The 230,686-nt window shown below is 34.6% G+C and carries 198 protein-coding genes, 3 tRNA genes, 15 pseudogenes and 1 riboswitch (2 of these 217 running past the window's edge); of the genes and pseudogenes, 98 read left to right on the top strand and 118 right to left on the bottom strand.

The genetic code is table 11. From position 1 onward, the window contains the following. From EAG08_RS09935 to EAG08_RS22025, 8 genes are all read left to right on the top strand, one after another. Positions 1–3,253, top strand: the 3' portion of a protein-coding gene (locus EAG08_RS09935; protein ID WP_129535289.1) for a GEVED domain-containing protein. The gene continues 476 nt to the left of window position 1, outside the view; only the last 3,253 of its 3,729 coding nucleotides appear in the window; its start codon lies beyond the left edge, outside the window; it ends in the stop codon at positions 3,251–3,253. A gap of 83 nt (positions 3,254–3,336) precedes the next feature. After that, complete coding sequence (locus tag EAG08_RS09930; protein WP_129535288.1) at positions 3,337–3,843, top strand: hypothetical protein; 507 nt, start codon at positions 3,337–3,339, stop codon at positions 3,841–3,843. Between the two features lie 117 nt (positions 3,844–3,960). Then, positions 3,961–4,437: a transposase gene (locus EAG08_RS09925; RefSeq protein WP_317126324.1), complete on the top strand. Its 477-nt coding sequence runs from the start codon at positions 3,961–3,963 to the stop codon at positions 4,435–4,437. 21 nt (positions 4,438–4,458) lie between these two features. Further along, positions 4,459–4,791: a helix-turn-helix domain-containing protein gene (locus tag EAG08_RS09920; RefSeq protein ID WP_129534393.1), complete on the top strand. Its 333-nt coding sequence runs from the start codon at positions 4,459–4,461 to the stop codon at positions 4,789–4,791. Between the two features lie 81 nt (positions 4,792–4,872). After that, entirely contained in the window at positions 4,873–5,556 is a 684-nt protein-coding gene (locus tag EAG08_RS09915) for a hypothetical protein (RefSeq protein ID WP_129534394.1), read from the top strand. 102 nt (positions 5,557–5,658) lie between these two features. Next, the gene (locus EAG08_RS22640; RefSeq protein WP_262696823.1) at positions 5,659–5,823 is read left to right on the top strand and encodes a glycosyltransferase family 2 protein; all 165 of its coding nucleotides are present in this window, start codon (positions 5,659–5,661) and stop codon (positions 5,821–5,823) included. Beyond that, a complete protein-coding gene (locus EAG08_RS22030; protein ID WP_317126328.1) occupies positions 5,813–6,232 on the top strand; it encodes a glycosyltransferase in 420 nt (139 codons plus the stop codon). Before EAG08_RS22640 ends, EAG08_RS22030 begins: the two co-directional genes overlap by 11 nt. Positions 6,233–6,340: 108 nt before the next feature. Next, entirely contained in the window at positions 6,341–6,559 is a 219-nt protein-coding gene (locus EAG08_RS22025) for a hypothetical protein (protein WP_228446849.1), read from the top strand. A 356-nt stretch (positions 6,560–6,915) separates the two neighbouring features. On the opposite strand, the gene EAG08_RS09905 is transcribed toward EAG08_RS22025, so the two are convergent. Next, a complete protein-coding gene (locus EAG08_RS09905) occupies positions 6,916–7,359 on the bottom strand; it encodes a GNAT family N-acetyltransferase (RefSeq protein WP_129535287.1) in 444 nt (147 codons plus the stop codon). A gap of 13 nt (positions 7,360–7,372) precedes the next feature. Then, positions 7,373–7,765 carry a rhodanese-like domain-containing protein gene (locus EAG08_RS09900; protein ID WP_129535286.1) on the bottom strand — a complete coding sequence of 131 codons (393 nt, stop codon included), beginning with the start codon at positions 7,763–7,765 and terminating at the stop codon, positions 7,373–7,375. Positions 7,766–7,980: 215 nt separating this feature from the next. Here EAG08_RS09900 and EAG08_RS09895 point away from each other — a divergent pair, with 215 nt between their 5' ends. Further along, the gene (locus tag EAG08_RS09895; protein WP_228446848.1) at positions 7,981–8,796 is read left to right on the top strand and encodes a LysR family transcriptional regulator; all 816 of its coding nucleotides are present in this window, start codon (positions 7,981–7,983) and stop codon (positions 8,794–8,796) included. Positions 8,797–9,631: 835 nt separating this feature from the next. On the opposite strand, the gene EAG08_RS09890 is transcribed toward EAG08_RS09895, so the two are convergent. Beyond that, positions 9,632–12,394 (bottom strand): T9SS type A sorting domain-containing protein, encoded by a 2,763-nt coding sequence (locus EAG08_RS09890; RefSeq protein ID WP_129535285.1) that lies wholly within the window; start codon positions 12,392–12,394, stop codon positions 9,632–9,634. A gap of 506 nt (positions 12,395–12,900) precedes the next feature. Between EAG08_RS09890 and EAG08_RS09885 the strand changes: the two genes are divergently transcribed. Beyond that, entirely contained in the window at positions 12,901–14,175 is a 1,275-nt protein-coding gene (locus EAG08_RS09885) for a Y-family DNA polymerase (RefSeq protein ID WP_129535284.1), read from the top strand. 73 nt (positions 14,176–14,248) lie between these two features. Here EAG08_RS09885 and EAG08_RS09880 read toward each other — a convergent pair whose 3' ends face one another. From EAG08_RS09880 to EAG08_RS09865, 4 genes are all read right to left on the bottom strand, one after another. Next, entirely contained in the window at positions 14,249–14,863 is a 615-nt protein-coding gene (locus EAG08_RS09880) for a YdeI/OmpD-associated family protein (RefSeq protein ID WP_129535283.1), read from the bottom strand. A gap of 160 nt (positions 14,864–15,023) precedes the next feature. After that, positions 15,024–16,157, bottom strand: coding sequence for a serine hydrolase domain-containing protein (locus EAG08_RS09875; protein WP_129535282.1), 1,134 nt, complete (start codon positions 16,155–16,157; stop codon positions 15,024–15,026). Between the two features lie 81 nt (positions 16,158–16,238). Next, positions 16,239–17,780: a glycine--tRNA ligase gene (locus tag EAG08_RS09870; RefSeq protein ID WP_129535281.1), complete on the bottom strand. Its 1,542-nt coding sequence runs from the start codon at positions 17,778–17,780 to the stop codon at positions 16,239–16,241. 50 nt (positions 17,781–17,830) lie between these two features. Continuing rightward, a complete protein-coding gene (locus EAG08_RS09865; RefSeq protein ID WP_129535280.1) occupies positions 17,831–18,031 on the bottom strand; it encodes a hypothetical protein in 201 nt (66 codons plus the stop codon). A 219-nt stretch (positions 18,032–18,250) separates the two neighbouring features. Here EAG08_RS09865 and EAG08_RS09860 point away from each other — a divergent pair, with 219 nt between their 5' ends. Together EAG08_RS09860 and EAG08_RS09855 are read left to right on the top strand one after the other, a co-directional pair. Further along, a complete protein-coding gene (locus EAG08_RS09860) occupies positions 18,251–18,946 on the top strand; it encodes a pseudouridine synthase (RefSeq protein WP_129535279.1) in 696 nt (231 codons plus the stop codon). 340 nt (positions 18,947–19,286) lie between these two features. Continuing rightward, the gene (locus EAG08_RS09855) at positions 19,287–20,324 is read left to right on the top strand and encodes a quinone-dependent dihydroorotate dehydrogenase (protein ID WP_129535278.1); all 1,038 of its coding nucleotides are present in this window, start codon (positions 19,287–19,289) and stop codon (positions 20,322–20,324) included. Positions 20,325–20,395: 71 nt separating this feature from the next. Here EAG08_RS09855 and EAG08_RS09850 read toward each other — a convergent pair whose 3' ends face one another. Next, complete coding sequence (locus tag EAG08_RS09850) at positions 20,396–21,640, bottom strand: DUF445 domain-containing protein (protein WP_129535277.1); 1,245 nt, start codon at positions 21,638–21,640, stop codon at positions 20,396–20,398. A gap of 146 nt (positions 21,641–21,786) precedes the next feature. On the opposite strand from EAG08_RS09850, the gene msrB reads away from it, so the two are divergent. The 3 genes from msrB to EAG08_RS09835 all read left to right on the top strand — a co-directional run bounded on the left by msrB (position 21,787) and on the right by EAG08_RS09835 (position 23,562). After that, entirely contained in the window at positions 21,787–22,272 is a 486-nt protein-coding gene (msrB, locus tag EAG08_RS09845) for a peptide-methionine (R)-S-oxide reductase MsrB (protein WP_228446867.1), read from the top strand. A gap of 127 nt (positions 22,273–22,399) precedes the next feature. Next, a complete protein-coding gene (locus EAG08_RS09840; RefSeq protein WP_129535275.1) occupies positions 22,400–23,158 on the top strand; it encodes a murein L,D-transpeptidase catalytic domain family protein in 759 nt (252 codons plus the stop codon). A gap of 17 nt (positions 23,159–23,175) precedes the next feature. After that, a complete protein-coding gene (locus EAG08_RS09835) occupies positions 23,176–23,562 on the top strand; it encodes a hypothetical protein (RefSeq protein WP_129535274.1) in 387 nt (128 codons plus the stop codon). A 71-nt stretch (positions 23,563–23,633) separates the two neighbouring features. Here the strand turns inward: EAG08_RS09835 and fabF are convergent, their stop codons facing one another. The 10 genes and pseudogenes from fabF to EAG08_RS09785 form a co-directional block, all read right to left on the bottom strand. Beyond that, positions 23,634–24,875 carry a beta-ketoacyl-ACP synthase II gene (gene fabF, locus EAG08_RS09830; protein ID WP_129535273.1) on the bottom strand — a complete coding sequence of 414 codons (1,242 nt, stop codon included), beginning with the start codon at positions 24,873–24,875 and terminating at the stop codon, positions 23,634–23,636. 144 nt (positions 24,876–25,019) lie between these two features. Next, positions 25,020–25,445 (bottom strand): PaaI family thioesterase, encoded by a 426-nt coding sequence (locus tag EAG08_RS09825; RefSeq protein WP_129535272.1) that lies wholly within the window; start codon positions 25,443–25,445, stop codon positions 25,020–25,022. A 9-nt stretch (positions 25,446–25,454) separates the two neighbouring features. Continuing rightward, entirely contained in the window at positions 25,455–26,060 is a 606-nt protein-coding gene (locus EAG08_RS09820; RefSeq protein ID WP_129535271.1) for a TetR/AcrR family transcriptional regulator, read from the bottom strand. A gap of 124 nt (positions 26,061–26,184) precedes the next feature. Then, positions 26,185–26,601, bottom strand: a complete 417-nt coding sequence (locus EAG08_RS09815; RefSeq protein WP_047443176.1) for an OsmC family protein — start codon at positions 26,599–26,601, stop codon at positions 26,185–26,187. A gap of 93 nt (positions 26,602–26,694) precedes the next feature. Further along, positions 26,695–27,525, bottom strand: a complete 831-nt coding sequence (locus tag EAG08_RS09810) for a helix-turn-helix domain-containing protein (protein WP_228446847.1) — start codon at positions 27,523–27,525, stop codon at positions 26,695–26,697. Between the two features lie 140 nt (positions 27,526–27,665). Continuing rightward, positions 27,666–30,358, bottom strand: a pseudogene (locus tag EAG08_RS09805) (TonB-dependent receptor domain-containing protein). Positions 30,359–30,422: 64 nt separating this feature from the next. After that, positions 30,423–30,743 carry a hypothetical protein gene (locus EAG08_RS09800; protein WP_228446846.1) on the bottom strand — a complete coding sequence of 107 codons (321 nt, stop codon included), beginning with the start codon at positions 30,741–30,743 and terminating at the stop codon, positions 30,423–30,425. Between the two features lie 58 nt (positions 30,744–30,801). Further along, positions 30,802–31,458, bottom strand: a complete 657-nt coding sequence (locus EAG08_RS09795) for a hypothetical protein (protein WP_129535268.1) — start codon at positions 31,456–31,458, stop codon at positions 30,802–30,804. A 174-nt stretch (positions 31,459–31,632) separates the two neighbouring features. Further along, positions 31,633–32,319 (bottom strand): response regulator transcription factor, encoded by a 687-nt coding sequence (locus tag EAG08_RS09790; RefSeq protein ID WP_129535267.1) that lies wholly within the window; start codon positions 32,317–32,319, stop codon positions 31,633–31,635. A 51-nt stretch (positions 32,320–32,370) separates the two neighbouring features. Beyond that, positions 32,371–33,917: pseudogene (locus EAG08_RS09785) on the bottom strand (sensor histidine kinase). A 198-nt stretch (positions 33,918–34,115) separates the two neighbouring features. Here EAG08_RS09785 and EAG08_RS23140 point away from each other — a divergent pair. Beyond that, positions 34,116–34,599, top strand: a pseudogene (locus EAG08_RS23140) (SRPBCC family protein). Between the two features lie 40 nt (positions 34,600–34,639). Here the strand turns inward: EAG08_RS23140 and EAG08_RS09775 are convergent. From EAG08_RS09775 to EAG08_RS09755, 5 genes and pseudogenes are all read right to left on the bottom strand, one after another. After that, positions 34,640–34,980, bottom strand: a pseudogene (locus EAG08_RS09775) (hypothetical protein). A gap of 50 nt (positions 34,981–35,030) precedes the next feature. Then, positions 35,031–35,210 (bottom strand): hypothetical protein, encoded by a 180-nt coding sequence (locus EAG08_RS09770; protein WP_129535266.1) that lies wholly within the window; start codon positions 35,208–35,210, stop codon positions 35,031–35,033. 42 nt (positions 35,211–35,252) lie between these two features. Beyond that, positions 35,253–37,300: pseudogene (locus EAG08_RS09765) on the bottom strand (S9 family peptidase). A gap of 167 nt (positions 37,301–37,467) precedes the next feature. Next, positions 37,468–38,208 (bottom strand): uroporphyrinogen-III synthase, encoded by a 741-nt coding sequence (locus EAG08_RS09760; protein WP_129537248.1) that lies wholly within the window; start codon positions 38,206–38,208, stop codon positions 37,468–37,470. Positions 38,209–38,218: 10 nt separating this feature from the next. Continuing rightward, positions 38,219–38,785 carry a DUF4271 domain-containing protein gene (locus EAG08_RS09755; protein ID WP_242803594.1) on the bottom strand — a complete coding sequence of 189 codons (567 nt, stop codon included), beginning with the start codon at positions 38,783–38,785 and terminating at the stop codon, positions 38,219–38,221. Positions 38,786–38,963: 178 nt separating this feature from the next. Between EAG08_RS09755 and EAG08_RS09750 the strand changes: the two genes are divergently transcribed. From EAG08_RS09750 to EAG08_RS09735, 4 genes are read left to right on the top strand one after another with little or no spacing between them, the layout of a single operon-like run. Next, positions 38,964–39,680, top strand: coding sequence for a polyprenol monophosphomannose synthase (locus EAG08_RS09750; protein ID WP_129535265.1), 717 nt, complete (start codon positions 38,964–38,966; stop codon positions 39,678–39,680). Next, a complete protein-coding gene (locus tag EAG08_RS09745) occupies positions 39,677–40,045 on the top strand; it encodes a DUF4296 domain-containing protein (RefSeq protein WP_129535264.1) in 369 nt (122 codons plus the stop codon). The genes EAG08_RS09750 and EAG08_RS09745 overlap by 4 nt, the downstream gene beginning before the upstream one ends. Positions 40,046–40,048: 3 nt before the next feature. Beyond that, the gene (tgt, locus tag EAG08_RS09740) at positions 40,049–41,182 is read left to right on the top strand and encodes a tRNA guanosine(34) transglycosylase Tgt (RefSeq protein ID WP_129535263.1); all 1,134 of its coding nucleotides are present in this window, start codon (positions 40,049–40,051) and stop codon (positions 41,180–41,182) included. A 9-nt stretch (positions 41,183–41,191) separates the two neighbouring features. Continuing rightward, positions 41,192–42,304, top strand: a complete 1,113-nt coding sequence (locus EAG08_RS09735) for an LptF/LptG family permease (RefSeq protein ID WP_129535262.1) — start codon at positions 41,192–41,194, stop codon at positions 42,302–42,304. On the opposite strand, the gene EAG08_RS09730 is transcribed toward EAG08_RS09735, so the two are convergent. Further along, entirely contained in the window at positions 42,298–42,963 is a 666-nt protein-coding gene (locus EAG08_RS09730) for a biotin--[acetyl-CoA-carboxylase] ligase (RefSeq protein ID WP_262696829.1), read from the bottom strand. The two genes, EAG08_RS09735 and EAG08_RS09730, sit on opposite strands and share 7 nt — an antisense overlap. Before the next feature lie 133 nt (positions 42,964–43,096). Here EAG08_RS09730 and rsfS point away from each other — a divergent pair, with 133 nt between their 5' ends. From rsfS to EAG08_RS09690, 8 genes and pseudogenes are all read left to right on the top strand, one after another. Then, positions 43,097–43,465 carry a ribosome silencing factor gene (rsfS, locus tag EAG08_RS09725; RefSeq protein WP_129535260.1) on the top strand — a complete coding sequence of 123 codons (369 nt, stop codon included), beginning with the start codon at positions 43,097–43,099 and terminating at the stop codon, positions 43,463–43,465. 16 nt (positions 43,466–43,481) lie between these two features. Continuing rightward, positions 43,482–45,467 (top strand): ATP-dependent zinc metalloprotease FtsH, encoded by a 1,986-nt coding sequence (gene ftsH, locus EAG08_RS09720; protein WP_129535259.1) that lies wholly within the window; start codon positions 43,482–43,484, stop codon positions 45,465–45,467. A 133-nt stretch (positions 45,468–45,600) separates the two neighbouring features. Continuing rightward, positions 45,601–46,181: pseudogene (locus EAG08_RS09715) on the top strand (LUD domain-containing protein). Between the two features lie 21 nt (positions 46,182–46,202). Continuing rightward, complete coding sequence (locus EAG08_RS09710) at positions 46,203–47,075, top strand: phosphatidate cytidylyltransferase (RefSeq protein WP_129535258.1); 873 nt, start codon at positions 46,203–46,205, stop codon at positions 47,073–47,075. Positions 47,076–47,079: 4 nt separating this feature from the next. Next, a complete protein-coding gene (locus EAG08_RS09705) occupies positions 47,080–47,733 on the top strand; it encodes a phosphatidylserine decarboxylase family protein (protein ID WP_129535257.1) in 654 nt (217 codons plus the stop codon). A gap of 771 nt (positions 47,734–48,504) precedes the next feature. Beyond that, positions 48,505–49,254: a helix-turn-helix transcriptional regulator gene (locus EAG08_RS09700; protein ID WP_129535256.1), complete on the top strand. Its 750-nt coding sequence runs from the start codon at positions 48,505–48,507 to the stop codon at positions 49,252–49,254. 129 nt (positions 49,255–49,383) lie between these two features. After that, complete coding sequence (locus tag EAG08_RS09695; protein ID WP_129535255.1) at positions 49,384–51,162, top strand: hypothetical protein; 1,779 nt, start codon at positions 49,384–49,386, stop codon at positions 51,160–51,162. 100 nt (positions 51,163–51,262) lie between these two features. Continuing rightward, the gene (locus tag EAG08_RS09690; protein WP_129535254.1) at positions 51,263–52,024 is read left to right on the top strand and encodes a sterol desaturase family protein; all 762 of its coding nucleotides are present in this window, start codon (positions 51,263–51,265) and stop codon (positions 52,022–52,024) included. A 7-nt stretch (positions 52,025–52,031) separates the two neighbouring features. Here the strand turns inward: EAG08_RS09690 and EAG08_RS09685 are convergent, their stop codons facing one another. From EAG08_RS09685 to EAG08_RS09670, 4 genes and pseudogenes are all read right to left on the bottom strand, one after another. After that, complete coding sequence (locus EAG08_RS09685) at positions 52,032–52,379, bottom strand: DUF1801 domain-containing protein (protein WP_129535253.1); 348 nt, start codon at positions 52,377–52,379, stop codon at positions 52,032–52,034. A gap of 21 nt (positions 52,380–52,400) precedes the next feature. Next, positions 52,401–54,238, bottom strand: a pseudogene (locus EAG08_RS09680) (ABC transporter ATP-binding protein). A gap of 50 nt (positions 54,239–54,288) precedes the next feature. Next, positions 54,289–55,215 carry a M28 family peptidase gene (locus tag EAG08_RS09675; RefSeq protein ID WP_129535252.1) on the bottom strand — a complete coding sequence of 309 codons (927 nt, stop codon included), beginning with the start codon at positions 55,213–55,215 and terminating at the stop codon, positions 54,289–54,291. Positions 55,216–55,426: 211 nt separating this feature from the next. Further along, positions 55,427–55,816 (bottom strand): DUF4293 domain-containing protein, encoded by a 390-nt coding sequence (locus tag EAG08_RS09670; protein WP_129535251.1) that lies wholly within the window; start codon positions 55,814–55,816, stop codon positions 55,427–55,429. Between the two features lie 145 nt (positions 55,817–55,961). Between EAG08_RS09670 and rho the strand changes: the two genes are divergently transcribed. Together rho and EAG08_RS09660 are read left to right on the top strand one after the other, a co-directional pair. Next, positions 55,962–57,839 carry a transcription termination factor Rho gene (rho, locus tag EAG08_RS09665; protein ID WP_129535250.1) on the top strand — a complete coding sequence of 626 codons (1,878 nt, stop codon included), beginning with the start codon at positions 55,962–55,964 and terminating at the stop codon, positions 57,837–57,839. Positions 57,840–58,018: 179 nt separating this feature from the next. After that, positions 58,019–58,615, top strand: a complete 597-nt coding sequence (locus EAG08_RS09660) for a superoxide dismutase (protein WP_129535249.1) — start codon at positions 58,019–58,021, stop codon at positions 58,613–58,615. A gap of 61 nt (positions 58,616–58,676) precedes the next feature. Here EAG08_RS09660 and EAG08_RS09655 read toward each other — a convergent pair whose 3' ends face one another. Further along, complete coding sequence (locus EAG08_RS09655) at positions 58,677–59,099, bottom strand: DUF6146 family protein (RefSeq protein ID WP_129535248.1); 423 nt, start codon at positions 59,097–59,099, stop codon at positions 58,677–58,679. A gap of 50 nt (positions 59,100–59,149) precedes the next feature. Then, complete coding sequence (locus tag EAG08_RS09650; RefSeq protein WP_129535247.1) at positions 59,150–60,349, bottom strand: endonuclease; 1,200 nt, start codon at positions 60,347–60,349, stop codon at positions 59,150–59,152. A gap of 239 nt (positions 60,350–60,588) precedes the next feature. On the opposite strand from EAG08_RS09650, the gene EAG08_RS09645 reads away from it, so the two are divergent. Both EAG08_RS09645 and EAG08_RS09640 read left to right on the top strand, forming a co-directional pair. Further along, positions 60,589–63,336, top strand: coding sequence for a carboxypeptidase-like regulatory domain-containing protein (locus tag EAG08_RS09645; protein WP_129535246.1), 2,748 nt, complete (start codon positions 60,589–60,591; stop codon positions 63,334–63,336). An 11-nt stretch (positions 63,337–63,347) separates the two neighbouring features. After that, positions 63,348–65,441 carry a DUF5689 domain-containing protein gene (locus tag EAG08_RS09640; protein ID WP_129535245.1) on the top strand — a complete coding sequence of 698 codons (2,094 nt, stop codon included), beginning with the start codon at positions 63,348–63,350 and terminating at the stop codon, positions 65,439–65,441. A 297-nt stretch (positions 65,442–65,738) separates the two neighbouring features. Here the strand turns inward: EAG08_RS09640 and EAG08_RS09635 are convergent, their stop codons facing one another. The 6 genes and pseudogenes from EAG08_RS09635 to EAG08_RS09610 all read right to left on the bottom strand — a co-directional run bounded on the left by EAG08_RS09635 (position 65,739) and on the right by EAG08_RS09610 (position 69,895). After that, positions 65,739–66,209, bottom strand: a complete 471-nt coding sequence (locus tag EAG08_RS09635) for a DUF6702 family protein (RefSeq protein WP_129535244.1) — start codon at positions 66,207–66,209, stop codon at positions 65,739–65,741. A gap of 59 nt (positions 66,210–66,268) precedes the next feature. Continuing rightward, positions 66,269–67,021 (bottom strand): TIGR00730 family Rossman fold protein, encoded by a 753-nt coding sequence (locus EAG08_RS09630; RefSeq protein ID WP_129535243.1) that lies wholly within the window; start codon positions 67,019–67,021, stop codon positions 66,269–66,271. Between the two features lie 6 nt (positions 67,022–67,027). Then, positions 67,028–67,741: an NDP-sugar synthase gene (locus tag EAG08_RS09625; RefSeq protein ID WP_129535242.1), complete on the bottom strand. Its 714-nt coding sequence runs from the start codon at positions 67,739–67,741 to the stop codon at positions 67,028–67,030. A 90-nt stretch (positions 67,742–67,831) separates the two neighbouring features. Beyond that, positions 67,832–68,242, bottom strand: a complete 411-nt coding sequence (locus tag EAG08_RS09620) for an RNase adapter RapZ (protein ID WP_129535241.1) — start codon at positions 68,240–68,242, stop codon at positions 67,832–67,834. A gap of 142 nt (positions 68,243–68,384) precedes the next feature. Then, the gene (locus tag EAG08_RS09615) at positions 68,385–68,789 is read right to left on the bottom strand and encodes a GxxExxY protein (protein WP_129535240.1); all 405 of its coding nucleotides are present in this window, start codon (positions 68,787–68,789) and stop codon (positions 68,385–68,387) included. Positions 68,790–68,876: 87 nt separating this feature from the next. Next, positions 68,877–69,895, bottom strand: a pseudogene (locus tag EAG08_RS09610) (aminoglycoside phosphotransferase family protein). Between the two features lie 50 nt (positions 69,896–69,945). On the opposite strand from EAG08_RS09610, the gene xrtF reads away from it, so the two are divergent. Further along, on the top strand, positions 69,946–70,476 hold the full coding sequence (gene xrtF / locus EAG08_RS09605; RefSeq protein WP_129535239.1) for an exosortase family protein XrtF: 531 nt from the start codon (positions 69,946–69,948) through the stop codon (positions 70,474–70,476). After that, on the top strand, positions 70,463–70,909 hold the full coding sequence (locus tag EAG08_RS09600; protein WP_129535238.1) for an exosortase F system-associated membrane protein: 447 nt from the start codon (positions 70,463–70,465) through the stop codon (positions 70,907–70,909). Before xrtF ends, EAG08_RS09600 begins: the two co-directional genes overlap by 14 nt. A 243-nt stretch (positions 70,910–71,152) precedes the next feature. Here EAG08_RS09600 and EAG08_RS09595 read toward each other — a convergent pair whose 3' ends face one another. From EAG08_RS09595 to EAG08_RS09510, 18 genes are all read right to left on the bottom strand, one after another. Then, positions 71,153–72,148, bottom strand: coding sequence for a cation diffusion facilitator family transporter (locus tag EAG08_RS09595; protein WP_129535237.1), 996 nt, complete (start codon positions 72,146–72,148; stop codon positions 71,153–71,155). A gap of 179 nt (positions 72,149–72,327) precedes the next feature. Further along, positions 72,328–73,320, bottom strand: a complete 993-nt coding sequence (locus EAG08_RS09590; protein ID WP_129535236.1) for an aspartate-semialdehyde dehydrogenase — start codon at positions 73,318–73,320, stop codon at positions 72,328–72,330. Positions 73,321–73,352: 32 nt separating this feature from the next. After that, positions 73,353–73,784: a hypothetical protein gene (locus EAG08_RS09585; RefSeq protein WP_129535235.1), complete on the bottom strand. Its 432-nt coding sequence runs from the start codon at positions 73,782–73,784 to the stop codon at positions 73,353–73,355. Positions 73,785–73,878: 94 nt separating this feature from the next. Further along, entirely contained in the window at positions 73,879–76,605 is a 2,727-nt protein-coding gene (locus EAG08_RS09580; RefSeq protein ID WP_129535234.1) for a TonB-dependent receptor, read from the bottom strand. 211 nt (positions 76,606–76,816) lie between these two features. Then, positions 76,817–77,677 (bottom strand): carboxylating nicotinate-nucleotide diphosphorylase, encoded by an 861-nt coding sequence (nadC, locus tag EAG08_RS09575; protein WP_129535233.1) that lies wholly within the window; start codon positions 77,675–77,677, stop codon positions 76,817–76,819. A 19-nt stretch (positions 77,678–77,696) separates the two neighbouring features. Beyond that, positions 77,697–79,274 carry an L-aspartate oxidase gene (gene nadB / locus EAG08_RS09570; RefSeq protein ID WP_129535232.1) on the bottom strand — a complete coding sequence of 526 codons (1,578 nt, stop codon included), beginning with the start codon at positions 79,272–79,274 and terminating at the stop codon, positions 77,697–77,699. A gap of 30 nt (positions 79,275–79,304) precedes the next feature. After that, positions 79,305–79,934, bottom strand: a complete 630-nt coding sequence (locus tag EAG08_RS09565) for an NAD(P)H-dependent oxidoreductase (protein WP_129535231.1) — start codon at positions 79,932–79,934, stop codon at positions 79,305–79,307. A 130-nt stretch (positions 79,935–80,064) separates the two neighbouring features. Continuing rightward, the gene (locus EAG08_RS09560; RefSeq protein ID WP_129535230.1) at positions 80,065–82,332 is read right to left on the bottom strand and encodes a T9SS type B sorting domain-containing protein; all 2,268 of its coding nucleotides are present in this window, start codon (positions 82,330–82,332) and stop codon (positions 80,065–80,067) included. Positions 82,333–82,570: 238 nt separating this feature from the next. Beyond that, positions 82,571–84,823: a lectin-like domain-containing protein gene (locus EAG08_RS09555; RefSeq protein WP_129535229.1), complete on the bottom strand. Its 2,253-nt coding sequence runs from the start codon at positions 84,821–84,823 to the stop codon at positions 82,571–82,573. A 172-nt stretch (positions 84,824–84,995) separates the two neighbouring features. Beyond that, a complete protein-coding gene (gene rnhA, locus EAG08_RS09550) occupies positions 84,996–85,472 on the bottom strand; it encodes a ribonuclease HI (protein ID WP_129535228.1) in 477 nt (158 codons plus the stop codon). 96 nt (positions 85,473–85,568) lie between these two features. Continuing rightward, complete coding sequence (gene dnaB, locus EAG08_RS09545) at positions 85,569–87,149, bottom strand: replicative DNA helicase (protein WP_129535227.1); 1,581 nt, start codon at positions 87,147–87,149, stop codon at positions 85,569–85,571. A 153-nt stretch (positions 87,150–87,302) separates the two neighbouring features. Further along, positions 87,303–89,369, bottom strand: a complete 2,067-nt coding sequence (locus EAG08_RS09540) for a gliding motility-associated C-terminal domain-containing protein (protein WP_129535226.1) — start codon at positions 89,367–89,369, stop codon at positions 87,303–87,305. Between the two features lie 103 nt (positions 89,370–89,472). Further along, positions 89,473–91,554, bottom strand: coding sequence for a T9SS type B sorting domain-containing protein (locus EAG08_RS09535; RefSeq protein WP_129535225.1), 2,082 nt, complete (start codon positions 91,552–91,554; stop codon positions 89,473–89,475). Between the two features lie 89 nt (positions 91,555–91,643). After that, complete coding sequence (locus EAG08_RS09530) at positions 91,644–92,879, bottom strand: MFS transporter (RefSeq protein ID WP_129535224.1); 1,236 nt, start codon at positions 92,877–92,879, stop codon at positions 91,644–91,646. Between the two features lie 94 nt (positions 92,880–92,973). After that, positions 92,974–93,336, bottom strand: coding sequence for a hypothetical protein (locus EAG08_RS09525; protein ID WP_129535223.1), 363 nt, complete (start codon positions 93,334–93,336; stop codon positions 92,974–92,976). Between the two features lie 69 nt (positions 93,337–93,405). After that, positions 93,406–94,905: a GH3 auxin-responsive promoter family protein gene (locus tag EAG08_RS09520; RefSeq protein ID WP_129535222.1), complete on the bottom strand. Its 1,500-nt coding sequence runs from the start codon at positions 94,903–94,905 to the stop codon at positions 93,406–93,408. Positions 94,906–95,033: 128 nt separating this feature from the next. Continuing rightward, positions 95,034–95,279 carry a hypothetical protein gene (locus EAG08_RS09515; RefSeq protein WP_129535221.1) on the bottom strand — a complete coding sequence of 82 codons (246 nt, stop codon included), beginning with the start codon at positions 95,277–95,279 and terminating at the stop codon, positions 95,034–95,036. Positions 95,280–95,453: 174 nt separating this feature from the next. After that, entirely contained in the window at positions 95,454–95,846 is a 393-nt protein-coding gene (locus EAG08_RS09510) for a hypothetical protein (protein WP_129535220.1), read from the bottom strand. 248 nt (positions 95,847–96,094) lie between these two features. Here EAG08_RS09510 and mfd point away from each other — a divergent pair, with 248 nt between their 5' ends. From mfd to pth, 5 genes are all read left to right on the top strand, one after another. Next, entirely contained in the window at positions 96,095–99,457 is a 3,363-nt protein-coding gene (gene mfd, locus EAG08_RS09505) for a transcription-repair coupling factor (protein WP_129535219.1), read from the top strand. A 149-nt stretch (positions 99,458–99,606) separates the two neighbouring features. Then, positions 99,607–100,323: a hypothetical protein gene (locus EAG08_RS09500; RefSeq protein WP_129535218.1), complete on the top strand. Its 717-nt coding sequence runs from the start codon at positions 99,607–99,609 to the stop codon at positions 100,321–100,323. A 308-nt stretch (positions 100,324–100,631) separates the two neighbouring features. Beyond that, a complete protein-coding gene (locus EAG08_RS09495; RefSeq protein ID WP_129535217.1) occupies positions 100,632–101,492 on the top strand; it encodes a hypothetical protein in 861 nt (286 codons plus the stop codon). Positions 101,493–101,721: 229 nt separating this feature from the next. After that, entirely contained in the window at positions 101,722–102,654 is a 933-nt protein-coding gene (locus tag EAG08_RS09490) for a hypothetical protein (RefSeq protein ID WP_129535216.1), read from the top strand. A gap of 88 nt (positions 102,655–102,742) precedes the next feature. Further along, a complete protein-coding gene (gene pth / locus EAG08_RS09485) occupies positions 102,743–103,306 on the top strand; it encodes an aminoacyl-tRNA hydrolase (protein WP_129535215.1) in 564 nt (187 codons plus the stop codon). A 91-nt stretch (positions 103,307–103,397) separates the two neighbouring features. Here the strand turns inward: pth and EAG08_RS09480 are convergent, their stop codons facing one another. From EAG08_RS09480 to EAG08_RS09440, 11 genes and pseudogenes are all read right to left on the bottom strand, one after another. Further along, a complete protein-coding gene (locus tag EAG08_RS09480) occupies positions 103,398–104,033 on the bottom strand; it encodes a carbonic anhydrase family protein (protein WP_262696820.1) in 636 nt (211 codons plus the stop codon). Between the two features lie 43 nt (positions 104,034–104,076). Next, positions 104,077–105,671 (bottom strand): annotated as a pseudogene (locus tag EAG08_RS09475) (SulP family inorganic anion transporter). Positions 105,672–105,796: 125 nt separating this feature from the next. After that, complete coding sequence (locus EAG08_RS09470) at positions 105,797–106,099, bottom strand: hypothetical protein (RefSeq protein WP_129535213.1); 303 nt, start codon at positions 106,097–106,099, stop codon at positions 105,797–105,799. A 24-nt stretch (positions 106,100–106,123) separates the two neighbouring features. Next, positions 106,124–106,789 (bottom strand): carbonic anhydrase, encoded by a 666-nt coding sequence (locus tag EAG08_RS09465; protein ID WP_129535212.1) that lies wholly within the window; start codon positions 106,787–106,789, stop codon positions 106,124–106,126. 150 nt (positions 106,790–106,939) lie between these two features. After that, a complete protein-coding gene (locus tag EAG08_RS09460; RefSeq protein ID WP_129535211.1) occupies positions 106,940–107,500 on the bottom strand; it encodes a serine O-acetyltransferase in 561 nt (186 codons plus the stop codon). Between the two features lie 158 nt (positions 107,501–107,658). Next, positions 107,659–108,809 (bottom strand): annotated as a pseudogene (locus tag EAG08_RS09455) (glycosyltransferase). Further along, positions 108,810–109,373 carry an acyltransferase gene (locus EAG08_RS09450; protein ID WP_129535210.1) on the bottom strand — a complete coding sequence of 188 codons (564 nt, stop codon included), beginning with the start codon at positions 109,371–109,373 and terminating at the stop codon, positions 108,810–108,812. Positions 109,374–109,401: 28 nt separating this feature from the next. Then, positions 109,402–109,536, bottom strand: a complete 135-nt coding sequence (locus tag EAG08_RS22630) for a hypothetical protein (RefSeq protein ID WP_262696819.1) — start codon at positions 109,534–109,536, stop codon at positions 109,402–109,404. After that, positions 109,533–110,123 (bottom strand): glycosyltransferase, encoded by a 591-nt coding sequence (locus tag EAG08_RS22020; RefSeq protein WP_228446845.1) that lies wholly within the window; start codon positions 110,121–110,123, stop codon positions 109,533–109,535. The genes EAG08_RS22630 and EAG08_RS22020 overlap by 4 nt, the downstream gene beginning before the upstream one ends. A gap of 176 nt (positions 110,124–110,299) precedes the next feature. Further along, positions 110,300–110,557 (bottom strand): hypothetical protein, encoded by a 258-nt coding sequence (locus tag EAG08_RS22015; protein ID WP_228446844.1) that lies wholly within the window; start codon positions 110,555–110,557, stop codon positions 110,300–110,302. Then, the gene (locus EAG08_RS09440; protein ID WP_129535209.1) at positions 110,557–111,396 is read right to left on the bottom strand and encodes a glycosyltransferase family 2 protein; all 840 of its coding nucleotides are present in this window, start codon (positions 111,394–111,396) and stop codon (positions 110,557–110,559) included. The genes EAG08_RS22015 and EAG08_RS09440 overlap by 1 nt, the downstream gene beginning before the upstream one ends. 105 nt (positions 111,397–111,501) lie before the next feature. On the opposite strand from EAG08_RS09440, the gene EAG08_RS09435 reads away from it, so the two are divergent. From EAG08_RS09435 to EAG08_RS09400, 7 genes and pseudogenes are all read left to right on the top strand, one after another. Next, positions 111,502–112,272 (top strand): class I SAM-dependent methyltransferase, encoded by a 771-nt coding sequence (locus tag EAG08_RS09435; protein ID WP_129535208.1) that lies wholly within the window; start codon positions 111,502–111,504, stop codon positions 112,270–112,272. A 60-nt stretch (positions 112,273–112,332) separates the two neighbouring features. Further along, positions 112,333–112,982 (top strand): annotated as a pseudogene (locus tag EAG08_RS09425) (glycosyltransferase family 2 protein). A gap of 291 nt (positions 112,983–113,273) precedes the next feature. Then, on the top strand, positions 113,274–114,620 hold the full coding sequence (locus EAG08_RS09420) for a DUF6056 family protein (protein WP_228446843.1): 1,347 nt from the start codon (positions 113,274–113,276) through the stop codon (positions 114,618–114,620). 1 nt (position 114,621) lies between these two features. Next, entirely contained in the window at positions 114,622–115,443 is an 822-nt protein-coding gene (locus tag EAG08_RS09415) for a carbohydrate deacetylase (RefSeq protein WP_129535204.1), read from the top strand. Continuing rightward, positions 115,427–115,651, top strand: a complete 225-nt coding sequence (locus EAG08_RS09410) for a hypothetical protein (protein ID WP_129535203.1) — start codon at positions 115,427–115,429, stop codon at positions 115,649–115,651. The genes EAG08_RS09415 and EAG08_RS09410 overlap by 17 nt, the downstream gene beginning before the upstream one ends. A 98-nt stretch (positions 115,652–115,749) precedes the next feature. Next, positions 115,750–116,364 carry a GNAT family N-acetyltransferase gene (locus EAG08_RS09405; RefSeq protein ID WP_164998554.1) on the top strand — a complete coding sequence of 205 codons (615 nt, stop codon included), beginning with the start codon at positions 115,750–115,752 and terminating at the stop codon, positions 116,362–116,364. Continuing rightward, positions 116,361–116,939, top strand: coding sequence for a GNAT family N-acetyltransferase (locus EAG08_RS09400; RefSeq protein ID WP_129535201.1), 579 nt, complete (start codon positions 116,361–116,363; stop codon positions 116,937–116,939). Before EAG08_RS09405 ends, EAG08_RS09400 begins: the two co-directional genes overlap by 4 nt. Here EAG08_RS09400 and EAG08_RS09395 read toward each other — a convergent pair. From EAG08_RS09395 to EAG08_RS09240, 32 genes and pseudogenes are all read right to left on the bottom strand, one after another. Continuing rightward, entirely contained in the window at positions 116,931–117,872 is a 942-nt protein-coding gene (locus tag EAG08_RS09395; RefSeq protein ID WP_129535200.1) for a glycosyltransferase family 2 protein, read from the bottom strand. The genes EAG08_RS09400 and EAG08_RS09395 overlap by 9 nt on opposite strands. Before the next feature lie 9 nt (positions 117,873–117,881). Then, a complete protein-coding gene (locus EAG08_RS09390; protein ID WP_262696828.1) occupies positions 117,882–118,592 on the bottom strand; it encodes an acyltransferase family protein in 711 nt (236 codons plus the stop codon). Then, positions 118,547–118,879, bottom strand: a complete 333-nt coding sequence (locus EAG08_RS22620; protein ID WP_129535198.1) for an acyltransferase family protein — start codon at positions 118,877–118,879, stop codon at positions 118,547–118,549. The genes EAG08_RS09390 and EAG08_RS22620 overlap by 46 nt, the downstream gene beginning before the upstream one ends. Next, the gene (locus tag EAG08_RS09380; protein WP_228446842.1) at positions 118,866–119,714 is read right to left on the bottom strand and encodes a glycosyltransferase family 2 protein; all 849 of its coding nucleotides are present in this window, start codon (positions 119,712–119,714) and stop codon (positions 118,866–118,868) included. The genes EAG08_RS22620 and EAG08_RS09380 overlap by 14 nt, the downstream gene beginning before the upstream one ends. Before the next feature lie 106 nt (positions 119,715–119,820). Then, a complete protein-coding gene (locus EAG08_RS09375; RefSeq protein ID WP_129535197.1) occupies positions 119,821–120,831 on the bottom strand; it encodes an acyltransferase in 1,011 nt (336 codons plus the stop codon). A gap of 1 nt (position 120,832) precedes the next feature. Further along, complete coding sequence (locus EAG08_RS09370) at positions 120,833–122,023, bottom strand: hypothetical protein (RefSeq protein WP_164998553.1); 1,191 nt, start codon at positions 122,021–122,023, stop codon at positions 120,833–120,835. Then, positions 122,020–123,816: an asparagine synthase (glutamine-hydrolyzing) gene (gene asnB, locus EAG08_RS09365; RefSeq protein WP_129535195.1), complete on the bottom strand. Its 1,797-nt coding sequence runs from the start codon at positions 123,814–123,816 to the stop codon at positions 122,020–122,022. The genes EAG08_RS09370 and asnB overlap by 4 nt, the downstream gene beginning before the upstream one ends. Positions 123,817–123,854: 38 nt before the next feature. Then, positions 123,855–124,775, bottom strand: coding sequence for a glycosyltransferase family 2 protein (locus tag EAG08_RS09360; protein ID WP_129535194.1), 921 nt, complete (start codon positions 124,773–124,775; stop codon positions 123,855–123,857). Position 124,776: 1 nt separating this feature from the next. Further along, positions 124,777–125,460, bottom strand: a complete 684-nt coding sequence (locus EAG08_RS09355) for an NAD-dependent epimerase/dehydratase family protein (RefSeq protein ID WP_129535193.1) — start codon at positions 125,458–125,460, stop codon at positions 124,777–124,779. Between the two features lie 421 nt (positions 125,461–125,881). Beyond that, positions 125,882–126,322, bottom strand: a complete 441-nt coding sequence (locus tag EAG08_RS22010; RefSeq protein ID WP_228446841.1) for a glycosyltransferase — start codon at positions 126,320–126,322, stop codon at positions 125,882–125,884. 4 nt (positions 126,323–126,326) lie between these two features. Next, positions 126,327–127,121: a glycosyltransferase family 2 protein gene (locus EAG08_RS09345; protein WP_129535192.1), complete on the bottom strand. Its 795-nt coding sequence runs from the start codon at positions 127,119–127,121 to the stop codon at positions 126,327–126,329. 34 nt (positions 127,122–127,155) lie between these two features. Further along, the gene (locus EAG08_RS09340) at positions 127,156–128,052 is read right to left on the bottom strand and encodes a glycosyltransferase family A protein (protein WP_129535191.1); all 897 of its coding nucleotides are present in this window, start codon (positions 128,050–128,052) and stop codon (positions 127,156–127,158) included. Positions 128,053–128,140: 88 nt separating this feature from the next. Continuing rightward, a complete protein-coding gene (locus EAG08_RS09335) occupies positions 128,141–128,872 on the bottom strand; it encodes a glycosyltransferase (protein ID WP_129535190.1) in 732 nt (243 codons plus the stop codon). 9 nt (positions 128,873–128,881) lie between these two features. Next, the gene (locus EAG08_RS09330) at positions 128,882–129,727 is read right to left on the bottom strand and encodes a glycosyltransferase family 2 protein (RefSeq protein ID WP_129535189.1); all 846 of its coding nucleotides are present in this window, start codon (positions 129,725–129,727) and stop codon (positions 128,882–128,884) included. A 255-nt stretch (positions 129,728–129,982) separates the two neighbouring features. After that, the gene (locus tag EAG08_RS09325) at positions 129,983–130,897 is read right to left on the bottom strand and encodes a glycosyltransferase family A protein (protein WP_129535188.1); all 915 of its coding nucleotides are present in this window, start codon (positions 130,895–130,897) and stop codon (positions 129,983–129,985) included. A gap of 1 nt (position 130,898) precedes the next feature. Further along, positions 130,899–131,936, bottom strand: a complete 1,038-nt coding sequence (locus EAG08_RS09320; protein WP_129535187.1) for an acyltransferase family protein — start codon at positions 131,934–131,936, stop codon at positions 130,899–130,901. Further along, positions 131,933–133,336 carry a GNAT family N-acetyltransferase gene (locus tag EAG08_RS09315; protein WP_129535186.1) on the bottom strand — a complete coding sequence of 468 codons (1,404 nt, stop codon included), beginning with the start codon at positions 133,334–133,336 and terminating at the stop codon, positions 131,933–131,935. The genes EAG08_RS09320 and EAG08_RS09315 overlap by 4 nt, the downstream gene beginning before the upstream one ends. Further along, entirely contained in the window at positions 133,329–133,796 is a 468-nt protein-coding gene (locus EAG08_RS09310) for a hypothetical protein (RefSeq protein ID WP_129535185.1), read from the bottom strand. Before EAG08_RS09310 ends, EAG08_RS09315 begins: the two co-directional genes overlap by 8 nt. 499 nt (positions 133,797–134,295) lie before the next feature. Next, on the bottom strand, positions 134,296–134,997 hold the full coding sequence (locus tag EAG08_RS09305; RefSeq protein ID WP_129535184.1) for a WbqC family protein: 702 nt from the start codon (positions 134,995–134,997) through the stop codon (positions 134,296–134,298). Positions 134,998–134,999: 2 nt separating this feature from the next. Further along, positions 135,000–136,081: pseudogene (locus tag EAG08_RS09300) on the bottom strand (DegT/DnrJ/EryC1/StrS family aminotransferase). Next, entirely contained in the window at positions 136,081–136,860 is a 780-nt protein-coding gene (locus EAG08_RS09295) for an FkbM family methyltransferase (RefSeq protein ID WP_129535183.1), read from the bottom strand. Before EAG08_RS09295 ends, EAG08_RS09300 begins: the two are co-directional and overlap by 1 nt. 3 nt (positions 136,861–136,863) lie before the next feature. Beyond that, positions 136,864–138,072: an ABC transporter ATP-binding protein gene (locus EAG08_RS09290; protein ID WP_129535182.1), complete on the bottom strand. Its 1,209-nt coding sequence runs from the start codon at positions 138,070–138,072 to the stop codon at positions 136,864–136,866. A gap of 1 nt (position 138,073) precedes the next feature. Then, a complete protein-coding gene (locus tag EAG08_RS09285; RefSeq protein ID WP_129535181.1) occupies positions 138,074–138,916 on the bottom strand; it encodes an ABC transporter permease in 843 nt (280 codons plus the stop codon). A 178-nt stretch (positions 138,917–139,094) separates the two neighbouring features. Continuing rightward, positions 139,095–140,006: a glycosyltransferase family A protein gene (locus EAG08_RS09280; RefSeq protein WP_129535180.1), complete on the bottom strand. Its 912-nt coding sequence runs from the start codon at positions 140,004–140,006 to the stop codon at positions 139,095–139,097. 147 nt (positions 140,007–140,153) lie between these two features. Next, positions 140,154–141,314: a glycosyltransferase family 1 protein gene (locus EAG08_RS09275; protein WP_129535179.1), complete on the bottom strand. Its 1,161-nt coding sequence runs from the start codon at positions 141,312–141,314 to the stop codon at positions 140,154–140,156. Beyond that, complete coding sequence (locus EAG08_RS09270) at positions 141,311–141,661, bottom strand: hypothetical protein (RefSeq protein ID WP_129535178.1); 351 nt, start codon at positions 141,659–141,661, stop codon at positions 141,311–141,313. Before EAG08_RS09270 ends, EAG08_RS09275 begins: the two co-directional genes overlap by 4 nt. A 97-nt stretch (positions 141,662–141,758) precedes the next feature. Beyond that, positions 141,759–142,862, bottom strand: coding sequence for a DegT/DnrJ/EryC1/StrS family aminotransferase (locus EAG08_RS09265; protein WP_129535177.1), 1,104 nt, complete (start codon positions 142,860–142,862; stop codon positions 141,759–141,761). Then, positions 142,855–143,316, bottom strand: a complete 462-nt coding sequence (locus tag EAG08_RS09260; protein WP_129535176.1) for an acyltransferase — start codon at positions 143,314–143,316, stop codon at positions 142,855–142,857. The genes EAG08_RS09265 and EAG08_RS09260 overlap by 8 nt, the downstream gene beginning before the upstream one ends. Then, positions 143,313–143,714, bottom strand: a complete 402-nt coding sequence (locus EAG08_RS09255) for a sugar 3,4-ketoisomerase (protein ID WP_129535175.1) — start codon at positions 143,712–143,714, stop codon at positions 143,313–143,315. The genes EAG08_RS09260 and EAG08_RS09255 overlap by 4 nt, the downstream gene beginning before the upstream one ends. Positions 143,715–143,900: 186 nt before the next feature. Then, positions 143,901–144,761 (bottom strand): glucose-1-phosphate thymidylyltransferase RfbA, encoded by an 861-nt coding sequence (gene rfbA / locus EAG08_RS09250; RefSeq protein WP_129535174.1) that lies wholly within the window; start codon positions 144,759–144,761, stop codon positions 143,901–143,903. A gap of 17 nt (positions 144,762–144,778) precedes the next feature. Then, a complete protein-coding gene (gene rfbB, locus EAG08_RS09245; protein WP_129535173.1) occupies positions 144,779–145,858 on the bottom strand; it encodes a dTDP-glucose 4,6-dehydratase in 1,080 nt (359 codons plus the stop codon). A gap of 54 nt (positions 145,859–145,912) precedes the next feature. Beyond that, positions 145,913–147,226 carry a UDP-glucose dehydrogenase family protein gene (locus EAG08_RS09240; protein WP_129535172.1) on the bottom strand — a complete coding sequence of 438 codons (1,314 nt, stop codon included), beginning with the start codon at positions 147,224–147,226 and terminating at the stop codon, positions 145,913–145,915. A 289-nt stretch (positions 147,227–147,515) separates the two neighbouring features. On the opposite strand from EAG08_RS09240, the gene rimP reads away from it, so the two are divergent. The 3 genes from rimP (at position 147,516) to infB (ending at position 152,301) form a co-directional block, all read left to right on the top strand. After that, positions 147,516–147,983 carry a ribosome assembly cofactor RimP gene (rimP, locus tag EAG08_RS09235; protein WP_129535171.1) on the top strand — a complete coding sequence of 156 codons (468 nt, stop codon included), beginning with the start codon at positions 147,516–147,518 and terminating at the stop codon, positions 147,981–147,983. 19 nt (positions 147,984–148,002) lie between these two features. Then, positions 148,003–149,238 carry a transcription termination factor NusA gene (nusA, locus tag EAG08_RS09230; protein ID WP_129535170.1) on the top strand — a complete coding sequence of 412 codons (1,236 nt, stop codon included), beginning with the start codon at positions 148,003–148,005 and terminating at the stop codon, positions 149,236–149,238. Positions 149,239–149,313: 75 nt separating this feature from the next. Next, positions 149,314–152,301, top strand: a complete 2,988-nt coding sequence (infB, locus tag EAG08_RS09225) for a translation initiation factor IF-2 (RefSeq protein WP_129535169.1) — start codon at positions 149,314–149,316, stop codon at positions 152,299–152,301. Positions 152,302–152,520: 219 nt separating this feature from the next. On the opposite strand, the gene EAG08_RS09220 is transcribed toward infB, so the two are convergent. Further along, positions 152,521–153,219: a hypothetical protein gene (locus EAG08_RS09220; protein ID WP_129535168.1), complete on the bottom strand. Its 699-nt coding sequence runs from the start codon at positions 153,217–153,219 to the stop codon at positions 152,521–152,523. Between the two features lie 351 nt (positions 153,220–153,570). Then, positions 153,571–155,487 (bottom strand): S8 family serine peptidase, encoded by a 1,917-nt coding sequence (locus EAG08_RS09215; RefSeq protein WP_129535167.1) that lies wholly within the window; start codon positions 155,485–155,487, stop codon positions 153,571–153,573. 132 nt (positions 155,488–155,619) lie between these two features. Between EAG08_RS09215 and EAG08_RS09210 the strand changes: the two genes are divergently transcribed. From EAG08_RS09210 to pckA, 9 genes are all read left to right on the top strand, one after another. After that, positions 155,620–158,496: a SusC/RagA family TonB-linked outer membrane protein gene (locus EAG08_RS09210; protein ID WP_129535166.1), complete on the top strand. Its 2,877-nt coding sequence runs from the start codon at positions 155,620–155,622 to the stop codon at positions 158,494–158,496. Between the two features lie 14 nt (positions 158,497–158,510). Then, complete coding sequence (locus EAG08_RS09205) at positions 158,511–160,052, top strand: RagB/SusD family nutrient uptake outer membrane protein (RefSeq protein ID WP_129535165.1); 1,542 nt, start codon at positions 158,511–158,513, stop codon at positions 160,050–160,052. 12 nt (positions 160,053–160,064) lie between these two features. Continuing rightward, complete coding sequence (locus tag EAG08_RS09200) at positions 160,065–160,871, top strand: DUF4843 domain-containing protein (protein WP_129535164.1); 807 nt, start codon at positions 160,065–160,067, stop codon at positions 160,869–160,871. Positions 160,872–160,962: 91 nt separating this feature from the next. Continuing rightward, positions 160,963–162,903 carry a putative porin gene (locus tag EAG08_RS09195; protein ID WP_129535163.1) on the top strand — a complete coding sequence of 647 codons (1,941 nt, stop codon included), beginning with the start codon at positions 160,963–160,965 and terminating at the stop codon, positions 162,901–162,903. An 11-nt stretch (positions 162,904–162,914) separates the two neighbouring features. Further along, positions 162,915–164,501, top strand: coding sequence for a bacillithiol biosynthesis cysteine-adding enzyme BshC (gene bshC / locus EAG08_RS09190; protein WP_129535162.1), 1,587 nt, complete (start codon positions 162,915–162,917; stop codon positions 164,499–164,501). A gap of 73 nt (positions 164,502–164,574) precedes the next feature. After that, positions 164,575–166,260, top strand: coding sequence for a LysM peptidoglycan-binding domain-containing protein (locus EAG08_RS09185; RefSeq protein WP_228446840.1), 1,686 nt, complete (start codon positions 164,575–164,577; stop codon positions 166,258–166,260). Between the two features lie 59 nt (positions 166,261–166,319). Continuing rightward, positions 166,320–167,237 carry an ACP S-malonyltransferase gene (gene fabD / locus EAG08_RS09180; protein WP_228446839.1) on the top strand — a complete coding sequence of 306 codons (918 nt, stop codon included), beginning with the start codon at positions 166,320–166,322 and terminating at the stop codon, positions 167,235–167,237. After that, positions 167,207–168,109: a GYDIA family GHMP kinase gene (locus EAG08_RS09175; protein WP_129535160.1), complete on the top strand. Its 903-nt coding sequence runs from the start codon at positions 167,207–167,209 to the stop codon at positions 168,107–168,109. The genes fabD and EAG08_RS09175 overlap by 31 nt, the downstream gene beginning before the upstream one ends. Before the next feature lie 129 nt (positions 168,110–168,238). Further along, positions 168,239–169,855 (top strand): phosphoenolpyruvate carboxykinase (ATP), encoded by a 1,617-nt coding sequence (gene pckA / locus EAG08_RS09170; RefSeq protein ID WP_129535159.1) that lies wholly within the window; start codon positions 168,239–168,241, stop codon positions 169,853–169,855. 127 nt (positions 169,856–169,982) lie between these two features. Here pckA and EAG08_RS09165 read toward each other — a convergent pair whose 3' ends face one another. After that, positions 169,983–170,390: a type II 3-dehydroquinate dehydratase gene (locus EAG08_RS09165; protein WP_129535158.1), complete on the bottom strand. Its 408-nt coding sequence runs from the start codon at positions 170,388–170,390 to the stop codon at positions 169,983–169,985. A 243-nt stretch (positions 170,391–170,633) separates the two neighbouring features. Further along, positions 170,634–170,730, top strand: a riboswitch (SAM riboswitch). 83 nt (positions 170,731–170,813) lie between these two features. Here EAG08_RS09165 and EAG08_RS09160 point away from each other — a divergent pair. The 15 genes from EAG08_RS09160 to EAG08_RS09090 all read left to right on the top strand — a co-directional run bounded on the left by EAG08_RS09160 (position 170,814) and on the right by EAG08_RS09090 (position 189,977). Then, the gene (locus EAG08_RS09160) at positions 170,814–173,723 is read left to right on the top strand and encodes a SusC/RagA family TonB-linked outer membrane protein (RefSeq protein ID WP_129535157.1); all 2,910 of its coding nucleotides are present in this window, start codon (positions 170,814–170,816) and stop codon (positions 173,721–173,723) included. Between the two features lie 125 nt (positions 173,724–173,848). Continuing rightward, the gene (locus tag EAG08_RS09155) at positions 173,849–175,342 is read left to right on the top strand and encodes a RagB/SusD family nutrient uptake outer membrane protein (protein ID WP_129535156.1); all 1,494 of its coding nucleotides are present in this window, start codon (positions 173,849–173,851) and stop codon (positions 175,340–175,342) included. Positions 175,343–175,456: 114 nt separating this feature from the next. After that, entirely contained in the window at positions 175,457–175,780 is a 324-nt protein-coding gene (locus EAG08_RS09150; RefSeq protein ID WP_129535155.1) for a DUF6660 family protein, read from the top strand. A 200-nt stretch (positions 175,781–175,980) separates the two neighbouring features. Then, positions 175,981–180,345: a CusA/CzcA family heavy metal efflux RND transporter gene (locus tag EAG08_RS09145; protein WP_129535154.1), complete on the top strand. Its 4,365-nt coding sequence runs from the start codon at positions 175,981–175,983 to the stop codon at positions 180,343–180,345. A 1-nt stretch (position 180,346) separates the two neighbouring features. Continuing rightward, the gene (locus EAG08_RS09140; protein WP_129535153.1) at positions 180,347–181,570 is read left to right on the top strand and encodes an efflux RND transporter periplasmic adaptor subunit; all 1,224 of its coding nucleotides are present in this window, start codon (positions 180,347–180,349) and stop codon (positions 181,568–181,570) included. A 12-nt stretch (positions 181,571–181,582) separates the two neighbouring features. Further along, on the top strand, positions 181,583–182,002 hold the full coding sequence (locus EAG08_RS09135; RefSeq protein ID WP_129535152.1) for a Fur family transcriptional regulator: 420 nt from the start codon (positions 181,583–181,585) through the stop codon (positions 182,000–182,002). A 45-nt stretch (positions 182,003–182,047) separates the two neighbouring features. Further along, positions 182,048–184,000 (top strand): heavy metal translocating P-type ATPase, encoded by a 1,953-nt coding sequence (locus EAG08_RS09130; protein ID WP_129535151.1) that lies wholly within the window; start codon positions 182,048–182,050, stop codon positions 183,998–184,000. Positions 184,001–184,287: 287 nt separating this feature from the next. Then, on the top strand, positions 184,288–184,650 hold the full coding sequence (locus EAG08_RS09125) for a hypothetical protein (protein ID WP_129535150.1): 363 nt from the start codon (positions 184,288–184,290) through the stop codon (positions 184,648–184,650). Between the two features lie 210 nt (positions 184,651–184,860). Continuing rightward, on the top strand, positions 184,861–185,136 hold the full coding sequence (locus EAG08_RS09120) for a YHS domain-containing protein (RefSeq protein ID WP_129535149.1): 276 nt from the start codon (positions 184,861–184,863) through the stop codon (positions 185,134–185,136). Beyond that, positions 185,123–185,806, top strand: a complete 684-nt coding sequence (locus EAG08_RS09115) for an SCO family protein (protein WP_185145191.1) — start codon at positions 185,123–185,125, stop codon at positions 185,804–185,806. Before EAG08_RS09120 ends, EAG08_RS09115 begins: the two co-directional genes overlap by 14 nt. 108 nt (positions 185,807–185,914) lie before the next feature. Beyond that, a complete protein-coding gene (locus EAG08_RS09110) occupies positions 185,915–186,589 on the top strand; it encodes a superoxide dismutase (RefSeq protein ID WP_129535148.1) in 675 nt (224 codons plus the stop codon). 4 nt (positions 186,590–186,593) lie between these two features. Next, the gene (locus EAG08_RS09105; RefSeq protein WP_129535147.1) at positions 186,594–186,962 is read left to right on the top strand and encodes a hypothetical protein; all 369 of its coding nucleotides are present in this window, start codon (positions 186,594–186,596) and stop codon (positions 186,960–186,962) included. Between the two features lie 194 nt (positions 186,963–187,156). Further along, complete coding sequence (locus tag EAG08_RS09100) at positions 187,157–187,984, top strand: MbnP family protein (RefSeq protein ID WP_129535146.1); 828 nt, start codon at positions 187,157–187,159, stop codon at positions 187,982–187,984. Beyond that, on the top strand, positions 187,977–189,023 hold the full coding sequence (locus EAG08_RS09095) for a cytochrome-c peroxidase (protein WP_129535145.1): 1,047 nt from the start codon (positions 187,977–187,979) through the stop codon (positions 189,021–189,023). Before EAG08_RS09100 ends, EAG08_RS09095 begins: the two co-directional genes overlap by 8 nt. Positions 189,024–189,032: 9 nt before the next feature. Next, positions 189,033–189,977 carry a transporter gene (locus EAG08_RS09090; protein WP_129535144.1) on the top strand — a complete coding sequence of 315 codons (945 nt, stop codon included), beginning with the start codon at positions 189,033–189,035 and terminating at the stop codon, positions 189,975–189,977. A gap of 103 nt (positions 189,978–190,080) precedes the next feature. On the opposite strand, the gene EAG08_RS09085 is transcribed toward EAG08_RS09090, so the two are convergent. The 6 genes from EAG08_RS09085 to EAG08_RS09060 all read right to left on the bottom strand — a co-directional run bounded on the left by EAG08_RS09085 (position 190,081) and on the right by EAG08_RS09060 (position 192,983). Beyond that, positions 190,081–191,286 (bottom strand): MFS transporter, encoded by a 1,206-nt coding sequence (locus EAG08_RS09085; RefSeq protein ID WP_164998552.1) that lies wholly within the window; start codon positions 191,284–191,286, stop codon positions 190,081–190,083. Positions 191,287–191,335: 49 nt separating this feature from the next. Further along, on the bottom strand, positions 191,336–191,992 hold the full coding sequence (locus tag EAG08_RS09080) for a FadR/GntR family transcriptional regulator (protein WP_129535142.1): 657 nt from the start codon (positions 191,990–191,992) through the stop codon (positions 191,336–191,338). A 129-nt stretch (positions 191,993–192,121) separates the two neighbouring features. After that, positions 192,122–192,193: transfer RNA gene (locus tag EAG08_RS09075), tRNA-Glu, on the bottom strand. A gap of 67 nt (positions 192,194–192,260) precedes the next feature. Next, positions 192,261–192,332 (bottom strand) — tRNA-Glu (locus EAG08_RS09070). A gap of 8 nt (positions 192,333–192,340) precedes the next feature. Next, complete coding sequence (rpsT, locus tag EAG08_RS09065) at positions 192,341–192,595, bottom strand: 30S ribosomal protein S20 (protein ID WP_047442289.1); 255 nt, start codon at positions 192,593–192,595, stop codon at positions 192,341–192,343. Positions 192,596–192,668: 73 nt separating this feature from the next. Continuing rightward, complete coding sequence (locus EAG08_RS09060; RefSeq protein ID WP_129535141.1) at positions 192,669–192,983, bottom strand: hypothetical protein; 315 nt, start codon at positions 192,981–192,983, stop codon at positions 192,669–192,671. 383 nt (positions 192,984–193,366) lie between these two features. Between EAG08_RS09060 and EAG08_RS09055 the strand changes: the two genes are divergently transcribed. The 12 genes and pseudogenes from EAG08_RS09055 to EAG08_RS22925 all read left to right on the top strand — a co-directional run bounded on the left by EAG08_RS09055 (position 193,367) and on the right by EAG08_RS22925 (position 204,850). After that, the gene (locus EAG08_RS09055) at positions 193,367–194,719 is read left to right on the top strand and encodes a sigma-54-dependent transcriptional regulator (RefSeq protein WP_129535140.1); all 1,353 of its coding nucleotides are present in this window, start codon (positions 193,367–193,369) and stop codon (positions 194,717–194,719) included. Between the two features lie 159 nt (positions 194,720–194,878). Then, a complete protein-coding gene (locus tag EAG08_RS09050) occupies positions 194,879–195,238 on the top strand; it encodes a hypothetical protein (protein ID WP_129535139.1) in 360 nt (119 codons plus the stop codon). 121 nt (positions 195,239–195,359) lie between these two features. Next, complete coding sequence (locus EAG08_RS21345) at positions 195,360–195,500, top strand: hypothetical protein (RefSeq protein ID WP_164463419.1); 141 nt, start codon at positions 195,360–195,362, stop codon at positions 195,498–195,500. Positions 195,501–195,596: 96 nt separating this feature from the next. Then, the gene (locus tag EAG08_RS09045) at positions 195,597–195,977 is read left to right on the top strand and encodes a hypothetical protein (protein ID WP_129535138.1); all 381 of its coding nucleotides are present in this window, start codon (positions 195,597–195,599) and stop codon (positions 195,975–195,977) included. 224 nt (positions 195,978–196,201) lie between these two features. After that, a pseudogene (gene kdpA, locus EAG08_RS09035) lies at positions 196,202–197,889 on the top strand (potassium-transporting ATPase subunit KdpA). Between the two features lie 22 nt (positions 197,890–197,911). Beyond that, a complete protein-coding gene (gene kdpB, locus EAG08_RS09030; RefSeq protein WP_129535137.1) occupies positions 197,912–199,921 on the top strand; it encodes a potassium-transporting ATPase subunit KdpB in 2,010 nt (669 codons plus the stop codon). Between the two features lie 102 nt (positions 199,922–200,023). Then, on the top strand, positions 200,024–200,590 hold the full coding sequence (locus EAG08_RS09025; RefSeq protein WP_129535136.1) for a K(+)-transporting ATPase subunit C: 567 nt from the start codon (positions 200,024–200,026) through the stop codon (positions 200,588–200,590). 77 nt (positions 200,591–200,667) lie between these two features. Continuing rightward, on the top strand, positions 200,668–201,747 hold the full coding sequence (locus EAG08_RS09020) for a porin (RefSeq protein WP_129535135.1): 1,080 nt from the start codon (positions 200,668–200,670) through the stop codon (positions 201,745–201,747). 238 nt (positions 201,748–201,985) lie between these two features. Continuing rightward, the gene (locus EAG08_RS09015; protein ID WP_410493332.1) at positions 201,986–202,753 is read left to right on the top strand and encodes a hypothetical protein; all 768 of its coding nucleotides are present in this window, start codon (positions 201,986–201,988) and stop codon (positions 202,751–202,753) included. After that, complete coding sequence (locus EAG08_RS23135; RefSeq protein WP_410493331.1) at positions 202,750–203,109, top strand: hypothetical protein; 360 nt, start codon at positions 202,750–202,752, stop codon at positions 203,107–203,109. Before EAG08_RS09015 ends, EAG08_RS23135 begins: the two co-directional genes overlap by 4 nt. Then, positions 203,109–203,834 carry a HAMP domain-containing protein gene (locus EAG08_RS22930; protein WP_317126322.1) on the top strand — a complete coding sequence of 242 codons (726 nt, stop codon included), beginning with the start codon at positions 203,109–203,111 and terminating at the stop codon, positions 203,832–203,834. Before EAG08_RS23135 ends, EAG08_RS22930 begins: the two co-directional genes overlap by 1 nt. After that, a complete protein-coding gene (locus tag EAG08_RS22925) occupies positions 203,819–204,850 on the top strand; it encodes an ATP-binding protein (RefSeq protein WP_317126321.1) in 1,032 nt (343 codons plus the stop codon). Before EAG08_RS22930 ends, EAG08_RS22925 begins: the two co-directional genes overlap by 16 nt. A 69-nt stretch (positions 204,851–204,919) precedes the next feature. On the opposite strand, the gene EAG08_RS09005 is transcribed toward EAG08_RS22925, so the two are convergent. Continuing rightward, positions 204,920–204,991 (bottom strand) — tRNA-Glu (locus EAG08_RS09005). A 55-nt stretch (positions 204,992–205,046) separates the two neighbouring features. Beyond that, the gene (locus tag EAG08_RS09000) at positions 205,047–206,306 is read right to left on the bottom strand and encodes an N-acetylmuramoyl-L-alanine amidase (protein WP_129535134.1); all 1,260 of its coding nucleotides are present in this window, start codon (positions 206,304–206,306) and stop codon (positions 205,047–205,049) included. Positions 206,307–206,392: 86 nt separating this feature from the next. Between EAG08_RS09000 and EAG08_RS08995 the strand changes: the two are divergent. From EAG08_RS08995 to EAG08_RS08985, 3 genes and pseudogenes are all read left to right on the top strand, one after another. Further along, positions 206,393–208,980: pseudogene (locus EAG08_RS08995) on the top strand (putative LPS assembly protein LptD). A gap of 123 nt (positions 208,981–209,103) precedes the next feature. Further along, positions 209,104–209,484 carry a RidA family protein gene (locus EAG08_RS08990; protein WP_129535133.1) on the top strand — a complete coding sequence of 127 codons (381 nt, stop codon included), beginning with the start codon at positions 209,104–209,106 and terminating at the stop codon, positions 209,482–209,484. After that, positions 209,484–209,936 (top strand): hypothetical protein, encoded by a 453-nt coding sequence (locus EAG08_RS08985; protein WP_129535132.1) that lies wholly within the window; start codon positions 209,484–209,486, stop codon positions 209,934–209,936. Before EAG08_RS08990 ends, EAG08_RS08985 begins: the two co-directional genes overlap by 1 nt. A 67-nt stretch (positions 209,937–210,003) precedes the next feature. Here EAG08_RS08985 and EAG08_RS08980 read toward each other — a convergent pair whose 3' ends face one another. Beyond that, a complete protein-coding gene (locus tag EAG08_RS08980; protein ID WP_129535131.1) occupies positions 210,004–211,539 on the bottom strand; it encodes a trypsin-like peptidase domain-containing protein in 1,536 nt (511 codons plus the stop codon). Between the two features lie 286 nt (positions 211,540–211,825). On the opposite strand from EAG08_RS08980, the pseudogene EAG08_RS08975 reads away from it, so the two are divergent. Next, positions 211,826–213,180 (top strand): annotated as a pseudogene (locus tag EAG08_RS08975) (rhodanese-related sulfurtransferase). Between the two features lie 123 nt (positions 213,181–213,303). Then, positions 213,304–213,792 (top strand): 5-formyltetrahydrofolate cyclo-ligase, encoded by a 489-nt coding sequence (locus EAG08_RS08970; protein ID WP_228446838.1) that lies wholly within the window; start codon positions 213,304–213,306, stop codon positions 213,790–213,792. Positions 213,793–213,826: 34 nt separating this feature from the next. Here the strand turns inward: EAG08_RS08970 and EAG08_RS08965 are convergent, their stop codons facing one another. Together EAG08_RS08965 and EAG08_RS08960 are read right to left on the bottom strand one after the other, a co-directional pair. Then, positions 213,827–214,411 carry a hypothetical protein gene (locus EAG08_RS08965; protein ID WP_129535130.1) on the bottom strand — a complete coding sequence of 195 codons (585 nt, stop codon included), beginning with the start codon at positions 214,409–214,411 and terminating at the stop codon, positions 213,827–213,829. Beyond that, positions 214,395–215,561, bottom strand: a complete 1,167-nt coding sequence (locus tag EAG08_RS08960; RefSeq protein WP_129535129.1) for a hypothetical protein — start codon at positions 215,559–215,561, stop codon at positions 214,395–214,397. Before EAG08_RS08960 ends, EAG08_RS08965 begins: the two co-directional genes overlap by 17 nt. Before the next feature lie 183 nt (positions 215,562–215,744). Between EAG08_RS08960 and EAG08_RS08955 the strand changes: the two genes are divergently transcribed. After that, positions 215,745–215,972 (top strand): hypothetical protein, encoded by a 228-nt coding sequence (locus EAG08_RS08955; RefSeq protein WP_129535128.1) that lies wholly within the window; start codon positions 215,745–215,747, stop codon positions 215,970–215,972. Positions 215,973–216,114: 142 nt separating this feature from the next. On the opposite strand, the gene EAG08_RS08950 is transcribed toward EAG08_RS08955, so the two are convergent. The 6 genes from EAG08_RS08950 to EAG08_RS08925 all read right to left on the bottom strand — a co-directional run bounded on the left by EAG08_RS08950 (position 216,115) and on the right by EAG08_RS08925 (position 221,454). After that, the gene (locus tag EAG08_RS08950) at positions 216,115–216,882 is read right to left on the bottom strand and encodes a TrmH family RNA methyltransferase (protein ID WP_129535127.1); all 768 of its coding nucleotides are present in this window, start codon (positions 216,880–216,882) and stop codon (positions 216,115–216,117) included. A 59-nt stretch (positions 216,883–216,941) separates the two neighbouring features. Further along, positions 216,942–218,297, bottom strand: a complete 1,356-nt coding sequence (gene rmuC / locus EAG08_RS08945) for a DNA recombination protein RmuC (RefSeq protein WP_129535126.1) — start codon at positions 218,295–218,297, stop codon at positions 216,942–216,944. A 59-nt stretch (positions 218,298–218,356) separates the two neighbouring features. Next, a complete protein-coding gene (locus EAG08_RS08940; RefSeq protein WP_129535125.1) occupies positions 218,357–219,112 on the bottom strand; it encodes a DUF5995 family protein in 756 nt (251 codons plus the stop codon). Between the two features lie 64 nt (positions 219,113–219,176). Beyond that, the gene (locus EAG08_RS08935) at positions 219,177–219,695 is read right to left on the bottom strand and encodes a YciI family protein (RefSeq protein WP_228446837.1); all 519 of its coding nucleotides are present in this window, start codon (positions 219,693–219,695) and stop codon (positions 219,177–219,179) included. Between the two features lie 13 nt (positions 219,696–219,708). Next, positions 219,709–220,887: a nicotinate phosphoribosyltransferase gene (gene pncB, locus EAG08_RS08930; RefSeq protein WP_129535124.1), complete on the bottom strand. Its 1,179-nt coding sequence runs from the start codon at positions 220,885–220,887 to the stop codon at positions 219,709–219,711. A 90-nt stretch (positions 220,888–220,977) separates the two neighbouring features. Further along, on the bottom strand, positions 220,978–221,454 hold the full coding sequence (locus EAG08_RS08925) for a Dps family protein (protein ID WP_129535123.1): 477 nt from the start codon (positions 221,452–221,454) through the stop codon (positions 220,978–220,980). A gap of 119 nt (positions 221,455–221,573) precedes the next feature. Here EAG08_RS08925 and EAG08_RS08920 point away from each other — a divergent pair, with 119 nt between their 5' ends. The 7 genes from EAG08_RS08920 to EAG08_RS08890 all read left to right on the top strand — a co-directional run bounded on the left by EAG08_RS08920 (position 221,574) and on the right by EAG08_RS08890 (position 228,045). After that, a complete protein-coding gene (locus EAG08_RS08920; protein ID WP_129535122.1) occupies positions 221,574–222,944 on the top strand; it encodes a hypothetical protein in 1,371 nt (456 codons plus the stop codon). Positions 222,945–223,104: 160 nt separating this feature from the next. After that, complete coding sequence (gene rpsL / locus EAG08_RS08915; RefSeq protein ID WP_027383325.1) at positions 223,105–223,518, top strand: 30S ribosomal protein S12; 414 nt, start codon at positions 223,105–223,107, stop codon at positions 223,516–223,518. A 23-nt stretch (positions 223,519–223,541) separates the two neighbouring features. Beyond that, positions 223,542–224,018: a 30S ribosomal protein S7 gene (rpsG, locus tag EAG08_RS08910; RefSeq protein WP_028122161.1), complete on the top strand. Its 477-nt coding sequence runs from the start codon at positions 223,542–223,544 to the stop codon at positions 224,016–224,018. A 6-nt stretch (positions 224,019–224,024) separates the two neighbouring features. Beyond that, positions 224,025–226,142: an elongation factor G gene (gene fusA / locus EAG08_RS08905; RefSeq protein WP_129535121.1), complete on the top strand. Its 2,118-nt coding sequence runs from the start codon at positions 224,025–224,027 to the stop codon at positions 226,140–226,142. A gap of 17 nt (positions 226,143–226,159) precedes the next feature. Further along, on the top strand, positions 226,160–226,465 hold the full coding sequence (gene rpsJ, locus EAG08_RS08900) for a 30S ribosomal protein S10 (protein ID WP_002661363.1): 306 nt from the start codon (positions 226,160–226,162) through the stop codon (positions 226,463–226,465). 152 nt (positions 226,466–226,617) lie between these two features. Continuing rightward, positions 226,618–227,445: a GLPGLI family protein gene (locus EAG08_RS08895; RefSeq protein WP_129535120.1), complete on the top strand. Its 828-nt coding sequence runs from the start codon at positions 226,618–226,620 to the stop codon at positions 227,443–227,445. 60 nt (positions 227,446–227,505) lie between these two features. Beyond that, on the top strand, positions 227,506–228,045 hold the full coding sequence (locus tag EAG08_RS08890) for a low affinity iron permease family protein (RefSeq protein ID WP_129535119.1): 540 nt from the start codon (positions 227,506–227,508) through the stop codon (positions 228,043–228,045). Here EAG08_RS08890 and EAG08_RS08885 read toward each other — a convergent pair. Beyond that, positions 228,032–230,686 carry the 3' portion of a hypothetical protein gene (locus EAG08_RS08885; protein WP_129535118.1) on the bottom strand. It continues 45 nt past the right edge of the window, so only the last 2,655 of its 2,700 coding nucleotides appear in the window; its start codon lies off the right edge, out of view; the stop codon is at positions 228,032–228,034. The two genes, EAG08_RS08890 and EAG08_RS08885, sit on opposite strands and share 14 nt — an antisense overlap.

Below are 230,686 nucleotides of genomic sequence, written 5' to 3'. Positions count from 1 at the left end.
AATACCCGTTTACGAAACAACAGTGAGACCGTTTAATACGAATATAATGGTGGTCTTGAAATATGAAGTAGTTGCAGGCGCTTCAAACGATGCTGTTAAACTATATGTAAATCCCGTATTATCTTCAGAACCGGTAACACCGGATGCTGTGTATTCAGCTGCTATTGGTACTGATGCCGGTTCTTTTTCTACTGTATCTCTTCTACAGGGAACTGCCGTAACATCACCTACCCTAGAAGTAGATGCTATCAATTTAGGTGCTACCTGGGCAAATGTAACTTCTCCTGTTTTTGATTACGGAGACGTACCAACAACCTATGATTTAACAAAAGATGGCGTCTACGCTCCTGCAGCACACATTGCTCTTGCAGGATTATCTTTAGGAAGTATAATTCCTGATCTTGAAATTTCGCCCTTAAGTGTAGCTTCAGGAGCAGATAATAATGGGAGCAACGGAGACGGTGCTGATGAAGATGCGATAAATGTCTCTGTAAATCAAATTAGAAAAGGAATATCATACAACTTAGCAATCCCTGTAACAAATTCTGTATTAAGCACAAAATATCTGTATGGATGGATTGATTTTAACAATGATGGTAAGTTTCAGTCTGGCGAATTGTCTGATGCAGTTGTTACTTTCACAACAACAGGAACGTCGACACAATCTCTTACCTGGTCATCTGCAAAAACAGGAAGTATAGTGACGGGTGCAACCAAATTGTATATGAGATTAAGACTTTCGGATCAATTACTGAATGATTTTACAGCAGGTACTGGAAGTACATTAATTGATGAACGAAGCGTTGGTTTCGTTGGTGCTGTCTCTGGATCAAATCCTATTAATTTTCCGGCTGGATCCAATGGTGAAGTAGAAGATTATCAAATTGATGTGGTTACCACTTATGATTACGGAGATCTACCTTCCAGTTTTGAAAATGATAAAGATGGGAATGTTTTACCGGGAATTCATGTGCCACTTTTGGGATTTAGTATAGGAAGTCTTTTAGATGCAGAAAGTACTCCTGCTTCCGTTACTTCACCTGCTCAAAATAATACTGTAGGAGATAATGCGATTGGAACAGCTGATGAAGATGGTATTACTACAATGGCAAGCATAGAAAGAAATACAGCATACAGTATTACTGTTCCTGTAAGTATTCCTAGCACTTTGCCAGCAGGAACAAAGTACTTATACGGATGGCTAGATCTTAATGGTGATGGGATTTTTCAGGTTGGTGAAGTAGCAACTGCTACAACTACCAGTTCTACAAATACAACAATGACCTTAACATGGACGGCTGCTCAAACACTTACAATTGTTAATGGAACACTTAGTATGTATTTAAGATTAAGATTGTCTAATTTAAGTCTGTTAGATTTTACAACAGGTACTGGAAGTGCTTTAATTGATGAAAGAAGTGTTGGTAACGGTGCTACATCTGCCACGGTTGCTGCTAATTCACCATTAATAACATTTGGAGAGATTGAAGATTATCAGCTGCCTGTTAATTCTTCAATCAGATACAATGATGTTGTACAAGGAGGAGTAAGTATGACAGGGAATTCATGGTATTTTAGCTTACCAGCCAATAATACTACACGTAGAGTACCTGATATAGATGGAGATGGTTCTACTATATGGTCTAATTATGGAGATTTGATTTTACCTGCAGGATCAACAATTGTCAAAGCATATTTATCAGTAGAAAAAGATGGACCTGCAAACTTTACTTCAGCAATGTTGAAAGTTCCGGGTGCGGCGGCTTATACCACTTTAACACCAGGAACAAGTATTGCAGATAGAAGTACAGGTGGTGCATTTGGTTATGCTCAGATGATTTGGGATATTACCTCAATGATACCTCCTAACGGTTATGTGAGTACAGCCGCAGGAGGACCGGCAGGAAGGTATTTCCTTGCTAATCCTAGTCCTTTCCCAGTATCAATGGGAGGGTGGTCTATTATTGTTGTTTACAAAAACGCTAATTCTAAATTTAGAAAGATTGTTATAAACGATGGTTGGCAATCTTTTCCTCCTGGAGTTGTGCAAACCACAATTCAAGGCTTGAAAATTCCTGCTTCTGGGACTGTAAAAGCCATAGTTGGTCTTACTGGGACCTATGGTGACAGAGGGTTCTCTGATTTGTTAAGTTTTGGTAAGGTAGGAACTACTTTAACAAATTTAGCAGACCCTATGACGGGATCTACAACTGATGCATTAAATAGTTCTATTGCTTGGGGTGCAAACAATAATGTTTCTGTTGATGGCGGACCTGCAATCTCAGGGAATTATACAGCTCGTCTTCCCATCAGTGCAGGACACTTGTTTGGAGTTGCTGAATCGTATGATTTTGACGCAGATATTTTTGATGCGACAGGGGTCTTAGCACCTTCCAGTACGCCTGTTGATGTCGTTCTTGAACAACTTAGTACAGGCGGAGATGCTTTGGTAAGCGGGTCTTATTTTATCTCTGTAGATGTGGCAATACCTCCGGTACTAACGAAAAGTTTACCTGTTAGCACTATAGCAGACGGCGGTGTAACAAAATATATTTGGACAGTTACCAATACAGCATCTGATGCGGTATTGCAGACGATTGATTTTACGGATAATCTGCCAAGCAGTATCAAAGTTGCAGCAACGCCTAACGCATCAATCACAGGTGGAACAGGTGGTGTAATTACTGCTGCTCCCAATTCAGGAATAGTTACTATTTCAGGGCTGCAATTAAATCCGGGACAGAGTGCAACGATATCAGTGGATATCACTAATGTACTTGGGCAACTTAATGCATCATGTTCTGCAAATCCGTCTGCTTTTACAAACAGTTCTTCAAATATTACTGTACCTTCAGGTGGAATTCTAAATACCTCTACGATTACCCCACAGTGTTTGATCGTTACAGCAAGTATTCCTTCTTCTTGTTACAAGCCTGGAATAACAAGCGGAACAGCATTAGACAGTAAGGTTGGGATTACCTCTTTGAGCAGAGCAGGTGCTACAGATCCTGATAATTGGCCAATGGTTCGCAAGGGTGCCTGGTTGGTACTGGAATCTAAAACCAAAGGATTTGTAGTCAACAGACTTCCTTTTGATGGCTCAGGGAATCCTATAGGAATTCCGGTTGCTGATTTTACAGAAGGAATGATGGTTTATGATACAGTAAACAACTGTCTAAAAATGTATACATCTACAGATGGTGGATTTTCATTCAGCTGGCAGTGTTTAAATACACAAACCTGTCCTGATTAAGAAAACAACATAAGCTAAAAGCAGAAGTAATAGGGTTTTACTCTATTGCTTTTGCGTAAGCTTTTTAACTTAAAACTTACAAAATGAATAAAATAATCTTAAGTATAACATTATTCTGTGCCATCTCTGTAAATGCTCAGGTGGCAATAGGAAAAGAAAACGTGGCTAATCCTTCGGTATCATTAGAATTTGCAACTACTGAAAATAGAGGATTTATACTGCCTTACGTAGAGGATAATAGTGGAATCTCTCAAAACGGCACTATTATTTACGATACGGCAGATCATAAAGTAAAATACCTTAAAGGCGGAAGCTGGTTTGACTTAAGTGTAGATACTACAGGAAATGCAGATCTGTCTTTACAAGCTACCAAGACTGAGAAAACAGGAGCTAAGGTAAGTATTGGAACTCCTACTTCAACAGACGGTATTTTAGTTTTGGAAGACAATAACAAAGCGATGGTTCTTCCTAAAGTGGCTAGTCCGCATTTGAATATTATCAATCCATCTGCAGGAATGATGGTATATGATACAACTGCACGTCAATTGGCGGTATTTAATGGGACTGTGTGGTCATTCTGGAAACCATAATATTCAGACTGTCAAATAAAATCTTCAACCTGGTATTGAAATTAATAGTTTTTCATATGTTTTGGTAAAGCTACCATGGTTGAAGTATTTTATGTTTATTCATTTAAATAATTGTAAATGACTAGTAATTTTAAAGATATTCATTTGGGATTCTTAATTAAACATAAGGTGCAAGAATTAGAGATAGAAACTTCCCGTATTTGTAATTTTATTAAGTGCAGTGAAGAAGATGTTGAAACGATGTTCTTACAAAAAGATTTAAGTACAGACGTCTTATTAAAATGGAGTAAACTGCTGGAGTATGATTTTTTCAGGTTATATACTCAACATCTGATACTGTTTTCACCCCCTGGTAGAATACCATCTAATAAAAGGATCGTTTCCAATCTTCCCAAGTTCAAAAAAAATATTTATACAGGTGAGATAATCGATTTTATTTTAGAGTTAATAAATTCTGGTGAAAAGACAAAAAAAGAAATTATTAATGACTATAGGATTCCAAAACCACACTTTACAAATGGATATCAAAATATAATAATAAATAAAAACCCCAAAATATCTGTAATTAAATTTAATATTCCAATAGATACATAAAACGCAGCTAAAAAAGGAGCCATGAATAATTTACCTCCCAATTATAAACTTATTTATGAAGATATGATTGCTAAAAAATACGCTCATAAAAAAGCAGATTGTTCAAGTATACTAAATAAGAGTACATTATCCGTAATGGATGTTATAAAAATAAACAAGATTATTTCTGATAATTCCGATGAAGCTACAGGCGTGTTTAATCAGAAGTTACGATCATATGATAAATCTACTGTATTAGAAATTCTAGATTATCAAAAAATAAACAAATTAAATAATAAACAAGCGGCAATAAAATTTAAAACCAGCAGAAATACAATCAGTAAATGGAAAAAAATGTTTTCTGAAAAAAACTGATATTTTATAATTTTTAATCATTAAAACTTTTATTATGACTTAAAATATATTTAAAAAAACATCAAATACACAAAAATCATTATGAAGACAAAAATCTTATTTCTTATTGCGGAGATAATTTTCTCCTCATTTAAAAGTCAGGTGGGTATCAATACCCAAAAGCCAGAAGCAACTCTAGATGTAAATGGAGATGTTAGAATACAAAAAGTAAACCCTTTGCCTGCTTCAGAATCTGTAAATAAAATTTTGGCACTTGGTGACAATAACATTATACATCAAATAAATGCAGATGATATTCTGCTTAATGGCAGTAACGCTATTGTAAAAGGTATTGGTGGTACAGGATTTAGCCTGTTATCAATAAGTTTATTAAATGGATGGCTGCAAGTCTCCTTTCCGACATTAGAAATTGATGAAGGAAACAATTACGATACAGCTCAACAAGAATTTATAGCTCCAAATACAGGAGTTTATAATGTTTATTTTTTCATAGAAATGGCCTCTCTCCTTTCTGTATCTACTACAGGTATTGGCATTTTTAAAATAGATGGTATTTCCGGTATTCGAACATTGTTATCAGAAGAATCATTTACAAATATCAGTGTTCTGGGCATAGGAGTCTCTCCTCCAACCAGATCAACCCAAACAATAGTTAAGCTCAATAAGGGCGATAAAATAAGCTTTGGAATGAGAGGAATTCCGCTGGCTAGTATTGGTTTATTGACGAACTCTAACGCTCAGTTCTCAATTTTACGAGTAAAATAATTACGCTTATAAGGGTAATAAAAGTTTTAAAATGATGCAGAATTTTTTATTATAGTTAATAAAAAATTCTGCATTTTTATTTATGAAAAATGAAAATGAAAAATGAGAAAAATTTCTATTCTTATTGCAAATTATAATAATGATAAATATTTTATAGACTGCTATAATTCCTTAATAGAACAGACGTATCAGAATTGGGAAGTATTTATCATAGATGATGACTCAACAGATAATTCACTAAAGACTATAAAAAAAGATAGGAGATGATGATAGATTTAAACTCTATAAAAATCATATAAATGAAGGCTGTGGAGCAACAAAAAGAAAGTGCATAGAATATGCAACTGGAGAGATTTGTGCCTATCTTGATCCTGATGATGCAATTTACCCAATAGCTTTAGAAAAGTCGATTAAAGAATATAATAGAAATAATACTATTGTAGCTACCTATTCCAGAATGATGATGTGTGATGAGAATCTAAATCCCCAAAAAACTTTTGCTAGCACTAAGAAAATATATAATAATGAGTGTTTTTTCAATTTCCCAATTCAGTTTGCGCACTTTTTCACTTTTAAAAAGGAAATTTATTTAAGAACTGAGGGAATTAATCCTGAATTAAAAAGTGCAGTTGATCAAGATCGATATCTCAAAATTCTTGAACATGGAAATCCCTAATTTATTAATGAGAACCTATACTATTATAGACTTCATACTAATGGACTCTCCCAACAGAATGCAAAGCAGGACGCAAAAAATTCTTTTGCTACTGTAATATATGATACAATGTTTAGGAGAAAAATTAAAAACATCAATGGCGAAAAAGTTCCGGATAAATATACTAATTCAGAAGATATTTATAAACTTTTAGAATATCAAACAACATTTCTATTTAGATTGAGAAATAAAATAAAATTAATCTTCCAGATCCGAGTAGTATCATTAGAGTTCTTTTTAGCTTCATATTCATTATATCTCGTCCTGAAAAAATGGCACTTAGATTAAGAGCCTGTTTTTATCAGGTACATTAAAGTATTTCAAATCCAGGATAGGGGGGTGTTTTCTCTTTCGCTCTTTCTGATTTATCGTTTTATTTATATATTGCCACTGGTCTTCAGTCAGATCAGTTGGGTATTTCATTTTTTTTCAAATATCCAACTTCTGAAAACCTTCTAACAAAAATTTTTATACATTTTTAAAAAAGCTTTAAGCCAATTTGTATATTTTTGTTGGAAAAGGCGGTTAAATTGACACCTAATTAAGGAGTGAAAGTAGAACAGAGACTTATTGGAACCAATTAAAATATCCGAGCTAGATTCAATTTGAATGAAAAGTGCCCGGATTATTATATAGCTAAGAATTTATATCTTCCATGTAAACCTTTCCTTAGATTTTGATTCTGCGCCCAGATTATGATAAAATTTAATAGCTCTGGTATTAAAATCAGGTGTTTGCCACTGAATTACTGAACAGTTTGCTGATTGAGCATACTCTTTTATCTTTTCCATGACTTGTTTACCTATGCCATTACCTCTTATGTTTTCTGTTAAAAATAAACAATCAATATAGACATAATATTGAGCTTCCCAAGTCGAAAATTGCTTAATGAAGGTTGAGTAGCCTACTATTTTTTTATTATATTCAACCACTAAACATTTTAAATCTGGTTCAAGAGCAAAAAGGTGTTGAGATAATAGTTCCGTTTTATTTGTCTCATTAAAATCACTTTTCTCATATTGCGCATGGGCCTTACACAGCTTAATGATAGAAGCTAGATCTATTTCTGTTGCAAATCTTATTATCATATGTTTATGGGGGTTAACAAGCGCATTCAAACATAAATCCTTTATTCGGATTTGTACCTTCAGTAGCATATCCGTCAAACTTCCACCATTCAATCCCTCCCATTAGCTCCTTGACTTTAAAACCAAGTTTAGTCATTTTTAGAGCACCTTTAGTAGAAGCATTACACCCAATACCGTCACAATAGCATATATAAGTTTTCGATTTATCTAAGTGTCTTGTTGTTTCTGCTGTCATAGTACTGTGCGGGATATTAATAGCTAAAGGAATATGTTCCTTCTCATATCCATGAGGCTGTCGGGCGTCTATAGCAATGCATTCTGTACCATTTTCAAATGCTTCATACAGGTCAGATGGATCCATCTCATAATTTAATTTGTTTTCATAGAATTCAATTTGTTTTTGCATAACTTAAAGTTTTAATTGTTCTTGACAAAATTACTATAGAGAATTTGTTTTAATATGAAGCCAAAATTGAAACATCTACATTTTCAATTGAAAAAATTTCATATACATTCTAACGCAGATATTTTTAATTTTGTGATTATGGAAACTAGGCTTTTAAAACTTATCAAAACAATAGCAGAAGAAGGAAGCATTTCAAACTCTTCAGAGAAGCTTTTTTGACACAGTCTGCATTAAGCCATCAGCTAAAAGAAATAGAAAACCAATTAGGCTTTAAGGTTTTTCACAGGTCTCGAAATAAGTGGGAGCTAACAGAAGAAGGAAAAGAACTTTATAAGGTTGCCTGTAATGTTTTTGATAATATAGAAAAAGGTTTCAATACCATTAAGCAAATAAGAAAAGGATCAACAGGAAAGATAAGGATAAGTACTGAATGCTACTCTTTTTATCAAGGATTACCCTTTTTTATTCAGAAAATGGGAATCTTATATCCGGAAATAGAGGTTGATTTAATAATTGAAGCTACTCATAAACCTATTTCTAAGATCTTATTAAACGAAATAGATATTGCAATTGTTACTTCAAAGTTCTCTTTTGAAGAAAGTTTAATCAATATTAAAGTATATGAAGATGAAATTTTCGCAGTTCTTCATGAAGAAAATAAATTAAGCCATCTGGAGTATATAGAAGCTGCTCATTTTCTTGAGAATAAATTGATTATTCATTCATTTCCTTTGGACACAGTTTCTGTTTATGAGCACTACTTAAAACCCCACGGAATATTACCTCCCGCTATTTTAGCAATTCCACTGACAGAAGTAGCTTTGGAAATGGTGAATGCTAATATGGGAATAATGTGTATGCCTAAATGGGCTTTGAAGTCATTTAAGTTACCACACGAAGTGATTTTAAAAAGAATAGGAAAGACGGGGCTCAAAAGAAACCATTATTTAGTTGTGCGAAAATCTGATAAAAATAAAAAATACATCAAAGATTTCTTGTTAAATTTTGAAGAACATTTCAAAAAATATTGACTTATCAAGTTTAAAATTTTCTAGCAACGGGACTTATTTAATACTTCTTGCTTTCAATATAAATTAAAATACTATATCATTTTGTAAATCAATTAATTATGTGTCAAAGTGTGAATTTTGTCCCATTTTTGGTTTAAAGCCGATTCACAAAATGGCGAAGATGCCTATGATTCCAGATCCGAAATATGCTTATGATAAATAAAAGCAGTACAATATACATCAGTAGATTAAGGAAGATATATGCACAACGTCACGGAAACCCTATCCTCAGGCGTATGAGATTTGATTACCAAGGAAAAAAATTAACTAACAGTGCTATTTGTTGAAAGTGTTTATAATGTGATTCAAATTATTATAAAAGAATAAATATTATATAATGGATTAATGATATATTATAACAACAATAACCAGCTCCGCAGTATAACTTTATACATACATAAAGACTTTGGAATACCATTTTTGTCTAACCATTCTGTCTTGCCCATACGGTATCTTTGTAGGCATTAGTATATTTATATTTAATAAGTTCTTCAAACTTCTTGGTGTTCATAATATCAAATTTAAAAATTAATCTCTTATGAAACACTTCTTAAGTGAAGCCGAAATCAGGACACTTTTTGCTGACGATTTACAATACCAAAAAATTTAAAACAATCGATGAGCTTAGAAAAGAAATAAAAGAATGCATCACTTTTACAACAACGACAGAATAATGTTAAATTTAAAAGGAAGAGCCCGGTACAGTACCGAGCTCTTTCATCTAATTATATTGTTTAATTTTGTTTAATAATTTGGGGCAGTCTAATTTTGCGAGGGTTTTTCTTTTAAAATAGAGTTAATCTTTAATTATTTTAAAAGTTTCTATATTGTTTTTATATGAAATTCTTACTAAATAAATCCCTGAAGATAGATTAGATAAATTAATTTGAGTAGATTTTGTATTGACTGTTTGGTTTAAAACAACTTGTCCTGTTAAATTAAATACTTCTACTTTACTTATTGGGCTATCGTTTTCTATATTTAATATAGATTTCACAGGATTAGGATAAAAACGGATCTTTTCGGATAAGGCAAAATTATTAGTTCCTAAAGTTCCTACAGAAATTTCATCAGCACCAATAGTAGGGTTTACGGTATTTCTTAATTGACAATCAATATCTGTGGTAATTGTTGCAATTGGTGTTCCTGCACTTGCTATTAATGGGTTATTATTGGCATCTAAATGTAAATCTGTAGCCGATACAAACACCGGTGCTACTTGTACAGAATGATCATCACGTGATGTAGCAGTACGCCATGCAGCTAATGTTGCATAGCTAGTTCCTGCATTGGGATTAAGACTTCCTGAACGAATACCACCAGACTGAACACCTGCACTATAAAAAACATTATTGTCTGAAACTAAACTATCAAAAGTCGTACTTGCAGTCCCAAAAGCATACGTCTTTACCGCTCCACCACCTGTAGCAATCTGTGTTGTAGACATAATATTATTTTTCATTTCCACTATTGGATCAAGGCCGGCTAATGCAATACCATAGCTTGGATACTGGCTCGGTTCTGACCCACGATTTCCTGATAAGGAAATAGTATTGTTATAGAGTTTTGTTACAGAAGCAACTGCACCAACCACGAATATACCCGCAACTATACTAGGACTTTTTGCCTGACTTCTTACGTTGCTAACCATATTGTTTTGTACGGTATTCGGAAGACCTATATATGCTCCCGAAATCGTAATTCCTACTGAAGAATAACCCGTACTAGAATCACAAATAGCTCCTGTTATTACATTATTATTAACCATGGCTCCTGTTATACCGCCACTGGTAATTGAGGTGCTACTTGCACCTCTGGATCCCAATGCTAAGCCAGCTGCACCTTCGTTGGAAGGATTTTCTACATACACTTTATTATAACTTACAACAGGATTCATGTCATGATACATTAATACTCCAAATCGTGTTATTTTATCTGTCCCTGTTGCAGATAAATCATTTTGTGTAATAACAGTTCCTATATTTTGATTATCTAAGCTTTCTCCGTATGAATACACGCCTGTATTCACTCTTTTAATAGAGCAATTCTCAACTCTGTTTCCATCATTATCTTTTCCGGTAAAGTGAATTCCATAATTACCTCCCAAATGCCCAATAACATTTACATTTTTTACCGTATTATTTTTAGCTCCGTTATTTCCGGATAAAAACCCAATTATTCCATAAGATTCATAACTGGTTTGATTTTGTATTGTCAGTTCGCGTAAAGTCGGATCACCTGCTACCAAACAGCTATTCACCGAGGTTCCAGATGTAGAACCATTAATGGTAACATTATCAGTCCCTGAGAATTTTATTAAAGAACTATATCCGGCATAAGTAGCACCTTTTATTGTTCTTGACCCTCCAAATGGCTGAATTAATACCGGAGGATTCCCCGCTATTTCATTCAAAGCATGTTTGCCTATTTCATCATTTAAATCCGAAATAATATTAATAGTAAGAGATCCTGAAACACCATCAACACTTTGGTTAATAGCCTGAAATATACCTCCATCATTCGTTAATGAAGGGAAATTACCTCCTGTACCAACTGTGTAAGTTCCTGACATTGGAGGTAAAACATCCGAAATAGTAACTATGCATGAAGCATTACCTTGAATAGTTGTTCCTATAGGGTTTGATAATGTTATAGAAAAAGTTTCGTTCTGATCCAGAATAGTGTCCGGTAAGGTGGTAACTGTGAAAGATTTTGGTGACATGTCATCATCTGCCCAAGATAAAGTACCGGATGTAGTATTGTAATCATTTCCTGCGATAGCGATACCGTCGCTGGTTGCATAATTTACAGATATAGCACCAACAGAACCACCAACACGATTTACGGTGATTACCTGATTTCTGTTTTCAAGCATAGTAATAGGAGAATAATCAAAAGACAAGGCTCCTGGAGCTCCCGGTGTATTGTATAAAATCCGAATATTAGGTCTGGTATCCAAAACGGTTCCGGTACCAGTAGCAGAGGGATCAAGATTGCTATTCCAAACCTGCGTTTGGTCTGTAGCATTATGCCATCTAAAAGTTTTATCTGTAGTGTTTGCTCCCGTTCCATATCCTATATCGGTTCCAACTAATATCTCAAGGTTGTTACCAGTATAGGTAAAAGGGGTAGTGAAAGGAATAGTTACCCATTTTCCTGCAACTACATCAGAGGCAGCAAGTGTTCCACCCACATAAGTAAATCCTGATGTGGCTGAATTGAAACTGGATGCTGTGAAACTATTAGAAGTAGTATTATAAAGGTAAACCCACATAGGAACATTTACGGGATTACTTGCTGTCTGAACAAAATAACGGATCCCAATAATATTTGATCCTGTAGGAATGTTCATTTCAGTTTTCTTGTAAACAGAAAGCGTACGATCATATCTATAATATGCGCCTATTGGTCTGTTATTAGTTTCTGTATAGTTATTTGTTGCAGGAATTGTTAATTGAGCTGAACTATTTGTGCTACAAAATAAAAGTATAATAATGAAATACAGGGATTTATAGAAATAATCCTTTTTCGTTTCTAACGAATAATAATAGTTTTTCAAGGTTTTTAGTTTTTAGATGTTTTTTCAATCGCTTGCGAAATTACGTAAAAATTGTTAATTTATAAACGAACGATTAAAAATATTCGGTGTGATAAAGAACTATAATTGTTCAATTGATGCGTTTTAATGCCACTCAGTTTCTCTCAAAAATGCGATTGGGATTTATTAATGACACTTTACAACCTTCCGGCTAATTTTAATTTTAAATCATTTCTAAGCAGTAGTGTCATTTTAATGTTACGAAAATTTAACTCTCATTCGGTTTCAGATGCTAAATGTTTTCTTGTATAATTTTTTGAACTTATATTTTTTTATTTTCAAAATCTCTTATATATTAGATTTCAATGATTGAGGGTATAAGAGCTATTGGCGACAAAACGTGACGTATTAAAATATTTAATTTGTTGAAAATCAAATGACTATTTATAACGTTAAAGTTTTAATTAAACATAATATTATACTCTAAAAGTTTTAATTTTGTATAGCAAATAGTCATTTTTAATATCATGTACGCTTTAGTAGATTGCAATAATTTCTTTGTTTCGTGTGAGAGAACGCTCGATCCGGAGTTAGAAAACAAGCCTGTTGTTGTACTTTCCAACAACGACGGATGTGTTGTGTCTCGAAGTAAAGAAGCGAAAGATTTAGGAATCCCCATGGCAGCTCCCGCATTTAAGTATAAAGAGCTTTTTAAAAAACATGATGTAAAAAGCTTCTCCGCAAAATTTGAATTGTATAATTTCAAAAGCCAACAGGTGATTCAACTTGCTAGTTCTTACGTTTTAGAATACGAAACTTACAGCATTGATGAGTTATTTTTAAATCTCACAGGCTTTAAATATATCAGTGTTTATGATTATTGTCTTGAAATTCGTGAGAGAATTAAAAATGAAGTCAATATCCCTGTAAGCATCGGCATTGCACCCACGAAAACCTTATGTAAAGTTGCCAACAGAATTGTAAAAGATTTTCCAGAGAAATTTAATGAAGGTGTTTATATTTTAGATACCCCCGAAAAAATTGAAAAAGCTTTAAAATGGCTCGACATCGGCGATGTTTGGGGAATCGGTCGAAGACTTAGCGCTAAAATGAATGACAATGGCGTTTATAAAGCTTGGGATTTACTTCAAAAACCTGAGATGTGGGTTCGAAAAGTTATGGGAATTCATGGTGTAAGAATGATTAATGAACTGAAAGGAATCCGTCAGTTGGAATTAGATGTTCCTTCCCCTAAAAAATCGATTGCCGTTACAAGAAGTTTCATGCAAATGTTAACAAAGAAAGATGAGGTAAAAGAGCGTGTGGAAACCTTCGGAATGTATTGCTCAGAAAGGCTGAGAAAACAAAATACCTGCTGCAAAATGGTCACGGTTTTTGTACAGACCAACCGTTTTAGAAAAGATTTACCGGAATATAGAAATGCAAGAACTCAAATTCTGCCCAATCCCACAAACTCATCAATTCTTATTGGTAGAGTAGTGAATGAATTATTTGAATCTATTTTTGAGGAAGGATTTCATTATAAAAAAGCAGGAGTTATCGTCAATGATTTTGTGCCTGAAGATCAAAGATTGATTAATTTGTTTGAAGAAGACACGCAAAATCAGCATTTGCCTGTGATGAAAGCGATGGATGCGATGAATAAAAAATACGGAAAAGATAAAGTACGTTTGGGAAGCATGAGCGGAAAAAATACTTGGGGACGTGCACAAATATCACCGGAATACGAAGCTTTTCTAAAAAACAATACGCTTCCTGAGGCAAATTTCAGATTCCACTAAGAATTTAGTTTACAATTAAAATTGTCTTCAATCTTGTAAACATCCAGCTTCCATCATCCAACTTCAAGCAAATTTATTTCTTCTTTTCATATTTCCAATTTCTTCCTTTTCCTTCGGCAATCCACTCTAAAGCTTGTTCTATCCTTTTATTTCTTGTAGTTTCTGTTTTGGCGTCAACAATCCAGTTAATATATTCTTTTCTAAATGATGGAGAAGCTTTTTCAAAAACTTCCAAAGCTTTTTTATTTTGGTTTAAAGCATTTTTAAAATATTCTGGAACTTCAATTTCTATCTTTGAAGACACTGCCTTTTTAAGTTTCACGCCCATATCCGTCAGTTCCATGGCTTCGAAAATAATCTTCTTAAGCTGAGGTTTTGAGGGAAGATCTTCGGGTTTGGTAATCTTGCCGAGACTGAACATATTCGTTTTTTCAACGTCAGTCTCTAGGTTTTTTATCGTCTGCATTTCATCATGCAGCCAAAATCCCATGCTGCAATATTGTTTAAACGAAACCATCGAACAAAGAATTTTTCCTTTGTACATAAACGTCGGAAATTTCCATTTGATAGTTTCATTTGCATCAGGACAAAACTCATGCACAATCTCACGAATATAATGTAGAATCGGTTTTGCAAAATCTTGAGATTTCTCAATATATTCATCTACCAAAGGATTATATTTTTCCATAATTCAATTTAAAAATAACATTTTAAAGATTTAGTTTTAAGAAATCTGAGTTAGTATTGAAGTAAATAAAATCTTTAGACATTTCCTTAATTTTATCTTAACAACTTAATTGATCTTAATAGTTAAAAAATATTTTCAACCTCAATCTTAGCCTCAACCTTTAAGCAAAATGCTTTACCGTTTCATTCACCAAAAACTTCACTTGATCGGGTCTTCCTCTGTCAGTTTTGGGCAAATTATTATAACTTCCCGTTCTCACGATGACCATTTTGTGTTCCGGAATCATAATAATGTATTGTCCCTGAAGTCCAAGGAAATAATAATGCTTGATAGGATTGTCGTTATTAATCCAAAAGCCCATTCCGTAAATTTCATCAGATTTTTCGGTTGGCTTTCTCATTTGTTCAATGAAATCTAAATTTAAAATCTGTTCATCACCCACCTTTCCGTCATTGATAAACAGCTGTCCGAGTTTTGCAAAATCCCTTGAATTGGAATGAATACAGCAGTATGTTTTTTCCATTCCACTTTCATCAACACTCCAGTCGGCATTCTGTTCCATTCCCAAAGGAATCCAGAATTTCTCAGATAAATAACTTGACAGAGACTGATTGATTGCTTTTTTTATTGCAAACCCTAGAAGTTGTGTAGAACCGCTTTGATATTCAAATCTTTCGCCTGGTTTTTCTTTAAATTTTCTTGAAAATGTAGCTTTGATGAGACTTCTTCCATAATACGCTCTGGCATTCGGCAGAAAAGGATTTTTATAATTTTCATCCCAAATTAAGCCAGATTCCATTTGGGCAAGATGTTTTAAATTTAAATCTTTACCGAAAGGTTTCAATTTAAATTCATCATAAAACTCAGAGAAATTCTGATCTATATTTTTAATTTTTCCTTCTTCCAAAGCCTTGCCATAAAGCATTACGGTAACGGCTTTTGCCATAGAAAAGGAATTGGTTTTCGAAAGTTCATTATAGCCGTTCCAATATTGTTCGTGCAATAATTTTCCGTCTTTTATGACCAAAAATGATGCAGTATTTGAATGGATTAAGTCGCCAACTATATTTTTAGGTAATTCTTTTTTATTGTAATCAGGATGGTCATCCCAAATGATAGGATTCGTTGTGTGAATAATATTTTTGGTAAAAAATTTCCCGTCATCAATGTTTGCACTTGATTTCCCACGAAGATAGGTTTTAGAAATTCCGTTGAAGAGGTAAGCATAGCCGAAAATATAGAATAAAATCACTATCGTTACCAGAAATAGAGTAATATAAAAAAGAATAATCATAAGAATTTGGTCTTAAACAAATTTAGAATATTTTTAAAACCAAGCATCAAAAAAAGCCCTGAAAAAATCAGGGCTTTGTAATTATATTTTAGAAAGTAAATTTCTGAAGTTTGTTTTCTCATCAATAATTCGTCTCAGTTCAGAAACCGGAACTCTTTCCTGCTGCATCGTGTCTCTGTCTCTGATGGTCACCGTGTGGTCTGTTAAAGAATCGTGATCAATCGTAATACAGTAAGGTGTTCCAATCGCATCCTGTCTTCTGTAGCGCTTTCCGATGGCATCTTTTTCTTCGTAGAATAAGTTGAAATCATATTTTAAATCATTAAATATATTTTCAGCATATTCTGCCAAACCATCTTTCTTCATTAATGGAAGAATCGCTGCTTTTACAGGAGCCAAAGCTGGCGGAAGCGATAAAACTGTTCTTTCCGAACCATCTTCCAAAACTTCGTCTTTCAGGCAATGAGAGAAAATGGAAAGGAATAAACGATCTAAACCAACCGAAGTTTCTACCACATAAGGAACGTAGTTTTCATTTCTTTCAGGATCAAAAAACTGTAATTTTCTGCCAGAGAATTTCTCATGCGCCTTCAAATCGAAATCGGTTCTTGAGTGAATACCTTCCAATTCTTTAAATCCAAACGGGAAATTAAATTCAATATCCGCCGCAGCATTTGCATAATGTGCTAATTTCTCATGATCATGGAATCTGTAATTCTCATTTCCTAAACCAAGAGCTAAGTGCCAGTTCAGACGTTTTGTTTTCCATTGCTCATAGAATTCAAGTTCAGTTCCAGGAGCCACGAAAAACTGCATTTCCATTTGTTCAAATTCACGCATTCTGAAAATAAACTGTCTTGCAACAATCTCATTTCTAAACGCCTTACCAATCTGAGCAATACCAAACGGAAGTCTGTGACGAGAAGTTTTCTGTACGTTTAAGAAATTCACGAAAATACCTTGGGCGGTTTCCGGTCTTAAATAAAGATCCATCGCAGAATCTGCAGAAGCCCCTAATTTAGTTCCGAACATCAAGTTGAATTGTCTTACTTCCGTCCAGTTTCTTGAACCTGTATCGGGATCTGCAATCTCTAATTCTTCAATTAATGCTTTTACATCAGCCAAATCTTCATTTTCTAAAGACTTTGCCAATCTCGAAAGAATTTCTGCCCTTTTTGCTCTGTATTCTAAAATTTTAGGATTCGTCGCTTCAAACTGAGCTTTATCGAAAGATTCACCAAATCTTTTGGCAGCCTTTTCAATCTCTTTATTTTCTTTATCCTCGATTTTCGCACAGTAATCTTCTACCAAAACATCTGCTCTGAAACGTTTTTTAGAATCTTTATTGTCAATCAAAGGATCGTTGAATGCATCAACGTGGCCCGAAGCTTTCCAAGTTGTAGGGTGCATCAGAATCGCCGAATCAATACCCACAATATTTTCGTTCAGCTGTACCATCGCTTTCCACCAGTATTGTTTGATATTGTTTTTCAGTTCTGCACCATTCTGTCCATAGTCATAAACAGCGGATAAACCGTCATAGATCTCACTAGAAGGGAAAATAAAACCATATTCTTTAGCGTGAGAAATCACTTTCTTGAAAACATCTTCTTGCTTTGCCATAATTTTTTTACGTCTGAAGTGCAAAAATAATGTTTTTTATCGGGAAAATATTAATATCGGTAAGAACCTACATTGGATATAGACATTAAAAAGTATCCGCCCAAACCGGCAATCAATAAAATACCTGCAGTAATCAATAATAATATTCTTATTGTTCTGTGTTTTTTAGGATCTGTAGCGGCTAAGGCGAGGGCACCTGCAATGATAGAGATGATTATCAGTGATTTGAAAAAGCTAAAATAGTCTATCATAATTTTTAAACTTCCTTTTTACGAATGTAAAGAAATTTGATGAAGGTTTTATTAGAAACTAAGTAAGAAGTTTTTCAGGAGCCGGGAACCTGCTTTCTCTACTCGCTATTTTATGAGTTTCGGGGCAGCGGCTCCGCCGCTGCCCCGAAACTCATAAAATGAACTCAAACATGCCGTTCAATCAGGGCTAAATCAGTCGAAAATTTCTACTTTTGTCCCATGTTAGAAATTCTTTATCGTGACGAACATCTTATTGCCATCAACAAACCCAGCGGATTATTGGTTCATAAATCTTTTTATTCGGGAGAAGCCGATACTTACGCTATTCAGGAATTAAGAAACCAAATTGGGCAAAAAGTTTTTCCTGTGCATCGTTTAGACCGAAAAACTTCTGGTGTTTTGTTGTTTACTTTAGATAAAGAGACTTTGAGAATCATGAGCGACCAGTTTGCCTCACGGGAAGTCGAAAAGAAATACATCGCAATTCTTCGTGGCTGGGCAAAAGAAGAAGAAACCATCGATTATGATTTAATTAATGAAAATGAAGTCAAGCAAAATGCCATTACCTATTATCGTCGTTTGCAGACTTCGGAAATAGATTTACCTTTTTTAAAGCATCAGACTTCGAGATATTGTTTAGTAGAAGCGATTCCTGAAACGGGAAGATTTCATCAGTTGAGAAAACATTTTAAACATATTTTGCATCCGATTTTGGGCTGTCGCAAACACGGTTGCAATAAACAAAACAAGTTATGGCTTGAAACTTTTGGCATTACTAAGATGACGCTTCACGCTCATCAATTAATTTTTAATCATCCGATTTCTAACGAAAGAATTACCGTAAATGCTACAATAGATGATGAATTCAAAAGAGTAGGGGGAATTTTAAAACTTGATTTGAGTTTGTATAGTTAATTATTGAATGGAATTCCTATTCTTAAATGCAAAGATTTATTAAGCAAACGTTTTATTTTTAGAGAGCAAAGGCAAATAAATTTGCTTCGCTAAGCTACGCGCAAGCTTCATCAAATCGACTTGTCGATTATTCTTTGCTCCTTTAAATTCTACATTTAGAATATAAACTTTGCGTTAAAAAGATTTCGCAGATTTAAAGAATTAAGCAGATTTTGAATTGTTCATTCGTGAAATTTGTGGTTTAAGAATTAATTGCAACAATCATCCTCATTTAAATAAATTATCACACATCAAGAATTCATTAATTTGAAAATGATTATTTTTGTAAAACTTTTTTTCAATGTACAAATCGCTCATTCGTCCAATTCTTTTCAAATTTGATCCCGAGGAAGTTCACCACTTTACTTTTTCGATGCTTAAAAATTTCGGATTTCTCACTAAATTATTCCTTCCAAAACCTATTGTAGACAAACGTTTGGAAAGAGAAGTTTTCGGACTGAAATTTAAAAATCCGGTTGGATTGGCAGCAGGTTTCGATAAAAATGCGGTTTTATTCAATGAATTAGGCGATTTAGGATTCGGATTTGTAGAGATCGGAACGGTAACTCCAAAAGCGCAGGCTGGAAATCCTAAGAAAAGATTGTTCCGTTTGATTGAAGATGGCGGAATCATCAACAGAATGGGTTTCAACAATGACGGACTTGAGGCTGCGATTGAAAAGCTGAAAGGCAACAAAGGAAAAATCATCATCGGTGGTAACATCGGAAAAAACACCAACACAACGCCGGAAAATTATACACAGGATTATCTCGACTGTTTCGAAGGTCTTCATCCTTACGTCGATTATTTTGTGTTAAATGTGAGCTGTCCAAACGTGGGAAGTCACGCAAAACTAGAAGATGTGGAATATCTGAGGGAATTGATTACAGCAGTTAAGGAAATCAATCAGACCAAGCCGACTCAAAAACCAATTCTTCTGAAAATCGCTCCTGATTTGAACAATCAACAGCTTGACGAAATTATTGAGCTCATTGCAGATACAAAAATCGACGGGATCGTGGTTTCAAATACATCAGTGAACAGAGAAGGTTTGAAAACTTCACCTGAAGTTTTAGCAGAAATCGGAAACGGAGGTTTGAGCGGAAAACCAATTCGTGAAAGAAGTACGAAAATGATCAAATATCTTTCAGATAAAAGCAATAGAGCATTCCCAATTATCGGAGTTGGCGGAATTCATTCTGCAAAAGATGCGATCGAAAAACTGAATGCCGGAGCGAGTTTAGTTCAATTGTACACAGGATTTATTTATGAAGGACCACAGTTGATCAACGATATCAATCAGGAACTTTTGACGAGAGCGGGAAGAATTGCGAGGTAAAATATAATTTATAATATATCAGAAAAGCGAAGTCATCAAGGCTTTGCTTTTTTATGCTTGAAATTTTAGATTTAAAGAAAAAAATGCGAAATCGTATAAATAATCAATCCCACCAATCCACCAACCAAAGTGCCGTTCACACGGATAAATTGTAAGTCTTTACCAACCTCTAATTCAAGCTTTTCACTCAATTCTTTCCCTTGCCAGTTTCCAACAGTTGAACTGATGAGGTTTCCGGCTTGATGGGTGTTTTTCAGAATGTATTTGTAGGCGGTTACTCGTACCCAATTGTCAATTTTATTCTGAAGATTTTCGTCGGTTTTCAGATTTTGAGAAAACTCGTTGAGGTTTTTTGTAATGTATTTTTTTAATGAAGATTCTTCTTCCTGCAATTCTGTGCTCAACGTTTTTTTAATGGAAAGCCAGATGTCATTTGAATATTCATCTAGCTTGTCAGTTTTTAGAAAGTCATTTTTAATAGACTTAAATTCATCATTCCATTTCGGGTCTTCTTTTAAATCGATAGAAAAATCGTAAATCTTTTTTGTGATTAAAGTTCTGATTTCGTGATTCGTATCTTCTTCTACTTCACGGAAGAAATCCGAAAGCCCACTCGCAATTTTCTCAGCAATTTTATTATCTACAAATGAGGGGATAAAAGAATAACTTCCTTTTTTTACCCTTTCCTGAATCATTGCATCGTTTTCTATTAAATATTCTTTGATTTGTTTTGAAAGATTGGTGACAATTTTCTGATGGTCATTTTTGTCTAAAAGATAGATAATTCCGTTGCCTAAAATTTTGTTTAGCTGAATATCATCGGTCATTTCGCTGACTTTCTTGCTGATAAAATGGCTGACTTCAGAATCATCTAGTTTATTAAGAATGTCTAAAATAATATCCGAAAGATTTTTAATTAAAGCTTCCTGATTTCTTTCTTTCGTGAGCCATTCCCCAACAAAGTTGGATATTTTGATTTTTTGAATGTAAGGACGAATCGTCTGAGGTGATAGGAAATTAGACACTACAAAGCTTCCCAAATTATCACCGAGTTTCTCTTTACTGTTTTCAATAAGATTCGTGTGCGGAATCGGAATCCCAAGGGGATGGCGGAATAAGGCGGTTACGGCAAACCAATCTGCCAAAGCTCCGACCATTGCTGCCTCTGAAAAAGCACGAACATAGCCAATCCAATGAGAGTCATGAGTTTTTTGAAGAATGGTGGTCACCACAAAGATGATGGCCATCAAAACAAAAAGTCCTGTGGCAAAAGCCTTGTATTTATTGAGTTGTTTTCTTTTAAGTTCATCATTCATAGTCTCAAATTTAGTAAATTTGGAATTGGAAAACAGAATAAATTCAGATTGAAGATCATTGCGGATTAAAATTTGCATTCATCTTGAAGTTTTTAAAATCAATCATGAAATTTTTGATTCCCATATTGTTATTAACCTTTCTGCAAATGTGTTCGCAGACTCAAAAACCCGTCAAAATTACTCCTATGGAAAATACTGAAGCAAAAAACAATCCATATTATTCAAGAACTGACCGTACAAAACTGCATGTTTCAAACGACGAATGGAAGAAAATTCTTTCACCGGATTTATATGCTATCGCAAGGGAAGCTGCTACAGAAAGACCTTTTACCGGAAAATATAATGAATTTGATGAGTTAGGAGAATATTATTGTGCAGTTTGTGGAAATCACTTATTCCGTTCAGATTCCAAATTTTCGTCAACTTGTGGTTGGCCAAGTTTTTTTGAAGCTGATAAAGAAGGAACAGCTTACAACAGAGATTCAACTCATGGGATGGAAAGAATTGAGGTGGTTTGTAAACGTTGCGATTCTCATCTAGGTCACGTTTTCAATGACGGTCCAGCTCCTACGGGAACACGTTATTGCATGAATTCTGTAAGCTTAGAATTTGTTCCAGATTCTCAAAAATAAGAGCTTAGTATCAGATAATCATTAAGTTAAACTTTCTTAAATTCAGTTAAACTTTTGAGTTTTTAACTGTTACTCCGTTATGTTTTTATAATTTTGCTCGACCAATTTTTAATTAACATAATATTTAATGAAAGGATTTTATAGCGTATTAGGCATTGTGTACTTGATTTCTACCTCGTTTTATCTAGCTCCAAAAAAGGCAGATAATGACAGAAATACTAAAAGCACAAACAAAATAGAAACTATAATTGAGTCAAAATCTCTAAAAAATACAAACAAAGTGAGTTCTTCTGAAGAACTTTATCAATCTATCTCATTCGAAAATACCAATAAACTTCAGTTTGATGTTTTTGCAAAAGCATTACTAGGTTTTGAAAATCTTAAAAAAGCCGGAAAACTGAGTGAAGAAGCTCATCTTTTAACCATTTGTGATTTCTCATTATCTTCAAATGTCAAAAGACTTTGGGTAATTGATACTGAACAAAGAAAAGTTCTTTTCAATTCATTGGTTGCTCACGGAAAGAATACAGGTGAAGAGTTTGCAACTAATTTTTCAAATACAGAAAGTTCATTACAAAGCAGCATGGGATTTTATATCACAGAATCTACCTACAATGGCGATAATGGATATTCTCTAAAACTTTTAGGAATGGACAGGGGTTTCAATGACGCAGCATATAAAAGAGCTGTCGTAATGCATGGAGCAGATTATGTAAGTGATGAATTTGCTGCAGCTCACAAAAGGATCGGAAGAAGTTGGGGTTGCCCGGCAATTCCAAGAAGTCTGACGGAACCAATCATCAATACCATCAAAGGTAAAAATTGTCTTTTCATTTATTACCCTGATGAAAATTATCTTTCCTCTTCGGAGTGGCTTAAAGCTTAATTAGATTTAGAAAAATAATGGATCATCATTCAGATTTTATTGCAGCTATAAGATTAAAAAGCAATTCTGATGGAAGCAGTACTTTTGAAAAAGGAAAATTACCTTCTTTACAAGCAATTAGTGTTTCTTCGTTTTGGATAAGCAGGCAAACTGAAGATTGGGAAAAGAATACTCACCCAGCGCCGAGAAGGCAATATGTTGTAACGTTGAAAGGAAAAATCAGGTTCAAAGTTAGTGACGGTTCTACATTTCTACTTGAGCCAGGAATTATCCTTTTAGCAGAAGATACAGAAGGAGTAGGGCACAGTTGGGAAATTGCAGAGGGTGAAAAATGGGAAAGAATATACATTCCAATGGATGAAAATTCTGATAACCTTTTCGTTTCTGATTCTTATAAAAAATAATTAGATAATTTATAAACAACAAAAAGCAGTCAAATTTGACTGCTTTTTGTTGTAGTATGTAAGAATAAATATTACTTAAATTTCTTGAAAATCAAAGTTGCATTATGTCCGCCAAAACCAAAGGCATTGCTTAAAGCGTAATTGATTTCTTTTTCTTTAGCTTCATTAAAGACGATATTGATATCTCTCGGAATTCTCTCATCAATATTGTGCATATTAATCGTTGGCGGGATGATTCCGTTTTGAATAGCTTTAATAGAAAGAATAGCTTCGGCAGCTCCAGCAGCCCCCAATAAATGCCCGGTCATCGATTTGGTTGCACTGATATCTAAATTGGTACTACCTTTAAAAACTTTAGTAATTGCATTGAGCTCAATCAAATCTCCAAGTGGAGTAGAGGTTGCATGCGGATTGATATAATTGATGTCTTCGGCGTTCACTCCTGCTTCTTCCAATGCTAATTGCATCGCTTTTATGGCTCCTGCTCCTTCAGGATGAGGTGCTGTCATATGATATGCGTCGGCAGTCATTGCGGCACCAACTAATTCGGCGTATATTTTTGCACCTCTTGCTTTTGCGTGTTCGTACTCTTCAAGAACCAAAGAACCTGCACCTTCACCCATTACAAAACCGTCTCTATCAGCATCATATGGTCGGCTTGCAGTTGCAAAATCGTCATTTCTTGTAGACATGGCTTTCATGATAGAAAATCCTCCAACAGAGGCAGGAGTAATTGCTGCTTCAGAACCACCACTGATGATTACCTTTGCTTTTCCTAGTCTGATATAGTTAAAAGCATCCATGATTGCGGTATTTCCGGTGGCACATGCAGAAACGGTGGTGTAATTGATTCCCTGAAGGCCAAACTTCATAGAAATCATTCCCGATGCCATGTTTGCGATAAATTTAGGAACAAAAAACGGGTTAAAACGTGGAGTTCCGTCTCCTTTTGCGAATTCCATTACTTCGTGTTCGAAGGTCCACATTCCACCTTGTCCGGTTCCCCAGATAACTCCGGTATCAAATGGATCCATCTTTTCAAAATCTAAACCTGAATCCTGAATTGCTTCCGCAGATGAATACATGGCATATTGAGTAAAAAGGTCACTTCTTTTTATTTCATTATGAGTAAGATGAACTTTTGGGTCAAAATTTTTCACTTCACAGGCAAAATGTACCTTGAATTTTTCTGTATCAAAATGTTTGATCAAAGCTGCACCACTTTTTCCGTTGATGCTGTTTTGCCAAAAATCTTCGACATTGTTTCCCAAAGGTGTTACTGCACCCAATCCTGTAATGACAACTCTTTTCATATATAGATTTTACTGTTGTTTTTTAATATTTATGACGTCATTTTTGTTCTTAAAACTCTTGCCGATTTCATAAATAAATATATTTTTTTTAAAGGTCAAATAATAGCATCAAAACTGTGCCTAAATATTTTGCCGATTTTATGTTTAATTATTGATTTTAAATAAATTAGAAGTTCCTCTTGCAATTAAGCGTGTTTTATCTTCGTTCCAGATTTCACATTGTGCATTTACAAATTGTTTTCCTCTTTTAATGACTTTAGTTTCCGCAATGATATGGTCGTTTTCTTTTGCTGTCGAGAAATAATCTATCGCATTATTTATGGTAGTGATAAATGATTTTTCATTTAAAGAAAACATGGTTGCGCCAATAATGTCATCCATAATTGCTGCAGTTATTCCACCATGAAGATTTCCCATAGGATTCAGCCATTCTGGTCTTACGGTATATTGAAATTCTATCTTTCCTTCTTCTGCAGAAAGCACGACAGGATTTAGCCAACGCATAAACGGAGATGGAGATTCTGTAAATTCTTTCCCGATGAATGCCTGTAGTTTTGCAAGTTTATCCATAACAGTATTTTATAATGGAGTTTGTTTTATTTCCCGATCGATGATTGATATTACTCTATCTAACGCAAGATTGAGGTATTTTTCATCGTCTGTAGTTTTTGATAGCAGAATTCCACCTTCAATCAGCATGATGAAGAGTGACGCATATTCTTCTGAATTAATTTTTTTACTAAATTCCCCGCTTTCTTGTCCTTTTAAAATGATTTTAGATACGGTTTTCTTCCAGTTTTCAAAAGAAATGGCAACTTGTTTTTTAAGATTTGGGAAAGTATCATCAGATTCTGTTGCCGCATTCATAATCGGGCAACCACCATTTGCAAAAACAAAATGCCAGTTTTTTCGGTAAAAAGCAACAAATGCATAGAGTTTATCAAGTAAAGTAGGAAATTCGTCGCCAAAAGACCTCAATAAATTTTTCCCAAGAAGCCCAGAATTAAATTTATAAACTTCTATTGCCAATTCATCTCTGTTCTCGAAATTTCCGTAAATGCTGCCTTTAGTCAAACCTGTTGCCTCAGAAATGTCAGATAACGACGTTCTTGTGTAACCCTTGCTGTTGAACAAGGCTGCCGTTTTCTCGATGATGAACTGTTTTGTCTTTTCTGCTTTAGACATTTATACAAAATGATGTGCAAATATAATAAAAATATACCAATCGGTATATTCGATTCTAAAAATAAAGTCTGAGATTCAATTATCTTCAGACTTCATATTGTAATCGGGTTAGTTTATCTAAAACTTAAGCCAAAGTTGCATTCAAAGTAATTTCGAAATTGAAAGCTGCGCTTACCGGGCAACCTTCTTCTGCAATTTTTGCATATTTTTGAAAGTCTTCTTCAGAAATTCCAGGAACTTTTGCAGTTAAAGTCAATTCAGACTTTGTGATTTTTCCGATGCTTGGGTCTAATGTGATTACTGATTTTGTCGTCAGTTCTTCAGGTGTGAAACCGGCCTGAGAAAGTTCTGCGCTCAATTTCATTGTAAAGCATCCTGCGTGTGCTGCTGCTAATAATTCTTCAGGATTTGTTCCTACACCATCTTCAAAACGGCTGCTGAAAGAATATTGAGTTTGGTTAAGCGTTGTGCTTTGAGTCGTTAAATGACCTTTTCCTTCTTTTACGGTTCCGTTCCATACGGCTGTTGCGTTACGTTTCATAATGTTTTGAATTTTTTAATGTTAAATATTAATTGCTTTTTTGATGATACAAAGATATTGAGTGTAAGTTCTTCAATAAATAGATTTAAAGCATTAAATGTTGTACTTTTTTCCCGACGAATAATTTTTCTTGAAATTGATTGGAGTGCTTCCTACTTTTTGGGTGAAGAGCCTGTTGAAATAGGCGGGGTCTTCGTAACCTAAATCATAGCCGATTTCTTTCACTGTTTTGTCTGTATAGAAAAGAAGCCTTTTTGCTTCCAGCAGAATTCTGTTGATGATATATTGATTGGGAGAATCCAGATTAAGATTTTTAAACTTGTGGCTCAGTGTTTTGGGTGCAACATGAAGCATTTCTGCATAATCTGAGACGTGATGCTTTTCTCTGTAATGAATTTCCAGATAACGGCTGAAGTCTCTGAAAACCTCAAGTTCCTGATGGTTGATCTTTAGATTTTCGGTTTCTATATTTTGAACTTTCCATTTTCTGGTGGCACGAATGATCATTTGTTTCAAGTACGTTCTTATCATTTCTTCGGAAGAAGAATCTTTAGACTCAAGCTCATCTTTAATGTTTTCAAATAAGTTCTTGATGATGTCATTTTCAGAATCACTGAGCTCAACTTTTGGATTTTCAAACACATTGTGAAATAGCAATCCGTCACACGCAACTTCTTTATCATGAATTTGAATACAATAAAAATCTCTGTTATAATAAATAAGAGATGCCTCGTCTGCATTTCCTTTTTTGATATCGAGAAGCTGGTAAGTAATGAAAAAAAGACTTGGAGATTCTGTTTTGTAATGATTAAAATCTACGGTAAGCTCATATCCTGCGGGCAAATACAATACTTTGATGTAAGGTTGTGATTTTAGACGTTCTACGCTTTCAAAATTATTTTGAGAGAAATGTTCAAAACCCAATTTTTTATAATCGTCCTCAAAAATAAGTTCTTCAAAACCATATATTTTCTTTAACTGAAAGGTACAAAAAAAGCATGATGCAATAAGATTAAATTATCGACATCATGCCTTAGATTTATTTAAAAATAAATTGAATCAAATTAGAAACTCACATCCAGTCCTACGTAGAAATTAGCTTTCATAATTGGAGCATATACCATTCCGCCATCAAAATAATTTCCGAAAGGATTTTTGAAATCTACAATCGCATTTTTCTGATTGTAAGAAGTCAGGTTTTCACCGCCTACATATGCTCTGATTTTCTGGTTGAAATTTCTTGAAATCTGCGCATTTACAACTGCATAAGATTCTGAGTATGTAGGAATTTGAAATTCTACAGGATTGCTTGCTGTATTGGGAAGCCTTTGTTTTCCGACAACATTTAAAGTGGTGTCAAAACTCCAGAATCCGCCTTTTGTATTTTTATTGGTTGCATACGCTAAATTTACAAAACCTCTGTGCTTCGCCATAAAAGGAATTTCCCTTCTTCCATCGATGTAATCTGCTTGTACATCATAATATTTGTAAGCCAATCTCACTTCAAAATTTTTGAACGGAGTAAAATCCCATTGTGTTTGAAATGAATTAGCGAAAGATTTCCCTTCTAAATTATAGAAAGTCAATTGCTGAGGCGAACGGTCAAGATCTACCAAAACCTGATCCTGGAAATCTGTTCTGAAAAAATCAACCATCAAAGTAGATTTTCTTCCGAATAGTTTAAATTCCTGTTGCAGACTTGCCCCAAAATTCCAAGCAATTTCCGGTTTCAAGCCATAAATATCTCCACCATTTTGAAGAATCTGAATGTTTCTGTTGGATGCAAAATACTGTTGGTTTTCCGCAAAAACTGAAGCGGTTCTGAAACCTCTTCCAGCAGATAACCTTAAAATAGTTTGCGGCGTGAAATCATATTTAAAATTTAATCTCGGCGTAAACTGAGTTCCTGCCAGATTATGAAAATCAGCTCTTGCTCCGGCAACCAAAGTATATTTTAAACCCGTCAAAGTATATTCAGCAAAAATTCCGGGAACGACTTCGTTTCTTTTGAAATTATCGGTCAGATAATCTTCATTGTACGTATCATACATGAAACTTGCTCCGGTTTTATATTTATGGTTCGTATTTCCGATGATACTTTCAAAAATTAAATTTGAATAATATGTATGCTGCTGTCCTGAATAATTTCTCAATCCGAAAAAGCTGTCCTGCTGATGATAGACATACTGATTCATCCAACCCAAACTTTGGTAAGGTTTTCCTTTAAAAACATAACCCGTCTTGTTCCAAACCTGAAATCTGGAAATATCAATCCCAACTCCGTAAGCAGTTTGTTGGTCTTGCGAAAGTTTTTTATCAAAACCGATTTGTCCTGCAGTTCTTTCATCTTTCACGAAATTAATTCCGAAATGCGAACCAAAACCTGAGTGTTCTAAATCATTAAAATTCAATAAATAAGCTGCATTCAACTGTGTTCCTTTTGGTCGGTCAAGGAAGCCGTCATCATTCATATCTGTATCTCCAAACGTTCCGTTTCCGTGAAGTAGAAAAGTTTGCGTCCAATGATCATCAATTGGTTCCACATGGGTGATATTCGCTTCAGCTCTTCCGTTAAAATCAGAAAATAAATTTAAAGAAGTCTCAGATTTTTCAGAATTCTTAATCAGTTCGGTGTTGATTTGTCCTGTGATACTTTCGTAACCGCTCGTTACAGTACTTCCACCTTTAGTCAGTTGAATACTTTCAATCCATCTTCCGGGAATAAAATTTAATCCATAAGCAGATGCCAAACCTCTGATTTCAGGTAAAAGCTCTTTAGTCAGACTTGTGTATTTTTGATCTAAACCTAACATTTTAAGCTGTTTTGTTCCCGTTACCGCATTACTAAACGAAACATCAACAGTTGCATTGGTTTCAAAACTTTCAGATAAATTACAACACGCTGCTTTTAATAATTCTTTTTTGTCGATATTAAAAACCAAGCCCGCCTCCTTTTTATTGATAGATGTTACCGCTTTAGATGCCGATAACTTTACTTCTTCAATGTTTTTTGCGTTTATGTCATGTTGATGACCAGCATCGGAATCTGTGTGTTTTTTTGAATCGTGCATTGTAGCATTTTGATCAGAATGTACATTAGCATTGGCTTCACCAAATGCAGTCTCACGGTCGTACAAACAACATCCCGGAAGCTTTTTGTAAATGTCCTCAGTCGTTTTGTATTTTTCGTTATCGTGACCTACTTCAGCAATCTTTTTAAAATCTGGTCTGCTGAGGTTTTTGAAGAATCAAAATCTAAAATGACGATTTGTTTTTCTGCATTCCATTCTGCTGATTTTGCTCCCGCTGATTTTGCTGCTTTTTCAATTCTGGCTTTGCAAGATTCACAATTTCCCTTTACAAAAAACTCATTTTCACCTTTTGAATGATTGTGGTTTTCTGCTGGTGGTGTTTTTTCAGTTTGAGCTTCCCTTTCGTAATGACAGCATCCTGGAAGTTTTTGATAGGTTTCATCAGAAGCTTTGAACTTCTCGTTGTCATGTCCGGCTTCTGCTACTTTTTTAAGAATATCTTCAGACGAAATATTGTCTGACGTTTCTAAAGTGAGTGTTTGTGCATCAACTGAATATATGGCTGTAGTTGCTCCTGCTTTCAAAGCTGTGGATTCTATTCTTTCTTTGCACATATCGCAGCTCCCTTTTACCTGAAACTGGCTTTTATGAAGGTTTTGAGCAAAGATAAATTGTGTAAATAACAGGAATAGGCCAAGGATTACCTTGGTAGTATATAATTTCATTGTTTAAAATTTAGATTAATTAAAAAACGATTCATTAAAATCTTAATGAATAATTTGGATGTAATTAACCTAGTTTAGGCGGTTGCCAAATGTCTTTTAAACTATCTGAAATATGAGGATCAGAATATTGAAATTCTAAACTTTTATCTGTTTTAAAAGGGGTGTGATTGAAAAATAAGGTTTTTGCAGAAAGATTTTCTACGAAATTATGGCATGTCATACAAAGAGAACAACAATCGTCGTTGCATGAAGATTCCCCGTTTTTTTTATCGTGACTGTCATCATCTTTTTCGCAACAGCTATGAGTGTTTGATTCTGTGTTGCAACAGTTTTCCTGTGAAGTCAGGGTATAAAAATTATTTTTAGGAATCAAGAAAATTCCCAAACAAAAAATAATTAATAAAAACTGTGTGTATTTCACAATGCAAACTTACGGAAAAATTTCAAAGTGCCTCTCCAACTTTTTTAGCACAATCATGCCAAGGCTCACCGTGGTCAGGATTCATTTTTGGCTTTGGACCTGTATTATTTGCTACAGCTTTAGGTGCCGGCATTGGTTGCGGAGCTTGTACTTGAGTTGTCTGTGCAGTCGGTTGAGATGCAGGTGCAGGTTTGCTGTTTAAGGGCTGACCAACAGGAATGTCACATCTGTGGCCTGGCTGACCGTGTGGAGGATTCATTCCCGGAGCAGTTTTCACTTGTTTCCCATTTTGATCCATCATTATTTTTCCCGGACTTACTGCATTGGGATCAATTTGAACTTGGCTATTTCCGTTTACCGTAATGTTTTGTGTGGAAGGATTAGCCGCCGGTGCGGGTGTTCCGCCGCCATTTAAAGGTTGTCCAACAGGAATTTCGCATCTGTGACCCGGTTGCCCGTGAGGAGGATTCATTCCTGGAGCGGTTGCTCCAGCTGGAGAATTGGGTGCAGCAGTTGTAATTCCTGCCTGATTCAATAATGAAGGTTGTGGGGTGTTGTTGACCGCTGCGATTGGTTGTTGAACTCCTGATTCGTCTTTTATGTAAGTAGGTTTTTCGTCTTTCTTGCAAGAAATAACTAAAATCCCTGCCGTTAAAACTCCTAAAAATATATTTTTCATAAGTAGTTTTTATTGTTTTTTTAAGGTCATATGGTATCGCTTAATCTTTATTGGAGATTATTTCCTAGGTTAGTCATAGCGATTTCATAATGAATAAGCGTAAAAAACAAAATTAGCAAAACATTTCTAAATGCTTTGCTAATTTCTGTATTATATTGGTATTTTAACGTTCGTTTAGTTCTTAACCAAAAGTCTGAAACCTTCACCGTGAACGTTGATGATTTCTAGCCCATCGTCTTCTTTCAGGAGTTTTCTCAATTTTGCAATGTAAACATCCATACTTCTGGCGGTAAAGTAATTTTCTTTTTTCCAGATTTTTCTTAATGCAAGATCTCTTGGCATAAAGTCGTTTCTGTGAAGGCAAAGCAACTTTAAAAGCTCATTTTCTTTGGGTGAAAGTTTATATTCATTATCTCCAACTCTCAATTGTCTCAACATAGAATCAAAGAAGATATTGCTGATTTTAAACTGCTCCTGCTCTTCATTTTCTAAAGTAGAGCTTCTCTGAAGAATCGCTTTGATTTTATATAAAAGTAATTCAGTATCAAAAGGTTTTGTGATGTAATCATCAGCTCCCAGTTGATAACCTTTCAAAATATCTTCTCTCATATTTCTTGCAGTAAGGAAGATAATAGGGGTGTTTTTATCGATTTTCTTAACGTCTTCCGCTAAAGAAAAACCGTCTTTTTTAGGCATCATTACGTCAAAAATACAGATGTCAAATTCGTTTTCTGTAAATTCTTTCAGACCTTGTTCGCCATCGACTGCTAAAGTTACTTCAAAATTGTTGATAGAAAGGTAATCTTTCAAAACTGCTCCGAAACTCTGGTCGTCTTCTACTAATAATATTCTGTTGCTCATATCTTGTTTATTTATTTAATTTATTATTACTTTATTAATTATAATTTTTAGCTAAGCCATTGGAAGTTTAATGATAAACTTACTTCCGTTGTCTTTTTCTGAGTCTACAATCACTTGACCTTTATGAAGTTCAACGATTTTCTTAACGTAAGAAAGCCCAAGCCCTTGTCCTTTTACATTGTGAATGTTTCCTGTTTCTTCGCGGAAGAATTTTTCAAAAATTCGGGTTTTGTTCTCTGTTTCCATACCCATTCCTTTATCGGAAATTTCGATTACGTACCAATTGCCTTCGTTTTTGGTTTTTATGTCGATTTCTGGTGCTTCCGGAGAATATTTATTTGCATTATCCAAAAGGTTAACCAGCATATTTGAGATGTGGAATTCATCAATTTTGAAAATATATTTATCGGCATTAAACTCCTGTCTCAACGTACCGTTTCTCTGAGAAACAATAAGACCAAATGACTCAGTTGTTCTTTTGATTAATTCTCTTACGTTAGTTTCTTTCAGGAATAATTTAACCTCGTTTCTTTCCAGCTTAGACATATTGAGAACGTTTTCTACCTGCTTTTTCATTCTCAGGTTTTCCTGCTTAATGAGACTTGAGTAATATCTTACTTTTTCAGGATTGGTTGCTATTTTATCATTGGCTAAAGAATCTGTCGCTACTGAAATGGTCGCCAGCGGAGTTTTAAACTCATGAGACATATTATTGATAAAGTCAGTTTTGATCTCAGCAATTTTCTTCTGCTTCATCATGTAATTAATAGAAATAATATAAATTCCCAAAATTGTCAGGAGAGAAAGAAATGTTCCTAAAAGCATTGGCCAGTTATTCATCGCTAAAGAATACTCCTTTTTCGGGAACACTAAAGCTAAAGTATACAACGTTCTGTCTTTTGTATCTGTAAATAGAGGATAAGAATAGGTGTTGCCTTCTTTTTTATCTTTAAAAATCTTGTTGACTACATTGGTCAATTTGTTGTTTTTATCCATAACTCCATATCCGAAGTTAGCAGAGATTCCTTTCATGCTCAATTCTTTGGTAATGATTGAGTCTAAAACCTTTTTGTCAACACGTTTTGTGATTGGTAGATTATTACCTCTTACATCTAGAAATTCCTTTAAAGTGTAATCCCCATTTCCAATATCCTGATTAATTTCACTAGTTAATATTTCTCTTTTGGTTGTGTCTTTTTAATCGTGTAAGCAGCACCATCTGTGTACAATGTAGTTAAACGTAGTGAATCTCCACTTTTGTTGAGAGGAAGTTGCTTTTGTTCAATAAGATTTTTAGAATAGATTATTGATCTTTGAGTTCCAGAATCAATCGTTTGCTGGATTGTCGTCAACGAAGGTTGTTTACTGTTTGCCTTAATATTGTCTCTGAAGTTTTCATAATTTTCATTAAATAATTTTTCTGCTTCTAATTCAGAGACTGTTTTTGTGGTATTTTCCAGAGCGGTATAGACTTTGTTGGAAAACTCTTGTTCCAGCGCTCCATAATATCCTTTAAGCCAATAAAACTGCAGTGTCACAAAGACAATTAAAGAAATTGTCATGAAGACTGAGATTATCGGGATGAACTTATTATTCATTGAATATAATAATTTGTAATTACAAATGTTAAAATTAAATATTTTATCACGAGATAAACAAAAAATGCGCCAAAAAATTGTGTCCAATTTCTTAAAATCATGTTTTTTAACATTTTTTTACGAATACATCCTTTTTTATTGGGAAATATTTAGTGGTTAGTAAGTTTAAATTTTTAATTTTAAATAAAAATATTACAAATGAATTCTGAAATAGTTTTTAATAAAGATTTTGATTCGAAAAGTATCTACGTCATGAAAGTCTATGATGCGGAAGTTTCAAAAGTATGGGATTATTTTACTCATGCTGAACTACTTGACCAATGGTGGGCTCCGAAACCATGGAAATGCGAAACTGAAAATCTCAACTTTGAAGAGGGGGGGGTGGTTCTACTCCATGAATGGTCCGGAAGGGGAGAAAATTTATTCACAAGTGAAGTACGGTGAGATTAATAATGGAAGGAGTTTTGACGGAATCGACGCATTCTGTGATGAAAATGGAAAAATTGATGAGAATTTCCCGCAAACCAAATGGCTTCTAGGTTTTACCGGAGTTGAAGAAGGGACCAAACTATCTGTCAACATGCATTTTCAAACTGAAGAAGACATGAAAAAGCAATTGGAAATGGGTTTTGAAGAAGGTTTTAAAATGGGCTTGAATCAGCTCGAAGAGATTTTAAAATAATAAGCAAAAAAAGGAAAGCATAATAGCTTTCCTTTTAAATTTATAGTAATTCCTCTTCCTGAAAATAATGAATAATCGCTTTTTCATCAAAAGCTGTTGCTCATTAGGTTTCAGTTCAGGAAGTTTTTCCACTTCCTCAAAATGCGGATATCCGTCTTTATCGTAATGGGTGAATTTAAAATAACCGAAAGGTTCAAGCAATCTGCAAACTGCAATGTGCAGGATATTCAGTTTGTCGTCTTTGGTGTATTTTTGTTGTCCGCTTCCCAATTCCTGTACACCGATTAAAAATAAAATGGTGTCAATCTGCGGATGTTTTTCTGTGTCGAAATTTATTTGAAAAAATTCTTCAACCTTAGCCCATAATTCTGCTTCTGTCATGATATATTTATCTGATATTCTTTATAATAAATTAAAGAATAAACATTTATTTATAAATTATTGTTATCGTATTTTCTTTGGTCTTCTTCCCTTGCATTTTTTAGAAGTTGAGCCAATTTTTCTTCCTGTCTGATTTTGAAATCTTCTCTTTTTTCACTTCTTCTAATTTTATCTCTTTGTATAAGATAATAAATGACTGTAATTGCTATAAAAATTAATATTAACATCACATTTTATTTAATAATAAATTTAAACAAAATCAGAAGAATGATTTAGATTATTTTATTTTCAAGTTTCATCAAAAACGCATATTCTAAAGCGTCTTCTTTTAAAGATTCAAATCTTCCACTTGCGCCGCCGTGACCAGAACTCATATCGGTTTTAAACAATAAAAGATTGTCGTCAGTCTTCAATTCACGTAATTTTGCAACCCATTTTGCAGGTTCCCAATATTGTACTTGAGAATCGTGAAAACCGGTAGTAATCAACATGTGTGGATAGTCTTTTGCTTCCACATTATCGTATGGCGAATAATCTTTCATATAATGATAATATTCTTCATCATTCGGATTTCCCCATTCATCATATTCTCCCGTTGTCAAAGGAATGGTTTCATCCAACATCGTGGTTACAACATCTACAAAAGGTACCTGCGCAACAATCCCGTTAAATAATTGTGGCTCGTAATTAACGACAGCTCCCACCAACAAGCCTCCTGCGCTTCCGCCCATTGCATACAAATGTTTTGATGAGGTATAATTTTCTTTAATTAAATATTTTCCGGCATCGATGAAATCGAAAAAAGTATTCTTTTTAAAGAGCATTTTTCCATCTTCGTACCATTCTCTTCCCAAATATTCTCCGCCACGAATATGTGCAATTGCATAAATAAAACCTCTGTCAAGAATTGAAAGCCTTACATTGGAAAAACTTGCATCAACCGTGTGTCCATAACTTCCGTATCCGTATAAAAGAACCGGAGTGTCTGCAGTCTTTTTGGTATCTTTATGATAGACCAAAGAAATAGGGATTTTCACTTCGCCATCTCTCGATTCTGCCCAGATTCTTTCTGAAACATAATTTTCTGCGACAAATTTTCCGCCCAAAACTTCCTGTTGTTTTAGAAGTTTCGTAGTTTTATCTTTCATATTATACTCAAAAGTAGAACTCGGAACGGTAAGCGATGTGTAGCCATAACGTAAAATCTCGGTATTAAATTCTAAATTTAAACCAATATAAGCCGTGTAAGTTGGGTCTGAAAAAGGTAAGTCATACGTCTCTCCATTTTTCTCATTGATAATTTTTATCTGTAAAAGCCCTTCTTCTCTTTCTTCCAAAACCAGATAATCTTTGAAAATCTCAAAACCTTCAAGCAAAACTTCGGGACGATGCGGGATTACATCTACCCAGTTTTCCATTCCACAATTGTCGATTTTGGTTTTTACGATTTTGAAATTGGTTGCTTCGTCTGCATTGGTGATGATGTAAAATTCATCTTCGTAATGTTCTACAGAATATTCCAGATCATCAATCCTCGGCTGAATCACTTTCCATTCTGCAAAAACGTTGTCTGAAGGGATGAAATGATGCTCATCAGAAATTGTGCTCGAACTTGCCAGAAAAATATATTCTAATGATTTTGTTTTGAAAACATTCACATCAAAAGTTTCGTCTTCTTCATGGAAAATTAAAACATCTTCAGAAGGATTTGTTCCTAGCTCATGTCGGTAAACTTTATACGCACGAAGACTTTCATCTTTTCTGATGTAAAAAACGTGCTTGTTGTCATTTGCCCAAACGGCTTTTCCGGTTGTATTTTCTATTTTGTCTGAAAGAATTTCGCCAGTCTTTAAATTTTTAAAATTTAAACTATAAATTCTTCTTCCTACATTATCTTCTGAAAAAGAAACTAACTCGTTATTCGGACTTACTGCAACATTGGCAACTTCAAAAAACTCCTGACCTTCTGCCAAAATGTTGACATCCAAAATGATTTCTTCAGGATTTTCCATGGTCTGAAATCTTCTGCAGAAAATAGGATATTCTTTTCCTTCTTCATAACGCACGATGTACCAGTATTCATTGAAGAAGTAGGGTAAAGACTCATCATCTTTTTGTAACGGGCTTTCATTTCCTCGTAAAGGTTTTCTTGAAAAGCTTCCGTTTCTTTCATCATCGCCTCTTCGTAAGCATTTTCTTCTTCGAGATATTTAATGACTTCAGGGTTTTCTCGGTCGTTCATCCAGAAATAATTGTCAATTCTTTTATCTCCGTGAATTTCGAGTATATTTTCTATTTTTTTTGCTTGTGGAGCTTTCATTCGAATGTTTCCTTATTTTAATTAAATCAATTTTCGTTAAATTTTAGACTAAAATGTGTTTTAAAAACGAAATTGTATTCAATATTAATTTTTGTTCAAATTTAATTAAAAAAAAGCCATCTTTCCTTTAATCGAAAAGACGGCTGTATGATATAAAGTTTTAAAAACTATTTATGTAAGCTTTTGATGTATTTTTCAAGTGCCATAGTCATTGACGGTGTTTCCTTTGTAGGAGCCATCAAATCTATTTTTAAGCCTGCTTCTTCGGCAGCTGCTGAAGTGGTAGGGCCGAAAACTCCGATTTTTGTGTTTTCCTGTTTGAAGTCTGGGAAGTTTTGCTGTAAAGATTTGATTCCCTGCGGACTGAAGAAAATCAACATATCGTAGTCATTAATGTTGATGTCTGTCAAATCGCTGCAAACCGTTCTGTACATAATCGCTCTTGTCCATTGAATATTTGCTGAATCCAAAGTTTTAGGGATATCCGCGCTCAAAACATCAGATGATGGTAATAAATATTTTTCGGATGGAAACTTTTTAAACAAAGGCAAAAGATCTGTGAAATTTTTCTCGCCAAAGCTGATTTTTCTCTTTCTGTAAACGATATGTTTTTGAAGATAGTTAGCAATCGCTTCAGACTGGCAGATATATCTCATGGTATCAGGAACAGAAAATCTCAATTCTTCTGCTAACCTAAAATAATGATCGATCGCATTTTTACTGGTAAAAATAATACCGGTATACTGCGTTAAATCTATTTTCTGTGTTCTAAGTTCTTTGTTGTCAACCCCCGCAACATGGATGAAAGGACGGAAATCAATCTTTATTTTTTCCTTCTTTGCAATTTCCAAATATGGAGAAGACTCACTAGGTGATGGTTGAGAAACCAATATAGACTTTATTCTCATCATGTATCTATTAAATAAATAATAACTTCCAAAGCAACAATAAAGGTGTTATTTGGAGCGTGCAAATATACAAAAATTTATAATACCATTTTTGAGGTAAGATGTTGTTCCTGTGAAATAAATAGAAAAATACCTTAAACACAAAGACAAACATAAAAAAGAAAAAATAGTATAAAAACGCTTCATTTCTATCAATTGGGAAATAATAGTGGGTTATACACAAGATTATTACCAAAATTGAAAGAATGAAGTGAAATTTAGTGGAGGTAAAATAAAAAATAGTCCATTTTTTTCCGTCACCTATGCTTTGGTAAAATAAAAACCCAAGTGCCGTTCGAAGAAAATAAAATAATGAAACTGCAGCCAGACAATATCCAAATTTATTCATTTGATATCCAAAAACTTTCAGTTTTGCTGCATATTCCGGGACTACCGGAACATATTGAGATATTAAAACGGCTAAACCTAATGTAATTACACACGAAGTGATAATCCAGCTTGGCAGGTTATTGCTCGAGTCAAAGTATTTCTGAAGAAGAAAATCTTTGAGATTGGCTTCCCGTTCTATGACATTCATCATAAAAATATATAAGAAAAGGCATCCTATAAGTATAAAAACTACCCAATCATTATTTTCGGGTATTCTTATTTGGTTGGTAAAATCTTGAGATTGTGGCAACGGATAATTTTTTGCAAAATTATAGATTATTTTGTATAAAATAAAAAGCTTAAATAACTTATCTTTGCCAATTGAAATGAAAAAACTCGTCATCATTCCAACATACAACGAAAAGGAGAATATCGAAAAGATAATTTCTGCTGTTTTTGCATTGGAACAAGGGTTTCATGTTTTGGTTGTAGACGATTCTTCGCCCGACAAAACGGCAGACATCGTTAAAGAATTACAGAAAAAATTCCCGCATACCCTTCATTTATCGATAAGACATATTAAAGATGGATTAGGAAAAGCCTACATTCATGGTTTTAAATGGGCATTGCAAAACAATTACGACTACATTTTTGAGATGGATGCCGATTTTTCTCACAATCCGAATGATTTACCTAAACTTTTTGATGCTTGCTTAAATGCCGATATGGCAGTTGGATCTCGTTATTCGAAAGGTGTGAATGTGGTCAATTGGCCGATGGGAAGGGTTTTGTTGTCTTATTTTGCTTCAAAATATGTGAGATTTATTCTCGGACTTTCCATTCATGACACTACAGCTGGTTTCGTTTGCTTTTCTAGAAAAGTTTTAGAAGAAATCGGTTTAGATAATGTGAAATTAAAAGGATACGGTTTTCAGATTGAAATGAAATTCAGAACTTTTAAGAAAGGTTTTAAAATCGTAGAAGTCCCGATTATTTTCACCAACAGAGAATTGGGTGAAAGTAAAATGAACGGTGGCATCATTCATGAAGCGGTGTTTGGTGTTTTAAATTTAAAATGGAAATCAATAATCAATAAATTATGAAAAGACTAAGCGCGCTTTTGATGTTTGTGTTTTTGGTTTCTTGCAGCGAATATGTTGACAAGCCTAAAAATCTTCTTGATAAAAGTACAATGTCTGAGATTATGGCAGATTTGGCAATAAATGATCAGGTTACCAATACATTTCAAGGCAAAAATTTAGAAAGCGGAACGAGATATATCCTTAAAACGCATAATGTAAAGGCTGACGATTTTGTTGAAAGCTATAAATATTATGTAGCAACAGGAAAAATGAATAAAATTGTGGATAATGCACAAGTCATTCTTTTAGAGAAAGACCCGAAAGCAAAAGGTTTTGTGGAGAAAAAATCTAAACCCGACACAAATCTTCCCAAATTAGTAAGATAAAATATGCAGCAATTTTTTAAGATAGAAAAAACTTCACAGGGAAAGGCTAGAGCAGGAGAATTGGTAACAGACCACGGGGTTGTGCAAACTCCGATTTTTATGCCGGTAGGAACTGTTGCAAGTGTGAAAACCGTACATCAGAGAGAACTTAGAGATGATATTAAAGCTCAGATTATTTTGGGAAATACCTATCATTTATACCTTCGTCCGGGTATGGAAGTGATGGAGGAAGCTGGAGGTTTGCATAAATTTATGAATTGGGATCTTCCGATTCTTACCGATTCCGGTGGTTTTCAGGTTTTTTCACTTTCAGGGACGAGAAAAATGTCTGAAGAAGGGGTGAAATTTAAATCTCATATTGACGGAAGCGTGCATTTGTTTACTCCAGAAAAATCTATGGAAATCCAGAGACAGATTGGTGCAGATATTTTCATGGCTTTTGACGAATGTGTTGCATATCCTGCACATTACAATCAGGTGAAAAAATCTATGGATATGACCCACCGTTGGTTAAAAAGATGCATGGATTGGAATGAAAAAAATCCTGAATTATACGGATATAAACAAAGGTTCTTCCCAATTGTTCAAGGATCTACCTATTCAGATTTAAGAAAAATTTCGGCGGAAGTTATTGCAGAAGCAGGTGCGGAAGGAAATGCCATCGGCGGTCTTTCTGTTGGTGAGCCGGAAGATGAATTATACAGAATCACCGATGAGGTGACCGATATTTTACCTAAAGATAAACCAAGATACTTGATGGGAGTAGGAACTCCGTGGAATATTCTGGAATCTATCGGTTTAGGGATTGATATGATGGATTGTGTGATGCCGACAAGAAATGCCAGAAACGGAATGCTTTTCACTTGGCAAGGCGTCATGAATCTTAAAAACGAAAGATGGAAAAAAGATTTTTCGCCGCTGGATGAGTTTGGGACAAGTTTTGTAGATAGAGAATATTCTAAAGCGTATGTGCGTCATTTATTCGTTTCGAAAGAATATTTAGGAAAGCAGATTGCTTCTATCCATAATCTGGCTTTTTACTTAGATTTGGTAAAAGTTGCGAGAGAACATATATTGGCAGGAGATTTCTATGAATGGAAAAATTCTGTAGTTCCTGTTTTAAGACAAAGACTTTAAAATTATTTCATGTTTAAAATTGTAGACAGATATATCGTAAGAAAATACCTTGGAACCTTTGGTTTCATGCTGATATTGCTGTCTACGGTTGTTTTGGTTATTGATGTTCAGCAGAAAATTCCTAGAATTGAGAATGCCACCGCTCTTGATCCAAAATTAAATTTAACCTATTTTCTTATTCATTTTTATCCTTTTTGGATTATCAATCTGGTCGTTACATTTTTGGCGATTCTGGTGTTTATTTCTGTGATTTATTTCACCTCCAGAATGGCAAATAATACTGAGATTGTGGCGATTATCAGTAGTGGTGCAAGTTTTCACAGATTTGCAAAACCTTATTTGCTGACTTCTCTTTTCATTGCTTTACTTTCACTGGTTGTTAATCATTTCGTGTTGCCGTGGGCGAATATTAAGAAAAATGCGCTCGAAGCATATACTTATAATCAAACGAATAAAGATAAAATTCTGGGGACAGCTCCGGTTTCGGCACAATTAAGCAAAACGGAATATATCTTCATCAATTCGTGGAATAAAAAAGAATATCGTGGCTACGGCTTTGTTTACCAAAAATTTGATAAAAACCGTAAACTGACTTACGAGCTGAAGGCAAATGATGCTTACTGGGATCCTGCGAAAAAGCAATTTGTACTGAATAGTTTTCTTGAAAAGACCATTAATAAAGATGATTCAGAAAAATTAGGTCAGGGGTTCGAGCTGAGGAAAAGTTATGGTCAGGCACCGGAAGAATTATTTCCAAACGAACTTTTGGGTCAAAATAAAACGACTCCTGAGCTTATAAAATTCATCGATAGAGAAAGAGAAAAAGGAAACAGTAATTTGAATGCGCACTTAAATGAGTTTCATCAAAGAACCTCAATGCCCGTGTCAATTATCTTACTGACGTTTTTAGCACTATCGCTTTCTTCTCAAAAGAAAAGAGGAGGTTTGGGGATTAACTTAGCAATAGGAATTTCCTTAGCGTTCGTATTTGTATTCTCGTTTGAAGCTTTAAAAGTGGTTTCAGAGAATAAAATTCTGACTCCGTCATTGGCAATGTGGATGCCGAATATTATCTTTTTTCCGCTAACTTTAATCTTGTATATCAGAAGAGCCAATCAGTAAAGAAGTTTTATTTCTTTATGGTAAAACGATTTTGTTTCATCTTCAAATTCAATCCAGATTTTACCTTTTTCGTCAGCTTTTCGGATGATGCCATTTTGTCGCTTTCCGTCAATCTCGAATACTGAAATTTCATCTTTTCTGAATAGATTTAAATTAAATTCTTCTAAAACATCTTCTTCAGAATCTATATTTTTAAATTTCCCAACTAAAAATTCATGCAGTTCTTTAGTGAAACTTTGTAAATCTATTTTTTTTCCGGTTTGTGTGAAGATTGAGCCTGCATTAGATATTTCATCAAATTTTTCCTGCAGAATATTGATTCCGCTTCCTATAATGAAATAATTTTCACCGTTGAATTTTTTCTTTTCAATCAGAATTCCAACTACTTTTTTGTTGGCTAAGATGATATCATTTGGCCATTTTATCTTCACTACCTTTTCGGTCAGTTTGGCAAGAAACTCGCGTATTGCTGCTGCGGTATAATAATTGAACAAGAAATCACTGAGTTTAGTGTCCTGAATTTTTACAGCAATTGTATAAGCAAGATTCTGCTCAGGGTGGGAAGCCCAAATATTTCCATACTGTCCTCTTCCTTTTGTTTGATTAAAAGTATAGAGACCAACAAAATTTGAATGTGGGTAAAGTAAAACCTGAGATATTTCGTCATTAGTAGAAGAACACTCTTTTGGTAAAACAGATTGGTCATTTATGAAAACTTTAAGACATTAAAGCCCTAAAAGTAAGGTTAAAGTAAAAGAAAAACAATAAATTTGCAGATTATAGTATATTTTAATGAACAAAACAGTAGAAAAGCAAGCGCTAATAGATAAAATTGTAGAAGCTATCCAGGATGTAAAGGGGGAAGATATTATGATTTTCGACCTTTCAAAAATTGAAAACTCGGTAGCAGAAACATTTATAATTTGTAGTGGTAACTCAAATACACAAGTCTCGGCATTAGCAGGAAGTGTAGAAAAAAAAGTAAGAAACGATCTTCAGGACAGACCTTGGCACGTAGAGGGTACAGAAAACTCAATGTGGGTCTTGGTAGATTATGTAACCGTGGTGGTGCATATCTTCCAGAAAGAAACTCGTCAGTATTACGATATTGAAGAACTTTGGGGTGATGCAAAAATCACCAAAATAGAAAGTGAAGTATAAATTTTAAAAGTATTAAATGAATAATAAAGGATTTAACTGGTTTTTCCCAATCGCTATAATAGCCCTTTTGTTATTTTTTGCCTCAAACTTTTTGGGTGGCAACAATGCAAAATCTATTGACGAAGATGCTTTCTTTAGAGAAATGCAGTCGGGGAAAGTTCAGAATGTGTTGATTGATAAACAAGCTCAGAAAGCTGAAGTATTTTTAACAAAAGCTGCGAAAACAGCTACCGTGAAGAAAGATGACAAGGCAAATCCTTTTTCAAATTTAGGTATGTCTTCTGCAAAGGCTGATTATAGCCTGAAGTACGGAGATTTACAGCTTTTCTTAGAGAAATTTGAATCTATAAAGAGCCAAAATCCGGCAATCAAAACGTCTAAAGATTATGCAGAAGGAGAGAGTGCATTGATGGGTGCTCTTATTCAGGCTCTTATCTGGATTACGATTTTAGGATTGTTCTACTTCATCCTTTTCAGAAAAATGGGAAGTGGTGGAGGTCCTGGAGGACAGATTTTCTCTATCGGTAAATCTAAAGCCAAATTATTTGACGAAAAAGAAAAGATTCAGACAACATTTAAGGATGTTGCAGGATTAGAGGGAGCTAAAGAAGAGGTGCAGGAAGTTGTAGATTTCTTGAAAAACTCTGAAAAATACACGAAATTAGGAGGTAAAATTCCTAAAGGGGTACTTTTGGTAGGGCCACCGGGAACAGGTAAAACCTTATTGGCGAAAGCTGTTGCAGGTGAAGCTAAAGTTCCGTTTTTCTCACTTTCAGGTTCAGATTTTGTTGAAATGTTTGTTGGGGTAGGAGCGTCAAGAGTAAGAGATTTGTTTGCTCAGGCAAAAGCAAAATCTCCTGCTATCATCTTTATTGATGAAATTGATGCGATCGGACGTGCAAGAGGAAAAAACAATTTCTCTGGCGGAAATGACGAAAGAGAAAATACCTTAAATCAATTGCTTACAGAAATGGACGGTTTTGGTACCGACGTGAACGTAATCGTAATGGCAGCGACCAACAGAGCAGATATTTTGGATAAGGCATTAATGAGAGCTGGTCGTTTTGACCGTTCAGTATATGTTGATCTTCCTGAATTACACGAAAGAAGAGAGATTTTTGATGTTCATTTACAGAAAATCAAATTGGATGAGACTATAGACAGAGAGTTCTTAGCAAAACAAACTCCAGGTTTCAGTGGAGCAGATATTGCGAACGTTTGTAACGAAGCAGCTTTAATCGCAGCTAGAAACAGTCATGAGTCTGTAAACAAGCAAGATTTCTTAGATGCTGTAGATAGAATTATCGGTGGTCTTGAGAAGAAAAATATGGCGATTAAGCCATCTGAGAAAAAAAGAGTGGCATTCCATGAGGCTGGTCACGCAACAATTTCTTGGTTGGTAGAACACGCTTCTCCGTTATTGAAAGTGACAATTGTTCCAAGAGGACGTTCATTAGGCGCAGCTTGGTATCTTCCGGAAGAAAGACAGTTGACGACTACTGAACAAATGTTGGACGAGATGTGTGCTACATTAGGAGGTAGAGCAGCTGAGCAAGTTATATTTAATAATATTTCTACAGGTGCACTTTCAGATTTGGAAACAGTGACTAAGAGAGCTCAGGCAATGGTTACGATCTACGGATTGAGCCCGAATATTGGTAATATTTCTTACTATGACAGTTCAGGTCAATCAGAATATAGTTTTGGTAAACCTTATTCTGAGGCAACTGCTTCTAAGATTGATGCAGAAATCAAAATGATTATTGAAAATCAATACGAAAGAGCGGTAAGAATTCTTACTGAGAATAAAGATAAATTAGATGCTTTGGCAAATAAACTTTTAGAAAAAGAAGTTATTTTCCGTGAAGATCTTGAGGATATATTCGGTAAAAGAGCATGGGATCCTGAATTGACAGAGAGACCGGTGACGAATACTATTCCAATACATGAAAAAGTAGAAGAAAGTGAGATTCAGGCTCCAGAAAGTCCTGCTCAGCTTTAAAATATTTATATTCAATTGAATACAGCCTGGTAATTGTAAAATTGCCGGGTTTTTTCATTTTAAAGCAATATTATTAGAAGCAATTCTAATTAATTTTCTATTTTTGTAGTAAGTTGACTAAAAATACATTAAGTTGAGTTTATTTAAGAGAATTGTAAGCAAACTAACTAATCAGCCTGAGGAAGATGACAAACAAAGTCTGGAGAAGCTAGGAGATTCGCTGAAAAACGCTGATCTTGATTATAAGTTCGCCCAATTGTTTACCCATTCCGGAGGTTTTTTAATTATTGTGCTGATGAAGCTGAAGCTTTGCAGACTTTAAACCAGATCTTAAAGATTGAGGGGGTAAATTCTGTGTTTTGTTGTGACAAAGATTTACAAAATTTTTTGAATGTTGTAAAGATTTCTCATACACCGCAACTTGAAACAGTCAACGATGCTGCATTTATCACTTGCGAATATCTAATTGCATATGACGGTAGAATAATGCTTTCCCACAATAATATTCTGCACTACCATTCTTCAAGACTTCCATCAAAAATTGTTGTTATGGCAAACGTTTCTCAAATTGTTAATAATTTGAATGACGCAATGGGGAAAATAAAGCGCAGCGGAAACATCAAAAATCTTACTTCAATAAGCGGAAATCATTCTAAACTAGATACCGCAACAAACAATAATACCAAGCTGTTTCTGCTGTTGTTAGAAGACTAGAAACAATCTAAATTTTAAATTTTGGACAAAAATCTTATTCAGAGAACCATTTCGGGGATTGTTTACATTGCAGTCATTATTCTCTGTACGACACCATTGGGAGCTCAGCTTCTGGATCAAATTTCGCCGGGTCTCGTAAAGCAGCAATATTTGTATTACGGATTGATCACTTTTCTTTTGCTGGTAGGAACCTGGGAGTGCATCAAGATCATGAAATTTGGCGATGGGTACGAAAAATGGGTGGTTTTACCCATCGTACTGCTTATTTTCTATATGTTCTCTAAACGGTATTTCTATCACGATTTTTATTTCAATTTCAGGTTAACGGAAATCCTTGCATTGGCACTTGTTGTGATTGCTGTAGTTACTTTATTTAAATTTACAAGTGAACTGTACTTCGATAGCGGAAAGCTCATTTTTACAGTAATATACGTCGCTTTACCATTCTCATTTGCATTAGGCCTACCGAAATACTCTTCTTACGACAGTAATTTTTCACTGGAAGTTATTTTCCTTTTTATTTTAATTTGGAGCAGTGATACTTTTGCTTATTTGGTTGGAAAGTTTTTTGGAAAACATAAAATGGCACCTAAGATTTCTCCTAAAAAAACCTGGGAAGGTTATGCTGGTGGAGTAGTACTTACATTAGTTCTTTCTTATTTTGTTGAAATGTATCAGCCACAACTTCGTGGGAATTGGATGGTTGTTGGTTTTCTGATTGCAGCTTTTGCGCCTTTGGGAGATTTGGTAGAAAGCCAGCTGAAAAGAACTTTCGGGGTAAAAGACAGCGGAAATATTATTCCGGGGCATGGTGGTGTATTAGATAGGCTGGATAGTTTTTTAATCTGCGTTCCTGTCGTATATTTGTACTTTATTTTAGAAAAATTTATATAAACTCATGAAGTTACATAAAGAATCAAAAGGCACCATCGTAGTTGCCAGTGTATTGTTTGCAATAATTGCGTCGGTAGCTATCTATTTCCTGGAAATGTGGTCGCTTTTAATCATCATACCCATATTAGTTATTTATGCTTTGGTGTTTTGGTTTTTCAGGGTTCCGAATCGTGATATTTTGGATCATACGGAGAATGTCATTGCGCCTGTTGATGGTAAGGTTGTAATGATTAAGGAAGTTGAAGAAACTGAATTTTTAAAGGAAAAAGCCATTCAGGTTTCGATTTTCATGTCTCCGCTTAATGTTCACATTTGTAGATATCCGGTTTCAGGAAACGTTATTTATAAAAAATATCACCCGGGAAAATATTTGGTTGCTTGGCACGAAAAATCTTCTACAGAAAACGAAAGAACAACGGTTGCTGTAGAAAGTATGACGAATCATAAAGTGGTTTTCAGACAGATTGCAGGATATGTAGCGAGAAGAATTGTTTTCTATTGTAATGAAGGCGATGCAGCAAAAGCCGGACATGAGTTTGGTTTCATTAAATTCGGCTCAAGAATGGATGTTTTCTTGCCTCTTGATACAGAAATTACCTGCAAAATCGGCGATAAAACCAAAGGGGGTATCGATGTGATTGCAAGAATGAAAGATTAAATTTAACATAGAATTTTTAAGAAAAAAGAGAAAATCAGATAGATTTTCTCTTTTTTAATTATCCATTTTTCTCAAAATGCATATTTCTTTTAAGATAATACGAATATCAATTATATCGTTCTTTCAAATTCTTGAGTTTTACTACGCATAAGTAATCTTGAGTAGCGTCATTTACCAAGATCATTAAAACTGATAGTATCTTTGCCAAGAATTTTTATGGTAAATATGAAGAATGAAGTAGAAATCAATTTACAACTGATGTGAAAAAGATAAATAAAGCACAAATACGGTCTCTTGCAATTTCTTTTCTCATTAATAGATTCTAAGAAGTATTATTGAGATAGTAATTTAAGACATCTTTAAAATTCATTATTTTGAAGTTTCCTGTCATTTTAAAATAACAAAATGACTATCAGAATAATCTATTAATTCTTTCATTTTATTATCCATAACAAAAAAAAATTAGTAATTAAATTATTGTAATATATTTATACAAAAACCTACCTGTGCTTTTAACCATTAAGTTTTAGTATATGCCATATAAAATATTTTCTAAAATAATTAGTAGTGACATTAATTGTTTTTACAATGATTTTGAACGTAATTATTTGCAGCTTATCAATCGTTACCTTTTATTCTTATCTTTTTGTTTCTATTTTATTCTGTTTTTATCATATTTTTCTTTAAAGATATGATTGTATCTACGGTTTTAATCGGAATTACTATTTTCTTTATATTCTTAATATTTATTGAAGATAAGGCGGTTAGGGTATGGCTATTAAAAAAGCAATCATTGCAGTTTTTATAATTCTAACATTTTTAGTCAGTTTCTTTTATATTTACACATGGAGAAAAGCAGGCGTTGAGTATTTTTATTTCTCACTTTTATTTGCTTTACCATTCTTTTTCAATTATAAAGAAGATTATTATTCTATATTATTTATAGTCTTATTTATAGCTTTAAATTTTATAGGATGTTTATTTATTGATTTAGATTTTTTACCCAAAAGTAAGTTTATAAAGCACGATGATTTTAAAATTATACAATTATTGAATATTCTTTTTTCTGTTACTACTTTTTTAATTGATATATTTTTTATTTCCCAAAAAGATAAACTAATCTATGGTTTGATGAAAGAAACCGAAAGCAAAGATTCTACCATTGAAGATCTTGTGAAAATAAATAATGAATTGATGAAGCAGCAAATTATTATTAATAATTTAACAGAAGATAATATCTCAGAAATTTTAGATTTGGCAGAAAATGATTCACCTCTATTTTTAGATAAGTTTCAAATATATTTCCCTGATTTTACCCCTAATATTTTAAAAATTAATTCAAATCTTATTAATTCTGAGATACATATTTGTGCTTTAATGAGGCTTAATTTTGATACCAAAAAAATTGCTCTGTGTACAAACAGCAGTGTAAGAGCAGTTGAAAGTAGAAAATATAGGATACGAAAGAAACTAAATATTCCTTCAGACATCAATATTAACAATTTCATACTTAGGATATAAAGCCTCTCTAATGAGTTTCACTACTCACAAGTAGTATTGAGTAGCCTAGTTTTCAATTTAAATAGTGTTTAGATAATAATTTTGTACAGTAATTTTTAAATCACTGCAAACAATTTTATATACATAAATATGATGAAAACAAAATCTACAATCAGAATTCTGCTTTTAATATTCCTTTTTACGGTTGGGGAAATTTACTCACAAGCCACTAACGGAGCAGTAGGGATTAATACATCTGCTCCAAATTTAAATTCGGTTTTAGATGTAGTATCTAGCGGAAATAATAAAGGAGTATTAATGCCCCGTCTTACAGAAACCCAAAGAGATGCAATTGTAATAAATCCTGCTACCGATGACGGTCTTACAATTTTTAACATTACAGAAGACTGTTATAACTATTGGAGTCTTGCAGATAATGAATGGAAAAGTGTTTGCGGGCAAATTGGTAAATCTGTTTTTACTATAGATTGCTCAAACTCCAAAGCGATGGGAACGTATATACAAGGAAAAGAATTAACAGCTTCTAACTACTTAAGCGTTTCTGTGAATGTAACTAAAATTGGAAACTATACGATTACCGGTACAACAACCAACGGATACAATTTTTATGGAACGGGTGTTTTTCTAAACACGGGTATTCAAACAGTACAGATTCCTGGGCAGGGTACACCTACAGCGGTACAGGTAAACACGGTACAGCTTTCTGCAAATGGAGTAGATGTTACTTGTACACCGGCTGTTACCATAAATGTACTTAGTCCGGCAGGAACTTATACTATGTCTTGTGGCAGCGCAATAGTAAATGGAGTATATAAAGTGGGAACCGCTCTTGCGGCTTCCAATACCATCACATTACCTGTAAATGTTTCATCATTGGGTAGCTATACCGTTACTACCAATACTGTTGATGGAATTTCTTTCAGCGGTTCAGGAACTTTTACCGCTACAGGAAATCAGAATATTACATTAAGCGGAACAGGAACCCCAAGTTCAACTTCTATAAAAACCATGACCATTACATCTAATAGCCAGGGTGGAGTATCTACAACGTGTTCTGTGAATGTAATTGTAGTTATTCCTGCCAAAACCATTGTGCATCTTGGAGGAACCGGAGACCACGGTTACAGTGCAGAAGAGGATGCTTCTAAAAATTTAATGGATGCACCGGCAAACTTTGGAACTCTGGCAAATAGTGTGGTCAAGTTTGAAGGGTTTACACATCTTACTCCTGCAGATGGGGCTCCTGCCATTGCTGCTATTAATGCTAAGCCGGATATTGTTATTACGGGTTATCCATATACTCCAAATGCGGCAGAAATAACGGCTCTTGTAGATTATCTTAATAAAGGAGGAGTGGTGATTGCTCAATTGGAAGGAGCTGCTTCAATTCAAAGCCTTATGAGAAGTCTATTTGCCAATCCTCAAATCAATGTTAATGGTAGAAACGGTGGCGGGGCAGTATATCCGATGATCAATATCAGTGATGAAATTCTTAATGGACCATTCGGAGATGTAAGAGGTAAAAACTGGGGTGAAGATGCAAGTGCAACTGCTTCAATAGATGGTATTTCTGAAGCTTTCATCACTTCTTACACCGGATCTAGTGCAATTAACTCTACAAGTGTATTCGCGGGAACTACTATGTTCAGACATAAAAATCTAAATTTATTCTATGTTGGAGATGCTGGATTCTTAAGTAATTTTAATGCCAATGGAACTATTGCTAGTAATACTGCTTATCCATTTGCTACCAATACCAGTAATTTTCCGGTAGCTAAAACAGCTTATGGCACTACAGGTAACGGAAATGCGGCAGGAAGTATGGCTGTACAAAACTCAATTATTTTTGCGAATGTAGTGGCTTGGGCCATTAAACAAGCGGAATTCAATGGAATAAATACTCCTTAGTAATGCCATCTTTAAAAAACAAAATTTATTAATATTAAAACACTAATGATATATTTATTTCTATATCATTAGTGTTTTTTTTATCCAATACAATATAAATATGAAAGATTTGTTTGATCTGAGCTCAATGAGTTTTGTGCAATACCTCTTTTTTGCTGGATTGTATTATTGGATATGTTATTTTTTGTTAAAAAAAACTTTAAGCAATGCAAAAATCCAACAGAAAGAAATTACAGAAACGGATGTTAGAAGAGAAGTTTTTCACTCTACTATCTCATCGTTTATAATGACTTTCATGATCTATGTTGTAGTTCATACTCCATTAAGACAATACACTAATATTTATAAAAATATTAGTGATTATTCTTTGTATTGGTTAATAGGAAGTATTCTAATAGGACTATTCATTCATGACACCTATTTTTATTGGATGCATAGGCTTTTACATCATAAAAAAATTTTCAGACTTATACACTTAGTACATCACAAATCTACAAATCCAAGCCCATTTGCTGCGTATTCCTTTCATGTATTAGAGGCTTTTGCAGAGGGTTTAATTGTGCCTTTATTACTATTTGTCATTCCCCTATATCCTATAAGTATTTATGCATTTGTTTTGAGTTCTTTGGTGATAAATATTTATGGACATTTAGGGTACGAAATTGCCCCTCAATGGCTGAGAAAATCTTTTCTTTTTAAAATACTAAACACTTCAGTGTATCATAATCTTCACCACAAGCAATTTAAAGGAAATTATGGTCTTTATTTTAGATTTTGGGACAGGATAATGAAAACCGAAAACCCCGATTATGAAAAAGTATATGATAAAATACAACAGAAGAGATTTGAAGAGAAATTTTGAATATAAATCAATTAATATGTTTCTTTACCTCATTGATAAAGGTAAGTATGAGGTCTAATGGCAAATCCTCATCCATATCAATCAAAAGGATTTTAAACTTCTTTCTGCCCTCAGAAATCAATTCCGGATAATCTAATCGATCACCATGATAAAAGCTGATGTAATGTTTCTGATGCTTTTTGCTGTAATACAGATAACACAGCATTTTCTTTTTAAACTTAAAAAACGGAAGTCCGAAACTTAAAGTTTCAGTAATGTTTTCAGGATCCGATTCTAAAATCTTCTTTCTTAAAAACAAAAGAGTACTTCGCTCAGGTTCGTCGATTCTGAAGAAGTACTCTTGTATAGGGTTCATTTTAAATAAATTTAAAAAGATTTAATCAAAATTTTGCAGCTCTACGAGCTTGTGATAAGTTCCTCGTTTTGCCATAAGTTCCTGGTGGGTACCTTGTTCCATAATATCACCTTTCTCCATTACAACGATCCAGTCTGCTTTTTGGATGGTTGAGAGTCGGTGGGCAATCACTAATGACGTTCTGTTTTCCATCATCTTCTCAAGAGCATCCTGGACAAATTTTTCAGATTCTGTATCTAAAGCAGAAGTTGCTTCATCCAAAATCATAATCGGTGGGTTTTTTAAAACTGCTCTTGCGATAGAAATACGTTGTTTTTGTCCGCCTGATAACTTTCCTCCGTCGTCTCCGATATTCGTGTCGTAGCCATTCGGAAGCTGAGTGATAAATAGATCTGCATTGGCAATTTTAGCTGCAGCAATGACTTCATCTCTGGAAGCTTCAGGTTTACCCATTAAAATGTTATTGTAAACCGTATCGTTGAAAAGAACAGATTCCTGAGTTACCATACCCAATAGCTTTCTGTATTCTTCGAGTTTTAAATGTTTAATGTCAGTTTCATCAATTAAAATCTGACCTTCGGAAACATCATAGAACCTCGCTAAAAGATTTGCGATAGTCGTCTTTCCGCTTCCACTTTGTCCTACCAAAGCAACTGTTTTTCCTTTAGGTATTTTTAAATTGAAATTTTTTAGGATTAAATTAGATTTATCATAATAAAAACCAATGTCTTTAAATTCTATATGAGCATCAAGATTTGAGATAGAAACTGGCTCGGCAACTTCCTCAATTTTCACATCGGCTTCAAGAATTTCCAAAACTCTGGTAAGAGAAGCTTCCCCTTTCTGGATATTTGAAATAGATGTTGACAAACTTTTCATTGGCGGTAAAATCTGGAAAAACATTCCCAAAAACACAAGAAAATCTTCTGGTGAAATGCTTTTTTCTACAATAATTTGTTTTCCACCGTACCATGCAATTATTAAAAATGTTATAGATCCCAAGAATTCGCTCATTGGTGATGCCAGTTCTTTTTTCTTCCTAATCTTATAGAGCTGTTGATCCACTTTTGCATCGAACCCATAAAACGGCTGTTCATTATTTTTTCAGCATTAAAAATCTTAATTACTTTTGATGATTTTAATGTTTCGTCTACGATTGAAAAAATAGTTCCCATTTCGTTCTGAGCTTCGTGAGAATCTTTTTTAAGGCTTTTTCCTATTAATGCGATTAATGTTCCCATTACTGGTAGTACCAATAACGAGAAAAGTGTCATTTCGGGGCTTAAGAAAAACAAAGTCACCAAAGTACTGATCAACATAAATGGAGAGTTGATCAAATCTACTAAGCTTCCCAAGATATTGCCTTCTACTTCACCTACGTCGTTTGACATACGAGACATCATATCTCCTTTTCGACTTTCTGTAAAGAAAGAAACAGGCAATGAAAGAATTTTTCTGTACATCGCTCCACGAAGATCTTTGGTAACACCAACACGATAATTGATCAAAAGATAAGATCCGAGGTATCTAAATATGTTTCTTAATAAAAACATGAATGCCGTGATAATACAAAGCCAAGCTAATACATTGAGCGTGCCGTATTCTGTAACTAAATTTTGTACCGTATAGTTTAAATACTCTTTCAAATAAGATAATGCATCTACAATTTCGCCTGAATAAACTGGAGCCGACTCATATTTTTCAGGCTTGATAGTACCGAAAAGCATTCCTAATACCGGTAGGATGGCTCCCAATGAAGCTATCTGAAAAAAAGAATACAGCAAGTTGAAGGCTAAACTCCCGTAAATATATTTCTGATGAGGTCTTGCGAATTTTAGTATTTTTTTATATTCGTTCATTCAATAAAATTGGATAGCAAAATTAATTAAAATATAATGATAAGACGTTTTTAATTGAATTTTACTTTATCATTATACTTCGGATTGAAGTTTTTTGTGTTTAATTTTTCCAAAGTCTTCCCGAAATTGTTGATTAATTGGGTAAGATTATCAAAATCAACGACGTTAATGTCATCGTTCAATTGGTGGTAATGTTTTATTTTACTCATATCTGCAGTAGAAATAGAATGGGCAATGATTTTTTTCTTCACAAAGCTCACATTGTCTGATCTGTAGAATAATTGCTCTGACGCGTAAGGGTCAGGATGTATTTTTAAACCGTTTACAGCGTTTTGATTAAACAATTCATCAAGGTCAGAAAATTCGTCGCCCGTGATGAAAACAGCATTTTTTCCAAATTCAGATTCTGTGGCAACCATTTCAAAATTAAAAAGCGCATCAAGATTTTTATAAATTTTATCTAAACCTTTATCTTCAGCAATTGCCGTTGAACCGAGCATTCCTTTTTCTTCACCATTAAATGCCATGAAAACCATAGAGAACTCAGGTTTTTTATTTTTAAAATAATCTGCAATTCCTACCAAAGTTGTAATTCCACTCGCGTCGTCATCTGCGCCATTGTAGATAGTATCTTCACCTCCTTTTTTGCTCACTCCGATATGATCAAAGTGTCCTGAAAAGCCTAATATTTTCTCAGATTTTCCTTTTTTGATTCCGCAAACATTGTACGCTGTTTTTCCTTTGTAATCAAACGGTACGAGATAAGAATTTCCGGTGCAGTATTCTAAATTGTTTTCTTTAAAAAGTGTTGCAATATAATTCGCTGCATTATCATTTTCAGGTGTTCCTATTTCACGGCCTTTCATTTCATCTGAAGCTAAAGTAGAGATCACCGTTTTAATTCTTTCTGTAGATACTTCCTGTGCAAAAACTGTTGCAGAGAATAAAAATAGAACGAGGTAGGTTAGTTTTTTCATATTGAATATTTATTTTAATTGAATCTGTCGCAATTTTGTGTGAAATGTTGCATTAAGCTTAATGTAATTTATGTTTAAAAGTAAATATCTAACAAATTTAAAATAAAACTAATACATCTCAGAGAATTTATGAGTCTTCACTTTAAATAAGAAATAAAAAAAACAGCTCCTAAAAAGAAGCTGTTCTTACTCAAAAAAAATCATTGTAAGGTTATCGGAGTCTGTCTACAGATTTTACGAGCCTCTCATCTTTTTTGATAAAAATATTTGCTATAAACAAACAAATTACCGCAATCAATGGGAAAACCGGCTCAATACCCTTCTCAGGAAATTGTATTCCTCCGGATAAGTTTTGTACCCAATACACCAATATACCAATCAACAAAGCGTTTATAATGATGCTGATGTTATTCAGCATGATTTGTCTTTTTCTGTTTTTAAAGCTAAACAAACTGAATGCGCCTATCAAAACCAAAACAATAGATGAGACGCCGATCATCGGAGCTTTTCCGAAAACTTCTACATCTTGTCCTGTAATGTATAGGAATGCCGCCGCTAAAACGGATAGCAAAATCCAAATAGTTTGTATTCTTTGTAACATAGAATTTTAAATTCAGGAGCAAAAATAACATAAATTTTGCACAATTCAAAAATAAGTGTAGATTTGCATTATACAATGTACTTGAAAACAAAAGTCACCGGACTTACTTTTCTTACTCACAACTAATTACATTTTTACTTTATATATGTTTAACATAGAAACGTTAAGGTCAAAATCCGTAACGGAATTGACTAAAATCCTAAAAGATTTGGGCGTTAAGGTTGCAAGAAACAGCACAGATAATGATAAAATCTTCGCAGTTCTTGATTTTCAGGCTTCCAACCCTAAAGTTACAAAAGATTACTTCAATACTACAGAAAGCAGCACTGAAACTGAAGAAAAACCTGCTGCAGCAGAAAAAGTGGTGAAAGCTGCTCCTAAAAAAGCAGCACCCAAAAAACCGGCAAGACCAAAAGTTGCCACAGAAACTCCCACAGAAGCTGAACTTGCCAAAACCGAGGAAGTAACAGAAGAGAAAGAAGTTATTGCAGAGGTAATCGTAAAAGAACCCGCAAAAGGTGCTGTAGAAGAAAGACCTGCAAACAATGCTTCAAAACAGAAAAGAAAAAGAGTAGCTCCTACCAATACTTCTGAAGAACAAACTCAGGAAAAAGAGGAAACTCCGATAAATACAGATTCTCAAGTAGCTGTAGCAACTCCTGCACAAGCACAAGCGAGAGAAGAAAGACCTAAAAGACCGCAACAACAGCAACAACAAGGTCAGAATCCGAATCAAAAAGGTCCAAACCATCCACAACAAAACGGTGGAAATCCTCAAAACAGAAATCAGAACAATAACCAAAATCAGAATTCTAACCCAAACAACCCTAATCAAAACCAAAATCCTAATCAAAATCAGAACAGAAATTCTGAAAGAGAAGAAACTGAATCCAGAAAAGAATTCAATTTCGACGGAATGGTGAGTATTGAAGGTGTTTTAGAAATTCTACCAGATAACTACGGATTTTTGCGTTCTTCGGATTTCAGTTATATCTCTTCACCGGATGACGTGTATGTTTCAACTGCACAAATCAGAAATTTTGGTTTAAAAACAGGAGATACCGTAAGAGGTATTGTACGTTTACCAAAAGAAGGTGAAAAATATTTTTCATTATTAAAACCAATAGAAGTTAACGGGCGTGATTTGGCATTTATCAAGGATCGTGTTGCTTTTGAATATTTAACGCCGCTTTTCCCGGAAGAGAAATTTAATCTTTCAGGAGATAATTCTACGATGTCTACAAGAATCGTTGATTTATTTGCACCGATTGGAAAGGGTCAGAGAGCGATGATTGTTGCTCAGCCAAAAACTGGTAAAACGATGTTGCTGAAAGATATTGCTAATTCTATCGCAGCCAATCACCCAGAAGTTTATATGATGGTTCTTTTGATCGACGAACGTCCTGAAGAAGTTACCGACATGGAAAGAAGTGTAAATGCAGAAGTTATTGCTTCTACATTTGACGAAGCTGCAGATAAGCACGTTAAAGTGGCTAACCTTGTTCTTGCGAAAGCTCAAAGAATGGTAGAGTGTGGTCATGATGTAGTTATTTTATTAGATTCAATTACGAGATTAGCAAGAGCTTACAATACGGTAACTCCGGCATCAGGAAAAGTACTTTCAGGTGGTGTTGATGCAAATGCGCTACACAAACCAAAAAGATTCTTTGGTGCAGCTAGAAAAATTGAAAACGGAGGATCTTTGACAATCATTGCAACTGCATTAATTGATACAGGTTCTAAAATGGATGAAGTGATCTTTGAGGAATTCAAAGGTACCGGAAACATGGAGCTTCAATTAGACAGAAAAATCGCCAACAGAAGAATTTATCCTGCTATTGATTTGGTTTCTTCAAGCACAAGAAGAGATGATTTATTGCTGGATGAGGTAACTTCACAGAGAATGTGGATTTTCAGAAAGTATCTTTCAGAAATGAATCCTATCGAAGCGATGGAATTTGTCAACAAAAACATCAGAGGAACTCTGAACAACGAAGAATTTTTAATGTCTATGAATAGATAGACATACGTTAATATTGTTTATACGAAGCACAGATTTAGGTCTGTGCTTTTTTTATTTGAAAACAGTTCAAAATTCTAAATTAAAGTATCAATGTTAAAGATTTATTAAAATAATCTGCAATTGTTGATATTGGCTTAAATATTGGCTAAATTTACATATTAACATTAAAAATTAAACTTATGTCATTTGAATTACCAAAATTAGGATATTCGTACGATGCTCTAGAGCCTACAATTGATGCAAAAACTATGGAAATTCACCATACAAAGCACCATCAGGCTTACATCGATAATTTAAATAAAGCGATTGAAGGTACTGATCTTGCAGAATTATCTATCGAAGATATCTGCAGAAACGGTGTTGAAAAGCCAGCTGTTAGAAATAACGGTGGAGGTCACTTCAATCACTCATTGTTCTGGGAAATTTTAACTCCTGGCGGAAGCAAAGAGCCGGTAGGAAGCGTAAAAGCTGCTATTGAAAATTATGGTGGTCTTGAGAAATTCAAAACTGATTTTTCTGATGCTGCAAAAACAAGATTCGGTTCTGGATGGGCTTGGCTAGTTAAAAATGAAGACGGATCTGTGTCTGTAACTTCTACTCCAAATCAGGATAACCCACTAATGCCAACTGCTGATGCTAAAGGAACTCCTGTTTTAGGATTAGACGTTTGGGAACATGCTTATTATTTAAACTACCAAAACAGAAGACCTGATTATGTAGCTGCATTCTTTGATGTAGTAAACTGGGATAAAGTTGAAGAGTTATTTAACAAATAATCATCTTTAATCATCTTTATTAAAGATAAAAAAGGTTCAGAATTTCTGAACCTTTTTTTGTTTAAAATCTTGTGGCATCTGATGCGCTAAGACCGGTCATTCTGAGTTTGTATTTCCAATTGACATAGGCGAAAACCTGGTACAATTTATATTCAAACTTGATTCCGTAGTTTTCTCTTGGGTCATAATCAATGGAAGATTCTATCACGTTTCTGTATCTGCCTGAGTTGTAATAAGAATTCCATTCTGTAACGAGCATTCTGTTTCTGCTTTTCAGTGTAGATTCAGAATACTGATTGATTGGTTTTGCAATGGCATTCAGAAAGTAATCAAACTGGGTATCAATCACGGTAAGTTCCCATTCGCCGTCGTCATTTTTCTCAGGTTTCATTGCAGGATCTTCTTTTTCGTTTTTAGGTGAAGATTGTGCAGTAAAATTCAACGGAATAATTGTAAAGATTATAATTAAGATTAAATTTTTCATAATCATGAAGTTACACAAAAAAAGCACCCGATTAAGAGGTGCTTTAGATTTTATTTTTTGATGTATTCTTTTTGAATTACTGACACTGCCGGAAAGTGATCACTATATCCGCCTGTGAATCTGTCACCATCCCAAGAACGGAAAGGGTAGCCTTTCCATTGTCCATCTTTATTAACTAAATAAGAAGGGGCATATATCTCCGCCTTAAATAAGCTGTAGGTAGGAGTTAATTTTTCTGATGAATATAAATTTTTTGAAATAATAATCTGATCAAATAAATTTGGAGCGTCTCTGTAGGCTAGAGATGCTACACCAGCTTTGTACAATTTGTACATAAGATTGTAATAAGGCGATTTATCTGATAATTCGCTTGGGTCGCCAACCGATCCTAAGTGTTTTTTTAAACTCGGACTTACAGGATCATCATTGTAATCTCCCATTGATATTAATTTAATGCCTGGATGTTCTAATGATAATTTATCCATTTCATTTTTTAGTACAGCTGCGGCAGCATTCCTTTTTGGTTGAGAAACGGATTCACCACCACTTCGAGAAGGCCAGTGATTCATAAATACGGCCATTTTTTCACCATCTAATAGTCCTATTACAACTAAAACATCTCTTGTATACTGTCTTTTTCCGTCTTCATTGTAGATCTTAATTTCTTTGGTGTAAGAATCTTGTACAATAAATCTGTTTTTCTGATAGATGATTGCGATATCGATTCCTCTTGCATCATACGAGTTGTAATGTACAATTCCATAGTTGCTTTTTGCTAAAACTGGCTGTTTTATAAGGTCTTCAATTACTTGTCTGTTTTCAACTTCTATAAGGCCGCAAATTGCCGGGTTATCATTTGTATATTGTCTTCCCAATTCAGAAATTACTTTAGCCTCGTTTGCCAATTTCTGATTGTAATATTTTGTACCCCATCTTTTAGGGCTATTTGCTGTAAAGTCTTCTGCTAATATTTGTCTTCTGATTACCTTTTTTCCTACTAAAAGTTCATTATTCCATTCTCCTTTATAATCTTCGGTAGTTTCCAAGAATTTCAAAGAGTCTAAGGGTACGCTTCGGTGGAATTTAGGATTTGAAAAAGGTAATGTTCCATCGATATAATCTGCAGATGGAATAGTATCCCAAAGGTTTTCTACATTTAAAAATGCTACTGCTGCTCTCTTTACCTGCTTTTGCTGTGAGAAAGAAAAGCTAAAACAAAGTGCTGTGAAAAGGATTAAATATTTCTTCATCTTATTATTATATTCAAAAAATTAAGGGGGTAAAATTACTAATTTTATATAATATTCAACATTAAATTATTTTAATAAGGTAACTTTTCAGTATTAATGATAAACACACGGTTTTTTTATGATAATTAAGGCTTGTTAAGGAAAATTAATAGTATAAGGGTTTAATTGTGCTTGTGTTTATGAAAATAATCCTAAATTTGTTGCCCCTTAAATAAAGAAGGTGTTAAAAAAAGTTTATTATGATTAAAAAACTATCCCTAATCTCTTTGTTTACATTACTTCCGGCATCGTACTACTATGCGCAAACTACTGCGTATGCATACGTTAAGGGTCAGGATGGCAAGCCTATAGAGAGAGCAGAAGTAGATCTTGACAATTCTGTTGATGATGTAACTGCAGATAAAATAGGTTACTTCCAGTTTGTAGATTTAAAGCCAGGACATTATCTTATCACTATTACAAAACCAAATTTTGAGTCAAAAATTTTGGAATTTGATATTTCTGCTGATGAGAAGAGAAAAGACTTAGGTGTAATTGTTCTTAACAACAGCCAGGCAACAGATGCAGGTGTTGTTGTAATTGACGATTCGGCTAATGATACCGAAGATGGAGGTTCTGCAATGCAGCCTACCGTAGGGCTTTTGAGCTCAGGAAGAGACGCCTTTCAGAATGTATCTGCTTTTGAATTGGGTGCATATTGGTTCAGACCAAGAGGGGTAGATAATAGATTTGAAGATGTTATGTTTAATGGTGTTTCGATGTCTAAAAATGATGACGGAAGAATAGATTTTAGCAATTGGGGAGGTTTAAATGATGTTACAAGATATCCTCAGGAAAATGTAGATAATATTACACCTTCAGAATATGCCTTTGGTAATTTAGGAGGAGTTGTATATTACAATACAAGAGCTTCTAATTACAGAAAACAGACTTCTCTAGCATATTCATTTACCAATAGAAGTTACCTTCACAGAGCGATGGCGACTTATTCTACAGGGTTGAGCAAAAGTGGATGGGCGTTTACAGTATCAGGAAGCAGAAGATGGGGAGACAATGCAGTGATTGACGGAGTTTATCAGGATGCTTACGCTTATTTTGCAGCAGTAGAGAAGAAATTCAGTGAAAGACATTCAATCAACTTTACAGGTTTCGGATCACCAACATACAGAGCATCGAACTCTCCAAATACACAGGAAGTTTATGACATTATGGGTAAAAATTATAACTCATATTGGGGAATGCAGGATGGTGAAGAGAGAAATTCAAGAATAAGAAAGGTTTTTGAACCTATGTTTATGCTTACCGATTATTTAAAAATAGGAAAAAGCTCAAACTGGGTTAATACGGTTTCTTACCAAATTGGTAGCGATGCACGAAGCAGATTAGACTGGTTCCATGCTTCAGATCCCAACCCTACCTACTACAGAAAATTACCTGGTTTCGGAATTTTAAATGCCGACGAGTTCAGAGCTCAATCGCAAATCAATTGGAATGCTTTGTATAATGCCAACCGCCTAAACCTTACCAATATGGATGGTTCTCCAAGAGGAGCGGTTTATACAGTTGTGGAAGATGTAAACAGAGATAAAACTTTCAATTTTGCTTCTCACTTTGATACCAGAATGACAGATAATTGGAAATTGAATATTAATTTTAATTATCAGAATTTAAGATCAGATAACTTTAGAAGAGTTAAAGATTTATTAGGAGCTAATTTTGCATATAATCTCAATGCATTTAATAATGATGTGAAATATAATACAGATGATGCTAGTTCTGAGGTAAAAGTAGGAGACAGAACTCAATATTCTTATGAATTATTAAGAGATCAGTACTCATTAAATATCTCATCTGAAGTTGATTTTAATAAATTTAACATCGTTGCGTCTATTTTCAGTTCATATTCAGAATCACAAAGAGACGGAGATTACAGAAGCGGTCTTTTGAGATTTAAAGATAATTCTAAAGGGAAAAGCAGTATCTATGATGCTGTGGATGCCGGTATAAAAGGAAAGGTTACCTATAAGATCAACGGTAAAAACTTTATCGTTTACAACGGAGCTTTTTTCAGCTTAGCGCCGACTCTTAATGAAATTTACATCAATCCGAGAGCCGTTGATTATTTAACGCCGGGAGTTAAAAATCAGATCATCAACTCAAATGATTTAAGTTATATCATGAGAGGGCAGATTCTGAAATTAAGATTGTCAGGATATTACACTACAATCAGTAATGCAACTGAGATTTCAAGATATTATGCAGATGTAAATGACGGAAGTTTAGGAAATTCATTCAGTACATTAGTGAATGAAGCGATGAGTGGTGTAAACAAAAGATACATTGGTGCAGAATTAGGTTTTGATGTAAAAATAACGCCTACTTTAAATGCGGTTGGTGTAGCAAGTGTAGGAGAATATAAATACACAAACAATCCTGAAGTATCAACCTTTGATGATCTTAACGGGTTTAGAGGTTCAAAAGATACTTGGGGCAAAGCAAATATCAAAGATTATAAAGTTGCAGGAACTCCGCAAAAAGCATTTTCTTTTGGCTTAAAATATAATTCACCTAAATATTGGTGGGTAGGTGCTTCTGCGAATTATTTGATGGATCAGTATCTTGATCTTTCAGCTTTAAATAAAACACCTTACATGTACACGGATCCGTTGACTAATGATCCTTACCCGGGAGTTACGCCGGAACTTATTCAGCAGATTACTGCACAGAAAAAATTTGATGATCAGTTCATGTTGAATGCCAATGCGGGTAAATCTTTCCTTTTAGGCAAATACAGAATGGGAATCAGTGTTTCGGTAAATAATATCCTGAATAACAGAAACTACGTTACTGGCGGATTTGAGCAGGGTAGAAATGTGAATTTCAATGAAGCACTTCTAGACGTTCAGAGAGCAACACCATACTTTGGGCCAAAACTTTGGTATGACAGAGGTACTACTTTCTTCACAAATGTTTATCTAAGATTCTAAACTTTACTACTATGAAAAAATATAATTCAATTTTAAAATATATTTTCATTGTCTGTGCTACGCTGTTTATTACAGGATGTGTACACGATGATAAATATGACGAGCCAGATCTTGCTAACTTTCAGTGTGCTGATCTTACCAAGACAATGACATTGACTGATCTAAGAGCAAAGTATGTAAATACGGTATATGCTTTTCCTGATGATTCTAATGATATCGTAGAAGGTTATGTTTCTTCAACAGATGAAACAGGGAATATTTATAAGACAATTTACATTCAGGATAAAGCTGAAAATCCTACGCAAGGTTTCGTAATCAGTGTAGACATGGTAAGTACATATACACAATATCCTCAGGGTTCTAAAGTATATATCAAACTTGCTGGTCTTGCTTTAGGAACTTATGGTGGAGTGGTGCAATTGGGAGTTAAAGATCCGGCAAGCACAACATCTGTTTTAAGAATTCCTGAAAAATTAGTTCCTTCAAAAATTTTCAGATCATGCTCTATCAGAGAGAACATTATTCCTAAAATAATGACTTCTGCACAAATGGTTGCTGCAAATGATAAGTACATCGGATGTTTGATCAAAATGGAAAATGCAGAATTTGACAGTAGATCATTGTGTACAAATTATGCTCCAAATGGAGTTACGATTGATCGAGTGATTAGAGATGCGAGTACAACCACTACCAGAGTAGTAAGAAACAGTGGATATGCATCATTTGCAAACCAGATTTTACCATCAGGAAACGGAGATTTTGTAGGTGTTTACAGTAAATTTAATTCTACTTACCAAATGTATATCAATAAGGTTACAGACCTTAAGATGACTAAATTCCCTCGTCTCGATGGGATCACTTCAAATCCATGTGAATTCAGCGCAAATGGGTTGACTCTCAAAACTGTAGCAGAGGTAAAACAATTAGCATCTGGAACACTTGCTCAGATTACTGGAGATTTTTATGTTAAAGCCCAAGTGGTTGCCAATGATGAAACAGGAAATTTATTCAAATATGTGTATGTAGAAGATGCTACAGGAGGTATAAGAATAAATATGAATAAAACTGATTTGTTTTTAGATAATAGATTTAGATTAGGGAAAGATGTTTATATAAAACTAAAAGGTTTGTATATAAGAAATGTTTCGGGTGAACTTCATTTAGGTTCTAATGATACGAGTACAGCAATCAACTATAGAATTAAAGAGGAAGATATTTACAAGTATCTTTATGATTCTAATGCACCTTCAAGAGCGGTAGTTCCTACCGAAAGAATGATCTCTCAACTGACAACCGCAGATGTAGGAAGATGGATTAAAATTAAAGACTTACAGTTTATCAATGCAGATTTAGGGAAAGCCTATTCAGATGGAACAGCGACATCAAATAGAACTTTAGAAGACTGTTCTGGTAATAAAATTACATTGAGAACAAGTGGACAGGCAGATTTCGGAACAAATACTACGCCTATTAAACCGGGTATGGTAGAAGTTGAAGGGGGTAAAGGTGATGTCTACGCTATTGCCAGTTATTTTAACGGAACCTATCAGCTTTGGATTACCAAGCTTTCAAATATAGATTTAGATAATCCAAGATGTGATGGAAGTATTTATACTCCAATGCCTACAATCTATAATGATGGATTTGCTGCAGGTGGTTTCAGCTCAGATTGGACGACTGTTAACGTTGTGGGTACTCAGGTTTGGAATACTTCTAACCAAGGTAATGGAACTAATTACTATGCAGTGATGAGTGCTCCATTAGGAAATCCTGCCAACGAAGATTGGTTGATTTCAAAGGCGGTTAGTTTGGTGGGTAAAACTGCGGCTACAGTCAGCTTTACAACAGATGTTCGTTATGCAGGAAATGCTCTGCAGGTTTATGCCACTGAAAATTATACAGGAAACCCATCAACTACTACTTGGGTACAGTTACCTGCAACTTTGGATACCAATACAGGAGCATTTGGAGATTGGGTAAGCTCAGGAAATGTAAACTTAAGTGCATTCTTAGGCAAAAACGTAAGAATAGCATTCAAATATACTTCTACAACTTCTGCTGCGGCAACGTGGGAGATAGATGATTTTAAAATCAAAGCTCAATAATTAGCTTAATATGATAATTAAAGGCGGACTATTAATTAGTTCGCCTTTTTTTGTTTGAAAGTTTTGAGTTTTTAATTGTTCAATTCTGTCTAATTCTTATGATCAAAGCTAATTGATGGTTTTTAAGATAGCGAAAATCGAAAAATGATGACGAATAATCAGGTTTAAATATAATTCATGTAATTGAAGTAAGTAAATTGATTTTAAAATAATTTAATTAAATCAGAATAATGGGGGTCTAAAAACAAAAAACCACCGCAAAAGCAGTGGTCATATAGTTTAAACTAAAAATTCTTATTAAAATGAAACCTCATTCACCTCTTTTCCTCGTTGGAAATTCATGGTTTTTTGAGATCCTTTATAGGCAATATTCACAAGGTTAATTTGTTTTGGGAAAGCACTTAAAAGAATCGTGTTTTTAATCTTTAAATTGCTCACCTCCGAAACACCGCTTGTTTCAAAATAGACCCATACAGTTTCTCCGCTTACCTGACTTCCTGTGAAAGTTAGGGTTTTGGGAGATCCATTTACATAAACATCAAAATTGTTGTTTACATATTTCTTCACTTCGGCTTCAAAACCTGCCGTGCTGCGGTTGATTTTGATTGCATCCGAAATATGACTGGTATTCATCTTTGTAGTAAACTTCAGCGTTTTGCTGCCATCAATATAGTCGACTTTCGTCATTGATGAGAAGAAATCTGCCGCCATGAAACTCATGAGTGCAAATAGTGATAGAATACCGGATATGTATAAAAATTTTTTCATCTTAATTTATTGATTGTTAATCATCTTAGTAAATAAAATTTGCTCAAATATAATGCCAATTAAAAGTTAACATTCACCGCATACTTTTCATAAAAAGATTTGATGTGCTCCACAGCTTCGTCTGCTGTATCTACCACACGATAGAGCTCAAGGTCATCCGCCGAAATCATTCCTTCTTTTAGCAAAGTATCTTTAAACCAATCAAGCAAACCACCCCAAAACTCTGAACCGACCAGAACAATAGGGAACTTTCCGATTTTATTGGTTTGGATTAAAGTAATCGCCTCCGTCAGTTCATCCAAAGTTCCAAAACCTCCCGGCATCACGATAAACCCCTGAGAATACTTTACAAACATCACTTTTCTTACGAAGAAATAATCGAAATTAAGCGAGTACATTTTGTTGATGTAAGGATTGAAATGCTGTTCAAAGGGTAAATCAATATTGAGTCCTATAGATTTTCCCTGTGCGTTGAAAGCGCCTTTATTACCGGCTTCCATAATTCCGGGACCGCCCCCGGTGATGATTCCGAAACCAACTTTAGTGATTTTTTCAGCGATTTCAGCTGCCATCTGATAATATTTACTTTCAGGCTTTAATCTTGCTGATCCGAAAATAGAAACACAGGGTCCAATTTTTGCCATTCTTTCATAACCATCCACAAATTCTGCCATGATTTTGAAAACCATCCAGCTGTCTTTGGTTACGATTTCGTCCCATGTTTTTTGTCTGAAACTATTGTGTAATATTGATTCGTTGATATCTAATTCAGGATTTTGTAAACTTTCATCCCTGCTTCCTTCAATTCCCATTGTCTTTTATTTAAAATATTTTTCGGCTTCTATCACAGATGCCGGTCTTCCTACATCGATCAGAATACTGTCGTGCAGAAAACCATGAATTTTTTCGGTCTGCATCAGATCCAGATATTCTTCCATCACAGAAAATTTCCCTGTTCGTTTAATTTTGTCAAAAATAACAGGGTTAATGCAGTGCACACCACTGAATGCGTAAGGCTTAAATCCCTTGTTAAACTCTGCCAATCGTTGTTCGCCTGTTTGCACATTAAGCCAACCCCTTAAAACCAAATCGTCGTTGAATAATAACTTACGCGAACTTTCTCTGTCCGATACTGCTAAAGTAGCAAAATCTTTAATCTTCTTGTGGTATTCTACTAAATTATTTATGTTGATGTCTGTAAGAATATCAGCGTTCATGATGATAAAATCTTCGCCATGATCAAGAAATTTTTTAGCAAAAACCAAACCACCACCAGTTTCCAAAAGTTCTTCAGACTCATCTGAAACTTCAATTTTACAATTAAAATTATTATTTTTCTTCAGGAAATCTACAATCTGCTCACCAAAATGATGCACATTAATCACAAAATCATTAATGCCAAAACCTTTTAGGTAGGTAATATTTCTTTCCAAAAGCGGAATGCCGTTTACTTTAGCCAAAGCTTTCGGATGATGATCTGTAAAGGGTTTCAGTCGGGTTCCTTTTCCTGCTGCAAAAATTAATGCCTTCATAAGTATGGGTAATGAGTAATTGGTAATGAATAATTTGAATATTAAATAACTATAGCGGAGCTAAAGATATTACTTATTGCACATTATTTATTACCTATTATTAAGTTGGTGCTGTTCGTCATGATGAAGACTAATTTCTACTTTTTCGCCATATTTTTCTTCAATAAAATGAGCGATTTTTATAGCAGAATATACCGATCTGTGTTGTCCGCCAGTACATCCGAAGTTGATTTGTAAGTTTTCAAAACCTCTGCCCAAATAGTTGTCGATATTGATGGAAACCATGCTTTTAATTAGCTCTAAAAATTTCGGCATGTCGGTTTTCGTTTCAAGATATTCCTGAACACCGATGTCATTTCCGGTCTGAATTTTATATTCTTCCACTCTTCCCGGGTTTAAAATCCCGCGGCAGTCGAAAGTAAAACCCCCTCCATTACCTGAATCGTCTTTGGGAATGCCTCCTTTTTTGTATGAAAAACTATGGATGTCTATGTGTAGCATATTTAAATTTTTATAATTGATGGTTGATAAATGATGATTGATTTAAATCATTTAATTTCTTTAAATTTTTTGAACCATTAAGATGTTTTAGTTTATAAGATATTTTAAGGATTAGATAAATCTAAATTAAGCGATATGCTGATTAGTCTGGTAATGATCTAAAATATTCATTAACAAATGGTTTTAAAGATTTTGTGATGTTATCAGTGAAAAAATTAATCAATAAACCTTGTGGTTTCTTTAAAATTTTCATGTACGTCAGTAACTGAGCTTCATGTATAGGAAGTAATTGTTCTATGGCTTTTAATTCTACAATAATACAATCATTTACAAGCAAGTCGATTTTCAAGTCAGCATCGATTGTAATTTCGTCATAGTTTATGGGAATTTTTACTTGCTGTATTACTTCATATCCATTTTTATTAAGTTCATGTACTAAACACTTTTCGTAGATGCTTTCTAAAAGTCCGGCTCCTAATGTTCTATGCACTTTAATGGCTAATCCTGTAATTTCATATGATAATTGAGTGATCTGTTTTTTCGTCATTTGTAAAATTTGTTTTAAACAAATTTAAAAGTTCTTGCTTAAAAAATCTTTAGATTTTACTTAATAATTCTTAAGACTTTCATTCTCTTAATGGTTCAATATTTCTTCAATTTTAAATTTAGTTTTATCCAAACTCAACTGTTCGATTACTTTTTTTAACTCAGGATAATTTTTCATTTCTTCCCAATTGTTTGAAAATGATGTAATATTTTCTATTCCTTTGTCGATACTGGCGATAAAATGTTGCTTTTTTTGAATCAAACCACGGAAACCGTAAGCTCCCAAAACTTGTAAGAATCTCATCAATTGAATTGGTTTAACCGAATTTTTTAGTTGAAATTGAGTTTCCTTATTTTCAAACTGTTGAATGTAAAATTCAAGCATTTCGTTTTTTAAATCTTCAGGAAAATTGGCTTTCGCCTGAAACAGAAATGAAATCACATCGTACATTAAAGGACCTTTCATCGCTGATTGATAATCGATAAATGAAACTTCATTCTTGTCATTCACCATAATATTCCTTGCCTGAAAATCTCTAATCATTAAGCCTTTCGGTTCAAGATTTTCGATGAGGTTGACAATTTTTTGAATTCTTTTAATAAAGTAGACTTATGATATTCCAACTCCAAAACATCAGCAATAAAATTTTTGAAATAGTATAAATCGTGCATCACAGGTAATTCATCATAACTTTCGTATTCAAAAGCCTGGGTGAAATCTATTGTATTCTGTGTGAGAATTTGCAGATTAAAAAGTTTTTCTAAAGCCTGCTTTACCAAAGATTTTACATTTTCTGACAAACCTTCTTTCGCAATGATGTCTGAAAAAGTTTGACTTCCCAAGAATTCTTGGATGTACATTTTTTTGTCATCAGATACCGTAAATATTTTCGGAGTGTTAAGATTTAAATCTGAAAATATTTCTGAAAAGTAAAGAAAACTTCCATTTTCGGGAATATTTTCGTTGTAGGTAATGATATATTTTCCGGTTTGATTTTGAGCCAGAAAATTGACTCTTGCAGATCCGCTTTGAGCTAATGTGACAAATTCAGTTGATTTTTCGCCAAAATGGTTCTCAAAAAATCTTTTTGCGTTTTCAGAAGTCATAATATGGAAACAAATATACTAATTTACAGTCGAATTTTTATCTTTGCATTATGCTAAAGGACTTTAAGCCTGTTTTGGGGATTCTGTTGCGCTTCATCATCATTTATTTGGTGTTGCTTTTTGGGTATCAGTTTTATCTGAACAGCTTCAAAGCGCAAGGTCTTGATCCTTTTTCCCGATTGATTGCTGATCATGTTGTACTTGTGCAGAATGCATTAAATTACCCTTCTCGACTGTATGATGATGTTCCTAACGAGCAGATGTATTTTTATGTTAAAGATAAGACGGTAACAAGAATGGTAGAGGGATGTAATGCGGTTTCTGTGATTATTCTTTTTGTAGCTTTTGTATTTGCTTTTTATAAAGGAACTAAAACTTTCGTTTTTATTGTTGCCGGTCTCGTGGCGTTATACATCATGAATATTTTAAGAATTGCAGGGTTAAATATTGTAACCCGTGACTATTCACAATATAATAAAATCGCTCATGATTATGTTTTTCCAGCTATAATTTATGGAAGTGTAGTGATTCTTTGGATGATATGGATTAAATTTTTTGCTTTAAAAAATGAAAATTCTTAGTTGGTTTTTGGTCGTTGCCGGAGTTTTCGGACTAGTTGGTGTAAGAATGGTGGAAGATGAGATTTTCTATGATCCTTTTCTGGATTATTTCCACGCAGCAAATAAGAATATTAATTTCCCTGAATTTGAATGGGGGAAGTTAATTCTCAGCCATGTATTGAGATTTGTTTTAAATCTTTTTTTCTCGTGTATAATCATTCATTTTTTGTTTAAAAATAAAGAATGGACGATACAAGGAGCGTTATTAATGTCTATTGTTTTTGCGATTACTTTCCCGATATATCTGTACTGCATTTATGACCGATTTGATGTAGGGTATCTTTTTTCTTTCTATATGAGAAGGTTTGTAATTCAACCTTTGATTTTGCTTTTGATAGTTCCGTTGTTTTACTACAGAAAACAGATTTTACTAAGGAGCAACCAAAGTTTATAAAAACTAAATTCCTAAGTTTGAATTCCTGTGAATATTTTTAGATAACGGTTTGAGGAAGATTTTCGAACTGTAAACCGTCCCCTAATTATATTGAGGAAACGTTCTGATAGCCCGGATCGCAGCGGTTACCCCACAGCAAGCTTTGGCAAAATTGGAGTAGCTATAGATAAGCGGCTGTGTGAGGAGTATGAGCGGAGAGCCGCAAATGACTCCTAAAAAATGCTGTAACTTGTATTGAAATAACTAGTTAATAGTATGCTTTTCTACTCTGGTCACGTTATCTGCAGTCCATTTTACTTTTTTGGTAAAAGGCTGTTCGCGAACAGGGCAGTCCATAATCTGACAAACAGGGCAGGAAATCGGTCTGCAGTCATCCATGTGGAAATTAAATTCAACCGTTCTTTTTGTGTTTTTGGCTAAAAGGAGAATGACTTTTTCCATTTCGTTATGAGCATCACGAAGGCTGTAATACCAAGGCAGAGTGATGTGGGCATCGATGTGGAGAGAGGCGCCAAATTGCTGGATTTTCATGTTGTGAATGTCGATCCATTCTGTATGTCTGTTTTTTTCTAATAAATCGATGATGCTATTGAGTAGTTCTGGATTTTGCTCATCCATAATCCCGCTTAATGATTTGCGGACGATTTTGTAACCTACAAATATGATGTAGAAGCCAAAAATCAAGGCAACCACAGAATCAATCCAATATATTTTGGTGAAGTAAACGATGATCAAACTGACCACAACGCCTAAAGTGGTAAATGTGTCGGATTGTAAATGTTTTCCGGAAGCGATAAGAACAAGAGAATTTTGTTTTTCGCCTTTTTTAATAGATATGTATCCTAATAAATAATTAATAATTGCGGTAACGGCAATGATCGCAATTCCCCAATCGAGCCCTTTTAAAACTCTTCCAGTCACCAAGCTGTTGATACCTTCGTAGATGATCATAATTCCGGCAATCGCGATCAATGCGCCTTCTATTCCGGCGGTGACAAATTCTACTTTACCATGACCGTAAGGATGATCTTCGTCTTTGGGTTTTGATGCTAAATGTAAGGAATACAATCCCATAAAAGCACTGATGACATTTACGATACTTTCCATGGCATCAGAAAATACGGCATCGGAATTTGTAAGTTTCCATGCGATGATTTTTCCGACGAATAAAATGATCCCAAAAACAGCAATGAGCTTTTGGAAACCTATTTTATCTTGATTGGTATTTTTTGTTGTCATTTTTCTTTATAAATTTAAATGTCTCGCGACGTTTTTTTGATAGAATTTTATCCTATCCTTTGCTAAGTTGTTATATTCGGAACTGATTGAAACTGGCAACTATAAACCAAATCCAATCTACTCAATAAATATTCGATAAAAAAAGAATCTCTTTTGGAGACTCTTTTCTTTTTGTTAGGTTATACTAAGTTGTTTGCTACTAAGTATTCTGCAATCTGTACTGCGTTGGTTGCAGCGCCTTTTCGCAGATTGTCTGCTACAATCCAGAGGTTGAGTGTTTTCGGCTGTGAGAGATCTCTTCGGATTCTTCCTACGAAAACTTCGTCTTTTCCTTCTGAGTAGAGTGGCATTGGATATTCGTTGTTTTTTACGTTATCCATTACGATTACTCCAGGAGTTTCTGATAAGATTTTTCTTACTTCTTCTAATTCAAATTCGTTTTCAAATTCGATGTTGACACTTTCAGAATGACCTCCCTGTACCGGAACTCTTACAGCAGTTGCTGTTAAATTAAATGTATCGTCACCCAAAATCTTTTTAGGCTCTTTCATTAATTTAATTTCTTCTTTCGTATAATCGTCATCAGAAAATACGTCGCAGTGTGGCAATGCATTTTTGAAGATTTGATAAGGATATACTTTAGCAACAGAATCATCACCAGCGATTTCAGCATTCAACTGATCAACGGCTGCTTTACCGGTTCCTGTTACAGACTGATATGTAGAAACAACGACTCTTTTTAAATCATATTTTTTATTCAACGGACCTAAAACCATCACCAACTGAATAGTAGAACAGTTCGGATTCGCAATAATCTTGTCTTCTTTTGTCAAAACATCTGCATTGATTTCCGGAACAACTAATTTTTTAGTGGGATCCATTCTCCATGCTGAAGAATTATCGATTACTGTAATTCCTGCTTCTGCAAATTTTGGTGCGTATTCTAAAGAAGTTGAACCACCTGCAGAAAAAATTGCGATGTCAGGTTTGGCAGCTATAGCGTCGTCGATGCTTACGATAGTGTAATCTACCTGTTTATACTTCACCTGTTTACCAATAGATCTTTCCGAAGCTACCGGAATTAATTCTGTTACAGGGAAACTTCTCTCTTCGAGAACTTTAAGCATCACTTGTCCAACCATTCCTGTTGAACCTACTACAGCTACTTTCATTGAATAAATAAAATTATTAAGTTAATATATAATTAAGCTCCAAAGACTCTTGTCCATGGAAATGCAAATGCAAATAAACCTACTGCGATCAATCCCATAATCACAATTCCTAAAGAAATGGTGTCATTAGATTTTACTTTTTTATTGATGATGGTCATCAAAACTGCAGCGATCAACATAGAAAATGGGTGCTCTACATATTGAAATCTTAAATCAGCATTTTTCATTACTGATCCCATGTCTAAACCTTTTGTGAAATTCATAATCAGCATTACAATACCGATTAAGAATTGTACGTGAAAGAAAATCATGGTAAAAAGCGTGATTTTTTTCAGAAATTTATTTACTTTACCGCTGTATCCGAACATTACTGTTAAGAGTGCGATGATAAATAAAGCAGTTAAAGCAAGCTCCAGATAGGCAAAACCTTTGTGGGCGCTCAGTAAAATTTTGTAAAGATCCATACTTCTATTTTTTCTATTTATTAAGTGTACAAATATAAAAAAATCCCAGCTATAAAGCCGGGATTTGGTATTTATAAATCTAATGTTTTATTGATTAGAAGTTGAATGATAATGTTGCAGCCCATGTTCTTCCAAATCCGAAGTATACTTGGTTTTGTTGGCTAATACCATTATAGTTTCCTGCTGCTTGGTAAGTTTGGTGTGCAGTGGTTAAAGTTGCAATCTGAGTAGGAGTTAATGGTGTACTTTGAATAGGCTTGTTGATATTAATATATTCATCTAAGCTAAGTCCAGAGAATGTATTGGTGTTTGATTCAGCGATGTAAACTTTATCAAATAAATTATATACATTACCTCTAACTGTGAAGAATTGTTTAGGGTTATTAAGTTTAATCTTAAAGGTAATTCCCATATCAACCAATCCAAATGTAGGCAATTCTAATGCTCCTTTTTTTCCTGCAGCTTCATTTAAGAAGTTTAGAGGGTTATTGTTAGCATATAAATTTCTTACTCCTCTGTACATACCGTCAAAGCTAAACCATTCTGTAGGCTTGAAAGTAAATCCTCCACCTGCAGTGAATTGAGCAGAACCTCCAACTTTTACATCATCTAAATACAGAGTTGTACCAGAAGTTGTACCTCCTAATGGAATTGCTTCATTGGTTTCAGAAAATAAATCACCAGTAGCATTTCCTTTATAGTAATAGTCACCCATTGATAACATTCCTGTTAATGATAACATTTTGTGAACATTCGCTGTTGCGTCAATTTCAATACCTTGGTGGATTTCTGTAATTCCAGACATATTAGCATAAGCTGTAGTCGTGCTAATAGGAACTCCAGTAGAAGGATCATTATAGGTAAGAGAAATGTTTGATCTTCTTTGGAATCTGTCTTTCCATGAAGTTCTGTAAATGTTTACATTCGCATTAAATATTCCTGAACGGAAACCATAACCTGCTTCAACTCCGAAAATTTTCTCGTTGGTTAAATTTGGATTAAGGAAGTTTTTGTTATTTGGATAAACTGCATTTAAGAAAGGCTGCTTTTCGTAATATCCAATGTTTGCGAAAACGTTATGATTTTCATTGATATTATAGTTTGCACCTCCTTTCACATTAAATCCTACTAGGTTTTTAAATCCTGTTTTCGTATTAAGGGCAGGGTTTGTAGCTGTAGCTTGAATAAGAGTAGGGTTTGTAGCACTGGTTGCATATCCAGAAACATTTCCATTAAGAAGAGATCTTCCGTCAACGATAAAGTTATCAATTCTTTGGAAACCTTGATTAGAAATAGCTCCTGAAACAAAAGCTGATAGCTTATCGTTTGAATATTCTAATTGTCCAAATCCTCCGTACCAAAGTACTTCTCCATCGTTATTATAACCAACTCTGTTTTCTAAGGCATCAATTTTTCCGCCAAAAGGATTCCAGTTAGGCTCTGCTTTTGATGTATTTGAAACATAGTTATAGCCAGGTGAAAATACATTGTTACTGTTTGGAGTATAAAGATTTCTGTTTGCAGAATCTCTATAAGAAGAACCTCCTAAAAGATCACTCACTACTTGGTAATGGTAACCATAGTAATATCTTGTATCGATACCAACTGAAAAGTTTAAATGATCTGTAATTTTGTGATTAAAACTTGAAATAACACCAAACCAGTTGTGAGAGTTAATAGATGCATTTCTGATAAGAATACCTCTGTCAGCACTAGATGCTGCATTTCCCGCTGCAAGAGCATCAAAATTTATAATTCCTTCAGAAGTTCTAAAAGCGTCTAAGTTTTTTGTAGTTGTATTTGCTAAGTTTCCTACACTTCCGATATTTCCGGTCCCTGCACCTCTACCGAATGATGCGTAAGCAACCGTGTTTAATTTAGATTTGCTTGAAATGTTCCAATCCCAGTTTAAAGACATTACCGGTTTGTGATAGTAATTTCTTCTTAAACTGTATTCTTCACCGTTTAGATAACCATAATCCGCGTTGTATTTTGTATCTGGAGTACCATCTTTATCACCATTAAAAGCAATATAATTTGAAATAGTAGAATAAGTACTTCTCTGGTTGTGAGCTTGTGGAGCACCGGTAATGGTAAACTGGAAGTCATGTTTGCTTCCTGGCTTATTATAACCTAATGCAAAATAGTAGTTGTATCCCTCAAATTCTGTTCCCCTTGCGTAGGTAGAACCTGAAGCTCTGCTCATTAAGAATGAAGTAGCCCATCCTGAAGCACTTTTACCAGTGTTATAAGCGAATAAAGTTTTAAGATAATCGTCATTACCAACAGATAAAGAAACAATACCACCTTGTTTTTTATCAGCTGCTCTTGTTAAGATGTTAATAGTACCTCCTACAGAAGCAATTGCCAATTTTGAAGATCCAAGACCTCTTTGTACTTGCATTGCAGAAGTTACATCAGAAAGTCCTGACCAGTTTGACCAGAAAACACGTCCGGTTTCCATGTCATTTACAGGCATACCATTTACCATTACAGCAATGTTTTCTTGTCCAAATCCTCTGATAACAACTTTTGAATCTCCGAAACCACCGCCACCTTTAGTAGCATATACTGACGGGGTAGAATTTAAAATTTCAGGAAATTCTTGATTTCCCAATCTTTCAACGATTTGAGCTTCCTTAATTGTAGAAACGGCAACTGGAGTCCTTCTATCTTTAGCGATATCAGCTACTCCTGTTAGTATTACCTCTTCAATGTCTTTGGATTTTGATGCAGTATCCTTAACCTGTTGAGCATAATAGACGCTAGCTGTAGAAAGTGAGATCATCACAGTTAGCATCGATTTGTTGATTAATTTCATAATCGTAAGTAATAGTTAGAATTAAATTTTATGCAAAATTCGGTAAAATAATTTTAACTATTATTAACTCAATGTTAATTTTTAATCAGTCTTAATAATGATCAAATGTTTGATTTACAGTATTTTAAGTAAAAACTGAATTTTAACGTGAAAAAATCATATTGTTTAATTTTTAACAAAGTGGCTGTGTTTTTATTAAAAATGCAATGTTTTACATAGCAGCTTTTAGGCTTAAATCGATATTTTTAGCTGAATGAGTAAGGGCTCCGGCAGAAATAAAGGTTACTCCTGTAGTAGCAATTTCTTTTAATTGATCTCTTGAGATTCCGCCTGATGCTTCACTTTCACAAGATCCGTTGATTAATTTTACTGCCTTTTTCATAGTGGCAACATCCATATTGTCGAGCATGATTCTGTCGACTTTGGCATTGATAGCTTCTTGTACTTCTTCAAGATTACGAGTTTCAACTTCTATTTTAAGTTTTTTCTTTGACTTTTTTACATAATCTTTCGCCATTTTTACTGCGTTGGTGATGCTTCCGTTATAATCAATATGATTGTCTTTTAGCATGATCATATCATATAAACCATATCTGTGATTAGTTCCGCCACCAATTGCAACGGCCCATTTTTCGCAAACTCTGAAGTTGGGAGTAGTCTTTCTGGTGTCTAAAAGCTTGGTTTTTGAACCTATCAATCTCGAATCCCAATCCTGAGTAAGCGTTGCGATACCGCTCATTCGCTGCATGCAGTTTAAAACTAATCTTTCTGTAGATAAAATAGATCTCGCACTTCCGGTTACGATAAAAGCTACGTCGCCGATTTTTGCAGTTTCACCATCTTTGATGAATTTTTCGATTTTTAAGTTTTTATCAAATTGTTTAAAAATAATTTCAGCCAATTCGACTCCGGCAAGGATACAGTTTTCTTTCACTAAAAGTTTTGCACTTTGCACTAAATCTTTAGGAATTGTAGATAGAGTAGAGTGGTCTCCATCCTGAATGTCTTCTTCCAAAGCATTTTTAATGAATTGTTTTAAAACTTTATCGGTTGCGTAGTTTGGTCTTTTCATTATTTTCTTTAATAATCAATTATGCTTGCACTAAATCTTTATTGTAAAATGCGCCTTTATTTTGTATCATTTCCATCGATTGGGTGATGATGAGATGAGCAACTGTTGTTAAATTTCTTAATTCTGAAAGCTGAGGCGATAGAATAGAGTAGTGATAAATTTCGTCAACTGCAGCTGCGATTTCCTGATGCTTTTGGAGGGCCATTTTTAGACGGCTGTTGCTTCGCACAATTCCTACTAGGTCACTCATCATTTCCTGAAGCTGTTTTCTGAGGTAAGAAACAATGACCATTTCGTCGATAATTTTCATACCTTCTTCGTTCCATTCGGGGACAGCTTTTAAATCGTCGAAATTAAAATTATTTTCATTCAATAATTCCATAGTCTTCATAGCGGCATTATGTCCGAAAACTAAACCTTCCAATAGAGAATTTGAAGCTAATCTGTTAGCGCCATGAAGTCCAGAGTTGGTACATTCTCCGACGGCGAATAAATTATTAAGAGAAGACTGTCCGTCTTTATCAACTTCAATTCCGCCCATGAGATAATGACAAGCGGGAACTACAGGAATTAATTGTGTGAAAGGATCAATGCCTTCGTCCTTGCATTTTTTATAAATATTAGGGAAATGTTCCAAAAACTTTTCCTGGCTCATATCTCTGCAGTCAAGACCAACAAATTCGTCTCCCGTAACTTTCATTTCTGCATCAATGGCTCTTGCAACGATGTCTCTGGAAGCTAATTCTTCACGCTCATCATATTTGTGCATGAATTTTTGACCTTTTTTGGTTCTCAGCTTTGCGCCATCACCACGCACTGCTTCGGAAATTAAAAATAACATTCCGTCGAGCTTGCTGTATAAAGCGGTTGGATGAAACTGATAATACTGCATATTGGTCACTTTGCCTTTTGCACGGGCAACGAAAGCAATTCCGTCTCCTGTTGCAATTACTGGGTTCGTGGTGTTTTTATAAACATGACCGGCTCCGCCAGTCGCAACTAAAGTGATTTTTGACGTAATTTTTTTAATCGATTTAGATTTTTCATCTAAAATGTATGCGCCATAACAATTAATTTCACCCTCATTCAATTCCTTTCCCGGAACGTGGTGTTGAGTGATGATGTCGATAACGTAGTGGTGATCAAGAATTTCAATATTCGGACTGCTTTTGGCCGTTTGCAATAAAGCTCTTTCGATCTCAAAACCAGTGATGTCTTTATGGTGTACGATTCTATTTTCAGTGTGGCCGCCTTCTCTTCCTAAAGCAAATTCTCCATTTTTCATGTCAAAATTGGCGCCCCATTCAACGATTTCGTTAAATCTTGCAGGTGCTTCTCTTACGACCATTTCTACCACTTCACGTTTATTTTCGCCGTCTCCGGCACGCATTGTGTCTTCGATATGTTTTTCAAAATTATCGTTTTTAGAATCTGTAACCACAGCCAAACCGCCTTGGGCGTATTTTGTATTGCTTTCGTCTTCGTCAGATTTTGTTACAATGATTATTTTGGCATCGGGAAGCTGTTCTGAAACTTTTATGGCATAAGAAAGCCCCGAAATTCCGGAACCAATCACTAATACATCCGCTTTTATCATATTCTTGCTTTAAGACAATCGTCTAAATAATTAAATAAATTTAAACAATTTTTCGTTTGGTTTCCTTACTTTTTTCATGTGCTGAAACTGATCTTCTTCCGATCGGTAGCCAAGTGCCAATGTTACAGTCACTTTTTCTTTTTCCGGATTGATATCTAAAATTTCTTCGATCAATTCTTGTCTGAAACCTTCCATCGGGCATGTGTCGATATTTTCTATCGCTGCAGCATACATTAAGTTAGCTAACACTATATAAGCTTGTTTTTCTGCCCAGTTCAGAATGTCATCATGCTCTTGTCTGCTGAAATGACTTGTGATGCTTTTTCTAAACAGATTTAAATTTTCAACTGGATGTTCACGTACTTCAGAGATGTGATTGAAATATCCGTCAAGATACGTTTCTTCCATATCTTTTTTGGAAACTAAAACGATGAGGTGTGAACAGGTAGAAATTTGTGAAGGATTATAAAAAGAAGGTATCAGTTTCTCCTTCATTTCTGTACTTTCAACTACGAATATTTTATAAGGCTGAAGACCTTGAGAGCTTGCCGCCAATTTTCCTGCCTCAAGAATATTGAGAAGTGTTTCCTGCGGAATGATCATTTCGGGATTAAATTTTTTCACAGAATATCTTCTGCTTAAAGCTTCCAAATAATTCATAAAGACAAATTTAAGAATTGAATATGAATAAAGACAGTTTTGTGCCAAAATTCTATTTTTAAATTTTCTAAATAAAAAATCACTCCTTTTGAGGGGAGTGATCGCAATATAATTAAAATATGAAAAAAAATTAGTCTCTGTTTTTTACCATGATCCAACCTGAGAACTTGATTGGAGTTTTATTTTTGTTGTTCTCATTCCATGTTACAGAATACCAATAGCTTCCTGTGGGAACTTTCCTGCCATTCGCGGTTCCATCCCAAATGTATCGGTTGGTTTTGTCTCCTTGGTGAAGTTTTGAGCCATATCTGTCGAAAACATTAAATGTCAAATCTATTTTTCCTGCTAAAGCTGAGTAATCGATATAATCATTCTGTCCGTCACCGTTTGGAGTGATTACATTGATTAAATTTGGTACCGTGATATTAACTTCAATTGGCTCACAGTCATAAACATCTCTTACGTAAATTTTATGCATACCTCTGGAAATCCCTGTAAACACGTTGTAATCTTGCCAGTTCACATTGTCTAAAGAATATTGATAAGCAGGAGTTCCGCCATCAACGTTTACAGTAATTGTGGTGTTTGAAATGTCAATAGAAGTTACGACGGGTTGCTCTGAAGCGTAAACTTTTACCGTTTGTGTGGCAATACAGTCACCGCTTTTCAGTTTTACCCAATAAGTTCCTACACTGACATTTGAGATTATTTGTGTCGTTGCGCCAGTGCTCCACTCATATCCGCTAAATCCTGATCCTGCGTCTAAAGTGGTTTTGTCTTCAATACAGATTACTTTATCAACCAAAACGGTAGAATATATTGGTGGAATTACAACCAAGGTTACTTTTGCCACTGAATAACATCCGGTTCCATTGCTTACTTTTACATATACAACTCCGTTTGGAGCCGTGTAAGTTGCAGGTGTGCTGATTTCATTAGTTCCATTTACTGCATCCGTTAAAGATGGAAAGTATTTTTTCGTGGTTCCCGGTTCTGTAGTTACTGGAGCGTTTGGTAAATTAAATATTCCTAGTGAAGGATTATTTGGTTCAAAGCAACTTCTCAGTGTAGCATCATTTACAACGACTAATGGAGAAGTGTTTAGCGTTATAATTGCATTGTCTACACAGCCTTGAGCAGTAGTTACTTTTACATGAATTGTAGTTCCCTGTGCTGCTGGATATGCTGCAAAGTTCATAATTTGATTTGTTCCGGCAATCAAATCAGCTAAAGTTGGATAATATTGTTTAGTAACCCCGGCTAGTGTGGTTACAGCTGCATTATTTAAATTAAATATCCCAACGCCTGAGCCATTATTATTACATTCCGTCATAGATGCATCAACGGCTTCGAATGGACTTGGATTTAAAATAATTCTCGCATCACCATTATCACATAGGGTAGAAGACGGATCTTTGATGACTACAGATATTGTGGTGTTTCCTGTGTACTGAAAGTTGTTAGGTGTCGCAATAGGTGTAGAGCTTCCTAAAACATAATAAGTGATAATATAGTTGCTGGGAACATTAACAAATTGTGTTGCGTAAGAAGTTAAATCAACAAAACCACTTCCTGTAGAAGGATTGGTACAAACAAAAGGTGTAACTGTACTTTGTAAAATAGGAACTTTGTCAATGAAAATTTTGGCATTTTTAATAGAATGTCTTGCGCTCGCCGCTCCCGTTCCTGCTGAAAATCCGAAGTACCCGGTTGTCATACCGATGGCTCCTCCTGATGGAGCAAAAGATTGGTTTGTAATTACAATGCCATCTATTCTGATTTGAATAATCCAATTGTTGATATTGGCCGGATCAACCTGACCGTTTACTTCAACGTGTTTGTAGTTTGCTCCTACAAAAGGCTGTGTGGCCTGCAAATCCGGAGAGTGAAATGTACTTCCTGCGGCCACATTGTATTCAATATTTGGATTTCCTGCTGGAGTATTGTTGGTTCCATATAGAAGATGCACTTTGCTCATTTGTCCTTCTGTAGAATTGTTGAAGATATCAAAAGCAACCATTAATCCGTTTGCGTTTGCTGGGATTCCTAATCCCCCACCGGTTGTAAATGCTGTTGGTGGGTTAGAAAGATACCAAAATGTCAAACCATCACCTCTTCCATAAGCTGTAGTTCCGTTTCCGTCGATTCTGAAGTCGAATTCAACTTTCCATTTATCACAATACTTTAAGTTGATTGCGTTTGAAAGTTTTATGGCTCCAAACTGACCCGTTTGATCTGCGGTAAGCTGTACAAAATCATTGGGAGCAGTTGCTGAAGGAACAATATCCCATCCTGTTGTAACGACGGGGTTTCCTGTGAGCTGATATGTTTGGGCAGATGTGTTTTGAAAGAAAAATAAAAGAATTATTGAAAGATAAAATAGTAGTGTTTTCTTCATTTTATTAAATTGATTATGGTTATGTAATGTATTATAAATTATTTTTATAAAATAATTATGAAAATTTATTTATAAGTGTGATTAAATTTAAAAATAGAATAAAAGTTTATGTTATTTTGAGTTATTGATTTGTTTTTGTATAAATTTCATCAAAAAACACAATTTAGCTCATTTTTTTTATTCAATTTTACTATTACGAAAAATCACTCCCATTAGGAGTGATTTTTATTTGAGAAGTTTATTCTCTATTTTTTACAAGTACCCAGCCGTTGTATTGAGTGCGTGTGTTGTTTGCGTCATTTTCGTTCCAAGAGATGGTGTACCAATAAGTTCCTGTAGGGATTTTCTTTCCGCCGGAAGTTCCGTCCCATTTGAAATTTCTCAGCTTGTCGGCCTCGTATTTTTTGTTTCCGTATCTGTCATATACTATAAATACTAAGTTTTTCTTATAAGCTAAAGCTGTATAATCAATAACATCGTTTACGTTATCTCCGTTTGGTGTAATTGCATTGAGCAAATTCGGAACTGTAATTTGTATTTGCACTGGCTCACAATTGTAAGAGTCTTTTAAGAAAATTTTATTTTCACCTCTTGGTAACCCTTTGAAAACATTAGAATCCTGCCAAGTTGTTCCGTTTAAAGAATATTGATAAGGAGCTGTTCCTCCGGTAGCATTTACTGTAATCGTATTGTTGCTGATATCTATACTTGCAATAACAGGATTTGATGCTGCTTTTACATCTGCAATCTGAGTGGAGTAGCAGCTTCCGGTTTTCAATCTTACCCAATATGTTCCTACAGGTACACCTTGAATTGATGACGTAGTTGCGCCAGTATTCCATAGATATGCGTCAAAACCGGGTCCTGCATCTAGATTTGTTCTGTCGTCGATACAAATTATCTTGTCTTTTAAAACTGTTGATTTTACAGGGGGAATTACTTTTAATGTAATTTTTTTAATGATAAAACAATTGCTGACAGTAGAGGTTACTTTTACAAATACTTCTGAATTGGAAGAAACATAGGCAATAGGATTTACTATTGAATTTGTTCCTGCTAAAGCGTTCGCTAAGGAGGTGTAAAATGTTTTCGTTATACCTGTTTCTGCTGTAACGTTTGCTGAAGTTAAATCAAAAAGTCCTGTTGTAATATTTGTTGGAATAGAACAAGATTGTAACGCTGCGTCTGTCACTATTGGTAACGGAAGAAAGTTTAACGTGATTTGTGCCGTGCCCGTACATCCTTGTGGTGTTGTTACTTTTACATAAATAATAGTAGGTCCCGAAATAAATGCAGTGGGGTTCGTAATTTCATTTGTTCCTGCGTTCAGATCTGCTAGTGTTCTGTAGTATTTCTTAACGATTCCGGGTACACCACTTACATTTGCTGTGGTAAGATTAAATGTAGCTGTGGTATCATTGTTATTGTTACATTCTGAAATTGTCCTGTTATTGGCAGTAAATGGTGATAGGGTGAGATTAATTTGACCATCTGGGTTGTCGCACAATACTCCAGAGTTATCTTTTACAAAAACACTTATAGTTGTATTTGCATTAAACTGATAAGTTGTAGGATTAGTGATTGGTGTTCCTCCTACAGAATACGTAAACGTGTAATTTGCAGGGGTTGCAACAAATTGAGAGTTAAATGATGTAAGGTTTACTGTTGCGAATCCTGTTGAAGGATTAGGGCAGTAAGATTGTGTGACAGATGGCTGTAAGATGCTTACTTTATCTGTGTATATTTTTACGTTTTTAATAGAATGTCTTGATCTGTTTCCTCCCGTAGAAGCCGAGAATCCAAAATACCCAACCGTCATCGCAGCTGCCGCTCCTGAAGGAGCAAAAGATTGATTACATATCACAGTGCCGTCAATTTTTATCTGTATGATCCAATTGGTTGGTATTGCAGGATCTACTTGCGCTGTTACTTCAACATGTTTATATGTAGTTCCCTGAAAAGGTAAAGTGGTATTCATATCCGGAGAATGAAAAGAACTTCCGGCTACATTAAAAAATTCTACGTTGTTGGTGTCAGTTGTGTTGACTACTTGGCCGTATGCAACATGTACTTTACTCATTACTGCTGTAGTTGTATTGTTGTAGGTGTCAAAACCGGCAATAAGACCTACTGCATTTTGCGAAACCCCAAGTCCTGATCCCAATACACTTGCTACCGGCGGATTTGCCAGATACCAAAATGCAAGACCATCACCATTGGCAGTTTGGTTAGAATCCATTCTGAAATCAAATTCCACTCTCCATTTATCACAAAATTTCAAGTTGATAGGATCATTCAGCCTTACAGATCCTGATTGGTTGTTTGTGTCTGGAGTAAGCTGAATAAAATCTGTGCTTGCCACTGTAGGAGCAACCATCGTCCAGCCAGCGGTAGTGAAAGGAGTTCCTGCGAGCTGGTAAGTTTGGGAATGGTATTTTCCGGAAATGCAAAGTAGAAATATGGTAAAATAAAACAGTAAATTTTTATTCATCTATTAGGATTTTATAATTAGACGTGTAAAGATATTAAATCCCAAGTAATAAATATGTATTTAATGTTAATTTTGTAAAAAAGTATGACTATATGGTAAAATATCTTATGATTTGTAAGGGAATAATGGAAATAATTAATCTGAGATTAGAATGATTCAAAATTTATTTGCACTAAAATAAAGAATTGCTTTCCAAATTTTCAAAATAAGTATCTATCTCAAGATTTGCTGAGCTTGCTGCGGCCACGGCGAGCTTATCACACAGCTCATTTTCAAAATGACCTGCATGGCCTTTTACCCAATGCATCTTTGGATGGTGCTCATTAAAAAGTACAGCAAAGCGTTTCCACAAATCGGGGTTTTTTACGCTTTTCCAGCCTCTTTTAATCCACCCTGCAAGCCAGTTTTGATTAATTGCGTCAGACACATATTTGCTGTCTGTGAAAACATGAATGTCGTTTTCGGTAGATTTTAATTTTTCTAAAGCAGTGATTACTGCCAGCAATTCCATTCTGTTGTTGGTGGTTTTTCGAAAACCTTTTGAGAATGTTTTTTGATAATTTTTCTCAGGAACTTTCATGACAATTCCGAATCCGCCTTTTCCGGGATTTCCGCTGCATGCGCCGTCTGTATAGATTTCTATTCTCAAAATTTTTAGGTTGAGATTAAGTTTGGGGTTTAGTTAAATAAAAATTAAATTATTTCAAGGTTAAATAAGCCTAGGCCTCAACCTTAATTTTAGAAGTTAAAAAGGAAAATCATCTTCGTCATCCAGATCATTCATTGAAGAGCCCGAAACCTTAGAATTATCAGGTAAATCAAATGCTGCTCCTGGCTGAATGGTTGTTTTTATTTTTTCAAAACCACTAGGTTCATGAGATTGTGAACCTCCTGATGGATAACTGCTATCTGTTTCGCCAATATCGCCAAATTTCGCAAAATGCTTCATAAAAGAAAGTCTTACATCGGCAGTTGCACCGTTTCTGTGTTTTGCAATAATTAGTTCGGCCTGGTTTTCTGTGGAGGATTCTTGTCCTTCTTCATCATTGTCCCAAACGGCAATTTTATAATATTCTGGTCTGAAGATAAATGATACAATATCAGCATCTTGCTCAATCGCTCCCGATTCCCTCAAATCTGAAAGCTGAGGTCTTTTTCCCGGGCGGGTTTCTACGGTTCTTGACAGCTGAGAAAGTGCAATTACGGGAACATTTAATTCTTTAGCAATTGCTTTTAATGAACGAGAGATCATTGCAATTTCCTGTTCACGGTTTCCGCCTCCTTTTCCTCCGCTGCTTGCAGTCATCAGCTGAAGATAATCAACCATGATGATTCTCACGCCATGCTGCATTACCAATCTTCGACATTTTGCACGGAAGTCGAAAATGGATAGGGAAGGAGTCTCATCAATATATAAAGGAGCATTTTCAAGTTCTGATACGTTGGAGAATAGTCTTTGCCATTCTTCATCGCTCATTTGTCCTTTTCTTAATTTTTCTGATGAAATTTTTGTTTCAGAAGCAATCATTCTGGTGATCAACTGTACAGATGCCATCTCGAGAGAGAAAAGTGCCATTGGAATTTTGTGCCCCACAGCAATGTTTCTTGCCATAGAAAGAAGAAATGCCGTTTTCCCCATCGCCGGACGTGCCGCTATAATAATTAAATCTGAATTTTGCCAGCCACCGGTTTCTTTGTCAACTCCTGTAAATCCGGAAGGAACTCCTGAAATTCCTTCTTTATCTTTAAGAGATTTGATGGTATCAATTGCTTGTTTTACTAATGTATTTGCGGTATCAAATCCTTTTTTGATTGTTCCATTGGTAATTTCAAAAAATGACTGTTCGGCTTTATCCAAAAGTTCAAAAACATCTGTTGATTCTTTGTAAGAGGTGTCAATAACATTGGCAGAAACATTAATTAAACTTCTCAAAATATATTTTTCGAGAATTACACGTACATGATATTCGATATGGGCAGATGAACTTACACCCATAGTTAATTCAATAATATAATGATCTCCGCCTGCAGAAGCTAATCTGTCTGTTTTTTTTAACTCCTGAATAACGGTCATCAAATCGACGGGTTGGTTTCCTTCGTATAGTTTTAGAATCACTTCAAAAATCACCGAATGTCTTGGGTCGTAAAAAACTTCGGGAGTCAAAAGATCAATAGAATGATCGAGTCCTTTTTTATCAATTAAAAAAGTACCGACAACCAAACGTTCAAAATCTACAGCATTGGGAGGCATTTTTCCATCTGCAATCGATAATTCTCTAGCAAAGTTTCCTTGAGTAAGAGAAGATAAAGTTTCTTTCTGCGCCATATTGCAAAGATAGTTTATTTAGAAAATAATTTGAATTGAGTAATTCATATTTATTGTTGATAACTTTTAAAATATCAATATCCAAAGGCATTGAATGATGTTAATAAAAAATCACCCCGTTGCTGAGGTGATTCTAATGATATGAGATTTTACTTATTCTCTATTTTTTACCAATATCCATCCATTGTAAACTGTATGGGTATTGTTGATGTCGGTTTCGTCCCAAGTGATGGTGTACCAGTAAGTTCCTGTTATGATTTTCTTACCGCCTGATGTACCGTCCCACTTGTAATTTCTTAGTTTATCAGATTCATAGATTTTATTTCCGTATCTGTTGTAGATTGTGAAAACAAGATTTTTCTTATAGGCTAATGCAGAGTAATCTAATTCGTCGTTTACATTATCTCCGTTTGGAGTAATTGCATTCACTAAATTAGGAACAGTTACCTGAACTATAATCGGAGTACAATCAAAAGAATCTTTTAAGTAGATTTTATTTTCACCTCTTGGAAGATTATTAAATATATTAGAGTTCTGCCAATTTGTACCGTCAATAGAATATTGGTAAGGGGCAGTTCCTCCTGTAGCATTTACTGTAATTGTATTATTGTTGATATCTAAACTAGCGATTACCGGTTGCGACGTAGGTAATACTTTGACTTGTTGTAGTGTGAAGCATTTACCAGTTTTCAGTTTTACCCAGTAAGTTCCAATTCCTACATCCTGAATACTTTGGGTAGTAGCTCCCGTACTCCATTCGTAACCTGTGAACCCTGGACCAGCATCTAAGGTTGTTCTGTCTTCAAGACAGATTGTTTTGTCTTTTAATACTGTAGATTTTACAGGAGGAAGAACTTTTAATGTGATTTTTGTTATTGCATAACATCCATTTGTGTTGGTGACTCTCACATATACTTCACTGTTTTCTGCAATATAAGTTGTTGGGTTTAAAATTTCATTAGTACCCGATAAAGCAGTTGCCTGAGTTTTAAAGAATCTTTTTGTAATCCCCGTCTGAGAAGTCACGGTCGCAGTTGTCAAATCAAAAGTTGCAGTTGTAATTGCGTTTTCAATAAAACAAGACTCTAAAGTGGCAGGTGTCAAAACGACTACAGGATGGAAGTTTAACGTGATTGTTGAATCATCTGTACATCCTTCTACAGAAGTAACTTTTACATAAATTGTTTTTGGTGCAGAGACATATGCTGTAGGGTTTGTAATAGCATTGATGTCAGCATTAAGATCAGCTAATGTAAGATAGTACTTTTTAGTTGCAGTAGGATCTCCGAAAACAGCGGCTGATGTAAGGTTGAAAATTCCTGTTCCAGCTCCATTGTTGTTACATTCTGTAAGTGTTGCATTATTTGCAACAATATTTCCTTGTTTGAATTTAAAAGTACCGAGCTGAAAACATCCATTAATAGGATTTGTAGGATTTGCAGGATCTGTATACTTTAATCTATAATAGTAGATTGTTGTTCCGTTTATCGTTGTGGTTGTAAGTGGAGAAGTTCCTGTAATAGCATTATTTTCAGTGTCATGATAGGTAACTGTAAAGTTAGTATTTCCGTTTATGATACCTGTAGAAAGCGTAGTGAAATCAAACTGCATCGGTAATGCACATTTTAAAATTTCATTAGGAGATGTAGGTGTTGGTCCCGGAAGTCCTGGAGTAATAAAAGGATTTGGAGTAAGTGTAGGATTATTAAATGCAGAAGTCAAAGTAGCAGTTCCTCCCCAATTTAATGAAAAACCATTGGCGGTGCTAAGATAATTGTCAACAATTAAGTAATAAGTTTCACCAGCAACTACATCCATATAGCTACTCCACTGTCCAAATGTACCTCCATTAGGATCGGTTGATGTTAAATTAAGGCCGGTAGGACCATCTGCTCCTGAAAAGTTACACCTGATTGGTGCTCCCAAAGCTCCACAACTTACGTTGGGACCATATACTGCAAAATCATAATCATCTGCAAATACTGCTGGATCAATAGTAAATGTAAGTGTTCCGGATGTTGCAATAGTGAACGTATACCATACTGAGAAATTTTCATCACTAGACAAACAACCTCCGAGTTCCTCATCAATGGTTCCGGAGCCTATTGGTGTGTATGAAAAACCTGAATTTCCACAAACAGGAATAGCTGAATTACAGTCAGATTGAGAATAAAACAGTTGTGATGTTATTAAGATAAAAAAAAGTAGTAATTTTTTCATGTGAAATGAATTTAAAGCAAATTTAAACAAAATAATACAAATATGTTTAAAGTAAATAAATCGCTCTCAAGAAGCGATTTATTTACAGATTTTATAAAAATGATTATTCTCTGTTTTTAACCATTACCCATCCTGTGAATTTGATAGGGGTTTTGTTTTTATTGTTTTCGTTCCAGGTTACAGAATACCAGTAATTTCCTGTTGGTACATTTTTGCCGCCAATTTTTCCATCCCAAGTGTAGTTATTTGACTTATCTGCCTGGTGGATTTTTGTGCCATATCTGTCAAAGATGTTTAAAATCAAATTGCCTTTTCCTGAAAGAGCAGAATAATTAATCACATCATTCACACCATCACCATTTGGAGTAATTACATTGATGATATTAGGAAGTACAATTACGATTTCCATAGGTACACAATCATAAGAGTCTTTCACATATACTGTGTAATCTCCTCTGGTAAGACCCGAGAATACATTAGAATCCTGCCAATTTACATTGTCTAAAGAATATTGGTATGCCGGAGTTCCTCCTGTAACATTAACAGCAATTGAATTGTTGGTAATCTCAACATTTGAAATAACCGGCTGCTCTGTTGCATAAATTTTCACTTTTTGAATTGCAGTACAATCTCCTGTTGTAAGTTTTACCCAATAAGTTCCTACACCTACGTTAGAGATGATTTGTGTGGTTGCACCTGTGCTCCATTCGTATGCAGTAAATCCAGGTCCTGCATCTAAAGTTGTTTTATCTTCAATACAGATTACTTTATCAACCAAAACTGTAGAGTATACTGGCGGAATAACCACTAGGTTAATCTTTGCAACAGTATAACATCCAGTGGCGTTCATTACTCTTACATAAACTACACCATTTGGAGCAATATAATTTGCAGGGTTTAAAATCTCATTGGTTTGATTAATAGCATCAGTTTCTGATGGGTAGAACTTTTTAGTCGTTCCGGCATCTAAGGTTACCGGTGCGTTTGGTAAATTAAACTCGCCTGTTGAAGGATTACTCTCAATAAAACATGCTCTTAAAGTTGCTTCTATTACAGTAACCACCGGATGAAAGTTTAATTTTATTTCTGCAATGTCTGTACAGCCAAACTCAGAAGTTACCAAAACAAAAACGGATCCTCCTGCAGATAGATACTGGTAAGGATTTGTAATTTCGTTGGTATTGCCATTCAAATCAAACATTGAAGGGTAATACTTTTCGGTAGCAGTTGGAATGTTGATAACATTAGCCGTTGTCAGATTGAAGACGGCAGTTCCCTCATTATTATTTTTGCATTCTGTAAGAGTAGCATCGGTAGCTACGATAGATCCATCTTTAAATTTAAACTCACCTGTTTGCTTACACTTATTAATAGGATTGCTCGGGTTGGTAGGATCTGTGTAAGTAATACTATAATAATAGGTGTCTGTAATATTCACACTGGTAGAACCAACAATAGGGTTTGCACCTGTCAATAAATCATTGGTGTTATAATGGTAAGATACGGTGAAATTTGTATTCCCGTTGATGATTCCGCTTGTTAATGAACTAAAATCAAAAGTTGCAGGATTTGTACATACCACCACTTCATTTGGTTGGGCAGGATTAGCATTTGGCAGACCTGGAGTTATAAAAGGATTGGTAACTAAGCTGGGATCATTAAATGGTGATGCTAATGTAGCGGTTCCTCCCCAAGAAAGTGTAAAACCATTAGCGGAGCTAGAAAAGTTATCAACAATCAAATAATAAGTTTCCCCTGGAAGCACATTCATGAAGCCGCTCCATTGCGTTAAAATTCCCCCAGTATCTATTCCTGTAGGGCCGTTTGTGCTTAAATTCAGGCCAGTAGGACCATCCGCACCGGAATAATTACATCTGACAGGGGCTCCTAAATTTCCACAAGGTTTATTTGGGCCATAGACTGCAAAATCATAATCATCTGCAAACACATTTGGGTCAATAGTGAAGGTTAATGTTCCTGCTGTTGATATTGTAAAAGTATACCAAACAGAAAAGTGCTCGTCACTAACCAAACATCCTCCCAGATCCTCCAAAATAGTACCAGGTCCTGTAGGTGTGTATGATATCCCAGAGTTTCCACATACGGTAATAGCTGTAGGGCAATCTGATTGGGCAGAAAGTAATTGAGATAGTATCAATAAAAAAATGAGTAAAGGTTTTTTCATTTCCGAAAAATTTTTAGTACAAATATAAAAAAAATATTCGCCTACGGTTAAAGATTTAAAAGATATTTAAGAAGTACGTATAATATCTCCTAATATTGCATTTTTCTTAATTTGGGATTCGTGCCGGCAACGATCAATGCAATCAGCAAAGTCATGCTGCCTCCAAACACCACGGAACGTACGACTCCTAAAAGTTTTGCGGCCAAACCGCTCTCAAATTGTCCCATTTCGTTACTTGACATAATGAAGATGGAGTTTACGCTCAAAACACGTCCGCGGATATGATCCGGAGTTTTCAACTGCACAATAGTTCCACGGATGACAACAGAAATTCCATCAAGCATTCCGCTCAAAACCAGAAACATAAATGAAAGCCAATAATAATGTGAAAGCCCGAAACCAATGATGCAAAGTCCGAACCCAGCAACGACACCAAGCAATACTTTACCTTGGTTTTTACGCAAAGGAATTATAGAAAGTGTGGTAATGATAATCATTGAACCAATGTCTGAAGCCGCATTTAATAATCCAAAACCTTCGGCGCCCGATTTTAAAATATCTGTCGCAAAAACAGGAATCATCGCAACGGCACCACCAAAAAGTACAGCAAACATATCCAGACAAAGTGCTCCAAGTATTTCTTTAGTTTTAAAAATATAAGAAATACCTTCACGCATACTTTCCATCACTTTTATTTTATCCTTTTCATGTTCAGAAAACTGTTTATTCAGTTGCCAGAAAAAAATAGAGGCAATTGATATTAAAGAAATTATCACAATTAAAGTCCACTTTACACCAACTAAACCAATCAAAAATCCTCCGGCAGCGTGTCCGCAAACTGAAGAAATTAAAAAAGTTCCTTGGTTTAATGTAATGGCACTTGGTAGATTGACTTTCTGAACAATTTTAGGAATCATCGACGGAACAATCGGGCCTATAAATGCTCTTACAATGCCGGTGAAAAATATTACTCCGTAAATATAATAGGTGATTTCATGTCCTGTAAAATGAAGTTCAACATTATAAAACGCCGGAATTAATAATAATCCAATCAGAAAAACATAAAGATAAGTGCAGATTAATAGTAGTTTCTTCTTTTCATTCATATCAATAACGTGGCCGGCGTACAAAGCACAACTCACTGCCGGAATCACTTCCGAAAGTCCGATTAACCCAATAGAAAAAGGGTCTTTTGTTAATTGATATACCCACCAACCTAAAAGTGTGGCAAGCATCCTGAATGCTAAAACAATAAAAAATCTCCCTGTAAGAAGATTTCTGAATTCTATATTTTCTAAGGTTTTAAGCGGGGAAAGAGAAATCATTCCGCAAAAATAGCCCTAAATATTTATTCAGGGCTATTTGTATATCGGGTTTTCAAAAGAATTTGGTTATTTCTTCTGAAAGATAACGTCTATTTTAGTCAGCTCTCAAAGAACTGATGACTATTGCAGCAACTCCTGCAGCTCCGATTACGGCAGCACCGGCTACCACTCTTCCTTGAGATCTATCTTTTACAGATGCTACATTAGATTTAGGAATCACCACTTCTGTACTGTCTTTTTTACCTGCAGTTCCGATAATGTTGTCGCCACTGATGTTTCTGAAAAGAATCGTCTGCTTTTTAGAACCGTCTCTTGGTGTTACAACATACATTTTTCCTGCTTCAAGATTAGAGTAATTATTTGTTGAAATATTTTCGCTGTACTTTGTGGTAGCACAAGATGAGATGACAAATAAACCCGTTAGTAAAGATGATTTTAAAAGTACAGATGCTTTCATTATTAAATTTTAGTTTTCCAAATTTATCATTTTTTTTGAATATATGTTTTCATAATCAAGAAAATGTGTTTAAATTTTATAAATTTTCAACAAATCCGCAATTTTTCTGTCATTTGCCAATCTTGGGATTTTATTTTGACCGCCAAGTTTACCTTCAGATTTTGCATATTCCTGAAATGCATTTTTAGAAAGCTTACTGATTTTTAATTTCTGAAGAATATTTCCCGAAATCAAATCATCATAATAGGTATTGCGTTTTCTCAGCTGATCATCCAATTCATTTTTAAATAGACCTAAATTTTCCGGCTCTTTTTCAAATTCGATAAACCACTCATGATAAGGTAACCCTTCTTCTGGGTTCACTTCCGGTGCAAGATGAAATTCTGTAATCTGTGCAGGGAATTTCTCAACTGTAGCTTTCATAGCTTCCTCCACTTCAAAAGCAATCACATGCTCACCAAAAGCTGAGGTAAAATGTTTGGTTCTTCCGCTAACCAGTATTCGGTACGGTTTTTTATCAATAAATCTTACGACGTCACCAATAGAATATGCCCACAAACCTGAATTTGTCGTTAAAATCAAAGCGTAATCTTTATTAAGCTCAATGTTTTTTAAAGTCAGTCTTTGAGCATTTGGCTTTCCATATTGTTCCAAAGGAATAAACTCGTAGAAAATCCCGTGATTGGTTAAAAGCAAAAGTCCTTCTTTCGTATAATCATCCTGAAATGCAAAAAAACCTTCCGAAGCAGGAAATGTCTGAACGATGTCAACGTTTCCGCCCAAAAGTTCTTCCATCTTTTCACGATATGGTTCATAATTGACGCCGCCAGTTACAATCAATTGAAGATTAGGAAAAAGCTGTTTGATTTTCTTGCCGTTTTTCTCAATCAATTTTTCAAAATACATGATCAACCACGGTGGAATTCCGGAAATCAAAGTCATGTTTTCTTTTTCCGTTTCTTCTACGATTTTGTCGACTTTGGCTTCCCAATCTTCTATCAGATTGGTTTCCCAACTTGGAAGACGGTTTTTTTGAAGGTAATTTGGAATGTGATGTGCAACAATTCCGGAAAGTCTGCCGGTTTTAATCCCGAAAACTTCTTCCAATTCCGGACTTCCCTGCAAAAAAATCATTTTTCCGTTGACGAAATCGGCATTTCCTTTTTTTGAAATATAATGAAATAACGCACTTTGAGCTCCTGCAACCTGATATGGCATTCCTTCTTTTGAAATCGGAATATATTTCGAACCCGAGGTGGTTCCTGACGTTTTCGCAAAATATTCAGGAGTTTCTGTCCAGAGAATGTTGCGTTGCCCTTTTTTTACTTTTTCGATATAAGGTTTAAGGTCTTCGTAGTCTGCAATCTGCACATTTTTCTGAAAATCTGCAATTGATTTGATGTTTTCAAATTGATGCTCTCTTCCGAAAAGTGTTTTCTCGGCAGTTTTCACCAATGACAAAAGCAGTTTCTCCTGATTTTTTTCTGCATTTTGCTTAAAATCATTTGTCTTTTGAACATGTTTTTTTGCCCAAACCAGTGCCGCATTTTTCTTGAAGAAGTTTAACATGCTTCAAATTTATAAATAAGTAGAGAATTCTGTCAAATATTTTAAAATTTAAACACAAAAAACCGACGAATAAAAATCCCTCGGTTCTTCAAAATTTGATTATGAAAAACAACATTTTTTAATGTTGATTATTTGTTTGTTTTGTACCTTTTATCTGGCGTTCCGTCTTTTTTTAACTTTTGGTTTTCTTTATATCTTTTGTCAGGCGTTCCGTCCTTTTTTAGTTTGACTGCAGGTTTTGCCGCTACGGGTTTAGCAGCTTTTACTGTTTTAGTTGTTTTTTGTACGGTGCTTTTTGTAGCAGGAACAGCTTGTTGAGCTGTTGCAAATCCCAATCCTAATACGATTGACATTGCTGTTAGAAATTTTTTCATATAAAATTGTTTGTTTTTATTTTAAGTAAATTTAAATAAAATCTCAATATGAAAATCAATTTTAAGATACTTAACTAAAGTTTATTACAGATTAAAAAAACATTAAATCAAATTAAAAATAAAAAAACCTGCTTCCCAAAAGAGAAACAGGTTTCGTATATGTATGAATAGTTGTTATCTGGTAGCATTAGCTGTCCATGTTTTGCCGTCTGCAGTGTAGTACATTTTCAGTTCGTTATTGTCAATTCTAACATAAACTAAGGCGTTAGAACCTACCATTACCAATGTGTTATCTCCTTGTTTTTCAAATTCCAGACCATTAAGATCAGGGATTCCGTTTGAAAATCTGAAGTTATACTTTGTAGCACTTGCGATTTTTGTCACAAATACACTTCCATTGTCTTCTGAAACTGTTGTGGAGCCATCATTGTAAGTAATTTTTCCTTTGTAAGTTCCTGCAAAGAAATCATTGTCTGCCGGATCGTCATCGCTACTACACGATGTGAATGAAATTGCAGTGAACATCACCAGCATAAAAACTCCTAAAATTTTGATTGCATTTTTCATAAAATTATTTTTTTGGTTTACGGGAGTAGACTTTTCAAACACTGTGCCGTAATCAATTATGTGAATATTTTTAACGTATTTTTTAATCTTTAATGAAAAATTGTGATTTATATTCATTTATTATTGATATTTCTATATAAAGACAATCCGCTGAACGTTTAAGGAAAATAGCATTATCTTTGTAATGCTAAAACGGTTTCGGAATTCTCCCGAAATCGCTTTTGTCGTTTATACCTATTATAATTTTTATGCATTTAAAAACCATAAAAGAAAGCTTTTTGCCAGATTTACTTAAAAAAGAATTTGGAAAAGAAATTTTTATTCAGCTAGAGAGTCATCAGCATCTTTCTGTGAGAGGAAGTGCCGGCTCTTCGGTTTCGATTTTCACTGCCGAACTTTTTCTTACTCATAAAAAAACAATTCTTTATCTCGTTGACGATAAAGAAGATGCTTTGTATGTAAACACCGAAATGGAAGATTTGCTGGGTAAAGAAAAGGTTTTATATTTTCCGGCAACGCATCTGGAGCCTTATCAGGTTGAGAAAACTCAGAATGCCAATTTGGTTCTAAGAACTGATGTTTTAAATAAAATAAATTCAGAAAAGTCTCCGAAGATTATTGTTGCCTATATGGGAGCTCTGTCTGAAAAGGTTTTGAAGAAAGAAGATTTTAAAGCTATTTCTCATCATATCAAAGTAGGAGACCAACTTGATTTTGATTTTGTGGATGAATTGCTTTCGCATTATCAGTTTCAGCAGACGGATTTTGTTTCCGAGCCGGGAGAATTTTCTGTACGTGGAGGAATTGTGGATGTGTTTTCTTATTCAAACGAGAAACCTTACAGAATTACTTTCTTTGGAAATGAAGTTGAAAACATTAAAACTTTTGACATTGAAACTCAGCTTTCTGTCGATAAAGTAAAAGATTTTCAGTTGGTTTCGAATATGAATTATTCAGTGTCTGGAAGTCGTGTTTCTTTGCTGGAACTTTTGCCGAAAGACAGTTTTGTGATTTCTAAAAATGCGGTAATCGGTTTACAAAAAGTCAGAAACTTTTACGAGAAATCTTTAGAGAAATACGAAACATTAAGCAAAGATATTTCGCACAGAACTCCGCAGGAATTGTTTATTTCTGATGAAGAATTTTTATTTGATTATAAGAAATTTAAAACCATAGATTTCAGTCCACAATCAATCGAAATACCAAATATAGAACAGGTCGAAATCAAACAGACGCAACAATCCTCTTTTCATAAAAATTTCGAATTACTAATTGAAGATTTAGAAGAAAAGCAGCAGCAGGGTTTTGATACGTGGATTTCTTTTTCTACCGATAAACAAAAGGAAAGACTAGAATCTATTTTTGAGGAATTAGAAAATCAATTGCCTTTTAAAAGTTTTAAATCTGAACTTCATGAAGGATTTGTAGACAATGACCACAAAGTTTTAGTGTATACAGATCACCAGATTTTTGATCGTTACCAAAGATATAAAGCGAAAAACACGTTTGCCAAATCTGAACAGTTGACTCTGAAAGATTTGATGTCGTTAAAAGTTGGAGATTATATTGCTCACATCGACCATGGAATCGGAAAATTCATGGGATTGGTAAAAGTGAATAATGACGGGAAAATTCAGGAATGTTTTAAATTAACTTATAAAAATGGAGACTTATTATATGTAAGTATTCATTCATTACATAAAATCTCAAAATACAACGGTCCCGATGGGAGAGAAGTCGTTTTGAGTAAACTAGGTTCGCCCGCCTGGAAATCATTAAAACAGAAAACAAAAGCCAGAGTCAAGCAGATCGCTTTTGATTTAATTAAATTATACGCAGAAAGAAAAACAGCTAAAGGTTTTGCCTACACACCGGATTCTTATCTTCAGAATGAGTTGGAAGCGAGTTTTATCTACGAAGATACACCCGATCAGGAAAAAGCAACCATCGATGTGAAAAACGATATGGAAGCCGACACCGTGATGGATCGTCTGGTTTGTGGAGATGTAGGTTTCGGGAAAACAGAAGTTGCCATTCGTGCTGCTTTTAAAGCTGCTACAGATGGAAAACAAGTTGCGATTTTAGTGCCGACAACGATTTTGGCGTTTCAGCATTACCGAAGTTTTACAGAGAGATTGAAAGATTTTCCTGTAAATGTTTCTTATTTAAACAGATTCAGAACGGCAAAGCAAAAATCTGAAACCATAGCGGGTTTAAAAGACGGAAAGATAGACATCGTCATTGGAACGCACCAATTAGCTTCTGAAAAAGTTAAATTTAAAGATTTAGGTCTTTTAATTATCGATGAAGAGCATAAATTCGGAGTTTCGGTAAAAGATAAACTGAAAACTTTAAAATCTAATATTGATACGCTGACATTGACTGCAACGCCGATTCCGAGAACTTTACAGTTTTCATTGATGGCTGCGAGAGATTTATCTGTAATTAAAACACCACCGCCAAACAGACAGCCTGTGGAAACGCATATGGTTGGTTTTAGTGAAGAAATTATTCGTGATGCAGTTTCTTATGAATTGCAGCGTGACGGACAGGTTTATTTTATTAACAACAGAGTTGAAAATCTTAAAGATATTGCAGGATTAATTCAAAGATTGGTTCCTGATGCGAGAGTAATTACAGGTCACGGACAAATGGAAGGTAAACAGCTTGAAAGAAACGTTCTTGACTTTATGGAAGGGAAATATGACGTTTTGGTTGCAACCACCATTGTAGAAAGTGGAGTAGACGTTCCGAATGCGAATACCATGTTTATTAATGATGCGCAACGTTTCGGGATGGCAGATCTTCACCAAATGAGAGGTCGTGTCGGGCGAAGTAACCGAAAAGCCTTCTGTTATCTGATTACGCCGCCTTTGGATATGGTGACTTCTGATGCCAGAAAAAGGCTGGAAGCGATTGAACAGTTTTCAGATTTGGGAAGTGGTTTTCAGATTGCGATGAAAGATTTGGAAATTCGTGGTGCGGGAGATTTGTTAGGCGGTGAGCAAAGCGGATTTATCAACGAAATGGGTTTTGAAACGTATCAAAAGATGATGCAGGAAGCTCTTGAAGAATTAAAAGACGATAAAGATTTTGAAAATCTGTTTGAAAACGAAGAAGACCGTCAGAAATTATTCAAGTCTGTAAAAGAAGTTAATATTGATACAGATTTAGAATTAATGTTACCAGATTTTTACATCTCAAGCACGGAAGAAAGATTGTTGCTTTACCAAAAATTAGCGGAAATTGATAATGAAATTGACCTTCAGAAATTTGAATCGGAATTGACAGACCGTTTCGGAACATTACCTTCTGAAGCTGTTAACTTATTAAAAAGTGTTGCCTTGAAATGGCTTGCTGCAGATATTGGTTTTGAAAAGATTGTCATGAAAAACGAGGTTTTTTTAGGATATTTCCCGAATAATCCACAAGATAAATTTTATCAGACCGATAAATTCAGGCATATTATCAGTTATCTAACGCAAAATCCGTCACAGGCTCAGTTGAAAGAGAAGATTGGGAAAGAAGGCAATCAATTAATGATGAGAAAAGATGGGGTGCAAAATGTAGATGAGGTGAACGTTTTATTGAAATCTATTTTAAATGTTTAAAATCATCAACATATTTGTGGTTTTCTGAAATTTTAATCAAAATATAAATCTAAAAGCGAAAGTTTTTAGATTTTTTTGTTAAAAATTTAAATTAAATCAAGTCGTGTTGAAAAATAATTATATTTGTGAACTAAAAAAAACTAAACTTTATGATCAAAAACAACTTTTTTAAAGTCGTAGCAGCTCTACTTCTTTTCTTTATGTTCTCATGCGACAATACAACCGCAGATCCTATCAATCAAAATAATCCTAATAACACTCCAGGCGGGAGTGGTGGTGGAACTACGGGTCCCACAATTACAGGTCCAAGAATTTTACACAAAATTACTGTCAATAATGTGACTAATCAAGAATTTGTAACCACCGGAAATGTTCTTCAGAAAGCAATTTTCCAGGAGGCAAGTGGTCCTACTTCATTTATTGTAGGAACTGCGACGTATACTTCAGGGAAAATTACTAAAGTAAAATTCGGACAAGAATTAAATGGTGCGCCAGTAAGTAATGGTCAAACTTATGATTTTGATATTACATACGATGCAGGCGGGAAAATCAATCATACAACTTGTCAAAGAGCTATTGGAGGTATAGCTAACTTTAATAGCGAATATACTTACACTTATGATGGTTCCGGAAAAATGACGAAAATTGTAGAAAAAAAGAAGTCCGGAACTACGTATGTAAATTTTACCAATTATAATTTCACCAATGCCGGAGATAATATTACAAAAATTGTAATAGAAGCCGGAGTTACAAGCTCAACAGGAGTTCCGGATATGTCTTCTGTAATGTCTAATGGTACATATAATTACCCACTTTACGATGATAAAATAAACCCATACACAACTTTGCCAAAAACTTTTTTGTGATGTGGGGTTTGTTTCATCCAGCTAATTTCCAATCATTATCGGCTAATAATGTCAAGAGTTTCAATATCGTCTTTCCACCTGTCGGATCGGTTCCGGTTCCATTGGTAAGCGGCAGTTTTACTTACATTTATGATTCGATGAATTACCCAACTTCGGATCAAGCTCAAGCCCAAAAATATATTTATAAGGCTTTATAACGTGTTTTTATTTGTTAGTTTTGTCAGAATATAAATAAAAAGGTGCTTTTGATTCAAAAAATAATTCAATTTAAATTTTTTAAATTATCATTGTTGGTATTCGTATCAACAATGATAATTTCTTGTAAAAAGACGGAACAGAGTGCGATTGGAGATATAAAAGAACCCCTCAATGATTCCGAAGGATATTTCAAAGGAATCATTAAGCTGGAAGAGAAAGATATGCTTGGGACGCACTCTGATATCGTCTTAACGTTCAACGGCAATGATGTGAAAAGAGAAGTGACAGAAAAGCTTTTTAAAAATATTTCTTATGGAATGATTTACCGAAAAGGGCAAGATTCTGTGGATTATTTTTATACTAAAGATCAAAAATCCTGGCATACTTCGATTGCAAAAAAAGATTTTCAGAAATGGGTTCAGGAACTGGAAAAGCCAATTATTGATCCTGAAAATATTGGGAGTACAAGTCTTACGGCGCAACCCCCGTTTGGGATTATATTTCAATACTTTGACAGTTCTGGAAAAAATGTAGTTTCTACAATTACGAGTTCGCCTCTCAAAAATTATTCTGCTGTCAAATGCCAGACTTTTTTAGTTCCGGACGATAAATCTTGTAATGTCTGGTACAGTGATGCGATAAAAATTCGTCCTGAGATTTTAGATATTATTGAGCATAATCAGCCGAAATCAATCAAAACTTTGGCACTTCAGGTAGAATATTTCTCACCAAAATCTTCTGGCGAAAAAAATACTTTAGATAAAGTTTTTGATAAAATGAATAAGGTTCTTGTGAAGACAGACAAAAAAATACATTTAAATGATATAAGTTCTAATAATCAAATATCAATTGATTTACCCAAAAACAGTTTAAAGATTTCTCCACAAAGTCTAAATGAAATAATTTATCCTGCTCAAGAAAGCGACGGAAAAAGTAGTGGTGGAGGACATCACCATCATGATATTTTCTAATATTGGTGTTTAAACCAGATAGATTTTAGTAATAAAAGATTAGAAAACAATATTCTACTACAACATATTGAAAAAAATGATCGAGTATTTTTCAGGATTATATCGGAATCAATATTTGAGTACCAATTTTTTTAAGTTTTCACTATTATTTTGCGATAATATAAAGTAAAACGCAATTTTTATTCAAAAAAAAATTATATTTGTGGAAAAATAAATAATCCCTTCGGAAATGAAACAACTTTTCTATTTTATTTTACTTGTAGCTGGCATCTCGTCTGTTCATTCTTGTAAAGACCTGACTGATGAAGAAGGTAACCCTTTAATTGACTTGAATCAGAATAGTGGTTTTAACGGCCCTAGAGCTTTGTTCAGAGAAGTTACAGACTCAGATACATTGGCAGAATACCGTTACAATGGTCTCCTTTTATCTAATGTGATCACAGAAAAAAATTCTATAACCAATGTGATGTGGAGTGGTGATAAAATCAGCCAAATAACTTTCAACGGACATTTAGATTTAGATAACGATGGGACGATTGATGATGACAGTATTGTCTACACTCAGTTGTTTACATATGGGAATTTAGGAAGATTGACTATTATCTCAGAAAACAGAGTCTTTTATAAAAGAACACCTCCTGTTCCGCCGTCAACTACGCCTGGTCCTTATTTAGTTGATAAAAGAATAAAATCAATTTATAATTTAACGTATAGTTCTACTACTGGAAAATTTGCCGGAATTACAATGAAGAGCGGTGAAGATGTGACGGGAGTTCCTTATGTAGATCAGAAATACAGTAAAACAGCTTATACTTATTTTGGTGATAATGTTTCAAAAGCAGAAGTGAGCATTGGTGCAATTAATGCGGGAGTAGAAGGTCCGGTTACTGAAAAGTACGGATATGAGTTTTTAAACTACGATACTCAAATCAGTCCTTTCACATTACTTCCTTTTGCTTATAAAGTATCTAGAATGATTTCAGAAGAAGCAGGTGATGTTGAAGCATTTATACTTTCTCCGAACAGTCCGAAAAGAATTTCTATCGCAGATTTGATGATGCCGATTCCAACACCAGTAATTTTTTCTACCGCGTACAGATATGATGCTCAAACATATATGACACAAGGGTTTAGTGTAAATTATATGTACAAGCCTTTATAAAGAAAATCTTTTTTAAAATATTTAAACTCAATTCTTCATAGGATTGAGTTTTTTATTTAATATCTCTTAATTTTGCAAAAAATTTCTCATGAAATATTTAATTGTCGGTTTGGGCAACAAAGGCCCAGAATATGAAAATACACGTCACAATATCGGTTTTAAGGTAGCTGAGAAAATTGCTGAAACCCTTGATGTCTCTTTTAATACAACAAATTTTGGATGGATGGCTGAAGGAAAATATAAAGGAAGAAAAGTTTTTGTATTAAAGCCTGATACCTACATGAATCTATCAGGAAATGCGGTAAAATTCTGGATGCAGAAAGAAAATATTCCTTTAGAGAATGTGATGATTGTTACTGATGATTTGGCTTTACCATTCGGAACTTTAAGAATGAAAATGAAAGGTTCTGATGCCGGACATAATGGGCTGAAAAGTATTCATGAAAGTTTACAGACGCAAAATTACGCAAGACTTCGTTTTGGGATTTCTGCCGAGTTTTCTGAGGGAAGACAGGTAGATTACGTCCTTGGAACCTGGAATGAAGAAGAATCTGCAAAACTGGGAGAAAGAATTGAAAAGTTTTCTAAGGCTTGTCTGTCATTTGTTTTTGCAGGAATTGGGAATACGATGTCGGCATTTAACGGGAAATAATTTTATTTAAATAAAAATTGAATCGAAAATAATTCGAAAAAAAACGCCGGGAGCAAAGCTCCCGGCGTTCATATTATTTACGTTGTGAAGATTACAACCAGCTTACAACACCGGTTTCTACATCATAATTCGCACCTACGATTTTGATTTTTCCTTCTTCCTCAAGTCTCTTCAATGTCGAGCTTTGTTTACGGATGTCGTCAATCGCATTTTTAACATTATGTTGATTTAATCTTTCCAAAAGATCAGCGTTTGCTGAAGAACGTTCTTCACCATCGTTGATAATCGTTTTGATGATTGGGTCAAAGTGATCAATCAGGTGGTTGAGGTTATCCATTCCCATTCCTTCGATTTTAGCAGCGTCTAATCCGCCTTTTAGTGCTCCACATTTGGTGTGTCCTAAAACTACAACTAATTTAGAACCTGCCACATTACAGCCAAATTCCATTGAGCCTAAAATATCTTGATTTACAAAATTACCTGCAATTCTGATGCTGAAAACATCGCCCAAGCCTTGATCAAAAATCAATTCTGCAGAAGTACGACTGTCGATACAGCTTAAGACTACGGCAAACGGCCATTGGCCTTCACGTGTAGCGTTTACTTGTTCTAAAAGATCTCTGTTTGCTTTAAGGTTACCCACAAATCTGTGATTTCCTTCCTTTAAAAATTCTAATGCTTTTTCAGGAGTAATAGTAGATTGTGTTTCAGATGTATGTGCTTTCATACTGTATATTTTTTGAATTATATTTAAATTTAAAATTGATTGATTACATTGCTCTCTTGTGAGTAATGACAATGTGGGAGTCTTCATCTGTTTCATAATCTCTGTATGAGGTTTTGAAGCCCACGAGTTCTACATTAATATCTTCTTCTTTTGCTCTGATATTGGCAAAATCCTGAATCATTTCCAAAACGTCGGTTGCAATGTAAGAAGTCGTTGTTGCATCAATGATTATAGTAGAATTTGCCTTAATATTTTTCAATGTCTTTTTAATCGCAGCTTTATTTAAGAAAGAAACTTCTTCAGCCAGTTTCATGGTGATTCCGTCTGCATTATCCAGTTTTTCTCTGCTTAAATAGTAAGCACGTTTCATATTTCCCTGAAGAATATAAAAGACAGAAATAGCAAGACCAATTCCAACACCTTTTAATAAATCTGTTGCTACAATTGCCACCACAGTCGCCACAAAAGGGATAAACTGGAATTTTCCTAAATGCCAGAAGTGTTTAAATGTCGCAGGTTTTGCTAATTTATATCCTACCAAAATTAATACCGCAGCCAATGTAGCCAAAGGAATTAAATTTAATAAAAACGGAATCGTAAGTACGCAAACCAATAATAATAAACCGTGAATCATCGCAGAAACTTTAGAAGTTGCACCTGCATTGGCATTTGCTGAACTTCTTACCACAACAGATGTCATAGGAAGTCCACCAATAAATGAACTTACTAAATTACCGATCCCCTGAGCTTTTAGTTCAAGATTCGTATCAGTAATTCTTCTTTGAGTGTCTAGTCGGTCTGATGCTTCAATACAAAGCAGCGTTTCAATAGAAGCTACAATGGCAATTGTTGCACCGGCAATCCATACTTTTAAGTTTGTAAATCCATTAAAGTTTGGCATTATGATAAGGTTTTTAAAATCATCAAGACTTTGAGGAACCGGAAGCGAAACTAAATGATTGGTAGTAATTGCTAAAGAGCTTCCTGTCATTTTGAAGACTTCATTCAGCAAAATTCCAACGACTACTGCAACTAATGCGCCCGGAAGCATTTTCATTCTTTTTAAAAAGGAATTTTGTCCCAAGCTAAAAGAAGCCCAATAGATACTAACGTCACAATGATAGCACCGGGATGAATGGCTCCGAGTAATTCATCGAAATAACCAAAATTTAATCCCTTATCGAAAATAGATTCATGTCCTTCATAGTCTTTATCAAATCCCAAAGCATGCGGAATTTGTTTTAAAATAATAATAATACCAATTGCAGCAAGCATTCCCTCGATAACATTATTAGGGAAATAATTGGATATACTACCGGCTCTTATAAATCCTAAAATCAACTGAATAAGTCCTGCAATAATACCTGCGCAAAGGAAAAGTTCAAATGCGCCTAGGTCTGTAATTGCCGTTAAAACAATCGCGGTAAGCCCTGCGGCAGGACCGGAAACGGATATATTTGAATTACTGATGGCTCCGATGACCAAACCGCCTACAATACCGGAAATGACTCCTGATAAGGGTGGTGCCCCTGATGCTAAAGCAATTCCTAAACACAAGGGAAGGGCTACTAAGAATACTACTAGACCCGAAGGGAAGTTCTCTTTGATTTCTCCAAAGAAAGATTTTGATTTTTTCATGACAATTGAAAAATACGTTGATGTAAAATAATTAATCGATTAAAGTCAATCAATAACGATTGAGATTAATGTAATGTAGAAGTATTCAATATCGAAAATGATTTGAATAGTAAAATGGAGAATAACTAAGCTTCTGGAGGAGGAGAAAATATGCTCAGTAAGGGTGATAGATGAAAATCGTCATTTATTAATGTGAAAGATCTGCCCTCAATATCAGGCTCAAAGAACTTAAGATAATCGTAAACATCTAAAGTTTTTGGAAGTGTCTTTTCGTAAACAGAAAACAGAGATGAGTAATGAGAATGGGTTTCTTCCTCGTTCACTATTACATTGGTTGTCATGATATCCCAATCAGCAACCGCAGCAATGCTGGGCAATGCTGTGAAGTTGAGAACGATCATCAATGTAATTATACTCCAGAATTTCATTTACTCTTTTTATTTTTTGAAAGATTATTTCTTTCGGCTCATCACCCAGTCAGAACTGGTAAGATTGTATATTTTTTGAATGTCTTTTAAAATTTTCTCAAAGTCAATCTCCAAATCAATAATTTTGCCCGTTCTAAGGTCAAATACCCAGCCATGCACCACAGGAAACTCATCAATGATATATCTTTCCTGTACACAAGCCATTTTGATAACGTTGATGCATTGCTCCTGAACATTTAGTTCTACAAGCCTGTCATAGCGCTTTCCTTCATCATCGATAGAATCCAGCTCAGCTTGATGCAATCTGTACACATCACGGATATTTCTCAACCAAGGATTTAATAATCCTAAATCCTGAGGCGTCATCGCAGCTTTTACTCCACCGCAATTGTAATGCCCGCATACAATAATGTGTTTTACCTTTAAATGCTCTACCGCATACTGAATAACAGCTGTGGAACTCATATCCAAAGTATTGACAACATTGGCGATGTTTCTTGTTACAAAAACTTCACCCGGCTCTGTGCCCATCAATTCTTCTGCAGTTACCCTGCTGTCTGAACATCCGATATATAAATAATCAGGATTCTGAGTTTTGGCTAAATCTTCAAAGAACGTTGGGTTTTTTGAGATTTTAGACTCTACCCATTTTTTGTTGTTTTCAAAAATAACTTTGTACGATTGTGACATAAATAAGATTTAAATAAGGGTTATTTATTTCGTTTAAATTATTTCCAAATTCAATAGACTAAATCAATAATTGTACAAAAATATAATTTTTACTGAATTTACAATCAATTTTAACACAATTTAATATAGATTAAATTACAATAAAATGAATTATTCTACCCTATTATTAATATATCCTTCAGTTGCATCACTTTTAGGATATATTTTTGCCTTATTCCCAGCAACAATAGAATTATCCGGTACATCAGTGTTAACATAAGAATTGGGTGCAATCAAAACATTGTTTCCAATGGTGATGCTTCCTACAATTACAGCGTTCGGCCCAATCCAGACATCATTTCCGATAACGGGAAAGCCTTCGTTTTTACCTCTGTTTTGTTGTCCGATGGTTACGCCTTGGGCAATATTACAGTTTTTACCAATTACCGCTTTTGGGTTGACCACCAAGCTTCCCCAATGTCCAAGATACAAACCTTCCCCAATCTGCGTCTCCGGATAGATTTGGAAACCATATTTAATTTGAAAATGTCTCAAAACAATCTTCCAATACAGTCCTAAAATAGGAGTTTTGTCAAATTTTTGTGCCTTTCTCAGAAGATAGATGAAGTGAAGATTTGGATTGATGCATTTCAGCAAAATCTGGATAGAAGAAAGCCACTCTCCGCTTTCTCGGTAAAAATCTTTTTGTATAATTGAATAATTCTTGGGCATGTAGCAAATTTAAGGATTCTCTTTTGTTTTTATTTAAAGCCGATTTCAATTTTATGTAAAATTAACTTCCTTGATTAGTATATATACTTATTTCTTTTCAATACGGATTTATAAATAATGACAATATGAAAATCAATAGTAAAAAGCCAACAACTAAATTAAAGTTCATCTAAAACCGAAACGATTCTCGCGACAGAATGGTCAAGATTGAAAGGCATCGTATAATTCTGAAGTTTCTCGGTAAATTCCGAGAAAGATTCAGGCTCGGTCAATGCTTTTTTCATTCCCTGATAAATTCCCTCTTCTGAGTTTTCTACAATTAAGCCCAATTCGCCGTTATTCAGCATTTCATTCACTCCCGAAACTTCTGTTGCGATAATTTTCTTATTTAAAGTGATTGCCTCAAACAAAACCGTCGGAAAACCTTCATATCTCGAACTTAAAATATAAAAATCAGAATGTTTAAAGTAAGGATAAGGATTATCTGTGAACCCTAGCATTGTGGCAGTGTCATCGACTCCTAGTTCAGTTTTTAAGTTTCTGATGTTTTCAAAATCATAGCCGTCGCCGACAATTAAAACTTTATGTTTTAAGCCTTCATCTAATAGTTTTTTGTGAACCCTCAGAAGCCTGTCGAATCCTTTTTGAGGGAAAACGGTTCCCACAGAAATAAATGTAGGAATATTTTCGTCAAATTTATAATTGATGACAGGTTGTTCAGCTTTAGTTAAAATTTCTTTGGTATCTAAAGGATTATAAATCTTTACAATTTTCTGTTTTTCTGCTTCGCTTATCGCTAAATCATGGAATAATTGCTCGATTTTTTTTGAGATTACCATAATCGAATCAAACCCGAAAAACTTTCTGATTTCCTCATTGGTGTATTCTTTCACCTGCGAAAGGTCATTATGAATCCAAATGATTTTTTTGATGAATGATGACTGGAATGAAGGATTTCATCTCGCATTCCATGAATTGCCGCAAATTCTATATCGTATTTTTTATCCTTTAAGATTAAGGTGTACAAAAGATCAGGGAATTCTTTTAAAACTCTTTGGAAAATCACTCTCGCCGCTTTTTCCGGAATATCCTGAAGGCGGTTGGTAGTAATCATTTCACCTTTGTTTAGGTAGATGACATTAATCCATTTCGGAACATCGGGTAGGTATTTTCCTGAATATAAATTTAATAATAAATCAATTTCGTACTTGTCTTCCGGAAGATTTTTGAGGAAGGTCACCAGTACTTTTTCAGCTCCGCCGTGTCGCAGAGAGCCAATACGAATGAGGATTTTTTTCTTTTCAGTCATTTATTTTTTAATGTGTTTATAGGTGTAGGGAAGATGCTCTTTGATGTAAGCATCTAATTTAGGTCGGAACGGCTCGAGTTCTCTCGGATACATTACATTGTTTGTTAAAGCCTTATCGCCGTATTCTTCGATGGTACAAATGAATTTTGCCGGGACTCCTGCATAGACAGAGTTGTCGGGCATGGAAGAATTTAAAACAGAACCTGCCCCCAAAATACAATTGTTTCCCATTTGAGAGCCTGGTAAAAATGTACAGTTGTTGCCCACGAAACAATTGCTTCCGAGTTTTATTCTTCCAAAATTTCTTGCATCTTCATATTTTTCCATCGTTCGGATGACGTACATTGCGCCGTCATGGTTGATGAAAGTACAGCCTGCAGTAATTTTGGTGCGGTCACCGATTTCGATGAGGTAGGGTTCTGAACCGAAGGCCGGAGCTTCTATAAAAATGACATCTTTGCCCACTTTCATGCCTCTTGCTTTACATATTTCTATGTAAGCGGTGTCATGTATATTTTGCCAGGTGGCATGGATTTTTAGTATGATTCGGTAAAATAAATTCATCAATTATTATTTTAAATTGAAACGGGAATTATTTTTCAACTAATTTAGTGATGATATTTTCAACGGCATCAAAAATTTTCTGATTATCAAACTGTTTTTCAATATCCGCGAGATTTTCTTTAATTTTCAAAACAAATTCAGGCTCAGTAAGAAATTTTTTCATCGCATCATACATTTCGCTGGTTTCGTAATTGATGAGGTATCCTGTTTTTCATGACTGATCATTTCCGGAATTCCACCTACATTGGTTGAAATTATTGGTTTCTGGAGGATCAGTGAATCTGCGATAATCAGTGGCCAGCTTTCAGACTCAGAAGGAAGAATGAAAAAATCTGCTTTTTTCACGTAAGGATAAGGGTTCAGTAATGATCCTAAAAACTCAAAACTTTTGGTTACTCTCAAACTTTCTGCCTGTTTTTTTAAATTTTCTTTTTCATCGCCATCACCGATGACGATAACGTGATGATCAAAACCATCTTTCAATAATTGGGCGTGCGCGTCCATCAGTTTATGGAAGCCTTTTCTGCTGTGAAGTCTTGCTACAGAAACGAATATAGGTTTGTCTGGAAATTCAGGTTGAAAAGCTTTAGCCTTGGTTTTTAATTCTTCAATCGGAATTGCATTTAAAATAACCTGATTTTCAGGGATGTTTAAATTGGGATATGTTTCAATTAAAATATCTTTCGTCTGCTGAGATCCAAAAATAAAGTAATCAAACTGCGGAATTTGCTTTAAAATGGCAGGAACCAACGGTTGCAATTTGGGAAGCGTAATGTCTGAATGAAACCAGCCTATTTTTTTTGAATTTTTATTGGTAGAATTTAAAACCGATGAAAATGCTGCATAAGTAGGTGCAATTTCAACTTCAAAATTTTCATTGAGTAATTTTCCAGCTATTTTGGGGTTCTTCTGAGCTTTTTGCAGTTTCAGTTTTCTTTTAGCCAGCTGTAATTTTTGAATGACAGAATTTTAGAAAAATCTTCTTTTCCGTTTGCAATAAAAACTTTTCTGACGTGTTTTGGGAACTCATCTCGAAGCTCGCCCTGATTGATATTCAAACAAACCGTCATCTCAAATTTTTCTTTATCAAGATGATTGAGCATGCTTAGAATTACTTTCTCAACGCCACCCATTTCCATAGAACGGTGTCTGAAAAGAACTTTTATTTTATCTTTTTTCATCATTAGCTAAATAATTGTTGAACCAATATTCTCAATTTCTTTTGAATTCTGTAGGGTATAGAATTTTGATATTCAAGCAAATCATAAATCTGTTTTGAATCACTAAATTGAGAAGGAACGGTTTTCCCGTTAATCATTTTTAAATTTCTCCTTTGCATGGCATTAAAAATAACCTTAGAAAAATATTCCCTTGACTTTGGTCTGTTGTCGTTCTGTGAAATGCCTCCGGGATGTGTTCTGTACAAATAATTGGCTTCGTCAATGAATTTCACTTTTCCCTTTTCGTACATTTTTAAGTATAAATCCTGATCTTCTGCAATTTTCATTTCCGTATTCATCTTTTCTGTCGTTTCATAGATGTCTTTCCTGAAACACACAAAATGGACAATATGAACCGGACAGTTAAAAAAAAATGGATCATTATTGGGAACCGGCATCGGATTCTTTGGAATGTCAATCTCTTTTAGATTTTCATCACATTTTATATATTTTGAATAGGTGAGTACAACGTTTTTCTGATTTTTAAAAATTTTGATACTCGACTTTAAGGCATTGGGTGTAATGGCATCATCAGGATCTACAAAACCACAGATTTCTCCTGCCGCCAATTCAATCAGTTTACTTTTGGTAATGCCTACACCGCTGTTACTTTCGTTTTTGAAAATTTTAAAACGGTGATCATCCCCAATAATTGACTTGATGACTTTTAAAGAATCGTCTGTAGAAGAATCGTCAAGGATTACAGCCTCCCAATTGTCATAACTTTGAGCAATAATAGAATCGTAGCAACTCCTGAAAAACTTTCCATTATTGTAGTTGGCAATGAGTATCGAGAACTTCATCTGGGGGAGAGGTTTTTGTATTAGTAAATTTTCACAAAGATAATTATTCTTAAAAATTATTAATAAGATAAAAATCTTTATTTTTGCAACATTAAAACAAACACTGTGAGCGAAATAACTAGAGTTCTTAAAACTTTTATAGGCTATCTGAAACGTCCGGATCTCTATCCTGAATTAGGTAGGAAAATCATCAAAAATACTTTTAACAGAAACAGTGCTTTCAAAGGGAAAGAAAAAACGAACCTTTGGGCTTCGCAAATTGCTGTCAGCCAAAACGATGCTATAAAGAAATTGTTTAGTGTTGAATTTCTGTCTTTTTCAGAAAAATATCCTCAAGAATTTAAAAAAGCTTTAGACATACAAAATGCCTGCCCGATAAAAATGGGTGGAGCAGGAGCTTTAGAACTTTTATACAGTGCATGCGAATTCACTGAGGCAAAAGCCGTCATCGAAACCGGTGTTGCTTATGGCTGGAGTTCTTTTGCTACGCTGACTTCTCTGCAAAAAAGAAACGGAACTTTGTACAGCTCAGATATGCCATATTTAGGGCAAAATGGTGACCAATATGTTGGTTGTGTGGTTCCGCAAAATTTAAGAAGAAATTGGAAACTCTTTCGTCATGCCGACCGCGAATCTTTACCTAAAATTTTAAAAGAAAGCGGTGAAATCGATGTGGTACATTATGATTCTGACAAATCTTACGAAGGAATGAGATGGGCTTACGAAACGCTTTATCCACGATTAAGAAAAGGCGGAGTCTTCATTTCTGATGATATTAATGACAACTCGGCTTTCCAGGATTTTTGTGAGCAGGAAAAAATTGCACCTACTGTGGTGGAGTTTGAAGGGAAATTTGTGGGAGTTTTTGTGAAGTAAATTTTTTCTGGTTTTCTGGTTGCCAATGTTTTAAAGTACCTTAAAAAAGAATTGTTTAATATGAAGAAAGTTTACCTGATTATATCTGCTTACAACGAAGAAGAGAGTCTTGCAGTACTGCATGCAGGTCTTCATGAAGAATTAAACAAAATTTCTTTTGAAGATTATGAGCTTGTTTTTGTAAATGATGGCTCAAGAGATCAGACCCTTCAGGTTTTAAGAGATCTTCAAAAAAAGATTCTCATATAACCATAATCAACCAGTCTAAAAATTTTGGGCACGAAATGGCGATGACCGCAGGATTAAACTACGTGGCTCAGCACAATAAAGAGAAGGAATTTGCAGTCCTCTTCATGGATGCAGATTTACAACATCCGCCTGCAATGGCCGCAGAAATGATTCAGAAATGGCTCGAAGGTTATAAATTGGTGCTTACACAGCGAACGGATAATGAAGATAAAGGGTTAAAATACAGGATTCTCGGAAATACCTATTATAAAATTCTCAATTTTCTTTCGGATGTGAAAATTCCGCGCAATATGCCTGATTTCAGACTTTTGGATAAAAAGTATGTTATCTGGATCAATCAGCTGAATGAGACAGACAGAATGTTCAGAGGGATGCTTTCTTTGGTTGGACTTCAGGATGCTTTAATTTTAGAATTTACAGCTCCTAAAAGATTTGCCGGTACTTCAAAATATAATTTTTAAAATTGTATAAACTGGCTATTGATAGTGTAATTCAGTTTTCTGTAAAACCTTTGAGGCTTGCAACTTTGCTTGGCTTTTTAGGGTGTTTCAGTTCAGTTCTATTTTTGGCATACTCTATTTACATAAGCCATGTTAATCATGAACCGAAGACGGGTTTTCTTACGTTGCTCTCGGTGATGATTTTTTTCTGCTCTTTAATTATGCTTTTTTTAGGAATTTTAGGAGAGTATATTGGAAGAATTCATATAGAAGTAAAAAACAGACCACTGTATTTTAACGAAATTATTAAAAATGAAGACTAAATATTTGCCATTATTTTTAATTGTTCTTATCAATATAGGGTTTCTACTAAGTCTGTATTGGTTTCCTGTTACCCGTGATGAATTTTATTATCTTGATAAGTCTCAATTGCCTTATGTTTTTTCTGAATATTGGACGAGCTACAATTATGTAAACCCTAGAAGCGGACAATTCTTTCTGAATATTGTCACTCGGAGTAAAATATTAAAAGTTATATTTGGATTCCTACTTTTTAACGGATTTTTATGGGCTTTATTCGCTAATGTTTTCAGACGATTTCCGAAAATTTCTCAAAAAGAAGATGCTTGGAAATTTCTGATTCTAACTGCAGCTTTTATTTTTTTAATTAACTATTTTGGGGAATTGTTTTATTACAGCCCGTTTGCAACCAATTATACTTTTACGCATGTGCTGTATTTGCTGTATTTGTTTGTGATGACAGAATACTTTATTTTTCGCAGGAATGTATTACCGAAATCTGGTTTAAAGATTATTTTACTAAGTCTTGTAGCGTTTGTAACAGGAATGGGCAATGAGCATGTACCACCTATTCTTTTGCTTTTTTCAGGGGTTTGTGGTGTTATATTTATGTTTAAAAACAAGAAACTTCCTGATTTGAACATTATGGCGATTAATATCTCAGTAGCAAGTGGCTATTTGGCATTATTTTTTGCACCGGCGAATGCGGTGAAATATAAAACTGTTGGTAAGACTCAGTATGGTTTTAGTTTCGAGGATTACTTTGCCACATTTACTAAAATACTGAAGTTTTATTATTACTTTAATTTTGAATTGATTTTTATAGCTGTGATCTCTTTTTTAGGATTTATTTATCTTGCTAAAAGAAAATTACTAAACCGAAGAGAGTCCTATTTTTTGTTAAGCTGCCTTTCTATGGCTATTTTGGCTATATTGATTATTTCTTATTCTCCACTTACAGGGACGAGATTGATGTTTTTTTCAACAATGCTGATAATTATTGTAATTGCCTTTATAGCTAATCGGGTTGTTAAAGTTTTTAAGTTTAACTCATCATTCATAAAAGGCATTGCTGCTGTTTGGCTTGTTGTATTCTTTATGGTCAGTAGCTCAATTTGCTTTGGGGCAGATAGGATATACACAAGTCTTTCTCGCGAAATTTTAGAAAAAAGGAGGATCAGTGACGAGGTTGTAATAAATGAACAACTCAATTATTTTAATGATAATTATTCGAAATTTAACAGAAGAGTTCTTTTTGAAAACGGAATAGAATACATTGATAAAAATCCACATAAAAATACAGCTGAAGAAAAAAATATTATAAAATATTTTGATTTGAAGTCCCTTTCGCATAAATAAAATGAGCAACATATTAATCATCAATGCAGACGATTTAGGTTTATCCAAAGGTGTAAATCAGGCAATACTTCGTGCGCACAATGAAGGCTATCTTACGCACGCAAGCCTCATGGCAAATACAGACTATTTTGATGATGCCATCGCAAATGTGATTCCAAATGCATCAAAACTGAAAGTAGGTTTACATATCAATTTAACGTGTTGCAAGGCACTTTCTGGTGAGAGCGGTATCACTGATAAGAATGGATTTTTGGCTAATAATTTTGTGAAAATTCTTTTTCTGAAAAAGTCAAAAACCAATTTGAAAGCTATAGAAACCGAAATTGAGCTTCAATTACAGAAACTTTTAGACCATAATATCCAGATTTCTCACATTGATGGGCATGAGCATATACACATTATTCCATCTATAAATAAAATTGTACAGAAACTTGCAAAAAAATATGATATTGAAAGAATAAGAGAGATTAATGAAGATTTTTCTACTTCTTTTAAGTATAATTCAAGAACTGCAAGTATAGCAAACGTTGTGAAACTTACATTGCTTAAATTTTTGAGCTTGTTTAACAGTAATAAGAAAAATGTAGATTTTTACAGCATTTTAAATACCTGCGAAATTAATTCTCAAAATCTTTTTACGTATTTGGAATCGGTGAATGAGAAAACTGTAGAAGTCATGTTGCATCCTTCTCTGAGAGATTTAGATGTTGAGGCACCAAATCTGGATGCACGTTTTATAGAATTTTTAAGGTCAGATTTCAGAAAGCAGGAATTTGATTTGTGTTTTAATGAAAAATTTAAAGATTATGAGTTCGTGGACTAATTTTTCTGAATCAGATGAATGGAAAAGTATTGTTCTTGATACATATCCTTTAGAAGCAAAGATTGTAGAATTTCAGGAAAATAAACTCAACCTTTTTGGTAATGGGAGTTATTATTCTAATGCTCCATATTTATCTTACGGGGGGCATTTTTTAAAAATAAAGAAGTTAGTAAAGATTTTCTTAAAATTACAGACAAGCCGATTCTGATAAAATCGAAAGAAGAGCTAAACCTTCATGATTCGTTACAATTCATTTTAGTCACTGATTATAAAACATTCGTACTTGATCTGTCAGGTGGAATCGATGTGGTTTGGAATAAACACATCAAATCTAAGACAAGAAATCAGGTTCGTAAAGCAGAAAAAAATGATTTTCAGATAAAGACAGGAGGAGAGGAATTATTAGATGATTTCTACGAAGTTATCACCAAAGCATGGCGTGATTTGGGAACACCCACACATTCAAAGAGTTTTTATGGTAACATCATAAAATATTTTAGTGCTGATTCAAAATTTCACGGTCAGTTTATGGTAATTTATATTGATGAGAAACCAATTTCTGCAGCTTGCATGATATTCAGTGATGATTATATTTGTCATCCTTATGCAGCGACTTTAAAAGAGTTTAATAAACTTTCTGTAAATAATATTCTCTATTGGAATATTATTAAATTTGCTATCGATCGAAAGATTTTAGCATTTGATATGGGCAGAAGCAGAAACGGACAAAGTACAGTGAAGTATAAGCTATCTTGGGGTGCAGAGCCCATTCAGCTGTATTACTACTATTTCAACAAAGCTTCTCATACAAATGATGAAGACGGAAAGCTTGTTAAGTTTCTCATCAATATGTGGAAGAAACTACCCTTGTCAATAGCTAATTTTCTGGGACCTAAACTGATTTATAAAGTATTAAAATGATTTTTAATCTTACCAAAGAAGATTTAACGGATGTGGTCAATATTCATAAGAATAATTTGCCCAGCCTCATAAATTTCTATACCAACGATTTTATAGAAAAATTTTACTTACATCATTTACGTAAAGGAGATGATACGGTTTTAGTAGGTTATAAAGAAGGAGGAGAGTTGTGCGGTTTTGTGTTCGCAACATTAGATGTGGAAGATATGTTCGGAAGCTTTATATCTCAAAACAAAACGTATTTTATTAAACAAACACTTTTAGCTTTAATTAAGCATCCTAAATATCTCTTGTATATTTTTCAGAGTTTTTTTGCTAAAGGATTTCAGCAGGGAGACTCAAAAACACAATTGGTTTATATCGCAGTTGATCAAAAACGCAAAGGATCAGGAATCGGAAAAAAACTTCTGGAAGGATTTGAGCAGGAACTTAGGAAAACAAAGGATTATTATGAGCTTGAGGTTGAGCAAAATAATTCTGCACTGCAATTCTACACGAGTAAGAACTTTAAAATTATAAGAGAAATCAATAACATCCTCGAAAAAAAATACTTAATGGGGAAAAAGTTAAAATAACTCATTCCTGAAATTTATATTGTAAAGCCCTGATCTTATACTTTTAAAATCTGTAATTAAATACTTCGCAATCATCCCCCATTTTTTCAAAAAAGAAGCTTGGGCAATTTCCCAGCTTCTGTGGGTTCTTTTGATGTGAAGTTTTATGTCTTCAGACATCGTTTTCTCGCTTTGAGCCCACGCATTTACTGCTCTCCACAATAGTACTCTGGTATTTGACGGTTTTACTTTTTTGGTATCAACTTGTGTAATTCTGTTGCTCTCATGCACACCTCTCATTGCAACGGCTTTGTCTAAAACTCCGGGATAAAAGTTGAGATAAAACGAACTTCGAAATAGGAGCTCAGTATCCTGATGCAACCTTAAATGTGTTTTAAATAACGGCTGTACCTTTTCTAGCAAAGGTTTTTTTCTGATTGTTAGAGTGTCAATGCTAAAAAGTCCAAAACTTCCGAGCATATTAAGCTGACCCGGAAAAACGTCTTTGGGAGTTTGTTTTTTATAAACGGTCGTCAGTCTGTCGCCAAACAAAGAATAATATTGCTCCTTTGCCTTTTCTGAATAATAATGCACACCCAAAGCACCGTAAACAGCATCAACTTCATTATTCTTAAACAACTCTCTTTCAGCATCAAAACGGTTCTGAAGATAGTAGTCATCGGCGTCCAAAAAAGCAATAAAATCTCCCGTAGATTTTTCAATACCCAAATTTCGGCTTGCTCCGGCACCGTGGTTTTTTTTGTCGGGATGTTGATACAATTTTACTTTTTCATATTGCTCTGCCAGTATTTTGCAGACTTCAAGAGCATTGTCAGGTGATTGATCTTCAACTAAGATTATTTCATACACTTCTTCAAACTGAAGAGCAGATTCCACAGCTTGTCTGATGTATTTTTCGGCATTGTAAACGGGAGTGATGACGGAGATTTTCATGATGTGATTTTAAACTTTGATTTTTAATTTTAAATACTCTGTTAGCTTTTTTTCTATAAAAAGGTAAAGAACTGATGATAAAACAACAACAAGTATAATCTTTAAAATAAAATAAGGGATGATAAAGGTGTCATTTGGAATAATTCTTTTTGAAAAAATTTCAACAAATGAATGGGATAGATATAATGAGTAGGAAATATCTCCCAAAAAAATCAGAAATTTATTTCCCTTACTTTTAAAAGTATAATCGAAGAGTAAAAAGGCTAAAACAAATAGTGAAACAATCACAAGCAAAATCATCTCATTTTTTATTTGAATAATATTAAAAAACATTAAAATAAATAAAAAGATGCCAAAAACAGAAATAGGGAGGGCAACTTGTTTAGAAACTGAAAATTTATTAAAATAAAGTCCTAAAAGAATTCCTGAGATGAAATAGAGGTTGAGTTCGCTTGTAATCATCCTAAGATAGGCAGTCTCAAATTTAAAAATAACTCCTAAAACGTAAGAGATTACAAAAAAACTAATGATGAAAAAATATCTTTCAGTTTTAAAGAAAAATGAAAGCCCGAAAATCAGATAGAAAAAAATTTCGTAGTTGAGAGACCATCCCAAATACAGTACTGGGAATTGATCCTCAAGTGGCAAAAACAGTAACGAATAAATCAGTCTTTTTAATCCAAGTCCTTCAGAATAGTGTAGAATACTTCCTCCCAAGATAATCCAGGCAAATGTGAGCAGGTAATATAATGGAACAATTCTGATGATTCTTTTTTGAAAAATGAAATTATTTCTTTGGTTGTATTTTCATCGAATTTGATTTTTTTAGTCGTAAAAACCATGATGAATCCACTTATGACAAAGAATATAGGTACTCCGATACTTCCTCTTCCGAAAAGAATTTCGCCAAATTTAACATCACCAAAAATAAGTCCTTCACGTATATGAAAGCAACAAACAAATAGTGCGGAAATTCCACGTAAAATCTGGAGATTATGAAGCTTCATACTTATTCAAATAGGTGAAACGATATTTTGTTTTTAAAATAGAGGGTTTTTTTAAAATCTCAATCAACAGAGCAAAAATTTTGTGAAATTTACTTTTTAAGGAAAGATCAAAAGCTTTATACTGAAGATAGATTCTTTCCTTCACATCAGAATCCAGTTTTTGATTTTTAGACCATTCAAACAGTGATTTCCAAAGGAGAAACTGTCTTTCATTATATTTTTTAGAATACAGTTTAATTTTTGTAATGCGGTTGTCATCATGTACGCCACGTATAGCAATTGCTTTATCAATAATTCCGGTTTTCAGATGACAATGGTAAGAGAGTTTTATAATAAAATCAGAATCCTGATGCACCCGAAGATCTTTATTGAAAAATAGATTGTATTTGATAAGCGAAGACCGTCTTACTGTAAGTGTATTCAAATGAAAAAAAGAACCGAAAATTTTCGTTGAAAGTCCAAGAAGACCCACAAAAATTTCTTTTCCTTCAGCCTGATACTGTACCGTCGTTAGCTCAGTGTTTTTAAATTTTTCCTGAAATTCGGCTTTCCCTTTTTCGGTAATAAATTCTGTTTGTAAAGCACCGAAAATGCCTTCAATCTTTTCATTATTGAATAGAGTCTTTTCTGCGTCAAAACGGTTAGGAAGGTAATAATCATCAGCATCCAGAAAGGCAATAAAATCTGAAGTTGATTTTTTAATTCCCAGATTTCTGGTTTCTGCTGCTCCATGATTTCCTTTATCTTGATGTTGAAATAATATTACACGCTCGTTTTCCTGTGCGAGTTGTTTGCATAGCACTAAAGAAGCATCAGTAGAAGCGTCTTCAGCCAAAATAACTTCAGCAACTTCCTCAAATTGTAAAGCTGATTCTACCGCTTTTTCAGAAAAGCCGCTGCATTATAAACGGGAATAATCACAGATATTTTGAGCATAATAATTATCCTGAAATATGTTTTCCTAAAGGTAATTTATTTAATACAAATGTTATTACTAATGCCAGGGCTAAAGATAATAGAGCGGTAACAAAAATATTAATAAAAGTAAAATTTGTAGTTATGGCAATCCCTATTTTTGGGAGAATCATCATTGCAAAAACATGAGATAAATAAATTCCGTAGCTGTATTGACTGATGATATTGATTACTTTAATAAAGATATTCTCTTTAAAGATAAGGTCTTTAAACAGCAAAAATATACCAAGACTTGACAAGATTACATTGGGAGTAAGATAGCTGAAAAATGTTTTGTTGAGTTCACCACTCTCTTTGCTTGTGATATAAGTTAAAGCAAAAGTCAAAAGATTCCCGACAACAAAAATAAGGGCATAGACCCATCTGTTTTTTGTCACTGTAATGTTTTTATGTAAATAATATCCTAAAACAAGGTAGCCCAAAAATCCTGAAAAATAACGCCAGTCGATTCTGGTAAAAAGGCGGTTAACTCCAGGGAGATCAATCATCAATACTGCGAACCAAATAATAAGGTAAAAAAGAATTTCATTTTTACTTGCTCTCTGAATCCACTTGTTAATAATGGGCAAAAATAAATAGACTCCAATAATCATGTAGACGTACCAAAGATGATAGCAGGTTCCGCCTTTCATAGCCTTGAAATAGTCGAAACCAATTTGAGTGAATGTACCGCGTATCGGAAAAATCATAAAAAAATAAATAGTACTCCAAAATAAGAATGGTAGTATAATTCTCGACATTCTTTTCTGAAGAAATTCTTTTAAAGTATAGTTTTTCCCAAGCAGCAAAACCCCACTCAGCATCAAAAATACCGGAACACAAAATCTTACATTGCTGTTGATAAAACTTGCAGTAAGCCATGAACGACTTTCAATGTCAAATGCATTGCCCGAAGCAATTGTACAATGTAAAATGATTACTGCAAATGTGGCGAATGCCCGCAAAATATGAACCCATTGTAAAGAATTTGAAGCCATGCTAAAAGATAGGTTTTTCAGTTATTATTTTGTACACAAGATTCACAGGATTATACACTACATAATCATTAAAACTCCATCCGCTGTGCGGCATCGTATTGATGAAAAATAAAATATAGGGAATCCAATACATTTTTTTGAAAAATAAGAATGAACTTTCTGATTCTGAACTCTGATACGTACTTTTCTTTTTCAGAATGTAAATAGGAATCAGAGTGGTAAAATTGCACAAGAAAATCCACCGTGAAAAATCTTTGGCTACAATGCTTAATAAAAGCAGAACGCTATATTGCAAACCCATAAGTATGTAGAAATTGATTTTTAATTTTCTGTTTTTTAAATCATTACTGATCATAATTATCATGAAAACAAAATGCAGCATAATGGCTATTAGAAAAGAAATGTATTGATTTTGAGTAAAACCAAGCTCCCAAATGTAAAGGCTGCGGTCAAAAATACCTGAGTTAAATAAAATATTTTCAACACCAATTTGTTTCCAGGATGCAAGAATGGCTATTTGCTGATCACTGTTTCCTAATCCAAAGAAGAAAATAATCAGGAAAATCAAAATGGATGGAAGTAGAAATAAAACTGACTTAAAATATTCCGATAGTTGATTCTTTTCAAATATAAAATTCTTTAAAAGGAGCACAATCGGAAAAAACGAAACAATAAAATACAGTTCGTGAGTAAGAGATGCGATGATAAATAAAAGGTTGACGGTGATAAAGGCTACTGTTTTATTCTTTCTTTTTACAATTTCAAAACACGATAAGAAGAAGAAAACCAACAAAATATGATCTTTTCTGATTCCCCGACCTAAATAAAATACAAAGAGCAAAAGTACGCTGGTAGAAAAGATGACGAAGAATGGTGGTCTGTATCTCAACATAAAATAACATACCAATGCTGCAAAAATCAGGAAAAATAAAAGGTTATAAGTTTTCTGAATCCACACCGCATTCACTGAAATGATTTTGCTGAGCTCGTAAATAATTTGTCCCTCTAACCCTCTTCTTACAAAACCTCCTTCGTAATTGATATAAAAATCGGATTGGTAAAATGAGTTCCATATTTTCATCAGATTAAACCCCTGAAATCCGAAATAAAAATAGAAACCAATTAAAACCAATGCAAAAAAAGCAAAGATTTTCTTTATCATCGATTGGTTTAGAAAACTAATATTCATCATGCTTGCGAATGATTTTTTTCAGCCCACAATGCAAGTTGCAGAAGATTCCAATGTTTCCGATCCTTATTTAAAAATTTTTGAGTTTCATTAAAATCAATATAATTAAAAATCCTTTGGTCTTTATTTTTAAGGTGATCGTCAGAAAATTTCATTAGGTTTTTTTCTTCAAACCAATTTTCAATTCCTAATCCGAAACCTTGTTTACGACGGTTCCTGATGGTTTCTGTCCAATAAGAATTCATCGATTCTCGGAGAATTATCTTATCCTGTTCAGAATTGATCTTAAGCTGATCAGGAAGCTGAATGCAAAATTCTGCAAAGTCAACATCTAAAAAAGGTGTTCGCACTTCCAGTGAATTTGCCATTGCCATTCTGTCAGATTTCACCAGCATATTTCCCGGGACATATTTCTCCAGATCCGTGCGCATAATATCGTTTAGTGAATTTTCATCGGCTTTAAAACTATAAGGTTGAGAATAGTTTTCATTAATACCTAGTTGCCTTCTTTCATTTTCATTAAAGAAATTTCGTACGTCATTTTGATGAAAATCTAAAATCGAGCTGTACTGAATATTTTTCTGTGAGATGTAAGAAGTCTGCTTTAGATTCTGATAAAGTTTTAACCCAAACTGGGCGATTATATTCTGATAACTGAAATGTTTTTTAAGCTCATTTTCAACCTTATAAAAATTATAACCGCCAAAAAGTTCGTCGCCCACATCGCCTGACAGCACAACTGTTAAATTTTTTCTTGCTGCTTTACAGATTTCAAACTGAGGAAGAGTAGAAGTGTCAGCAAAAGGCTCATCCAAAAAAGGGGTGATTTTCAGAATTCCTGAAACAAGATCTTCCTTTTTTTCATGAATTTCTATATGTTTTGTTTTGTATTTTTCGGCTATTTCTCTGGCATATTTCAGTTCACTGTCTTCATGATCATATCCAAAACTGATGGTAGTCTGATTAGGTAAAAACTCGTGGACCATCGCAACAATTGATGAGGAGTCTAAGCCACCACTTAAAAAGCTTCCAACTTCCACATCGGCAATCAGCTGTTTTTCAACAGCGTTTTTCAAGAGATAAACAAATTCTTCTTTTGCATCAGAAAGACTGATTTGCCTTTCTTTTTTTGGAAGACTGTAATATCTTGACACTTCAGTTTTACCATCTTTCCAGATCAGCTGATGAGCAGGAGGTAGAGAATGAATGTTTTTATAAATACTCTGATAAGTGCTCACATAACCGTATTGTAGGTAATGAGAAAGTGCATCGTGATTGATTTCTGTATTGGCGAGTCCGCTTGCTAATATGGCTTTGATTTCTGAAGCAAAAATAAATTCACCATTTTTTCCGGTGGTATAGTAAAATGGTTTTTCACCAAAACGGTCCCTGGCACAAAAAAGCTGTTGCTTATTTTCATCCCAGATGGCAAATGCAAACATTCCGGGAAGATCGTGAATCAGGTTTTCCTTTTTCCGTTGGTACATTGCCAGAATGACTTCCGTATCCGAACCTCCGCGGTAAGGATATTCAGCATGTTGCTTTTTAATTGACTGGAAACCATAGATTTCACCATTCAGAACAATGCATTCGTTTTTGGTATTCGAAAACATCGGCTGTTTTCCGTTTTCTGAAAGATCGATGATGGAAAGGCGGCGATGGCCTAATGCGGCATTTTCATAATATTCATGATGAGCAGAATCGGGACCACGATGCGCAATAGCATCGGTCATATTCTGTATTTCACGATTATAATTTTTGGCGTTAGGTGTAATGATTCCTGCTATTCCGCACATGTTTATTTGTGTTTTTCTTTAGTCCTGAAGTTTCAAATTTACACATTCAGAAAGGTTAATCCAACTTCTTTTACTTGATTTCGCAATTCGGTCAGTGTTTTTTCATCTTTCACAATCTTACGGTATTTTTCTTGAAGTATCTTGTATCGGCTCCGGTTTCCTGTAAACATATTTTTGAGCATGCTTTGTCGCAGAGATTTTTTCTCAAGAAGGATGGCATTTGGAAGGCTGGGGTTCATCATTTTGGTTTCTATACCAAGATCTGGATATTTTGCAGGATCTACTTTGCTTAATATTTGTTTACCATCATGTACAACCCTGCTTTCGGGCACCAGCAATACTTTTTTCTTATGGAAATGTACTCGATTGGCATACTCTACATCTTCACCGTAATGGAAAAAATAAGGGTTGAATCCGCCAATGGTTTCTATGGTATTTCTTGGCAAAAGCCAATGTGCTGCATTAATGAAGCTTAGTTCATAAAATGGCTTCATATTTTGAAAATAAAGATCAGAAATCAACCGGGTCTTCTCAAAATTAGTGGCGATATATTTGTCGAGAAAAATATCAAGCAGTTTTTCGCTTCCGTCAATATGCATCGGGCTGAGAATGCCAATTTCTTCTTGTTTTGAATGGCTTTCAAATACCTCTAAAAGTTTCTGAATACTATTTTCGTACAACCATGCATCCTGATTCATCAGGTAAAAAAAATCGGCTCCTTTTTTATATGCTTTTTCAATTCCGATATTGTTGGCTTTTCCAAAACCTAAATTTTCCGTTGACTGTATAAAATCAACTTCGGGGAAACTGTTTTTAATAAATTCCTGACTGCCGTCTGTAGAGCCATTGTCAATCACTATACAATCAAGCGGAACAGAAGACTGTCTCAAGCTGTTGAAACTTCTTTCAGCCCATTTCATGGCATTGTAAGTGACGATAATGACAGTAGTTTTTGGCATTTTATTTTTGGTAATATTTTGAAATTAAATTTCTCAGGTACTCCTCTTTATCGTTGAGATTGTTTCTTTTAAAATAACTCTCAATTTTAGATACCTCTATCTCGTAGCCTGAGCCTTCGTTCTGTAAATGCAAAATAGGTTCATTCTGTAAAACGTCAGAAATGGTCTCTGTTATCTCTATGATAGAGAAATTCTGAAGATAAGCCAAATTGATGATCTGATTGGGACTAAAATTCTCTACAATCTCTTTGGTAATAGTACTCACGTCGCTCACGTCGATCAGATTTCTTGTTGCTTTGGTGTGAACCGTAATTTTTGTTTCACTTTCTATAGCCCGTACAAGATAGTTCACAAGAAGGTTTGGGTTTCCACCTTTTCCAACGGCATTACTAACCCTTAAAATATAATATTGATCACAGGAATCTGCGATGATTTGTTCCATTTTAAGCTTGTGCAGAACATAATGACTGTTGTTTTTGGAAGAGTCGTAAATACTGCAAGTGGAGAAATAGACAAAGATTTTCCCAGGATGGTTTGCAATCGTATTTTTTAAGAGATTATGTTCCCTCTCAAATTCTGAATCTCTTGTCTCCAAAGAATTAGAAACACCTGATGCGAAAAACAAAATATCTTCCGAATCGATGCTTTTGAGAGCTTTGGCGATAAGTCCGTTTCCTATTATCATCAGTGTTTTTTATTAATGTCTTTTGAATACCTTATCAATTGATAATATTTTTTCATCAAAAATAAGTGTTGTGCAAATTTAAGATGTTTAAAAGGATAAAATTGAAGTGAAAATAAAGTATTCTTTAAATTAATCGGATAAAATTTAAAATATTGATACAAAAACTCGTCAAATACACTGGTTTCTGTTTCAGAATTAATTTTCTGATTAAATTTGATATTCAGGTTTTCTCTTACTTTAATAGTAGCATCGAGCCAATTTTTATCTTGGTTTCCTTTTGAGAAGTGTTGAATAAGAATATCATCAACGACAAAATTTTGAAATTTCTCTGAGACTCTCAAACTGAAATCTAAATCATACCCATGAAAACCTATGAGATTTTGATCAAATTTAAATGGAGTATAATTTTCTTTTTTGATGGCTAAAAAACTCCGTCTACTGCAAAGACAGGATTTCTTTTTTGTGGAGTTTTAAACTGACTTATATATTCATTATTGTTTTTGTTGCCCTGCAAAAGATGAATGAAATTATATTTTTCAGATACTGTCCAGCTGCTCGGTGCGTGAGGTACATACGATGATCCTGCAACACCGATGATTCCCGTTCTTTCATCAGAAAGATTTTGTATTAAAATATTTCCCCAGTTTTGAGTATGAAAAATTAAATCTTCATGCAAAAATAAAAGGTGGTCATACTGCGATTTTTCTGCTCCGTCGTTATACGCTTTTGTGATGCTTATCAGACTAGGATTCCATATCTGGATAATTTCATATGAAAAGCCGTCACCAATAGTTTCGCTGATGTTTTTTACCAGCTGATTATAATAAAGGGGTTGATATGATGATATAATGATTGAGAGCATATTGTTATTTTAGCAAGTGATCATACTCGTCAGATGCGTGGTTGCCTTTCTCATCAATTTTCCATGAAGAAGATTGATTGGCCGTTTTTATATAAAAAAGATTTTCTTCTGTAAGTGCATTGGGATTGAGATACCAGCCGCCATGCTTACAAGTGAAATCTCCCGCTATCCTGATTGCCGTCATAAATTTAAATAAATTAAAAATAGTTTTAGGATATTTGGGTTTATATAGTGCGAAAGTAGTGTCTATGAATGCAAAATAAATGTTTTTTTCAAGCTCGTCCTCCCAAAAACGTTTTTCCCAAGCCTGCACTTTTTCTTTTAACGGATAATAATCAGGAATATCCTGAGTATCGATCGCAAATCCTATCTTATTGATTTTTTTATAATATTTAAAAAGATAATTGATCATAATAGTCTCGAAATCTTTCGGCAAATTCTCATTGGGAACAATATCTGAGTCGGTAAGAAAATAAAATCCTTTTCCGTATTTACGCTGGAGGTCTTTGTTTTTAAAGAATACATCATGTCCAGAATTTGTGTTCATTTTTTCAACGGTTACAGCGTCCTGAATTTCTGTATAATAATCTAACAGCGGTTGATAGGTAGATGCGTTATCAATAATGATGATGTTTTTAAATTCTCTTTTAATCAGAAAATCAATAAGTTGCTTAAGAAAGAAAAGCTGATTAAAATTGATGATGATAACCGGAATACTTTTGTGATCCTGCATCTGGTGACGTACTGTACCATCAAACTTCATCAGAAATTTGAGATAAAGCGTATCTAAATACAGCATGAGTCTACGTTTTGTAATCATCCTTTGGAATGTTTTATTTTTTGTTGATCGACCAAACAACTTTGGTCATATCTAAAAATCTTTTCGGATAACCTCTTTTCAGAAGGATGCTGAAAAGTCTGAGATGAGGTTTTACCAGATTTTTCTCACAGAACCTAAGGTGGTCATTCAGCATTCTGATCAGGAAGCTTTTGTCAAAATATTGTGAATACTTATTCAGCACAGTTTCACGCATAATATGGTAACCTAAATCTTTTTTACTTTGTAAAGATAAGTCACCCGATATGCTTGATGTTGATATCCTTACCGTAACTTTTGCACTTGAGATATAAAAGACCTTATCTAATCCTGAAAAAGTCAGAATAGCATAATCATCCGCTCCCCATGCAAAAGGGATTTTTAGAAAATGATGTTTTTTATAAGCCGAAAGTGCAAAAATGTTTTCAGACAAACTGCTTGGCATTAAACCTTTATATTTTCTTTTAAATAATTCTGGTGCAGGAATTATAGTTTCGTCGGTTGTAATGGTATGTAAAATGGTTTTATTTTCATCTACAATTTCGTGTGAAAACTTAATGGCAGAGATGTTTTCAGATTGTACTTTGGGTAGATTTTTGTAAAATTCTGCTACGAAGTTTTCAGAAATAATATCATCATCACCTAAAATCTGAAACCAGTCTTCCTTTACATGAGCTAAGATTCTTTCCCATTGCAAAGCAAGGTTTTTCCCACCTAAATTATCATTATAATCAAAATATAAATAAGAAAAATCACTCAAATATTTTTCGATAAGAGGTAATGGATTGTCGGGGCTTGCATCATTGCCAATATACAGCACAAAATCTCTGTTGCTTTGTGCAGCAACAGATTGTAGTGTTTCTTCAAAGAAATCTATTTTGTAGTAGGGGATGACAATGGCGAGACAATTCATTATTGTGAAATAGTAAATTTAAGAAGTGGTAAATATTTTCTGCGGCCTATTTTAAAAAATGGAAAAAACTTTAAAACTTTAATGACCGTTAAAAATTTTTAGGATAGGATTTGAAATAATCACGAACGAATCGTTCATACATCTGATATTCGAGATCTTTATTTATTCTAGCATTAAAACTACTGCCAAGCTTCTTTCTAATGTAGATATTGCTTTCTAGCCATTTTTGGTCAGGGTTTCCTTTAGAATAATGTTCTAAAAGAATTTCTGATGTCACATAGTTTTGATATTGTGTTGAGACACGAAGACTTATTTCTGTGTCGTAGCCATGGTATTCTTTAAGATTTTCATCAAATTTAAATTTATTGAATATTGATTTCCTAATACCTAAAAAAACGCCATCTACAGGAATTACTTTTTCTTTTGATGCATCAAAAGTTTTTTCTAACGTTTTGGTTCCGTTTTTTTTATGTTGAAGAATGTTGATTCTTGCATTTTTAAGAGTAGTAAACCAGCCATATGGTACTGCAGGGACGTAAGTTCCTCCGGCAACTCCTATCAGGCCTGTGTCAGATTCAGAAAGTTGTGAGATAATTAATTTTCCCCAATTCACTGTAAGTAAATTCACATCTTCATGCAAAAACAATAGATACTCATATTTTGCTTTCTCTGCACCTTTATTGTAAGCTTTGCAAAGTCCCATCAAACCGGGATTATCTATTTTGATCAGCTCATATTCCACGCCGCAGGTGGCTGCAATGTTTTGTTCAAGTGCAGTGTAATAGTGGGGCTGGTAGGATGAGATGATAATGGACAGCATAGTGATAAATCAGATGTTCTGTTTAAATATTTTACGTTTGATTTTTTGCAAAAAAGATTCATCGGCAAGCTTTAGCAATCTTGTATTGTGATGTTCTAAGTTTCTATTTTCTTCCTTCAGCTCATTTATTTCTTTCTGCATTTCAAAGAAATTTCCATATTGCTCGAGGTATTTTGTGTAATGCTTTTTGTAGATGTAGTTTAGTATTTTCTTGAAATTTATACTATCACCATTGATGATTGTGTCTCTGGATATTTCTTTTCTTCTGTAAAAGAAACCTACATAATCTAATTTGATAACTTTTGTACCTGAGTTCATTAAATTAATCCAGAATTCCCAGTCTTCATACCCCTTTAGCATTGTTATATCGTAACCACCGGTTTTGACAAAGGAAGATTTTTTGTAAAAAGCACTGCAGAAAATGAGGTTATGTTTTAAGATTTCCTTAAAACTGTAATCAGATAAATTCCAAACACTGTTTTCTGTGCCGAAGAATTCGGCGTTACAATAGATAACTTCAAAGTCAGAATTCATGTATGTAATGGCTGCTTCCATATACAAATTTCCTATCTTATCATCACCGTCTAAAGGCAATATCCATTCTCCTACAGCCTTATCGATTCCGTAATTTCTTGCTGCCGAAACGCCGCCGTTTTTTGTTTTGAAATATTTAAAGCGAGCATCCTTTTCTACCCATCTTTTTGCGACTTCCTCAGTATTGTCGGGAGAACCATCGTTTACAATGATGCACTCCCAGTTTTGGTAGGTTTGATCAAGTGCAGACTGCAGACATTCATCTAAATACTGAGCCTGATTGTAGCAGGGAACGATGATAGAGATAAGGGGTTGGTTCATACCGTGTTTTTCAAAGGCAAAGATATTAAAAAACTCGTACTCAATGTGTCTGTTATGAGGTTTTAATCTGTCAGAATTTAGGATTTGTTATGGTGTGAGCAAAAATTTTCTTATGCAAGCTATAAAAGCGAAGTGGATACCATTATCAGTGGGTACACGGGCTTATATAAGTGGTATATGTCTTTGGATTTGAGAGAAAATATAAACGCCACAAATTAATGGATAGTGATCTTTGTAAATTTCAAAATTAAAAATTCAGACCTTTTTATTTTTACCCAATATATTTATATAATAAATTTTCTTTATAGTTTTTAGAAAAGACTCAAAACCTTGATTTCTAAGTACGGTTTTGGCGATACCGTAATTTGCGGTCTGTTTATTGAGATGACAAAACATTAAATAATCATCAATCAACTTATCAATAAAAGGTTTTGGAAAAAACAAGGAATGATTGATAATTAATCTCTCTAAATATCTTATAAAGGCAAGTTCTTTATCTTTCTGCATCTCTACAGACCCGGAAATACTTCCGGAAAAAACTCTTACCAATACATTTGCAGACATATTATAGTATATATTGCCATAATCTGAAAATCTCAGTATAGCCAAATCATCGCTTCCCCATGCTAGTGGGATTTTTTCAAATTTATATTTGCGAAACTGACTGGTTTTAAAAATGTTTTCAGATAAGCTACTATACACCAGGCCTTGGTGTTTGCGGAGAATCAAATCGACAGAAGAAATTGTTTTGGTATTTAAATTATGTGATTGTATTAAACTGTCATTTTCATCAATCCAATCGTGTGTGAATTTGATGACTTTGATATTTTTGTCTTCGCAGTCTGTTATTGACTTATAGCATTCCTCAATAAAATTTTCTGGAATTACATCGTCGTCACCCAATATCTGAAACCAATCTTCTTTTACATTACCTAAAATTCTTTCCCACTGCAATGCGAGATTCTTACCACCCACATTTTTTTCATAATTGAAATAATGAAAGTCTTCATCTGCAAAATATTTATTGATAATCGGAAGCGGATCATGAGGACTTTTATCATTACCTATGTACAGAACAAAATTTTTGTTTGTCTGCAATGCCACAGATTGGATTGTCTTTTCAAAAAAATCTATCTTATAGTAGGGGATGATGATGGCAAGGGTACTCATATTATTTTACAAGATCTTTGTATTTCAGCATTTTTTCTTCAACAAAATGCCATGATAGATAGGCCAATATATAAGTGAAAGTTAAACTTATTATCATCAGCGACAAAGGGCTGAGATTAAAAAAATGCATCAGAATTTGCTGTACAATAAATCCGTAGATGTAAACGCCGTATGAAATATCACCAAATTTTTCACCTACTCCATTGATATATTTTGTACTGAGAATTCCTATAAAGATTACCAAAAAAGGTAAAGCAATTGGTGCAATTACTAAATAAAAATTAAATAGTAACGAAATAACTATCAATACCAGCAATCCGATTCTGGAATAAATTGTATTGATTCTTTTTAAATCAAAAAGAGTGATCAGGCTTCCACACAAAAAATAGGTAGCAAGACGATATAGCTGCGCTGTGTCTAAATAAATAGAGATGAACATTTTTTGGAAGAGCTGTGGTTTGAACAAATAAAGATAATAAGACGCTAAAAAAGCAATAAACAAAAGAATGTAAGATATTTTCTTTTTTCTTACAAAAAAGAGGGAAAGCAATGCCATGTACATCGTAAATTCGTAAGCAAGCGTCCATAGACTTCCATTAATTGCTCCTTTATAAGGATTATTTTCAAAGACACCTTTTATTGTGTAGCTTACCTTAAAAAGAGACAAACCGTTTACAGCATAGTGCCAATAATCTTTTAATGTTGAAGTCAATTGGGTTCCGACATACACAAATGGAATCACTACTAAAGTAAAGATAAATAATACAATAAGTGCAGGATAAAGCCTCAAAATTCTCTTCCAGATGTAGTTCGAAATAGTTTTACTCCTTTGCAGGCTTAAAAATATAAAGTATCCGCTCAATGCAAAGAAGCTGTTAACTGCTAAGCCTCCAAAATCAACCTGCCCATTAGTGAGAGAGCCAAGGATTTCTTTGTTTTTTGTAAGAGGGTAGGAGTGAGAAATAATAACAAATGATGCTAATACCAGACGTAAAAGATCAAAATTATTGCTTCGGTCTATTGTTTTTGAAGAATTCATTTTCGTAATATAATGTTATTCGAAAGGAACAAGTGATCGATTTTATATAGTAATACCAAAATAGGATAATGTTTTTTTAAAAACCTATATCTTTTGGAAGAAAGGATTTCGTTAAATTTTGAGTTTTCAAATTGTAATTTTCCAAATTCATTATCAATCTGTGCTATACATGATTGAATATGCTCAAAGAATATTTCTTTAATTTCTGCATCTTTTTCAAAAGAGTAAAGATTTGTAAATAACAATAAATTTGCCTTAATACTTTTTAAAGCGCTTAGAGAGCTAAACATGCCAACTCCATATCGATAGACAGCCATTGTCTCAGGGATATGACCCATTTTTCCATATTTCGTAAGAACCATATATATGAAAAAATCACCTATCGGGCTTTTGTAAAATTCAATCGTATTGAGCTCGTCCTTGAGAATGTTTCTAAATACTACCGAAGGAGTATGGATATAATTCAGCTTTTTTGCAAGCGTTAATCTTTCCTCGTACTGGTCCGGTAATGTTGTGATAAAATCATCAGCGATTTCTCCGTCACTCTTAAGAATCTTTATATCATGGAAACATAAAACATATTCAGGATTATTTTCTAAAAAATCAACTTGTTTTTGGAGTTTTAAAGGGTCTGTCCAATAATCGTCGCCTTCGCATATCGCAATATATCTCCCAGTACAATTATCTAATACCTGCTCCTGATTCTTATTAGCACCAATATTTGTTTTATGTAATAGTAGTTTAAATTTTCCTGGATGATTTTTTTGATAATTTATTAAGATTTCTCTCGAATTATCAGAAGAACAATCTTCACCTACCACGATATCAAAGCTAAAATTACATTTTTGCATAAGAATGCCGTCAAGACATTGATTCAAGAATTTTTCGTGATTATAAACCATCACAAAGACACTCAGTGTTGGAGTTTGTAATTCTGACAAATCATGACTCATACATATAATTTGTTCATTTTGCGACACTTTTTTAAAACCTGTACTTTCATAACTTTTAATTGCCGCTATATGTGAAAGATTTACTTCTAATTCAACAGTTTTTAGTTTAAGAACTGTTTTAGCAAAATATAACAGCTGATATGTTGCTAATGAAGAAATACCTTTCCCCCAATAGTCTTTATCTCCAATAAAAATATGGAACACTGCACTATTTTTTGTTATATTCGTCAATTGGATATTCCCAATATATTTTTCGTTGACTACTATTGCAAATCTTTTAGAAGATTCTTCATTTATTACTTTCTGTAACCATTGTAATTCAATTTCAGGCGATATTTCTATATTTGGTTTAGATCCTGTAAATTTCCACACTTCAGGATCGTTCCGCCATTTCCAAGATATCTTAGCATCTTCAATCTCTAAAGGCCTGATTAATAAATTATACATTATTATCTTGTTTTATAATCCTTAAAATTATTTCCATGTCATTCTCATCATATCTTTGGTCTATTGGTAAAGCAATAATTTCCTTACTTAATTGATAAGAATTTTTATCAGAATCTGCCCAATTTAAAACATTTGGCCAATAAGAGGCACAATAAATTTTTTGATTGATAAGTTTTTCTTTCAAATTTTGATCTTTCGTTCTCAAAGGGTATATCATAGGAATACTGTCTTTGCCTATCATGATGGGTAGAAGATTTTTTTCCTTTAATTTATCGTGAAGAAAATGAAAGTTTTTCTTTCGTTGCTCCTTTACAAAATCAAAGTCAACATTTAATAGTAATCGTTCTGTAAGATCAGACATAAATTTAATTGGTTGATTTTCTAGAGATTTATCATTTCTCTGAAAATCTGAATATCCCGATTCAGCAGATACGTCAATTCTTTTTAAAAGATGTGTCATCCTTTGATAACTTGAATCTTTATCGAATGAAATATTAAGTTTGTCTGTATTGGTAACAAAGCCTCCATCAGGTACGCCGACAAATTTTCTCGGAGAATAGAATGTTGGAATGTCTTTTATAGGTTCGGAAAATAAAGCTTGTGCATTATCAATAATTAAATTATCGGGGATTTCATCAGATAGATTTTTTATTGTATTGTCTTTTATACCAAAATAGTTTGTATAAAGAAATGCATCCGTTTTTTAAGAATAGAAAAATTAAATAGAGGATCCAAATTAAAATCTACATCATAGAACTCGTAAGGAATGTTTAGTTTTATCAGAGGTTCGAGTAGCACATCACAAGTATAATAAGGAATGTATATTTTACTGTATGCAGCTGATCGCAATATAAACTCAAGACAGTTTCTGGCTGAATTAAGTCCTAAATAATTTTGAAAGAAGTTATTTTTTTTGAAAGTTCTATTTCAAAATAACCTCCAATAGATTTATCATTCATCTATAATAATTCAAAGTTGTCTAACATTATATTTATTTCTTCAGGAGAATTAAACATCATAACATCGATAATTGACAGCCATGGAATAAATACATTATTAAACTGCTTATACTCTACAGGATTTGCTTTAATAAAATAGAGTTTTATATGATGCTCTGAAAAATAATTTTTATTGTACAATTCTTGTCCTCCCAGAGGATTAATATATACATCTGCATTTTCACATCTGCAAATATCAATAAGTCTTTCTGCTCCGGATAATTCTGAATTTTTGTAAACGATTGATGATCTTTCAATAATCGTTTTCATATCTAAATATTCTGAAATCTCTACTAAGCTTTGATAAATTAGATCATTGATTCTTCCTTCGTTCATGTGAAAAATTTTTTCTAATAGTTGACGAACGATGTAATAATGAGGTGCTTTTTTATATGCTTCAATTGTTTTGAAGAATTTTATCTTCCATTTAGGAAATAGCATTTCATTTAGTTCTATCTCATTTATCTTTTTGAAAGAACTTGCATCCTTTAATGGTAGAGAAAACATGTAGCTTCTATTCTGAACCAATATACTGTTTCTATTAATCCAACCTTGTTTAATATAATTTACGTCATCATAAATAATGAACTTATCAACTGCTTTTATCAGCTGGAAATAGCCGATATATGGCATGAAATAGGGTTGCATTATCGCCGCTTTCATAACTAATTATTCTGTACTCTTAGAAGGAGGCGACAAATCAAATTAACTTCCTCTGAAGTAAGATCATAAAAAAGTGGTAAACACAAAACTCTTTTTGCAATATCGTCTGCAATTTCCAAATTTTTTGCCTCAATATATGGAAGAGCAGAAGCTAACGAGGGATAAAAATATCTTCTAGAGAAAACTCCGTGACTTTGTAAATGGGTGATACTTTTTAGAAGAAGTTCTTCACTTTCAAAAACTATCGGGTAGTAAGAATTGTTGTTTTCAGATTGCGAATGCCAAATTGGTCTTCTGGCTTTTAACGTCAATAATTTTTCGTCGTATTGTTTTGCTAAAGTTTCTCTTTTTCCTTAATGGCCTCTATATATTTCAAATTTGCCAATCCCATTGCTGCATGAAATTCGGAGTTTTTTCCATTAAGGCCCAATTCTGCAAAATTTTCAGGGCCATCAAATCCGAAGTTTCTGATATAAGCCAATTTCTTAAGTAATTCTGCATCTGTAGAAACAAGCAATCCTCCTTCTATAGAGTGATAAAGTTTTGTTGCGTGTAATGAGCAAGTAGAAATATCACCATATTCAAAAATTGATTTTCCATTGATTTCTACGCCAAAAGCATGTGCCGCATCATAAATGACTTTAAGATTATGCTTTTTTGCAATTTTTTCAATGGTTTCTACATCACAAGGATTTCCGTAAACGTGTGTTGCTAAAATTGCTGAGGTTTTTTCGGTAATCGCTGCTTCAATTTTTGCAGCATCAATATTTAAAGAATTTTTATCAATATCTACAAATATGGGTTTGCAATTTTCCCAGACAATACAGCTGGTTGTAGCCACGAAAGAAAATGGAGTGGTGATAATTTCTCCTTTTAAATCGAGAGCTTTGATGGCCATTTGCAAAGCAACAGTTCCGTTAGATACAAAAAGTAAATGGGAAACTTTCAGCTGATCTTTTAGTTCCATTTCCAGCTGGCTAGAAAGTGGACCCATGTTGGTGAGCCAGTTTCTTTTCCAGATACCGTCGAGATATTTTTCGTATTCTTCTTGTGGCGGAAGAAATGGTTTTGTTACAGGAATCATTATGCAGTAATATTAATATTATTTACTAAATATCCATCTTTTCGAACAAATGCAATTTCAATAAGCCAAAGAATTGGAGAATGTGGAAAAGGCCTGTTTAAATCAGTGATTTCGTACATTTGATACCCAGATTGATCCATCATACTTACTATTTTTGCAACAGAATTTTTGTAAGTTTCACAACAAACAGATGCTTCAACCAAAAATATCTCAGTTTTTCCGTAAAAATTTGAAGCTCCCTCAATCACTTCTAAATCTAATCCTTCTGCATCAATTTTAATTATATCAGGAACAGTATAATCATTTTCTTCTATGATTGAATTAAGTGTTTTTACGGGTATCTCAATTTGTTTTAACCCCATTTTGGTGGCTTCTTCTTCGGTGTAGATAAAAGAACAACTATCATCTCTTTCATGGATTGTAAATCTCAAAATGTCATTTTTATTGCTAACACCTACAGGCATAAAAGAGACATTATCACCCAACAAATCCTGAAAATTAGGCATCAGTCTTTCCTGTGGTTCTATCATTAGAACATTTGTTTCGGGAAAATTTTTTAATAATTCTCTAGTCCACGTTCCTGTATTTGCACCAATATCTACTACGAATTTTGGATAGAAGTTATTAGCTTTAAGATTATTGTAGAAAGTACTTAATAAATCTTCTTTATTTTCGATTGTTTTTATAATTTGAGTAGCCGAAGCAGCAGAAACATTTGAGGTCTTAGTAATCTTATAACCTAAAGTCTTAAGTATGTTTCCTATTAGATTTTTTATCATTTGTTAAAGTAATTTTGAGTTAATAAGTATAGGTGTCCATAACTGTTCGGTATTTGTTACATTTATGTTTATGACACGGTGTTCTTTGTAAAAAATATCTGTATTTAATGTTTCAGTAAAAGTTATTGTGATGGAGTAGAGTCCTTTTGAAAATATGAAATTTTTAATATCGAATAATACTGTCTTTTTCTCTCCTGCTTCAAAATTAATGCTTAAATCTTGATTTTCGGGAAGAATTTCTGCGATACCTCTTTGTTCTTTATCATATACGGCAAATGATATATATGGCATTTTTTTTAAACTTATGTTCTCAATTTCGAATTCCAACTGAAAATCTGAGTTCCATTCAATTTCATAAAAGTTATTTTGGGCTTCTTTTCCTTTTACCTTAGAACTGAGTAGCTTTACGTCATTTGAGTCAAAAACAATTTCGCTGTTCTCATCAGTTTTAAACATATTATAATACATATCGATGCCTTTTCCTGTATCATGTCCTTGATAGGTAACAGCGCCATGATCCATCAAAATAATTTCATTGCAAATTCTAGATATCATAGGCATACTGTGAGAAACAAATATTAAGGCTGTATTCGGCAGTAATTCATCAATTTTTTTAAAGCATTTCAAAACAAATCCCAAATCACCAACTGCAAGAACTTCATCAATAATCAATATATCGGGTTCAAGATGTGCTGCAATCGCAAAACCAAGCCTTACTTTCATACCGGAAGAGTAGTTCTGTATGGGCATATCTATGAATTCCCCAATCTCTGAAAACTCCACAATAGAATCTAATTTGTCCTCAATTTCTTTCCTAGTAAAACCTAAAATAGAAGCATTGTTGTAAATATTTTCTCTTCCTGTAAGAATAGGGTTGAAACCTGCTCCCAACTCAATAAGAGCGCCTATCTTTCCTTTCATAACGATCTGACCCTTATCAGGAGCATAAAGACCGTTTAATATTTTAAGCAAAGTACTTTTACCGGCACCGTTATGGCCAATTAATCCTATGCATTCGCCTCTTCGAAGCTTAAAACTTATATCTTTTACCGCCCAAAACTCTTTTGGTCTTAAATCTTTATTAATTTTTATACCTAAAGTGCTTTTAATGATATCTAGTGCTCCATATTTTAACGACGATCTCAAGTCCATTGAAAACTTCTTGGAAACATTCTGTACCGACACTAAAATTTCTTTTTCTTCGTTCTTCATCTTATCCTCCGATTTTTTCAATTATTATGGGCATTGATTTTCTGAAAATAACCATTCCCACGAGCATCACGATAAAACTGAGGCCTGCCAAAACCAATGAAAAGGTAATGTTTTCAAGCTGCATATTAGTCAGGCTGCTTCTGGCGTCATTAAAAAGAAAAGTCAATGGGTTGAGCTCAAAAAGTTTTCTGAAAATTCCTTGTTTTGGAATGGCATAAACTACCGGAGTAATGTACATCATAAATGAAACAGCAGTAGAAACAATCTTGTTGATGTCTGTATAAATAAGTCCGATTGGTGTAAACAGTAAGCCTAAGCTTAATGAGAAAACAATAATTACTGCTAAAATTATGGGAAAGTAAAGAATTCCTATTCCGGGATTAATGCCATAAATCACAAGGATTCCGGCTATCAAAATAAGCTTCAGGATAAGATTGAAGATCATTTTGTAAATGCCAGACATGATAAGTGCTTCTTTGGGGAAATTGATTTTTGAAAGCAAACTTCTCGCACCGTTTACAGATGTAATGGGAATGAAAAGCGTTTCATTAAAAATACTCCAAAGTGTTGTTCCTATCACTACGAAGGCAATGTACGGAATACTTTGATCAGCATTGACGTTTACCGTTCCTGAGCTGCTTAGAAATATCCACACCAAAGAATTGGTGATGATTGGCATAAATGCCCAAAAAAATCCTAAAAATGATTGTCGGTATTGAGATTGTAAATCTCGTTTAGCCATTTGGTAAGCCAAAAAATTAGATGACTTGGTGTCATGATATATGGCTTTCAGCTCTTGGAAAAAATGGGTTTTCTTATCAGATGTGTATACTACGGTTTTCAAGGGAATTTTTTACAAATTTAAAATAAATTATTGATAATCATATGGCAAGGCAATTGTAGTGCTCATGCCTTTTGTTGTGTTTTATGCAGCAAATATATTAAAAAATAAAGTAGAGATAAATTTTGTTAATAGGTTTTAATCGATTAGAGAATATAAATGGATTGCCTGAATTTTATTTCTAGGCCTTATTGATAGAAAAGATGGTGAACAGAAATTTCATGGAGCGGAAGATTCCCATTTTTGTAAATGTTGAAAAAACAACCTGATTATTTGCCTTTGTTTTGAATTCTTTACAGTATGCAAGGTATTCTCTGATCAGATGCTTGACAAAAACCTTCGGAAAGTGAGCAGAATGCCTGATAAGCAGTTTTTCACGGAAAATGTTTTTGGCGTACTCTTTCTTGCCATCTAGTTCTTCATTTCCGGAGATACTTTGAGCCGATATTCTGACTCCTACTTTTGTGTTGCGGTTATAAAATATTTTTTTGTAATCTGCAAAAGTAAGGATCGCAATCTCATCAGACCCCCAAGCTAATGGTATTTTCTCGAAACCGTATTGGCGATACATTTTGGTCTTAAATATATTTTCAGAGAGACTGCTTTTTATTTCGCCGCGATATTTTCTCACTACGAAATCTATAGAATCCAGAATGTCGGTATGGTAATCACATACTTCTAAAGTTTCATTGTTTTCGTCAATCCACTCGTGAACAAATTTGATGGAGTTTATCTGTTTTTCTTCAAGATAAGGCAGACTGTTGTAAAATTCCTGAACAAAGTTATCTGCAATGATATCGTCATCACCCAATACCTGAAACCATTCTTCATTGATTTCATTCAGAATTCTTTCCCACTGTAATGCGGGATTTTCACCACCCAGATTATCGGTATAATTGAAATAATGATAATCTTCTTCTTGAAGATATTTGCTGATAATAGGAAGCGGGTCGTTCTGGCTCTTATCATTCCCGATGTAAAGGGCGAAATCACTGTTGCTCTGTGCTGCTACTGACTTAATGGTTTCTTCAAAGAAATCAATTTTGTAGTAAGGAATTACAATAGCTAATTTTTTTCGGAGGCTTTGGGACATCACAATAATTTTAATATGAACAATCTGAACTTAATTACAGATTCGAAGGTAGGTTTTTTAAATAATCTTTGCTGATAGGTTATGAGATTTTAGAAAATAATGTTTTGGAATGGGATAGCTACTTTATTAACAAATAACTGTCTGAATCTATTTTTTAAAAATAAAATATTTAAATACTTTAGTGGGGTTCAGATAAAGTGCATAAGGGTTTTTATGTTTTGACATTTGGTAAACAAAATATTTCCCACCTAAAGAAAGCTTTTGTGTAAAACTGAAATGAGGCAATGTACGGTTGTCTAAAGCGGCAAGTAGTTTTTCATTATCTCCATCATAATAGGTGTCTTTTGAGGGTGGGTGAAAAGAATGGTTGACTTTTTCTGTGAGAAGGTAAATTTCTTTCACTCGAGACTTCCATACTTTAATGCTAAAATTGTTGAGAATATACTGATGCTGTCTTTTACCGATATTATTTCTGTATTGTTGATCTCTAATCAGATTTTTCACATTCTGATGCCATTCTTCTAAATTGTCAGGATATACAATTCCATCATCAATACGGTCACTAAACAGTTTGAACAAAGGCAGCGGATTGTAATGGAGTGCAAATGGAATGTTCTGCAGAGCCGCTTGTAAAAGCGCTGTGAAGGATGCCATAGGAAAACCTTCTACATAAATAGCTGTATTTTTTTCTATTTCTGCTAATGCTTGTGCAGGGATAATTCCGTGTAATACAAGTCTTTCATGTCGGTATTCTTTACCATAATCTGACTCTTGATCTATTCCTACAACATTAAAAATAACGTTCGGATTTTCTTCAACAATTCTGTAGGCTTCTTTCAGGAAGTTATAGGAGGAATTGGGGTTGTATTTATAAGGTGTGCCGGTGCTTAAAAGCTGCAAAATCTGGTCGTTCTTTTTTGTAGCATCATTATTTTCGGTCAGCAGATTTTCTATAGGAATCGGAAGAAAAACTTGTCGTTCTACCGGTATTCCGCGTCTTTTCGAGTCTAGTAAAATATTCGATTCCCTGATCTGCAATACAAGATCTGCAATAGATGTACCCAGCCAAAAGGTATGGTCTGCATGATTGACCAAGCAAACAGGTGTCGTTATTGATTTCTGAGAAAAAACAATACTTGGTATGGTCTCATCCGGATGAACGTGGAGCATGATGATGTCATAATTTTTCTGCACTTCGTTTTGTAAAAGTTTTGCAGATTCTATTTTAGACGATGCATGTACACTGAGATGATCTAAGTCTGATGAATTTTTGAGATAATATGCAGTTACATCTTCAATTTCTTTCACAGATTGCCTTGTACAGAGAATGCTGTGCTTTTTTGACTGATCATTTTTAATCCAGGTGTAGAGAAGTTTAGAATGACCGCCCTCCGTGTATAATTCGGATGCGATGTGGAGTATTGTATTGCTTTTTTTTCGCTTTTTTTAATACTGATTTCGGGTAATACTTTTTCTTGAATTTTTGAGAGAAGAATTTCCAGTTTCTCACTTTTATAGTAACCTGAAAAATTATGCCATCCAAAAAATGCAGTTTTTTCAATGTAATTGATACAATCTTCGTAAAGATTCTCTTCAAAAAGTCTTTCTGCGATGCGAACCCGCGATTCAAAATAATCTTTATTAAACTTGATCATATTTAGTTTTAATAATTAAATGATTATCATCAGACTGCTAATCAAATGTAAAGAGAGAGCAGACTGTGTTGCTTGGAGAAGTATATATTTAGACTTTTTACTGAAATTGATTGATACATTGAATAATTTTTTCAACTTCCTCTATTTCCATGACAGGGCTTATGGGCAAGCTTAATACCTCGTTGTGAATCTTTTCTGAAATAGGAAAAGAAAGATTTGAAAACTCTTTATAAGCCTCTTGATGGTGTGGGGGAATAGGATAATGAATAATGGTTTGTATACCGTTTTCATTAAGATACTGTTGAAGAGAATCTCTTTTTGATGTTCGGATGACATATACATGCCACACGTGTTCATGTTCATTTTCAGGATGTTCTGGCAGAATAATCAGAGGGTTATTTATTTCTGTATTGTATTTCTTTGCAATTTCTCGTCTTATCGTGTTTTCTTGATCGATGTATTTTAATTTTACATCTAAAACAGCGGACTGAATTTCGTCTAATCTTGAGTTAAGTCCTTTGTAGATGTTGACATATTTTTGTCCGGATCCGTAGTTGGCCAATGTTCTTATCGTTTGAGCAAGCTCAGCATCGTTCGTGGTTACAGCACCGGCATCACCCAGGGCACCAAGATTTTTACCGGGATAAAAACTAAATCCAGCTGCGTCTCCCAAGTTTCCTGACTTTCTGCCTTTAAATTCTGCACCTATGGCTTGTGCATTATCCTCAACAATTTTTAAACCGTGTTTTTTTGCAAGATCAGTTAGCTTTTCTGAAAATATAATTCTTCCCTGCAAATGCACAATCATCACCGCCTTGGTTTTAGCAGTGATTTTTTCTTCAATTTTTGAAATGTCAATATTATATGTTTCAAATTCAGGCTCTACCATTACGGGAATTAATCCGTTATCTGAAATAGCGAGAATTGAAGCAATGTAGGTGTTTGAAGGAACAATCACTTCGTCGCCAGGCGACATGGTTCCCATTTCAATATATGCACGAAGGATAAGGCGTAAAGCATCTAAGCCGTTAGCAACACCTATGGCATGAGTACTACCGATATATTTTGACAGATTTTCTTCAAATGTTTTTACTTTTTCGCCTAATAGATACCAACCTGATCGGAAAACATCAAGCAGTTGCTCTTCAATTTCTTGCTGGTACTGCAAATTGATTTTTTGAAGGTCTAGAAATTTAATCATGGTTATTTTTCTTTAAAAATTTGGCAGGATTTCCTACCCATATTTCATTATCCGGAACATCTTTAGTGACCACACTTCCGGCGCCTATGAGTGAGTTCTCACCAATAGTTATACCCGCTAGAAGAGTAGCATTTGCACCAATAGATGCTCCTTTTTTTACCAGAGTATTTTTTAAAACAAAGTGGATGTTTTTAGATTTTGGAAATAAGTCGTTGGTGAACGTAACGTTCGGGCCAATGAAAACATTATTCTCAAGAGTAACCCCGTCCCATATCTGAACTCCTGGCTTAATAGTAACGTTGTCGCCTATAATGGCTTCGTTTTCAATAAGTACATGGCAGTTGATGTTACAGTTTCTGCCAATTTTTGCATTTTTTAAAATAACGCAAAACTGCCAGATGGATGTTCCTTCACCAATGTTTTTTGATTGAATATCAGCTAAGGGATGAATCATGGTTTGAAATTTTTATAATCTTGAAAATCTCTGAAATAATCATTTTCATCGTAAAGCTCAGAAGCAAGACATAGGAGTACTGCATTGTGAGAAAATTTGATATCTCTCCAGATTAATTTCGGAAGGTAAAGACCTACCGATGGGGAATCTAAAATAAATTCTTCTTTATTTCCATCCTGATCTTCTGTATTGAAACGAATAGTTCCTGCTACAGCAAAGATCAATTGTTCCAGATTTTTGTGTGCATGACCTCCTCGTATAACATCTTGTGGTGTGTAATACGTCCAATACACACGCTTCACTTCGAAAGGAACATTCTTAAGGCTCTCGGCAACGGTGATGAATCCTAAAGAAGAGCTTCCGATTTTATCTAAATTGAAATAGGTGGGTTTGTTCATTAACTTTTATTTAACATCCAAAACAGAATACGCTAAATAAAAATGCTAAAATCTTGATTGAAATTTTATTATAGCTGATATGCTGCGAATTTAAATAGCTGCAATTCTGAAGGTAATCAATTACAAAATTCTTTACAATGAATAGTATCAATCAAAACTACAAGTTAGCAAATATATAAATTAAATTTAAAGAACAAGTTTTTTCAAATATTCACCATACCCGCTTTTTCCATATTTTAGAGCAGTTTCAAGCAGTTTTTCTTCATTGATGAATCCGTTTCTGAAAGCAATCTCTTCGATGCATCCTATTTTGAAATCTTGTCTTTTTTCAATGACCCTTACGAATTCTGAAGCGTCGTTTAGAGAATCAAAAGTTCCTGTGTCTAACCAAGCGGTTCCTCTGTCAAGAACTCCAACTTCCAATTTGCCTTTCTGTAAATAGACATTGTTGATGTCGGTGATTTCCAGTTCGCCTCTTGGGGAAGGTTGTATGTTTTTAGCGATTTCTACCACTTCGTTATCATAAAAATACAATCCCGGAACAGCGTAATTTGATTTTGGATGAGTAGGTTTTTCTTCAATAGAAACGGCCTTTAAGTTTTTGTCAAATTCTACGACACCATATCTTTCAGGATCGGCAACATGGTAGGCAAAAACAACACCTCCATCAGGATTGGTTTTGTTTTTTAGCAAAGTGCCCATCTCAGAGCCATAGAAAATATTGTCTCCTAAAACTAAAGCTGCAGAATCATCTCCGATAAATTGGTCACCTAAAATGAACGCTTGCGCAAGACCATCCGGGCTCGGTTGAACTATATATTCAATGTTGCACCCAATTTGAGAACCGTCACCCAAAAGCTTGATAAAGCCAGCTTGATCGTGTGGTGTGGTAATAATTAAAATATCTTTAATCCCTGCTAACAATAGAGTTGATAGAGGATAATAAATCATTGGCTTGTCGTAAACCGGCATCAGTTGCTTGCTTACTGCAATTGTAAGAGGGTAGAGTCTTGTTCCGGATCCTCCGGCTAATATTATTCCTTTCATTTGTTTTGTGATTAGTATTAATTATACTGTTCGTTGTAATATTTCTGGTAATCTCCACTCGTCACATTCTCAAGCCATTCTTTATTGTCTAAGAACCAATCAATTGTTTTTCCTAAACCTTGTTCAAAAGTAACAGACGGTTTCCAGCCAAGATCTTTATTCAGTTTTGTAGCATCAATTGCGTAACGTTTATCGTGACCCGGTCTGTCCTTCACATAAGTGATTAATTTTTCTGAATGACCTGCTGGATTACCAAGCTTTTCATCCATCTGCTTGATTAATTCTTTCACCAAATCAATATTTTGCCACTCATTGAAGCCTCCAATGTTATATGTTTCTCCGGTTTTTGATTCATTAAAAATCTGATGAATCGCTTTTGCATGATCGATGACAAATAACCAATCTCTTGTATATTTTCCGTCACCATAAATTGGCAATGGTTTTTCATTGATAATGTTAGAAATACAAAGCGGGATCAATTTCTCAGGGAAGTGATTCGGGCCGTAATTGTTGGAGCAATTCGATAAAATAAACGGCATTCCATACGTATTTCCGTAAGCTCTTACCAAGTGGTCAGAAGCTGCTTTACTTGCAGAATACGGAGATTGCGGATCGTAAGGAGTTGTTTCAAGGAAAAATCCTGTTTCGCCTAAACTTCCGTAAACTTCATCTGTCGAAACATGGTAAAATAAATTTTGTCTCGGCTCATTTGGAAATCTTCCGTGAGTATGATCAGGGTTTAATGTCCAGAATTCGATGCAGAGATTCAAAAGATTTGCAGTTCCGTTTACATTCGTGTTGATGAAAGCATTAGGGTCTGTAATGCTTCTGTCAACATGGCTTTCTGCTGCTAAGTGAACTATGGCGTCTGGATTGTATTTTTCAAAAACCTTTCTTAATTCTTCGGGTTTTGTAATATCTGCTTTTTCGAAAACATAATTAGGTTCGTTTTCAATATCTTTTAAATTTTCAAGATTTCCGGCGTACGTTAAAGCATCAAGATTGATGATTGTTGAATTAGGATTATTTTTAACGAACTCTCTTACAACGTGCGAGCCTATAAATCCTGCTCCGCCTGTGATGATGATGTTTTTCATTGTGTATGTTTTGCCAACTGAATGACTTTGATTAAATTGTATTTTTGCTTAAGACTACTTACCAATCGTTTTTCTACCGATCGATTTATAGAAAAACCCATTTTGCTCAGGTGTTTCTAGCGGGTACATATTTCTTCCGTCAAAAATAACCTTATTGTTCATTTTCTCAGCCATCAGTTTAAAGTTTGGATTTTTAAATTCCGGCCATTCCGTTGCAATAAATAATGCATCTGCATTTTCCAAAGCTTCGTACATCGTTTTTGCATACTGTATTTTGTCACCAAGAATTTTCTGAACATTTTTCTCAGCAATGGTATCGTAAGCTACAACTTTCGCTCCTTTTTTTAAGAGTAAATCAATGTTATCTAAAGAAGAGGCCTCTCTGATGTCGTCTGTATTGGCTTTAAAAGCAAGCCCCCAAACTGCAATTGTTTTTCCTTCAAGGTTTCCGTTAAAGTATTTTTCAATTTCTGAAACCAGAATTACTTTTTGGGAAATATTGACATTTTCTGTCGCTTCTAAAATCTGGAAATTAAAATTTTCATCTTTTCCGGATCTGATCAATGCTTTCACATCTTTCGGAAAACAGCTTCCGCCGTATCCGATTCCCGGAAATAAAAATCTGTTCCCGATTCTGTCGTCACTTCCCATCCCTAGTCTTACTTTATCAACGTCGGCACCTACTTTTTCACAATAGTTGGCGATTTCATTCATAAAAGTGATTTTAACCGCTAAGAATGAGTTGGAAGCATATTTTGTTAATTCAGATGATTTCTCATCCATAAATATAATAGGAATTCCGGTATTGGTAAATGGCTGGTAGATTTGAGCCATAATGTCTTTCGCTTTCTCTGAACTAGATCCTACAACCACTCTCGCAGGATTCATAGAATCTTCAACGGCAAAGCCTTCACGCAAAAATTCAGGATTTGAAACTACGTCGAAAGAAATTTGGGTTTTTGAAGCAATGACTTCAGATACTCGGTCTGCGGTTCCTACAGGAACGGTACTTTTATTTACTATAACCTTATATTCGGTCATCATTTCGCCAATGTCATTGGCAACTTTCAAAACGTAAGAGAGGTCTGCAGAACCATCTTCACCGGGAGGTGTCGGTAATGCGAGGTAAATAACTTCACTTTTATCTAAAGCTTCTTTTAAATTGGTTGTGAAAAAAAGTCTTTCTGCCTGTATGTTTCTGAGGAACATTTCTTCAAGATTCGGCTCATAAATAGGCACAATGCCGTTTTTCATGTTCGCTACTTTCTTTTCATCGATATCAACACAGTATACAGAATTTCCAAGTTCTGCAAGGGTAGTTCCTGTCACCAATCCTACATAGCCTGTTCCTACTATTGTTATATTCAAAATATATGTTTTTAAAAAATTCTCGACAAAAATACTAAAAATACTTTCATGGTCTTCTAATTAGTAATAAGTTATAGATGATGATTGATAAATTCGTAAATAATATACCTGTTTTTATATCAATTTTAATCTTTTAATTGCTTGAATTTTAAATTCTTATTTAATTGATTATGAACAGTATTTGTTTATTTTATAAAAATGTATTATATTTGCATAAGATTTACGGGAAAAATGGGAAGGCTTCGCAAGAAAGCCTTTTTTCGTACAGATAGACCATGATTATATAGATATGGAGTTTAGAAAAAATATTGAAACATTATTAAGTACTTTCCTTGAGACAAGAGAGGATTTATTTCTTATTGATTTAAAGATTTCTGCAGCAGATGATGTTACTGTGATTTTAGACGGTGATAATGGGGTGACTTTACAAGATTGTCTTGATGCAAGCCGCGCCATAGAATTCAATGCAGATCGTGATGAGCATGATTTCAGCCTTCAGGTAATGTCAGCAGGGTTGAGCGAACCTTTGGCAACGCCGAGACAGTTTAACAAAAACTTAGGAAGAGAAATCGAAGTAATGCTGGCGGATTCTACAACAATAGAAGGTGAGCTGGCTAAAGTAGACGACGAAAAAATCACACTGATTCTTCGTTACCGAAAACCGAAAGATATAGGTAAAGGTAAAGTTGATGTGGAAGAGGAAAAAGAAATTTTGTACTCTGAGATTAAAAAAGCGTTGGTAGTAGTTAAATTTTAATTTAAAGAAAAAAAGATAAATGGATAATATAGCGTTGATTGAATCCTTTGGTGATTTTAAAGACGAAAAGGGGATCAGTAAGATCGATCTGATGGCAATTATTGAAGATTCTCTGAAAACTCTTTTGAGAAAAAGATTTGATTCTGATGATCACTTTGATGTCATTGTAAACCCTGATAAAGGTGACTTTCAGATTTTCTTGAATAAAACAATTGTTGAAGACGAAATGTCTGAAGATGATGATTTGGAAATCGAAATCACTGAAGCGAAGAAAATCGACCCGACTTTTGAAGTAGGTGAAGATTTTACAATGGAAATTCCGGTGGCTCAATTGGGAAGAAGAAATGTTCTTACCTTAAAGCAAATCTTGGCTACGAAATTGCAGGAGCATAACAATGCAATGCTTTATGAGCAGTTTAAAGATAAAATAGGGGAAATTGTAACGGGAGAAATTCACCACATTCGTCACAAACACGTAATTTTGTTGGATGATGAAGAAAATGAATTTATTTTACCAAAAGAAAATCAAATTTCATCAGACTTTTTCAAGAAAGGTGAAAATATCAGAGCTATTGTAGAATCTGTTGATTTTAAAGGATCTAAACCTCAAATTATCATTTCAAGAACAGCTCCAAAATTCTTGGAGAAATTATTGGAATTAGAAATTCCTGAAATTCAGGACGGAACTATTATCCTTAAAAAAGCAGTAAGAATACCGGGAGAGAAAGCGAAAATCGCTGTTGATGCTTACGATGACAGAATAGATCCAGTAGGAGCTTGTGTCGGAGTAAAAGGATCAAGAATCCACGGGGTGGTAAGAGAATTAAGAAACGAAAATATAGATGTAATTCAGTGGTCAAACAACCCTGAAATATTGGTGAAGAGAGCTTTAGGTAATGTTACCATCAATAAAATTGACATCAACGAAGAGACAAACTACGCAATGGTTTATACTCCTGTTGAAGAGATTTCTAAAGTTATCGGTAAGCAAGGTCAAAACATCAGATTGGCTTCATGGTTGACAGGTTATGAGATTGACGTGTACAGAGAAGCTAGCGAAGATGATGACGTTGATTTGAGAGAATTCAATGACGATATCGAGCAGTGGATTTTGGATGAGTTTAAGAAAGTAGGTCTTACGACTGCAAAATCAGTTCTGGATAAAGATACAGAAAGTCTATTGAAAATGGTTGACTTGGAAGAGGAAACAATCAATGACGTTAAAAATATCTTGAAAGCAGAATTTGAAGATTAAAATTTGAATTAATTTTAATAGCAGTAAAAGAATACTTTAATTTTAAGAATTAAAAAAAAACAGTAAATAATATAGATGCCAAAAATAAGATTAAATAAAGCGGTTAAGGAATTCAATATATCGATGTCGAGAATGGTAGAATTTTTACAGTCTAAAGATATCGTGGTTGAAAGTAATCCTAACGCTCAATTAGATGAGGCGGCATATTCTGCATTGGAAGCTGAGTTTGCCAAAGACGGCGAGCAGCGTAAGGCTTCCCATGAGGTGGTTATTTCTAAAGTTCCGGAAGAAAAACTGGAAATCGAAGAATATAAAACCCCTGAAGTAATAAGAGCTAAAGCTAATAAACCAGAAACCAGAATTTTAGGTAAAATTGATTTAGAGCCTAAAAAACCTGAAGCTGTGGAAGTAACTCCTGCTCCTGCACCTGCACCAGCTCCTGTTGAGGAGAAGAAAGAGGTTGTGGAAGAAGTGAAAGAGCCAGTGAAGGAAGAGCCAAAAGCGGTTTCTGAAACTAAACCAACACCTGAAAAGCAGGAGTTTAAAGTGTTGGACAAAATTGATTTGTCTCAGATTGAGGGAAATAGAAACAGACCTGCCAAAAAAGATAAACCTAAAGTGGAAGAGGTGAAAGCACAGCCAAAAGCTGCTGAACCTGTAAAAGAAACACCTAAACCGGTTGAAAAACCAATTGAGAAAGTGGAAGAGAAAAAACCAGCTCCTGCAGCAGAAGAGGCTCAGGAATCTCAGAAGATTGAAACGGTTTATCAAAAATTGGATGGGCCAAAAATTGTTGGTGAAAAAATTGACTTAACGCAGTTTGCGCCTAAGCCAAATGCAGCTAAGAAGAAAAGAAAAAGAATTGAAAAACCGGGTGGTCCAAACCAGAATACTGGGAATAACCAACAAGGTGGAAATAATCAGGGTGGACAAAACCGTCCTCAAGGTCAGAACGGCCCAGGTGGAAACCGTCCTCCGGGACAAGGTGGTCCTCAAGGGAACAGACCTCCGGGACAAGGCGGACAAAACCGTCCAGGTGGTCCTCAAGGAAACAGACCTCCGGGACAAGGTGGACAAAATCGTCCTGCAGGACAAGGTGGAGGAAACCGTTTTGGAAACAACAACAGACCTGGTCAGAGAACAATGCCTGTCGAATTAACCGACGAGCAAGTTAAAAACCAGATTAAGGAAACTCTTGAAAAACTAACCAATAAAGGTGGTAAATCTAAATCTGCTAAACACAGAAAAGATAAAAGATCTTACCGTAGAGAGGAGAATGAGCGTCAGCAGGAAGCCGATGCAAGAGATACATCACTAAAAGTTACAGAATTCATTACTGTCGGAGAATTGGCAAGTTTGATGGATGTAAGTGCAACTGAAGTAATTTCTGCTTGTTTCTCTCTTGGAGTAATGGTTACCATGAACCAAAGACTGGAAGCTGATACTTTACTATTGGTAGCTGACGAATTCGGATTTAAAATTGAATTCTCAGATGCTGATCTTGAAGAAGCAGATTCTGAAGAAGATATCGATACAGAAGAAAGCCTTGTTTCAAGAGCTCCGATTGTAACGGTAATGGGTCACGTTGACCACGGTAAAACTTCATTATTGGATTACGTAAGAAAAACTAACGTTATCGCAGGTGAATCTGGAGGAATTACACAGCACATCGGTGCGTACAATGTGAAACTGGAAAACGGTCAGAGAATCACATTCTTAGATACACCGGGTCACGAAGCCTTTACCGCGATGAGAGCGAGAGGTGCACAGGTTACTGATATTGCAATTATCGTAATCGCTGCCGATGATGATGTAATGCCTCAAACGAAAGAAGCAATTTCTCACGCACAGGCTGCAGGTGTACCGATGATTATTGCCATCAACAAGGTAGATAAGCCAAATGCAAACCCAGACAACATCCGTCAACAACTTTCAGGAATGAATATTCTTGTTGAAGAATGGGGTGGAAATGTACAGGCGCAGGAAATTTCTGCTAAAATGGGTAACAATATGGATGTCCTTTTAGAGAAAGTATTACTTCAGGCAGAAATGCTTGAGCTGAAAGCTAATCCTAATCGTGCTGCACAAGGAGTTGTGATTGAAGCTTCTTTAGATAAAGGTAGAGGGTATGTAGCAACAATGTTGGTACAGACCGGAACTTTAAAAGTTGGAGATTATGTAGTAGCAGGTAAAAACCACGGTAAAGTAAAAGCTTTGCTTGACGAAAGAGGGAAAAACCTTGAAGAAGCAGGTCCATCTATTCCGGCAACGATCTTAGGTCTTGACGGAGCACCAACAGCAGGTGATAAATTCAGAGTATATGCTGACGAAAGTGAAGGTAAAACTATCGCTAACAAAAGAGAGCAGTTACAAAGAGAACTTTCTATCAGAACCAAGAAACATACGACACTTGAAGAATTGGGTAGACGTATTGCTCTAGGAGAATTCAAAGAATTGAATATTATCCTGAAAGGTGACGTGGATGGTTCAGTAGAAGCGCTTTCTGATCAGTTACAAAGATTATCAACAGAAGAGATCAGTGTAAACATTCTTCACTCAGGTGTAGGACAGATTACTGAATCTGATATCAACCTAGCTGCAGCTTCAGATGCAATTATCATCGGATTCAACGTAAGAGCCGGTGCTAATGCAAAAGAATTGGCAGATCGTGAAGAAATCGAGATCAGAACATATTCTATTATCTATAAAGCAATCGATGAGGTAAAAGAAGCGATGGAGGGAATGCTTTCTCCGGAGATTCAGGAGCAGGTAATCGGTAATGTAGAAATCCGTGAAGTCTTCAAGATTTCTAAGATCGGTACTATTGCAGGTTGTATGGTTCTTACCGGAAAAGTAACAAGACAGTCGAAAGTAAGATTACTAAGAGACGGTATTGTGAAATTCGACGGTGAACTTGAAAGTTTAAAACGTTTCAAAGACGATGTAAGAGAAGTTACAAAAGGCTACGAATGCGGATTGAACCTGAAAGGTTACAACGACATCGAACAGTACGACATTCTTGAAGTATACGAAGAAGTTGCTGTGAAGAAGAAATTGAAATAATATTCAGTTATATATATTAAAACTGCCCATATCATTGATACGGGCAGTTTTTGTTTTTGTGTTACTTTTTTTGAAATTGTTTTTCGCAATAAAATTAGAAATCAGTTTGCCATTTATTATGTCGAATCTTCAATTTCCGTAGAAATCTTAATGATATTTTTGTAAAGCGTAACTTAGATTCCTACGGAATTACTAATTTTATTCAATCCTTATTATTTATTATTGATTTAAAAAGATAACTAATTTTTTCAAATCTTCTTCTTTATCAAATCGAATTTTGTTTTCTTTAAAAAAAAAGTTTAACGCTGCTTTTTTTTCAGGAAATTGGTCAATAATTTCTCTCTTATTGTTTGGACGTTTTATAAAACCCTTTTCTGTATTAATATAATAAGTTGGATTTAAGATATTAAAATTAGCAGGTCTATCCATTGCATAAGAATTTGCTGCAGGAACAAAATCATTAAATTTAGCTATTACTTTTTTGTATAGAGAATTTTTGTCTTTTACTATCTCAAAAAAATATCCTTTTAAATCATCGTCAATATTTAATTTCACTAAAATTTGATTTGTGTCGGAAAATTCGACTCTTGTAAAAGGATTGTCAGATAGAAGAGCCAAAACTTCATCTCCTCTTTTAAATTCTATATTATCAGAATATGCATTGTAGCGTGCAGGTGCTGTTTCAACGTTAACTTTATCAGAAATAATAAAACTTGCTTTAGAAAATGTTTTGTTTAAATAGGGTGTACCTTGGATTTCATCATACGATAACCCTCTTTTTGAACTTGGAGAATCTACTTTAAATAGAGTGCCGCCTGTCGATAATTGACCACCACTGTATGATAGTGCTGTTGCCTGCTGTGCGGATAGTGGATAGAATAATAGTACTACGAAAATACCTATAATTTTTTTTGTCATTTTTTTAAACTTTATTGTAAAATTACAAATATATATATTATTATAAGTTTCTTTAGACAAGTATTTAATATTTAAATGCATATCCCTAATTACTTACATTCCATTATTTGTTTAATAATTAAATAATTGAGATGAATACTTTTAGTTTTGAGGTAGAATTTGGTAATTCAATCAACCTTCGACAGAACAAAACACTTTAGCCGATACTGTAGACAGAGCCCGCCAAACTTCTACAACTCATCAAGAATGTTAGCTGTGGAAATCAGAGAATTACATATCGAATTTTCAATAATAAAAAAGAGTTTCTCAATCCGAGAAACTCTTTTTTATTATTGATGAAATTAAACAATTTTACTCTTTAATAAATTTAAAGCTTTTAATTTCTCCTTTTTTATTGATAAAGTTAGCAATATAGCCTCCTTTTACTAATTGACTAATGCTGACTCTGTTGTCAACTAATTTAGAAGTTAATACTAATTTCCCAGAAACATCATAAATATTAATTAGCAAGTCTTTATCTTTCTCATTAATCTGAATGTAATTCTTGGCTGGGTTAGGATAGAAATCAACTTTAGTATCATTTGCTTTAATTGCTTCATTAGTTGAAAGAGTTGCAAGATTATCAGATGTAGCAATTAAACTGAAATTTTGGCTATTCCCAAATAAGTTTCCTTTATGCGTAACGGTAATCGTGTAAGTTCCGGAAGGGTTATTGATATCTACTCTCTCAAAATTGTCAACATCATTTGTTCCTGTATTTGTAGCGGCTGCGGAAGTATTTGACATACCCTGAAGTTTCCATGGAAAATAATCAACACCGTCCTTAGAAACCTTTATATCTAAATCATTTACTAGGTATTTGGTTGTTGAATCCACAGTTCCATTATTACTTATTGGTGCTTGCCTATCAGTCCATGAAATAGAAATTTTCAGTGGACTCGTTCCGCTGGCAGTTATAGTTTTAGTATAAGTTGCAGTATTATTTAATGTAAGTTCTTCAATAACACTTTTAGTACTTGTAGTAGAATTTTTATCACGAATTGCAATTGCACTCTTTGTTGCGTTTATCAGACCCCACCCAAAACGATAATCAGGGCCAACAGTAGTTCCGGCCTCATCTGCTGTGTGCAATATTAATCCTTTAACTGTTGCGGATTTCATAAAACTACTATATAACTGATTATAATATTGCTGAAGTAAAACAACAACTCCTGTTACACCTGGTGAAGCCATTGAGGTGCCAGACATATATCCTGTAGCTGTATCGGATGTAGAGAGTGTAGATAATACATTTACGCCTTTCATTGAAATATCTGGTTTTATTCTACCGTCGTCAGAAGGTCCCCAACTACTGAATGCTGACATTACAACATTAGATGGATTTACATAATTTAAAACCTGGTTAACTGCAGCAACAGTAATTGCATTTTTGGCATTTGCATGTCCGAAAATCATGTCATATCCCTCTTTAGTATTAATTTGAACTGATGCAGGAGGTGTCGTATTATTACGATCGTTTCCTGCCGCAATAACTGGAAGGTAATAAGGATTGTTAAAACAGATATTATCAATTTCCTTAGCTCGAGAATCATAAGCTCCGTAAAACCATAAGCTGCTTAATGATCCTGTTCCATAAGAGTGATTAGAAACTAATAATCCTGTTGATGCTTTATCTAGCATTTCACTTAAATCAGAATCCCAATCATACGAGAGAATAGATGAATTAAATGCAATACCTTTCACATCTACATCTATCCCCTGAGCAGCAATTGTTCCTGCAACGTGTGTAGGATGTGGCTGAAAATTTGATCCATCACCAAGGGTTATTTTACTGTTACCGCCGACCATAAATTCTTGATGAGTATTTCTTGCATTTCCCCCATCCCAAACACCTGCAATCATATTTTGGCCTTGAATGTTGATTCCTAAGCTTCCTCCATTATACAAATTTTGTGCTCTTGCAGTGAGGGCAGCACCAGAATTAGTTGTTCTTGCAAATATTTTTTCACCGTTTGGCAAAACATCTAAGAGTTCTTCAATTCCAATATCTCCAATTTTTCTAATAATTGGAAATGTAGGGTTATTAGTTATAAAATTTTGTAATCTGATTTTTCTATCAAAATTCTCCTTCTTTAAAATTGCTGCTAATTCAGAATTTCCTTCTTGATTGGAAAATTTGGCTATGTTTCTTCTTTCCTCAACTGTCTGTGCATTAGAAACAATTGGAAATAAAAACGAAAAACATAGGAAAAAAGTATATTTTTTCATTTTAAGTATAATTTGGACAAATATATGTAAAATCTGTTACTATATAATTAATTGTAAAATAAAAGTTAAAAAATTTGGAGGTTTTAATAATTATTAACATATTTGCACGAAATAATATTAAAATTTGTTAATATGAATGTTAAATTACGTGTGTTAACGGCTGGTGTACTATTCTTTACAGGACAGTTAGCTTTTGCTCAAAAGAAAGACACTTTAGAAAAAGAAGTAAAGATTGAAGAAGTTGTTGTATTGGGGTATTCAAAAACAATTACAAAAAAGAATTCAACAGTTGCTTCTAATACTGTAAGTGATGTTTTTCTTGAGAACAGACCAAATGCCAATGTATTGACTGCTTTGCAGGGTTCTGCTCCAGGTGTTGTTATGAATGGAGGGTCAGGAAGTCCGGGCTCTGCTAAATTCAGTTTGTTAATTAGAGGAACAAGTTCAATCAATGGTAATACTGATGCTTTAATTGTTATTGATGATATTCCTTCAAACGCTTCTGAATACAGAAACTTGAATCCTAACGATATCGAATCAATGACTGTTCTAAAGGATGCTGCTGCAACTGCGATTTATGGAAACAGAGGAGCAAACGGAGTAGTGGTTATTAGAACAAAAAGAGGGAAGTTTAACACTGCACTTAAAGTGAGCTATACTGGTATGACTGGTTTATCTTTGAGGCCTCTTGATAAGTATAATCTTGCGAATACCAATGAGTATTTGGATATTATGAAGGCTTATGGGTTAACTCCAAGTACTACTACGACTCCCAATTCTTATGATATAGCATTAAAGGGTCAGGCAGCAGGTGTTGATACAGACTGGAAGAAAGTATTCTTTAAACCTGAAATGTTTCAATCTCATGATATAGCGGTTTCTGCAGGTGGAGGTAATGTAAGTTCTTATACTTCTTTTGGTTATATGGAACAAGGTGGAGCAGTTCCGACAACTGATTTTAAGAGATTTACTGCGAGATCAAATATTCAAGCTAGGTCTAAAGACGAAAAGCTAACTGTGAACTCACAGATTGGTCTTGCTTTCTCAAGAAGAAATGAATTGTTCGAAGAAACCAGCTCTGCAATTAGAAATAATTCTGTACAAAATCCACTTCTTGGAGTTCTACAGGGTTTACCTTATTTAGCTCCTGGTGTTTATGCTAATGGTCAGGAATTATTTAATGCTATTGGCACCAATTTCAATAACGGAAATAATATTTACGTATTAGAAAACTTATTGACTAGAGGTAATCTTCCAAATTTTGTTGATCAGATATCTATTACAGGTAACTTAGGTGCATCTTATCAATTTACTAAAAATTTTAGCATAAATAATAAATTAGGGATAGATTATAGACAAGGTGAAAGAATTTCAGGTAGAGCACCTTGGTCTTATTTGGCTTTAGCAACTCAGGGTACGGCTGCATTTACAGGGAGTGAATCTCAGGCAACAACCAGAGATTTGAGTATCAACAATGTGGTGTCTGCTTCATATAATGGTCAGGCTGGTGAACATACCGTAGATGCAACAGTAAGTATGGAATATAACAAAGTTCATTACAGAACAAGTTCCAGAACGCAAAATGGTCTTGATCCAAGGACATACGTTCCGGGATCCGGTACAGGATATGTGCCATTTTCAAATCCAAATTTTCTTCCTGCTGTAAGTGCATCGAGACTCGTTGCGGGGACACTCGCTTATTTTGCAAATGCTAACTATGACTATGCAGGAAAATACGGTTTCAGTGGAACTATAAGAAGAGATGCGAGTTATAGATTCGTGGGTGATAATCAATGGGCTACCTATTGGTCTGTTGCTGGTAGATGGAATATTGATCAGGAAAACTTTATGGAAGGTTCTACGTTCAGTGTTCTAAAGCTAAGAGCATCATATGGTACGAATGGTAACCAAAATATCATTGCTGCAGGAGCTGGTTCAAACCCTCTATTAACAGCTACTAGTATTGTAAGAGATCAATATACTACGCCTACAGGTTATGGAAATGCTTTAGGTTCAGGTTTTGGTTATGGAAATCCGAGAGTGCAATGGGAAGATGTGGCGCAGGCTAATATTGGATTAGACTTTACTTTATTAGGTAATAAATTAGAAGGTACATTTGATGTTTATAATAAGAAAACAACAAATCTATTCAGTACTATTCCTGTTTCTGGTATTGCTGGTACTTACGGGGTAAATGGTAATAATGGTACAATGACTAATAGAGGTATTGAACTTGGATTACGTTACAATATTCTTAACAAAGACGGTGTTAAGTTCAGTATATTTGCCAATGGTGCTTACAATCAGAACAAAATTAATGAATTTATCACAAATGGAGATCCAGAACCAGGAACAACGACTACGATTGCTGGTCACCAGCTAAGTGAGTGGTATGTTTACAAATATGCCGGTGTTAACAAGAGTAATGGGAATTTATTATTCTATACAAAAGATGGTGGAGTTACAGAATCACCAAATGTTAGCGATGCTCAATATTTAGAGGTAAGTCCTATTCCTAAATATGCAGGTAGTTTCGGTTTTGAAAGTGGATATAAAGGTTTTTTCCTTGATGCATTATTTACATTTCAACAAGGAATTAAAAAGTTTGATAATGCACTATACTGGTTAGCAAACCCAGAAGGATTAGGGTCAAATGCAGTAGGATCTTCCAACCTTTCAACTGATTTGTTGGATGCATGGAGTCCAAGTAATAGTAACAGTGATGTACCTAATCTAAGAGCAACAAATTGGGGATTTTCAGCGACCTCAGATTACTTTATAAAAGATGCTTCATTTGTTAAAGTAAGATCAGTTACTCTAGGGTACCAACTTAGTAAAGATATGTTGAGAAATTTACCTATTACAGGTATGAGAGTATATGTACAGGCTGAAAATGTTTATACATGGACAAAATGGAGAGGTTTCGACCCTGAACCTATTACAGGATCAAATTTAAGTGTTTATCCAAATCCGAGGATGTTTACATTAGGGGTAAAAGTTGATTTTTAAACTAAATTATTACAATGAAAAAGATATTTTATATATTATCAGTTTTTTTAGTGATGACATCTTGTAAAGATGCACTAGATATAGTTCAGGATTTTGAAATTAATGATCCAGCTGTTGCTTTTAAAACAGCGGATGATATGAAATTGTTTCTTAATGGTAACATTTATCCTGCTGTCGATCCATCGAATGAAATTTTCTTTACATCTAACTTTACAGATGAAGTAGGTTTTGGTCCGGCTGGAGTTAGTACTTCAGATATTCAAACTCACAGATGGGTGTTGAACTCAACTTCTGGTGATGCATCAGGTATATGGGTAAGCAATTATAATATAATTAATAAGGTTAATATTCTTTTAGATAGAAGTAAGTTAATTAATTATAATAGTCTTAATGCTACAAATAAAGCAACTTATACTGCTGTATTAGTTCATGCGAGAGCTTTAAGAGCGTATGCTTATATTACTTTGGAAGCATATTTTTCAACAAATATGAAGGATCCTAATGCATTGGGTGTAGCGCTTAGTACAGAGCCAGCGGATATCTTCAATACTAAATTGCCAAGAGTAAAAAACTCCGAAATTTTTGGTTTGATCGAATCTGATTTGCAGTATGCATTGACTAATTTTACTACTACAAGTGTAGCTGCTTCAGGTACTTTAGCACAGCATTATCTAGAGAAAAGGGCTATTAACGCTATTGCTGCAAGATATTATAATTATAAAGGTGATGATGCAAATGCAAAACTTAATGCAAATGCTGCTATAGTTGGTTTTAGTTTAACTCCTGTTGGAAGTTACGCAAGTATGTGGACTGATGCTACAAGAGGGGAAATAATATGGTCTTTGTACAGACCTAACAGTGCTGTTGGTTCATGGTCAAACATAGCCGGTCTATGGACAACCAATTCTACTGATATTAATGGTTCCGTAAATTTTGATATGAGCAGAAAATTATATTCTCTTCTAAATCAACTTCCTAGTAATACTGGTGCAATTGCTGATGTAAGAAATAAACCAGTATTTATTGATCCGTCAACTACACTAGATGGGGGATATCCTAATGGTCCAAATCCAAGAGAAGAAGATGTTATCGTAATTAATAAATATCCAGGTAAAAATGCTCCTTTAGCAAGTGCAACTATGCAATTGAGAAACGATATCAAAATGTTCAGATTATCTGAGATGAAGCTTATTTTAGCAGAAATTGCTATTCATGAATCAAATCTTACTTTAGCAGCTAGTCTTGTAAAAGAAATTAGATTGGCCAGAAATTTGGAAGGTATTGCACAAAATATTACATATACAACTCCTCAACAAGGTTATGCAGACATTCTTTTGGAAAGAAGAAGAGAACTTTGCTTTGAAGGCCACCGTTATGTAGATTTAAAGAGAATGGGTGTAGCAGCTGGTGTTGGTATAGACAGAGATAAGTATGATGATGATAATCAGGGTCTTCCTCTTACATTGCCTGCTAGTGATTTTAGATTTACCCTTCCTATTCCATTGGATGAGATCAATTCAAATCCTAATATTCAACAAAACCCAGGTTATAATTAATAATATATACATATGAAAAAAATCTCGTTTTTAATATTTGCCTCTCTTATTTTCTTATTAAATAGTTGTAAAGATGAGGCGGAAGTATATGATGGTCAACCTTATTTACATTTCAATAAAGGAGTAAGTGGAGAATTTTCGGTAATACAGGGTACAGGTTCCAATACTATAAATATTGATTTTGGAACAATTGATGCCTTATCTAGCACTTCGCAAGTTAAATTGGTAGTTGACCCCACTGTTTCAACTGCTGTTGAGGGCACCGATTTTCAAATCGTTAATCAAAACACTACAGTTGAAGCTGGTCAAATTGGCGGGAAATTTCAGGTTAAGCTTTTAGAAAGCGGGGCTACTGTTGCGCCGAAGGTTATAGTGTTTAAGTTGCAGTCTTCATCAATTCCTAATGCTACGTTTGATCAAACATATATTTTGAGGTACACTAAATTATGTCCTTTTAATATAGCACCATTTTCTGGAACTTATAAAGTTGTGACTGATACATGGGCGGATTACGCGGCTGATGATCTTATCTCTGTACAACCAGGACCAGGACCTAATCAATTCAAAATATTAGCAAATAATAATGCTTATATTTCTAATTTTAGTACTGCTTATATGTTGGTAACTGTTCAAACAAATGGTAGTGTTACAGTAGCTTCCAATGAAGCTTTTAACTATGGAGGATCAACAGGTCTGCTTTCGGTTTCTGGTAGTGGAAATGTTAACTTTTGTACAGGCGCTATAGATATTTCAAATCTTAATTTTTCAGGTGCCTCTGGAACATCTAATGGTAATAAATTTGTCTTAGTTAAAAATTAATTTATATTAATTTTATTATACAAAAACCCCGTCCAAGGACGGGGTTTTTTATTTCCTTTTATTTCTTATTTTTGCTGTACAAAAAATATTCATGAAATATATCCTCCTTCTCATATTCTTCGGCTCCCTATTCAAAGCCCAAGTAATCGTCAACAAAACAGACTCCAATAGATTGGATAAAAAGTTGTCTGATACTTTGGTGATTGATTCCGGGAAAAAAGATTCTTTGAAAATATTTAAGCCGACCATTCAGGATTATCGATATCAGACGCAGTATTCTGAGAAGAAAATTTTTGATACAGTGCTGACTTTTGACAAAACCCATATATTCTCACAATACAATAATCAAGATAATTTTGGTCGTGCACAGTTTGCAAACATTGGGGCAGGATTTAACCCACTCTCGTACGAAGTCAATGCCGAACAAAACCTGTCGTTGTTACCTTCCAATAAAGCGTATGTGATTTTGGGAATTGATGACGTGAAGTATTACGATGTCAAAACCCCCACGGCAACTTTTGTTTATCATACCGCAATGCGAAACGGTGCTGCATTACAGTCGATGTATACTCAGAATATAGGAAAGAGATTTAATTTTTCTGTTGAGTACGATGGTTTACGCTCTGAAGGAATGTACAGAAACTCTTTGGCTGCAAATAATAAAACCTTGTTTTCGGGACATTACACTTCCAAAAGTGGAAACTATGAGCTATTTGCCCATTACCTTCATCAGAATGTCAACAATCAGGAAAGCGGAGGAATTGTAGATGATGATCTCTTTCAGGCGGGGTCAAGTAACATCAGCAACAAGTACAATGCTCAGGTTAATTTAGAAGCATCTAGTTCGCAGTATTCTTACAGACGTTACTACCTAAGTCATCAGTTTACTCCTTTCAACTCTGAAAAATTTCCTTTTAGAATCAGGCATACGATATTTAATCAAGGGAATAAATATTACTACTTTCAAGATGCTTTAGAAAATTATTGGTACAGCAACACAGCTTCAGAGATTATATCTGGATTTAGTCCTTCTACCAAAAAGTATTCAAATAATCTGAGCAACACGTTAAGCTTAGTTTTTGATAACGAAAAATTTAAATTGGATGCCGGAGTACGATATCAGATGCTGAAATTTGGTTTAAATGAAATAAATCTGCCCACAGTCAATGTTCCGGGTGAATTAAAAGAAAACAGATTGGGCGCTGTCGGAAATTTGCAGGTGAAATTATTCGACAAGTTTCAGTTAAACTCATTCTTAGAATTTTCAAAAGGAAGTCAGTTTGGAAATTATCTGAAAACAACAAATAATATAAAGTTTGAGCCGATAGAAGAGTACTTTGTTAATGCAAAAGTGAACTTCCAAAGCGTTTATCCGTCTTTCAATTATCTTGCGAATTCTTCTGTTTACAGAAAATTTAATTATTATTTACAAGATGCAAAAAATCAGGCAATCACAGAAATCGGAGGAAGTATCAATTTAAAATGGTTCAAATCTGAATTGTTTGCCAACTATTTCAGAATAGATAATTACACGTATTTTGATTCTAATGCAATTTCTCGTCAAAGCGAAAACTCACTCAATATTTCGCAAATTGGTGGTGATGCAACGTTCAGCTACAGAAAATTTCATTTAAATACGAGAGTACAGTTTCAAAGTGCTTTAACGAATAAAGATCTTTTACCGATGCCTTCATTCATCGGTAGAGCCAACTTTTTCTTTCAGACAAGAGCATTTAAAAATGCGGCAGAAATCCAGGCGGGTATCAAAGTGTATTATTTCTCAAAATTTGCTTCAAGAGAATATTTCACAATTCTTAGTGAATACATTCTTCCAAGAGCAGATTCTTTTTCTATCGGAGGCGAGCCGATTGCTGATCTTTATTTAAATTTCAAGGTCAAAAAAATGTTTTTCTTCATCGAAGGACAGCAAATCGGAACGATGCTTTCACATAATAAAGCCTATGCATTTCCACATTATCCAGTCTATGATTTTAGATTGAATATTGGGATTGTATGGTATTTGTTCAACTAAATTTAATCAAGTTGAAAACAGTTAATAAAATTTCATTCAACGATATCGAAAGTATTCCTCAGCTGATAAAAGATTTTCTGAATCATCAGATTGAGGGCTTCGAAAACGCTACTTTTTCATTTGAAAATTTTGCACAGCAGATTCATTTGAAACAAAACTCTTTTGAACAAGTTCAAAGAGATGTTATTTCAAAAACTTTCACAGATCAGCTTTCAAATCTTCAGCTTTCCGCAAAACAGAAAGATAATATTCAAAGTTTAAAATCAATCAATACGTTTACAATCACAACAGGACACCAGTTGAACCTTTTTTCAGGTCCCGTGTTTTTTGTCTATAAAATTTTTCAGACGATCAAAACGTGTACAAGTCTTAAAGAAAAGTTTCCCGATTATAATTTTGTACCGGTGTATTGGATGGCTTCTGAAGACCATGATTTTGCAGAAATCAATCATTTTAAAACAGAAAATAATTATTACGAAATCAATGAGAAATCTGGCGGTGCTGTCGGAAGAATGAAGATAAACGATACATTTTTTATTTCTGAATTTGAGAAAGAATTTAAAGATTCTATTTTCGGAACCGAATTGATTTTGATGCTGAAAGAAGCTTATAAAATCGGAAATACCTTAACGGAAGCAATCAGAACTTTAGTCAACAGATTATTTTCAGATTTTGGGTTATTGATTCTTGACGGAGATTCTAAGGAATTAAAAAATCAGATAAAAGAAATTTTTAAAGATGAATTAATTAATTTTAGTTTAAATAAATCATCAAAAGAAAAAGTTGATTTCCTTACAAATAAATACGGAATAGTTCAGGTCAATCCGAGAGAGATTAACTTATTTTACCTTTCTGAAACCAGAGACAGAATAGATTTGGACGGTGAAAATTATGTTATTGTTGATACCGATAGAAAATTTACAAAGGAAGAAATTTTAGCCGAACTTGAAAATTTCCCTGAAAGATTTAGCCCGAATGCTTTGATGCGTCCGGTTTATCAGGAAAAAGTTTTGCCCAATTTGGCGTATATCGGTGGAAATGCCGAAATCATGTACTGGCTGGAGTTGAAAGATTATTTTTCTAAGATCAATATTCCATTTCCAATTTTGATTCCGAGGAATTCGATGTTGTTTATTAAAGAGAAAACTTTAGGTAAAATCGAAAAGCTGGATTTAAAAATTGAAGATTTCTTTCAGAATTTCACCAAAATTACCAATTCAAAAATTTTAGATAATAATTCTGTTCTGGAATCTTTAGAATCACAGGAAAATTTAATTTTAAATAATTTTTCTCAGCTAAAATCATTAGCAGAAACAACTGAAAAATCTTTCGGAAACATGGTGAAAGCGGAAGAAGTACGTCAGTTGAAGTCTTTTAAACGATTGAAAAAAAGATTGCTTCACGCAGAAAAAATAAAACAAAATGAGCTGCTGGAACGTTTAGAAACCTTATTCTTAGATGTTCATCCGGCAAAAACCTGGCAGGAGAGAATCTTTAATTTCTCTGTTTTTTTCGCCGATTATGGCTACGAATGGTTGGGAACGATTGTTGAAGAAATGGAAGTGGAACAATCAAAACTAATAATTGTTGCCATTTAATTTTAAAGAAGTATTTTTGTACATTATAATATTGAAAATGATTAAGAGGTTTTTTTTACTATCTGCTTTATGTATGTTTCTGAGCGTATCTGCACAGAAAACACACACGGTTATAAAAGGTGATAATCCTTATAATGTTTCAAAAAAGTACGGCATTACCATTGCTGAATTAGAGAAACTAAATCCAAAAATTAAAGACGGAAAGTTTTCAATTGGTGATATTCTTAATGTAAAGGCTGGAAATGCTACAGTTGTAAAAAACACAACGGCGTCTAGTTCTGCACAAACCGGAAGAATTATTCTTCAGCCCAAACAGACGATTTACGGTATTACAAAACAATACAGAATTTCTGAGACAGATTTACGAAAATTAAATCCTGACTTAGATTCGCATACGAAAATTGGGGATGAAATTACTTTGCCTCTTGAAAACATCAGGAAGTATGGCGGAAGTGAAGCTGTAGTTGCAACCGCAAAACCTGTAGTTGCACCAGCAGAAACGGTATCACCAAGCAATAGCAAAACCAAAATAGATTCAGGAAATGAGAAATCTTCTTCTGTGCAGTCTTCTTCTAATCAGGATGAGTATGCAACGTATACCGTTGAGCAGGGAGATACAGTTTTCTCTATCGTCAATAAATTTGGAGTGACCATTGACGAATTGGTTGCTTTAAATCCAGATTTGTCAAAAGGTTTAAAAGCCGGCATGATTCTTAAAATAAAGAAACTCGACGCTGCGTACATTAAGAAAAACGGTGATGCGTTAAGCGTAGTTTTGATGTTGCCATTTGGGTACAGTACCAACGAAACGCAATATCGCGCAATGGCCTTAGACTTCCTTACCGGAGCAAAATTGGCTATTGAGAGAAATGCAGCGAACGGTCAGAAACTGGATATCAAAATTGTAGACTCTGGAAACGAAGCTTCATTTAAAAGTTCGCTTACCCAGATTAATCCAAATAATACAGATTTAATTATCGGTCCATTCTTCAAATCGAATGTGATTGATCTTTTAGATTTTACAAAAACTCAGAAAATACCGGTGGTTGCGCCATTTGCCAACTCTCCGGAATTGTACAACTACAGCAATTTAATTATTGTAGAAACCAACGATCAGGCGTATGCAGATAAGATTGTTGAGGAAGTGAAAACGGTATATTCAGATCAGAAAATATATGTAGTGGCAGATGCTAAGAAAGATAATGCCAATTACATCAAAGCAAATCTTGAGAAAGTATTAAAAAATGCAAACGTTACTATCGTTAATTCTGCATCAGAAATTCAGTTAGATCAAAACATGATGACGGGGCAATCTGCACCGGTGATTGCAATTTTGGCAAGTGATAATGATACAGTGGGTGAAGCTTTCTCCAGCCGAATGATTGCTCTTTCTAAAGACGTTCAGGGCATGAAAGCCTTCAGTTTATATTCTGTTCCAAGTTTTGAGAAAAAGGTTGATGAATTGAGTCAGGCGAGTTTAGTTTATTTAATGGATAGAAAAATCAATGCAGAAGGCAGTTTTGAGAAAGAAATTTTGGCTGCTTACAAAGCTAAATATTGCAAAACTCCTGGTAAATATGCAGTGATTGGTTTCGATGTTGTCAATGATATGTTGACAAGAGAAAACAAAAAAGGAGAGATTTTCAAGCAAATGAATAAAGTTCAGACGCAACTTGCGACAAAATTTGAATTTGTGAAGTCTAAAACCAACGGTGCTTACGTAAATACCGGATTCCGTGTCATAACACTTACTCCTTAAAATCAAAAAAAATCTACTTTTAAAAGTATATATTTGTATTAAATTTTTTAAATCAATAAATGAAAGCACTTGTATTTCCTGGGCAGGGTTCACAGTTTGTAGGGATGGGAAAAGAGTTATACGATTCCCGTAAAGACATTAAAGACCTAATGGAATCTGCTAATGAAATTTTAGGATTCGACATTTTATCCATTATGTTTAGTGGAGCAGATGAAGATCTGAAAAAAACGGAGGTTACTCAACCTTCAATCTTTATTCATTCAGTTGCTGCGTTAAAAGCAGTAAACGGTCTTGGAGCTGAAATGGTTGCAGGGCACTCTTTAGGAGAATTTTCAGCATTGGTTGCCAACGGAGTTTTATCTTTTGATGACGGTTTGAAATTGGTTTCTGAAAGAGCAAAAGCTATGCAAGCGGCTTGTGATGCTAATCCAAGTTCTATGGCAGCAATTTTAGGTTTGGAAGATGCTAAGGTAGAAGAAATTTGTGCTTCAATCAGCGGAATTGTAGTTCCTGCGAATTATAATTGTCCCGGACAATTGGTAATTTCCGGAGAAACAGTTGCGGTAGAAGAAGCTTGTGCTAAATTAAAAGAAGCAGGAGCAAAAAGAGCATTATTATTGCCTGTAAACGGAGCTTTCCATTCACCATTGATGCAACCTGCACAAGAGAGATTGGCCGCTGCGATTGAAAATACGAAATTCAGAAAAGCGACGATTCCTGTTTATCAGAATATTACCACGACTGCTGTTACAGATCCCGATCAGATTAAAGCAAATCTTATTGCTCAGTTGACAGGTCCTGTAAAATGGACGCAGTCTGTACAAAATATGATTAAAGATGGTGCTACCAATTTTATTGAAGTAGGACCTGGAAAGACTTTACAAGGATTAATTAAAAAATTGACAGCGAAGTTACATCGGCTTCCGCAATTTAATTTAAATAAAAAATGGGCGAGATTTATTCACCGGGAAAGCTGATGCTGACTTCAGAATATTTCGCTGTAGACGGAGCTCTTGTCTTAGCGGTACCCACCAAGCTAGGACAAGAGTTTTTTTTTGAAGAAAAGCATGACAGAAAATCTCTTATTTTCTGGGAAGCTTATCATCAAAACAAACTATGGTTAAAAGCGGTCATTGATTATAAAAATTGGCAGATTCTTGAAACCAATATTACTTCAAGTGCAGAGTTTATTCTTAAAACTCTCAAAAATGTTCAGAGTCTTTCTGAAATTAAATTTAAAAGCACAGATTCATACTATTTAAGAACAAACCTTCAGTTTCCTGCAGACTATGGTCTTGGAAGCAGTTCGACTTTAATGAACAATCTAGCCGAATGGTCCGAGATTGATCCTTTTCATCTTAACACCATAAGTTTAGGCGGAAGCGGATATGATATTGCAGTGGCAAAAGCAAAGTCTGCGGTATTGTATCAGAACAAACCTGAAATTCATTTTGAAAAGGTAGATTTTAATCCAAAATTTAAGAATGAGCTGATTTTCATTCACTTAAATCAAAAGCAGGATAGTCGGGAAGGAATTAATCTTTATAAGTCTAAAATAAAGTCTCAAAACTTAGTCGATGAATTTTCTAATCTCACAAGAAATATTTTATTGTGTGATGGATTAGATAATTTTTCTGACTTAATGATATTGCATGAGCAATGTATTTCTAATTTTATTGAAATACCGACAGTTAAATCAATTTTTTTTGCAGATTGTGCAAAATTCGTCAAAAGTTTAGGCGCTTGGGGCGGTGATTTTGTGATGAGTGCAAAATTTGAGGGCTACCAAGACTATTTTTGGGGAAAAGGTTTTACTACTGTTTTTGAATGGCGTGATTTAATTAATTAATAATCAGTTGATTAAAAGGTTTGTTTTTTATTTGCCATTTTCGCTTATATGTTTATATTTATCGAAGTTTAACAATTAGTTAATATGAATTGTTAAACGAACAAAAAGCAAAAAGAAAATATAAGTAAAATGAAAAACGCTAAAATCATCCAGGATTTACAAAAATTAGGGATTAAAGGAGAGTATGAATTAACTTATAATCCTTCGTACGAAGAGTTATATCAAGCGGAAATGGCACCTGAAAATCAGGGGTTTGAAAAAGCTGAGCTTACAGAATCGGGTGCGGTATCTGTACAGACAGGTATTTTCACTGGACGCTCGCCGAAGGACAGATACATTGTTCAGGATGATGTTACGAAAGATACTATTTTCTGGGACGGTAAAGTAAACCTTCCTACAACACCCGAAATTTTCGAATCTTGTAAAGATTTAGTTTTAAATCAACTTTCTGGTGCCAAAAAAATCTATGTTGTCGATACATTTTGCGGGACTAATGAAGATACAAGACTAAAAGTAAGATTTATCGTTGAAGTTGCGTGGCAGGCGCATTTCGTTACAAATATGTTCATCCGTCCATCTCATTACGATTTAGAAAACTACGGAGAACCAGATTTCACAGTAATTAATGGTTCAAAAACTACCAACCCAAATTGGGAAGAGCAGGAATTGAATTCTGAAAATTTTGTGATGTTCAACCTTACAGAAAAGCTTCAGATTATTGGTGGAACTTGGTACGGCGGAGAAATGAAAAAAGGAATGTTTGCGATGATGAATTATTACCTTCCGTTAAAAGGTATGGCATCGATGCACTGTTCTGCTAACGTTGGTGAAGAAGGAGATGTAGCGTTATTCTTCGGACTTTCGGGAACAGGAAAAACAACTTTGTCTGCAGATCCTAAAAGATATTTAATTGGTGACGATGAGCACGGTTGGGATAACAACGGAGTTTTCAACTATGAAGGTGGATGTTATGCTAAAGTAATCGATTTGTCAGCAGAAAAAGAACCGGATATTTTCAGAGCGATTAAAAGAGACGCGCTTCTAGAAAATGTTGTGGTTAATGATGGAGTTGCTGATTACAAAGACGGTTCAATCACAGAAAATACGAGAGTTTCTTATCCGATTTATCATATTAATAAAATCGTTTTACCTTCTAAAGCAGGTCACGCAAGCAAGATTGTTTATCTTTCGGCTGATGCTTTCGGAGTTTTGCCTCCGGTTTCTATTTTAGATGAAAACCAGGCTCAATATCATTTCCTTTGCGGTTATACTTCAAAATTAGCTGGAACAGAGAGAGGAATTACAGAACCGGAACCATCTTTCTCTCCGGCATTTGGTGAAGCATTCTTAACATTGCACCCAACTATGTATTCTAAAACATTGATTGGTAAAATGAAAGAGCACGGAGCAAAAGCTTATTTAGTGAACACAGGTTGGAACGGAACAGGAAAAAGAATTTCTCTAAAAGATACAAGAGCAATTATTGATGCAATTATCGACGGATCAATTGAAAATGCTGAGAAAACTACAATCCCTGTAATGAATTTAGAAATTCCAACTTCATTGCCGAATGTTTCTGAAGGTATTTTAGATCCGAGAGATACATACAATGATGTTGCAGAATGGGAAGAAAAAGCAAAAGATCTTGCTGCAAAATATATTAAGAACTTCGAGCAGTACTGCGGTAATGACGAAGCCAAAAAGCTGATTGCCTCTGGTCCTCAATTGCAGGAACAGACCATTTAGAAATAGTGAGAAGCCTCATCGATTGATGAGGCTTTTTTATTTTAAAGAAAAATCGGTATAATCAGTTTGATCTGCGAGAGCAAAATTCACACATTTATCTGTGAAAATCTGTGCAATCCGTGAGGAACTATTTTAAACTCAAAATCGCCAGTCGATATCCCTCCATCCCAAAACCAGACAAAACTGCATCCGTACAAGCTGCCGTTACAGATTTCTGCCTAAATTCTTCTCTTTTGTAAATATTACTGATGTGAACTTCCACTTTCAGTTTCTGAATATTTTTTAAACAATCCGCAATTGCATAAGAATAATGTGTGAAAGCTCCCGGATTAATCACAACCGCATCAAAATCACCTTTCTGAAGTCTGTTAATTAGTTCGCCTTCAATGTTTGACTGATAATAATGCAGTTCGTGAGAAGTGAACTCAGACTTTAGTTTTTCTAAATAATCTTCCATGGAAATGCTTCCATAGATTTCAGGTTCTCTTGTGCCTAGAAGATTCAGATTCGGGCCGTTGATGATTAAAACTTTCATAGGATAAATTTAAAAAGTTTTTTCAATAAGTAGAAAGCTTTTCCATTTTAAATCATTTTTTTCGAATTACATTATTTTTAATGATATTTATCATATTCTATAATTTAATATTTTTTGTAACGCTCTATTTTAGTGTTTTTTAAGAATATATTAAGTTAATTTTCATTAAATAATAATTTGAAACTTAAAAGTCTACTTGTTTTGTAGACTAATTGTTTTTAGATTTGCACTCATATTTCGATCGGCTTATAAAGAAAGATGGAGGGAACTGACCCTGTGAAGTCTTAACAACCTGCTCTGCGCAAGGTGTTAAATTCAGCCTTTAAAGGAAAAATAAGCAATTGGTTAATCGTATTTATCGATGCCTTTTGCCGTCTTTTCTGCAAAGGGTTATTTTTTAATAATTGATAAATAAAATGGATTATGATTAACAAAAATTTAATTAATTCTAAAATTTGGATTCCTCCCGTTGCTGTATTTTTCTTAGGAATTATCAATCTACATGGGCAGGAAACAAAAAAAGATTCACTACGCGAACAGGAAATAGATGAAGTCGTAGTGGTCGCTTACGGTAAAGCGAAAAAAACAAGTTACACAGGTTCTGTGGCAACAATTTCCAGCGAAAAAATAAATAACAGACCGGTAACCAATATTACCAAAGCTTTGGAAGGCCAGGTTCCTGGACTTCAGGCGGTGAGTTCTTCGGGACAACCAGGAGCCACAGCTTCTATCCGTATTCGTGGGATTGGCTCGGTAAGTGCTTCCAGCAATCCTTTGTTTGTGGTTGACGGAATTCCTTTTGACGGAAACATCAACTCTATAAGTCCGAATGATATTGAATCCATCAGTGTTTTGAAAGATGCTACAGCAAGTTCACTATACGGATCAAGAGCGGCCAACGGAGTGATTATTGTCACCACAAAATCCGGTAAAAAAGGTGAGGCAAAGGTCAACTTTAATATCAGTCAGGGATTTTCTAGTAGAGCGGTTAAAGATTATGAGCAGGTGAATACCGATCAGTATTTTCAGCTGTATTGGGAAGCTTTGAGAAATGGGTATAAATCGAGTCAGGTCTCTTCACAGCAGGCGGCACAGATGGCAAGTGATAATTTAGTACCAGCTTTAGGGATCAATCCTTATGGTTCAAATTTTGCAAAACCGGTCGGAACAGACGGGAAGCTTTTGTCTGGTGCAAATGCTTTATGGAATGACGACTGGAGAGATATTCTTCAAAGAGTAGCCGCAAGAAGTCAGGTTGATCTGGATTTCAGTGGTGGCAGTGAAAAAAGCAATTATTATTTCTCTTTAGGTTATCTCGATGATAAAGGAATTGCCATTGGTTCAGGTTTTACGAAATACAGCACAAGACTGAAAATTAATTCTGAAGTCAAAAAATGGTTGAACGTAGGAGCTAATTTAAGTTATACCAACAGTCTTCAGGAAGCGCCGCCTTCATCAGATTCTAGGACGGATAATATCATTAATGCGGCAAGAGTCATCCCTTCGTTTTATCCTTATTACGAAAGAAATGTAGATGGAAGCCACAGATTAGATGCCAATGGAAATTACATTTATGACTTTGGAAAATACCGTCCAACAAGTGCTTTACAGAATCAAAATGCAGCAGCGACGTTGCCTTTAGATAAAAATGAAAACAGAGAAGATAACTTTTCAGGAAAAGGGTTTTTAGACTTTACTTTTTTACCAGAATTGAAATTTAAATCTAGTTTTTCTGTTGATTTGGTGAATTACAACGGTCACTTTTATTCAAATCCTTTGATTGGGCAGGGAAGTGAGATCGGTGGTTCAGTAACAAAAACAAACTCAAGAACGCTGTCTTATACGACCAGTAATATTCTGACTTTTGATAAAAAATTCAACCAGCATCACTTTAATATTTTGGCGGGTCAGGAATTTTATCATTACGAATTTCAAACCATCTCTGGAAACAGAAGCCAATTTTCACTTCCCTATTATTACGAGCCGGATGCGGCAGCTTTGTTGGGTGGATTCAGTGGAAACAGCGATAAATTAGGCTTGTTAAGTTTCTTGGGAAAAGTGGAATATGATTTTAAAAATAAATATTTCGTTTCCGGATCGGTAAGGGCAGATGGTTCTTCAAGATTTTCTCCTGAAAACAGATGGGGGACGTTCTGGTCAGTCGGTGGTTCTTGGAGGGCTTCGAATGAAGATTTCATTAAAGATTTAAATATATTCGATCAGCTGACTCTTCGTGCAAGTTATGGAGGACAGGGAAATGACAAATTGAGCACGTATTATGCGTATCAAAGTCTGTATACCTTTTATAACAACTTAGGTGAAGGCGGTACGGTGGCAAGCAGGCTTCCTACTCCGGATTTGAAATGGGAAACCAACCTCAATCTGAATGTAGGTTTGGAATTTGCCATTCTGAAAAACAGAATCAAAGGAAATGTAGAATATTTCCAACGTCAGAGTCAAGATCTTTTGTTTGATATGCCTTTGGCTCCGTCAGTGGGTTTCAGCGGATATCAGGCAAATATCGGAGAATTAAAAAATACAGGTTTTGAATTTTCTCTATTTACAACGCCCGTTAAAACTGATGACTTTCAATGGGATGTTGATATGAATCTGAGTACTTTAAACAATAAAATAACCAAACTGCCGAAAGGGTCTATTGTCAGCGGAACAAAACTTTTGCAAGTCGGAGGTTCTATTTACGATTTCTTCATTCCTGAATGGATTGGAGTCGACCCAAGCAACGGAAATCCCCTTTGGAAAACAATCACCACCGATGCCAACGGAAATACAGTGGAAGGAACAACTTCTGAGTATTCAAAAGCCACAAAAATTTTGCAAGGATCTTCTTTGCCAAAAGTGATGGGAGGTCTTACCACAAGTATCAGATATAAAGATTTTGATTTTTCAGGATTGCTGACTTTTAGTTTGGGAGGAAAAATTCTCGATACTGATTATACGATGTTAATGCACAACGGAAGTGCTGCCGGAAGAGCATGGAGCTCTGAAATGTTAAATCGATGGACTCCCGAAAATACCAATACCGATGTTCCTGCTTTAAGCACGACGACCAATAACTGGACTTCCGCTTCGTCAAGATTTTTATACTCGGGAACGTATGCAAGAATTAAAAACGTGAGTCTGGGATATACACTTCCGTCAAATTACTTTGAAAGAATAGGGTTAAAAAAACTGAGAGTGTACGTTCAGGCAGAAAATCTTTTCACATTCTACAAACATAAAGGAATGGATCCTGAGCAGACTCTGGACGGAACAACCTATTACAGATATCCTGCAATGAGAACGGTAACTTTCGGACTGCAGGCTACGCTTTAATCTTTTTAAAATTTAAACAATGAAATCGCCATGATTTGGAAAAACAAAAACTGATGAAGATGACACGATTCCATAACCTATCCCGACCATTCGGGATGACCTTTAAAAAACAATAAATCCTACATATGAAAAAATTAAAATACATATCTTTTGCTTTAATTGCCGCCATCTCATTGATCAGCTGTGAGCAGGATCTTGAAACCGCACCAACCAATCAGGCAGATGAAGCTGAAATTTTCAAAACTGCAGAAAGTGCCGAAACAGTAATCAACGGAACTTGGGCGAAGTTTAATGACGACGGAACGACGTATGCCAATATTGGTTATTCAACGGTTTTAAGAACCAGCGATGCCATGGGAAGTGATGTTGCAGTTTTGACTAACAAATATGGGTTTCCATCGGCTTATGCATTTACTGATTTGGTGAATAATACTGGAGGTAGATCGCTTTATATCTGGACGTCTTTATATTCTGTCATCAATAATATGAACAATGTGATTGCCAAAATTGATATTGCTGAAGGAACTCAGGAAAAGAAAAATCAGGTGAAAGGCCAGGCGAAAGCGCTACGTGCGTTCTGTTATTTAAATCTTGCCAGCTTTTATCAGTTTAGTTATTTGAAAGATAAAAATGCTCCGACTGCTCCCATTTATACCGGACCGGCAACCACCAATTCTGTAGGGAAGAAAAAAGCAAGCCTCGAAGAAATTTACACTTTAATTAAAAGTGATTTGAAGGATGCCGACCAATTGCTTCAAAATTATTCCAGAAACAATAAAGATAAAATCGACCGATTTGTCGTCAACGGACTTCTGGCAAGAGTTTATTTAAACACCGGCGAATGGACCAACGCAATCGCTTCTGCAAAAATTGCGAGAACAGGATTTCCTTTAATGAATGCCGAAAAATACAAAGAAGGCTTCAACGACATCACCAACGGAGAATGGATCTGGGGTCACGCACAAACTCAGGAACAGTCTGGTGAAAGCTATGCATTCCACTTTTTGGATGTCTCATCTTCGGGAAGCTACTATTACAGTTTTATGGCTGATCCTTATTTTAAAGATTTATTTGATACCAATGATATCCGTTATTCTCTATTTTCATGGGACGGATTGCCGGGAAGAGAAGGACTTTTGAGATATGCTAAATTTAAATTTAAAGCTAATTTAATTGCCGATATCGTTTTCATGAGAGCATCTGAAATGTATTTAATTGAAGCTGAAGCCGAAGCAAGAAACGGTAATGTTTCCAATGCGGTGACCGTTTTAAATCAATTAAAAACAGCTAGAAATGCCAATGTTTATAATGGTTCTCTTGCGCAGAATGCTGTGATTAAAGAAGTTCTAACTGAAAGAAGGAAAGAACTATTCGGAGAAGGTTTCTCTCTCTCAGACATCATCAGAACACAAGGTAAAGTAGAAAGAAAAGCTTATGTCAATACAAGCGGACAACCGATTCAGGTGCAGGTAACCACTCCCGATGGAACGGTAAAGATGGTGAATGGAAGAGGACATTCTATTTTCGCTTTTCCTGATCAGTCGGCTTTTGCGCCCAACAGCAGATATTATTTGTTTTCAATTCCACAGAAGGAAATAGAGAACAATCCAAATTTATAGTTTTGATTTTATATTTTTTTAAAAACCATTGCGTAATGCAGTGGTTTTTTATTTTAAAATTAAATTGAGAATATTCCAAATTTATTTTACAAAAAAAACTCTACCTTTGTCATAATGAACCTATTCAGATTGATTTTAGCAATGTATTTCATGGTGTTATCCGTAATGCCGTGCGAAGATGTGCATCAACAATCAGGTTCAAACAAAACAAAACTATCATTAAACATCGACGAATCTCATTCTAAAGATAAAGGCGATATCTGTTCACCATTATGTATTTGCAATTGCTGTCAAATTACGGTTACAGCTTTTAAAATGGATATTTCAATGAATATTCCTAAGCAGATTCAAACTTATTTTTCCAAGAAAATTCTATTTCAGAAAAACAATTTTGCCTATCAGGTGTACGATCACATCTGGCAACCTCCTAAGATTTAATTTATTGATTTTAAATATTCCATGAAACTTTGCAATATCGTTGCAGAGGTATTCATGATATTTTTGCATCCTGTCATTTTTAAATGATGGAGTGTACATTTCAATTAAAATTAACAGATTGTCTCTTTGCTCACTTTGCGTTAAAAAATTAAAAGGCGTTAAAAAAACAAAGCAGACAATCACAAATTAAATCTCAATTTGTGTTAGATAAAATCATAAAATTTAGCATCAAAAACAAGATCGTTATTGGCATAATGACCTTGCTTTTGATCATTTGGGGAGTTTGGAGTGCTTCCAGATTACCCATCGATGCTGTTCCTGATATCACCAATAATCAGGTTCAGATTATTACGGTTTGCCCTACTTTGGCTGGACAAGAGGTTGAGCAATTGGTCACTTTCCCCATCGAACAAAGTATTGCAACCGTTCCCGATATAGAAGAAACCCGAAGTATTTCAAGATTCGGATTATCGGTAATCACCGTTGTTTTTAAAGATAAAGTAGACATTTATTTTGCCCGGCAATTAATTAATGAAAGATTAAAACAAGCCGAAGAAAATATCCCAAAAGGAATTGGAACTCCTGAGTTAGCGCCTGTCAGTACCGGATTAGGTGAAGTCTACCAATATATTTTGCATCCTAAAAAGGGAAGTGAAAAAAAATACAATGCGAAAGATCTGCGTACGATGCAGGATTGGATCGTTTCCCGACAATTATACGGAACAGAAGGCGTTGCTGAGGTCAATAGTTTTGGAGGCGAGTTGAAGCAATATGAAGTTGCCGTCAATCCTAATCGTCTAAAAGCAATGGGAGTAAGCGTTGCAGATATTTTCACAGCCCTTGAAAAGAACAATCAAAATACAGGCGGAGCTTATATTGATAAAAAACCAAATGCCTATTTCATCCGTGGAATTGGCTTAGCAACTTCTATTGAGGATGTTAAAAATATTGCGGTCAAAAATACAGGGAGTATTCCTGTTTTTGTGAAAGATGTCGCAGATGTTCGTTTCGGGCACGCAACCCGTTACGGTGCGATGACGTACAACGGCCAAACCGATGCTGTAGGTGGAGTGGTCATGATGTTGAAAGGAGCCAATAGCAATGATGTTGTGAGCAGAATTAAAGAAAAAATTCCTACAATTCAGAAATCGTTGCCTGCAGATATTGTAATCGAACCATTTTTAGACAGAACCGACTTGGTAGATCGAGCCATAAGTACAGTAGAAAAGAATTTGATTGAAGGAGCATTGATCGTGATCTTTGTTTTAGTTGTATTTCTCGGCAATTTCAGAGCAGGATTAATTGTAGCGTCAGCAATTCCTTTATCATTATTGTTCGCTTTAGGAATGATGAATGTTTTCGGAGTAAGTGCCAATTTAATGAGTTTGGGAGCGATTGATTTCGGATTAATTGTAGACGGTGCCGTAATTATTGTTGAAGCTACTTTACATCATTTAGGATTAAGGAAATCTGTCCAAAAATTGACACAAAGCGAAATGGATGAAGAAGTTTTTCTATCAGCATCAAAAATCCGTGGAAGTGCCGCTTTTGGAGAAATTATCATTCTGATTGTATACATTCCGATTCTTACGTTGGTAGGAATTGAAGGTAAAATGTTCTCACCCATGGCTAAAACAGTAGGTTTTGCAATTCTCGGAGCACTGATTCTTTCATTGACCTACATTCCGATGATGTGCGCACTTTTCCTTTCAAAGAAAACGTCTCACAAAGAAAATTTTTCGGATAAAATGATGAATTGGCTGCAAAAAATATATCAACCCTTATTACAGAAAGCCATTAAAATTAAATATGTGATTGTTGGGCTCACCGTCTTGTTATTTTCAATTTCAGCATTGATTTTTAGCAGAATGGGTGGTGAGTTTATTCCACAGTTGCAGGAAGGAGATTTTGCTTTTCACTGTATTTTACCGCAAGGAAGTTCATTAAGCCAGAGTATCGAAACTTCGATGCAGGCTTCAAGAGTTATTAAACAATTTGATGAGGTGAAAATGGTAGTTGGAAAAACGGGTTCAGCCGAAGTTCCTACAGATCCGATGCCGCCTGAAGCAACCGATTTAATAATTGTTTTAAAGCCTCAAAAAGAATGGAAATCCAAAAAATCATACACTGAATTATCGGATGAGATTACAGAAAAGCTGGAAGTAATTCCCGGTGTTTTCTTTGAAGCCAATCAGCCAATCCAAATGCGTTTTAATGAATTAATGACAGGGATCCGACAAGATGTTGCGGTAAAGATTTTCGGTGAAAATATGGATACGCTTTCTATTTATGCCGATAAAGTAAGCAAAGTTATTCAAAATGTTGATGGCGCAACTTCTCCGCAGGTTGAAAGAGTGGGAGGACTTCCGCAGATCAATGTGACGTACGACAGAACGAGAATTGCAAATTATGGTTTGAATGTAGAAGATGTCAACAATGTTTTAAGCACCGCATTTGCAGGAAAAACCGCTGGACAAATTTTTGAAAATGAGAGACGTTTTGATTTGGTAGTAAGATTAGATAGTCTGTACCGAACGGATATTGAGGATGTCAGTAATTTGATGGTTCCAACGAATACCGGAACTCAGGTTCCGTTGTCGCAAGTCGCTAATATTGAATATAAACTTGGACCTGCACAAATTAGCCGTGAAGCAGGAAAACGAAGAATTGTCGTTGGTTTTAATGTAAAAGGAAGAGATGTAGAAAGTGTTGTGAAAGATATTCAGCAAAAATTAGAGAAAGACGTAAAACTTCCATCTGGATATTATTTTACCTATGGCGGACAGTTTGAAAATTTAAAAGAAGCCAGTCAACGATTGATGATTGCTGTTCCTGTGTCGCTACTTTTGATCTTTATGCTGCTATATTTTACATTCCATTCATTTAAACAGGCAACTTTAATATTTACAGCGATTCCGATGAGCGCGATCGGAGGTGTTTTTGCTCTTTTATTGAGAGGGATGCCTTTCAGTATCAGCGCAGGAATTGGTTTTATCGCATTATTTGGAGTGGCGGTTCTTAACGGAATTGTTTTGATTGGAACATTCAATCAATTAGAAAAAGATGGAGTTACCGATGTATTTAAAAGAGTAATTGAAGGAACGAAAACCAGATTAAGACCTGTTTTAATGACGGCAACGGTAGCCTCTTTCGGATTTTTACCGATGGCAATAAGTACAAGCGCGGGAGCAGAAGTTCAGAAACCATTAGCAACGGTTGTTATTGGAGGATTACTCTCTGCAACTTTCCTTACTTTATTCGTCTTGCCGATGTTGTACATTATTTTTAATTCTAAAATTAATCTTAAAGATAAATTGTTGAAAAAGCCTTTAACAGTAATCATTTTAATAGGAACTTTATTTTTAGGTCAAAATTTGAAAGCCCAAAGTTCAAGAGAAATTTCTTTGAATCAGGCGATAGAATTACTACAAGAAAATAATCCTTCCATCAAAGCAAAAGATCTTAATATTCAGTCTTCCGAAGCCTTAAAACCAACAGCAAAAGAGCTTCCGAAACTGGATTTCAATGCGCAGCTCGGACAATATAACAGTCCGAAATTTGATCAGTCTTTTGCCATCTCACAATCTATTCCGTTTCCGACGTTATTTAAAGCCAGAAAAGAATTGATTCAGGAAGAAATTAAAACTAAAAAGCTTGAAAAGCAAATCACCGAAAATGAATTGATCAAACAGGTTAGATCCTATTTTTATCAGATCGAATATTTGCAGTACAATCAAACAAAATTGAAATATCTCGACAATTTGTATGGCGATTTCATAAGAATTGCAACGGTGAGATTCAAAGCAGGAGATATTAAAAAGATCGAAATTAATACTGCCGAAACCCAAAAAGGAGAAATTAATCTTTTGTTTCAGCAGAATAAGGTGTATCTAGATAATGCCTATAAAAATTTAAAGGTTTTGTTGAATACGGACGAAGATATTTCCATTCCTGATTCTCAAAAATATGAACCGTTAAAAGTAGAATATCTTCTAGACAGCGAAACGGTAGAAAATCATCCGTCGATCCAGATTTTTAAGCAGAATATGGAAGTGCTGGAAAAGAATAAAAATGTTGAAAAGGCGCAGGGATTACCAGATTTCAGTATCGGATATACTAATCAGTCTTTGATAGGTTTTCACACCTTAAATGGACAGGAGAAATACTATGGCGCTGAAAATAGATTTAATTCTGTAAGTATTGGAGTGGCTATTCCATTGACTTTCGGGGCTACAAAAGCAAGAATAAAATCTTTGGAATATCAAAAGCAGATGGAGGAAAATAATGCGAAGTTCCAACAGCAGCAATTGGATGCTCAACTAAAAAATTCGTTAAGCCAGTATCAGCAAGATCTTCAGCAGTATCAGTATTATTTAAATCAAGCGATTCCTAATGCGAAAAGTATTGTAAAAGCCGCTCAGTTAGGTTATAAAACAGGAGAAATCTCTTATGTAGAATATTTGTTTGCGCTTCAAACAGCAACCAATATCGAACTGAAATATTTGCAATCCATTCAACAGGTGAATCAAACTGTGGTCAACATTAATTCTTTAATCAACAAATAAAATGAAATTAAAATTTAATATCATCATAATCATTCTTCTGTCATTTTTTCTAGCGAGTTGTGGGAAATCTGAAAAAGCAGAAGAACCAAAGGAGAAAACCGAAGAACATTCAGAACATGAAAGCTCAGATTTTGCAGAATTGACGCAAGATCAAATGGATGCAGTCGGCATTACATTAGGGCAAATTGAAATGAAAGAGCTAACATCGATCGTTAAGGCCAACGGTGCGCTGAGTGTTCCCAATAACAACAAAGCTAGCGCAACTTCTTTATACGGCGGAGTGATCAAAACGTTGAATGTTCAGGTCGGAGACTATGTGAAAAAGGGTCAGGTGATCGCTACAATTGCTAATCCGGAGTTTATTCAATTGCAGGAAGATTATTTGACAACGGGAAGCCGCATTACTTTTGCAGAACAGGAATACAGAAGACAGAAAGAGCTTTTCGATAACGATGCCGGAGCGAAAAAAAATCTACAAAATGCTGATGCCGAGTTAAAAACATTAAGAACAAAAAAAGCGTCTTTACAAAGACAGATTCAGATGATGGGAATCAGTCCTGGAAATGTCTCCAACAAAAATTTAAGATCCGGACTTGCCGTTACGGCGCCAATTAGCGGGACAATCAGTAATATTTTATTGCAAATCGGAAGTTATATTGATGTTTCTTCGCCTGTTGCAGAAATTGTCGACAATAGCTCTTTACATCTTGATTTACAAGTTTTTGAGAAAGATTTACCATCAATAAAAGTGGGGCAGAAAATTCATTTTACATTGACGAATAGCCCGGTTGCCGAATATGATGCTGAGGTCTACAGCATCGGAACAGCTTTTGAAAATCAAAGTAAAACCATTCCGATTCATTGCAAAGTAAAAGGAAATAAAAATGGTTTGATTGATGGAATGAATGCCACCGCAGTGGTAAGTTTAGATAACAGATTAATGTCTGCCGTTCCTAACACGGCTATCACAAGTGCTGGCGGAAAAGATTATATTTTTCTTGTAAATGATAAAAAAACGGAAGATCATAAAGATGAAAAAACTCAGGAAAAACACAACGAAAAAACCGTTAACTTTGAGAAAGTAGAAGTGGTAAAAGGGACTTCAGAAATGGGTTACACAGCAATTACGCCTGTAAAATCGATTCCTGAAAGTGCAAAAATTGCTACAAAAGGAGCGTTTTTCATTAATGCTAAATTGACAAATTCTGGAGAACACGAACATTAATTTTCAAAAATTATGAAAAAAGATATTGAAAATAAATTAATAGATAAAAATACCAAGCCTACAAGCATGAGGATTTTGGTGTATGATTTTTTGAGTTCTCAGGAAGCAGCTTTGTCATTATCAGAAATTGAAAATTATTTTGAAAATGCCGACCGAACTACAATTTATCGAACATTAAAAACCTTTGAGGAAAAAGGAATTGTTCACAGCATACAGGAAAATACCACGACAAAATATAAGCTTTGCCACGATGGTTGCGACGAGACAACACATAAAGACTGGCATCTTCATTTTTACTGTAAAATTTGCAAACAGACGACTTGCAAAGAAGATGTTTCAATCCCTGAAAATATTCAGACGAATTTCAGAATCGATGAAATAAGGCTTTTTGCCAAAGGAATTTGCGAGAATTGTCTTGAAAGTTTGCAATAGTATTGCATTAAGTTTAGACCTAATTTTGATTAAAATTATTCAGTTATGGAAGAATGTTGCAGTACAAAACCTAAAAAAGAATATAATCACAATCATGAAGGTCATGACCACGACCATTCTCATGATACGGGAGATCAATCTACGTTTCAGATGTTTCTTCCTGCGATTATTTCTTTTACTTTATTATTAATAGGAATCGCTTTAGATTATTATATAAAACCCGATTGGTTTTCGGGCTGGATTCGCTTGGTTTGGTATTTAATTGCTTACGTTCCTGTCGGATTTCCAGTTTTGAAAGAGGCATATGGAAGTATCACGAAAGGTGATGTGTTTTCTGAGTTTTTCCTGATGGGAATTGCCACAATCGGTGCTTTTGCAATCGGAGAATATCCCGAAGGTGTTGCCGTGATGCTGTTTTATTCTGTAGGTGAAGTTTTCCAGGCAATGGCAGTGACCAAAGCCAAATCAAATATCAAATCTCTTCTCGACCAGCGTCCTGATGAAGTTACCGTTTTAGAAAATGGGAAGCCGAGAATGATGAAAGCTGTCGATGCAAAAATTGGGGATATTATTCAGTTAAAATCGGGGGAGAAATTAGGATTAGACGGCGAATTGCTTTCAGATAAATCATCTTTCAATACTTCTGCACTTACCGGAGAAAGCAAACCCGACACAAAAATAAAAGGTGAAACGGTTTTAGCAGGAATGATTAATTTAAATACTGTCAGTCAAATCAAAGTTACTGCTTCATTTAAAGACAGTAAGTTGAGCAAAATCTTAGAACTCGTTCAGAATGCGACGTCTCAAAAAGCTCCGACAGAACTTTTCATCAGAAAATTTGCGAAAATTTACACCCCAATCGTTGTATTTCTGGCGATAGGAATTACTTTGTTACCGTATTTTTTCATTGAAAATTATCAGTTTAAAGAATGGCTCTACAAAGCATTGGTTTTCTTGGTTATCTCTTGTCCTTGTGCTTTGGTTATTTCTATTCCACTAGGATATTTTGGTGGAATTGGAGCAGGAAGCCGTAATGGGATTTTAATTAAAGGCAGCAATTTCTTAGATGTTTTGGCTAATATTCAGAATGTGGTGATGGATAAAACAGGAACGATGACCGAAGGAGTTTTTAAAGTGCAGGAAGTTCATTTTAGTAAAGAATTTAATCAGGAAGAAATTTTAAAACTTGTCAATGCACTTGAAGGTCAAAGCACACATCCCGTTGCAACCGCTATTCATGAGTTTGTGGGCGAAGTGGATCATTCAATTCAGTTAGAAAATGTAGAAGAAATTGCAGGACAAGGTTTAAAAGCTGACATCAACGGCAAGGAAATTTTAGTCGGAAATCTAAAACTCATGAAGCAGTTCAATATTTCATTTGATGTCAATATTGAAAAGATTGTCTACACTTTAATTGCCGTCGCTTATGATAAAAAGTTTGTTGGTTATCTTACAATTGCAGATAGTATTAAAGAAGACGCTCAATTAACGATTAATAAATTGAAGTCATTGGGCGTAAAAACAACCATGTTAAGTGGTGACAAAACTTCCGTAGTTCAGTTCGTTGCCGATCAGTTGGGCATTGAAAATGCTTACGGCGACTTACTTCCAGAAGATAAAGTCAATAAGGTAAAAGAAATCAAAGCGAAAAATCAAACAGTAGCTTTTGTAGGAGACGGCGTGAATGATGCTCCTGTTGTTGCTTTAAGCGACGTGGGAATAGCAATGGGCGGTTTAGGAAGTGATGCCACCATTGAAACTGCTGATATTGTGATTCAGGATGACCAGCCAAGTAAAATTCCAATGGCAATCAATATAGGAAAACAAACTAAAAAAATAGTTTGGCAAAATATTATTCTGGCTTTTGCTGTCAAAGCCATCGTTCTGATTCTCGGAGCAGGCGGTTTAGCAACCATGTGGGAAGCTGTTTTTGCCGACGTCGGTGTTGCATTATTGGCGATATTAAATGCAGTGAGAATTCAAAGGATGAAGTTTTGATGAGCTAGAAGACTGAAGCTGGGAGATGGAAGTTTACAAATAAACTATAAATCTTTGTATGCATTTTTATCAATAGGGGCGGGCTTTAGCCCGCCTTCTAAATTTCCAATATGATTGGCTTTAGCCAAAACTTAAATATTTTCATAATATATTTTCAAATATCTGTGCAAATCCGTGTAATCTGCGGGAACTAAAAAAACATCCCGCTCCAATTCAAAACTGACTTTCATCATAAAAGACCACTCAACTCAATTTTCTACACTATATTTGTACTAAAGATTTGATACTTGAAGTTTCTCTTATCCTTTTTCATCATTTTTACTATTGCAATCCGTCCGGTTTTGCCATTGGTCAATTATGCTGTCAATTATGATTACATCGCGAAAAATCTTTGTGAGAACAGAAAAATAATTGAGTCTGACTGTAAAGGAAAATGTTTCGTCAAAAAAGAATTGGCAAAAACAGAAAAGCAATCTAATAACGGTCAGAATGTAAAAATTTCGGGATTAGATGTTTTTTTATACAATGAAATTCTTTCTTTTTCAGAACAATCACCATCGGAGATTCAATTAAAAAATCTTAATTCTGATTACATTGATTCTCATACTTCAGAATATTTCTTCAGAATATTCCATCCTCCTTTATCATAAGCTTTATTTAAACTAAATTCTTAGTTGTTTGTCTTTGGTGAAATTTGAAGTAGCTTAAATTGTACTTTTAATTAAATCTCTTTGATTCCTTAAAAAACCTTAACCGTTTAAACCTCTTAATGGTTCAAATTTCGGCCAATCAACATTAATTTTAGTTTAAAAATCCACTTAATTTTATTCATCTCAATTATTAATTTCAATTTAAATAAAATGAAATCAAAGATTTTATTAACGGCATTTTTGTCTGTTTCATTATTAGCCTGTGCGCAGGAAACCCCGAAAGTAAAGCATAAAAAGAAAAATACTGCTACAAAAACGACTGCCCAAAAAGTGAAGTTTGCAAACGCTGTAGACCCGATTTGTGATATGCCTACCGAAAGCGATATGAAAGATACTGCGGTCTACAAAAATAAAACGTACGGTTTTTGCAGTAGCTATTGTAAGGATGAGTTTAAGAAAAATCCTGAGAAGTATGTCCAAAAATAAAAAGGCCGATAGTAGTGCAAAAAAGAAGATTATCATTCCGATTGCAATCATTGCCTTACTGTTTTTAGGAATAGGATTTGGGATGAGTTATTTTAAAAGCAATCTTTATATGGTGATGAAAGTTCCGGATTTTGAACTGACTGATCAGAACAATAAAAAAGTGACAAATAAAGATATGTTGGGGAAAGTTTATTTGGTTGAATTTTTCTTCAGCAAATGTCCAACGATTTGTCCGGTGATGAATTCCAACATGAGAGCGATTGAAGATGAGATTAACAATCCTGATTTTGGAATTATTTCTATCAGTATTGATCCTGAAAATGATACTCCTGAGCTTTTGAAAAGTCATGCTCGAAGAATAGGCGTAAAATCTCCGAACTGGCATTTTTTGACTGGTGACCGAGCCTATATCGGAAATCTGGCAGATCAGTTTGATATTTATGTTGGCGATAAAGAAGACGAAAGCGAAAACCTCAATCACAGCGGAATGATTGCCTTAGTCGACCAAGATGGAAACATCAGATGTCGATACAATAAAGAAAATATGCCGATTCTTTATTATTCAGGATTAAATTATGAAGATGCCGAAGGAAAAATCCCTAAATTGACAGGCAAGTTTCATCCAGACCGAGAAATTTTAATTGAGGATATTAAGAAATTACTGAAATAAGGCCGAAAGTTTGAAGCTAGATGTGGGAAGTTATGATCACACCGAAAAAGACTTCCATCACCCATCATCCAAAAAAAAATAAAAGTTTAACCTTACATACAAAACATTATGAAGATTTTTAAAGTAGCTGCATTCACTGCAGTATTTGCGGCGCAGTTTGCGTTTGCACAGTTCAAACAAACGCCTTTACCATACGCTTACAATGCGTTGGAAGGTAATATTGATGCACAAACCATGGAAATTCATTATTCAAAACACGCTGCAGCGTACGTTGCGAATTTGAATAAAGCAATTGCCGGAACTCCACAGGAAAAACAAACGTTGTTTGAGATTCTTTCAAAGGCGGGAACTTTGCCAATGGCGGTAAGAAATAATGCTGGCGGACATTACAACCATGAGCTATTCTGGACGGTTTTGACTCCACAAAAAGACACAAAGCCTTCTGTGAAATTAACAAAAGCAATCACGGATGCTTTCGGAAGCATGGACGCCTTTAAAGAAAAAATGGCTAAAGCAGGAGCAGACCGTTTTGGTTCTGGCTGGGCTTGGCTTTCTGTAGATAAAAGCGGGAAATTATTTGTTTCCTCAACACCAAATCAGGACAATCCTTTGATGGATGTGGTGGAAGAAAAAGGAACTCCAATCTTCGGAATCGACGTTTGGGAGCACGCTTACTATCTGAAATATCAGAACAAAAGAGCGGATTACTTAACTGCCATTTGGAACGTTACCAATTGGAAAGAAATCAGCAGAAGATATGACGAAGCGTTAAGCAAAAAATAATCTTTTGAATTTAATTTGCAGCATATTCCTCACCTTTTTTACGGTATTCAGGCCTCTGATTCCGTTGGTGGAGTATGCTGTAAATTATCAATACATTAGCGAAGAACTCTGCGTCAACAAGAAAAATGTTGACCTTCATTGTAACGGAAAATGTTACCTGGCCAAAGAATTATCAAAAACAAACGATACCGATTCTTTACCACTTTCCAAAGGGAAAAATTCCGTTCAGAAAATACTGGATTTTTACATTCCTACAGAGATTTTTAAAACCTCAATCGGGAACAATTTCTCATTCCCAAACCTGAATTTCACTTACCAAACAGGTTACACATTCCTCTTTCTGAAAAACATTTTCAGACCACCGATTTTTTAGTTGTACATATCAATTTTTGGACGATTCTCTTTCCCTGGCTTTTCCAGCCGCTCGGGTCGGGCTGTCCGCTCATATCTTTTTGTCTTGCCAAGTGAGTCTATAAAACAATGATTCAGAAAAGACAAAAAGGATAACCGCTACCATCCCTATCGCGGGATACAGCATAAAACAACGTTTCAACTAAAAAATCAACAATGAACATCAATAAATTTTTATCATTATTCTTTATTGCCTTTACTTTTTTAACCTTTACATCATGTCGTAACAATGATGAAGAAGATTCATCACCGGAAGCAAAAGGAAAACTCCAACTTAAATTTGAAAACGGATTCAATAATCTCGGAAATATTGTTCTTAATCAAACTACTCAAACGTCTTCCAGCGCACAAAAACATCAGTTTTCAACCTTAAAATATGTTATCAGCAACATCAGTTTGATCGACGAAAACGGAAATGAATTCAAATACAACGAAAATAATCCCGACAAAGGTGCTTTTATCATCAATCAAGAGAAAGCCGTTGCCGGAATTATTTATGTAGACTTAGATGAAATTCCGAAAAACAATTACAAGAAAATAAAATTCGGATTAGGGATCAGTCAAAATGCTTATTTGCTGGGACAAAACGGACAAGCAGAATTCTGGGAAAAAGCCAAAAAAGAAAGTCTGACCTGGTCTTGGGCTGCCGGATATATTTTCGTAAAACTCGAAGGAAAATACGGAACGAGTTCTGCCAGCACAGAATTTATGAATCACACCGGAAACATGGGAAATGTAGCCGCCAATAATACTCCAGATTTGTATCGTGAAGTCACTTTGGATCTTCCAACAACCGCGAGAGTCTCGACAACAGTAAAACCTTCGATTCATATTTTGGCAGATTTCAACCAATACTTAAGTGGAGAAACTGCTTTAAGCCTTTCTACAGCTAATGATATGGCGATGGGCTCCAATCAGCATTTGGTAAATGTGACGAATAATTTAACGAAAATGTTTAAAGTAGATCACGTTCACAATGACTAAACTTATTTTAAAAACAGGATTATTAATTGTCGCTTTTCTAAATTTTATTTCGTGTTCTGATGAGGTAATTCAGCCTTTAGATAAAGATGAAGCGGTGAATCTTCAGTTTCCATCTTACTTTCCAGAAATGACCTTTGATAAAGATGAAAATCCAATCACAAAAAATGGAGTAGAGTTGGGCAGAAAATTATTTTATGAAGGCAGACTTTCAAGAAATAATACCATTTCCTGCGGTTTCTGTCACATTCACGAACATGCATTTACCCATCATGGTCACACGGTAAGTCATGGAATTGACGACAGAATAGGAATCAGAAATGCGCCGGCCATTCAAAACATGGCTTTTCTGAAACGGTATATGTGGGACGGAGTGATTCATAATTTAAACCAACAGCCGATTATTCCGATCACCGATGCAAACGAAATGGATAGTTCGATGCCTGAAGTGATTACCAAACTCAGTAAAGAGGATGTTTATAAAAAATTATTTAAGCAGGCTTACGGAGACGAAAGTATTACCGGAGAAAGAGTGTTGAAAGCATTGTCGCAGTTTATGGCCACTTTGATTTCGGCAGATTCCAAATATGATCGGTTTAAACAGGGGAAAGTAAATTTATCTTCTGAAGAATCTCAGGGAATGGCTTTGTTTCAGCAAAAATGCGCTTCTTGTCACGGTGGAGAATTGTTTACCGATGAAAGCTTCAGGAACACCGGAATGTATTACAATACCCAATTTAAAGATGCAGGACGACATCGTGTGACGTTGGATCAAAATGACTGGATGAAATTCAGAGTTCCAAGTTTAAGGAATGTTGAATACACAGCACCTTACATGCATGACGGAAGATTTTACACTTTGGAAGCTGTACTTAATTTTTATTCTGATAGTGTTGAAGATCATCCTAATCTCGACACGCAACTGAAACAGAACAATCATATTGGAATTGCGATGAATGCTCAGGAAAAACAATTCATTATTTCTTTTCTGAAAACGCTATCTGACAAAAATTTTATTTCTAATCCAAAATTCGCTGAATAATTTATAGAAATGAAGAAAATAATTTTTATCATAAGTCTGATTTCTTTGAACAGTTTTCAGGCAAAAACAGTGAATGACAGTTTATACATTTCAAATAATTTTCAAGATGAGATTTTATTCAACGAATGCGATGCCTGCGGTTGTGCGGCAGGAAATGGATCTTCAGGTTTTGAATCTCTTTTGAATCCTCAGTTTATCGGAATTAAATATTTTGCTCAGCATTATAAAGCCAAAGAGAATTTGTTTATCAATGATTTAACGCAGGATCAATATTTCAATACCATTCAGCTTTGGGCAAAAATTCCCTTGACTCAAAAATTGAGTATTTACGGAAGTCTGCCGTTTTATTTTCATGAAAAGAAAACTTTGCAGGGCGATATCAATATCAACGGAATCGGAGATTTTAATTTGATGGGAATTTATCAATTGATTAGTTCAAAAGACAATATTCATCAACTGAATGGTGGAGTCGGAGTAAAAGTTCCGCTCGGAAAGTTTGATGAAAAAGGAATTTCCGGAGTCAATCCTAGTTTTCAGTTGGGAACCGGAAGTTGGGATTATCAGGCAGTTTTAAATTACAGATTTCAAAAAAATAAATTTGCCTTACTTCTCAATACCGATTATACCATTAAAACTAAAAACAAAAAAAATTATCAGTTTGGGAATCAGTGGAATTATTTAGCCACAGGATTTTATCAAATCTTTGGAAGTGAGAAAAGTATTCTTTCTGCAAAATTTGGTTTTCAGGGTGAAGTCTATGACCGAAACCTCCAATATAAAGAAGTACTTCCGAAAACTGCCGGAAGTGCTTTGTACGGGAAGTTAGGTTTTGAAGCTTCTTATAAAAAGTTCAGTCTGGGAACAGAAGTCATGCTTCCGACTTACACCAATTTGGCAGGAGGAGATATTGAAGCGAAATCAAGATTCAGTGTTTTTCTCAATTTTGGTATTTAAAATAAATAGAAAATAGAATTTTAGGTAAAAAAGCAATTGTCGTAATTCTTTCTTAAACCTAAAATTCTACTATTGTAATAGTCCTCATCCACAGCGTTGAGGACTATTTTTTATTCCCTTTTATATTGGGCAGAAATGCGGTAATAATTCCCATCAAAGGTAAGAATGCGCAGATTTTGAAAACATATTCTATGCTGGTGTCATCTGCGACTGCTCCTAAAACGGCAGAACCTATTCCGCCCATTCCAAACATAAATCCGAAGAATAATCCTGCAACCAATCCGATTTTATTGGGCATCAAATCTGTGGCATAGACTAATATTGCAGAAAATGCGGAAGCGATGATTAATCCTATGATAACTGCAAATGCAATTGTCCAGAATAGTGAAAGATAGGGAAGACAAAGTGTGAAGGGTGCCGCTCCTAAAATAGAAATCCAGATGATTTTTTTCCTGCCGTATTTATCACCTAATTTCCCTCCTAAAATGGTTCCGACAGCAACTGCAGATAAAAACATGAATAAAAATAACTGAGAATCTTGTACCGAAATGTGAAATTTGTCTATCAAGAAAAAAGTAAAATAATTGGTCATTGAAGCCAGATAAATGTATTTTGAAAATACCAAAGCCAATAAAATAGTCACTGAAAACAGAACTTTTTTACGGGAAAGCTGTATTTCAATGATGTCATTTGGATGTTTTGATGATTTTTTCAATGATAATCTTTCAGCGTACCAGTTTCCGATTCTCCACAGTACGATGATTCCGATAAATGCTGCGATGGCAAACAATCCTACATAACCTTGTCCTAAAGGAAGAATAATCAACGCAACCAACAAAGGTCCAATCGCACTTCCCGAATTTCCGCCTACCTGAAATATAGATTGAGCCAATCCTTTTTGTCCGCCAGATGCTAATTGTGCTACCCTTGAAGCTTCAGGATGAAAAATAGAAGAGCCCATTCCGATTAATGCAACCGAAATTAGAATGACATAATACTGATGAGCAGCAGCCAACAAAAGTAATCCGGCCATTGATAATCCCATGCCGATGGCTAAAGATCTTGGGTTAGGTTTTTTGTCAGTGTAAATTCCTACAAAAGGTTGTAAAATTGAGGCGGTGAGTTGAAATACCAAGGTGATAATTCCAATCTGGGCAAAAGATAAACTGAATTCTCCTTTTAAAATGGGATATAATGAAGGAATGGTAGATTGAATTAGATCATTTAGAAAATGAGAAAAACTAATCATGAATAGGATAGGGTAAACAATTTTTGTGGTGTCAATTGTTTTTGTAGATATATTTTCCATAATATTATTTTTATTCATCATATCATCTGATGAATTTTATTAAATTTTTTTAGTAAATCTGATCAACTATTTTTTGCGCAATGATGGACGCTTTTTCAGCATCGCGGTTTTCGATAGATTGATAAAGTTCGCTATGTATTTTTTGCGAAATTTTAAATGAGTCCGTATTGTTGTGATGTCTGATTTCAAAAGAACTCAATATATGTTTTGTTGCTACTTTGTAAATTTCCCGTAAAAGTTTGTTTCCGCAAGCTTCTGCAATGGCTAAATGAAAATTGATATCTGCCTGATAACATTCTGTCGCGAGATTTTCTTCTGCAAATTGAGATCTGAGATCCAAATATTTTTTAATTGTTTTTAAATCTTCCTCCGATCGGTTCATCGCTGCCTTCGCTGCAATTTTCGAATCGAGCAGTGAACGCACTTCTTGTACATCCTGAATCTCTGCTTTATTCATTTGAGATTCTAAAGATTCTTGAGCGTTTTTAGCAACCACAAAAGTTCCCACGCCTTGCTGTACATTGAGAATTCCTTTGATGGATAAAATTTTTATTGCTTCACGAATGCTGGAGCGGCCAACGCCGTAGATTTTCATCAGCTCAGATTCAATCGGTAGTTTTTCGCCAATTGCATATTCATCGCTGGATATTCCTTCGATTAATCTATCTGCTACTTCCTGCGCTAAAGTTTTTCTTTGAATCTGCATGATTAAAACATCACATCATCTGATGAATTTCAAAAGTATAACTTTAAAAGAATATAAGGTGAATTTTATATATGATTTTTGACCATATAAAATAAAAAAAAGAGATTTCAAATCTGAAATCTCTTTTTGTAGCCCGTAGGGGAGTCGAACCCCTCTTACCAGGATGAAAACCTGAGGTCCTAACCGATAGACGAACGGGCCATCTACCATCACACTATAAATAGCGGGTTAGTAATTTTGAATTTTTGAAAGTTTCAATTCTTTTTAGTAGCCCGTAGGGGAGTCGAACCCCTCTTACCAGGATGAAAACCTGAGGTCCTAACCGATAGACGAACGGGCCTACTATAATTACGCTAACTTGTTAACGTGCTTAGTCAATTTACTTTTTAAGTTAGCCGCTTTGTTCTTGTGGATAATATTTTTCTTAGCTAATTTATCCAATAAAGCGATAACTTTTGGCAATTGTTCTGTTGCTGCAGTTTTGTCCTCTTCATTTCTTAACCCTTTGATTGCTGTTCTAGCAGTCTTGTGGTAATATCTGTTACGAACTTTTCTAACTTCGTTTTGTCTTATTCTTTTAAGAGCTGATTTATGATTTGCCATATCGTTCAAATGTGAGTGCAAATTTATAAACTTTTTTTATACCAGCCAAATTTATTTTTAAAAAATTTAAACTTTATTCTGAGAGGTATTTTTTGAGTTTATCTAATGCCTGTTCTAGTTTTATATTCTGTTGTTCTTTTTCTATTTTTCTGATTGTGCTTGTTAGCATATTCAGAGCATTGTTCCATTCCCCAGTCGTATTGGTGAACGTTATCCCGTCAATCAGTACCTCAAAGGCACTTCCCTCACCGTTCCTGTAGAGTCTGAAACTTATTTTATCATCTCTGCCTGTAATCCCTTCTTCATTGATCTTTAAATCGTAACTTTTTGGGTTCGAGTGGATTTTAGTAAAAAGCAATTTTGCTTCCTGTATCTTTAAATCCGGCATGATATCAAATTTGGTAATCTAAGAGTTATATACATTCTAGATTTACGACATATAAAGCTTTAAAGATTTGTCTGTGACGAAATCATTTTAAAAACCATTGTAGTCATGAATTAAATTATAAGAACTCCCAATCTCCCTTTTAGGTTCGTGCAAAGGTAATATTTTTTTCTTTTTTCAAAATAGAGATATTAATTAAATGAAAGTTTTTGTTAAAAAGCTAATTATCAGCTTCAAAATAATGTCTTACCAGTGATTATTTTTCAAATGTATTTCAAAATTGATGAGATTTTACACCTATTTCAGTTACGATGATGAATAATTTTTCTCAAAAGGATTCCGAATGAAATATTAATTCTAATTTTGAACATTATATTTTTACAGCATTGAACAGCATTTTAATCATAGATGATGAAGCGAAAATAAGATCGCTTCTCTCACGAATCATTGCCCTTGAAGGTTTTGAAGTTTTCGAATCTAGCAATCTGAAGAGTGGTTTAAAGAAACTTGAAACCTCAGAGATCGATATTGTCATCTGCGATGTCAAACTACCCGACGGAAACGGAGTGGAATTCTCTAAAATTATAAAAGATAAATTTCCTAGCGTAGAAATTATTCTCTTAACAGCTTTTGGAAACATTCCTGACGGCGTTTTAGCGATTAAAAACGGGGCTTTTGATTACATTACAAAAGGTGACGACAATACCAGAATTCTTCCTCTCATTTATAAAGCATCTGAAAAAGTTGCGTTAAACAAACGCGTTCTGCATCTGGAAAAGCAACTCAACAGAAAACAATCCTTTGACAGCATCATAGGGAAATCATCAGCTATTACCAGCGTTGTAGATTCTGCAAGAAAAGTTGCAACTACCGATGCTACCGTTCTTTTGACGGGCGAAACGGGTACAGGAAAAGAGGTTTTTGCCCAGGCAATTCACCATGCAAGCAAAAGAAATAAAAATAATTTTATTGCCGTCAATTGTTCAGCTTTTGGAAAAGATTTGTTGGAAAATGAATTGTTTGGTCATAAAGCCGGCGCATTTACCGGGGCTCTGAAAGACAGCAAAGGTATTTTTGAAGAAGCCAATCTGGGAACTGTTTTTTTGGATGAAATCGGTGAGATGCCGTTGGATTTGCAGGCAAAACTTTTGCGTGTTTTAGAATCAGGCGAATTTCTGAAAGTGGGAGACAATAAACCTATCAAAACGGATGTGAGAATCATCGCTGCCACCAACAGAGATTTAGAAACTGAAATCGAGAAAGGGAATTTCCGTGAAGACTTATATTATAGAATTAATATTTTTCAGATTAAGCTTCCTTCCTTAAGAGAAAGAGTGGTTGATATTGAATTGCTGGCTCAGTTTTTCCTAAAAAGTTTTTCGCTTAAAACCGGTAAAAATATCAATTCGGTATCTCCTGATTATTTAAAAGCCTTAAAAAATCATCCCTGGAAAGGCAATATTCGTGAACTTCGAAATGTAATTGAACGAAGTGTAATTCTCACAGATTCATCTGAATTAGAGGTAGATAGTCTTCCTTTAGATATTTCGGTCTATAATAACGAGATAGATTCTTCTCAAACCAAAATGATGTCAGCGTTTTCTATGGCGAGTGCAGAGAAAATGCAGATCCAAAAAGTGCTTAATCATACCAAAGGTAATAAAGCCGAAGCTGCCCGTTTACTCGAGATCGGCATTGCCACCTTGTACAGAAAAGTGGATGAATACAAAATTTCTTAAAAAATAATTCCATTCTGATAACGACCCTATCATTTTGATAGGGTTTTTTGTGTTTTGAAATGTTTTAAATTTTGTTTAAATATTTGTTTTATAATGAGTTGGGTATTTTTTTATTCAAGGGAATAAATCTTGGCATTAGAGATTCAAAACAATCTAAAAATGAATCATACAGATGCTGTAAGAGAAATCGTTAAAATCATTCCTGAATCTCAGGAAGAATTTAAAGAGTCTTACAAAACAAAAACTCCGTTTATGGTGATCAGTATTTTCACCAAACAAATTAAAAAACTGATTAAAAATCATGATCAGAAAATTCTGATGAAGTCGATTACCAAGATGAATCAGCTTTACAACAAAGGGGATCAGGCATTAAAGAACGCCATCGAAAACATTTTCATTTATTCTTTAGACAGTCTTACATTTTGTTGTGAACCTTCATACAAAGATTTGATTTTTTCTAAAATGTCACCAAGTCTTCAAAACAACTACTTACGTCAGGTTTATAAATCAGGAATTTAAAAATTTTAAAGAAATGAAATCACCATGATTTGGAAATACAAAATTGTATTGAAGATTCAGCGATTGCATAGCCTGTCCCGACCATTCGGGATGACCTTTAAAAAACAATAAAAATCTACATATGAAATCAAAAATCAGAAAAATCGGAGACTGGAAACTTCTGAAGTCTACCCGTGAAAAGCACAACCTCGAAGTCATTACGATCAATATTGCTGTAATCCTTGGTGTGTTTGTAGCAGCTGCGATTCTGCAGGTTAATTAAAATTACATAAGATGATAACAATTATTCTATTAATTACGGCAGTTGTGTTATTTGTTTTGTTTTACCGTCTTGTTGAATATTTCGACAAAATCTAAAATGTTAAACAAAATAAACAGATTCACCGCTGTAGAATATCTGAAAGTGTTTTTTCCGTCAGTTCGAAGAGAGATTGTTACACTTTCTGAGCAAAACAATTTCCCGGGAGTGATACAGGTTATGATTGATGATATGAAAATAGATACGCAAAAATCAAACGTACAGAAAATCAATATTTCAATCAAAAGAATGTACTGGATTTACAAAAACGGAAATTCTTACATCAGATACATTATAGAGAATCTCTTTATACGCTCATTTGCAAGTCTGAGTAAAAATCTAAAACCGCAACAGTGGAGATTCCTGTATCAGGAAATTCCAAAAGATTTTAGAATGGTATACAGCGAACAAACAAAAAAAGATCAAGATCTAAAATTCTAAAAATGACCCTACTATTTTTTATATCAATAGCCATATTCATTTATATCTGCTATGTGCTCGTAAAGCCGGAAAAATTTTAAAACCAATTAATAAGCAAATGAACCGTAAGATCATACATCAAATAAAAGAGTGGGGAATTCTGATTTTTTGGATCAGCTTCATCGTCGCTTTTTTGTATCTAGTGATTACGGTAAAAGAATTTGCACTAATTCATTAAACAAACTATGAACACTGAAATTTTAGGCGTTGTAGCAATGTTTGTCATAACATTGCTGTTGGCGATACCTTTTGGAAAGTACATTTCAAAAGTATTCACAGGAGAAAAAACATTTCTGGATCCTGTTTTCAAACCCGTAGAAAGATTTTTCTACAAAATATCAGGAATCGATCCTGATCATGAAATGAACTGGAAACAACATCTGATTGCACTTTTAACCATCAACTTTTTATGGTTTTTCATCAGTATGCTGGTTTTAATGAATATGAGCTGGCTTCCGCTCAATCCGGACGGAAATCCGGATATGTCGCCGGATCTGGCATTTAATACAACCATTTCTTTTTAGTTAACTGTAATTTACAGCATTATTCAGGCGAAACAGGATTAAGTTATCTCGGACAGATGTGGCTGATGTTTCTTCAATTCGTTTCCGCTGCAACAGGGATAGCAGCAGCAATCGTTGTATTCAAAGCTTTCCGAGAAAAAACAACCGAAAAACTAGGTAATTTTTATGATTATTTGCTAAAATCAATCACAAGAATTTTGCTACCTCTTTCATTCTTAATGGGTTTGGTGTTGGTTTTTCAGGGCATGCCGATGACGTTTGAAGGAAAAGATAAAATGATTACGCTGGAAGGTAAAAATGTGGAAGTTTCTACAGGACCTGTTGCTGCTTTTGTGCCTATAAAACATATAGGAACGAATGGCGGTGGATTTTTTGGAGTAAATTCAGCTCATCCGTTAGAGAATCCTAACTATTTTACCAATATGGTAGAAATGGTTTCACAGTTAATAATTCCGATGGCAATGGTTTTTGCTTTTGGTTATTTCATCAGAAGAAAGAAATTTGGATACATGATTTTTGGAGTCATGACCATCGGGTTTCTATTACTTGCAGTACCTACAGTTGTTATGGAGATGAACGGAAATCCCGCCATCAGCCAAATGGGGATTGATCAGTCATTGGGCGCAATGGAAGGTAAAGAAATCCGTTTTGGTTCTGCCGCTTCAGGTTTTTGGAGTATTGTAACCACGGTGATTTCTACGGGTTCAGTCAACTCAATGCACGACAGCTCGATGCCACTTTCCGGGATGACACAGATGCTTTCAATGATGGTCAATGCTTTCTATGGAGGTGATGGAGTAGGTATCTTAAATATTTTTATCTATATCATTCTGGCAGTTTTCATCAGCGGATTGATGGTAGGTCGTACTCCGGAATTTATGGGTAAAAAAATTGAAGCTCGTGAAATGAAAATTGCGATGATCATCGCATTGCTTCATCCGTTTCTTATTTTGGTAGGTGCCGCAATAGCTACTTATTTCCCCGCAGTCGGTACTTCCACACTCAATAATCCTGGATTCCACGGTTTCAGCGAAGTGCTTTATGAATATACTTCTTCAGCAGCCAACAACGGAAGCGGTTTTGAAGGGTTGGGTGATAATAATCCTTTCTGGAATATTTCTACAGGAATTGTCTTGTTGGTCGGTCGTTTCTTACCAATTATTGGTCCTTTAGCGATTGCAGGATTATTGGCTCAGAAGAAATACATACCTGAAGGAGAAGGAACTCTGAAAACCGATACTTCAACATTCGGACTGATGACTTTTGCAGTGATTGCAATTATTGCAGCATTATCATTCTTCCCGGCATTGGCATTGGGTCCAATTGCAGAATATTTTTCAATGAAATAAATTTTAAATAAAAGAAATTAAAATGACTCAAAATAAATCTTTGTTTCAAAAAGAATTGGTTCAGGAAGCATTGAAACAGTCTTTTGTGAAACTGAATCCGAAACTAATGTTTAAAAATCCCGTCATGTTTCTTGTATGGCTCGGTACATTGGTGATGTTTTTTGTAAGCGTCTGGACTTTGACAGGAGAAAAATCTCAGGGAAGTTTTGCTTACAATTTCACGGTATTCATCATTCTTTTACTCACCGTTTTATTCGGAAACTTTGCTGAAGCAATTGCCGAAGCAAGAGGGAAAGCTCAGGCAGACAGTCTTCGTAAAACAAGAGAAGAAACGCCTGCAAAACTGCAAAACGGTGAAATAATTTCTTCATCTAAATTACAGAAAGGAGATGTTTTTGTTTGTGAAGCTGGAGACATTATTCCTTCTGACGGAGAAATCATTGAAGGACTTGCTACCATAGATGAAAGTGCGATTACCGGAGAATCGGCTCCTGTCATTCGTGAATCTGGAGGTGATAAAAGTTCTGTAACAGGAGGAACAAAAGTTTTGTCGGATAAAATTGTTGTACAAGTGACAACGCAACCCGGCGAAAGCTTTTTAGATAAAATGATTGCTTTGGTAGAAGGTGCTTCAAGGCAGAAAACACCGAACGAAATTGCCTTAACGATTTTACTGGCAGGTTTTACATTGGTTTTTATCATCGTTTGTGTGACTTTAAAACCATTCGCAGATTATTCTAATGTCACGATTACTATTGCATCATTTATCTCACTTTTTGTTTGTTTAATTCCGACTACTATTGGCGGATTATTATCAGCGATTGGTATTGCCGGGATGGACAGAGCATTGCGAGCCAACGTGATCACAAAAAGCGGTAGAGCAGTGGAGACAGCTGGAGATATCGATGTTTTACTTTTAGATAAAACAGGGACAATCACCATCGGAAACCGTAAGGCAACGAGTTTTTATCCTGCTAACCAAGTTGATGAAACACAGTTAATCAAAGCGGCTGTTTTGAGTTCAATGGCAGATGAAACTCCTGAAGGGAAATCAATCATAGAGCTGGCGGGAATCAATCCTTTAAGCTATGAAATCAGTAATCCTCAGTTTATCAAATTTACCGCAGAAACCAGAAGTTCAGGAATTGATTACGACGGAAACCGCATCCGAAAAGGAGCAACCGACGCCATCAGAAAAATATCGGAAGCTGCTGGAAATATTTTTCCACAAGAAATTGATTTAAAAGTTAAAGAAATTTCTCAGAACGGAGGAACACCATTGGTGGTTTCAGAAAATGAAAAAGTTCTGGGAGTGATTGAACTTCAGGATATCATTAAACCCGGAATCAGCGAGCGTTTCGAACGTCTCCGAAAAATGGGTATTAAAACCGTGATGGTGACCGGTGACAATCCACTGACTGCAAAATTTATTGCTGAAAAAGCAGGTGTTGATGATTTTATTGCCGAAGCAAAACCGGAAGATAAAATGAACTACATCAAAAAAGAACAGCAGGAAGGTCGTCTGGTTGCCATGATGGGTGATGGTACCAATGATGCTCCGGCATTGGCTCAGGCAGATGTAGGTGTTGCCATGAACAGCGGAACACAGGCTGCAAAAGAAGCCGGAAATATGGTCGACCTCGACAATGATCCTACGAAATTAATTGAAGTTGTAGAAATCGGCAAACAGTTGCTGATGACAAGAGGTACGCTGACTACATTCAGTATCGCCAATGATGTTGCAAAATATTTTGCCATTATTCCGGCATTGTTTATCACGGCAATTCCTGCTTTGCAAGGTTTAAATATTATGAATCTTCACAGTCCGGAAAGTGCAATTTTATCGGCAGTCATTTTCAACGCGATTATCATTCCTATACTGATACCGTTGGCATTGAAGGGGGTGGCTTATAAACCAATCGGCGCATCTGCGTTGCTGAGAAGGAATTTATTCATCTTCGGATTAGGCGGTGTCATTATCCCTTTTATCGGAATTAAAATCATAGATATTATTGTATCCTTATTTTTCTAAATAGCTCACAGGCACGGCAGGAAGAAACTTTTATCATGCAACTTTTCGTCCTTTTAACTATCTCAATTCTTCCTGTTTCATGCCTTTTTAAATTATTATCAAATGAAAAAACATATTTTACCAGCAATCAAACTGACCGCTTTGTGCATTGTTTTTCTTACCATTGTTTATCCGATATCCATCTGGGCAATTGCTCAGCTTTCACCTAATCAAGGAAAAGGAGATTTAATTAAACATAATAATAAAACCTATTACGCCAATATCGGACAGTCGTTCAGTACAGATCAATATTTCAATTCTCGTCCTTCAGCGGTCGATTACAATGCAGCAGGTTCGGGAGGAAGCAACAAAGGTCCATCGAATGAAGAGTATCTCAAACAAATTCAGGCTCGTATCGATACAATTTTGATGAAAAATCCTGGAATTGTAAAGTCAGATATTCCGGCAGATTTAGTGACGGCCAGCGGAAGCGGATTAGATCCGAATTTTTCTGTGCAGGCAGCGAAAATTCAGGTGAAAAGAATTGCGAAAATCAGAAATATCGATGAGGTGAAAATCAATAATTTGATTACTCAAAATACAGAAAAACCTGTGATAGGATTGTTTGGTCCTGAAAAAATCAATGTTCTTCAACTCAACATCGCACTTGATCAATTAAGTGGAAAGTAAAATTTTAAAATCAATATTTATCATCGGAGGTTTTATTTTTTTAATAAAATCCCATCTTTTTCTTAAATTTAAATTAAATGAAAAAAATACTATTTGTTTTGTTAGCTGTATGCGGTATCAGTGCATCTGCTCAAAACGATTCAATTGCAAAACCTCTTACTGTTGGCGGATACGCTGAGGTTTATTACACTGCAGATTTTAATAATCCGAAAAATAATAACCGTCCTGGATTCGTATACAGTCACAACCGAAACAATGAAGTGAACGTTAATTTAGCGTTTGTAAAAACAGCATACAATACAGAAAATGTGAGAGCCAATCTTGCTTTAGCAGTCGGAACATACATGAATGCCAATTACGCAGCAGAGCAAGGTGTGATGAAAAATATTTACGAAGCCAATGTAGGTTTGAAAATTTCAAAAAAACATAATCTTTGGATTGATGCAGGAGTTTTCCCATCCCATTTAGGATTTGAAAGTGCTGTTGGAAAAGATAATTGGACATTGACACGAAGTCTTTTTGCTGACAACTCGCCGTATTTCGAGACAGGTGCTAAAATTTCCTACACTTCAGAAAGTGGAAAGTGGTTTGTAAGCGGTTTAGTACTCAATGGTTGGCAGCGTATTCAGAGAGTTGACGGAAATTCTACGCCTGCATTCGGACATCAGTTGACATTTAAACCTAATGAAAAACTGACCATCAACAGCAGTTCTTTTATCGGAAATGATAAACCCGACAGCATTCGCCAGATGCGATATTTTCATAATCTGTATGCAGTGTATCAAATTAATAAAAAGTTCGGAGTGACAGCAGGTTTTGACATTGGTGCCGAACAAAAAGCAAAAGGAAGCGAGCAGTATAATATTTGGTACACACCAGTTTTAATTGCAAAATACAATGCTACAGAAAAACTGAGTTTTACCGCAAGAGGAGAATATTACCAAGATGAAAAGGGAGTGATCATTGCTACGGGAACAGAAAACGGTTTTAAAACTTTCGGGTATTCTCTGAATGCTGATTATCAGATCCTGCCGAATCTCGTTTGGCGTACAGAAATCAGAAATTTAAACAGTAAAGATGCTATCTTTATGAACAGGACGGATGAATTTAATAGCAATAGTCTGACGGCAACGACGGCATTGGCCATTTCATTTTAGTAATAGCAATTATAACTTTTGGTTAAATTAAGTTAGCTAAAAAAGATTGTGAATTTTTATAAACCATTAAGGGAATTAATTGATTAAGGAATGTTAAGAATCAATAAATTGATTTAAGCGTGTAACTTAATGATTCACCTTGGTGAATCTAAAAAATGAAAATTATTTTTGTCCTTAAAAACTCAATACCCTTAATGGTTTAAAACATTTTTCTTACCTGAAATAATCAATTCTACAAATGAACGAATCAAGAAAATCCGCAGAAGAGTTTCTGCATCTCATCAACAGTTCAAAACGGGGTAAACTGAAAATTTACATCGGGATGAGTGCGGGCGTAGGGAAAACCTACAGAATGCTTCAGGAAGCTCACGTACTCCTTCAAAACGGAATAGATGTAAAGATAGGATATGTGGAAACACACAATCGTAAGGAAACACACGATTTGCTGGAAGGTCTTCCTATTATTCCCCGAAGAAAATTATTTTACAAAGGCAAAGAGCTGGAAGAACTAGATGTTCCGGCGATCATCGTCCTGCGTCCGGAAATTGTGATTATTGACGAATTGGCTCACACCAATATCGAAGGAAGCAAAAATAAAAAAAGATGGCAGGATGTTTTTGAGATTTTAGATGCCGGAATTAATGTCATCAGTGCTGTGAACATTCAGCATTTGGAAAGTCTCAACGATGAGGTAAAAGCTGTAACCGGAATTGAGGTTGCCGAAAGAATTCCTGATACCGTTCTAGCTTCGGCGGATGAGGTCGTCAATATTGACCTTACCGCTGATGAATTGATTTTAAGATTAAAAGAAGGGAAAATTTACGATCAAAGTAAAATACTCTCTGCACTCAATAATTTTTTTAAAAACGAAAATATCCTTCAACTTCGTGAGTTGGCGCTGAAAGAAGTGGCATCGCAGGTTACAAGGAAAGTTGAAACAGAAGTTGTCACAGGAAAAACTTTAAAAAAGAAAGATTTCTTGCTTGCATCAGTTCAAACGAAGTGACAGCAAAAAATGTTATTCGGAAAACCGCAAGACTGGCAAGCTACTACAACAGTCAGTGGTTTTTATTGTATGTTCAGGTTCCTAGAGAATCGGCGGACAGAATTGCGCTGAATAAACAGAGACATTTGATTAATAATTTCAGATTGGCTACTGAGTTGGGTGCAGAAATCATAAAAATTCAAAGTAAAAATATTGCAATGACCATCATGGAACAATGCGAAGAGAGGAATATTACGACGATGTGTATCGGAAAACCACATTTGGATATCTGGAGAATTATTCTGGCTACAGACACTTTTAATTCCTTACTCAAAAGACTGTCTAAACAGAACGTAGATTTAGTAATTTTGTCGTAATGAAAATAAAAACTAAGCTTAATGCAGGCGTTGGTCTGCTGTTTTTTATGATAATTGTGCTGTCAACGTTGGGTGGATGGTTTATTTATCAGCTGAAAAAAGATACACAGAATATTCTTGTAGCCAACTACAATACGTTGCAGTACTCCAGAAATATGCTATTGTCACTCGAAGAAATTTCTACCGAGCCTTTTGCGCTGTCAGAGTTTCAAAAAAACCTTGATCTTCAGCGTCAGAATATTACAGAAAGTGGAGAGAAAGAGACAACTCAAAATATTCATGATCATTTTTCGGAGCTGAAAGTTGATAAGGGAAATTTAAGCTTACATTCAGCCATCCGAAAAGATATTGCCGAGCTGATGCAGCTAAATATGAATGCGATCCAGATCAAAAGCGGAATTGCCAATACGACGGCAGAAAACGCAATTGCGGTGATTTCTATTGTCGGAACTCTGTGTTTTTTGATTGCATTTATCTTAATGGTGAATTTGCCGGCTAATATTTCAAATCCGATTCGTGAATTGACTTCGAGTATTCATCAGATTGCCAATCAAAATTACAGACAGCGGGTGCAGTTTGAAAGCAGCAGTGAGTTTGGCGAACTGGCGAGATCTTTCAATACAATGGCAGAAAAACTTCAGGAATATTCCGAAAGTAGAATCGATAAAATTTTAAAAGGAAAAAAAGAATTGAAACGCTTATTGACAATATGCATGATGCGGTGATTGGAATTGATGAAGACCGGAAAGTTCTTTTCGTCAATGATGAAGCACTGAAAATTTCAGGTTTGAAAAAAGAAAACTTCGTAGGAAAACTCATTCAGGATGTTGCCGTTTCTAACGATTTGGTTCGTGATCTTATCCGGGAAATTGTTAATCCGGATGCTGCAAAAAATTCTACAGCAGCATTGAAAATTTTTGTAGAAGGGAAAGAAAATTATTTTGAAAAAGAAATATTAGCTATCAATGTAATTCCTACAGGCGAAAAAGAAAGCCGTTTCATTGGTCAGGTCATTATGCTGAGGAATATCACGCCGTTTAAAGAATTGGATTTAGCCAAAACCCATTTTATGGGAACAGTTTCTCATGAATTCAAAACACCTATTTCATCCATTCAAATGGGCTTGCAATTGTTGGAAAATGAAAGAATTGGTCATCTCAATGAGGAGCAAGGGAGATTGGTTTCCGGAATTAAAGATGATACGCAGCGTTTACTCAGAATTACCGGAGAACTTCTCAATATGACTCAGCTGGAATCTGGCGTGGTGCAATTAAATATAAAACCTTCATCAGTTCAGAACATGATTGAAGATGTCATTGCTGCAAACAAATCGGCTGCAGAGAATAAAGAGATTGCCATCAAAACGAATGTCGCCTCGGATATTTCCGTCGTGAATGCAGACAGCGAGAAAACATCGTGGGTTTTGAACAATATTTTATCAAATGCAATTCGGTATTCGCACGAGAAGTCGGTGATTGAAATCAATGTAGTTAAATTAGATAACGATCAGGTGAAATTTTCGGTTACAGACAATGGTCGTGGGATAGAAGAGCAATATTTAAATAAAGTCTTCACCCGTTATTTCAGAATTCCCGGAACCAAAACCGAAGGCACCGGTCTCGGCCTTAGCATCAGCAAAGAATTTATTGAAGCCCAAGGCGGAACAATTGCTGTGGAAAGTGAAATTGGTGTAGGAAGTACTTTTTATTTTATTCTTAAATCTGATAGCTTTAAAGATTAGAAGATGCAATATTAAAATTTAAACGTAAAAAAAGCCTTTCGATCGGAAGGCTTTTTTTGTTTTGAAGTGTAGTCTATAGGAGAATCGAACTCCTGTTGCAAGGATGAAAACCTTGAGTCCTTACCACTAGACGAATAGACCAAATTTTGAGGATGCAAAAGTATTAATTAACATTTACACTTCAAAATTATTCTCCTTATTTATACACTTTCTGGATAATCGTATTTTTAATCCCTTTGGCTTCTAATTCTTTTTGAAGTTTTACGGCATCTTCTAAAGAAGATACTTTTCCGTAGGTGTAGTAGAATAAACCATTGTTTTTCTCTCTTTCCACATCTTTTAAAGTTTGTAGAATAAACGAGTTGGCGCTCAATTTATCTTTTCCGGTAAAGACTTCGATGGTGTAATATCCGGTATTTAATTTTTGGTTGGGCATAAATCCTACCGCATACGCATTTCTAAAGCCGGCATCTTTAGCGGTTTTGATATTGCTGTCTCTTACAGATGCCATATTTGTCACGCTGTAGTAGTATTTGTAAATTCCGTTTTCTTTTAAAGCAAGAATGTAATTTAAGCCTTTCAATGCAGGATCATCTTCGTTGTATTTTATGGCAGAAGTCATCAATAATATTCTGAAATCATTCTTCAACGGAACTTCTTCTTTTTTCTCAGGTTCGGGTTTTCTCGTTGGTGCTTGCACGCCGCCTTTTCTGTCGACTGCTTTTTTGTAATCAATGATTGCTTTGTAAATGTTTTCAGCCGTTTGTTGTTGTCCGCTTTCTGAGTTTAAAAATGCTGCGTCTTCATAATTATTTACAAATCCTGTTTCAATAAGAATAGAAGGCATCGAACTTCTTCTTAAAATGTGAAGGTTTTCTTGTTTTACCCCTCTTGAAAAACGTCCGCTTTTTTCAAAATTTCCTTCTACAAAACTTCCTACAATTAAGCTGTTTTCAAGATATTTACTTTGTTGAAGTTTTAAGGCGATTAAAGATTCAGGAGAACCCGCATCATACGAGGCAAAAGTCTCTTTATCTTTCTCATCAAGATAGATTACATTGTTTTCTTGCTTCGCAACTTCCAGGTTTTCCCTGTTTTGGGCAGGCCCTTGTACAAAAGTTTCGGTTCCTCTTGCTGTTGCCGATCTGCTGGGTGAAGAATTTACGTGTACAGAAATAAATAAATCTGCCTTACTTCTGTTGGCTGTATTGGTTCGATCCGTTAATGATGGATATTCATCAAATTTTCTGGTGTATATTACTTTGAAATCTTTGTTTTTCTCAAGCATAGAGCCTAATTTCAGCACAATTGCCAAAGTGACGTTTTTCTCCAAAACGGTGCCTATATCAGAGTAATTTCTGTTGGCTCCGTGATCACTTCCTCCATGCCCTGCGTCTAAAACAACAGTGAATTTTTTTGAGAAAAGACAAATTGAGTAGAAAGTATGAAGAGAAATGCTAAAATTATTTTAAATTTTCGTGTGTACATCTTACAGTTTTAAAAATTATACTAATTTTGAGCCTAAATTATATAAAAACAAAATTGGACAAAACCGTCTTCAAAAATATATTACAAATTTTAATTATCCTAATTTTTAACAGTTTTTTAGCACAGCAGTCGCCTAAAAAATTAACGGAAACAAAGGTAGTTAATGATACCATCCCCAAAAAGGATACCATTATTGTAAAAAAAGAAGCCCTAGAGGATGTATTCGAGACTAAGGCAGACACAGAACGTAGAGATTTTCCGAAAAAGATGATTTATCTGATCAAAAATGCTCAGATAAAGTATCAGGATATGCAGGTTGATGCAGATTATATATCGATCGATGAAGCAAAAAGTACCGTTTTTGCTAGAGGTAAGCAAGATTCTTTAGGTAAAATTGTAGAGTTGGTACAAGTTACACAAGCTGGTAAAAAGTACGAAACAACAGAATTTAGCTACAATACAAAAACGAAGCAGGCAATTGCTTATAATGCAAGAACTGAGGAAAGTGAAGGGGTTATCGTTGCTCAGAAGACAAAAAAGTACAATGATTCTGTATATGTAATGCGACGTGCAGATTTTACGACAGATGATTATTTTATCAAAAAGAAAGATACTGTTGCCGATTATAAATTACGTGCATCTCATATAAAAATGGTTAAAGGTAAAAACGGTTCTTCTTTAATTACAGGTCCGGTGCAGATGTATATAGAGGAAGTTCCGACTCCGCTTGTGATGCCTTTTGCTATATTGCCTTTTTCGCAAAAAGATCCGCAGGTATTTTGATTCCTAGCTTTGGAGAAAGGGAAGATGTCGGGTTTTTCTTAAATGGAATAGGATATTATCAACCCATCGGAGAACATTTTGACCTGAAAGTTTTAGCAGATATTTATACAAAAGGAAGCTGGAATCTTCGTCCTGAAATGAATTACCTCAAAAAATACCGATATTCGGGTAACTTCTCGGCAGATATTGGGACGACTATTCGAGGGATTAAAGGTTTAGATGATTACAGCAAAACCGGAACTTACAGAATCGCGTGGAGACACAGCCAGGATGCAAAATCGAATCCGTTTCTGACGTTTTCTGCATCGGTGGATGTTACCAGCCAGACGTTTTATAACAATACGGTCAATAATGCTTATATTTTGAATGAGAGTGTATTGAGAACCTCTCAGAATTCTACGCTTTCGCTTACCAAAAGATTTCTAAAGCTTCCCGCTACAATTACCGGAACGGCTTCTTATTCTCAGAATTTCTCTACAGGATTAGCAGATTTAAGATTGCCTCAAATGAATGTTGCAATCAATCAGTTTTATTTATTTGGTTCAAAAACGGGTGTTCGAAGTGGTTTATTAGAAAATATTACAGTTAATACAGGTTTAAATTTAACCAATTTTGTGAGTACTGGTGAAGGCGAACTTTTCACAAAAGCGATGTGGGATAAGATGCAGACAGGCCTTAAAAATAATATCACGATAGGAACCAATACCACAATTGCAAAATATTTCACCTTCAGTTTGGGAGCTAATATTGATAATGCTTTAACGACGAAAACACTGACAAGATTCTATGATCCGCTTCAAAACAAAGTGGTTGATCAGGTGAATAAAAAAGTAGCAGGATATTCTACTTTTTCTACCACAGCAAGTATTCAGACACAGTTGTATGGGCAGGCAAATTTCAAAAAAGGAGCAGCAATTGAAGCGATAAGACATATGATGTCACCAAGTATTGGTTTTACTTATTCTCCGGATTTTGGTGAGCCAGGATTTGGGTATTTCAGAAACTTTTCTGATGCCAATGGTGCGATAACGCCTTATTCAATTTTTGATGGCGGAATTGTAGGTGCACCAACTTCAGGAATGGTAGGAGCTTTAGGATTTAATATCGGGAATAATATCGAGATGAAAGTGAAATCTAAAAGCGATTCTACAGGTATTAAGAAAGTCAAACTATTTGAATCATTAAATATTACAGGGAATTATAATTTTGCTGCAAAAACTCATCCTTGGTCTATCATCTCTATCAACGGTCAGACATCTTTATTTGATAATAAATTGAGTGTTAATACGAGTTTAACTTTAGATCCTTATAGAACAGTTTTTGCTCCCGGCGAGGAAATAGGAGTGAGGACGGAAGAATTTGGTGCTTTCAGTGTACAAGGATTCAATGTTCAGTTATCTTATCCTTTAAGCAGCGAATTGTTTGGAGAGAAAACAGATTACGCCAAAAAATACAAACAGAAAGGGGAAATCAGAAACGAAAACTATTATTTCGATGATGATAATTATGCCCATTTTGATCAGGCGTGGACGCTGAATGTCAATGCCAACTACGCATATTCTAAAACAACCGCAAGAACTCCAAACAGAATCGCTTCTGTAGGTTTAGACGGAAGTATTAAACTAACTCCATTCTGGAATATTACAGGAAGTACTCACTACGATATGGTGACCAGAGAGTTGGCGTACACCAGAATTGGTTTCTCAAGAGATCAGCGAAGTTTCACCATCAATTTTAACTGGGTGCCTTTCGGACAATATAAAGTATATGACTTTTTTATCGGAATTAAAGCCAATATCCTAAGCGATGCATTGAAGTACAAAGACCGAAGCTTTACATCGCCAAATCCACCTTTCTAATCGATATTTTTATTTAATTTTAAATTTTATATTTGCATCCGAAATAAATTTTGTCAAAATCGGCATGATTTTCACTTGTAGTGAAGATAGTGCGATATACATAATAAAATAATATATCTACTTATGAAAAAAATAGTATCTACTGTAAATGCTCCTGCAGCTATCGGGCCTTATTCTCAAGCTAATTTTGCAAACGGAGTTTTATACATCTCAGGACAAATTCCGGTTGATCCGGCTACTGGCAAATTGGTAGAAGGAATAGAAAAAGAAACGCATCAGGTAATGAAAAACCTTGAGGCTATTCTTACTGAAGCCGGGATGACTTTCAAAAATGTTGTTAAGGCAAGTATTTTTCTTAAAAGCATGGATGATTTTGCAGTGATGAATGATATTTATGCTTCTTACTTAGATGCAGAAAGCTATCCGGCAAGAGAGACTGTACAGGTTTCTTGTCTGCCAAAAAATGTTGATATTGAAATTTCTATGATTGCACATCAGGATTAATGAGTTTTATCAGAAATACATTTGCTGTTTTAGTAGGTCTTGTTATTGCAGGGCTTATCATCACGCTGGGCATAAGAGCTTTCCCGAAATGGGTGACTTTTGAAGCTTTTGCGCCTTTCGAGCACTGGCAAAGATTTTTGGAAAGCATGAAAAATAATGATGCATTTTTTGGTTTTCTTCTTTTTATTTCAGGATTGGGAAGTACAGTTGGTGGAGTTGCTACAGCTATTATTGTTAAATATGCTAAGGTGGCTTATGCGATTTTAATTGGTTTCATCATGTTGTTTATAGCAATGCTTGATGTAATTGTTTTTCCTTATCACCCAACTTTTTATAAAATCTCAATTTTCCTCATCTTTTTTCCGTTTGCCTGGATGGGAGGGAAGATTGTAGAAATCATTTATGAAAGAAAAAAGAAAAAACGAATCGCTGATAAAATGAATAATCGATAGATTTTTAAAACATAAAAAACGCTGCAGTAATTAAACCGCAGCGTTTTTCTTTTGCTCTGAATTTCTACTAAGGCATTTTAAATCCTTTTGTATAAATTCTTCCAAAGTTATCTACAAATTTCACTTGTACATTACCTTGATATTTATCTAAAATCTTCTCTACATCTTTCTGAGAATTGACAGGTTTACCGTTAATTTCAATGATGATATAATCGTCAACGATACCTATTTTAGCCATTTCGCTGCCTTCAGATACATTCTTGCTGACAACACCACTATTTAATCCGTATTCAGTTTTAAACCTTTCATTTAGCGGTTCAAACTCGGCTCCTATTTTTTCAGTAACACTCAAGTCAGCTTTTGATCTTGCAGTAGTTCCCCCATTTTGATCTTTTAAAGTAACTGTTGCTGTGTTTTCTTTTCCATTTCTAAGGTAAGTTACCAAAACTTTATCGCCAGGTCTTTTGCTGCCAATTGAGATAGATAAGTCTGCGAAATCTGTAATTGGCATATCGTCAACTTTTACGATAACGTCACCTACTTTTAGTCCGGCATCTTGCGCTCCACTTTTTTCAGGGAAAGCTCTCAAGAAAACTCCTGAACCGACTTTAAGGTTTGCTTTTTCAGTTTTATTATAATTGGTAACTTGATTTTGGTCTGAAAGATCCAATGACATTACCCCTAAGAAACCTCTCTGTACGATTCCGAATTTTTTGATGTCCTCAACTACTTTTCTTGCCAAGTTAGCGGGAACTGCAAATCCGTAACCTTGATAATATCCTGTGGTAGATGAAATCGCTGAGTTAATTCCAATCAAGTCTCCATTCACGTTGACTAAAGCTCCTCCCGAGTTTCCTGGGTTAATAGCGGCATCTGTTTGAATAAAACTTTCAATAGGGTTTGTAGCTTTTCCTTGTCCACCCAAAATTCCGATTCCTCTTCCTTTTGCAGAGATAATTCCGGCAGTCACTGTAGAATTTAAACCTAATGGGTTACCTACTGCTAAAACCCACTGTCCGACATCAATATTATCCGAATTAGCAAAATTCAAGAACGGAAGACCTTTCTCTTCAATTTTCAATAAAGAAATATCCGTATTGGGATCTGTTCCTACTAAAGTTGCGATGTAAGATTTTTTATTGCTTAAAACAACTTCAAGCTTATTAGCTCCGGCCACAACGTGATTGTTGGAAATAATATACCCGTCAGCAGAAATGATAACTCCTGAACCCATACCTGAAGGCATGTTGTCAGGCGTTTGCTGTTGCTGTTGTTGTTTTTGTCTTTGCTGACCTCTTCCTCCAAACGGATCACCGAAGAAATAATCAAATAAATCTTGTTCAGACGCTCTGCTTGTGCTTCTTGATTGGTAATTTTTGATAGTTACCACTGCCGGAACTGTCGTTTTGGCAGCCTTTACAAAATCATCACCTACAGCTCCGGTATTCATACCGACAAAAGAGGCATTCTTTGATGAGGTAAAGTAAGATTGGTCAGTATTATTAGAATCGTGACCTAAGTATTGTTGTACGCCAACGGTAGTAGCTCCTGAGATAACCCCTACAACGGCAAACGGTAAAAGTTTTTTTAAAGTACTCTTCATTGTATATCTTCTTTGTTTAAAATTATTTGTATTACTGAATGTAAATTTAATGCTTAATTAGTATGCAATATGTATGCTGTGTTACTGTTTTAACTAAAATTTAACGACTATTGTGTCATTTTATACATTAAATCATAATTGTTAAAATATTTATTAACAAAGCTTAAGATTTTATTAAAGAAAAAGTGACATTTTTACATGATATAGAATCTGTTTTTGCATTTTAGTCATACCGTCGGAATTTCATATATTTGCAAAAATTTTTCTCACTTAAAACGTTTATAGCATGCAACTGTATAACACCTTAAGCGCAGAAGAAAGAGCTCAACTTATTGATGAAGCCGGTAAGCAACGCCTTACTTTGTCTTTCTATGCGTACGCCAAAATTGAAGATCCCAAAAAATTTCGCGATGACTTATTTATAGCCTGGAATGCACTTGATGCGCTTGGCCGTATTTACGTTGCTCATGAAGGAATTAATGCCCAAATGAGTATTCCTGCTGATCATCTGGAAGAACTCCGTGATACGCTGGAAGCTTATGATTTTATGAAAGGAATTCGATTAAATGTGGCGGTGGAGCAGGATGATCATTCTTTTTTAAAACTGACAATAAAAGTTAGAAACAAAATCGTTGCCGACGGTCTGAATGATGAAACTTTTGATGTAACCAATAAAGGTATTCACTTAAAAGCGCAGGAATTTAATAATTTATTAGAAGATCCAAATACAATTGTCGTTGATTTTAGAAATCATTACGAAAGTGAGGTTGGTCATTTCGAAGGCGCAATCACTCCTGATGTTGAAACATTCAGAGAAAGTTTACCCATTATCAACGAGCAGCTACAGGATTTTAAGGAAGACAAAAACTTGTTGATGTACTGCACAGGTGGAATTCGTTGTGAAAAAGCCAGCGCTTACTTTAAACATCAGGGTTTTAAAAATGTTTTTCAGTTAGAAGGCGGAATTATCGAATATGCACGTCAGGTAAAGGAAGATGGTGTTGAAAGTAAATTTTTAGGTAAAAACTTTGTATTCGACCATCGTTTAGGCGAAAGAATTACAGACGATATTATTTCACAGTGTCACCAATGCGGTAAACCTTGTGACAACCATACTAATTGTGCTAATGATGCTTGTCATTTATTGTTCATTCAATGTGATGAATGTAAAGCGGCGATGGAAAACTGCTGCTCAACTGAATGCCTAGAAATAACGCATTTGCCTGCAGCTGAACAATTAAGATTAAGAAAAGGCTTACAAGTCGGAAATAAAGTCTTCAGAAAAGGAAAATCTGATTCTTTAACCTTTAAAAACTCAGGAGATTTACCAGATAAACCTTTGGCAAAAGCGGAAACAAAGAATATCCGTCAAAAATTGCCATCAAAAAATCTTTGATTGGCAAGGCTGAACATTATTATACAAAATCAAAAATTGCACAGTTTTTAATTGAACAAAACGAACTTTCAGTTGGTGATAAAGTTTTGATTTCAGGACCTACAACAGGCGAACAGGAGGTTACAATCACTGAAATTTTTGTGAATGGAAGTTCTTGTGAAACTGCAAAAATAGGAGATCAGATTACCTTTGAGTTACCTTTCAGAGTTCGTTTGTCTGATAAAATATATAAAATTTTAGAATAATAATCTTAGATTGATGATATACGAGTTGCATTCTTCAGAGTGCAACTTTTTTAATGTAGAAATCGCATCAGTAAATTCCATAAGAGCTTTATCTAAGGAATACTATTTTTTATAAATTTGATAATGAAAAAATCTGAAATCAGAAAATTATATCTTGATAAAAGAAAAGCATTGTCGCAAGATAAAGTTATTTCATTGTCTGAGAAAGTTTTCGAAAATTTCATCAATTATTTTAAACCGATTTCGGGACAGAAAATTCATGTTTTTATTCCAATTGAAAAGTTTAACGAAATCAAAACTGAAAGTTTTATTCAATATTTTTTAAGGCGAAATATTCAGGTTTTTGTGCCAAAAATTGTTGATACAAAATTGATTTCTGTTCAGATTTTCAATGAAACAAAATTTAAAACAAATAATTGGGGAATTTCTGAGCCTGTCTCAAATCAAGATTCAGGAATTTATGATTTTGATTTTATCATTACTCCGCTTTTATATTGTGACAGTAAAGGCAATAGAGTAGGCTATGGTAAAGGTTTTTATGATGAATTTTTGAAAGCGTTTCCAAAGATTCAAAAAAAATCGGAGTCAATTATTTTGACCCCGATGATATGATTGATGATGTCTGGGAAAATGATATTCCCTTAGACTACTTGGTAACTCCTAAAGAAGTACTATCTTTTTTCAAAGGGTTCTGATAGAAATTAACAAAGTAAAACTGAAATTCTTTCTTGAATTTTACAGGCTTTGAAATCAAGGTGTATTGAGCATTTTTCTCAAATGTACCGATAGATTTATTTTTGCTGTCAAAATACTCCACATTAAATTTAGCTAAATCTAATGTGTCTTGATTCTGAATTTCTTTATAAACCTTTAAATTATTTACTTTCACAGATTTTACTTTAAGGCTTTCAAGTTCTTTAAATAATGGCTTAAATGTAAGGCTGTCCGGTTTGTGGAAATATCCCTGCATTTGAGAATAAATGGTCGTGTCAATCTCCGTATTTCTGCTTCCCGACAAATATAAAGTAGTGAGCTCTAATAATTGCTCTACTTTTAGGGTTGTAATTCCGTTGATGACCTGTACGCTATCCATCTGCACGGCAGGATAGGTCTTCTGATTGCTGCTGTTTCTTAATTTTTCTAGGTCGCTGATAGTCTGTTCCTCTTTTTTACACGATGTCAAAGCGAGCATCATTAATGCAAAAATCCAAAGTTTATTGATTATTTTCATTGGTTGAGATTTTAAATTTAATGGAAATTATTTTGCCCTTTTTGTCCTTTTTCATTTCAATAACCGAAAGGTTTTTCAGGGAGGTTGTAGGTGTTGTAACTAAAGTAATGTATTTCTGCTTATCTAAAGTTTCAATTCCATAAATTTCATTATCATAAACTTGAGAAATAACAGCGTCGTTGCTGATACGGTTTTCTAATTGACGTCTTTTAGTGGTGATTTGCTCCGATGGGTTTCCCGAGACATCTTTCGTTGAGTAATAAAATACCGCCATCTTATAGTCATCTGGTTTTAGAGCAATCGTTTCTTCATCTGAAGCATTTTCCAGATTTCTGTTGATTTCCAGATTTTCATATACTGTAGAACTTATTTGCATCCTTAAGTTCTTATCTTTCGTAGGATAATGAAAGCATTCACCAGGTTTTAATCTGAAATAAACGGGTGATTCGTTTTGTTTAATCACTTTTATTTCGATATTACTTTGTACTTTTTGATTTCTGTCAGCATCCGTAAAACAATAAGTGTAAGTTTTCTCAAATAATTCATCTTTAAAACCTAAAAGTCCCAATAAGATTACAAAAATTGATGTTGCGGCAATCCAAGCTATTCTTTGATGGTTCTTTTTTATTGGTTTTGCTTCTGTTTTATCAGGAGAATTTTCAATTGCTGTTTTTTGTTCAATGATTTGATTTTCAGTATCATTTTTTTGTAAAATAACGTTTTCGGGTGCTTTAAATTCAATTATTTTAGGTTGATAATCAGTTTTCGGAAGATTTAATGCGCTTGAAACTGTTTTTTCTAATTCCCTGCGCTCATCATCTTCCAAATCTTTCTCATCCTGTAGCAATTCACCTGCAAAAAGATGTTGTTTTTTAAAATCAAACCATGAGGTGTAACCTGCATAAACACTGAGTAAAGTAAGCATGTCGATACGAGGTAATTTGGTAACCGGAGTATTTTTAAAATAAGTATAAAAAGACTTCTCGCTAATGTTACCTTTAGCCTTTTTTCGGAGATCTTCCTGAAAATATATGATGTCTATCCCTTTCCATTTTGATATATCATCATAGGAAGGAGTGTATTCTTTCAAATATTGAGCCTGTACGTCCTTTTTCAGCTGCTCAAAGTGTAGTAAATCTAAATCAGTCAATTTTTTAATAAAGTATTAATGTATTGATTTTCAGTATTATTTATTTGTAAAACTGTTTTACAAAGGTATTACAATTATTTTTCATAAACAAATTTCATATCTGCTCTACCTTTGTCTTGTTCAAATATCCGAACAGAGAAAAAGATTTAAAAAACAATATTAACAAATTAAATTTAATTTATTATGAAAAAGTCATTATTCGTAGCTGCTATCGCTGCAATCTCTTTAGTTGCTTGTAAGAAAGGTGAAGCTACAACTACAGCTACAGATTCTTTAGAGAACAAAGGTGATTCAGCTATTCAAAACATCGATTCTACAGCTAACGCTGCTATCGATACAATCAACAAAAAAGCTGATTCAGCTACTACTGCTGTTGAGAAAAAAGTTGATTCTGCTAAAGTTGCTAAGTAATTAGTAGTTACAAAAGAATAAAAGAACCGTTTCGCCTAGCGAAGCGGTTTTTTATGTCTTATAATGACGAATCGCAAAGTAGTCTTTACACTATTGAACTTTAATTAAATCAAAGAATGTGAAAACGCTACTTTAATCAATTTTAATTTTTCTTTTGTTTCAAAGTTTCATAGCAGGTAATTGCTACGGCATTACTCAAGTTTAGAGAATCAATACTTCCTGACATAGGAATTAATGTATTCTTTCCTTTTCCAAACCAGAAGTCACTTAGTCCTGAATGCTCGGTTCCAAATAGAACAGCAGATCTTTTCGTAAAATCACGTTTATATAAATCCTCAGAAGTCTCATCCATAATGGTTGTGTAGATGTTGAAATTATTTTCTTTAAGAAATTCTAAGGTTTCCTGATTTTCAGCCTGGAAAACTTCCATTCCAAACAAACATCCCACGCTGGAACGGATTACATTCGGGTTGTAGAAATCTGTTTTTGCATCAGCAATAATCAAAGCATCAATTCCGAAAGCTTCGCAGCTTCTCAGAATGGCTCCCAAATTTCCGGGCTTTTCAACGCCTTCAACAATAATTACGGTTGAGTTTTCTTTAGGTTTAAAAGTATTTAATGCAGCTTCTTTTGCTTTATAAATGCCGATAATTCCTTCAGAACTTCCTCGGTAAGCTATTTTTTCATAGACTTTTTCAGAAACATAATGAATTTTCTCTTTCGGAAGTTCTCCTTTGAAAATAGTTTCACAAACAAAGAATTCTTCAGCCTCAAAATGATATTTCTGAGCTCTTTCGTTTTCCTGTTGTCCTTCCACAACAAAAACACCCGATTTTTTTCGGAAACGGTTATCCGTTAAAAGTTTGGTAATGTTTTTTACTTTTTCGTTCTGAAAACTTTCGATAATCATGATAGGTGGTTGATAAATGATAGTTGATGCAAAAATAATTTTTAAAAATCATTTATCCATCATAAATCCTCATTTATACCATTGATCAGACTTTGTGGAAGCTCTTTTTTGTTTTTAATTCCTAGAGATTTCAGCTTTTGAGTTTGCGAAATTAAGTTGTCATTACCGGTAGATAATTGCTTAAAAGCATCATTGTAAACATTTTTTGCCTGATCAATATTTTTCCCGACTTTCTCGAGATTTTCTATGAAACCTGCAAATTTATCATATAATTTAGCCCCTCTTTCTGCAATTTCCATAGAATTTCTGTTCTGATATTCTCTTTTCCAGAGATCGGCAATCAATTTCAGGGAAGTAATCAGATTGCTCGGATTGAGAAGTAGAATTCTTTTCTCATAAGCGAAATTCCAAAGGTTTTGATCTGCTTGCATCGCAGCAATATAAGCAGGTTCGCTTGGAATAAACATCATCACGAAGTCCAATGATTTTCCGTAATCGTCATACGCTTTCTGGCTCAGTTGGCTGATATGAGTTTTGATAGAAGATAAATGTTGATTGACTTTGATTTGATAAATATCAGAATCTGTTTCGTCAACCAATTCTGTGAAAGCCGTCAAAGAAACTTTAGAATCAATAATCACATTTCTTTCATCTGGATATTTTACAACAGCATCCGGACGCATTTTTTTACCTGAAAATTCTGAAAATAAAGCTTTATTATCTTCATCTTTAAGTTCATGTTCCAGAAAATATTCTCTTCCTTTTACCAAACCGGATTTTTCCAAAATACTTTCCAAAATCATTTCGCCCCAATTTCCCTGCGTTTTGCTTTCACCTTTTAAGGCTCGGGTTAATTTTTTGGCATCTTCGGAAATTTGCTGATTCAGTAAGGATAATTCTTTTACTTTTTCGCCCAAAGAAAAGCGTTCTTTGTTTTCCTTTTCATAAACTTCATTGACTTTGTTTTTTAAATCAGTAATTCTTTCCTGAAAAGGATCGAGGATGTTTTTTAAATTGGTTTGATTTAAATTGGTAAATTTTTCTGTTTTTTCTTCTAAAATTTTATTGGCGAGATTTTCAAACTGCAGTTTTCCTTCTTCCTGAATTCTTTTTGTTTCTTCTTTTTGAGCTTTCAAAAAAGTGTTTTCAGCAGAAACTTTTGCAAATTCGGTTTTTAAATCATTTAAAAGATCTGATTGCTGAAGATTGGCTTCTTTTTCATTTTTAATAATTTCCTCTAAATCCTGAGTTTTAAGATTTAAATTCTCTAAATCTGCATTAGCTTTAATATAAAAATGATTCAGTTCATCATAAGATTTTCTTGAAATCATTGAAGATTTTAGATAGAAATAGATTAAAAATGAACCTAAAATTCCTCCAATAAAACAAGCGATGATGAGATAAGTGATTTCCATTTTTCAAAATTACAAAACAATGAATTATTTTTTTATGGTTAACAGTAATCTTTCGGTAATTATATGGTTTTTGTTTTTTCTAAAATTTCAATATTTTTCACAACATCATGGCTTTCACATTTCTTCAATTCTTTGGCTAAAGCTGAAGAAAGTAATTTGGGATTCAAAATTTGCGATGCAACTTTAGCCGCAGCATAATCTACGATATTGATTACAGATTCTTTTAAGAAATTGGGTGTGTTTGAAGCAATCACGGCGGTTGTCCACGAAGTTTCTCTCGCTTTAGAGATAGCAAAATCTAAAATTACATTGTCTTTTCCGTTAGAAAGTTTGTCGATAAGATTGACTGGATAACAGATTTTATTTAACGAATCCTGAACATTTTGATTAATCGATGCAATAACAGAATTGATGTTTTCAAAATCTTTTTTCAAAGGATTTATTTTACGGTAAGGCATCACCGAAGCTGCAGAAATTCCCAAATCTAAATTAATGTGCGCATTCATCCCAAGAAAAATATGCTGAAGAATCAAAAGGTCTTTATTTTTTGTCGCCTCAAAAGCGAGATACCAGGCGTTTGTGCATTTTTTCCCTTTAGTGTAATTGTCCCAGGCTTCAAGATATCGGTTAGCAAAAGCGAGATCCAATAGAATCATTCTTGGATTATCTTCAAACTTTTTCTGCTGAATTCCTTTTAAAACCTGAGCGGTCATTATTCTGTAAGTACAAGCAAAATAGCCGATAGGATTCTGGTTTGTTTTGCTCCAAATGATAATTTCATCTAACTTTTTTAATACTTCTTCGATGGTTTTCATGGTGGTTTAGTTTTAATTTAAAGATAAGAAAACCTTTCAGTTTTGAAAGGTTTCCGTTTGTTGTTTAAGGATTCTCTTTTGCAATCTCGTCATGATGCTTTAAATAAAGAGGTAGTGCAGCAGAGCCATACCATGGGAAAACTTCATAATTGAAAACTCCAGCCGAAACTGCGGGGTCTGTTTTTACCCAAGACTCGGCTTCTTCTTTAGATTTTGTATTGAAAATAAACATTCCACGATAGTCGCGTTGGTTTTTTCCTGAGAATGGTCCGGCTATGACAATTTTTCCTTCTTTGGCGAGTTTACCGATGTTTTCCATGTGTCCTTTCATCAATTCTCCCATTTTTGTTTTATCATCAATTTTTGCTGAACCTGTTGTCAGCATTACAATAACATAAGGTTTCATGCCGTATTGATCCGCACCTAGAGAGTCAGCCAACTTTTGATTGTAACTGATTTTTGAATCGCCAGAACTTCCATCTTTCCCTGGGGCTCCAGGTTTTCCATCTTCACCTTTTTTGTAAACAAAACAAGAGGTCAAAGTGGATGAGATTAAAATTAGTGTAATAAGTTTTTTCATCATTCTTATGTTTTAATTAATCTTTAATTCTTAGAAATTCTTTTGCCAACTCAATCATTTTAGGATCACCGGTGTATTTTCCGTGTTCGTCAGAAAGCTTTACGGTAGGAATCCATTCTTTATTTAAGGCTTGAACTCCTATCAGTTTCATTACGATATTCATTGGTTTTAACCCTACATCGTTGGTAAGATTGGTTCCGATACCGAAAGAAACTCCGATTTTTCCTTTGCAGTAATTAGTGATTTCTTCTACTTTTTCAAGATTTAAAGCATCTGAGAAAATAATGTATTTGAATAAAGGATTGATTCCGTTGCTTTTATAGTGGGCAATTGTTTTATCGGCAAATTCAAAAGGATCTCCGCTGTCGTGACGTACACCGTCGAAAAGTTTAGCAAATTTCTTGTCAAACTGCTGGAAGAAAACATCGGTAGTGTAAGTATCTGAAAGTGCAACTCCCAAATCTCCGCGATAAACATCTACCCAATGCTCAAGGGCTAATTCGTTGGCCATTTTGAAACCAAATTCAGCCCCATGAAACATAAACCACTCGTGAGCATGAGTTCCGATAGGTTTTACGTTGTACTTCATCGCAAAATGTACGTTTGAACTTCCAATAAATGTAGATTCTTTTTTTTGCGTTAATGCTTCCATGACCAAATTCTGAACTTTATAAGAATGCCTTCTTCTGGTTCCGAATTCTGCGAAATTTACTCCTAAGTTATTTAATGAATCCGCTTTTTCTAATGTTTTGCTCATCACCACGTCGTTAGAATCTCTTTCCATGTGGTTCATCTCGTAATGCAGTTCGCTTATTAAAGCCAACAAAGGAACTTCCCACAAAATAGTTCTGTACCAAAGTCCTTCTACGATAACGCTTAAATCATTTCCGGTTTGTACGATTTTAACTTCTGACGGATCGTAATGATAGCCTTCTAAAAAATCTAAATAAGGTAAATTTAAATACGGACAGGTTTTGGCCAAAAATTTCTTTTCATCTTTGGTGAGTTTCAATTCTGCCATTTTATCAACAATAATTTTCAGGGCAACGTCGAAGCCTTCAGGAAAATGATGCTTTCCACGATTGATAAATTCATATTTTACGATTTGGCTTGGGAAAAGTTTGACAACGGCATTTTGCATGGTGATTTTGTAAAAATCGTTGTCAAGTATTGAATTGAGTCGTATTTCGGACATATTTTAATTTTAAATAAATTTAATAAAATAAATAAAAAAAATCGCCTTTTTGATGGGCGATTTTGCAATCAATGAAATATTTTTTGTCTTTTATTTTCCTAAGTATGAGTTGTACATCCAAACTTCTTTTTCTTGTTCGGTGATATAGTCGCTCATTTGAGAGTTGGTACCTTCATCGCCTGCTTCATCAGTAATATTTAAAAGTTCTCTTTGTAAATCGATAACAACTTTGAAGGAGTTTAGAATGATTTCTACACTTTTGTTGCCGTCACTTACTTCCTTGCTTTCCTTAATTGTGGAAACCTGAAGGTAATCTGAATAATTATGTGCAGGAGTTGCGCCTAACGTCAGGATTCTTTCTGCGATTTCGTCAATTTTTAAGACCAGACTATTGTAAAGCTCTTCGAATTTTGGGTGAAGCGTAAAGAATTGTTCACCTTTTATATTCCAGTGAGAACCTCGTGTGTTTTGATAGAATACTGAATAGTTGGCTAGAAGTATATTGAGTTTTTCTGAAATGTTTTTACAGTCCGCTTCTTGTAAACCAATAATGTTGGCGTTTTTCATAATGTTTATTTTTTATATTCTAAATACAGGAAATATTGTGCCGAAATTGTATGAAGATGATTGATGATACTTATCTTTGGTATTTTTAATTTGTATTAGAATTTTGCTATTAAACAAACATGAAAAAATATAAGGTACTTGCGATAATTGTTGTCGTTATCTATTTTTTACAATCAATATTTACACCTTTTGGTGGTATCATGTCAGACAGTCTTTCGTATTTTGGCATTGCGGAAGATTTGCCAAGACCAGAAACTAATTTGTTTCCTTTGGGATATCCGTTGTTGATTAAGTTTTTTCATATGATATTTCAAGATTATTTTTGGGCGTATAAAATTCTTAATCTTCTATTTACTATTTCTATTTTAGTTTTTTCTTACAAAAAGAAATTTTATTTCAGAGAGACCACATTGTTGTTTGCGGGTAAAACTTTTTTCTGTGTTTTTATTCAGGCTATTTCTGAATCGGCATTTATTTTTGTACTTTATTTTCTTGTTTATTTTTTACATGAAATCCTTATCAAACCACAAAAGTTATATAAAAATGCAGTTATTGCGGCTTTATTAATGGTCAGCTTGTTTTCTATAAGATATTCGGCAGTTTTTATTTATTTGGGAATTTTGGTTTTCTTTTTTTTAAATTTTATTAAAATTAAAAATGCAATTTATTTTAAAGCCTTCTTCTTGTTTTTGATTTTATCAGGTTTAGGGATTTCAGGGTATTTATTTCTCAATTATTTAGAATTTAAAAGCTTTACAGGTGAACAGTTAAGAGGAACCCCAAACGGGATGACATATCTATATGTAATAAGAGATTTGTTGGGGGTTTGTAATGTTATTGATCCTTTTATTGGGTTAAAGCCTGCATCTAATAGTTTAGGGAGTTTACTGTTTCAGGGATTTATTCTAGCGATAGATATTTCCATCTTTATGTATTTCTTTAGATATTACAAAAAAGCAAAGGGAACTCTTCAGAGAAATTTTCATGTTTTACTTTGGGTAGTTGCAGTGGTTTATACATTTGCATTGTTGTTCTCTGGCTGGATTCAGCAGATTGAGGAAATGGGAATCAGGCTTTTGGCGGCGGCTAATTTCTGTTTGTTTTTTTCATTTCTTATCTTGTATTTTAAATATAATGCTGATGATAAAAAGATTTGGTGGATATCGTGTTTCTTCTTAATTTTTTTAACTACCTACAGCTTAAAAGATCCTGCATATTATTTGACTAAGAAAGAAGTGATAAAAGCTCAGATGCCAAAATTTAAAAACAAAAAATATTTATTTAATGATGAAAGAAATATTAAAACACTCACGACATACGAGATACCTATTATAAAGAAAACGTTCAATTATGAACATACCAATAAGCAGAAAGGAAAGCTTAAAGAAAGTTTAGCTGGAAGCGTTTATCCTAAAATAAAATGGTTGAAGTATGATACGGTGCGAAACAAATCTGAAGTTTTATATACATCACAACTTTCTATAGATTAATTTTTTTAGATTGAATTATCTTATGAATGTCAATATTTATGAGATAAACGCCTGATTCTTTGTCGAATTTATTTTCAATAAAAAATATTTATTTACACATAACTTATTGTCAATTAAAAAATTATTCATAATTTTGCACCCTAAAATAAAAAGCAATTAAATGCCTACTATTCAACAATTAGTAAGAAAAGGAAGAGTCGCACTCACCAAGAAGAGTAAATCGGCTGCCCTTGATTCTTGTCCACAAAGACGAGGTGTATGTACGAGAGTATATACTACCACTCCTAAGAAACCTAACTCTGCACTTAGAAAAGTTGCAAGGGTAAGACTTTCAAACGGTAAAGAAGTCAACGCCTACATCCCGGGCGAAGGACATAATCTTCAAGAGCACTCGATAGTATTGGTACGCGGCGGAAGGGTGAAAGACCTACCGGGAGTACGTTATCATATCGTAAGAGGAGCATTAGACACTGCAGGTGTTAGCGGAAGAACGCAGAGAAGATCTAAGTATGGAGCTAAGAGACCAAAACCAGGTCAGGCAGCAGCTGCGCCAGCTAAAGGAAAGAAAAAATAATCATTAAATAAGGTACAGAAACAATGAGAAAGACAAAAGCGAAAAAAAGACCGTTGTTACCAGATCCGAAATTTAATGATCAATTGGTAACTAGATTCGTAAACAACTTGATGCTAGACGGTAAGAAGTCTATCGCATTCAAAATATTCTATGATGCATTAGACCTTGTAGAAGCAAAAAAAGGAGAAACTGAAAAGACTGCCCTTGAAATCTGGAAAGATGCATTAACTAACGTTATGCCTCACGTAGAAGTACGTTCTAGAAGAGTAGGTGGAGCTAACTTCCAGATTCCTATGCCGATCAGAGCTGATAGAAAAATTTCTATGGCAATGAAATGGTTAATCCTTTACTCTAAAAAGAGAAATGATAAGTCAATGGCTTTAAAATTGGCTAACGAAGTTGTAGCTGCTTCAAGAGAAGAAGGTGCTGCTTACAAGAAAAAATCTGATACTCACAAAATGGCGGAAGCTAACAAAGCTTTCTCACACTTTAAATTCTAATTAGAAATGAGTAGAGATCTTAAATTTACAAGAAATATTGGTATTGCTGCGCACATTGATGCTGGTAAAACTACCACTACAGAAAGAATCTTATTCTATACAGGTGTAAACCACAAAATTGGTGAAGTACATGATGGTGCTTCTACAATGGACTGGATGGAGCAAGAGGCTGAAAGAGGTATTACAATTACTTCTGCTGCAACTACTTGTTCTTGGAATTTCCCAACAGACCAAGGTAAGCCATTAGCTGAAACTAAGCCTTACCACTTCAACATCATCGATACACCAGGACACGTTGACTTTACAGTAGAAGTAAACAGATCTTTAAGAGTATTAGATGGTTTGGTATTCTTATTCTCTGCAGTAGATGGAGTAGAGCCTCAGTCTGAAACAAACTGGAGACTTGCTGACAACTACAAAGTTGCAAGAATGGGATTCGTAAACAAAATGGACAGACAAGGTGCTGATTTCCTTAACGTGGTAAACCAGGTTAAGACAATGTTAGGATCTAATGCAGTTCCAATCGTTTTACCAATCGGTGCTGAAGAAGATTTCAAAGGTGTAGTTGATTTAATTAAAAACAGAGCGATCGTTTGGGACGAAGCAGGACAAGGAGCTACTTTCGAAGTAGTGCCAATTCCTGAAGACATGAAAGCTGAAGTTCTGGAATACAGAGAGAAATTAGTTGAAGCAGTTGCTGATTATGATGACACTTTGATGGAGAAATTCTTCGAAGATCCAGATTCAATTTCAGAAGACGAAATCAACGAAGCTCTTAGAAAAGCTACTATCGATTTATCTATTATCCCAATGACTTGTGGTTCTTCATTTAAGAATAAAGGAGTACAGTTTATGTTGGATGCAGTATGTAAATATTTGCCTTCTCCATTGGATAAAGATGATATCAAAGGTACTGACCCAAGAACTGATGCTGAAATTTTCAGAAAACCAGACGTTAATGAGCCGTTCGCAGCTTTGGCATTTAAGATTGCTACCGATCCTTTCGTAGGAAGATTGGCATTCTTCAGAGCATACTCTGGAAGACTAGATGCTGGTTCTTATATCTTGAACACTCGTTCAGGTGATAAAGAAAGAATCTCTAGAATCTATCAGATGCACGCTAACAAGCAAAATCCTGTAGATTATATTGAAGCAGGAGATATTGGTGCAGCGGTAGGTTTTAAATCTATCAAAACTGGTGATACAATGTGTGACGAGAAAAACCCAATCGTTCTAGAATCGATGGTTTTCCCTGATCCGGTAATTGGTATCGCTGTTGAGCCTAAAACTAAAGCAGATCAAGATAAAATGGGTAACGCTTTGGCTAAATTAGCTGAAGAAGATCCTACTTTCCAGGTTAAAACTGACGAAGCTTCTGGTCAAACGATTATCTCAGGAATGGGTGAACTTCACCTTGACATTCTTGTAGATCGTATGAGAAGAGAATTCAAAGTAGAAGTAAACCAAGGTCAGCCTCAGGTAGAATACAAAGAAAATCTTACAAGAGTTGCTCAGCACAGAGAAGTTTACAAAAAACAATCTGGTGGTAAGGGTAAATTTGCTGATATCGTATTTGAATTAGGACCAGCTGACGAAGGTAAAATTGGTTTAGAATTCGTTAATGAGATCAAAGGTGGTAACGTTCCTAGAGAATTTGTTCCTGCAATTGAAAAAGGCTTTAAAGCTGCAATGAAAAACGGTCCTTTAGCTGGTTTCGAAGTTGAAGGTATTAAAGTAACTCTTAAAGACGGATCTTTCCACGCAGTGGATTCTGATGCACTTTCTTTTGAATTAGCTGCTAAATTAGGATTTAAAGAAGCGGGACGTGCTGCTAAGCCAGTAATTATGGAGCCTATTATGAAATTGGAGGTTGTAACTCCGGAAGAATATATGGGTAACATCATTGGTGACCTTAACAAGAGAAGAGGTACTATCAGTGGACAAGAAGAAAAGAACGGTGCCGTTGTTATCAAAGGTTCAGTTCCATTATCTGAAATGTTCGGATATGTTACGACTCTAAGAACACTTTCATCAGGAAGAGCTACTTCTTCTATGGAATTAGAGAAGTACCAGGCTACTCCTCAAAACGTTGCTGAAGATATTATCGCTAAAGCAAAAGGTTAATTTTTTAAATTAAAGAAATGTCACAAAGAATCAGAATAAAACTAAAATCTTACGATTACAACTTGGTAGACAAGTCTGCTGAGAAAATCGTAAAAACGGTAAAGGCTACTGGTGCTGTTGTAAACGGACCTATTCCATTACCTACAAATAAGAGAATCTTCACGGTGTTGAGATCTCCACACGTAAACAAGAAAGCAAGAGAGCAGTTCCAATTATCAGCTCACAAGAGATTGATGGATATCTACTCTTCTTCTTCTAAAACTGTTGATGCTCTAATGAAATTAGAACTTCCTTCAGGAGTTGACGTTGAAATTAAAGTGTGATAATTGAGCCTTTTGGCTTATCATCTTAAATATAATCCCTTTTCGAAAGAAGAGGGATTTTTTTTGCTTTAAATTTTATTTAAGCTAAATATCTAATCTCTAAATTTCATCTAATTCAAACATTATTGATATTTTTGATTAAAAATTAAAATATGAAGAAACTGATATTGCTATTATTTCCATTACTCTTATCGGCACAAACGCACCGCTTTATTTATCAGTTTCAATATAAATCAGATTCATTGGCAACAGAATTTGGTAAAGACAATATGATTTTGGATATCAATCCGGATGATGTTAAATTTTATCCATATTCTTATGCTGAAACTGATTCTCTAAATATTATTCGGGGTCAAAGAAGATCTAGGTGGGATGATCATCTGCCTGCTCTTATCAGAAAAAAGAACTCTTTTGAAAATACTTCATTGATTTTGCTGAAAGATTTTTTCTCTCTCAAATCAACAGATAAAATGAATTGGAAACTTTTCAATGACACAAAAGTTGAAGGACAGTACACACTACAGAAAGCAACGACAACTTTTGGCGGTAGAAATTGGATCGCGTGGTTTTCTAAAGACGTTAATCTCAGTGAAGGGCCATACAAATTCCGAGGACTTCCCGGATTGATTTTTGAGATTGAAGACGATAAGAAAAACTTTATTTTTAAGTTGTCTAAAAGCATGAAGTTCCCCAAGACGTATGAAGCTCAATTTCTGAATAGTTTTATGGGACGAAAACCAATTCCTGTCACTGAAAAAATAATTGTAAAAAAACAATTGGAACTTTACGATAATCCCTTACAGGATATTGCAGAATCATTTAAATCGAATACCAATCCTGAAAATACATTTTATGTAATGGGAGTGCAGATAAAAAGTTTAGAGCAAATAAAAGGAATGTCTGATGAACGGAGAAAAACAATGCTTAGAGAAAACAATCCCATAGAAATTGATAAAGCGGTACACTATCCTATACAATAATAGGTAAGCATTCTCTATTTTGAGGCTGAATTTTTGATTACATTTAATAAAAATAAAATAATGTCAAAAGAAGATAGAAGCATATTTGAAAAATTTTCAAATTGGGCAACGAAGTTTACAGGAAGTTCTTATGCTTTTCTTAGTGCCGTAGCCATTGTTGTCATTTGGGCAGTTTCAGGCCCTGTTTTCAATTATTCTGAAACGTGGCAGCTTGTAATCAATACAGGAACTACGATCATAACTTTCCTGATGGTTTTCCTTATTCAGAAATCTCAAAATAAAGATTCAAAAGCCATTCAGATTAAATTAAATGAGCTCATTGCAGCCAACGAAAAAGCCAGCAACCGAATGGTCGATATTGAAGACCTTACCGAAAAGGAGCTGGATCAGATACATTGTTATTACGAAAAGCTGGCAGATTTTGCAGAAGAAGATCAAGATATCCATGCTTCACACTCGATAGATGCTGCGAAAAGAAATCAAGACAGGAAACATGAAACTTTTAAAAAGAAGCATGATCTTTGGCTGCAGGAGCAGAAACAAAAAAGGAATCAATTTGATTCCTTTTTTCTTTTAACTAAAACAATTATCTCTTCATAAAATAATCAAAATAACTACAGCTTCCCAAAAGCGTTCGCGCTGCTTCGGTATCTGAATACTGAGATTTTAGCTGAGCAAAGTAAGTTCTGTATTTTTGATTTTTCAGATCATTCATTTGCTTTTGATAAGCATCATTTTTCTCAGACCATTTCGGATCAGCATAATCAATGTTTGCCTGATTTTTAGCTTCATACTGATAGTATTTTCCCTGCTCGGCACTTGCCATCTGGAAAAGTAGTCTTGCTTTTTGTTCTTTGTTGTTTGACAGATTTAAAGCTTTTTTGTAAAAATTTAAAGCCAAATCAAAATTATCAGGTTCGATGTAAGTAGTCGATGTGAAATTCTTGTAATAGTATTGATACGGAGTTTTCTTATCAGTACTCCAGAAGTCATATTTTCCGCCGTTGCTGTTGTCGACATCCATTACAAACAGTTCTCTGTAATAGCCGAGAACAGAAGTGTTGTACAAAATATTTCCTATGAGTTGATTTGCCTGAGCTGATTTTTCATCTTTGCCACTTCCAATTTTTTTAAGTTGAACTAAAGCATCTGCCAATTCAAGTTTATTCATTTTTGGTTTAATGAAAGGAAAAGCAGTGTAATCTTCTGTCTGCATACTTTCTACATCAGAACTTTGGAAACTTTCCCAAACGTTATGCCCGAAAACCAAATTCGGAATGTTGCTGAAACCATCATAGTTTTGACCATCATAAACCAGTTTTTCATAATTCCCGGTTTGCGGATTGTATCTTTCATAGTTCTCTCTTGGAATTCCTGAGAAGGTCTGAGCTTTTTGATAATACGATTTTGCTTTATCGAAATCTGCCAATCTCATCGCTCTGTCACCGTAAATCACATTGAAGAATGCGTCAATATTTCCTACATTGTCCATGTTTTTGGCGATGATCTGCTGTTCAAATGCTGTCTTGTTTGGTTTTCTGTAAAAATCTTCTACACTTTTTACCAAAGTAGAATTCGGATTATATTGAAGATCAGACAATTTATTATTCATCAGGTAAGATTTTCCGTCTTCACCCTGAAGGAAATATCGGTTGGCCAAAACATCTTTTAAGAACGACGCAGTAGAAGGAGCAGAACCATAGTAATCATATCTTTCATCCTCTGTGCTATCTTTTTCGATTTTCTTTTCAACAAAGTAATCGGCATAGTCTTTCATTAAATGATCTTCATATTCCGCATCAATCTTTGGCTGCGAAACAATATCATTCAAGACTTTCATTCTCTTGATTTCTTCAAGATATTCCGGATTGTTGGTTTTGATGTTTTCTAAAATTTCTGTGCTGGTTTCATAATCTTTCTTTAAAAATTTAAGATAAGCATCTGCTATCTGCCAATATTCGTCAGTAGATTTTTCTTTAGTTTTTGAAGTGAATTTTTCTAAATCATCAAGAAAGTCTTTCTGTTTCTCGTCGTAATAATAACTTTGATTTTTTGTGTAAAAAGGAATTCTGTTTGGGTTTTCCAATAACTCATCATCGCTTTGGTCATTTTTAGTTCCGTCTTTCACTTTGTCAGATTTTGAGCTAAAAAGATTCTTAAAGAACAGAACAATTTTCTGCCAGAAGCTCAGTTCTTTTTTCTCTATTTTTTTTGTTTCTGTAGTTGCAGTAGTTTTTGTATTTCCTGACTGGTCTGCATCTTTTGATTCGTAATAATATGTCGGAAGATAGCTTCGTTCCAGTTCGTTGATGCTTCTTGCGGCCATCACTTTCAGAATTTCTGAATTAGGATCAATGTCATACATCTTTTCCATCATCGGAATCGGGTTGGTAAAATCTTCATAACCCAAAAGAAAATACGCCATGTTTTTCTCTTCGTTATTTCCCGCTCTTTTCAGAATATTGTTGAAAGATGCCGTGTCTGAAAGCTTCATCGAGATAAACGCAGATTCTTTTCGGCTTTTGCTGTTTTTAAAAACCTGAAAGAAATTCCAGTTGGCGTCATTCCCCATTTGCAATCCACGTTGTGCACCTGCCAATTGGTCTAAAGCCATATAATAAGAAGCGCCTCTTAACGAAATTGGCTGAACGTAAGACTTGAAAGCCTGAAGCGCTGCATCGAAATTTCTTGTATAATGATTGAATCTTACTAACTGATAGCCATACCGCTGCTTAATTTCAGGATTTTTGGCTGCATTATATAAAGATGTAAGTGCTGAAACTGTTTTAGCATAATCTAATTGTGTAGCATTTTTGTCGCTTTCATTTTCTCTGTAGTAAAATGAATCTGCAGTTTCCACATAATTGATTTTCATGTAAGGCTCAAGATATTTTGCCTCAATCAAATAATCAATTCCTTCACGGTATTTTGTATAGAAACCCGTTCCAACTTTTTGCAGTAACAGATTGTTTGGTGTTCCTCTCTTCAAATCATTGAGATCATTCATGGCAATTTTATTCACCAGATAATCTGTTTCAGTGTACGTCAACTGATTGTTGAAGAATTTTCTCCATGCTTCGATATTCTCATTTGGAATCTGTGAAGATTTAAAATCGGTATAAAACCTCGAAGAGTAGTTGTGAAGAAAAGGAAGGTAAGATTTATCTTTAATGATGCTTTGGGTAAACAGATTAAAGTAGTCATAATCCGGATCTGCCCATGCACAAGCCTCCGATTTGGT

Source organism: Chryseobacterium sp. 3008163 (genome assembly GCF_003669035.1).
Taxonomy (GTDB): Bacteria; Bacteroidota; Bacteroidia; order Flavobacteriales; family Weeksellaceae; genus Chryseobacterium.
Note: the sequence above shows the minus strand (reverse complement) of the source record. Positions and strands in the feature narration are given on the sequence as shown.

Excerpts from the sequence above, each read along its gene's own strand:
- EAG08_RS09930 (WP_129535288.1), top strand. The coding sequence starts at position 3,337 with ATGAATAAAATAATCTTAAGTATAACATTATTCTGTGCCATCTCTGTA.
- EAG08_RS09925 (WP_317126324.1), top strand. The coding sequence starts at position 3,961 with ATGACTAGTAATTTTAAAGATATTCATTTGGGATTCTTAATTAAACAT.
- EAG08_RS09920 (WP_129534393.1), top strand. The coding sequence starts at position 4,459 with ATGAATAATTTACCTCCCAATTATAAACTTATTTATGAAGATATGATT.
- EAG08_RS09915 (WP_129534394.1), top strand. The coding sequence starts at position 4,873 with ATGAAGACAAAAATCTTATTTCTTATTGCGGAGATAATTTTCTCCTCA.
- EAG08_RS22640 (WP_262696823.1), top strand. The coding sequence starts at position 5,659 with ATGAGAAAAATTTCTATTCTTATTGCAAATTATAATAATGATAAATAT.
- EAG08_RS22025 (WP_228446849.1), top strand. The coding sequence starts at position 6,341 with ATGTTTAGGAGAAAAATTAAAAACATCAATGGCGAAAAAGTTCCGGAT.
- EAG08_RS09905 (WP_129535287.1), bottom strand. The coding sequence starts at position 7,359 with ATGATAATAAGATTTGCAACAGAAATAGATCTAGCTTCTATCATTAAG.
- EAG08_RS09900 (WP_129535286.1), bottom strand. The coding sequence starts at position 7,765 with ATGCAAAAACAAATTGAATTCTATGAAAACAAATTAAATTATGAGATG.
- EAG08_RS09885 (WP_129535284.1), top strand. The coding sequence starts at position 12,901 with ATGTACGCTTTAGTAGATTGCAATAATTTCTTTGTTTCGTGTGAGAGA.
- EAG08_RS09880 (WP_129535283.1), bottom strand. The coding sequence starts at position 14,863 with ATGGAAAAATATAATCCTTTGGTAGATGAATATATTGAGAAATCTCAA.
- EAG08_RS09875 (WP_129535282.1), bottom strand. The coding sequence starts at position 16,157 with ATGATTATTCTTTTTTATATTACTCTATTTCTGGTAACGATAGTGATT.
- EAG08_RS09870 (WP_129535281.1), bottom strand. The coding sequence starts at position 17,780 with ATGGCAAAGCAAGAAGATGTTTTCAAGAAAGTGATTTCTCACGCTAAA.
- EAG08_RS09865 (WP_129535280.1), bottom strand. The coding sequence starts at position 18,031 with ATGATAGACTATTTTAGCTTTTTCAAATCACTGATAATCATCTCTATC.
- EAG08_RS09860 (WP_129535279.1), top strand. The coding sequence starts at position 18,251 with ATGTTAGAAATTCTTTATCGTGACGAACATCTTATTGCCATCAACAAA.
- EAG08_RS09855 (WP_129535278.1), top strand. The coding sequence starts at position 19,287 with ATGTACAAATCGCTCATTCGTCCAATTCTTTTCAAATTTGATCCCGAG.
- EAG08_RS09850 (WP_129535277.1), bottom strand. The coding sequence starts at position 21,640 with ATGAATGATGAACTTAAAAGAAAACAACTCAATAAATACAAGGCTTTT.
- msrB (WP_228446867.1), top strand. The coding sequence starts at position 21,787 with ATGTGTTCGCAGACTCAAAAACCCGTCAAAATTACTCCTATGGAAAAT.
- EAG08_RS09840 (WP_129535275.1), top strand. The coding sequence starts at position 22,400 with ATGAAAGGATTTTATAGCGTATTAGGCATTGTGTACTTGATTTCTACC.
- EAG08_RS09835 (WP_129535274.1), top strand. The coding sequence starts at position 23,176 with ATGGATCATCATTCAGATTTTATTGCAGCTATAAGATTAAAAAGCAAT.
- fabF (WP_129535273.1), bottom strand. The coding sequence starts at position 24,875 with ATGAAAAGAGTTGTCATTACAGGATTGGGTGCAGTAACACCTTTGGGA.
- EAG08_RS09825 (WP_129535272.1), bottom strand. The coding sequence starts at position 25,445 with ATGGATAAACTTGCAAAACTACAGGCATTCATCGGGAAAGAATTTACA.
- EAG08_RS09820 (WP_129535271.1), bottom strand. The coding sequence starts at position 26,060 with ATGTCTAAAGCAGAAAAGACAAAACAGTTCATCATCGAGAAAACGGCA.
- EAG08_RS09815 (WP_047443176.1), bottom strand. The coding sequence starts at position 26,601 with ATGAAACGTAACGCAACAGCCGTATGGAACGGAACCGTAAAAGAAGGA.
- EAG08_RS09795 (WP_129535268.1), bottom strand. The coding sequence starts at position 31,458 with ATGAAAAATATATTTTTAGGAGTTTTAACGGCAGGGATTTTAGTTATT.
- EAG08_RS09790 (WP_129535267.1), bottom strand. The coding sequence starts at position 32,319 with ATGAGCAACAGAATATTATTAGTAGAAGACGACCAGAGTTTCGGAGCA.
- EAG08_RS09760 (WP_129537248.1), bottom strand. The coding sequence starts at position 38,208 with ATGAGAATAAAGTCTATATTGGTTTCTCAACCATCACCTAGTGAGTCT.
- EAG08_RS09755 (WP_242803594.1), bottom strand. The coding sequence starts at position 38,785 with ATGAATGTCATAGAACGGGAAGCCAATCTCAAAGATTTTCTTCTTCAG.
- EAG08_RS09750 (WP_129535265.1), top strand. The coding sequence starts at position 38,964 with ATGAAAAAACTCGTCATCATTCCAACATACAACGAAAAGGAGAATATC.
- EAG08_RS09745 (WP_129535264.1), top strand. The coding sequence starts at position 39,677 with ATGAAAAGACTAAGCGCGCTTTTGATGTTTGTGTTTTTGGTTTCTTGC.
- tgt (WP_129535263.1), top strand. The coding sequence starts at position 40,049 with ATGCAGCAATTTTTTAAGATAGAAAAAACTTCACAGGGAAAGGCTAGA.
- EAG08_RS09735 (WP_129535262.1), top strand. The coding sequence starts at position 41,192 with ATGTTTAAAATTGTAGACAGATATATCGTAAGAAAATACCTTGGAACC.
- rsfS (WP_129535260.1), top strand. The coding sequence starts at position 43,097 with ATGAACAAAACAGTAGAAAAGCAAGCGCTAATAGATAAAATTGTAGAA.
- ftsH (WP_129535259.1), top strand. The coding sequence starts at position 43,482 with ATGAATAATAAAGGATTTAACTGGTTTTTCCCAATCGCTATAATAGCC.
- EAG08_RS09705 (WP_129535257.1), top strand. The coding sequence starts at position 47,080 with ATGAAGTTACATAAAGAATCAAAAGGCACCATCGTAGTTGCCAGTGTA.
- EAG08_RS09700 (WP_129535256.1), top strand. The coding sequence starts at position 48,505 with ATGGCTATTAAAAAAGCAATCATTGCAGTTTTTATAATTCTAACATTT.
- EAG08_RS09695 (WP_129535255.1), top strand. The coding sequence starts at position 49,384 with ATGATGAAAACAAAATCTACAATCAGAATTCTGCTTTTAATATTCCTT.
- EAG08_RS09690 (WP_129535254.1), top strand. The coding sequence starts at position 51,263 with ATGAAAGATTTGTTTGATCTGAGCTCAATGAGTTTTGTGCAATACCTC.
- EAG08_RS09685 (WP_129535253.1), bottom strand. The coding sequence starts at position 52,379 with ATGAACCCTATACAAGAGTACTTCTTCAGAATCGACGAACCTGAGCGA.
- EAG08_RS09675 (WP_129535252.1), bottom strand. The coding sequence starts at position 55,215 with ATGAAAAAACTAACCTACCTCGTTCTATTTTTATTCTCTGCAACAGTT.
- EAG08_RS09670 (WP_129535251.1), bottom strand. The coding sequence starts at position 55,816 with ATGTTACAAAGAATACAAACTATTTGGATTTTGCTATCCGTTTTAGCG.
- rho (WP_129535250.1), top strand. The coding sequence starts at position 55,962 with ATGTTTAACATAGAAACGTTAAGGTCAAAATCCGTAACGGAATTGACT.
- EAG08_RS09660 (WP_129535249.1), top strand. The coding sequence starts at position 58,019 with ATGTCATTTGAATTACCAAAATTAGGATATTCGTACGATGCTCTAGAG.
- EAG08_RS09655 (WP_129535248.1), bottom strand. The coding sequence starts at position 59,099 with ATGAAAAATTTAATCTTAATTATAATCTTTACAATTATTCCGTTGAAT.
- EAG08_RS09650 (WP_129535247.1), bottom strand. The coding sequence starts at position 60,349 with ATGAAGAAATATTTAATCCTTTTCACAGCACTTTGTTTTAGCTTTTCT.
- EAG08_RS09645 (WP_129535246.1), top strand. The coding sequence starts at position 60,589 with ATGATTAAAAAACTATCCCTAATCTCTTTGTTTACATTACTTCCGGCA.
- EAG08_RS09640 (WP_129535245.1), top strand. The coding sequence starts at position 63,348 with ATGAAAAAATATAATTCAATTTTAAAATATATTTTCATTGTCTGTGCT.
- EAG08_RS09635 (WP_129535244.1), bottom strand. The coding sequence starts at position 66,209 with ATGAAAAAATTTTTATACATATCCGGTATTCTATCACTATTTGCACTC.
- EAG08_RS09630 (WP_129535243.1), bottom strand. The coding sequence starts at position 67,021 with ATGGGAATTGAAGGAAGCAGGGATGAAAGTTTACAAAATCCTGAATTA.
- EAG08_RS09625 (WP_129535242.1), bottom strand. The coding sequence starts at position 67,741 with ATGAAGGCATTAATTTTTGCAGCAGGAAAAGGAACCCGACTGAAACCC.
- EAG08_RS09620 (WP_129535241.1), bottom strand. The coding sequence starts at position 68,242 with ATGCTACACATAGACATCCATAGTTTTTCATACAAAAAAGGAGGCATT.
- EAG08_RS09615 (WP_129535240.1), bottom strand. The coding sequence starts at position 68,789 with ATGACGAAAAAACAGATCACTCAATTATCATATGAAATTACAGGATTA.
- xrtF (WP_129535239.1), top strand. The coding sequence starts at position 69,946 with ATGCTAAAGGACTTTAAGCCTGTTTTGGGGATTCTGTTGCGCTTCATC.
- EAG08_RS09600 (WP_129535238.1), top strand. The coding sequence starts at position 70,463 with ATGAAAATTCTTAGTTGGTTTTTGGTCGTTGCCGGAGTTTTCGGACTA.
- EAG08_RS09595 (WP_129535237.1), bottom strand. The coding sequence starts at position 72,148 with ATGACAACAAAAAATACCAATCAAGATAAAATAGGTTTCCAAAAGCTC.
- EAG08_RS09590 (WP_129535236.1), bottom strand. The coding sequence starts at position 73,320 with ATGAAAGTAGCTGTAGTAGGTTCAACAGGAATGGTTGGACAAGTGATG.
- EAG08_RS09585 (WP_129535235.1), bottom strand. The coding sequence starts at position 73,784 with ATGGATCTTTACAAAATTTTACTGAGCGCCCACAAAGGTTTTGCCTAT.
- EAG08_RS09580 (WP_129535234.1), bottom strand. The coding sequence starts at position 76,605 with ATGAAATTAATCAACAAATCGATGCTAACTGTGATGATCTCACTTTCT.
- nadC (WP_129535233.1), bottom strand. The coding sequence starts at position 77,677 with ATGAAAAGACCAAACTACGCAACCGATAAAGTTTTAAAACAATTCATT.
- nadB (WP_129535232.1), bottom strand. The coding sequence starts at position 79,274 with ATGATAAAAGCGGATGTATTAGTGATTGGTTCCGGAATTTCGGGGCTT.
- EAG08_RS09565 (WP_129535231.1), bottom strand. The coding sequence starts at position 79,934 with ATGAATTATTTGGAAGCTTTAAGCAGAAGATATTCTGTGAAAAAATTT.
- EAG08_RS09560 (WP_129535230.1), bottom strand. The coding sequence starts at position 82,332 with ATGAAGAAAACACTACTATTTTATCTTTCAATAATTCTTTTATTTTTC.
- EAG08_RS09555 (WP_129535229.1), bottom strand. The coding sequence starts at position 84,823 with ATGAATAAAAATTTACTGTTTTATTTTACCATATTTCTACTTTGCATT.
- dnaB (WP_129535227.1), bottom strand. The coding sequence starts at position 87,149 with ATGGCGCAGAAAGAAACTTTATCTTCTCTTACTCAAGGAAACTTTGCT.
- EAG08_RS09540 (WP_129535226.1), bottom strand. The coding sequence starts at position 89,369 with ATGAAAAAATTACTACTTTTTTTTATCTTAATAACATCACAACTGTTT.
- EAG08_RS09535 (WP_129535225.1), bottom strand. The coding sequence starts at position 91,554 with ATGAAAAAACCTTTACTCATTTTTTTATTGATACTATCTCAATTACTT.
- EAG08_RS09530 (WP_129535224.1), bottom strand. The coding sequence starts at position 92,879 with ATGATTTCTCTTTCCCCGCTTAAAACCTTAGAAAATATAGAATTCAGA.
- EAG08_RS09525 (WP_129535223.1), bottom strand. The coding sequence starts at position 93,336 with ATGAAAGCATCTGTACTTTTAAAATCATCTTTACTAACGGGTTTATTT.
- EAG08_RS09520 (WP_129535222.1), bottom strand. The coding sequence starts at position 94,905 with ATGTTAAACTTCTTCAAGAAAAATGCGGCACTGGTTTGGGCAAAAAAA.
- EAG08_RS09515 (WP_129535221.1), bottom strand. The coding sequence starts at position 95,279 with ATGAAAAAATTTCTAACAGCAATGTCAATCGTATTAGGATTGGGATTT.
- EAG08_RS09510 (WP_129535220.1), bottom strand. The coding sequence starts at position 95,846 with ATGAAAAATGCAATCAAAATTTTAGGAGTTTTTATGCTGGTGATGTTC.
- mfd (WP_129535219.1), top strand. The coding sequence starts at position 96,095 with ATGCATTTAAAAACCATAAAAGAAAGCTTTTTGCCAGATTTACTTAAA.
- EAG08_RS09500 (WP_129535218.1), top strand. The coding sequence starts at position 99,607 with ATGATCAAAAACAACTTTTTTAAAGTCGTAGCAGCTCTACTTCTTTTC.
- EAG08_RS09495 (WP_129535217.1), top strand. The coding sequence starts at position 100,632 with ATGATAATTTCTTGTAAAAAGACGGAACAGAGTGCGATTGGAGATATA.
- EAG08_RS09490 (WP_129535216.1), top strand. The coding sequence starts at position 101,722 with ATGAAACAACTTTTCTATTTTATTTTACTTGTAGCTGGCATCTCGTCT.
- pth (WP_129535215.1), top strand. The coding sequence starts at position 102,743 with ATGAAATATTTAATTGTCGGTTTGGGCAACAAAGGCCCAGAATATGAA.
- EAG08_RS09480 (WP_262696820.1), bottom strand. The coding sequence starts at position 104,033 with ATGAAAGCACATACATCTGAAACACAATCTACTATTACTCCTGAAAAA.
- EAG08_RS09470 (WP_129535213.1), bottom strand. The coding sequence starts at position 106,099 with ATGAAATTCTGGAGTATAATTACATTGATGATCGTTCTCAACTTCACA.
- EAG08_RS09465 (WP_129535212.1), bottom strand. The coding sequence starts at position 106,789 with ATGTCACAATCGTACAAAGTTATTTTTGAAAACAACAAAAAATGGGTA.
- EAG08_RS09460 (WP_129535211.1), bottom strand. The coding sequence starts at position 107,500 with ATGCCCAAGAATTATTCAATTATACAAAAAGATTTTTACCGAGAAAGC.
- EAG08_RS09450 (WP_129535210.1), bottom strand. The coding sequence starts at position 109,373 with ATGAATTTATTTTACCGAATCATACTAAAAATCCATGCCACCTGGCAA.
- EAG08_RS22630 (WP_262696819.1), bottom strand. The coding sequence starts at position 109,536 with ATGAAAAAATTTCTTACTGAGCCTGAATTTGTTTTGAAAATTAAAGAA.
- EAG08_RS22015 (WP_228446844.1), bottom strand. The coding sequence starts at position 110,557 with ATGATGAAAAAAGATAAAATAAAAGTTCTTTTCAGACACCGTTCTATG.
- EAG08_RS09440 (WP_129535209.1), bottom strand. The coding sequence starts at position 111,396 with ATGAAGTTCTCGATACTCATTGCCAACTACAATAATGGAAAGTTTTTC.
- EAG08_RS09420 (WP_228446843.1), top strand. The coding sequence starts at position 113,274 with ATGAAGACTAAATATTTGCCATTATTTTTAATTGTTCTTATCAATATA.
- EAG08_RS09415 (WP_129535204.1), top strand. The coding sequence starts at position 114,622 with ATGAGCAACATATTAATCATCAATGCAGACGATTTAGGTTTATCCAAA.
- EAG08_RS09410 (WP_129535203.1), top strand. The coding sequence starts at position 115,427 with ATGAGTTCGTGGACTAATTTTTCTGAATCAGATGAATGGAAAAGTATT.
- EAG08_RS09400 (WP_129535201.1), top strand. The coding sequence starts at position 116,361 with ATGATTTTTAATCTTACCAAAGAAGATTTAACGGATGTGGTCAATATT.
- EAG08_RS09395 (WP_129535200.1), bottom strand. The coding sequence starts at position 117,872 with ATGAAAATCTCCGTCATCACTCCCGTTTACAATGCCGAAAAATACATC.
- EAG08_RS22620 (WP_129535198.1), bottom strand. The coding sequence starts at position 118,879 with ATGAAGCTTCATAATCTCCAGATTTTACGTGGAATTTCCGCACTATTT.
- EAG08_RS09375 (WP_129535197.1), bottom strand. The coding sequence starts at position 120,831 with ATGGCTTCAAATTCTTTACAATGGGTTCATATTTTGCGGGCATTCGCC.
- EAG08_RS09370 (WP_164998553.1), bottom strand. The coding sequence starts at position 122,023 with ATGATGAATATTAGTTTTCTAAACCAATCGATGATAAAGAAAATCTTT.
- asnB (WP_129535195.1), bottom strand. The coding sequence starts at position 123,816 with ATGTGCGGAATAGCAGGAATCATTACACCTAACGCCAAAAATTATAAT.
- EAG08_RS09360 (WP_129535194.1), bottom strand. The coding sequence starts at position 124,775 with ATGCCAAAAACTACTGTCATTATCGTCACTTACAATGCCATGAAATGG.
- EAG08_RS09355 (WP_129535193.1), bottom strand. The coding sequence starts at position 125,460 with ATGATAATAGGAAACGGACTTATCGCCAAAGCTCTCAAAAGCATCGAT.
- EAG08_RS22010 (WP_228446841.1), bottom strand. The coding sequence starts at position 126,322 with ATGCTCTCAATCATTATATCATCATATCAACCCCTTTATTATAATCAG.
- EAG08_RS09345 (WP_129535192.1), bottom strand. The coding sequence starts at position 127,121 with ATGCTGTATTTAGATACGCTTTATCTCAAATTTCTGATGAAGTTTGAT.
- EAG08_RS09340 (WP_129535191.1), bottom strand. The coding sequence starts at position 128,052 with ATGAATTGTCTCGCCATTGTCATCCCCTACTACAAAATAGATTTCTTT.
- EAG08_RS09335 (WP_129535190.1), bottom strand. The coding sequence starts at position 128,872 with ATGCTGTCCATTATCATCTCATCCTACCAGCCCCACTATTACACTGCA.
- EAG08_RS09330 (WP_129535189.1), bottom strand. The coding sequence starts at position 129,727 with ATGAACCAACCCCTTATCTCTATCATCGTTCCCTGCTACAATCAGGCT.
- EAG08_RS09325 (WP_129535188.1), bottom strand. The coding sequence starts at position 130,897 with ATGAGTACCCTTGCCATCATCATCCCCTACTATAAGATAGATTTTTTT.
- EAG08_RS09320 (WP_129535187.1), bottom strand. The coding sequence starts at position 131,936 with ATGAATTCTTCAAAAACAATAGACCGAAGCAATAATTTTGATCTTTTA.
- EAG08_RS09315 (WP_129535186.1), bottom strand. The coding sequence starts at position 133,336 with ATGTATAATTTATTAATCAGGCCTTTAGAGATTGAAGATGCTAAGATA.
- EAG08_RS09310 (WP_129535185.1), bottom strand. The coding sequence starts at position 133,796 with ATGACACATCTTTTAAAAAGAATTGACGTATCTGCTGAATCGGGATAT.
- EAG08_RS09305 (WP_129535184.1), bottom strand. The coding sequence starts at position 134,997 with ATGAAAGCGGCGATAATGCAACCCTATTTCATGCCATATATCGGCTAT.
- EAG08_RS09295 (WP_129535183.1), bottom strand. The coding sequence starts at position 136,860 with ATGATAAAAAATCTAATAGGAAACATACTTAAGACTTTAGGTTATAAG.
- EAG08_RS09290 (WP_129535182.1), bottom strand. The coding sequence starts at position 138,072 with ATGAAGAACGAAGAAAAAGAAATTTTAGTGTCGGTACAGAATGTTTCC.
- EAG08_RS09280 (WP_129535180.1), bottom strand. The coding sequence starts at position 140,006 with ATGTCCCAAAGCCTCCGAAAAAAATTAGCTATTGTAATTCCTTACTAC.
- EAG08_RS09270 (WP_129535178.1), bottom strand. The coding sequence starts at position 141,661 with ATGATCAAGTTTAATAAAGATTATTTTGAATCGCGGGTTCGCATCGCA.
- EAG08_RS09265 (WP_129535177.1), bottom strand. The coding sequence starts at position 142,862 with ATGATTAAATTTCTAGACCTTCAAAAAATCAATTTGCAGTACCAGCAA.
- EAG08_RS09260 (WP_129535176.1), bottom strand. The coding sequence starts at position 143,316 with ATGATTCATCCCTTAGCTGATATTCAATCAAAAAACATTGGTGAAGGA.
- EAG08_RS09255 (WP_129535175.1), bottom strand. The coding sequence starts at position 143,714 with ATGAACAAACCCACCTATTTCAATTTAGATAAAATCGGAAGCTCTTCT.
- rfbA (WP_129535174.1), bottom strand. The coding sequence starts at position 144,761 with ATGAAAGGAATAATATTAGCCGGAGGATCCGGAACAAGACTCTACCCT.
- rfbB (WP_129535173.1), bottom strand. The coding sequence starts at position 145,858 with ATGAAAAACATCATCATCACAGGCGGAGCAGGATTTATAGGCTCGCAC.
- rimP (WP_129535171.1), top strand. The coding sequence starts at position 147,516 with ATGGAGTTTAGAAAAAATATTGAAACATTATTAAGTACTTTCCTTGAG.
- nusA (WP_129535170.1), top strand. The coding sequence starts at position 148,003 with ATGGATAATATAGCGTTGATTGAATCCTTTGGTGATTTTAAAGACGAA.
- infB (WP_129535169.1), top strand. The coding sequence starts at position 149,314 with ATGCCAAAAATAAGATTAAATAAAGCGGTTAAGGAATTCAATATATCG.
- EAG08_RS09220 (WP_129535168.1), bottom strand. The coding sequence starts at position 153,219 with ATGACAAAAAAAATTATAGGTATTTTCGTAGTACTATTATTCTATCCA.
- EAG08_RS09215 (WP_129535167.1), bottom strand. The coding sequence starts at position 155,487 with ATGAAAAAATATACTTTTTTCCTATGTTTTTCGTTTTTATTTCCAATT.
- EAG08_RS09210 (WP_129535166.1), top strand. The coding sequence starts at position 155,620 with ATGAATGTTAAATTACGTGTGTTAACGGCTGGTGTACTATTCTTTACA.
- EAG08_RS09205 (WP_129535165.1), top strand. The coding sequence starts at position 158,511 with ATGAAAAAGATATTTTATATATTATCAGTTTTTTTAGTGATGACATCT.
- EAG08_RS09200 (WP_129535164.1), top strand. The coding sequence starts at position 160,065 with ATGAAAAAAATCTCGTTTTTAATATTTGCCTCTCTTATTTTCTTATTA.
- EAG08_RS09195 (WP_129535163.1), top strand. The coding sequence starts at position 160,963 with ATGAAATATATCCTCCTTCTCATATTCTTCGGCTCCCTATTCAAAGCC.
- EAG08_RS09185 (WP_228446840.1), top strand. The coding sequence starts at position 164,575 with ATGTTTCTGAGCGTATCTGCACAGAAAACACACACGGTTATAAAAGGT.
- fabD (WP_228446839.1), top strand. The coding sequence starts at position 166,320 with ATGAAAGCACTTGTATTTCCTGGGCAGGGTTCACAGTTTGTAGGGATG.
- EAG08_RS09175 (WP_129535160.1), top strand. The coding sequence starts at position 167,207 with ATGGGCGAGATTTATTCACCGGGAAAGCTGATGCTGACTTCAGAATAT.
- pckA (WP_129535159.1), top strand. The coding sequence starts at position 168,239 with ATGAAAAACGCTAAAATCATCCAGGATTTACAAAAATTAGGGATTAAA.
- EAG08_RS09165 (WP_129535158.1), bottom strand. The coding sequence starts at position 170,390 with ATGAAAGTTTTAATCATCAACGGCCCGAATCTGAATCTTCTAGGCACA.
- EAG08_RS09160 (WP_129535157.1), top strand. The coding sequence starts at position 170,814 with ATGATTAACAAAAATTTAATTAATTCTAAAATTTGGATTCCTCCCGTT.
- EAG08_RS09155 (WP_129535156.1), top strand. The coding sequence starts at position 173,849 with ATGAAAAAATTAAAATACATATCTTTTGCTTTAATTGCCGCCATCTCA.
- EAG08_RS09150 (WP_129535155.1), top strand. The coding sequence starts at position 175,457 with ATGAACCTATTCAGATTGATTTTAGCAATGTATTTCATGGTGTTATCC.
- EAG08_RS09140 (WP_129535153.1), top strand. The coding sequence starts at position 180,347 with ATGAAATTAAAATTTAATATCATCATAATCATTCTTCTGTCATTTTTT.
- EAG08_RS09135 (WP_129535152.1), top strand. The coding sequence starts at position 181,583 with ATGAAAAAAGATATTGAAAATAAATTAATAGATAAAAATACCAAGCCT.
- EAG08_RS09130 (WP_129535151.1), top strand. The coding sequence starts at position 182,048 with ATGGAAGAATGTTGCAGTACAAAACCTAAAAAAGAATATAATCACAAT.
- EAG08_RS09120 (WP_129535149.1), top strand. The coding sequence starts at position 184,861 with ATGAAATCAAAGATTTTATTAACGGCATTTTTGTCTGTTTCATTATTA.
- EAG08_RS09115 (WP_185145191.1), top strand. The coding sequence starts at position 185,123 with ATGTCCAAAAATAAAAAGGCCGATAGTAGTGCAAAAAAGAAGATTATC.
- EAG08_RS09110 (WP_129535148.1), top strand. The coding sequence starts at position 185,915 with ATGAAGATTTTTAAAGTAGCTGCATTCACTGCAGTATTTGCGGCGCAG.
- EAG08_RS09100 (WP_129535146.1), top strand. The coding sequence starts at position 187,157 with ATGAACATCAATAAATTTTTATCATTATTCTTTATTGCCTTTACTTTT.
- EAG08_RS09095 (WP_129535145.1), top strand. The coding sequence starts at position 187,977 with ATGACTAAACTTATTTTAAAAACAGGATTATTAATTGTCGCTTTTCTA.
- EAG08_RS09090 (WP_129535144.1), top strand. The coding sequence starts at position 189,033 with ATGAAGAAAATAATTTTTATCATAAGTCTGATTTCTTTGAACAGTTTT.
- EAG08_RS09085 (WP_164998552.1), bottom strand. The coding sequence starts at position 191,286 with ATGGAAAATATATCTACAAAAACAATTGACACCACAAAAATTGTTTAC.
- EAG08_RS09080 (WP_129535142.1), bottom strand. The coding sequence starts at position 191,992 with ATGCAGATTCAAAGAAAAACTTTAGCGCAGGAAGTAGCAGATAGATTA.
- rpsT (WP_047442289.1), bottom strand. The coding sequence starts at position 192,595 with ATGGCAAATCATAAATCAGCTCTTAAAAGAATAAGACAAAACGAAGTT.
- EAG08_RS09060 (WP_129535141.1), bottom strand. The coding sequence starts at position 192,983 with ATGCCGGATTTAAAGATACAGGAAGCAAAATTGCTTTTTACTAAAATC.
- EAG08_RS09050 (WP_129535139.1), top strand. The coding sequence starts at position 194,879 with ATGAATCATACAGATGCTGTAAGAGAAATCGTTAAAATCATTCCTGAA.
- EAG08_RS21345 (WP_164463419.1), top strand. The coding sequence starts at position 195,360 with ATGAAATCAAAAATCAGAAAAATCGGAGACTGGAAACTTCTGAAGTCT.
- EAG08_RS09045 (WP_129535138.1), top strand. The coding sequence starts at position 195,597 with ATGTTAAACAAAATAAACAGATTCACCGCTGTAGAATATCTGAAAGTG.
- kdpB (WP_129535137.1), top strand. The coding sequence starts at position 197,912 with ATGACTCAAAATAAATCTTTGTTTCAAAAAGAATTGGTTCAGGAAGCA.
- EAG08_RS09025 (WP_129535136.1), top strand. The coding sequence starts at position 200,024 with ATGAAAAAACATATTTTACCAGCAATCAAACTGACCGCTTTGTGCATT.
- EAG08_RS09020 (WP_129535135.1), top strand. The coding sequence starts at position 200,668 with ATGAAAAAAATACTATTTGTTTTGTTAGCTGTATGCGGTATCAGTGCA.
- EAG08_RS09015 (WP_410493332.1), top strand. The coding sequence starts at position 201,986 with ATGAACGAATCAAGAAAATCCGCAGAAGAGTTTCTGCATCTCATCAAC.
- EAG08_RS22930 (WP_317126322.1), top strand. The coding sequence starts at position 203,109 with ATGAAAATAAAAACTAAGCTTAATGCAGGCGTTGGTCTGCTGTTTTTT.
- EAG08_RS22925 (WP_317126321.1), top strand. The coding sequence starts at position 203,819 with ATGCATGATGCGGTGATTGGAATTGATGAAGACCGGAAAGTTCTTTTC.
- EAG08_RS08990 (WP_129535133.1), top strand. The coding sequence starts at position 209,104 with ATGAAAAAAATAGTATCTACTGTAAATGCTCCTGCAGCTATCGGGCCT.
- EAG08_RS08985 (WP_129535132.1), top strand. The coding sequence starts at position 209,484 with ATGAGTTTTATCAGAAATACATTTGCTGTTTTAGTAGGTCTTGTTATT.
- EAG08_RS08980 (WP_129535131.1), bottom strand. The coding sequence starts at position 211,539 with ATGAAGAGTACTTTAAAAAAACTTTTACCGTTTGCCGTTGTAGGGGTT.
- EAG08_RS08970 (WP_228446838.1), top strand. The coding sequence starts at position 213,304 with ATGAAAAAATCTGAAATCAGAAAATTATATCTTGATAAAAGAAAAGCA.
- EAG08_RS08965 (WP_129535130.1), bottom strand. The coding sequence starts at position 214,411 with ATGAAAATAATCAATAAACTTTGGATTTTTGCATTAATGATGCTCGCT.
- EAG08_RS08955 (WP_129535128.1), top strand. The coding sequence starts at position 215,745 with ATGAAAAAGTCATTATTCGTAGCTGCTATCGCTGCAATCTCTTTAGTT.
- EAG08_RS08950 (WP_129535127.1), bottom strand. The coding sequence starts at position 216,882 with ATGATTATCGAAAGTTTTCAGAACGAAAAAGTAAAAAACATTACCAAA.
- rmuC (WP_129535126.1), bottom strand. The coding sequence starts at position 218,297 with ATGGAAATCACTTATCTCATCATCGCTTGTTTTATTGGAGGAATTTTA.
- EAG08_RS08940 (WP_129535125.1), bottom strand. The coding sequence starts at position 219,112 with ATGAAAACCATCGAAGAAGTATTAAAAAAGTTAGATGAAATTATCATT.
- EAG08_RS08935 (WP_228446837.1), bottom strand. The coding sequence starts at position 219,695 with ATGATGAAAAAACTTATTACACTAATTTTAATCTCATCCACTTTGACC.
- pncB (WP_129535124.1), bottom strand. The coding sequence starts at position 220,887 with ATGTCCGAAATACGACTCAATTCAATACTTGACAACGATTTTTACAAA.
- EAG08_RS08925 (WP_129535123.1), bottom strand. The coding sequence starts at position 221,454 with ATGAAAAACGCCAACATTATTGGTTTACAAGAAGCGGACTGTAAAAAC.
- EAG08_RS08920 (WP_129535122.1), top strand. The coding sequence starts at position 221,574 with ATGAAAAAATATAAGGTACTTGCGATAATTGTTGTCGTTATCTATTTT.
- rpsL (WP_027383325.1), top strand. The coding sequence starts at position 223,105 with ATGCCTACTATTCAACAATTAGTAAGAAAAGGAAGAGTCGCACTCACC.
- rpsG (WP_028122161.1), top strand. The coding sequence starts at position 223,542 with ATGAGAAAGACAAAAGCGAAAAAAAGACCGTTGTTACCAGATCCGAAA.
- fusA (WP_129535121.1), top strand. The coding sequence starts at position 224,025 with ATGAGTAGAGATCTTAAATTTACAAGAAATATTGGTATTGCTGCGCAC.
- rpsJ (WP_002661363.1), top strand. The coding sequence starts at position 226,160 with ATGTCACAAAGAATCAGAATAAAACTAAAATCTTACGATTACAACTTG.
- EAG08_RS08895 (WP_129535120.1), top strand. The coding sequence starts at position 226,618 with ATGAAGAAACTGATATTGCTATTATTTCCATTACTCTTATCGGCACAA.
- EAG08_RS08890 (WP_129535119.1), top strand. The coding sequence starts at position 227,506 with ATGTCAAAAGAAGATAGAAGCATATTTGAAAAATTTTCAAATTGGGCA.